The organism is Buttiauxella noackiae, from assembly GCF_000737905.1.
Lineage (GTDB): Bacteria > Pseudomonadota > Gammaproteobacteria > Enterobacterales > Enterobacteriaceae > Buttiauxella > Buttiauxella noackiae.
This window is the reverse complement of the sequence record NZ_JPRU01000001.1, coordinates 1-230,686: the sequence shown is the minus strand read 5'-3', so window position 1 is coordinate 230,686 and position 230,686 is coordinate 1. Positions and strand designations below refer to the sequence as shown.

General features: G+C 48.7%; 200 protein-coding genes, 3 pseudogenes and 1 riboswitch (1 of these 204 cut by a window edge). Of the genes and pseudogenes, 69 read left to right on the top strand and 134 right to left on the bottom strand.

The window, feature by feature from the left end; genetic code table 11:
* The 4 genes from IX31_RS01000 to ebgR form a co-directional block, all read right to left on the bottom strand.
* Positions 1-1,049, bottom strand: partial view of an amino acid permease gene (locus tag IX31_RS01000; protein WP_034455260.1) — the 5' portion only. Its footprint begins 442 nt before the window's first position; the window shows 1,049 of its 1,491 coding nt (coding positions 1-1,049); the start codon lies at positions 1,047-1,049; the stop codon falls past the left edge of the window.
* 91 nt (positions 1,050-1,140) lie between these two features.
* Complete coding sequence (locus tag IX31_RS00995) at positions 1,141-1,593, bottom strand: beta-galactosidase subunit beta (protein ID WP_034455259.1); 453 nt, start codon at positions 1,591-1,593, stop codon at positions 1,141-1,143.
* Between the two features lie 13 nt (positions 1,594-1,606).
* A complete protein-coding gene (ebgA, locus tag IX31_RS00990) occupies positions 1,607-4,678 on the bottom strand; it encodes a beta-galactosidase subunit alpha (protein ID WP_034455257.1) in 3,072 nt (1,023 codons plus the stop codon).
* A gap of 170 nt (positions 4,679-4,848) precedes the next feature.
* Positions 4,849-5,832, bottom strand: a complete 984-nt coding sequence (ebgR, locus tag IX31_RS00985; protein ID WP_034455255.1) for a transcriptional regulator EbgR — start codon at positions 5,830-5,832, stop codon at positions 4,849-4,851.
* A 238-nt stretch (positions 5,833-6,070) separates the two neighbouring features.
* Here ebgR and ygjK point away from each other — a divergent pair, with 238 nt between their 5' ends.
* Entirely contained in the window at positions 6,071-8,440 is a 2,370-nt protein-coding gene (gene ygjK, locus IX31_RS00980; protein WP_034455253.1) for an alpha-glucosidase, read from the top strand.
* Positions 8,441-8,615: 175 nt separating this feature from the next.
* On the opposite strand, the gene IX31_RS00975 is transcribed toward ygjK, so the two are convergent.
* Positions 8,616-8,867: a GlsB/YeaQ/YmgE family stress response membrane protein gene (locus IX31_RS00975; protein ID WP_034455252.1), complete on the bottom strand. Its 252-nt coding sequence runs from the start codon at positions 8,865-8,867 to the stop codon at positions 8,616-8,618.
* 233 nt (positions 8,868-9,100) lie between these two features.
* On the opposite strand from IX31_RS00975, the gene ycgR reads away from it, so the two are divergent.
* A complete protein-coding gene (ycgR, locus tag IX31_RS00970) occupies positions 9,101-9,832 on the top strand; it encodes a flagellar brake protein YcgR (protein WP_034457028.1) in 732 nt (243 codons plus the stop codon).
* Between the two features lie 108 nt (positions 9,833-9,940).
* Here the strand turns inward: ycgR and emtA are convergent, their stop codons facing one another.
* Positions 9,941-10,549: a membrane-bound lytic murein transglycosylase EmtA gene (gene emtA, locus IX31_RS00965; protein ID WP_034455250.1), complete on the bottom strand. Its 609-nt coding sequence runs from the start codon at positions 10,547-10,549 to the stop codon at positions 9,941-9,943.
* Between the two features lie 134 nt (positions 10,550-10,683).
* On the opposite strand from emtA, the gene ldcA reads away from it, so the two are divergent.
* Positions 10,684-11,595 carry a muramoyltetrapeptide carboxypeptidase gene (gene ldcA / locus IX31_RS00960; protein ID WP_034455248.1) on the top strand — a complete coding sequence of 304 codons (912 nt, stop codon included), beginning with the start codon at positions 10,684-10,686 and terminating at the stop codon, positions 11,593-11,595.
* A gap of 100 nt (positions 11,596-11,695) precedes the next feature.
* Complete coding sequence (locus tag IX31_RS00955) at positions 11,696-13,426, top strand: potassium/proton antiporter (RefSeq protein ID WP_034455246.1); 1,731 nt, start codon at positions 11,696-11,698, stop codon at positions 13,424-13,426.
* A 43-nt stretch (positions 13,427-13,469) separates the two neighbouring features.
* Here IX31_RS00955 and dadX read toward each other — a convergent pair whose 3' ends face one another.
* Both dadX and IX31_RS00945 read right to left on the bottom strand, forming a co-directional pair.
* Positions 13,470-14,543: a catabolic alanine racemase DadX gene (gene dadX / locus IX31_RS00950; protein ID WP_034455244.1), complete on the bottom strand. Its 1,074-nt coding sequence runs from the start codon at positions 14,541-14,543 to the stop codon at positions 13,470-13,472.
* Positions 14,544-14,563: 20 nt separating this feature from the next.
* Positions 14,564-15,862, bottom strand: a complete 1,299-nt coding sequence (locus IX31_RS00945; protein ID WP_034455243.1) for a D-amino acid dehydrogenase — start codon at positions 15,860-15,862, stop codon at positions 14,564-14,566.
* Between the two features lie 430 nt (positions 15,863-16,292).
* Here IX31_RS00945 and IX31_RS00940 point away from each other — a divergent pair, with 430 nt between their 5' ends.
* Positions 16,293-17,828 (top strand): SpoVR family protein, encoded by a 1,536-nt coding sequence (locus tag IX31_RS00940; protein WP_034457027.1) that lies wholly within the window; start codon positions 16,293-16,295, stop codon positions 17,826-17,828.
* A gap of 64 nt (positions 17,829-17,892) precedes the next feature.
* Here the strand turns inward: IX31_RS00940 and fadR are convergent, their stop codons facing one another.
* Entirely contained in the window at positions 17,893-18,612 is a 720-nt protein-coding gene (fadR, locus tag IX31_RS00935) for a fatty acid metabolism transcriptional regulator FadR (RefSeq protein ID WP_034455241.1), read from the bottom strand.
* A 296-nt stretch (positions 18,613-18,908) separates the two neighbouring features.
* Between fadR and nhaB the strand changes: the two genes are divergently transcribed.
* Positions 18,909-20,474, top strand: coding sequence for a Na(+)/H(+) antiporter NhaB (gene nhaB, locus IX31_RS00930; RefSeq protein ID WP_034455240.1), 1,566 nt, complete (start codon positions 18,909-18,911; stop codon positions 20,472-20,474).
* Between the two features lie 144 nt (positions 20,475-20,618).
* Positions 20,619-21,155: a disulfide bond formation protein DsbB gene (gene dsbB / locus IX31_RS00925; protein WP_034455238.1), complete on the top strand. Its 537-nt coding sequence runs from the start codon at positions 20,619-20,621 to the stop codon at positions 21,153-21,155.
* Positions 21,156-21,197: 42 nt separating this feature from the next.
* Here dsbB and IX31_RS00920 read toward each other — a convergent pair whose 3' ends face one another.
* The 6 genes from IX31_RS00920 to IX31_RS00900 all read right to left on the bottom strand — a co-directional run bounded on the left by IX31_RS00920 (position 21,198) and on the right by IX31_RS00900 (position 24,472).
* On the bottom strand, positions 21,198-21,434 hold the full coding sequence (locus tag IX31_RS00920; protein WP_034455237.1) for a putative hemolysin: 237 nt from the start codon (positions 21,432-21,434) through the stop codon (positions 21,198-21,200).
* A 71-nt stretch (positions 21,435-21,505) separates the two neighbouring features.
* Positions 21,506-21,682, bottom strand: coding sequence for a cold shock small protein YmcF (gene ymcF / locus IX31_RS23535; RefSeq protein ID WP_122973997.1), 177 nt, complete (start codon positions 21,680-21,682; stop codon positions 21,506-21,508).
* Between the two features lie 95 nt (positions 21,683-21,777).
* Positions 21,778-22,224 (bottom strand): YcgN family cysteine cluster protein, encoded by a 447-nt coding sequence (locus IX31_RS00915; RefSeq protein ID WP_034455235.1) that lies wholly within the window; start codon positions 22,222-22,224, stop codon positions 21,778-21,780.
* Between the two features lie 90 nt (positions 22,225-22,314).
* Positions 22,315-22,974: a fumarylacetoacetate hydrolase family protein gene (locus IX31_RS00910; RefSeq protein ID WP_034455233.1), complete on the bottom strand. Its 660-nt coding sequence runs from the start codon at positions 22,972-22,974 to the stop codon at positions 22,315-22,317.
* Positions 22,975-23,053: 79 nt separating this feature from the next.
* Positions 23,054-24,121, bottom strand: coding sequence for a lytic murein transglycosylase (locus IX31_RS00905; protein ID WP_034455232.1), 1,068 nt, complete (start codon positions 24,119-24,121; stop codon positions 23,054-23,056).
* A 75-nt stretch (positions 24,122-24,196) separates the two neighbouring features.
* On the bottom strand, positions 24,197-24,472 hold the full coding sequence (locus tag IX31_RS00900; protein WP_034455230.1) for a YcgL domain-containing protein: 276 nt from the start codon (positions 24,470-24,472) through the stop codon (positions 24,197-24,199).
* Between the two features lie 126 nt (positions 24,473-24,598).
* On the opposite strand from IX31_RS00900, the gene minC reads away from it, so the two are divergent.
* The 3 genes from minC to minE are packed head-to-tail and all read left to right on the top strand — an operon-like array spanning position 24,599 to position 26,425.
* A complete protein-coding gene (minC, locus tag IX31_RS00895; protein WP_034455228.1) occupies positions 24,599-25,306 on the top strand; it encodes a septum site-determining protein MinC in 708 nt (235 codons plus the stop codon).
* Positions 25,307-25,330: 24 nt separating this feature from the next.
* The gene (minD, locus tag IX31_RS00890; RefSeq protein ID WP_034455226.1) at positions 25,331-26,143 is read left to right on the top strand and encodes a septum site-determining protein MinD; all 813 of its coding nucleotides are present in this window, start codon (positions 25,331-25,333) and stop codon (positions 26,141-26,143) included.
* Positions 26,144-26,146: 3 nt separating this feature from the next.
* Positions 26,147-26,425 (top strand): cell division topological specificity factor MinE, encoded by a 279-nt coding sequence (gene minE, locus IX31_RS00885; RefSeq protein WP_034455225.1) that lies wholly within the window; start codon positions 26,147-26,149, stop codon positions 26,423-26,425.
* 158 nt (positions 26,426-26,583) lie between these two features.
* On the opposite strand, the gene rnd is transcribed toward minE, so the two are convergent.
* From rnd to IX31_RS00860, 5 genes are all read right to left on the bottom strand, one after another.
* Positions 26,584-27,705: a ribonuclease D gene (rnd, locus tag IX31_RS00880; RefSeq protein WP_198528559.1), complete on the bottom strand. Its 1,122-nt coding sequence runs from the start codon at positions 27,703-27,705 to the stop codon at positions 26,584-26,586.
* Between the two features lie 71 nt (positions 27,706-27,776).
* The gene (gene fadD, locus IX31_RS00875) at positions 27,777-29,462 is read right to left on the bottom strand and encodes a long-chain-fatty-acid--CoA ligase FadD (protein ID WP_122973974.1); all 1,686 of its coding nucleotides are present in this window, start codon (positions 29,460-29,462) and stop codon (positions 27,777-27,779) included.
* 203 nt (positions 29,463-29,665) lie between these two features.
* Positions 29,666-30,268, bottom strand: coding sequence for a Slp family lipoprotein (locus IX31_RS00870; RefSeq protein ID WP_034455219.1), 603 nt, complete (start codon positions 30,266-30,268; stop codon positions 29,666-29,668).
* Between the two features lie 45 nt (positions 30,269-30,313).
* A complete protein-coding gene (tsaB, locus tag IX31_RS00865; RefSeq protein ID WP_034455217.1) occupies positions 30,314-31,009 on the bottom strand; it encodes a tRNA (adenosine(37)-N6)-threonylcarbamoyltransferase complex dimerization subunit type 1 TsaB in 696 nt (231 codons plus the stop codon).
* A 71-nt stretch (positions 31,010-31,080) separates the two neighbouring features.
* The gene (locus IX31_RS00860; protein ID WP_034455215.1) at positions 31,081-32,991 is read right to left on the bottom strand and encodes a DNA repair helicase YoaA; all 1,911 of its coding nucleotides are present in this window, start codon (positions 32,989-32,991) and stop codon (positions 31,081-31,083) included.
* Between the two features lie 127 nt (positions 32,992-33,118).
* On the opposite strand from IX31_RS00860, the gene IX31_RS00855 reads away from it, so the two are divergent.
* Entirely contained in the window at positions 33,119-33,463 is a 345-nt protein-coding gene (locus IX31_RS00855) for a RidA family protein (protein WP_034455214.1), read from the top strand.
* Positions 33,464-33,487: 24 nt separating this feature from the next.
* On the opposite strand, the gene IX31_RS00850 is transcribed toward IX31_RS00855, so the two are convergent.
* Positions 33,488-33,754 (bottom strand): YoaH family protein, encoded by a 267-nt coding sequence (locus IX31_RS00850; RefSeq protein WP_034455212.1) that lies wholly within the window; start codon positions 33,752-33,754, stop codon positions 33,488-33,490.
* 114 nt (positions 33,755-33,868) lie between these two features.
* On the opposite strand from IX31_RS00850, the gene pabB reads away from it, so the two are divergent.
* The 4 genes from pabB (at position 33,869) to IX31_RS00830 (ending at position 39,189) form a co-directional block, all read left to right on the top strand.
* Positions 33,869-35,224, top strand: coding sequence for an aminodeoxychorismate synthase component 1 (gene pabB / locus IX31_RS00845; protein ID WP_241767154.1), 1,356 nt, complete (start codon positions 33,869-33,871; stop codon positions 35,222-35,224).
* 3 nt (positions 35,225-35,227) lie between these two features.
* Positions 35,228-35,806 carry a CoA pyrophosphatase gene (locus IX31_RS00840; protein ID WP_034455208.1) on the top strand — a complete coding sequence of 193 codons (579 nt, stop codon included), beginning with the start codon at positions 35,228-35,230 and terminating at the stop codon, positions 35,804-35,806.
* 274 nt (positions 35,807-36,080) lie between these two features.
* Positions 36,081-37,445 (top strand): L-serine ammonia-lyase, encoded by a 1,365-nt coding sequence (gene sdaA / locus IX31_RS00835; protein ID WP_034455206.1) that lies wholly within the window; start codon positions 36,081-36,083, stop codon positions 37,443-37,445.
* A 148-nt stretch (positions 37,446-37,593) separates the two neighbouring features.
* Positions 37,594-39,189 (top strand): EAL domain-containing protein, encoded by a 1,596-nt coding sequence (locus tag IX31_RS00830; protein WP_034455204.1) that lies wholly within the window; start codon positions 37,594-37,596, stop codon positions 39,187-39,189.
* Between the two features lies 1 nt (position 39,190).
* On the opposite strand, the gene yoaE is transcribed toward IX31_RS00830, so the two are convergent.
* Positions 39,191-40,750 (bottom strand): CNNM family cation transport protein YoaE, encoded by a 1,560-nt coding sequence (gene yoaE / locus IX31_RS00825; protein WP_034455203.1) that lies wholly within the window; start codon positions 40,748-40,750, stop codon positions 39,191-39,193.
* A 593-nt stretch (positions 40,751-41,343) separates the two neighbouring features.
* On the opposite strand from yoaE, the gene manX reads away from it, so the two are divergent.
* From manX to mntP, 5 genes are all read left to right on the top strand, one after another.
* Positions 41,344-42,312 carry a PTS mannose transporter subunit IIAB gene (gene manX, locus IX31_RS00820; protein ID WP_034455201.1) on the top strand — a complete coding sequence of 323 codons (969 nt, stop codon included), beginning with the start codon at positions 41,344-41,346 and terminating at the stop codon, positions 42,310-42,312.
* A 75-nt stretch (positions 42,313-42,387) separates the two neighbouring features.
* Positions 42,388-43,188 carry a PTS mannose/fructose/sorbose transporter subunit IIC gene (locus IX31_RS00815; RefSeq protein ID WP_034455198.1) on the top strand — a complete coding sequence of 267 codons (801 nt, stop codon included), beginning with the start codon at positions 42,388-42,390 and terminating at the stop codon, positions 43,186-43,188.
* 12 nt (positions 43,189-43,200) lie between these two features.
* On the top strand, positions 43,201-44,055 hold the full coding sequence (locus IX31_RS00810) for a PTS mannose transporter subunit IID (RefSeq protein ID WP_034455196.1): 855 nt from the start codon (positions 43,201-43,203) through the stop codon (positions 44,053-44,055).
* Positions 44,056-44,120: 65 nt separating this feature from the next.
* Entirely contained in the window at positions 44,121-44,579 is a 459-nt protein-coding gene (locus IX31_RS00805; protein WP_034455194.1) for a DUF986 family protein, read from the top strand.
* Between the two features lie 198 nt (positions 44,580-44,777).
* Positions 44,778-44,973: riboswitch (yybP-ykoY riboswitch) on the top strand.
* A 2-nt stretch (positions 44,974-44,975) separates the two neighbouring features.
* Positions 44,976-45,548, top strand: a complete 573-nt coding sequence (gene mntP, locus IX31_RS00800; protein ID WP_034455192.1) for a manganese efflux pump MntP — start codon at positions 44,976-44,978, stop codon at positions 45,546-45,548.
* Here mntP and rlmA read toward each other — a convergent pair.
* The 7 genes from rlmA to mgrB all read right to left on the bottom strand — a co-directional run bounded on the left by rlmA (position 45,540) and on the right by mgrB (position 50,835).
* Positions 45,540-46,352 carry a 23S rRNA (guanine(745)-N(1))-methyltransferase gene (gene rlmA, locus IX31_RS00795; protein ID WP_034455190.1) on the bottom strand — a complete coding sequence of 271 codons (813 nt, stop codon included), beginning with the start codon at positions 46,350-46,352 and terminating at the stop codon, positions 45,540-45,542. The two genes, mntP and rlmA, sit on opposite strands and share 9 nt — an antisense overlap.
* A 62-nt stretch (positions 46,353-46,414) precedes the next feature.
* Complete coding sequence (ftsI, locus tag IX31_RS00790) at positions 46,415-48,160, bottom strand: peptidoglycan glycosyltransferase FtsI (protein WP_034455187.1); 1,746 nt, start codon at positions 48,158-48,160, stop codon at positions 46,415-46,417.
* 233 nt (positions 48,161-48,393) lie between these two features.
* Positions 48,394-48,603, bottom strand: coding sequence for a transcription antiterminator/RNA stability regulator CspE (cspE, locus tag IX31_RS00785; protein WP_001062678.1), 210 nt, complete (start codon positions 48,601-48,603; stop codon positions 48,394-48,396).
* Positions 48,604-48,616: 13 nt separating this feature from the next.
* Positions 48,617-48,760 (bottom strand): DUF2627 domain-containing protein, encoded by a 144-nt coding sequence (locus IX31_RS22125; protein WP_072009398.1) that lies wholly within the window; start codon positions 48,758-48,760, stop codon positions 48,617-48,619.
* Positions 48,761-49,291: 531 nt separating this feature from the next.
* On the bottom strand, positions 49,292-50,293 hold the full coding sequence (locus IX31_RS00780; protein ID WP_034455182.1) for an MBL fold metallo-hydrolase: 1,002 nt from the start codon (positions 50,291-50,293) through the stop codon (positions 49,292-49,294).
* 36 nt (positions 50,294-50,329) lie between these two features.
* A complete protein-coding gene (locus IX31_RS00775) occupies positions 50,330-50,617 on the bottom strand; it encodes a YebO family protein (protein WP_034455180.1) in 288 nt (95 codons plus the stop codon).
* A gap of 74 nt (positions 50,618-50,691) precedes the next feature.
* The gene (gene mgrB / locus IX31_RS22120) at positions 50,692-50,835 is read right to left on the bottom strand and encodes a PhoP/PhoQ regulatory lipoprotein MgrB (protein WP_072009397.1); all 144 of its coding nucleotides are present in this window, start codon (positions 50,833-50,835) and stop codon (positions 50,692-50,694) included.
* Positions 50,836-50,993: 158 nt separating this feature from the next.
* Between mgrB and IX31_RS00770 the strand changes: the two genes are divergently transcribed.
* Positions 50,994-51,236, top strand: a complete 243-nt coding sequence (locus IX31_RS00770) for a YobH family protein (protein WP_034455179.1) — start codon at positions 50,994-50,996, stop codon at positions 51,234-51,236.
* Between the two features lie 46 nt (positions 51,237-51,282).
* Here the strand turns inward: IX31_RS00770 and kdgR are convergent, their stop codons facing one another.
* Positions 51,283-52,074 carry a DNA-binding transcriptional regulator KdgR gene (kdgR, locus tag IX31_RS00765; protein ID WP_034455177.1) on the bottom strand — a complete coding sequence of 264 codons (792 nt, stop codon included), beginning with the start codon at positions 52,072-52,074 and terminating at the stop codon, positions 51,283-51,285.
* Positions 52,075-52,253: 179 nt separating this feature from the next.
* Between kdgR and IX31_RS00760 the strand changes: the two genes are divergently transcribed.
* Positions 52,254-53,630 (top strand): MFS transporter, encoded by a 1,377-nt coding sequence (locus IX31_RS00760; RefSeq protein WP_034455175.1) that lies wholly within the window; start codon positions 52,254-52,256, stop codon positions 53,628-53,630.
* A 45-nt stretch (positions 53,631-53,675) separates the two neighbouring features.
* Here the strand turns inward: IX31_RS00760 and htpX are convergent, their stop codons facing one another.
* From htpX to IX31_RS00740, 4 genes are all read right to left on the bottom strand, one after another.
* On the bottom strand, positions 53,676-54,557 hold the full coding sequence (gene htpX / locus IX31_RS00755) for a protease HtpX (RefSeq protein WP_034457026.1): 882 nt from the start codon (positions 54,555-54,557) through the stop codon (positions 53,676-53,678).
* A gap of 194 nt (positions 54,558-54,751) precedes the next feature.
* Positions 54,752-56,800: a carboxy terminal-processing peptidase gene (gene prc, locus IX31_RS00750; RefSeq protein ID WP_034455173.1), complete on the bottom strand. Its 2,049-nt coding sequence runs from the start codon at positions 56,798-56,800 to the stop codon at positions 54,752-54,754.
* A 20-nt stretch (positions 56,801-56,820) separates the two neighbouring features.
* Positions 56,821-57,501 carry an RNA chaperone ProQ gene (gene proQ, locus IX31_RS00745; RefSeq protein ID WP_034455172.1) on the bottom strand — a complete coding sequence of 227 codons (681 nt, stop codon included), beginning with the start codon at positions 57,499-57,501 and terminating at the stop codon, positions 56,821-56,823.
* A gap of 104 nt (positions 57,502-57,605) precedes the next feature.
* Positions 57,606-58,094 (bottom strand): GAF domain-containing protein, encoded by a 489-nt coding sequence (locus IX31_RS00740; RefSeq protein WP_034455169.1) that lies wholly within the window; start codon positions 58,092-58,094, stop codon positions 57,606-57,608.
* A gap of 171 nt (positions 58,095-58,265) precedes the next feature.
* Between IX31_RS00740 and yebS the strand changes: the two genes are divergently transcribed.
* The 5 genes from yebS (at position 58,266) to IX31_RS00715 (ending at position 64,275) form a co-directional block, all read left to right on the top strand.
* Positions 58,266-59,510, top strand: a complete 1,245-nt coding sequence (gene yebS, locus IX31_RS00735; RefSeq protein ID WP_034455168.1) for a membrane integrity lipid transport subunit YebS — start codon at positions 58,266-58,268, stop codon at positions 59,508-59,510.
* A complete protein-coding gene (locus tag IX31_RS00730; RefSeq protein WP_034455166.1) occupies positions 59,479-62,112 on the top strand; it encodes a PqiB family protein in 2,634 nt (877 codons plus the stop codon). Before yebS ends, IX31_RS00730 begins: the two co-directional genes overlap by 32 nt.
* Positions 62,113-62,184: 72 nt before the next feature.
* On the top strand, positions 62,185-63,627 hold the full coding sequence (rsmF, locus tag IX31_RS00725; protein WP_034455164.1) for a 16S rRNA (cytosine(1407)-C(5))-methyltransferase RsmF: 1,443 nt from the start codon (positions 62,185-62,187) through the stop codon (positions 63,625-63,627).
* A gap of 111 nt (positions 63,628-63,738) precedes the next feature.
* Positions 63,739-63,978 (top strand): YebV family protein, encoded by a 240-nt coding sequence (locus IX31_RS00720; RefSeq protein WP_034455162.1) that lies wholly within the window; start codon positions 63,739-63,741, stop codon positions 63,976-63,978.
* Positions 63,979-64,083: 105 nt separating this feature from the next.
* Positions 64,084-64,275 carry a YdfD/YebW family protein gene (locus IX31_RS00715; RefSeq protein WP_034455160.1) on the top strand — a complete coding sequence of 64 codons (192 nt, stop codon included), beginning with the start codon at positions 64,084-64,086 and terminating at the stop codon, positions 64,273-64,275.
* Positions 64,276-64,277: 2 nt separating this feature from the next.
* On the opposite strand, the gene IX31_RS00710 is transcribed toward IX31_RS00715, so the two are convergent.
* From IX31_RS00710 to IX31_RS00700, 3 genes are all read right to left on the bottom strand, one after another.
* Positions 64,278-64,922: a metallophosphoesterase gene (locus tag IX31_RS00710; RefSeq protein ID WP_034455158.1), complete on the bottom strand. Its 645-nt coding sequence runs from the start codon at positions 64,920-64,922 to the stop codon at positions 64,278-64,280.
* A gap of 55 nt (positions 64,923-64,977) precedes the next feature.
* Entirely contained in the window at positions 64,978-65,505 is a 528-nt protein-coding gene (locus IX31_RS00705) for a GNAT family N-acetyltransferase (RefSeq protein ID WP_034455156.1), read from the bottom strand.
* Between the two features lie 426 nt (positions 65,506-65,931).
* Positions 65,932-67,422 carry a SulP family inorganic anion transporter gene (locus IX31_RS00700; RefSeq protein ID WP_034455154.1) on the bottom strand — a complete coding sequence of 497 codons (1,491 nt, stop codon included), beginning with the start codon at positions 67,420-67,422 and terminating at the stop codon, positions 65,932-65,934.
* Positions 67,423-67,731: 309 nt separating this feature from the next.
* Here IX31_RS00700 and IX31_RS00695 point away from each other — a divergent pair, with 309 nt between their 5' ends.
* A complete protein-coding gene (locus tag IX31_RS00695; protein WP_034455153.1) occupies positions 67,732-68,646 on the top strand; it encodes a transporter substrate-binding domain-containing protein in 915 nt (304 codons plus the stop codon).
* A 2-nt stretch (positions 68,647-68,648) separates the two neighbouring features.
* The gene (locus IX31_RS00690; RefSeq protein WP_034455151.1) at positions 68,649-69,209 is read left to right on the top strand and encodes a serine acetyltransferase; all 561 of its coding nucleotides are present in this window, start codon (positions 68,649-68,651) and stop codon (positions 69,207-69,209) included.
* Between the two features lie 608 nt (positions 69,210-69,817).
* Here the strand turns inward: IX31_RS00690 and IX31_RS00685 are convergent.
* From IX31_RS00685 to yobA, 3 genes are read right to left on the bottom strand one after another with little or no spacing between them, the layout of a single operon-like run.
* A complete protein-coding gene (locus IX31_RS00685; protein WP_034455149.1) occupies positions 69,818-70,159 on the bottom strand; it encodes a YebY family protein in 342 nt (113 codons plus the stop codon).
* Between the two features lie 26 nt (positions 70,160-70,185).
* Positions 70,186-71,058 (bottom strand): copper homeostasis membrane protein CopD, encoded by an 873-nt coding sequence (copD, locus tag IX31_RS00680; RefSeq protein ID WP_034455147.1) that lies wholly within the window; start codon positions 71,056-71,058, stop codon positions 70,186-70,188.
* 5 nt (positions 71,059-71,063) lie between these two features.
* Positions 71,064-71,438 (bottom strand): CopC domain-containing protein YobA, encoded by a 375-nt coding sequence (gene yobA / locus IX31_RS00675; protein ID WP_034455145.1) that lies wholly within the window; start codon positions 71,436-71,438, stop codon positions 71,064-71,066.
* Positions 71,439-71,586: 148 nt separating this feature from the next.
* On the opposite strand from yobA, the gene IX31_RS00670 reads away from it, so the two are divergent.
* From IX31_RS00670 to exoX, 3 genes are all read left to right on the top strand, one after another.
* The gene (locus IX31_RS00670) at positions 71,587-71,817 is read left to right on the top strand and encodes a DNA polymerase III subunit theta (RefSeq protein ID WP_034455143.1); all 231 of its coding nucleotides are present in this window, start codon (positions 71,587-71,589) and stop codon (positions 71,815-71,817) included.
* Positions 71,818-71,948: 131 nt separating this feature from the next.
* Positions 71,949-72,680, top strand: coding sequence for a carbon-nitrogen hydrolase family protein (locus tag IX31_RS00665; RefSeq protein ID WP_034455140.1), 732 nt, complete (start codon positions 71,949-71,951; stop codon positions 72,678-72,680).
* A gap of 38 nt (positions 72,681-72,718) precedes the next feature.
* Positions 72,719-73,381 carry an exodeoxyribonuclease X gene (gene exoX / locus IX31_RS00660; protein WP_034455137.1) on the top strand — a complete coding sequence of 221 codons (663 nt, stop codon included), beginning with the start codon at positions 72,719-72,721 and terminating at the stop codon, positions 73,379-73,381.
* A gap of 7 nt (positions 73,382-73,388) precedes the next feature.
* On the opposite strand, the gene ptrB is transcribed toward exoX, so the two are convergent.
* The 3 genes from ptrB to IX31_RS00645 form a co-directional block, all read right to left on the bottom strand.
* Entirely contained in the window at positions 73,389-75,446 is a 2,058-nt protein-coding gene (ptrB, locus tag IX31_RS00655; protein ID WP_034455135.1) for an oligopeptidase B, read from the bottom strand.
* A gap of 92 nt (positions 75,447-75,538) precedes the next feature.
* Positions 75,539-76,237 (bottom strand): tellurite resistance TerB family protein, encoded by a 699-nt coding sequence (locus IX31_RS00650; RefSeq protein WP_034455133.1) that lies wholly within the window; start codon positions 76,235-76,237, stop codon positions 75,539-75,541.
* A 116-nt stretch (positions 76,238-76,353) separates the two neighbouring features.
* Complete coding sequence (locus tag IX31_RS00645; RefSeq protein ID WP_034455131.1) at positions 76,354-76,704, bottom strand: YebG family protein; 351 nt, start codon at positions 76,702-76,704, stop codon at positions 76,354-76,356.
* 138 nt (positions 76,705-76,842) lie between these two features.
* Here IX31_RS00645 and purT point away from each other — a divergent pair, with 138 nt between their 5' ends.
* Positions 76,843-78,021: a formate-dependent phosphoribosylglycinamide formyltransferase gene (gene purT, locus IX31_RS00640; protein WP_034455130.1), complete on the top strand. Its 1,179-nt coding sequence runs from the start codon at positions 76,843-76,845 to the stop codon at positions 78,019-78,021.
* A gap of 152 nt (positions 78,022-78,173) precedes the next feature.
* Here purT and IX31_RS00635 read toward each other — a convergent pair whose 3' ends face one another.
* The 3 genes from IX31_RS00635 to zwf form a co-directional block, all read right to left on the bottom strand.
* Positions 78,174-78,812, bottom strand: coding sequence for a bifunctional 4-hydroxy-2-oxoglutarate aldolase/2-dehydro-3-deoxy-phosphogluconate aldolase (locus IX31_RS00635; protein ID WP_034455128.1), 639 nt, complete (start codon positions 78,810-78,812; stop codon positions 78,174-78,176).
* 64 nt (positions 78,813-78,876) lie between these two features.
* Positions 78,877-80,688 (bottom strand): phosphogluconate dehydratase, encoded by a 1,812-nt coding sequence (edd, locus tag IX31_RS00630; protein WP_034455126.1) that lies wholly within the window; start codon positions 80,686-80,688, stop codon positions 78,877-78,879.
* Between the two features lie 311 nt (positions 80,689-80,999).
* A complete protein-coding gene (gene zwf / locus IX31_RS00625; RefSeq protein WP_034455125.1) occupies positions 81,000-82,475 on the bottom strand; it encodes a glucose-6-phosphate dehydrogenase in 1,476 nt (491 codons plus the stop codon).
* 363 nt (positions 82,476-82,838) lie between these two features.
* On the opposite strand from zwf, the gene IX31_RS00620 reads away from it, so the two are divergent.
* Both IX31_RS00620 and pyk read left to right on the top strand, forming a co-directional pair.
* Positions 82,839-83,708: a MurR/RpiR family transcriptional regulator gene (locus IX31_RS00620; protein WP_034455124.1), complete on the top strand. Its 870-nt coding sequence runs from the start codon at positions 82,839-82,841 to the stop codon at positions 83,706-83,708.
* Between the two features lie 130 nt (positions 83,709-83,838).
* A complete protein-coding gene (gene pyk, locus IX31_RS00615; protein ID WP_034455123.1) occupies positions 83,839-85,281 on the top strand; it encodes a pyruvate kinase in 1,443 nt (480 codons plus the stop codon).
* 40 nt (positions 85,282-85,321) lie between these two features.
* Here pyk and lpxM read toward each other — a convergent pair whose 3' ends face one another.
* The 3 genes from lpxM to znuA all read right to left on the bottom strand — a co-directional run bounded on the left by lpxM (position 85,322) and on the right by znuA (position 88,702).
* Positions 85,322-86,296, bottom strand: a complete 975-nt coding sequence (gene lpxM, locus IX31_RS00610) for a lauroyl-Kdo(2)-lipid IV(A) myristoyltransferase (RefSeq protein ID WP_034455122.1) — start codon at positions 86,294-86,296, stop codon at positions 85,322-85,324.
* Positions 86,297-86,419: 123 nt separating this feature from the next.
* On the bottom strand, positions 86,420-87,742 hold the full coding sequence (gene mepM / locus IX31_RS00605; protein ID WP_072009396.1) for a murein DD-endopeptidase MepM: 1,323 nt from the start codon (positions 87,740-87,742) through the stop codon (positions 86,420-86,422).
* A gap of 15 nt (positions 87,743-87,757) precedes the next feature.
* Positions 87,758-88,702, bottom strand: a complete 945-nt coding sequence (gene znuA, locus IX31_RS00600; protein ID WP_034457025.1) for a zinc ABC transporter substrate-binding protein ZnuA — start codon at positions 88,700-88,702, stop codon at positions 87,758-87,760.
* Positions 88,703-88,781: 79 nt separating this feature from the next.
* Between znuA and znuC the strand changes: the two genes are divergently transcribed.
* Both znuC and znuB read left to right on the top strand, forming a co-directional pair.
* Complete coding sequence (znuC, locus tag IX31_RS00595; protein WP_034455120.1) at positions 88,782-89,537, top strand: zinc ABC transporter ATP-binding protein ZnuC; 756 nt, start codon at positions 88,782-88,784, stop codon at positions 89,535-89,537.
* Positions 89,534-90,319, top strand: coding sequence for a zinc ABC transporter permease subunit ZnuB (gene znuB, locus IX31_RS00590; RefSeq protein WP_034455119.1), 786 nt, complete (start codon positions 89,534-89,536; stop codon positions 90,317-90,319). Before znuC ends, znuB begins: the two co-directional genes overlap by 4 nt.
* A gap of 94 nt (positions 90,320-90,413) precedes the next feature.
* Here the strand turns inward: znuB and ruvB are convergent, their stop codons facing one another.
* The 6 genes from ruvB to aspS form a co-directional block, all read right to left on the bottom strand.
* Positions 90,414-91,421 (bottom strand): Holliday junction branch migration DNA helicase RuvB, encoded by a 1,008-nt coding sequence (ruvB, locus tag IX31_RS00585; RefSeq protein WP_034455118.1) that lies wholly within the window; start codon positions 91,419-91,421, stop codon positions 90,414-90,416.
* A 21-nt stretch (positions 91,422-91,442) separates the two neighbouring features.
* Entirely contained in the window at positions 91,443-92,054 is a 612-nt protein-coding gene (gene ruvA, locus IX31_RS00580) for a Holliday junction branch migration protein RuvA (protein WP_034455117.1), read from the bottom strand.
* 76 nt (positions 92,055-92,130) lie between these two features.
* A complete protein-coding gene (gene ruvC / locus IX31_RS00575; protein WP_034455116.1) occupies positions 92,131-92,652 on the bottom strand; it encodes a crossover junction endodeoxyribonuclease RuvC in 522 nt (173 codons plus the stop codon).
* 43 nt (positions 92,653-92,695) lie between these two features.
* Positions 92,696-93,439: a YebC/PmpR family DNA-binding transcriptional regulator gene (locus IX31_RS00570; protein ID WP_034457024.1), complete on the bottom strand. Its 744-nt coding sequence runs from the start codon at positions 93,437-93,439 to the stop codon at positions 92,696-92,698.
* Positions 93,440-93,458: 19 nt separating this feature from the next.
* Complete coding sequence (nudB, locus tag IX31_RS00565; protein WP_034457023.1) at positions 93,459-93,917, bottom strand: dihydroneopterin triphosphate diphosphatase; 459 nt, start codon at positions 93,915-93,917, stop codon at positions 93,459-93,461.
* A gap of 116 nt (positions 93,918-94,033) precedes the next feature.
* Positions 94,034-95,806 (bottom strand): aspartate--tRNA ligase, encoded by a 1,773-nt coding sequence (aspS, locus tag IX31_RS00560; protein ID WP_034455115.1) that lies wholly within the window; start codon positions 95,804-95,806, stop codon positions 94,034-94,036.
* A 260-nt stretch (positions 95,807-96,066) separates the two neighbouring features.
* On the opposite strand from aspS, the gene IX31_RS00555 reads away from it, so the two are divergent.
* The 5 genes from IX31_RS00555 (at position 96,067) to cmoB (ending at position 99,665) form a co-directional block, all read left to right on the top strand.
* Positions 96,067-96,633 (top strand): hydrolase, encoded by a 567-nt coding sequence (locus IX31_RS00555; protein WP_034455114.1) that lies wholly within the window; start codon positions 96,067-96,069, stop codon positions 96,631-96,633.
* Positions 96,630-97,448 (top strand): DUF72 domain-containing protein, encoded by an 819-nt coding sequence (locus tag IX31_RS00550; protein WP_034455113.1) that lies wholly within the window; start codon positions 96,630-96,632, stop codon positions 97,446-97,448. Before IX31_RS00555 ends, IX31_RS00550 begins: the two co-directional genes overlap by 4 nt.
* A gap of 70 nt (positions 97,449-97,518) precedes the next feature.
* Positions 97,519-97,914, top strand: a complete 396-nt coding sequence (locus tag IX31_RS00545) for an MAPEG family protein (protein WP_034455112.1) — start codon at positions 97,519-97,521, stop codon at positions 97,912-97,914.
* A 39-nt stretch (positions 97,915-97,953) separates the two neighbouring features.
* Positions 97,954-98,697, top strand: coding sequence for a carboxy-S-adenosyl-L-methionine synthase CmoA (gene cmoA, locus IX31_RS00540; RefSeq protein ID WP_034455111.1), 744 nt, complete (start codon positions 97,954-97,956; stop codon positions 98,695-98,697).
* Positions 98,694-99,665, top strand: coding sequence for a tRNA 5-methoxyuridine(34)/uridine 5-oxyacetic acid(34) synthase CmoB (gene cmoB, locus IX31_RS00535; protein WP_034455110.1), 972 nt, complete (start codon positions 98,694-98,696; stop codon positions 99,663-99,665). The genes cmoA and cmoB overlap by 4 nt, the downstream gene beginning before the upstream one ends.
* A gap of 29 nt (positions 99,666-99,694) precedes the next feature.
* Here cmoB and fumD read toward each other — a convergent pair whose 3' ends face one another.
* From fumD to cutC, 6 genes and pseudogenes are all read right to left on the bottom strand, one after another.
* Positions 99,695-99,907: a fumarate hydratase FumD gene (gene fumD, locus IX31_RS00530; protein WP_034455109.1), complete on the bottom strand. Its 213-nt coding sequence runs from the start codon at positions 99,905-99,907 to the stop codon at positions 99,695-99,697.
* 93 nt (positions 99,908-100,000) lie between these two features.
* Entirely contained in the window at positions 100,001-100,219 is a 219-nt protein-coding gene (locus tag IX31_RS00525; protein ID WP_034455108.1) for an acyl carrier protein, read from the bottom strand.
* A 17-nt stretch (positions 100,220-100,236) separates the two neighbouring features.
* A complete protein-coding gene (locus tag IX31_RS00520; RefSeq protein WP_034455107.1) occupies positions 100,237-101,673 on the bottom strand; it encodes an AMP-binding protein in 1,437 nt (478 codons plus the stop codon).
* A pseudogene (locus IX31_RS00515) lies at positions 101,670-102,791 on the bottom strand (MBOAT family O-acyltransferase). The gene IX31_RS00520 and the pseudogene IX31_RS00515 overlap by 4 nt, the downstream one beginning before the upstream one ends.
* 127 nt (positions 102,792-102,918) lie before the next feature.
* Positions 102,919-104,058 (bottom strand): D-alanyl-lipoteichoic acid biosynthesis protein DltD, encoded by a 1,140-nt coding sequence (locus tag IX31_RS00510; protein ID WP_034455106.1) that lies wholly within the window; start codon positions 104,056-104,058, stop codon positions 102,919-102,921.
* 357 nt (positions 104,059-104,415) lie between these two features.
* Positions 104,416-105,165 carry a copper homeostasis protein CutC gene (gene cutC, locus IX31_RS00505; protein WP_034455105.1) on the bottom strand — a complete coding sequence of 250 codons (750 nt, stop codon included), beginning with the start codon at positions 105,163-105,165 and terminating at the stop codon, positions 104,416-104,418.
* A 210-nt stretch (positions 105,166-105,375) separates the two neighbouring features.
* Here cutC and IX31_RS00500 point away from each other — a divergent pair, with 210 nt between their 5' ends.
* A complete protein-coding gene (locus IX31_RS00500) occupies positions 105,376-106,518 on the top strand; it encodes a MalY/PatB family protein (protein WP_034455104.1) in 1,143 nt (380 codons plus the stop codon).
* Here the strand turns inward: IX31_RS00500 and IX31_RS00495 are convergent.
* Complete coding sequence (locus IX31_RS00495; protein ID WP_034455103.1) at positions 106,507-107,073, bottom strand: VOC family protein; 567 nt, start codon at positions 107,071-107,073, stop codon at positions 106,507-106,509. The two genes, IX31_RS00500 and IX31_RS00495, sit on opposite strands and share 12 nt — an antisense overlap.
* A 250-nt stretch (positions 107,074-107,323) precedes the next feature.
* On the opposite strand from IX31_RS00495, the gene argS reads away from it, so the two are divergent.
* Positions 107,324-109,057, top strand: a complete 1,734-nt coding sequence (argS, locus tag IX31_RS00490) for an arginine--tRNA ligase (RefSeq protein WP_034455102.1) — start codon at positions 107,324-107,326, stop codon at positions 109,055-109,057.
* 46 nt (positions 109,058-109,103) lie between these two features.
* Here argS and lpxA read toward each other — a convergent pair whose 3' ends face one another.
* From lpxA to tar, 12 genes are all read right to left on the bottom strand, one after another.
* Positions 109,104-109,895 carry an acyl-ACP--UDP-N-acetylglucosamine O-acyltransferase gene (gene lpxA / locus IX31_RS00485; protein ID WP_034455101.1) on the bottom strand — a complete coding sequence of 264 codons (792 nt, stop codon included), beginning with the start codon at positions 109,893-109,895 and terminating at the stop codon, positions 109,104-109,106.
* Positions 109,896-110,192: 297 nt separating this feature from the next.
* Complete coding sequence (bglB, locus tag IX31_RS00480) at positions 110,193-111,332, bottom strand: beta-galactosidase BglB (RefSeq protein ID WP_034455100.1); 1,140 nt, start codon at positions 111,330-111,332, stop codon at positions 110,193-110,195.
* Positions 111,332-112,924 (bottom strand): MFS transporter, encoded by a 1,593-nt coding sequence (locus tag IX31_RS00475; protein ID WP_034455099.1) that lies wholly within the window; start codon positions 112,922-112,924, stop codon positions 111,332-111,334. Before IX31_RS00475 ends, bglB begins: the two co-directional genes overlap by 1 nt.
* Before the next feature lie 268 nt (positions 112,925-113,192).
* Positions 113,193-113,585, bottom strand: a complete 393-nt coding sequence (gene flhE, locus IX31_RS00470) for a flagellar protein FlhE (RefSeq protein WP_034455098.1) — start codon at positions 113,583-113,585, stop codon at positions 113,193-113,195.
* Positions 113,585-115,666, bottom strand: a complete 2,082-nt coding sequence (flhA, locus tag IX31_RS00465) for a flagellar biosynthesis protein FlhA (RefSeq protein WP_034455097.1) — start codon at positions 115,664-115,666, stop codon at positions 113,585-113,587. Before flhA ends, flhE begins: the two co-directional genes overlap by 1 nt.
* Entirely contained in the window at positions 115,659-116,810 is a 1,152-nt protein-coding gene (gene flhB / locus IX31_RS00460) for a flagellar biosynthesis protein FlhB (RefSeq protein ID WP_034455096.1), read from the bottom strand. Before flhB ends, flhA begins: the two co-directional genes overlap by 8 nt.
* A gap of 140 nt (positions 116,811-116,950) precedes the next feature.
* Positions 116,951-117,595: a protein phosphatase CheZ gene (cheZ, locus tag IX31_RS00455; protein WP_034455095.1), complete on the bottom strand. Its 645-nt coding sequence runs from the start codon at positions 117,593-117,595 to the stop codon at positions 116,951-116,953.
* Positions 117,596-117,605: 10 nt separating this feature from the next.
* Entirely contained in the window at positions 117,606-117,995 is a 390-nt protein-coding gene (gene cheY, locus IX31_RS00450) for a chemotaxis response regulator CheY (RefSeq protein WP_034455094.1), read from the bottom strand.
* Between the two features lie 154 nt (positions 117,996-118,149).
* A complete protein-coding gene (locus IX31_RS00445; RefSeq protein ID WP_034455093.1) occupies positions 118,150-119,199 on the bottom strand; it encodes a protein-glutamate methylesterase/protein-glutamine glutaminase in 1,050 nt (349 codons plus the stop codon).
* The gene (cheR, locus tag IX31_RS00440; RefSeq protein ID WP_034455092.1) at positions 119,196-120,062 is read right to left on the bottom strand and encodes a protein-glutamate O-methyltransferase CheR; all 867 of its coding nucleotides are present in this window, start codon (positions 120,060-120,062) and stop codon (positions 119,196-119,198) included. Before cheR ends, IX31_RS00445 begins: the two co-directional genes overlap by 4 nt.
* A 19-nt stretch (positions 120,063-120,081) precedes the next feature.
* Positions 120,082-121,686, bottom strand: a complete 1,605-nt coding sequence (locus tag IX31_RS00435) for a methyl-accepting chemotaxis protein (protein ID WP_034455091.1) — start codon at positions 121,684-121,686, stop codon at positions 120,082-120,084.
* 42 nt (positions 121,687-121,728) lie between these two features.
* A complete protein-coding gene (gene tar / locus IX31_RS00430; protein WP_034455090.1) occupies positions 121,729-123,390 on the bottom strand; it encodes a methyl-accepting chemotaxis protein II in 1,662 nt (553 codons plus the stop codon).
* A gap of 587 nt (positions 123,391-123,977) precedes the next feature.
* Here tar and IX31_RS00425 point away from each other — a divergent pair.
* Complete coding sequence (locus IX31_RS00425; RefSeq protein WP_034455089.1) at positions 123,978-125,240, top strand: dicarboxylate/amino acid:cation symporter; 1,263 nt, start codon at positions 123,978-123,980, stop codon at positions 125,238-125,240.
* A 122-nt stretch (positions 125,241-125,362) separates the two neighbouring features.
* On the opposite strand, the gene cheW is transcribed toward IX31_RS00425, so the two are convergent.
* The 6 genes from cheW to flhD all read right to left on the bottom strand — a co-directional run bounded on the left by cheW (position 125,363) and on the right by flhD (position 130,785).
* Positions 125,363-125,863 (bottom strand): chemotaxis protein CheW, encoded by a 501-nt coding sequence (gene cheW / locus IX31_RS00420; protein WP_034455088.1) that lies wholly within the window; start codon positions 125,861-125,863, stop codon positions 125,363-125,365.
* Between the two features lie 29 nt (positions 125,864-125,892).
* Entirely contained in the window at positions 125,893-127,893 is a 2,001-nt protein-coding gene (gene cheA / locus IX31_RS00415; RefSeq protein WP_034455087.1) for a chemotaxis protein CheA, read from the bottom strand.
* 10 nt (positions 127,894-127,903) lie between these two features.
* On the bottom strand, positions 127,904-128,833 hold the full coding sequence (motB, locus tag IX31_RS00410) for a flagellar motor protein MotB (protein WP_034455086.1): 930 nt from the start codon (positions 128,831-128,833) through the stop codon (positions 127,904-127,906).
* On the bottom strand, positions 128,830-129,723 hold the full coding sequence (gene motA, locus IX31_RS00405; protein ID WP_034455085.1) for a flagellar motor stator protein MotA: 894 nt from the start codon (positions 129,721-129,723) through the stop codon (positions 128,830-128,832). The genes motB and motA overlap by 4 nt, the downstream gene beginning before the upstream one ends.
* Before the next feature lie 128 nt (positions 129,724-129,851).
* Entirely contained in the window at positions 129,852-130,430 is a 579-nt protein-coding gene (gene flhC, locus IX31_RS00400) for a flagellar transcriptional regulator FlhC (protein WP_034455084.1), read from the bottom strand.
* 4 nt (positions 130,431-130,434) lie between these two features.
* Complete coding sequence (flhD, locus tag IX31_RS00395; protein ID WP_034455083.1) at positions 130,435-130,785, bottom strand: flagellar transcriptional regulator FlhD; 351 nt, start codon at positions 130,783-130,785, stop codon at positions 130,435-130,437.
* An 806-nt stretch (positions 130,786-131,591) separates the two neighbouring features.
* Here flhD and uspC point away from each other — a divergent pair.
* Positions 131,592-132,014 carry a universal stress protein UspC gene (uspC, locus tag IX31_RS00390; protein WP_034455082.1) on the top strand — a complete coding sequence of 141 codons (423 nt, stop codon included), beginning with the start codon at positions 131,592-131,594 and terminating at the stop codon, positions 132,012-132,014.
* Between the two features lie 289 nt (positions 132,015-132,303).
* On the opposite strand, the gene otsA is transcribed toward uspC, so the two are convergent.
* From otsA to IX31_RS00340, 10 genes are all read right to left on the bottom strand, one after another.
* Complete coding sequence (gene otsA, locus IX31_RS00385; protein WP_034455081.1) at positions 132,304-133,728, bottom strand: alpha,alpha-trehalose-phosphate synthase; 1,425 nt, start codon at positions 133,726-133,728, stop codon at positions 132,304-132,306.
* A complete protein-coding gene (otsB, locus tag IX31_RS00380) occupies positions 133,703-134,506 on the bottom strand; it encodes a trehalose-phosphatase (RefSeq protein ID WP_034455080.1) in 804 nt (267 codons plus the stop codon). The genes otsA and otsB overlap by 26 nt, the downstream gene beginning before the upstream one ends.
* A 147-nt stretch (positions 134,507-134,653) precedes the next feature.
* Positions 134,654-135,919, bottom strand: coding sequence for an HAAAP family serine/threonine permease (locus IX31_RS00375; protein WP_034455079.1), 1,266 nt, complete (start codon positions 135,917-135,919; stop codon positions 134,654-134,656).
* A 289-nt stretch (positions 135,920-136,208) separates the two neighbouring features.
* Entirely contained in the window at positions 136,209-137,195 is a 987-nt protein-coding gene (gene araH, locus IX31_RS00370) for an L-arabinose ABC transporter permease AraH (protein ID WP_034455078.1), read from the bottom strand.
* Positions 137,196-137,209: 14 nt separating this feature from the next.
* Positions 137,210-138,724, bottom strand: coding sequence for an L-arabinose ABC transporter ATP-binding protein AraG (gene araG, locus IX31_RS00365; RefSeq protein ID WP_034455077.1), 1,515 nt, complete (start codon positions 138,722-138,724; stop codon positions 137,210-137,212).
* A 110-nt stretch (positions 138,725-138,834) separates the two neighbouring features.
* The gene (locus IX31_RS00360; protein ID WP_034455076.1) at positions 138,835-139,824 is read right to left on the bottom strand and encodes an arabinose ABC transporter substrate-binding protein; all 990 of its coding nucleotides are present in this window, start codon (positions 139,822-139,824) and stop codon (positions 138,835-138,837) included.
* 332 nt (positions 139,825-140,156) lie between these two features.
* Positions 140,157-140,714: a DJ-1 family glyoxalase III gene (locus IX31_RS00355; protein ID WP_034455075.1), complete on the bottom strand. Its 558-nt coding sequence runs from the start codon at positions 140,712-140,714 to the stop codon at positions 140,157-140,159.
* 44 nt (positions 140,715-140,758) lie between these two features.
* Entirely contained in the window at positions 140,759-141,964 is a 1,206-nt protein-coding gene (locus tag IX31_RS00350; protein WP_034455074.1) for a glycoside hydrolase family 88 protein, read from the bottom strand.
* 14 nt (positions 141,965-141,978) lie between these two features.
* On the bottom strand, positions 141,979-143,259 hold the full coding sequence (locus IX31_RS00345) for an oligosaccharide MFS transporter (RefSeq protein ID WP_034455073.1): 1,281 nt from the start codon (positions 143,257-143,259) through the stop codon (positions 141,979-141,981).
* Entirely contained in the window at positions 143,256-145,088 is a 1,833-nt protein-coding gene (locus IX31_RS00340; RefSeq protein WP_034455072.1) for a DUF2264 domain-containing protein, read from the bottom strand. Before IX31_RS00340 ends, IX31_RS00345 begins: the two co-directional genes overlap by 4 nt.
* Before the next feature lie 228 nt (positions 145,089-145,316).
* On the opposite strand from IX31_RS00340, the gene IX31_RS00335 reads away from it, so the two are divergent.
* Together IX31_RS00335 and IX31_RS00330 are read left to right on the top strand one after the other, a co-directional pair.
* Positions 145,317-146,183, top strand: coding sequence for an AraC family transcriptional regulator (locus IX31_RS00335; RefSeq protein ID WP_034455071.1), 867 nt, complete (start codon positions 145,317-145,319; stop codon positions 146,181-146,183).
* Between the two features lie 347 nt (positions 146,184-146,530).
* Positions 146,531-147,034 carry a non-heme ferritin-like protein gene (locus IX31_RS00330; protein ID WP_034455070.1) on the top strand — a complete coding sequence of 168 codons (504 nt, stop codon included), beginning with the start codon at positions 146,531-146,533 and terminating at the stop codon, positions 147,032-147,034.
* Between the two features lie 104 nt (positions 147,035-147,138).
* Here the strand turns inward: IX31_RS00330 and IX31_RS00325 are convergent, their stop codons facing one another.
* The 5 genes from IX31_RS00325 to IX31_RS00305 all read right to left on the bottom strand — a co-directional run bounded on the left by IX31_RS00325 (position 147,139) and on the right by IX31_RS00305 (position 152,536).
* Complete coding sequence (locus IX31_RS00325) at positions 147,139-148,275, bottom strand: alginate lyase family protein (RefSeq protein ID WP_034455069.1); 1,137 nt, start codon at positions 148,273-148,275, stop codon at positions 147,139-147,141.
* 10 nt (positions 148,276-148,285) lie between these two features.
* Positions 148,286-149,374, bottom strand: coding sequence for an ABC transporter ATP-binding protein (locus IX31_RS00320; RefSeq protein WP_034455068.1), 1,089 nt, complete (start codon positions 149,372-149,374; stop codon positions 148,286-148,288).
* A gap of 10 nt (positions 149,375-149,384) precedes the next feature.
* The gene (locus tag IX31_RS00315) at positions 149,385-150,224 is read right to left on the bottom strand and encodes a carbohydrate ABC transporter permease (RefSeq protein WP_034455067.1); all 840 of its coding nucleotides are present in this window, start codon (positions 150,222-150,224) and stop codon (positions 149,385-149,387) included.
* 10 nt (positions 150,225-150,234) lie between these two features.
* The gene (locus IX31_RS00310; RefSeq protein ID WP_122973995.1) at positions 150,235-151,119 is read right to left on the bottom strand and encodes a carbohydrate ABC transporter permease; all 885 of its coding nucleotides are present in this window, start codon (positions 151,117-151,119) and stop codon (positions 150,235-150,237) included.
* A gap of 124 nt (positions 151,120-151,243) precedes the next feature.
* The gene (locus IX31_RS00305) at positions 151,244-152,536 is read right to left on the bottom strand and encodes an ABC transporter substrate-binding protein (protein WP_034455065.1); all 1,293 of its coding nucleotides are present in this window, start codon (positions 152,534-152,536) and stop codon (positions 151,244-151,246) included.
* Positions 152,537-153,183: 647 nt separating this feature from the next.
* Between IX31_RS00305 and IX31_RS00300 the strand changes: the two genes are divergently transcribed.
* The 3 genes from IX31_RS00300 (at position 153,184) to IX31_RS00290 (ending at position 157,995) form a co-directional block, all read left to right on the top strand.
* Positions 153,184-154,413, top strand: coding sequence for an alginate lyase family protein (locus IX31_RS00300; protein WP_051880620.1), 1,230 nt, complete (start codon positions 153,184-153,186; stop codon positions 154,411-154,413).
* Positions 154,414-154,433: 20 nt separating this feature from the next.
* Positions 154,434-156,452, top strand: coding sequence for a heparinase II/III domain-containing protein (locus tag IX31_RS00295; protein WP_051880448.1), 2,019 nt, complete (start codon positions 154,434-154,436; stop codon positions 156,450-156,452).
* A 199-nt stretch (positions 156,453-156,651) separates the two neighbouring features.
* On the top strand, positions 156,652-157,995 hold the full coding sequence (locus IX31_RS00290) for an anaerobic C4-dicarboxylate transporter (RefSeq protein ID WP_034455064.1): 1,344 nt from the start codon (positions 156,652-156,654) through the stop codon (positions 157,993-157,995).
* 40 nt (positions 157,996-158,035) lie between these two features.
* On the opposite strand, the gene IX31_RS00285 is transcribed toward IX31_RS00290, so the two are convergent.
* Positions 158,036-158,287: a DUF2766 family protein gene (locus IX31_RS00285; protein ID WP_034455063.1), complete on the bottom strand. Its 252-nt coding sequence runs from the start codon at positions 158,285-158,287 to the stop codon at positions 158,036-158,038.
* A 170-nt stretch (positions 158,288-158,457) separates the two neighbouring features.
* Between IX31_RS00285 and IX31_RS00280 the strand changes: the two genes are divergently transcribed.
* Positions 158,458-159,030 (top strand): sugar O-acetyltransferase, encoded by a 573-nt coding sequence (locus IX31_RS00280; RefSeq protein WP_034455062.1) that lies wholly within the window; start codon positions 158,458-158,460, stop codon positions 159,028-159,030.
* Positions 159,031-159,044: 14 nt separating this feature from the next.
* Here the strand turns inward: IX31_RS00280 and IX31_RS00275 are convergent, their stop codons facing one another.
* The 6 genes from IX31_RS00275 to azuC all read right to left on the bottom strand — a co-directional run bounded on the left by IX31_RS00275 (position 159,045) and on the right by azuC (position 164,761).
* A complete protein-coding gene (locus IX31_RS00275; RefSeq protein WP_034455061.1) occupies positions 159,045-160,022 on the bottom strand; it encodes an ABC transporter ATP-binding protein in 978 nt (325 codons plus the stop codon).
* Positions 160,009-160,992 (bottom strand): ABC transporter ATP-binding protein, encoded by a 984-nt coding sequence (locus IX31_RS00270; protein ID WP_034455060.1) that lies wholly within the window; start codon positions 160,990-160,992, stop codon positions 160,009-160,011. The genes IX31_RS00275 and IX31_RS00270 overlap by 14 nt, the downstream gene beginning before the upstream one ends.
* Positions 160,985-161,830, bottom strand: coding sequence for an ABC transporter permease (locus tag IX31_RS00265; protein ID WP_034455059.1), 846 nt, complete (start codon positions 161,828-161,830; stop codon positions 160,985-160,987). Before IX31_RS00265 ends, IX31_RS00270 begins: the two co-directional genes overlap by 8 nt.
* A 4-nt stretch (positions 161,831-161,834) precedes the next feature.
* The gene (locus tag IX31_RS00260; RefSeq protein WP_034455058.1) at positions 161,835-162,788 is read right to left on the bottom strand and encodes an ABC transporter permease; all 954 of its coding nucleotides are present in this window, start codon (positions 162,786-162,788) and stop codon (positions 161,835-161,837) included.
* A 96-nt stretch (positions 162,789-162,884) separates the two neighbouring features.
* On the bottom strand, positions 162,885-164,477 hold the full coding sequence (locus tag IX31_RS00255; protein ID WP_034455057.1) for an ABC transporter substrate-binding protein: 1,593 nt from the start codon (positions 164,475-164,477) through the stop codon (positions 162,885-162,887).
* A 200-nt stretch (positions 164,478-164,677) separates the two neighbouring features.
* Positions 164,678-164,761: a stress response protein AzuC gene (gene azuC, locus IX31_RS23090; RefSeq protein ID WP_115628089.1), complete on the bottom strand. Its 84-nt coding sequence runs from the start codon at positions 164,759-164,761 to the stop codon at positions 164,678-164,680.
* Between the two features lie 261 nt (positions 164,762-165,022).
* Here azuC and IX31_RS00250 point away from each other — a divergent pair, with 261 nt between their 5' ends.
* Positions 165,023-166,396: an MFS transporter gene (locus tag IX31_RS00250; protein ID WP_422110223.1), complete on the top strand. Its 1,374-nt coding sequence runs from the start codon at positions 165,023-165,025 to the stop codon at positions 166,394-166,396.
* 377 nt (positions 166,397-166,773) lie between these two features.
* Here IX31_RS00250 and IX31_RS00240 read toward each other — a convergent pair whose 3' ends face one another.
* Both IX31_RS00240 and IX31_RS00235 read right to left on the bottom strand, forming a co-directional pair.
* Positions 166,774-167,412 carry an RpiB/LacA/LacB family sugar-phosphate isomerase gene (locus IX31_RS00240; protein ID WP_034455054.1) on the bottom strand — a complete coding sequence of 213 codons (639 nt, stop codon included), beginning with the start codon at positions 167,410-167,412 and terminating at the stop codon, positions 166,774-166,776.
* 162 nt (positions 167,413-167,574) lie between these two features.
* Positions 167,575-168,729, bottom strand: a complete 1,155-nt coding sequence (locus IX31_RS00235; RefSeq protein ID WP_034455053.1) for a methyl-accepting chemotaxis protein — start codon at positions 168,727-168,729, stop codon at positions 167,575-167,577.
* 393 nt (positions 168,730-169,122) lie between these two features.
* Here IX31_RS00235 and yecR point away from each other — a divergent pair, with 393 nt between their 5' ends.
* From yecR to galE, 4 genes are all read left to right on the top strand, one after another.
* The gene (yecR, locus tag IX31_RS00230) at positions 169,123-169,416 is read left to right on the top strand and encodes a YecR family lipoprotein (protein WP_338390760.1); all 294 of its coding nucleotides are present in this window, start codon (positions 169,123-169,125) and stop codon (positions 169,414-169,416) included.
* Positions 169,417-169,644: 228 nt separating this feature from the next.
* Complete coding sequence (ftnA, locus tag IX31_RS00225; RefSeq protein WP_034455051.1) at positions 169,645-170,145, top strand: non-heme ferritin; 501 nt, start codon at positions 169,645-169,647, stop codon at positions 170,143-170,145.
* Between the two features lie 285 nt (positions 170,146-170,430).
* Positions 170,431-171,354, top strand: a complete 924-nt coding sequence (locus tag IX31_RS00220) for a glucosamine inositolphosphorylceramide transferase family protein (protein WP_034455050.1) — start codon at positions 170,431-170,433, stop codon at positions 171,352-171,354.
* 105 nt (positions 171,355-171,459) lie between these two features.
* Entirely contained in the window at positions 171,460-172,476 is a 1,017-nt protein-coding gene (galE, locus tag IX31_RS00215) for a UDP-glucose 4-epimerase GalE (protein WP_034455049.1), read from the top strand.
* Positions 172,477-172,536: 60 nt separating this feature from the next.
* Here the strand turns inward: galE and IX31_RS00210 are convergent, their stop codons facing one another.
* The 12 genes from IX31_RS00210 to IX31_RS00155 form a co-directional block, all read right to left on the bottom strand.
* A complete protein-coding gene (locus IX31_RS00210; protein WP_034455048.1) occupies positions 172,537-173,928 on the bottom strand; it encodes a DUF4832 domain-containing protein in 1,392 nt (463 codons plus the stop codon).
* Positions 173,929-173,965: 37 nt separating this feature from the next.
* Complete coding sequence (locus IX31_RS00205; RefSeq protein WP_034455047.1) at positions 173,966-174,373, bottom strand: hypothetical protein; 408 nt, start codon at positions 174,371-174,373, stop codon at positions 173,966-173,968.
* A gap of 2 nt (positions 174,374-174,375) precedes the next feature.
* Positions 174,376-175,488 (bottom strand): glycosyltransferase family 4 protein, encoded by a 1,113-nt coding sequence (locus IX31_RS00200; RefSeq protein ID WP_034455046.1) that lies wholly within the window; start codon positions 175,486-175,488, stop codon positions 174,376-174,378.
* 1 nt (position 175,489) lies between these two features.
* Positions 175,490-176,701, bottom strand: coding sequence for a glycosyltransferase family 4 protein (locus tag IX31_RS00195; RefSeq protein WP_034457020.1), 1,212 nt, complete (start codon positions 176,699-176,701; stop codon positions 175,490-175,492).
* Between the two features lie 9 nt (positions 176,702-176,710).
* Positions 176,711-177,700: a glycosyltransferase family 2 protein gene (locus IX31_RS00190; RefSeq protein WP_034455045.1), complete on the bottom strand. Its 990-nt coding sequence runs from the start codon at positions 177,698-177,700 to the stop codon at positions 176,711-176,713.
* A 1-nt stretch (position 177,701) separates the two neighbouring features.
* A complete protein-coding gene (locus IX31_RS00185; protein WP_034455044.1) occupies positions 177,702-179,075 on the bottom strand; it encodes a hypothetical protein in 1,374 nt (457 codons plus the stop codon).
* The gene (locus IX31_RS00180; RefSeq protein WP_034455043.1) at positions 179,072-180,283 is read right to left on the bottom strand and encodes a lipopolysaccharide biosynthesis protein; all 1,212 of its coding nucleotides are present in this window, start codon (positions 180,281-180,283) and stop codon (positions 179,072-179,074) included. The genes IX31_RS00185 and IX31_RS00180 overlap by 4 nt, the downstream gene beginning before the upstream one ends.
* Positions 180,280-182,418 carry a GumC family protein gene (locus IX31_RS00175; protein WP_034455042.1) on the bottom strand — a complete coding sequence of 713 codons (2,139 nt, stop codon included), beginning with the start codon at positions 182,416-182,418 and terminating at the stop codon, positions 180,280-180,282. Before IX31_RS00175 ends, IX31_RS00180 begins: the two co-directional genes overlap by 4 nt.
* Before the next feature lie 2 nt (positions 182,419-182,420).
* Entirely contained in the window at positions 182,421-182,978 is a 558-nt protein-coding gene (locus tag IX31_RS00170; protein ID WP_034455041.1) for a polysaccharide biosynthesis/export family protein, read from the bottom strand.
* Between the two features lies 1 nt (position 182,979).
* Positions 182,980-184,266 carry an outer membrane beta-barrel protein gene (locus IX31_RS00165; protein WP_034455040.1) on the bottom strand — a complete coding sequence of 429 codons (1,287 nt, stop codon included), beginning with the start codon at positions 184,264-184,266 and terminating at the stop codon, positions 182,980-182,982.
* Positions 184,256-185,671, bottom strand: a complete 1,416-nt coding sequence (locus IX31_RS00160; protein ID WP_034455039.1) for an undecaprenyl-phosphate glucose phosphotransferase — start codon at positions 185,669-185,671, stop codon at positions 184,256-184,258. The genes IX31_RS00165 and IX31_RS00160 overlap by 11 nt, the downstream gene beginning before the upstream one ends.
* 319 nt (positions 185,672-185,990) lie before the next feature.
* On the bottom strand, positions 185,991-186,575 hold the full coding sequence (locus tag IX31_RS00155; protein WP_072009395.1) for a UPF0149 family protein: 585 nt from the start codon (positions 186,573-186,575) through the stop codon (positions 185,991-185,993).
* Between the two features lie 850 nt (positions 186,576-187,425).
* Here IX31_RS00155 and IX31_RS00150 point away from each other — a divergent pair.
* On the top strand, positions 187,426-189,651 hold the full coding sequence (locus tag IX31_RS00150; RefSeq protein WP_051880445.1) for a sensor domain-containing phosphodiesterase: 2,226 nt from the start codon (positions 187,426-187,428) through the stop codon (positions 189,649-189,651).
* Between the two features lie 542 nt (positions 189,652-190,193).
* Here IX31_RS00150 and IX31_RS00145 read toward each other — a convergent pair.
* Both IX31_RS00145 and IX31_RS00140 read right to left on the bottom strand, forming a co-directional pair.
* Positions 190,194-191,198 (bottom strand): IS110 family RNA-guided transposase, encoded by a 1,005-nt coding sequence (locus IX31_RS00145; RefSeq protein WP_034455038.1) that lies wholly within the window; start codon positions 191,196-191,198, stop codon positions 190,194-190,196.
* Positions 191,199-191,311: 113 nt separating this feature from the next.
* Positions 191,312-193,090, bottom strand: a complete 1,779-nt coding sequence (locus IX31_RS00140) for a sodium:solute symporter family protein (RefSeq protein ID WP_034455037.1) — start codon at positions 193,088-193,090, stop codon at positions 191,312-191,314.
* 535 nt (positions 193,091-193,625) lie between these two features.
* Here IX31_RS00140 and yjdP point away from each other — a divergent pair.
* Complete coding sequence (gene yjdP / locus IX31_RS00135; RefSeq protein WP_034455036.1) at positions 193,626-193,967, top strand: DDRRRQL repeat protein YjdP; 342 nt, start codon at positions 193,626-193,628, stop codon at positions 193,965-193,967.
* 236 nt (positions 193,968-194,203) lie between these two features.
* Entirely contained in the window at positions 194,204-194,815 is a 612-nt protein-coding gene (locus IX31_RS00130; protein ID WP_034455035.1) for a hypothetical protein, read from the top strand.
* Here the strand turns inward: IX31_RS00130 and phnP are convergent.
* From phnP to phnC, 14 genes are all read right to left on the bottom strand, one after another.
* Positions 194,799-195,557: a phosphonate metabolism protein PhnP gene (gene phnP / locus IX31_RS00125; RefSeq protein WP_034455034.1), complete on the bottom strand. Its 759-nt coding sequence runs from the start codon at positions 195,555-195,557 to the stop codon at positions 194,799-194,801. The two genes, IX31_RS00130 and phnP, sit on opposite strands and share 17 nt — an antisense overlap.
* The gene (gene phnO / locus IX31_RS00120; RefSeq protein ID WP_034455033.1) at positions 195,535-195,993 is read right to left on the bottom strand and encodes an aminoalkylphosphonate N-acetyltransferase; all 459 of its coding nucleotides are present in this window, start codon (positions 195,991-195,993) and stop codon (positions 195,535-195,537) included. The genes phnP and phnO overlap by 23 nt, the downstream gene beginning before the upstream one ends.
* 105 nt (positions 195,994-196,098) lie before the next feature.
* Positions 196,099-196,632 (bottom strand): ribose 1,5-bisphosphokinase, encoded by a 534-nt coding sequence (phnN, locus tag IX31_RS00115; RefSeq protein ID WP_034455032.1) that lies wholly within the window; start codon positions 196,630-196,632, stop codon positions 196,099-196,101.
* Positions 196,632-197,768 (bottom strand): alpha-D-ribose 1-methylphosphonate 5-triphosphate diphosphatase, encoded by a 1,137-nt coding sequence (gene phnM / locus IX31_RS00110; protein ID WP_034455031.1) that lies wholly within the window; start codon positions 197,766-197,768, stop codon positions 196,632-196,634. Before phnM ends, phnN begins: the two co-directional genes overlap by 1 nt.
* Positions 197,758-198,459 (bottom strand): phosphonate C-P lyase system protein PhnL, encoded by a 702-nt coding sequence (gene phnL, locus IX31_RS00105; RefSeq protein ID WP_034455030.1) that lies wholly within the window; start codon positions 198,457-198,459, stop codon positions 197,758-197,760. Before phnL ends, phnM begins: the two co-directional genes overlap by 11 nt.
* Positions 198,460-198,589: 130 nt before the next feature.
* Complete coding sequence (gene phnK / locus IX31_RS00100; protein WP_034455029.1) at positions 198,590-199,348, bottom strand: phosphonate C-P lyase system protein PhnK; 759 nt, start codon at positions 199,346-199,348, stop codon at positions 198,590-198,592.
* Positions 199,345-200,193 (bottom strand): alpha-D-ribose 1-methylphosphonate 5-phosphate C-P-lyase PhnJ, encoded by an 849-nt coding sequence (locus tag IX31_RS00095; RefSeq protein ID WP_034455028.1) that lies wholly within the window; start codon positions 200,191-200,193, stop codon positions 199,345-199,347. The genes phnK and IX31_RS00095 overlap by 4 nt, the downstream gene beginning before the upstream one ends.
* Positions 200,186-201,250, bottom strand: a complete 1,065-nt coding sequence (locus IX31_RS00090) for a carbon-phosphorus lyase complex subunit (protein ID WP_034455027.1) — start codon at positions 201,248-201,250, stop codon at positions 200,186-200,188. The genes IX31_RS00095 and IX31_RS00090 overlap by 8 nt, the downstream gene beginning before the upstream one ends.
* Entirely contained in the window at positions 201,250-201,834 is a 585-nt protein-coding gene (phnH, locus tag IX31_RS00085) for a phosphonate C-P lyase system protein PhnH (protein WP_034455026.1), read from the bottom strand. Before phnH ends, IX31_RS00090 begins: the two co-directional genes overlap by 1 nt.
* Entirely contained in the window at positions 201,831-202,292 is a 462-nt protein-coding gene (gene phnG / locus IX31_RS00080) for a phosphonate C-P lyase system protein PhnG (protein ID WP_034455025.1), read from the bottom strand. Before phnG ends, phnH begins: the two co-directional genes overlap by 4 nt.
* Positions 202,293-203,018, bottom strand: a complete 726-nt coding sequence (gene phnF, locus IX31_RS00075; RefSeq protein WP_034455024.1) for a phosphonate metabolism transcriptional regulator PhnF — start codon at positions 203,016-203,018, stop codon at positions 202,293-202,295.
* Positions 203,019-203,034: 16 nt separating this feature from the next.
* Positions 203,035-203,817 carry a phosphonate ABC transporter, permease protein PhnE gene (gene phnE, locus IX31_RS00070; RefSeq protein ID WP_034455023.1) on the bottom strand — a complete coding sequence of 261 codons (783 nt, stop codon included), beginning with the start codon at positions 203,815-203,817 and terminating at the stop codon, positions 203,035-203,037.
* A 118-nt stretch (positions 203,818-203,935) separates the two neighbouring features.
* On the bottom strand, positions 203,936-204,952 hold the full coding sequence (gene phnD, locus IX31_RS00065) for a phosphonate ABC transporter substrate-binding protein (protein WP_034455022.1): 1,017 nt from the start codon (positions 204,950-204,952) through the stop codon (positions 203,936-203,938).
* A 34-nt stretch (positions 204,953-204,986) separates the two neighbouring features.
* Positions 204,987-205,769, bottom strand: a complete 783-nt coding sequence (gene phnC, locus IX31_RS00060) for a phosphonate ABC transporter ATP-binding protein (protein ID WP_034457016.1) — start codon at positions 205,767-205,769, stop codon at positions 204,987-204,989.
* A 192-nt stretch (positions 205,770-205,961) separates the two neighbouring features.
* Between phnC and IX31_RS00055 the strand changes: the two genes are divergently transcribed.
* Positions 205,962-207,176, top strand: coding sequence for a phospholipase effector Tle1 domain-containing protein (locus IX31_RS00055; protein ID WP_051880444.1), 1,215 nt, complete (start codon positions 205,962-205,964; stop codon positions 207,174-207,176).
* Between the two features lie 117 nt (positions 207,177-207,293).
* On the opposite strand, the gene yjdN is transcribed toward IX31_RS00055, so the two are convergent.
* Positions 207,294-207,731 carry a VOC family metalloprotein YjdN gene (yjdN, locus tag IX31_RS00050; RefSeq protein ID WP_034455021.1) on the bottom strand — a complete coding sequence of 146 codons (438 nt, stop codon included), beginning with the start codon at positions 207,729-207,731 and terminating at the stop codon, positions 207,294-207,296.
* Between the two features lie 110 nt (positions 207,732-207,841).
* Positions 207,842-208,177 carry a zinc ribbon domain-containing protein YjdM gene (locus tag IX31_RS00045; protein ID WP_034457014.1) on the bottom strand — a complete coding sequence of 112 codons (336 nt, stop codon included), beginning with the start codon at positions 208,175-208,177 and terminating at the stop codon, positions 207,842-207,844.
* Between the two features lie 507 nt (positions 208,178-208,684).
* On the opposite strand from IX31_RS00045, the gene IX31_RS00040 reads away from it, so the two are divergent.
* The 8 genes and pseudogenes from IX31_RS00040 to IX31_RS00005 all read left to right on the top strand — a co-directional run.
* On the top strand, positions 208,685-211,051 hold the full coding sequence (locus tag IX31_RS00040) for a dynamin family protein (RefSeq protein ID WP_034455020.1): 2,367 nt from the start codon (positions 208,685-208,687) through the stop codon (positions 211,049-211,051).
* Complete coding sequence (locus IX31_RS00035; protein WP_034455019.1) at positions 211,048-211,932, top strand: diguanylate cyclase regulator RdcB family protein; 885 nt, start codon at positions 211,048-211,050, stop codon at positions 211,930-211,932. The genes IX31_RS00040 and IX31_RS00035 overlap by 4 nt, the downstream gene beginning before the upstream one ends.
* Before the next feature lie 144 nt (positions 211,933-212,076).
* A complete protein-coding gene (locus IX31_RS00030) occupies positions 212,077-213,762 on the top strand; it encodes a ShlB/FhaC/HecB family hemolysin secretion/activation protein (protein WP_034455018.1) in 1,686 nt (561 codons plus the stop codon).
* A gap of 12 nt (positions 213,763-213,774) precedes the next feature.
* Positions 213,775-225,261, top strand: coding sequence for a hemagglutinin repeat-containing protein (locus IX31_RS00025; protein ID WP_051880442.1), 11,487 nt, complete (start codon positions 213,775-213,777; stop codon positions 225,259-225,261).
* Complete coding sequence (locus IX31_RS00020) at positions 225,262-225,609, top strand: immunity 8 family protein (RefSeq protein WP_034455017.1); 348 nt, start codon at positions 225,262-225,264, stop codon at positions 225,607-225,609. It begins immediately after the preceding gene.
* Between the two features lie 2 nt (positions 225,610-225,611).
* Positions 225,612-229,499: pseudogene (locus IX31_RS00015) on the top strand (hemagglutinin repeat-containing protein); the annotation flags it as partial.
* 2 nt (positions 229,500-229,501) lie between these two features.
* Positions 229,502-230,056 carry an immunity 42 family protein gene (locus IX31_RS00010; RefSeq protein WP_034455016.1) on the top strand — a complete coding sequence of 185 codons (555 nt, stop codon included), beginning with the start codon at positions 229,502-229,504 and terminating at the stop codon, positions 230,054-230,056.
* A gap of 168 nt (positions 230,057-230,224) precedes the next feature.
* Positions 230,225-230,686, top strand: a pseudogene (locus IX31_RS00005) (hemagglutinin repeat-containing protein); the annotation flags it as partial.

The following is a 230,686-nucleotide window of genomic DNA, read 5'->3' as shown; positions in this document are numbered from 1 at the left end:
ATAAGCATCAATGGGATAACAATCAGGAACTGAATCCACGCGGCACGCGTCGGTACGCCATGGGCGTTAAGGTGCACGGTTTTCTCGCCAAAGATACCTTTTGGAATTTCGGTGAAGAAGATTTTCACCGGAGCAGCAGTCCACATGAGCAATGAGCCAAACATAGCGGTGAAGGAGACAATCCCGACAAAGCGGTTCATCAGCGACGTAGGCAAGCCAAAGTGATTCGCCAACCCTTCAAACACCTGTACCGTACCGCCGGTATAGTGCAAATCGGCTTTGTGAACAAAGACGTTAATCAGCAGTGAGGAGACGGTATACAGGCCACCGATGAATAAACCAGACAAAATGATCACTTTGACAAAGGCTTTGCTGCCGCCTTTTACGTCATTGACGTATACCGCTACCGACTCAGCGCCACCCGCAGCCTGGAAAATCCACGCGATAATACCGAGGAATGCCCAACTGAACTGCGGTGTAATCGCCTGCACGTTGATTGGGTCAGCCGGTTCGACACCTCCAATCACAGCGGCCCCTGCAAGAATGATGTAGGAGAACGTAAGTAACAGCATCAGCGTCGAGGTGACAGAGGTCATCGGCCCCAACAATTTTGCCCCATGGTTTGAAATCCAGGTGGAGAAAGCAAACAGGCAAATGCTGATTATTGCCGTCGTTAACGGCGTGAAAATATAGTCATAGCCCAGGAAAGCATACGAGGCGTAGGCAATGACTCGCGGGAGTAACGAGGTAAAGAAAAACAGGTTAACAAACCAGTAGGTATAAGCGGTGATAAATGCCCAGCGGCCTCCTAACGCACTCTTCACCCAGGCATAAACTCCCGCTTCGGAATTACGGTTCAGCGAGACGAATTCCGCGATAATTAAACAGAACGGAATAAAATAAATTAGTGTCGCCACCAGGAAAACCGGTGCCGATGCGATACCTAACTGAATATTGTTATTAATGACGTTATTGAAGCTAAACACCGCCGCAAATGTCATCGCTAATAACCCGAACTTGCCAATAGTATTTCTGTTTGTTGAAGCCATACGAACTCCACACTGTAGGGTAAGTTTTAATAATTTTTTCGTAGGTCGGATGACGCTTGCGCCATCCGACACCAGTCAGGCGTTTAACACCCTATTTATTTAGAAAATACGTTTCTTCAATCGTGACTTTTAAAATCACTTTTTTAACGTCTTTCCCCTGCGAGAAGCGGTGTGCTTCGTGGTTTTCGCAGATGATAATGTTTCCTGCTTTAAGTTGATGTTTAACGCCCTGGCCACAAAAATACTCACGGTCAGTTTCATCGCTGTAGGCCATTTCAAGGGTTAACTCGTTTTTCGCTGCAACCTCAACTGTTTCTTGTCCCGCAATGTAATAATGAACATCGAAATAACGGCGATTCCCTTCAAATAAATCCATATTATTTATTGGACCTTCTGCAAGGCGATAAACCAATGAATCACCAATCGAATAAAAAATATCAGGCTTAATATTTTCGAGGTTATTAATGGCTTCGATACAACGCTGCCATTTTTTCCCCGCATGATAAGTCTGCTTAAAATCTTCTAAGGTATTTAAAATAATCATTACGTTTGCCCTATCAAGAAAGTGCGCGGTTGGTTTGCGGTTGGAAATCGTATTTCGCGAGATCAACCGTCTCCACCTGCGCTTTACTGAACGGCAACATCGTGAAACCGTAGTGGAATGGTTTGAGGTAAACGCGGAATGAATCGAGCACCTCAGAACCCCATGAGTTGGAGCCAAGCCCGAGGATTTGGTCATCGAGGTTTAATGTCAGGTAATCACCCTTTTCCAGCTCATTAATGTGCTGCGCCTGTTGCAACATTTCTGCGCTATATGGCCAGAGGCTAAAATTAATCGGCTTACGTGGCTGGATGAAAATACCGTTACCCTTTTCATCTTCAACACTCAACCAACGCACATCCTGACGGTTACCGTTATCCTGCGGGAACGGATAGTTTTCAAACAGGCTTTCTACTGGCTGGCGGTAATGGCCAATCAGATTGCTCTGGCAGCTGTCAGCGTAGTTTTCACCCGGTCCACGGCCATAATATTCAACCTGTTTAAAGCGTGTGCTGATGCCGAAATCGAGGCCAACTTTTGGAATAATGGCCTGATAATTTCCATATGGTGTACCTGACAAATCCAGGCTGACATGACCTGCCGGAGTTATGCGCCACTGATAAGTGCAGCGCATACCGAAATCAAACACCGGTGGTGCAATCGTGCTGGTAATCTCAACGACAATATCTTCACCTTGCGGGAAATGACGCATGGTGCGGAAATTATGCTGCATCAGGTGTACGTGATACGGCTGCCACAAACCTTCAAATTCCTGTTTGTGGTTATCGATAGTTGGTTTAAAGAAGGTCAGATGCGGTGCACGCCCAACAATCTCCTCACCGTCTACCAACCATGAAACCAGCTCACCGCTCAGGCGACAGAAAGTCAGAGCAAATTGATTGCCGCTGATAACCAGGCTGTGTTGCTGCGTTTCACAGCGTATTGCGCTGTGTTGATTGAGTGGTAATGACTCGCGAGAAACCGCCTGCTGACGCAAGATTTGGAACTGACCAAGCGAGTGCATCGCATCACTCCAGCTTGTCGCACTGCGCTTAACAATTTCAACATTGATAAATACTTCACCCGCTGGCAGCACAGGTGCGGTCAGTTGCAGCTCTTCGGCTTCACCTGGCAGCAAGTGCGGCAGTGACAATATTTGCTGCGCGATGGTTTGGCCATCAACCTGATACGCAACCTTGAACTCGATGTCTCCAAGGGCGCTGAACCAGTAACGGTTCTCCACCAGCAGTACATCACCCTGCTGCGTCGGGCGAATATTGACCGGGCAGATCACCTGCTTGTATTCACGTAAGCCAGGGCCTGGGCGTTGATCCGGATAGATAAGCCCATCCATGCAGAAGTTATAGTTGTTTGGGTAGTCGCCGTAATCACCGCCGTACTGATAGCGCTCACGTCCCTGCTCGTCATGCACCAGCAAACCATGGTCGCACCACTCCCAGACGTAATGCCCTTGCAAACTTTTGTGTTGATTAAATACGGCCTGGTATTGTGCTAACCCGCCGGGTCCGTTGCCCATTGCATGGGCGTATTCACAGATAATGCGTGGTTTCGGATGCGGATATTCGCCAAAGGCATTCATCATTGAGACGCGTGAATACATGGTGCTAATCACGTCCACGACTTCGGCGTCGCGATCTTCTTCGTAGTGCACAAGACGAGTGGGATCAAGTTGCTTACAGCGAGCAGCCATCGCACGTATATTGCAGCCGTAGCCTGACTCGTTACCCAGGGACCAGATGATGATAGAAGGATGGTTTTTCTGCGCCAGAACGTGGCGTTCAATACGCTCAACGTAGGCTTGCTCCCAGGCTGGATCGTCGGTGATACGGCTAATATTCCCGACGTTTGCAAAACCGTGACTCTCGACATCAGTTTCTGCCATTACAAACAGACCGTACTGGTCGCACAATGCATAGAAACGCGGATCGTTCGGGTAATGGGCTGTGCGTACTGAATTGATGTTGTGCTGCTTCATCAGGATGATGTCACGCTCAACACGCGCCATATCGACTGCACGGCCTTTCAGGCAATCATGATCGTGGCGGTTCACACCATGCAATTTCAGGTAACGACCATTAACGTAAAACAGGCCGTCGCGCACTTTAATATCGCGGAACCCGACTTGCTGTGGCACCACTTCGATGATTTCACCGTGGCTATCACGCAGCGTAAGCAGCAGTAAATACAGATTGGGGTGCTCTGCATTCCACTGCTTCGGTTGTTTTACCGGTATCAAGAACTGGCAGTTGGCACTGTTCTGTAAGCTAAGTGCATCGAGGCGTTGTTCAGCAATACATTTTTCGCCATCAAACAATTGTGCATGCAGCTGTAAGCCCACGACAGGTGTGGTCGATATATTGTTTAAGTCGCACGATACCTGAAGCTCAGCATCACAGTAGTTTTCATCAAATTCCGTCACCACGGTTAAGTCATGGATGTGAACTTGTGGCTGACCAATGAGGTAAACATCGCGGAAAATTCCGGCCATCCACCACATATCCTGATCTTCGATATAAGTAGAATCAGCCCATTGCATCACCCGCACGCTCAGCAGGTTCTCTCCAGCCTTCACATACGGGCTGAGATCAAACTCGGCGCTCAGACGACTGCCTTTGCTAAAGCCTACATAGTGGCCATTTACGTAAACTTCAAAATAGGTTTCTACACCGTCGAATTTAATAATGACCTGGCGTTGTAACCAGTCGGACGGTAGCGAAAACTGGCGCTGATAGGCACCGGTTGGGTTGTTGGTGGGAACAAAAGGCACATCGATAGGGAACGGATAACCTTCGTCGGTATATTGCAGTTTACCGTGGCCTTCCATTTGCCACATACCTGGAACAGTGATCTCCCCCCACTCCACCATAGGCTGGTGGTAAAACGCGTCAGGGACTTTTTGCGGGTGGTCGAAATAGTTAAACGTCCATTTCCCGCTTAGCAACACAAAGCCCAGGCTTTGCTCGCGGTTTAGCTCTTTTGCTTTTTCAACACTGCCATAGCCATGGAACCAGGCGCGCGGTGGCAGTCGGTTCTCAGATTGTTTTTCTATGTTTTCCCAATTGTTCACGCCAACATCCTCATTACGTGGGTATGGGCAAACAATAGTAAATATTTAGTAAAACTAAAAATTAAAGTTTACTAAATGCCGTAGCGATCACAATAAATCAACATGCGATATAAATAAAAAGCCCTGCTGATGTAAGAAACCAGCAGGGCTTATGAGATTAATTATTGATTTTATTCAGATGTTGTCGTGTCACGCAATTGTAAAGAGCTGGGGACAAAAACCGACAGCGGGATGGTGCGATCATCGCGCAGGCGCTCCATCAGCAGGTTAACGCCCTGCGCACCGATGGTTTCGGAATGAATTCTTACCGTTGAAAGTGCCGGGTAAACAAAGCGCGCGGTAGGGATATCGTTGACGCTTATCAGAGCCAGTTGCTCCGGCACTTTAATACCGTGTTCGTGCAGAGCGCGCAAAACACCAATCGCAATGGAGTCGGTCGCGACAAATAATGCTGGTGGATAATCACCTGATGAGGCAAGCATTTTCATCGCACATTGGTACCCGGCCTGGCTACTAAAATCCCCGTAGTAAACATCCTGCGGCTGAACGACTTTTTTACTCCGCCCATAATCAACAAACGCCTGTTCGCGCTGATCGGCATATTCAGGGTCATCCCGACCACCGATAAAACCGATACGCAGATAGCCACGTGAAATAAAGAAATCGATCACCTTCTGGCTAATTTTTGCTAAATCAACGCTCACACAGTCAAACCGTGGATCGTTAGTCACCCCATCGAGATACACCAACGGTAAATCCTGCTGCTCAAGCACCGCCTGTGTTGCAGGCTGGGGTTTACCAATGACCAGTAAACCGTCGGCTGCAACCATCGGGCGATCGCCTTTGAAGTCGTAACAGGAAACCAACGTAATACCTAACTTTTCACATTGAGTTTCAATGCCATAGCGCATAGCCAGGTAATAGGGATCGTTGATTTCCAGCTCTTGCCCATGGGTATAAAGAGCAGCAAAGGTAAGACGCTGGCCGGCCTGACGTTTGGCGCTGGGGACTTTGTACTCCAGCCGCTCTGCCGCTTCGAGGATTTTCTGGCGAGTCTGACTCTTAACGCTCAGTGTGGGATCGTCATTCAGGACCCGTGAAACCGTAGCCACAGATACCTGAGCCGCATGAGCGATTTCCTTCAATGTAGCCATAAGATCCCAATAATCAATAGGTGAAAACAATAGCTTAATGGCACATGACAGCCATGTATACCCCGGAGTTTAACCACTTTTACTGCAATTTGAAGTTGTGATCCAGCTGGCGCTTTGCTAATTCAAGTGTATTTTTTAGTAAAAAATTATCTAAGATAACTAACTTTTACACTGCCATAACAATAATACGGCCGAGTGAAATACTCATGATGAGCTCTTTGATCGGTAAGGAAACGGCATGAAACCATTACTACGACTTACCCCACTTGCAATACTGCTCGTAATGTCAGGATGCAAATCCACACACCAAGATACGACAGCCCTTAAGGCCAATGATTTCCAGAACGTTATAGACCGCACCGGTGCGCCGCACGCGATGCTTGATTACGATTTCGACGAACATCAACGCTTTAATCCGCTTTTTGATGATGGCGCCTGGCATGGGCATTTGCTGCCAGCAAGTAGCGAAGGCATGGGTGGTTTTCCAGGCCCAGCTTTGCTGACCGAAGAGTACATCAACTTTATGGCGAATAATTTCGACCGTCTGAGTGTGTATCAGAATGGCAAGAAAATCGCGTTTACTATGAAGGCATATAGCATTCCAGGGGCATTGATACAGACACTCATATCCCCTGGTGTCACAGTGAAAATGACGCTGCGCTTTGTTACATCACGCACTTCATTGCTGGAAACAGAAATCACGACTGACGCGCCACTGGAGCTGGTTTGGGATGGCGAGTTACTGGAGAAGTACCATCTTCAGGAGCAAAAACCTCAGTCTGATGAAACCATTGAGCAGGCGTTTCCGGGCTACACCCGCACGCTGCATGCCACATCAGATGGTCTGAATGTCACTTTTGGCAAAGTACGTGCCGACTCAAACCTGATGACATCTGGCCAATCACAGTACCAAATCCATAAAACGCTGCCGATGCGCACCCAAATTGACGGCCACCGATTTGTTGCAAAAGCCAATATTGAAGGTTCAACCACCCTCTACACCACTTATTCTCATTTGTTGACAGCTGCTGAAGTACAAAAAGAACAAAGTAAAATCGCCGATATTCTCAAACATCCTCAGCCATATCTGACGGCATCCGAACAGCGGTGGGAAGGTTATTTGAAATCAGGGCTAAAAAACCCTGCCGCGACGGCGGCGCAAACCCGTGTGGCAGTAAAAGCTATCGAAACGCTGAATGGAAACTGGCGTGGCGTGGCAGGTGCGATGAAGTTTGACTCCGTCACACCATCTGTAACTGGACGCTGGTTTTCCGGCAACCAGACCTGGCCGTGGGATACCTGGAAGCAGGCTTACGCTATGGCGCATTTCAATCCTGACGTGGCAAAAGATAACATCCGCGCAGTCTTCGCCTGGCAGATTCCAACAGACGACCCGTTACGCCCATGGGATGCAGGCTTTGTTCCAGATTTAATTGCCTATAACACCAGCCCGGAGCGTGGCGGTGATGGCAGCAACTGGAATGAACGCAATACCAAGCCAAGCCTTGCCGCATGGTCTGTGATGGAAGTCTACAAAGCGACGGGTGATAAAGGCTGGCTTGAGGAAATGTATCCGCATCTGGTGGCCTATCACGACTGGTGGCTACGTAATCGTGACCACAACAGAAATGGTGTACCGGAATATGGTGCCACGCGTGACAAAGCCCATAACACCGCAAAAGGTGAAATGATCTTTACCGTCAAGCGCGGTAGCAAAGAGCAAAAAATGGTAGGGCTTGATAACTACAACCGGGTTTTGCGTAGCGGGAAATATGACAGCATTGATATTCCGGCTCAGGTTGCTGCTTCGTGGGAGTCCGGACGTGATGATGCTTCCGTATTTGGCTTTATCGACCCTGACCAGTTGCAACGTTATCTGGATAAAGGCGGCAAGCGTGAAGACTGGCAGGTACTGTTTGCTGAAAACCGCGATTCGAGTGGGAGCCTTGTCGGTTTTTCACTTTTGCAGGAGTCTGTTGATCAGGCCAGCTATATGTACAGTGACAGCAGCTATCTGGCTGAAATGGCAAAAATTCTCGGCAAACCGGAAGATGAACAACGTTTTAGTCAACATGCTAAGAAACTGGCCAGTTATATCAACACCTGTATGTTCGACGATGCCACAGGCTTCTATTACGACATTCGGATTGAAGATAAACCGTTAGCCAATGGCTGTGCAGGCAAACCAATAGTTGCACGGGGCAAGGGACCGGAAGGATGGTCACCATTATTTAATGGCGCCGCCACTCAATCACATGCGGATGCCGTCGTGAAGGTCATGAAAGATCCGAGAGAGTTTAATACCTACGTGCCACTGGGGACTGCCGCACTGACGAATCCGGCATTTGGTGCTGATATTTATTGGCGTGGACGAGTGTGGGTGGATCAATTCTACTTTGGGCTAAAAGGAATGGAACGTTATGGCTATCGCGCCGATGCCGTGGAGATGGCTAATCGTTTCTTTGCCCACGCCAATGGCCTGATGAGCGATGGTCCAATTCGCGAGAACTATAATCCGCTTAATGGCGCGCAACAGGGGGCACCGAATTTCTCCTGGAGTGCTGCGCATCTCTACATGCTGTACAACGATTTCTTCACGCAAAAGTAGTCAACGTAAAACGGCCCCAGAACTGGGGCCGTTACAAAATACCTAAAAACCTATTCTCTGAATACCTGGCATTGCATCAAGGCAGCAAACTCAGGAATCTCCAGTCACTTACTCGAGTAAGTGACTGGAGTGAGTACAGCCAACGCCGAGGCAACTTCAGGCATGGCGAGAATAGTTAGCGTCGAACCATGCGGTAAATAACCAGAACAATAATCGCACCGGCTACTGCGACAAGGAAACTTGGCAAGTTAAAGCCCGTGACACTGCCGCCGATATGAAGAAATGTTGCAATCCATCCACCAACGACAGCACCAATAATCCCTAAAATACAGGTCACGATAAAACCGCCGCCGTCTTTTCCAGGCATAATTAGTTTTGCGATAACACCAGCTATCAAACCGAAAATAATCCAGGCCAGAATACCCATGTTGAACATCCTCTTCATTATTGTGTGTGGTAACAAGCCAGAATCCGCATCAGTTTGGCCGCGAGTTCTGTCTGTCGGTACGCTAAGTATAATCAAATGTTAGGAAAGTGTGACTAACATCACTAAGCTATTGAATTTATCCGCTTCACGCCTTGAGATTTATCTTAAGTTTTTTACATTATTGCCGATAAGTTTGCTTACCGCTTTCAAAACACCACAACATGGACCTGGCCTTGAGTAACTATAACGAGCAGTTTCTGAAACAAAGTCCTCTGGCAGTATTAGGCGTGTTACGTGATCTCCATAAAAACCAAGTGCCGGTTCGTCTGAGCTGGCCATCGGGGCAATTTATCAGCAAGATCCTTGAGGTCACGGCAAATGGTTTGATCGTGGATTTTGGAAGCCAGGGGCATGAAAATCAGTCGGCGCAAAAAGCGACCAACATACAGTTCATCGCTGAGACGGAAGGGGCGAAGGTAGAGTTTATAATGCCTAAAATGCAGGTTATAGATTACCTGAACTTACCCGCATTCCACGCCCCGCTACCTCCCGCTTTGTGGTTTGTGCAACGCCGGGAATATTTTCGCATCAGTGCCCCGCTTCAGCCCTATTACCTTTGCAATACCACGCTCTCTAATGGCTCTCCATTCCAGTTCAGACTATGTGATTTGTCATTAGGGGGAATGGGTGCATTAGTTGACGGGCCTCTGCCTGAAGGGTTGAGCGCCGGAATGCGTTTTTCACAAGTGGAAATAGATTTAGTGCAGTGGGGTAAATTTCATTTTGATATGCAGTTGATAACGCTTTCTGAACGAAAAGTGATCGACAACAAAAATCAGACCATCAGCACTCCTCGCCTGAGTTTCCGCTTCCTGAATGTGAACCCGGCCGTTGAGCGCGAGCTGCAGCGCATTATCTTTTCGCTGGAACGATCGGCGCGTGAAAAAGCAGAACGAGTGAAGTAGACAGTTTAAGGCTGAGACTAAAAAATTCGAGTTGCATCAAGACCACAAAGCCGCAAACCCCGTAAACATAGAAAAATGTGACAGGAATTTGCGGCTGCGCTTTAAGTGTTACATGGCGTTTAAAGCCCGGGAGACCTTATACAGATAACGTGGTGCCTGAGGTGCCGGATGGTTCTTCGCGATGTAATCGTAAAACTCGTCAGGGCTCAGGTCATTAATCTCGTTAATGGCCTTTTTGCGATCCGATGAGAAGGTTCTGAGCAAAGCGCCCGCACCGTTGGCATAAGAAGCCAGCAACGCATACTGCATCGTTTGCGGATCTTCAATACCAGCCAGAATGCCATGTTCCAGAATGCTTAAGTAAGCTGTGCCAATCGAAATGTTTCGCGCCGGATCTTTAAGCTCGCTGGTTGACGGCTCGCCGCCCCATCCCAGATGGCGATATACATCACGGCCAGCGGTTGAGGCTTTAATCTGCATCAAACCAACCGCATTGGACTTGCTGACAAGCGTAGGATTACCGCCTGATTCCACTGCAATAATCGCCGTAACCACCCGTGGACTCACTCCCCACTCTTTTGCGGCCTGATCGGTTATTGGCATCCAGGTTAATGCACGTTGTACCGGTTTTGTAGGGTCCCACTCGGGCTGTTTGGTGGTATGACTTGAACAACCTGCTAAAAACAAAACCAATACAATGAGCCATCTGATATTCACGCATCTATCCTTATAAAATTACCCGGAATATTGAAATCTGTGGGGTAAACAACATTGATTCATCGCCGCCTGGCGGATGACAACCACCTTTGATAACGGCATGATAACCAATTCACTTTCAGCAAGGAAATGCCATGTCCACGATTCGTTTGATTGCCCCTTCAGGTTTCTGTGTTAATCAGGCTGCTGCTGCGCGCGGTATCGAACGCCTGAAAGCCGCAGGCCATCGAGTGGAAAACCAATCCGTTGTGACCCGGCGCTTTCAGCGTTTCGCCGGAACTGACGACCAACGACTTGCTGATATTCAGGATTTATCCGCACTCCCGAATGAATGCGATATCGTTCTGGCGGTGCGCGGTGGCTATGGTGCATCCCGTTTGCTTGAAAATATTGACTATTCGAGCCTGGGACACGCGTTCCACGAACGTACACCGATTATTTGCGGGCATAGCGATTTTACCGCAATCCAGTTAGCCCTCTTATCCCAGACCGGTGCCATTACATTTAGCGGACCAATGCTTGCCGGTAATTTTGGTGCCGATGAGTTAAACAGCTTTACCTGGCAGCATTTCTGGCAGGCGATTACTGAGCCGCAATTTACCCTAACCTGGCAGAGCCCAACGCCTGCATGTTCGGCAAGTGGCACGCTATGGGGAGGAAATCTCGCCATGCTGGTTTCAATGTTGGGCTCGCCGTGGCTTAACGTGATTGATGGTGGCATTTTAGTGGTCGAAGATATTAACGAGCACCCTTTCCGCGTGGAGCGCCTGTTATTGCAACTCCACCACGCCGGAATTTTAGCGCGTCAAAAAGCCCTGATTCTCGGTAGTTTCAACGGCGCAACGTTAAGTGACTACGACGGCGGTTATGATTTCGATGAAATGTGTCGCATGTTAGAGCAGCGGTTATCCATTCCCGTGCTGCGCGGTTTACCGTTTGGTCATGAACCCGAAACCGTCACTCTGCCATTGGGCGCTTTTGGCGAACTACAGCATGACGGGCAAACCGCCAGCCTCACCGTCAGTGGCCATCCGGTAATCAGGTAAAAAAATTCGTTTCAGCCCTTCAGATAGCACGATGAATCAATAGTTTCCGTGTTAATATTTTCCACACGAATAGATACAGGCGCAAAGGAGAAAGATAATTTTGGACGCAGGGGCAATAGTCAGTCTGTTTATTTTAGGTTCCGTACTGGTAACTTGTAGCATCTTATTGAGTTCCTTTTCCTCGCGTCTTGGTATCCCCATTCTGGTTATATTCCTCGCTATTGGTATGTTGGCGGGGATTGATGGTATTGGTGGCATTCCGTTTGATAATTATCCTTTCGCCTATTTAATCAGTAACCTGGCACTAGCGGTGATTCTGCTTGATGGCGGTATGCGCACCCAGGCAAGCTCCTTTCGCGTAGCCCTTGGCCCCGCACTATCACTTGCGACCGTCGGTGTGCTTATCACCTCAGGCTTGACTGGCATGGCCGCAGCCTGGCTGTTTAATCTCAATCTCATCGAAGGTTTGCTGATTGGCGCGATAGTCGGTTCAACGGATGCGGCAGCCGTATTTTCCCTTCTGGGCGGCAAAGGGCTGAACGAACGTGTTGGCGCAACACTTGAAATTGAATCCGGCAGTAACGACCCGATGGCTGTGTTTCTGACCATCACGCTCATTGAGATGATTCAGAAAGGTCAAAGCGGCCTAAGCTGGATGTTCCTGGTGGATATTATCCAGCAGTTTGGTCTGGGGATTTTGCTTGGCCTCGGCGGTGGTTATCTACTACTGCAAATGATCAACCGTATTACGCTGCCACAAGGGTTGTATCCGCTGCTGGCATTAAGCGGTGGGATTATGGTGTTTGGTATCACTACCGCGCTAAACGGCAGCGGTATTCTGGCGGTCTACCTCTGTGGTTTCCTGCTCGGCAACCGCCCTATTCGCAGCCGCTTTGGCATCTTGCAAAACTTTGATGGGCTGGCATGGTTTGCGCAAATTGGCATGTTCCTGGTACTGGGCTTGCTGGTCAATCCAACCGACCTGTTGCCGATTGCTATTCCGGCGCTGCTGCTGTCTATCTGGATGATTTTCTTTGCTCGCCCGTTATCTGTTTTTCTCGGCCTGCTTCCGTTCCGTGGTTTTAACCTGCGCGAGCGTGTGTTTATCAGTTGGGTCGGCCTGCGTGGCGCGGTGCCAATCATCCTTGCTGTATTCCCGATGATGGCGGGCCTTGAAAATGCGCGCCTGTTCTTTAATGTCGCCTTCTTCGTGGTGCTGGTGTCGCTGTTATTACAAGGCACGTCGCTCGGTTGGGCGGCAAAAAAAGCTAAAGTTGTGGTTCCGCCCGTCGGCTGGCCTGTATCCCGCGTTGGCCTGGATATTCATCCGGAAAATCCTTGGGAGCAGTTCGTTTATCAGCTTAGCGAAGATAAATGGTGCATCGGAGCCTCCTTGCGGGATCTGAAAATGCCGAAAGACACGCGCATTGCAGCGCTGTTCCGTGACAATGTTCTGATGCAACCCGGCGACCGTACGCGTTTGCAAGTGGGTGATGTGCTCTGCGTCATTGGTCGTGAACGCGATCTACCCGCTCTGGGTAAGATGTTTAGCCAGTCGCCACCTGTCGCACTCGACCAACGCTTCTTCGGTGATTTTATTCTCGAAGCCAGCGCCCAGTTTGGTGATGTCGCGACCATTTACGGGCTGGAACTTGATGATAACGTCGATACTCAACAAACATTGGGTGAGTTTGTGGTGAGCATGTTAGGCGGCGCGCCGGTGGTGGGTGACCAGGTGGAGTTCGCTGGCATGATTTGGACTGTCGCTGAGAAAGAAGATAACCAGGTGCGTAAGATTGGTGTGCGCGTCGAGAGTGAAGAAACTGAGTAAGCAGGATAAAGGGCGGGAAACCGCCCTTATGAGATTAAAACAATTAAAACTGCGTCACTACCGGTACTCGTGGCGCCAGGGCACACATCAACTCATACCCCACCGTTCCGGCTGCATGGGCCACATCATCAATTTTCACTTCATTGCCCCATAATTCGACCGGGCTACCAATACCAGTATGCGGACATGGAGTGAGATCCACCGCCAACATATCCATGGAAATAGCCCCGACGGTATGCGTTAGCACCCCATCAACTCGCACTGGCGTACCATCTGGCGCATGGCGCGGGTAACCATCAGCGTAGCCGCAGGCAACAATACCAATACGCTGCTCGGTATTTGTCCGGTAACGACTGCCATAACCCACGGCATCACCCGGTTTAAGACTCTGTACACCAATAATTTCACTTTGCAGGCTCATTACTGGCTGCAAGCCGCTGGTGGCAACATCGCACCATTGCCCACTCGGAGATGCGCCATACAGAACAATCCCTGGCCGCACCCAGTCGAAATGCGCTTCCGGGTGCCAGAGTGTTGCCGCCGAATTAGAGAGCGAACGCGGGCACTCTAAACCTTCAGCCGCCTGCTCTATGCGCTTCATTGGTTCAACTATGCCATCAGGTTGTTCTGCATCGGCAAAGTGTGCCATCAACGTAAGTTGACCGACATTCGGGATAACACGTAGTTGCTGCCATATAGAATGCACCCGGTCAGGGCTAAACCCGAGACGGTTCATTCCGCTATTCATCTTCAGGTAAACATCGAGCGGCGCATTAAGTTTGGCATTAGCTAAAGCTTTTACCTGCCAGTTACTGTGCAGGCTGGTGGTCAAACGATACTGGTCAAACAGCGGCAACTCATCGGCGTGGAAGAAGCCCTCCAGCATTAAAATCGGCCCTTTCCAGCCTTGTTCACGCAACAGGATGGCTTCTTCAATATTAAGCATCGCGAAACCATCGGTTTCCCTTAACGATGACCAGATACGTTCAATCCCATGACCGTAAGCATTCGCTTTAACCACCGACCAGACTCGCGAATGAGGAGCGGCCTGGCGAACAACATTTAAATTGTTACGTAGCGCGCTGAGATTCAGCGTCGCAATAACAGGACGGGACATTGTCCTCTCCTTGTTAGAATTTAATTATGAGCGTTATGCAGACGCTGTGAGCCTGTTGGCCTGAACCCCGGGGAATAGCGTGCAACAGAGAGATCGTCAAATGGAATCGCAGGCGTTCTTCCAGAAATCAAATCACTTAACATCTGGCCGGAACCGCAGGCCATCGTCCAGCCTAACGTACCGTGCCCGGTGTTAAGCCATAGATTTTTGAACGGTGTACGCCCAACAATTGGCGTACCATCTGGCGTCATTGGGCGCAGGCCCGTCCAGAATGTGGCTTGCTCAACATGCCCTCCACGCGGGTACAAATCACGAACCACCATTTCCAGAGTTTCGCGGCGTGGTTGCAGCAACTCCGTATTGAAACCAACAATTTCTGCCATACCGCCTACGCGAATACGCTTATCAAAACGCGTGATAGCAATTTTGTATGTCTCATCGAGAATAGTCGAAACCGGTGCACCTTGCTCATCAGCAATGGGGATAGTCAGCGAATAACCTTTGAGAGGATAGACAGGAATATCAACGATGTTTTTCAGCAGACCGGTGGAATAGGAACCGAAAGCAACCACGTAGGCATCGGCCTTCACCACTTCTTTGCCGCACTGGACACCATAAATACTTTGGCCTTCATATAACAGACGATCAACCGAAGTATTAAATCGGAACTCAACACCCGCCTCTGCCGCCATCTGAGCCAGGTTTTGCGTAAACAGTTGGCAGTCGCCAGTTTCATCATTCGGCAAGCGCAAACCGCCCGTAAGCTTATGAGCAACATCAGCCAGCGCGGGTTCAACTTCGGCTAAACGGCCTGCTTCCAGCAATTGATATGGCACACCCGCATCTTCAAGTACTGCAATATCTTTGGCGGCATTTTCATACTGTTGGGCGGTGCGGAACAGTTGTAACGTGCCCCCCTGACGACCTTCGTACTGGATATTGGTGGTGTGGCGCAATTCCTTCAGGCAATCACGGCTGTATTCTGCAAGGCGCACCATGCGACCTTTGTTTTCCATATAGTGGCGCATATCGCAATTGCGCAGCATTTGCAGCATCCACTTTAGCTGAAATTGTGTGCCATCAAGGCTTATCGCCAGTGGTGCATGACGCTGGAACATCCATTTAATCGCTTTAAGTGGCACTCCGGGAGCCGCCCATGGGGCAGCATAGCCCGGTGAAATTTGCCCGGCATTCGCCGCACTGGTTTCCTGAGCAGGACCCGGCTCCCTGTCGATAACAGTGACATCATGCCCTGCCTGGCGTAAATACCAGGCGCTGCTGACACCAACCACACCACTACCCAGCACCACAACTCGCATATTCATTCCACCATTTAGCTAAAAGAATAATCTTCTGATTACAAATTGATAACTCAGATGAAAATGTTATTCAACATATGGCTTTGTTATAGTGACTTTCCTCACATCGTGGCCTGTTATAGCAGGACAGTGATAATTAGAATCTCCTACCCGTGAAGATATTTTCAGCAGTATAAAATGCTTATTTTTATAAATTTAACGGGATATACATGAAAATATACTTTAATAATTCAAGTTGCAGGTGGGTGGCAAACGAGGCCCCTCAGGAGCTTACTTAAGTCAGTGACGGGGGTGAATGAGTGCAACCCCTGCAACTTGAATTATGACAAGCATAAATATTTTGCTTGCGGCAGCTAAGTTTCAGGAGTTGTCTATTCTTGAAAGTGAGGCTTTCCATCCAGAGAGAGCCGCCAACAATGAGGGCGCGCTGATGGCTATTGTTACCGATTCCGCCACAAAGGATTCTAAACGTCTAAGTGATGGACCTGACTGGACGTTCGAGCTGCTTGATGTCTACCTCGCTGAGATAGACCGTGTTGCTAAACTCTATCGGCTGGACACCTATCCTCATCAAATTGAAGTGATTACCTCCGAACAAATGATGGATGCCTATTCGAGCGTTGGGATGCCGATTAACTATCCACATTGGTCGTTTGGTAAGAAATTCATTGAAACGGAGCGGCTGTACAAACATGGGCAACAGGGACTGGCCTACGAGATAGTGATCAACTCCAACCCGTGCATCGCCTATCTGATGGAAGAAAACACCATTACGATGCAGGCTCTGGTGATAGCCCATGCCTGTTATGGGCATAACTCATTCTTCAAAAACAACTATTTGTTCCGCAGTTGGACTGATGCAAGTTCGATTATCGATTACCTGATATTTGCTCGTAAATACATTACCGAATGTGAAGAGCGTTATGGTGTGGACGAAGTGGAGCGCCTACTCGACTCCTGCCATGCACTGATGAACTATGGCGTTGACCGTTATAAACGGCCACAAAAAATTTCGTTGCAGGAAGAGACTGCGCGGCAGAAAAGCCGTGAGGAGTACCTGCAAAGCCAGGTGAATACGTTGTGGCGTACCCTTCCACGTCGAGAAGAAGAAAAAACGATTGCCGAAGCGCGTCGTTACCCTTCTGAACCACAAGAAAACCTGCTCTATTTTATGGAGAAGAATGCCCCGTTGTTGGAATCCTGGCAGCGTGAGATTTTGCGCATTGTGCGTAAAGTCAGCCAGTATTTCTATCCACAAAAACAGACTCAGGTGATGAACGAAGGCTGGGCGACGTTCTGGCACTACACTATCCTTAACCATCTGTATGATGAAGGAAAAGTGACTGACCGCTTTATGCTGGAGTTCCTGCATAGCCATACTAATGTGGTATTCCAGCCACCGTATAACAGCCCTTGGTACAGTGGTATCAACCCGTATGCACTCGGTTTTGCCATGTTCCAGGACATCAAGCGAATTTGCCAGTCGCCAACTGAAGAGGATCGCTACTGGTTCCCGGATATTGCCGGCAAGGATTGGCTGGAAACGTTGCATTTCGCGATGCGTGATTTCAAAGATGAGAGCTTTATCAGCCAGTTCCTCTCCCCGAAACTGATGCGCGATTTCCGCATGTTTACGGTGCTGGATGACGACCGCAATAACTATCTGGAAATTGCGGCGATTCACAACGAAGAAGGTTATCGCAAGATTCGTGCTGAGCTTTCTGCGCAGTACAATCTGAGTAACCTTGAGCCGAATATTCAGGTCTGGAACGTTGATTTACGCGGCGACCGTTCGCTGACGTTGCGTTATATCCCGCATAACCGTGCTCCGCTAGATAAAGGGCGTCGGGAGGTTCTCAAGCATGTACATCGTTTGTGGGGCTTTGATGTAACGCTTGAACAGCAAAACGAAGATGGCAGCGTTGAGTTACTTGAACGTTGCCCACCGCGACTCAATAGTTTGTAAGCATAAAAAAACGCTTCCCGAAGGAAGCGTTTTTCATTTTACAGATAGTGATGACAAGGCCAGATTAACGGCTGTGCATTGCCAAATCACCCGGTAGGTTTTTCTGCATCCGATGCCAGATTTCACCACTTTCACGCCCATAGGTACGAACAGTATCAAATACCTGATCGTGCAACCCTTGTTGGCAAATTTCTGCCAGACGATGGTAGAAACCTAACGCCAGACTGCGGGCTTCCGGACTTGAGAAATAGTGACGCCCGATGCGGGTATACAACCCTTTCATTCCATTGAGGATTAGCCCGTAAATCGGGTTACCGGAAGCAAAAGCCAGACCACGGAAAATGTTGTAATCAAGCTTAGCGAACGCATCAGCGTGATCTTCAACGCTGTTTGCGGTTGCCAACACTTCTTGCGCTTGATCCGGATGCTGACGAACAGCAGTACGAATAAAGATGGTCGCAATGTTAGTTCGCACTGACAGCAGGTTATCGATCAACTGCGGCACGCTGTCATGATCAAGACGCGCCAAAGTTTCCAGAATGTTTAAACCGGAGGTTTCCCAGAAGTTATTCACTTTGGTCGGCTTGCCATGCTGAATCGTTAACCAGCCATCACGCGCCAGGCGCTGAAGCACCTCGCGCAATGTGGTACGGGTCACACCGATTAGTTCGGATAACTCACGCTCAGCAGGAAGAATTGTTCCCGGGGCAAAGCGGTTATTCCAGATACTTTCGATGATGTATTCTTCCGCGAAACCCGCCGGGCTCTGCGCCTTAATGACCATAGTATGCTTTCCATTACACAGGTTTTGCTAAAGAGACTCATCATACCAGATGCCATGCGGCGCAGGTAGCAGCGAGGTATGCCAAATTTGGAATCATGGTTTAATTTTGCAGGGTATCGCACAACCAAAGAATATTCCTATACCTTGATTGATAACTTATGCGCGAGTAACCTGAAACAACTCAATTGACGCAACTTTATCTTTATCCGCAATATTCCTGTTTTAGTGTTGGGAGAAAGCATCGTCTCCCCTGCACTTTGACATATTACGGATAACTGGAGCATGAAAATTCTACGATGGAAATGTCAACCGGGCGTGCGCTTTTTCGCAACTTTTTAGGTCAGTCACCTAATTGGTATAAGCTGACTTTACTGGCTTTTTTAGTTATTAATCCTTTAATATTTTGGTTCATCAGTCCGTTTATTGCAGGCTGGATGTTGGTTGCCGAGTTTATATTTACTCTGGCAATGGCTCTGAAATGTTATCCGCTGCTTCCTGGTGGGCTACTGGCTATTGAAGCGGTGCTCATTGGAATGACAACACCAGACCATGTCCGTGCAGAAGTTGCATCAAATCTTGAAGTGCTGCTGCTACTGATATTTATGGTGGCGGGCATCTATTTCATGAAGCAGCTTCTGCTGCTGGTGTTTACCAAACTCTTGCTCGGCATTCGTTCAAAGATATTACTATCTCTCGCTTTTTGTATCGCAGCCGCATTCTTATCGGCATTCCTCGATGCGCTTACCGTGGTAGCGGTGGTCATCAGCGTGGCGGTTGGATTTTATGATATCTACCACCGCGTCGCGTCGACTGGCGATCTTGAAGGTGATATTCAGGATGACACCCATCTTGATTTCGATAATCGCAGTACGCTCGAGCAATTTCGCGCGTTCCTACGCAGCCTGATGATGCATGCCGGTGTAGGCACGGCGCTGGGCGGTGTGATGACGATGGTCGGCGAGCCACAGAACCTGATTATTGCCAAAAATGCTGGTTGGCACTTTGGTGATTTCTTCCTGCGCATGGCCCCGGTGACCATTCCGGTTCTTATCTGCGGCTTACTTACCTGCGTATTATTGGAATCCACTAAAATACTCGGTTACGGTGAGAAACTGCCAGAAAAAGTGCGTGGCATTTTGCAAGACTACGACACCAAAAGTGCGCAAAAGCGCACACGTCAGGATCGTGTAAAACTGATCGTTCAGGCATTGATCGGTATCTGGCTGGTGGTTGCGCTGGCACTCCATTTAGCAGAAGTAGGGTTAATTGGCCTCTCGGTGATTATTTTTGCCACTGCATTATGCGGTGTGACTGATGAACATCAGATTGGTAAAGCCTTTACCGAAGCGCTGCCATTTACCGCCCTGCTCACCGTATTCTTTGCGGTCGTCGCCGTGATAATTGACCAGCATTTGTTTACACCTGTTATTCAGTTTGTATTGCAGGCCGAACCACATTCGCAACTGGCGCTGTTTTATTTGTTTAACGGTATTCTTTCATCGATTTCCGATAACGTGTTTGTCGGCACCGTGTATATCAACGAAGCAAAAACGGCACTCACCAGCGGTATTATCGACCTTAAGCAGTTTGAGTTACTGGCCGTAGCAATTAACACCGGAACTAACTTGCCATCGGTTGCCACACCAAATGGCCAGGCCGCCTTCTTATTCCTGCTCACCTCCGCACTGGCTCCGCTGATTCGTCTTTCTTATGGTCGTATGGTGCTAATGGCTCTACCGTATACGCTGGTATTGACCATTGTTGGATTGTTAGGTGTTGAATTTACTCTGGTGCCAGCAACCGAATGGATGCTGCATGCCGGCTGGATTTCATCACCGTTGATGAATGCCATACCACATTAAGTTATTCTAACGGGCGGTATAACGCCCGTTTACCTTATTTGTCTGAATAACATTCAATTAGCATGTTATTTTGATGTGCATACTGGTGCAGGAGTCGAATTCGTTTACACTGCCGACTCAACGCATGTTGCAGGGATACTGATTATGTTGCGATATTTAAACCAATGCTCCCGTGGGCGTGGTGCCTGGCTTCTTCTGGCATTAACAGCCTTTGCCTTGGAAATGGTGGCATTGTGGTTTCAGCACGTCATGATGCTGAAACCTTGTGTTATGTGTATTTACGAGCGTTGCGCACTATTTGGTGTTATGGGTGCAGGCATTGTCGGTGCCATTGCGCCAAAGACACCGTTGCGTTATGCCGGGATTGCACTTTGGATCTACAGCGCGGGTAAGGGTCTGCAATTAGCATGGGAACACACCATGCTTCAGCTTCATCCTTCCCCGTTTGTGACTTGTGACTTTGCCGCACGTTTCCCAAGCTGGCTGCCACTAGATAAGTGGTTACCGTCAGTATTTGTGGCAACGGGTGATTGCTCTGTGCGTCAGTGGGAATTTTTGTCGCTGGATATGGTGCAGTGGTTAGTGGGAATTTTTGCCATATTCCTGATCATTGCCGTGTTGGTACTAGTTGCTCAACCTTTCAAACCAAAACGTCGCGATCTATTCGGCCGTAAGGTTTAAAATTCAGATACACAAAAACCCGCCTTGGCGGGTTTTTTATTATTAGTGATCGCGACGATAAAGTGTCCACTGATCTATTCGCTCGCCACTGGGCAAAATACAATCGCCCCGCTCACCCAGATCGGTTTTCACCGTTCTCAATTCACCGCCTTTGTCTTTGCAGTAAACTGACGCCGGGTTCGGCATGCCGATAACCTGCGGCGGTTTGGGTGCTACAGGTTCAGGCGATGAACAGCCGCTGAGAATGAGTGCCCCAATTAGTAATGTTATTTTTTTCATTATTCCTCCGTGATGGAGGCAGAATATTAACAGTGCAGAAGTGGGGAAAGCAAAACCAGCGGTATATGCTCTTAGCGAGCAGATACACTATATTGATGAATCGCACTCATCGGACGATGAAGAAGGTGCATCCCTGATTTACAGAAGATACAAACAGCGCCATGGGGATTTGTTTCTCGGACATCGTAAGGGGAGGTGCGATACTGTGAACCGCCACAAGACGGACACTTAAATGTTAAATACTGGATAAAAACCTACTTTTATTTGTTATTGAAAGAACACCATATCATAAAGATTTCGTTTTGTACGATTTATTTTTGTGTTCTCTCATGAGACTGGTGGTTTAGTCTGCCCACTCAGGCTTGTTTAAAATATGATTCTGCCAGTCTTGCACTTCAGACTCTTTAACCGCGATATGGCGTACAGAAATACGTTCGCCATGCATTGCGGCTTTAGAGCCCGTTAACAAGGGATGCCATTGTGGTAAATCCTTGCCTTCAGCCAAGAGGCGGTACGCGCATGAATGCGGTAACCACTCAAAAGTTGGCAAGTTATCACGAGTCAACTTGATACAGTCTGGCTCAAACTCAAAGCGTCGTTCGTAGTTTTTACACTGACAAGTTTTGATGTTTAATTGCTTACAGGCAACATTGGTGAAGTAGATTTCATCGGTATCTTCATCCATCAATTTATGCAAACAGCACTGGCCGCAGCCGTCACAGAGAGATTCCCACTCTGCGTCACTCATTTCGTCAAGCGTTTTGCACTGCCAGAACGGTGCTGTAGTCATGATGTTTGTCCGGTAATAAAAAAACAAGCGCACCTTATAAACAGTCTGAGCCACAGATGCAAGTTTTGCCGCCTTCTGGCGGCAAATTGATTATAGAACCCGGGTGGTTAAGCTGCGGTCTGCAAAACACACTTCCAGTTCGTCGCCACTCACAAGCGGCCCTACACCTTCCGGTGTCCCGGTCAGGATGACATCACCGGCTCGTAAGGTGAAAAAGCGGCTCATATAAGCAATCAACGGCACGATCTTATGGATCATGTCAGATGTACTGCCCTGCTGGCGAACTTCGCCGTTGATCTTTAATGCAATAGGCGTATTTTGCGCATCGCAATTAAACTCACTGGCAGGAATAAACCCTGAAATCGGGCAAGAATTATCAAATCCTTTTGCTTTTTCCCACGGTTGGCCCGCTTTCTTTAATTTTCCCTGCAAGTCACGCAGCGTGAGATCAAGCGCTATACCATATCCGGCAATGGCCTTAGTAACATGCTCTTCTGTAGCCTGTCTTAGGGTAGAACCAATCAGAATCGCAAGCTCAACCTCGTGATGTACCGACCCCAAACCTTGTGGCAGAACCAGCGGCTGGCGGATATCGCACAATGCGCTTTCGGGTTTAATGAACAACACCGGCTCTTCCGGCGTTGCACTACCCATCTCTTTGATATGTTTTGCGTAGTTACTACCTACACACACTACTTTGCTGACCGGAAAATCCAGCAGCGCACCTTGCCAGTTATGATGCTGATACATGCCTTTCCTCTGCGTTCGTTGTGTCAATTACCTTTGATACTAGAGAAAAAAATCGCGACTGAATACCTAAGAGTGAGCGTTATTGTGCAATCGCATCCGCCATGGTGCCGATGCTTATTGCAAAGTAATAAGAGCGGTTCCAGTGCATGATGGTACGAAAATTATTGTAGACAAGGAACGAGCGCCCCAGGTTGTCATCAGGCGTGATAATCCAGGCTTTTTGTGTAGATGGAGGTGGCGTGGTTGTATCTTTTAACGTGATCCCCAATTCTTGCCATTGGCTGAATGTTTTGCCCTGATCTGTTTTGGTTCCGGCAAGTGTGCTATCGAAACCTTCGGGAAGCATGACTTCTCTCCCCCATTCTCCGCCCGCCTTCCAGCCTTCAGTCTCCAGATAATTAGCGGTTGAAGCAAAAACATCACTGGTGTTAGTCCAGATATCGATTTTTCCATCACCATCGCCATCCGCACCATAGCGCAAATAGGAACTTGGCATAAACTGGCTCTGGCCCATTGCCCCGGCCCATGAACCTGTAAGCTCTTGTACGGTGATATGACCCTGATCGAGTATTTTTAATGCGGCCATCAACTCTTTGGTAAAGAACGCTTCACGCCGTCCTTCAAATGCCAGCGTTGCCAGCGCAGAAACAATATCCTCTTTACCCTGAATTTCGCCAAAATGACTCTCCATCGCCCACAAAGCAACGATGTACTGACTTTGTACACCAGTACGAGTGCTAATAGTATCTAATTCATTTCGGTGCTGCTGATACAGTTTGCGCGCTTGCTCAATCTTTTCTGGTGTAATGACCCGAGAGAGATACTCATCGAGCATGATTTTTTTTTCGAGCTGGCTCTGATCGGATTTTATGACCCGATCAACAAAATGAATATTCGCGAATGCGTTGCTGATAGTGCTGGCGTTAATCCCCTGCAGGCGGGCTTGTTCTTTGAGTGTCTCAACAAAGGCCGGAAACTCGGCAGGGTTTCGCCCTTGCTGCGCAAGCGTTGTTGGCGCAGGCGAAGTCTCAGGCTGCTTTACAACTGAGGGATTAACAACGGATTGCGTCTGTACATCAGAAGATACAGCGCTAAAACTGGTCAACATAAAGGTGATGACGGTTAAACAAATTGCTGGAGTATTCATCTTTTTCCCCGCGGTTATTTGTTCTAAATATCATCTACCTTTATGCCCAGAAAAGATTCGGCAGTAGTCTGAAACTTATTTTTTTGGACTGTTTTCGAGATGCATTTTTAACAAACTTTCAGGCGGCGGTGGCAATTGTAAATAATAGCCAACATCTTTGAGAGCCTGTTTTACTTTATCAAAATCCGCATTAGCCAGTTTTTTACTCCCATCAAGTGGTAATACCATTGCCAATTGTGGGGTGCCAAAACCTTTCATCAATTCTTCAGGTACGCGTGAGAAATCGTCTTTTTTTTCGACATAAAGATAAGTTTGGTCACGTTTGCTACTTCTGTAGATCACACAAAACATTTTTTTTACTCTATTTTCGCCAGATGGTGGCTTGCCTGAATATATCTGTGACTATAACATGCCAGATGTACTTCGGAATATCGTCCCACACAGGTGGGGAATAAAACTGAATTGAGTAAGGCCAGGATGTCAAACACGCCAATCGAGTTAAAAGGCAGCAGTTTTACCTTATCAGTGCTTCATTTACATGATGCACAACCCGAAGTCATTCTCCAGGCCCTTCAGGACAAAGTATCCCAGGCTCCGGCCTTTCTGAAAAATGCGCCAGTGGTGGTGAATGTTGCCAACCTCGATGGTTCAGTTAACTGGAAGAAGGTCCAGCAAGCGGTAGTTTCTTCCGGTTTGCGAGTAGTCGGTATCAGTGGTTGTAAAGACGAAGCGTTGAAGAGAGAAATTGAACGCGCAGGCTTGCCACTGCTGACTGAAGGGAAAGAAAAGAGTTCGCGTTCCAGCGCCGCTCCCACAGAGGTTGCGGCACCAGTTGAACCAATTGTTAGCCCGATCACAAAAACGCGTTTGATTGATGCTCCGGTTCGTTCCGGCCAGCGCATTTATGCGCCAAACTGTGATTTGATTATCACCAATCACGTCAGTGCCGGTGCAGAACTTATAGCAGATGGTAATATTCATGTTTACGGCATGATGCGTGGCCGCGCGCTGGCGGGTGCCAGTGGCGATCGTGATGCACAAATATTCTGTACTAATCTTGCTGCTGAGCTGGTTTCAATAGCGGGTGAATACTGGCTGAGTGAACAAATACCAGCCGATTATTATGGGAAAGCGGCGCGCCTGAGTTTGGCAAGTGGTGCTCTCTCCGTTCAATCTTTGAATTAAGCCCTTTTAACAAGGAATTCCTTTATGGCACGCATTATTGTTGTTACGTCGGGTAAAGGGGGCGTCGGTAAGACCACGTCCAGCGCGGCCATCGCTACGGGTTTGGCCCAAAAGGGAAGAAAAACCGTCGTTATCGATTTTGATATTGGCCTGCGTAACCTGGATTTAATCATGGGTTGTGAGCGTCGTGTAGTTTATGACTTCGTTAACGTTATTCAGGGCGATGCCACATTAAACCAGGCGTTGATTAGAGATAAGCGCACCGAGCAACTCTATATTCTTCCGGCATCACAGACCCGCGATAAAGATGCGCTTACCCGCGAAGGTGTGGCGAAAGTACTCGAAGATCTGAAAAATATGGACTTTGAGTTTATCGTTTGCGACTCACCTGCGGGTATCGAAACAGGCGCATTAATGGCGCTCTATTTTGCTGATGAAGCGATTATTACGACTAACCCTGAAGTTTCATCGGTACGCGATTCAGACCGCATTCTCGGCATTCTTTCTTCAAAATCTCGCCGTGCCGAAAACGGTGAAGCGCCAATTAAAGAACACCTACTGTTAACTCGCTACAACCCGGGCCGTGTAAACCGTGGCGACATGCTAAGCATGGAAGATGTACTGGAAATCCTGCGCATCCCATTGGTTGGGGTTATTCCTGAAGATCAATCTGTGCTGCGTGCTTCAAACCAGGGTGAGCCGGTCATTCTTGACCAGGAAGCTGACGCTGGTAAAGCTTATGCAGATACTGTTGAGCGCCTGCTTGGCGAAGATCGCCCTTTCCGCTTCATTGAAGAAGAGAAGAAAGGCTTCCTCAAACGCCTGTTCGGAGGATAAGTTATGGCATTACTAGACTTTTTTCTCTCGCGGAAAAAGAATACCGCCAACATTGCAAAAGAGCGTCTGCAAATTATCGTCGCAGAACGTCGTCGTGGTGATAGTGAACCTCATTATTTGCCGCAACTAAAACGCGATATTCTGGAAGTCATTTGCAAATATGTAAAAATTGACCCAGAGATGTTAACTGTCGTTCTCGATCAAAAGGATGACGATATTTCTGTTCTGGAGCTTAACGTAACGTTGCCAGAAACTCAGGAAGCAACAACAAAATCCGCGTAATACACTTTACGTAATAAGCCTCCTGGAATTATCCCGGAGGCTTATTTATTTTTACGCAATAACCACGTTTAAAACAGACTATTCTTAAAAGTTAATGGAAATATTCTATTATTACCAAGTAGAACCCTGTAATTATTCCCAGTGACTTTCGGTAAATATTAAAAATCTGCCAACAACGTTTTTAAAGCTTCACCCATTACACGTCCACGCCAGCCACTGATTAATTCCGGCTGTGTAGTCTGGGTTTTTAATTGCCAGTGCCAATTCAGCAACTGGTTAATTTGTCGGCGTGAAGCGAGTAATTCTGCACTCAAACCGCAAGTTTCACTCACCTGCTGCACCAACGCTTTGATAGCTTTAAATACGCGGCGATATCCCGGCATATCGACAAGATTACTCAGTGGTTCAGGTAGTTCATCATCAGATAATGCCTGGGCTTCAACAACCAATGCCAACAGCGTTTTACCATGAAAACGAATTTCACTGCCGCTCAGGCCCAGATGTTCAAGTTCACCTAAAGATCCCGGCATATAGCGTGCAACCTGCCAGAGGTGTTCTTCACGCACGACGAAATTAACCGCCATATCACGCTCGCGTGCTTTACGCAGACGCCACGATGCGAGTTTCTTCAGGCAAGCCAACTGGCGCGTTCTTAACTGCCATGCGTTACCAATTTCACGCCAGGCTTCTTCAGGATCGAGAACATCCTGGCGGCGTGAAGCCATCAGGTTGCATTCATCCAGGGCCGCATCCATCCAGCCAGCGGCTTGTGTCTCTTCCATCAACTTGTGCGCAATAGGCAAAAGATAGAGCACATCAGCAGCAGCATAATCACACTGACGCTCAGTCAGAGGACGAGCCAGCCAGTCGGTGCGGGATTCACTTTTATCCAGTGCAATCCCGGTAAACGACTCAACAATAGTGGCAAAACCACAGGAGAGTGGACGCCCGCTAAAAGCCGCCAGAATTTGTGTATCAATGAACGGATCGGGCAACATGCCGAACGCATTGAGGAACACCTCCAGGTCTTCGCTACCTGCATGCAGGAACTTAATCACCGCCGTGTCTTGCAACAACGTTTTGAACGGTGACCAATCAGAAATCGTCAGCGGGTCGATAAGCGAAGCGGTTTCACCGTCGTACAACTGGATCAACCCCAGTTGCGGGTAGTATGTCCGCGTACGAACAAATTCAGTATCCAGCGCAATGGCCGGAAATTGACGTGCAGCCTCACAAACAGTAGCCAGGCCTTCGTCGGTAGTAATCATTTGGTAAGTCAAATTCAGTTCTCTTAGGTTTGCGCCCATAAAAAACGCCGGCAGAACCGGCGTTAGGGCGACTGACTCGGAGCTCAGGCGTTATTGTTGCCTTTACTGACCGATTCGTCACGTAGTTCTCGTCGTAATATTTTGCCAACGTTCGATTTTGGCAGCTCTTCGCGGAACTCCACCAGCTTAGGCACTTTGTAGCCAGTAAGATGACGACGACAAAAAACAATCAGTGCTTCTTCGGTGAGTGATGCGTCCTTTTTCACCACGAAGATTTTTACCGCTTCACCAGATGCTCCATTAGGAACACCAACGGCTGCCACTTCAAGCACACCACTATGTTGCATAACGACGTCTTCAATTTCGTTCGGATAGACGTTAAAGCCCGAGACCAGGATCATATCTTTTTTGCGATCGACGATGCGCATAAAACCCTCGTCGTCCATCACCGCAATATCACCGGTACGCAACCAACCATCTTGCAGAATTTCATCCGTTGCATCCGGACGCTGCCAGTACCCCAGCATCACCTGTGGGCCTTTGACGCATAGCTCCCCAGGTTCGCCTGGCGGGACTTCTTCACCTTCATCGTCGATCAGTTTTACTTCAGTGGAAGGCACAGGTAAACCGATACTGCCACTGTGGTAATCCATATCGTGGGGATTTGCGCTCACTAATGGGGCACACTCGGTCAGGCCGTAACCTTCAAGCAGGAAGCGTCCTGTTAGTTTCTCCCAACGCTCGGCTACCACTTGCTGCACAGGCATACCGCCGCCAGCAGAAAGGTGCAGGCTCGAAAAATCGAGCTGCTGGAATTCTTTGTTATTGAGCAACGCATTAAACAGCGTATTTACGCCAGTCATGGCGGTGAATGGATATTTAGCCAACTCTTTGACCAGTCCCGGGATGTCACGCGGGTTGGTAATCAGTAAATTCTGGCCGCCAAGTTCAATAAATAGCAGGCAGTTCATAGTCAAAGCGAAGATGTGATAGAGCGGCAATGCGGTAACCACCAGCTCTTTGCGTTCAAACAGTAACGGGCTGTAGGCCGCTCTAACTTGTTCAAGATTCGCCAACATATTGCGGTGCGTCAGCATCGCCCCTTTGGCAACACCCGTCGTTCCACCGGTATATTGCAGGAATGCGAGGTCATCGTTGATTATTTCAGGCTTGATGTATTGAAGACGGTATCCGTGTTGCAAAGCACTACGGAATGAAATGGCATCAGGAAGATGGTATTTCGGCACCAGACGTTTGACGTACTTAACAACAAAGTTAACCAACGTACCTTTTGCCGCAGAGAGCTGATCGCCCATACGCGTCAAAATAACGTGTTTTACCTGGGTTTTATCTACCACTTTTTCCAGGGTGTGAGCAAAGTTCGAAACGATCACAATCGCACTGGCACCGCTGTCATTAAGCTGATGCTCAAGCTCTCGCGGCGTGTACAGTGGGTTAACATTCACCACCACCATACCTGCACGCAAAATACCAAACAGCGCGACCGGATACTGCAACAGGTTCGGCATCATTAACGCAACACGGTCGCCCTTTTGCAGGCCCAGACCCTGTTGTAAATACGCAGCAAACGCACGGCTCCGCTCTTCCAGTTTACGGAACGTCATCACTTCGCCCATGTTCATGAATGCAGGCTGGTCGGCATAACGTGCCGTTGCTTGCTCAAACATATCAACCAGGGACTGATAACGGTCAGGATTTATCTCAGCCGCAACATCGGCTGGGTAGCGGTTAAGCCAAACCTTCTTCAAGGATCCACCTCTGAATTTAATATTCGTCGTCATCACAACCCCAATACATAAACACACCGTTAACATAATATTAACTCAGCGTACCAGTTTATTAATTAGACTGATTTAAGGTTGCGAAGCGCATCACTAATTATTTTTATTCCATGATAAAACGAAGAGACAGCGTACATGCCGCTGCCTCTTCGTTTCAGTAAAGCATTTTGTTACTCAGTTACGATTGTCTGCACCTGTGCCGGGCCTGGATTATACCATCCACCGCCCCACATACCGCCATAACCATACCGACCACGATAAGGATACGGCCCGCCCCAGAACCACGGGTCTATCGGTTGTGGTGGCATTACCACTTGTTGAGTGACGCGCCAGCGTTTATAGCCATTCACTTGCATTACCATAAACTTGTACGCACTCTCACCCACTTTACCTTCAACTACACCGGTAATTGGGCCAACCACGGTAATCAGTTGACCGCGGAAATCTACAGGGTCGAGGAAACCGTTCACATCCGCGTAGATACGTCCTTTAGAAGGCTCCCCTAACTCTGGTCGCGCACCTTCATCGAGATTAACGGTGGCAATTTCCAGCCGTGTTCTACCCTGCTTATTATCAATATTCACCACTCGCCCGCCGAAGCGTGCTTCTTGCCCGATATAGAGCTGTGGTGCATTCATCACCCGGACTAAATCTTGTTGAGGCATGGCACTGGTACCTTTTATGGCATCAGGTATGCTGACGCAACCGCTAAGCACAATGACTGCCGCGGTGGCTAAAACCCGGGTAACAATCCTGACATGTAAACCAGCCATATCCTTTCTCCTTAACGCAATTTCGCTTTACGAAAACGTCGGGAACTACTCTCTGCCAGGCAGTTTCTTCCAGGTCACTTCATTACGCAGATAAACCGGTTCGGCATTTTCAACCGCAACTGTCTTTCCGGCATTTAATGCCTGAATCGCCAAAGGCAACATATCTTCTGCCGCAGGCAAGGTAACTTCTCCATCACGGATAACCAGCTCGCTGCCCTGCGCCATATCCGGCCAGGCCTGCCAACCAGTTCCCACAGTAGCCCACTCACCCTGTAGTTGTTTCAACCGTTGAGCAACCGCTTCTGGTTTTAACACCGCTTCAGTTTCTTCACCGTGCCAGACACCATTTGCATCACGCTGATATTCAGCCCAATAAACTTCTCCCATACGTGCGTCAATTGCGGCCAGCACACGGGTAGCGCCCGTCACACGCCATGCACTTTGCGCCATGGTGGCAAGTGTAGATATGCCAATCATCGGCAATTCAGCCCCAAGCGCCAACCCTTGCGCAATACCAATGCCTATGCGCACGCCGGTAAAACTACCAGGACCACGGCCATAAGCAAGGGCGTTCAATGCGGTCAGACCAACACCACCTTCATTGAGAATATCGCGAACAAGCGGCAATATGCGTTGGGTATGTTCACGTGGGCAGAGTTCGAAACGGGCACAGGAAGTCCCCTCGTTATACAGGGCAACCGAACAAGCTTCTGTCGCGGTGTCGATGGCTAAAATTCGCATGATTTGCCAACCTCTGGCAGTAAAAAGTAGGGTCAAAAATCGGCGCGCATCATACCATAGCCTGGCACAAATTACTGCGCCGGGCGGAAGTTAAGGAACTCAACTGCCCGATTTATATCCCGTGTACGCGGGGTCGGTGGCAGGCTATTGAGGAACACAGCACCGTAAGGGCGCATCACCAGGCGGTTATCGCAAATTACCAGCACGCCACGGTCATCAACGTCACGAATTAAGCGGCCTACCCCCTGTTTTAAGGTGATCACCGCATCGGGGAGTTGCACATCTTCGAAAGGATCGCCCCCGCGCAGGCGGCAATCTTCCATACGGGCTTTGAGCAACGGATCGTCCGGGGAGGTAAACGGCAGTTTGTCGATAATCACCAGGGAGAGCGTATCACCGCGCACATCAACACCTTCCCAGAAACTGCTGGTGGCAACCAGCAAGGCGTTACCCGCATCAACAAACTGCTGCAATAACTGGCCTTTACTGGTTTCACCTTGTAGTAAAACAGGCAGCGTCATGGTGGCGCGAAATTGTTCTGCTAAATCCCGCATCATCGAGTGAGATGTGCACAGCATGAAGCAACGACCGTTGTTGGCTTCAATTAGCGGTTTGAGCATTTTGGCAAGGTGCCTGCCTGCAGCCGGTTGGTTCGGGGTGGGTAACCCACGCGGAACACACAATAATGCCTGACTGGCATAATCAAACGGACTGGCTAGTAACAGCGTATCTGCGTTGGCGATTCCCAGGCGTTCAGTAAAGTGGCTAAGCTGATCATTTACTGAAAGCGTTGCCGAGGTGAAGATCCAGGTTCCTGCTTTTTGGCTGATCACCTCCTGGAATTTATCGGCAACCGACAACGGCGTCAGAGCAAGCGTGAAGTTGCGCGCGTTGCATTCATACCAGTAGCTATAGCCCGGTGTATCAACCTCTTTCAATCGCTTGATACGCCCGCGTAAAATCACTGCCCGCTCAAATGCCGCATCCAGCAATGCCGAACGACCTAGTGAAAGTTTCGCCACGTCGTAGCAAAGCTCCAGTGCATCATCGAGTAGCAGCAACGCACGTTGAATCGACGGTTCAGCCAGCAATTCACGCAGGTTACCGCGATAGCCGGGATCGCCCATTTGCAGACGAAAATCTTGTGTGCTCTGCGCCAGGCGGTCAGCACTTTTTTGCAGCTGCTGCGCATCACGCACTTCTGTGCGGTAGGCAATAGAGATGTCTTTGGCAATATCGAGCAACTGCCGACTTGAAACAGACTGGCCGAAATATTGGCTGGCGATATCCGGAATTTGGTGCGCTTCATCGAAAATCATCACTTCGGCCTCGGGAATGAGTTCACCGAAACCGCCCTCTTTCACCACCATATCGGCCAGAAAGAGATGGTGATTCACTACCACCACATCCGAATCCATGGCTTTTTTACGCGCTTTGACCACGAAACAATCTTTGTAGAGCGGGCAGTCTTGTCCAAGACAGTTATCGTTCGTACTGGTGACCATCGGCCAAACGGCTGAGTCTTCAGCAACACTTGCGCAGGTGCTGATATCTCCGTCAACGGTTTCAATCGCCCAGCCACGCAGTTTAACGATATCGCTTAACGTCTGAACCTGAAGATCACCACCCGCCAGCGCCTGTTGCTCTAAACGCTCCAGGCACAAATAGTTAGATCGCCCTTTTAGCAGCGCCAGTCGCCCCTTAAAATCGAGCGCACGAGCAACCGTTGGTAGATCGCGAGAAAAGAGCTGATCCTGAAGTGCTTTTGATCCGGTTGAGATAATGACTTTTTTGCCTGAACGCAGAGCTGGGGCCAGGTAAGCGTAGGTTTTACCGGTGCCTGTACCTGCTTCCACCACCAGCTCTCGTCCGGAAGTAATAGCGTTGGTGACGGCTTCCGCCATCTGCCGTTGCGGTTCACGCGGTTTAAAACCTTTTATCGCCGTGGCGAGTTGACCATCTGCTGCAAAATCGTCTATCACAATACCCCCTGGGTTATGAGCGCGATTATGTCAGCCCAGGCGGTGTTAATCCAGCAAGCCTGTGGAAGCCACCAGCGGATTGTGGCAGGCTGTAGCGCAATATCAGTGAGCTGAAAAGGAAACAGTGATGAGTATTGTGCGTATAAAACCGGAAGCACGTTGGTCTGATGCGGTGATTCATAACAACACCCTGTACTACACCGGTGTGCCGGAAAATCTGGATGCGGATGCTTACGAACAAACCGCAAACACCCTTGCGCAGATCGACGCAGTACTGCTCGAACAAGGCAGTGATAAGAGTAAGATCCTGGACGCCACGATCTTCCTGCCAGAAAGTACTGACTTTGCCGCGATGAATAAGGCCTGGGATGAGTGGGTTGTCGCGGGCCATGCGCCGGTACGTTGTACCGTGCAGGCAAAATTAATGAACCCGCGCTACAAAGTAGAAATTAAGATTATTGCGGCGGTGTAAGCCATGCGCGGGTTACGGCCCGCGTTATTTGTCGTCGTCGTTTTCTTCGTAATGGTCAACGTATCTTTCTTCGTCATCATCGTTAGCGGTGTCTTCATCGCTTTCGGCGTCGCCGACATCATCATCCTCAAAACGGACTGCGACCATTTCACCGGTATGATTGGCACGAATTTCTGCTGCGACCATAGTGATGGCTTCACCACTGCTCATGCCGTTCGCCATCAGCTCCTGAATTCGCTCAACGGCTTTTTGCTGCTGCTCGTGGGATAATGCTGGTAAACCTGAAAACATTTTCGACTCCTGTTACATTGCCTGGGTTAATTATTTCACGCTGCTTTCATTGATTCCAGAGGGTTTCCAGGTAAGCAGGATGATCTGTCTCTTTTTTAGTTGTGGTTCATGACGTTGCAAACTCTAACTTTTCGCACTTTGCCATGGCATCCGAATGCCGTTCAACACACTTTCAAAGCGATTGCACAGCAACCCTGGGCCATGCTGCTGCATTCTGGCTTTGCTGAGCATCCCCATAATCGCTTTGATATTCTGGTGGCCGAGCCGCGTGCAACGTTAGTCACCAGTGGTGCTCAAACGACAATCTGCGTGGAAGGAGTTAGCTCGACTTATCATAGTGACCCACTACAACTGTTGCAGCAAACGCTGGACAGTTTTGGCTATAAGCCAGCAACTCACCCTGAATTACCTTTCTTAGGCGGTGCGTTGGGGTTATTTGGTTATGATTTGGGTCGTCATTTCGAAAAAGTACCAGAAATTGCCCAGGCCGATCTCAACACTCCGGACATGGCAATTGGCATTTATGACTGGGCTTTGATTGCCGACCATAAACTTAAAAAGCTCACGCTTATTTGCTGGGGTGAATATTCTGCACGACTTAACTGGCTGGAAGCGCAAATAGCTCCGGTTGTAGAGCCATTTCGCCTGACGAGCGCGTGGCGCTCCAGTATGACCCGCGAGCAGTATGGACTTAAATTCCGCCAGGTACAGGAATATCTCAAAAGCGGGGATTGTTACCAGGTCAATCTCGCGCAGCGCTTTAACGCCTGTTACGAAGGTGATGAATGGCAAGCATTCGAGCAACTTAACGCCGCTAATCGTGCTCCATTTAGCGCCTTTATTCGTCTACCGGAAAGCGTAATTCTTAGCCTGTCTCCTGAGCGTTTTATTTTGCTCGAAGGCAAGAATATCCAGACGCGCCCAATTAAAGGCACTTTGCCACGCCTTGCCGATCCGATTGCTGATGCGCAGCAAGCTGAAAAACTCGCCAATTCGCCAAAGGATCGTGCCGAAAACCTGATGATTGTCGACCTATTGCGTAATGACATTGGCCGGGTTGCCGTACCGGGCAGCGTAAAAGTACCAGAACTGTTTGTTGTCGAGCCCTTCCCGGCAGTTCATCACCTCGTCAGTACGATCACAGCACAATTGCCAAAACATTTACAGGCAACAGATTTACTGCGTGCGTGCTTCCCGGGAGGTTCTATTACCGGAGCACCAAAAGTACGAGCCATGGAAATCATCGAAGAACTTGAGCCGCAACGGCGCAATGCGTGGTGTGGCAGCATTGGTTATCTGAGCTTCTGCGGCAATATGGACACCAGCATTACCATCAGGACACTCACCGCCGAAGGCGGCAAACTGTACTGCTCTGCAGGTGGTGGCATAGTTGCCGATAGTGTTGAATCAGCGGAATATCAGGAAACATTTGATAAAGTTAATCGTATCCTGCCGCAATTAGAGAGTTGATGAATGTCTGGTTCCACCTTGACCATGAACGATTTTTTATCGCGTTTCCAACTGCTACAACCGCCCGCAACGCGGATGAGCGGTAATAAACGCCAGGCCGCCGTATTGATTCCTGTCGTCCGCCGCCCGCAACCAGGGCTGTTGCTGACACAACGTTCAGCTACGATGCGCAAACATGCCGGCCAGGTGGCCTTCCCCGGTGGAGCGGTTGATGACACCGATGAGTCGTTAATTGCGGCCGCGCTGCGCGAAGCCTGGGAAGAAGTCGCTATTTCTCCTGACAGCGTCGAAGTGATTGGTACTTTGCCGCCGGTTGATAGCGTTACAGGATTTCAGGTCACCCCTGTCGTAGGCATCATTCCGCCCAACCTGCCCTACCATGCCAGCGAGGATGAAGTCGCGGCAGTATTTGAAATGCCATTGATGGAGGCCCTCACACTTGGCCGTTACCATCCGCTGGATATTCACCGTCGTGGCAACGCCCATAGAGTCTGGCTTTCATGGTATCAGCACTATTTTGTCTGGGGCATGACGGCCGGAATCATCCGTGAATTAGCCTTACAGATAAGCGTGGAACCCTGATCACTCTTTAATCCTGTAAAAACGTCTATATTTAGCAGAGTGTCTTGCTGCAGTTTTATTCCCTTGTATGTGTCATGGGTAATAATAAATGGTGAATGACCCTATACTTATCCCCTACCACCGCATTCGCAGGCCGGATTAGTCAAGTTACCGTTAACCATTAGTTTAATTCATGTGAATAGTTTACAACAGTGAGCAATAAATTTTTAAACTAGCTGACTGCGATTTTGCAGCAGCAAATTTTATTTATCTGGTGCCTTGGAAGGAGTTTTGTGTGATTAGCATATTCGACATGTTCAAAGTCGGCATTGGGCCATCCAGTTCCCATACCGTCGGTCCGATGAAGGCCGGTAAGTTGTTTGTCGATGATCTGGTCGAAAAAGGATTACTGGAAAGCACGACGCGTATTGCGGTCGATGTTTACGGCTCCCTGTCTCTGACAGGTAAAGGGCACCATACCGATATCGCTATTATCATGGGTCTTGCGGGTAACGAACCTGCCACCGTTGATATCGATTCAATCCCTGCGTTTATCCGTGATGTAGAAACCCGTGGCCGTTTGTGGCTGGCCCAGGGTCGTCATGAAGTTGATTTCCCGAAAGATTCCGGTATGTGTTTCCGCAACGACAACCTGTCGCTGCATGAAAACGGCATGACTATCCATGCGTTTAGTGGCGATCAAGAGATCTACACCAAAACGTACTATTCCATCGGCGGTGGTTTTATCGTTGATGAAGAAAATTTCGGCAAAGAAGCAGCCAACGAAATTGTTGTGCCTTATTCGTTCAATTCTGCCGAAGAGATGCTTAAGCACTGTAAAGAGACGGGGATGTCCTTGTCTGGCGTGATCATGCAGAACGAGCTGGCTTTGCATAGCCGCAAAGAGATTGAAGAGTATTTTGCCAACGTATGGCAGACCATGCGTGCCTGTATTGACCGTGGAGTGAACACCGAAGGCGTTCTGCCTGGCCCATTGCGTGTGCCACGCCGTGCTTCTGCATTGCGCCGTATGCTGGTTTCTAGCGACAAACTCTCCAACGACCCAATGAACGTGGTCGATTGGGTGAACATGTTTGCGCTGGCAGTTAACGAAGAAAACGCTGCAGGTGGGCGTGTGGTAACTGCGCCTACTAACGGTGCGTGCGGTATTGTTCCTGCTGTGCTTGCGTACTATGACCATTTTATCGAGTCAGTCAGCCCGGATACCTATATCCGCTACTTCCTCGCATCAGGTGCAATTGGTGCGCTCTACAAGATGAATGCGTCTATTTCTGGTGCAGAAGTCGGCTGTCAGGGTGAAGTGGGCGTGGCCTGTTCTATGGCTGCCGCAGGTCTTGCTGAAATTTTAGGCGCAAGCCCGGAGCAGGTTTGTGTTGCAGCGGAAATCGGTATGGAACATAACCTGGGTTTAACCTGCGACCCGGTTGCAGGTCAGGTTCAGGTACCTTGTATCGAACGTAACGCCATTGCCTCGGTAAAAGCGATTAATGCTACCCGTATGGCGATGCGCCGTACCAGTGAACCGCGTGTCTCACTCGATAAGGTTATCGAAACCATGTACGAGACAGGCAAAGACATGAACGCCAAATATCGTGAAACTTCACGTGGTGGTCTGGCTATCAAAGTACAGTGTGACTAATCCTTTCTGGCCCTCTGCAAAGAGGGCTAACCTACTCACCGGCATTCATCTTAAAGTATGATTTTACCATCGTGTATCCAATCCCCCACTACACTTGGAATGTTCTGTGTGCCGATTTCGGTCACGGTTCTAAACAAGGTGATCGCGGATGCAGACGGCACAACGCATATTAAGAGATTATCGCCGCAGACGTTTAATTGTCTGCGTTGCGTTAGCCGTATTAGCCCTGCTGCTGACACTCAGTGCGCGCTATATTGCCGATCGTGATTCGAATGAACAACGCATGCACGCATTTAACCAAAGAGCAGTCAGTTCACTTGAAAACGTCCTGATACCGCTTGATCTGGCAAGCAAAGATGCTATGCAGTTAATGGGGTTGTCATGTGAAGCCGCACAACTGAAGATGCGTGAATTAGTGGCGCGTATGCAAACAGTACGAGATATTGGTCTAATTAAGGATGATATCTTTTATTGCTCAAGTATTTTCGGCCCGCGTTCAATACCGGTTGACCTGGTGCAACCCCGCTTGCCATCACCATTACCACTCTTATTTCTCTCGATAGACCATACATTACTTAAAGGCACGCCGATTCTTCTTTCATGGCATCCTGTGCGCAATAGTCAGCACGACGGAGTCCTGCAAATTATTAATATTGAATTGCTAGCGGGATTTATGCTTGAACCCAGACGTCCCTGGGTATCCCGTGCGATGCTAAATATCGCTGATTCGCATTATGAATATGGTAAAGGGCTCCTACCCCGAATTACTGTTGACCAAGGGCAAGTCAGCCATGAGCTGGCATCCGATGTTTTTCCTTTTTCCGTCACTATAATTGGCCCATCCTCCAGTCAACTGGCATTACAAAATATGCCAACACAACTGCCCCTGGCACTTATTCTCAGCATGTTGCTCGGCTATATAACATGGCTTGCCACAGCAAACCGAATGAGTTTTTCCTGGGAAATTAATCTTGGGCTTGCCCTGAATGAGTTCGAAGTTTTTTGCCAGCCACTCGTCAGCTCACGCAATCTTCAATGTGTTGGTGTGGAGCTACTTTTGCGGTGGAATAATCCCCGCCAGGGCTGGATTTCACCCGAGGTCTTTATCCCGCTTGCTGAACAGCAAAATTTGATAGCACCATTAACACGTTTTGTGCTCGCGGAAACAGTACGTAATATTGATATCTTTCCGAAATCCCCTGATTTCAATATCGGAATCAATATCGCGGCTATTCACTTCCATAATGGGGAGATTATCGAAGATTTACGCCACCACTGGTTTCCTGCCCACCCTATCCAGAAACTGACTCTTGAACTTACGGAACGAGATGCTTTACCGGATGTCGATCTGCGGGTGATACGAGATTTACATCGCATGGGGGTCGATTTGGCTATTGATGATTTCGGTACAGGTCAGAGCTCGCTGGCTTATCTTGAAACGTTAAATCCAAACGTGCTGAAAATCGATAAATCTTTTACCGCAGCGATTGGGACCGACGCAGTCAATTCGACAGTCACTGACATTATTATTGCCCTGGCGCAACGGCTGAACATTGGTTTAGTGGCTGAAGGAGTGGAAACGCCGCAGCAAGCAGCGTATCTGCGTAGCCACGGCGTAAATGTATTACAAGGATTTTTGTATGCGCGGCCAATGCCTTTGAAGGAGTTCCCACGGTGGTTAGGGGGCAGCACGCCGCCCCCGCGCCGGAATGGTCATGTTATTCCCATTTTCCCGCTACGCTAATTTACTCTTCTTCATCTTCATGTTCAGAGCGTTCTTTTACCACACGAACCAAGTCCACACGGTAATCGTTGGCCTTCACAATCTGGATTCGAAGCGGAGCCATCTCAATAACATCACCCACTTTAGGAATTTGGCCATTCACCGCGATAACTAAACCGGCGATAGAGGCAATATCTTCCTCATCGTTAACCAGAGTGTTGATATCAAGATGCTGCTGAATCGCGTGCAGATCGGTTGAGCCTTTAACTAACCAACCATCGCCATCACGTACGATTTCTGGCGTTTCGTCGGCATCAGGGAATTCACCAGCGATAGCTTCCAGAACATCCAGCGGCGTGACCAGGCCTTGAACCACACCAAATTCGTTATTAACGATAACGAAACTACCGCGAGCACGGCGAAGCACACCCAGCAAGTTAATCGGGTCCAGCGTTTCCGGAACCACAATCGCAGGTGACCGTGAAGCAATAGAAACCACATCACCACCATTTTCTAGTGCTACCAGCAACTCTTTGGCACGCACGACGCCGATGATTTCATCAAGCTCACCGTGACAAACCGGGAACAAACTATGCGGAGATTCCAGCAGTTGCTCGCGAATTTCAGCAGTGGTTTTATCAGCATCCACCCATGATATTTCACCACGCGGCGTCATAATGCTGCGGAGCGAACGAGATGCTAAAGTCAGCACACCGTTAATCATATAACGCTCTTCTTCAGCAAAAGATTCAGCTTCAATTGGTGTGATGGTTTTGTTGTCTTCATTTGAAGAACGCTGTTGGCGTTTGCCATTCATCAAACGCAAAATCGCATCAGCAGTACGGGCACGTAACGGTACATTTGACTGATGGCGAATAAAGTTACGACGCGCAATTTGGTTGAAAAACTCGATGATTATCGAGAAACCGATTGCCGCATACAGGTAACCTTTCGGAATATGGAAACCAAAGCCTTCTGCTACCAGGCTCAGACCAATCATTAGCAAGAAGCTCAGGCACAGCACAACGACCGTCGGATGTTGGTTAACAAAATTCGTTAACGGTTTCGATGCTAACAACATCACACCCATCGCAATGACTACCGCCGCCATCATCACTGGCAGATGATTTACCATCCCCACAGCGGTAATAACCGCGTCAAGTGAGAACACGGCATCAAGTACCACAATCTGCAATACCACAACCCAGAAGCTGGCATAGCCTTTGCCATGTCCATCATCATGCTGGCGGTTTTCCAGCCGCTCATGCAGCTCTGTCGTTGCCTTAAACAGCAAGAACAGGCCACCAAATAGCATAATGAGATCACGCCCGGAGAACGTCATTTCGCCAACGCTGAACAGGGGTTGCGTTAGTGTCACCATCCATGAAATTAACGACAATAAGCCCAGTCGCATTACCAAAGCCAAGGATAAACCGATAAGACGCGCTTTATCTCTTTGTTTTGGTGGAAGTTTATCCGCAAGAATGGCAATAAAGACCAGGTTATCAATACCCAGCACTATTTCCAGCACAATCAGCGTCAGTAAACCCACCCATATTTGGGGATCCATTAAGAGTTCCATGACAGGCTCCTGCTTTGGGAATAACTCATCGGCATCGCGCGCAATGCGGACGCAAAGAGGCAAATTGAGGTATTAACGGGGCGTGAAACGCCAGTGTGAAGGGCTGAATTTTCAGACCTGAAATTGAAAAGACGTCGGTGACGGTCCATACGGTGGGCTACTGCCCTTTACTCCTGAGCAATTAAACGAGACGCAAACAATATCAGAGCAAAATACCCTTTTGCAAAGATTTACCTGATTTTGCAATTTTACTGTCATTGACCTCGCCTATAATTTGCACCGCGAAACAATATGTTTGTAACAAAGCTAAATTACGGATCTTCATCACATAAAATAATTTTTTCACTGTCTAAAATAAATCCGTCTCAAGTTGCACATCTTTACTCATACCGTTATCTGAATCGATTCGCTCATGAAACGGATAATCTACAAAACACCCATTTAAGGGTGTAGTTAATAGCCAAAATAGTTCGAGTTGCATGAAGGCGGCGACACAGTGAATCCCCCGTCAAGTAGATGACAGGGATAAGCGAGAAAAGTCAACGCACAGGCAACTTGAAGTATGACGGGTATACCAACACAGGAGGTAGCAAGTGACCATTGCTATTGTCATAGGCACGCATGGCTGGGCAGCAGAACAATTGCTGAAAACCGCTGAAATGCTATTAGGCGAACAAGAAAACGTTGGCTGGATAGATTTCGTTCCTGGTGAAAACGCCGAAACTCTGATTGAAAAATACAACGCTCAACTGGCAAACCTGAACACCGACAAAGGTGTGCTGTTTCTCGTCGATACTTGGGGTGGTAGCCCGTTTAATGCAGCCAGCCGTATTGTCGTCGATAAAGAGCATTACGAGGTCGTCGCCGGGGTCAATATTCCGATGCTGGTTGAAACCTTGATGGCTCGTGATGATAACCCTTCATTTGATGAGTTAGTGGCAATTGCTGTTGAAACAGGCCGTGAAGGGGTTAAAGCCCTGAAAGCTAAACCTGTTGAAAAAGATGTTCCTGTTGCGCCTGTTGCTGCACCTAAAGCCGCAGCACCGCTCAAGCCAATGGGTCCAAATGACTATATGAATATCGGTCTTGCGCGTATCGATGACCGTTTAATTCATGGCCAGGTCGCTACCCGCTGGACCAAAGAAACCAACGTATCACGCATTATTGTTGTCAGTGATGAAGTGGCAGCCGATACCGTGCGTAAAACACTGTTGACGCAAGTTGCTCCTCCGGGTGTGACGGCTCACGTCGTTGACGTCGCTAAAATGATCCGCGTGTGGAATAACCCGAAATATGCAGGCGACCGTGTGATGCTGCTGTTCACCAACCCAACCGATGTTGAACGCGTTGTGGAAGGTGGAGTGGACATTAAGTCAGTTAACATCGGTGGCATGGCGTTCCGCCAGGGTAAAACCCAGGTTAACAACGCGATTTCTGTCGATGAAAAAGATATTGAAGCCTTCAAGAAACTTAACGAGCGCGGCATTGAGCTCGAAGCCCGTAAAGTTTCAACCGATCAAAAATTGAAAATGATGGATCTGATCGCGAAGGTGAAAAGCTAATTACTGATGTGATTTGCTTAATTCTACGTTTTGCTCAGTTTTCACACATAAGCCATACGTTTAAGGAGAAGTACAATGGAGATTACCACTCTTCAGATTGTGCTGGTGTTTGTCGTAGCCTGTATTGCCGGTATGGAGTCGGTGCTCGATGAATTTCAGTTCCACCGTCCGCTGGTCGCTTGTACCTTAATTGGTCTGGTACTCGGTGATATGAAAACCGGTATTATTATCGGTGGTACGCTTGAAATGATCGCGTTGGGTTGGATGAACATCGGTGCGGCAGTTGCTCCCGATGCAGCACTTGCGTCAATTATCTCAACCATACTGGTTATAGCCGGGCATCAGGGCATCGGTTCTGGTATTGCTCTGGCCATTCCACTGGCTGCAGCAGGCCAGGTTCTGACCATTATCGTTCGTACTATTACCGTGGGCTTCCAGCACGCAGCAGATAAGGCTGCCGAAAATGGCAACCTATCGGCGCTCTCCTGGATTCACGTTTCCTCCCTGTTCTTGCAAGCAATGCGTATCGCAATTCCTGCCGTTATCGTCGCAGTTTCCGTCGGTACTAGCGAAGTACAGAACATGCTCAATGCCATTCCTGAAGTGGTAACCAGCGGTCTGAACATCGCCGGTGGCATGATTGTTGTGGTGGGTTATGCGATGGTCATCAACATGATGCGCGCAGGCTACCTGATGCCATTCTTCTATCTGGGCTTCGTTACCGCGGCTTTCACCAACTTCAACCTGGTTGCACTGGGTGTGATTGGTGCTGTGATGGCAATTTTGTACATCCAGTTGAGCCCGAAATACAACCGTTCTGCCGGTGCTCCAGCGCCTGCTGCCGGTGCTAACGATCTCGATAACGAATTAGATTAATAGGTGAGCGAAATGGTTGATACCACCAAAACAACGACTACCGAGAAGAAACTCACCCCAAGTGATATTCGTGGCGTGTTCCTGCGTTCAAACCTTTTCCAGGGTTCCTGGAACTTCGAACGTATGCAAGCGTTGGGCTTTTGCTTCTCCATGATTCCGGCAATTAAACGCCTGTATCCTGAAAATAACGATGCCCGTAAACAAGCGATTAAACGTCACCTGGAGTTCTTTAACACCCATCCATACGTTGCGGCTCCTGTATTGGGCGTTACGCTTGCGATGGAAGAACAACGTGCAAACGGTGCAGAGATTGACGATGGTGCCATTAACGGTATCAAAGTTGGTTTGATGGGGCCTCTGGCGGGTGTAGGTGATCCAATTTTCTGGGGCACTGTACGTCCAGTGTTTGCAGCACTTGGTGCTGGTATCGCAATGAGCGGTAGCCTACTTGGCCCACTGTTGTTCTTCATCCTGTTTAACGCCGTGCGTTTGCTGACTCGTTATTACGGCGTCGCTTACGGGTACCGCAAAGGGATCGATATCGTTAAGGATATGGGTGGCGGCTTCCTGCAAAAACTGACTGAGGGGGCGTCAATTCTCGGCCTGTTTGTCATGGGGGCGCTGGTTAACAAGTGGACACACGTTAATATACCGCTAGTCGTGTCGAAGATTACCGACCAGACTGGCGCGGTGAAAGTGACCACTGTTCAAACTATTCTTGACCAGTTGATGCCGGGCCTTGTGCCACTGCTGTTAACGTTCGCTTGTATGTGGTTGCTGCGTAAGAAAGTCAACGCGCTGTGGATCATCATGGGCTTCTTCGTTATCGGTATTGTCGGTTATGCTATCGGCCTGCTAGGTCTTTAATTAGTTTTTTATACGAACCGGGGCCTTTGCCCCGGTTTTTTATTGTTTAGAGTGAAGGTAGTGTTATGACTTTGACGGATGTAGTTCTGCTGGTATTTATTGTGCTGTTGCTTGCCTGGGCGGTTTACGATGAGTTCATCATGGATAAACTCAAAGGCAAAACTCTACTTAAAGTGCCCCTTCTGCGCCGTAACCGTATCGACGGAACCATTTTCTTCGGGTTGGTTGCTATCCTAATCTACAACAACGTCACCTCTGGCGGCGCTCCGGTCACTACATGGTTATTATCTGCGCTGGCACTCATTGCTCTTTATATTTCGTGGATTAGACAACCTAAATTACTGTTTAAAGCTGAAGGCTTCTTCTTCGCGAATGTGTGGGTTTTATATTCCCGAATTAAAGAAATTAATTTATCTGAGGATGGTGTTCTGGTATTGCAATTAGAACAACGCCGCTTGCTTGTCCGGGTGAAAAACATTGATGACCTGGAGAAGATTTATAAGTTTATGGTGATTACTCAATAAGTTACCAACATAGCAAAGTCTATATTCATATATTTATTGAACGACGTATAAAATATAGCCACTGCTATTTCGCACAATTAGTGTGCTCTTATTATAACAATTCGCTCATCAATCAAAGCAAATGAAAATCGTTATCATTTAAACATTAAGAATAACAACTTCAATTATTGTTTTATCTTTAAAGAATATGTTAAGGTTGCGCCCGTCGTTGGGGAGTAGCCGATTTTCGCGATTGCGAAAATGTACATGTCAACATACTCGTTACTTGTTTAAGCAAGAATTATAACGTGGCATGTACGACTCAAATACTGAGTAGGCGAGACCATAGGCACGTAACCATCATTTAAGTTGGGGATGGTTGACGTGTATATGGATATTCCCAACTGAGGCGTTTGCATGAATCTCTCCGCTACTATTATTCTAGCTTTTGGCATGTCGATGGATGCTTTTGCTGCGTCAATCGGGAAAGGTGCCTCTCTCCATAAACCTAAGTTTTCCGAGGCCTTACGAACCGGGCTTATCTTTGGTGTAATCGAAACTATCACCCCGCTTATCGGCTGGTGCCTCGGTCTTCTGGCAAGCCAGGTTGTACTGGAATGGAATCATTGGGTTGCATTCATCCTGCTCGTATTTCTCGGCATTCGTATGATTTATGAAGGTGTGCGCGGCAATGATGATGAAGAAGCGCCAAAGCTACAACGTCATGGATTTTGGCTATTAGTCACCACGGCTATCGCCACGAGTCTTGATGCTATGGCAGTTGGTGTCGGCCTCGCATTCCTGCAAGTCAATATCATTGAAACCGCTTTGGCCATTGGTTGCGCGACCATGATTATGTCCACGCTGGGTATGATGCTGGGCCGCTTTATCGGCCCGCTGCTCGGTAAGCGCGCCGAGATCCTCGGCGGAGTGGTATTAATTGGGATTGGTTGTCAGATTCTTTATAGCCACTTCAGCGCACTAAACTGATGCTTCGCGTCGCCAGACGCGGATCACAAAATCTGTCTCACAAACAAATGCCGTTTCAGCCGTCAAAGCCTGCCACACTTCCGGGCGGGCACGCCAGGCGAACGGCGTCATTTGCAATAGCGCAGCCGCTTCATTTCCCTGTAACGTCATTGGCCAGCCAATGCTCTGCGTCTGTTCTGCTATAAAACCGGGTAAGGATTCAGACTCCGTGCTATGCAGTACCACATTGTCATAAATTAAACCTTTCAGCTGCATTAAATGGCGTGGGCCCGGCGTGGCAGTGATGACGATGCCGCCAGGTTTAACCACCCGCGCAAGCTCTTCCGCTTTGCATGGAGCAAAAATACGCACTACGGCATCCAGACTATTACCATCAAATGGCAAACGGTGGCTTGATGCCACACAGAACTGTACCTGCGGATAGCGCTTTGCCCCATAGCGAATCGCTACTTTTGCAACATCTAATCCCCAGGTCATTCCTTCATGTTTTGCAACAATCTGTGCAAAACCAGCCGTGTAATACCCTTCCCCACAGCCTATATCCAGCAACGTAACTGGCGCAGCTTGTTCTAAAATCAGGCAGATAGCATCACGCAGCGGCTGATAGTGCCCGGCATCAAGGAATGTTCTGCGGGCCTGCATCATTTCGCTGCTATCACCGGGATCTTTTGAACGCTTATGCTGAACTGGCAGCAAATTCACATATCCCTCTTTTGCCTTATCAAATTGGTGGCCTTGCGGGCAAACAAAGCTCTTCCCTTTGGGATCAAGCGGTGCATGACAAAGCGGGCAAAGATAAGACATAAGAACTCCAGACAATCGTAAAGGGCGCAAGTGTACCGCTTACTCCCCGCTTCGAAAAGCCACTAACCTGCAGGACCCTCTACAACAGCTTTATTTAACACCGTTAAATTGGTATCCCCTTGTGGCAAACCATCAGGTTCAATATTTTCCAGGCGCAACACATCGCTCATTATCTGGCTGAAGACCGGCGCCGAAACTGCACCACCGTAGTAAGCGCCATTTTCCGGATCGTTAATGACCACCACCAGCGCGAAGCGTGGATTACTCGCCGGAGCGACACCTGCGGTGTAGGCAATATATTTATCGATGTATTTTCCATCATCACCAATTTTCTTGGCCGTTCCGGTTTTAATGGCAACTCGATAGCCACGGACCGCGGCTTTAATCCCACCGCCGCCCGGCAGTGCCACACTTTCCATCATATGTTCAACCTGATGGGCAATGGTTTCCGACATTACCCTTTGCCCGACAACTGGCGGATCAACACGGGTTATCGAAAGTGGGCGGGTAATACCGTAGCTGCCGATGGTGGCATAAACATGCGCCAGTTGCAGAGGTGTAACCATCAAACCATAACCAAAGGAAAACGTGGCGCGATCCAGCTCTCCCCAGAATTTACGGTGTGGTAACAGCCCGCTGCTCTCCCCTGTCAGCCCCAATCCTGTTGGCATGCCAAAACCGAAGTTCTTATAGGTATCCAACAATTTTTGGATAGGCATCGCCAGTGAAAGGCGTGAAACCCCTGTATCACTCGATTTTTGCAGGATTCCGGTCAACGTAAGTTGCGGGTAGTAACCCACGTCGCGTATACGGTGACCATCAATGGTGTAAGGACGGGTATCCACCACGCTATCAGGTTGAACAATTCCCTGTTGCAGAGCGGTCATGACGACCATCGGTTTAACAGTTGAACCTGGCTCAAAAGTGTCACTGATTGCCCGATTGCGGAAATCGTTCAGCGTAGCACCATCACGATTATTTGGGTTAAACGTCGGGCAACTCGCCATTGCTAACACTTCGCCAGTATTCACATCAAGGATAACTGCGGCGGCAGATTCAGCTTTGTTCCAGGAGACAGCATTACTCAGTGCATCTTCCGTCACCGTTTGCAGCCGTTCATCAATACTTAGCATGAGATTATGAGCAGGGTTTGCAGCCGTTTCCGTGATATTTTCTATGACATGCCCGTGTCTGTCTTTACGGACCAGTCTCTCACCCGCCTTACCCGTCAACTGGCGATTGAAGCTCTTCTCAATACCTTCAATTCCCTGATCATCAATGTTGGTAAAACCGAGCAAGTTCGCAGCAACATGGCCGGCGGGATAAAACCGACGTGATTCATCACGCAATGAAATTCCTGGCAGTTTCAGGCTCTCGATGTACTGCGCTTGTTGTGGATCAAGTTGACGGGCGAGGTAAATGAAGCGATCGGTTGGATTACGGCGAATACGAGCGGCAATTTCATTCAGTGGCATGTGCAAGGTTGTTGCCAGAGCCTGCCAGCGGCTACTGATTTGCACGCCACCTTTTTCCATTACTGTTTTCGGGTCAGCCCAGATTGCTTTTACCGGGACGCTAACCGCCAAAGGTCTGCCATTGCGATCTTCTATCATTCCGCGGGGTACGACGATGGGCTCTTCACGTAAAGAACGCATGTCTTCCTGCTTAACCAGATTTTCGGGCGAGATGATTTGCAACCACGCAACACGGCCTAGCAAGAACACCAGACACATGAAGATAGCGATGCAAAGAAGAGCAAAACGCCACTGAATAAAGTTACCCACGATTCCAGGGGCGATTTTTCTCACATTCAATCCTTAACCACAACTAAGCGATTGAAAATTTAAACATAATGAGGAAGTTAACCGGACAGGAACAGTGCTACAAGATGCGCTGCTTTGCTACAAGACATAACTGGGAGGGCTTTCCAGAAACACATAGAAAAATCATGGTCAAAATTCAGACATGAAAAAGCCCCGCTACAAGAGCGAGGCTTTCATCAAAATTTGGCGTTATTCGCGCCAGATCTAATTCAGACGAATTAGATAGCAGTTACGTTAACTGCTGCAGGGCCTTTCTGGCCGTCCTGGATTTCGAACTCAACGTTCTGGCCTTCAGCCAGAGTTTTGAAGCCGTTACCCTGGATTGCAGAGAAGTGAACGAACACGTCTTTGCTGCCGTCAGCAGGAGTAATGAAGCCAAAACCTTTAGACTCGTTGAACCACTTAACTTGACCTTTAATCTTTGCCATTTTGCAAAATTCCTTAGATTGTTTTCTTTGCCCGGAGGCATAACTTAGCTAAAACAGAGACATTACTGCATGAGGCACTAATATAAGGCTCGGCAGAGAAGCGGTATTCAACGACAACGTGTTTACTCAGAACTTCTTTACTGAAAATGCCACACATAAACAGAACTGTACCTCGTTTAACCCAACGTGTTATCACATACAACGCAATCAATGGCAAGCCATTTTTCGGCATGTATCGATCTGCCGCACAAATTCCGAAACTCATATTGTCACGAAAATGAAATGCACAATTTGTGCATAGATTAACAGTGAACAAAGATGATTCCGTACATTTACATGACGACCACAGACAACGTTTTTACCATAGCCCAAAGATATCTATTCGTCCAGGTTAAGTGCAAAAAAGTCGATATCATCCGCATTATGCTTATGATTTTTTTTGCATAGCTATGCAAAAAATGAACAATCTCACATTCCTACGAAAACAATGTATTTGGTATAAGAAATAACGAGAATAGTAAAATGAATAAAGCTTGAGCAATTGTTTGTTTATATTGCACCAAAAAAATGAAAGTTTAATCAACCCGTGCTTCATAATGAGGCAATAAAAACGTTTCGCTATATTTTCGATGTAATAAAGTAACCAAAAGATAGCGCATAATACTGTCTTAAAATTTTTCAATAATGTTTAGGTCTTAATTTTAATTAAGTGTGAACTTTGACCAATACACAACGGCGAAAAGAGCCGACTTTCCTCACCTTCATCAGCAAGTGCGGTTTGTAGCTCTTGCGGTGGCATATCCAATGATTCATCAGCCAGTTCAAAGACCCCCCAATGGATAGGAACCGTAAAAGGCCTGCCCAACTGCTGCCAAAGCTTAACGGCCTGCTGCGGATCCATATGGTGGCTACTCATGAACCAGCGTGGAGAATAAGCACCTATTGGTATCAATGCAACATCCAGGGGGCCTCTGAACAAAGCAATATCAGCAAGGCCTGCTGTATAACCCGTATCACCGCTAAACCATATCCGTAAATGGCTACTTTCGATAATCCATCCACACCACAAACTCCGGTTACGATCCCAGAATGAGCGCATGCTCCAGTGTTGCGCCGGTACCGAAGTAAAGATCATTTCCTGCCAGCTAAAGCTCTGCCACCAATCAAGCTCTGTGACCTGGTGAATGCCCCGACGGGTAAACCACGATTTTAAGCCCAATGGGACAAAGAAATGAGTGTTGGGGAAATGACGGGAAATCTGTCGAATCGTGGAGTAATCCAGATGATCGTAATGATTATGTGAAATCAAAACTGCATCAAGCTGATGCAAATCATTGATATGAATTGGGGTTGGAGTCTTACGTTTGGGTCCAGCAAATGATAAAGGTGAAGCCCGTCGGGACAATACAGGGTCTGTCAGTAAATATTTGCCATTAATACGCAATAATACTGTTGCATGTCCTAGCCACCATAACCGGTCATCCTGTCCTTTAAGCTCGACCTTCTGACACCACCGCTCCGTAAAAGCGGCATAACCATCGCTCGGAGGATGAGGTAATCCCTGTGCTTTTCGCTCTTTTCGCCAGCGTTCAACATCACCCGGTTTTCGTAGGCTTGACTCCAGATTACGAAAACCGTCAATTTGGTGATGAGATTTTAGAGGATCAAACCAGGGATTTTTCCACCGCATGGTTACTCCGCAGCAACACAAACAGGTTAATCAGGATTAGCGCTCAGCAACCAGACGAATAAAATCGTCTTCGACTTCATCATCTTCCTTCGCAACTTCTGGTTCTTCCTTAACGACTTCAGGCTCGTTCGCTTCACACAAACGTCGTAACAGAGCAGTCTGGCGCTTTTGCTGATCCAGCAACTCTTCAAGAAGCTCGATCTGTTCATTGGTGCGGCTACTCGCGCGGTTAACAAAGAACCACATTACGAGTCCAATAACTAGTACCACCAGGGAAACTGTCAGGGACACGATATTCAACGCGCCAACACTTAATTCGTTCATATTACCACCTCAGCAAAACGCGCTATTCTACACCTGCCGGGCCTTAAGGTAAGCACTATGTGGATAAAAACACACTACCAAGGAATAAATTTATTAATGGTACAAATGCCGCTGAAAAATTGTACATCCTGATCACACATGACATTGACCATTTGGGTCCACAGCAGCAAACAGACGAAAAAAACCGCAATCAGTATAAGCCATCTGTACTTTCTCACTACAACTCTCCACCTCTTTCCTATTTATTGTAAAGTCTTACATAGACAGCCTAAACCACACATAACTCTCACTCATATTATTTAAGAATCATCACATTGCTACTACAGTGCAATCCGCTACGCTTAGAAGTCTAATTACTTAATAATAAGAGGTACCTATGCGTATTGTGATCCGCACTATTATTGTAATAGCGCTTTTGTGGATCGGTTTGCTCCTCTCGGGATATGGAGTTTTGATTGGAAGTCATGAAAATGCTGCAGGTATGGGGCTTCAATGCAAATACCTGACCGCTCGAAATGTCACCACAGCACAATTTGTTCATACCAGTAGTGGAATTATCGGACTTAGCGATTGCCCAGTATTGCGTAAAAGTGATGAAGTTATCGATACGGGTAACTAGGAATGTATAAAGAAAACGCCGCTTAATAGCGGCGTTTTCTATTTCATCAGAATGGATACTCGTGATAACCCATTTGTTCAGAAATAGTTCGGGCTGCGTCATGAAGCATCGCTACATATTCATGGAGCCTGTCTTCAGAAAAACGAAGTGTCGGGAATGAAATACTCAAACCAGCAATAACGACACCAAATCGGTCAAAAACAGGTACGCCGATGCAGCGTAAACCTTCTTCCTGTTCTTGGTTATCTTCACCGTAGCCCTGCTCACGCACGGTATCCAGAACGTCCAACAATTCGTCAGTGCTCATGATAGTACGCTCAGTGCTGCGGTTATATTCCACATCAGCAAGGATTTCACGCACTTCATTGCGATCGCGCCACGCCAGAAGCACCTTACCAATCGCGGTGCTGTACAACGGGTTACGACGACCGATGCGCGAGTACATGCGCAGGTTGTACATAGAGTCAATCTTATGGATATAGACAATACTGTCTTCATCCAACGCACCCAAGTGGATGGTTTCTTTCGTCAGACGCGATAACTCTCGCATTTGAATGTCTGCGCTACGAATTAAATCAACGTTCTGCAATGCACGCGCACCAAGCTCAAACAGCTTTAGGGTAAGCGAGTATTTTTCAGATTCGCCTTCCTGAGCGACATAACCCAGGGATTTCATAGTCTGCAAAAAGCGATAGACGGTGCTTTTTGACATCATTACGCGTTGCGATAATTCAGTAATACCAATTTCGCGTTCTTCGCCAAGCGCCTGTAAAATGCCAAAAACTTTCAGGACAGAAGAGACAGAATCAGGTTGTTTATCCAGATCTGCGATAGCCATTAAATCACCTCGATCGCATTTGTTTTATAAAAATCAGAACTGGTTTTTAGTATAAGTTGACTACCATGTCATCGCAATGAATCTATTCTATTTCGTTACAAATCTGCGACATATCCCTTAAATTTAGTGCTATTATTATTGCTCTTCGTATAAATCACCCATGAATTTAAATTTCCCTTATGGATAAAACCCTTGCTGATGGTCTTCCATTACCGCAGCGCTATGGTGCTATTTTGGCCATTGCGTTGGGTATCACAATGGCAGTTCTGGATGGCGTGATCGCAAACGTAGCACTTCCAACTATTGCCCGAGAACTAAACGCCAGCCCGGCAGAATCAATCTGGATAGTGAATAGCTATCAAATCGCAATAATTGTTTCGTTACTGTCGATGTCATTCTTAGGCGACATTTTTGGCTATCGCCGGATATATCAATGCGGGCTGATTTTGTTCTGCATGACATCACTGTTTTGTGCGCTGTCGAATTCATTGCCCATGTTAACATTCGCTCGTGTGCTTCAGGGCTTTGGCGGTGCCGCATTAATGAGCGTCAATACTGCTCTGATTAGGCTTATCTATCCGCAAAAATATCTCGGTCGTGGAATGGGGATTAACTCGTTTATTGTCGCCGTATCCTCAGCTGCCGGGCCAACTATTGCCGCAGCTATTCTTTCTGTTGCATCGTGGAAATGGCTGTTTTTGATTAATGTGCCAATTGGCATTCTCGCGCTATTGTTAGCAATTCGTTTTCTGCCTCCCAATCAACAAAAATCACAGGGCCAACGCTTCGATATTCCCAGCGCGATTATGAATGCCTTGACGTTCGGCCTGTTGATCTCGGCAATTAGCGGTTTCGCCCAAGGGCAGTCAGGCTGGCTGATCATTTCAGAGCTCGTTGCATTAAGTGTGATTGGCTTCTTCTTTATTCGCCGTCAATTGAAACTCCCCTTCCCTCTGTTACCCGTAGATTTATTGCGTATTCCTGTGTTTTCATTATCTATGGGAACGTCCGTATGTTCCTTCGCCGCTCAAATGTTAGCGATGGTTTCGCTTCCCTTTTTCTTGCAATCAACATTGGGACGCAGCGAAGTAGAAACGGGTCTGCTTCTCACACCATGGCCAATTGCAACAATGATAATGGCACCTGTTGCTGGTCATTTGATTGGACGAGTACATGCAGGGCTGCTGGGTGGACTCGGGCTTGTTGTTATGGCATTCGGTTTATTTGCTTTGGCGTTGTTACCGCACAACCCTACCGATATCGATATCATCTGGCGCATGCTTTTGTGTGGCGCTGGTTTCGGTTTGTTCCAGTCACCGAATAACCACACCATTATTTCTTCAGCACCGCGTAACCGCAGCGGCGGTGCCAGTGGCATGTTAGGCACGGCTCGATTGTTAGGCCAGAGTTGCGGTGCAGCTCTGGTGGCTCTGATGTTCAACCTTTTCGCGACTCACGGAACGCATGCCTCGCTGTTACTGGCAGGGAGCTTTGCAACCATCGCAGCTATTGTCAGCAGTTTGCGCATGTCCCAACCTACGCCATCACAGGCATAAAAAAAGCGTGCCAGCGATGGCACGCTTTTTCATTGCGACTTACGACTACTTCAAATATTCGCCGTTACGCAGCGCTTCAATACGCTTATCCAGCGGCGGGTGAGTCATGAACAATTCACTCATAGACTTCGCCTTACCATTGATACAAAACGCCATCATGCTGCTGGCTTCTTGCGGTTCATAGCTGGTTTTCAGGCGCTGCAGTGCGGCAATCATTTTTTCACGACCGACCAACTTTGCAGATCCGGCATCAGCATGGAATTCACGATGACGTGAGAACCACATTGTGATGATGCTCGCCAGAATACCAAATACCAGTTCCAGTACGGTCGCAATAGCAAAATAGACAAAGGGGTTGCCGTTGTTGCTCTCACCTTCATCCCGATTACCAGACAAGAAGCCAGAGGCGACTTGCGCGATGATACGAGAAATAAAGATTACGAAGGTGTTCACCACGCCTTGAATCAGCGTCATGGTTACCATGTCGCCATTCGCGATATGGCTGATTTCGTGTGCAATAACCGCTTCTGCTTCATCACGGCTCATGTTCTGCAGAAGGCCGGTGCTCACCGCAACAAGCGATGCATTACGACGAGCGCCAGTGGCAAACGCATTAATATCTGGCGCATGGTAAATAGCCACCTGCGGCATCGCGATACCCGCTTGCTGAGATTGTTGGCGCACTGTTTCCATCAGCCAGCGCTCTGTTTCATTACGTGGTTGCTCGATCACTTCCCCGCCCACTGAACGCAATGCCATCCATTTGGACATCAGTAAGGAGATGATTGAACCACCAAAGCCAAACAACACCGCCATGATCATCAGACCCTGTACGCTGCTCGACTGGATCCCCGTCAGGCTTAGCACTAGCCCGAAAACGACCATGACTGCCAGGTTGGTCAACAGGAAAAGCCCGATACGCATCATAATTTTCTTTTTACCTCGGTTAAAAATACGCATTCTGCGTTACCCCACATCGTAGGGGCAAGCTTGCTATTTTCAAGCATTCATCGTTGCCAAGTAGTTAATAATACATAACTTTACATTTAAGAAGAGGTTGATTTACGCGGCTTGATAGAGGTAAAAAAAACGGGCACAAAATTTTGTGCCCGTTGGAGGAGTTACTTAGCAGGAGCGGGTTGCTCAGCTGGTTTATCTTGCTGCATTTTTGCAAAATCCAGCGCGATATGAACCGTTTCATCGAGATAAGGATCAGGTTCCTGATAATCCTTCGGCAGGTCGTCGAGTTTCTTCAACGGCGCTTTTCCTTCTCGTTTATAGCGGTCATTAATCCGCTCCAGACGCGTAGCATCATCTTCCTGATTCTCTTTCTCGCGCTGAGCAAGATTCAGGGAAACAATATTACGTTTATCTTTCAGGGCATTGAAGCGAGCAATATCCTTCATGATGTACTGGAACTCAGGATCGGCTGCTATTCTATCCTGGTGTAGTTTAAGCAACTGCGGCTCAAACTGAGTCAAATCGCCTGACTTAACGTAAGTAGCGGCGTTAATGCTATCCCAAGGGAGCGCATTATCTTCAAACTTCTCACCAGTCTCAGTCTCTTCAGTACCAGTAGGCATCATGATGTCCGGCGTTACACCTTTACGCTGAGTACTTCCGCCATTAATACGGTAGAACTTCTGGATAGTGTATTGCACAGAACCAAGCGCAGGCCATTCCGGACGCAGCATCTGGTCATAGATACGATTCAAAGAACGGTACTGTTGAACAGTGCCTTTACCGAAGGTTGGCTCACCTACAATCAGCGCACGACCATAGTCTTGCATTGCTGCTGCGAAGATTTCAGAAGCTGAAGCACTGAAACGATCAACCATTACCACCAGCGGACCTTTGTAGTAGACAACGCCGTCAGTATCGCTATCTTCACGCACTTTACCGTTGTTATCACGAACCTGAACAACTGGGCCACTTGGGATAAACAGGCCAGAAAGTGAGACAGCTTCGGTTAATGCACCGCCGCCGTTAGAGCGTAAATCGATGATCACGCCCTTCACGTTCTGTTTTTCCATCTTCTGAAGCTGGACTTTGACATCATCTGTCAGACCAACGTAGAAGCCCGGAATATCCAACACACCCACTTTATCTTTACCGACCGTTTTTATCGTCAATTTGACGGCGCGATCTTCAAGGCGAATGCGTTCACGAGTTAACGTAACTACACGTGTTTTAGTCCCCTTACCTGCAGGTAAGATTTCCAGGCGAACCTTGCTACCTTTTGGCCCTTTGATCAGCGCAACAACATCATCAAGACGCCAGCCGATCACATCAACCATAGGTTTGCCTGTTTGGCCGACGCCAACAATACGGTCACCAACGGTAATCGTTTTGCTTTTCGCAGCAGGGCCACCCGCTACCATCGAGTTGATAACCGTGTAGTCATCGTCCATTTGCAGCACGGCACCAATACCTTCCAGAGATAAACTCATTTCGGTATTGAATTGTTCTGTGTTACGTGGCGATAAGTAATTGGTATGCGGGTCGATTTCGTGGGCAAAGGCGGTCATCGCAAGCGAGAAAACATCTTCGCTATTGGATTGAGCCAGACGGCGAATGGCGAACTGATAACGCTTGGTCAGCGTTTCGCGAATTTCCTGATCGGTTTTGCCGGTCAGTTTCAGGCTCAGCTCGTCAAACTTAACTTTGCTATCCCACAGGGAATTTAACTCTGTAACGTTAGCAGGCCACGGCGATTTGCTGCGGTCGACGTTAAAGGTATCGTTACCCGTGAAATTCATTGGTTTTTCCAGCACCTTCAACGCGTATTGATAACGTTCAAAACGACGTTGTTGGGCCAGATTGTAGAGATCGTAAAATACGTCCAGTTTTCCGGTGCGCAATTCATCGCCAATCTGTTTTTTCCGCGACACAAACTGCTCAACGTCACTGGCAAGCAGCACGTTGTGGCTATAGTCGAGGAGGTTTAGGTAGCGATCGAAAATTTTTGCAGAAAAATTTTCATCCAGGTCAAACTGACGATAATGCGAGCGAGTGAAGCGTGAAGTTACACGCTCACTCACTGTTGCATGCTGTGTCTCTTCCTTTAACTGCGGGATTTGAGAAACTTGCGTGATATTTTCGACGGCCAGTGCGCTACCTGCAAGAAACAACAGACTAGCGACAGCCGTACGCTTAAAGAATTTGTTCATGCCCGGGTCTGGCCTCCGTTTCAGAACTGCAAGTGTTCTGCGCGTACGATCATTGCCATACCAGAAGTCAGCTGTACACGGACGCCATCTTTGGTAATTTCCAGTACGGTGGCATCCATCGCGTTATTACCCGCTTTGACTTTGATTGCCTGACCCACCTGCAAAGCAGAAATGTCTGTAACCGGAGTGCGTTTTTCTTCACGTGGAGCTTGCGGCGCCGGTTTTTCTACACGAGGTTTACGTTCTGTAGCTTCTGGACGACGCGGAGCAGGACGAGGCTTGCGTTCGCGACGAGGCTTATCGGTAACGGTTTCGCCGTTAGCAATAGCCGCTTCACGTTTTTTCGCTTGCTGCTCTGCACGCTGTGCCTGAACACGAGCTTTTGCTTCTTCAAGCTGCTTACGAGCATGCTCAACGTGTTGCTCATCGAGTTCACCACAAGGGTTACCGTCGAGATCAACACGGATTGCGCCGACTTTGATACCGTACAGGTAACGCCAGCTTGAAGTGTAAAGACGTAACGCGGAACGAAGTTGAGTTTTACTGAGACTCATCTCCCCTTCAACGCGCGCGACCAAATCCTGGAAGATACCAATCTTCAGGGGGCGGGCTTCACCTTCAGCGCTAAAGCACTGTGGGAAACGCTCTGCCAAAAAGGCGATGACTTCTTTGCTACTATTCAACTTAGGTTGATTTTCCATGAAATTTCCTGATTACAACGGAGTTGCCAACAATCCGCAGGCATGAACAGGCGACATTATAATGACGCTATCGGCAAATGCCACGTTATCCGTTGTTTATCATGCTAACGAGTGAAGAATTTTTTAAAATCCGTATCGGCAAGCGTCAGCGAAAGCTGCGTTACCAGTTGAGATAAGCCGAGTTGGTCTTCAGGTGTGAAGCGCCCGAACTCCGTGCTATCAATGTCCAGAACACCTATTAACTCGCCATTTACCGTCAGTGGCAGGACAATTTCGGAGTTGCTGGCAGCGTCACAAGCGATGTGACCATCAAAAGCATGCACATCTTCGATGCGCTGGATGCTTTTAGTGGAAACCGCTGTACCGCAAACACCTTTTCCTACCGGGATACGGACGCAAGCAATCTTGCCCTGGAAAGGTCCCAGAACCAGAGTCTCGCCTTCTAATAGATAAAAGCCTGCCCAGTTAACGCCTTCGAGACGTTCGAACAGCAGCGCGCTGGTATTTGCCAACGTCGCCAAAAAGCTTGTTTCACCTGCCATTAACGCACTGAAATCGCGGTTCAAGTCCGCGTAAAATTGTTCTTTGTTCATTGATTAACCATAGTATGTTGTCTTACTCAACTGCATAGCATAGTAAAATAAGCATTAAATGCCTTATGCCACAAGGTGTATCATTCAATGAATTACTATACGCTTAACGAATATTTCATAACTCATTGAGATACCCCATGCACCAGCGGTTTTCCCTGTTTACGATGACACATGAAAATACACGCCATTAGCCATGCTGTACCGCAGGCACGTTATCAGCGTTGCCCCCAATGCGATACACTTTTCTCGTTACCGTCGGTTAAATCCTCGCAGAGCGCGTATTGCCCGCGCTGCGATGCCAAAGTTTACCATGGGCGCGATTGGTCACTTACTCGTCTGGCCGCTATGGCAATTGCCATGCTATTGCTGATGCCTGTCGCTTTTTCCGAGCCTCTGGTACGCATCTATTTATTGGGGACGCGAATAGATGCCAACTTATTTCAGGGCATATGGCAGATGACTAGCCAGGGTGATCCCCTCACAGCCGCAATGGTGTTGTTCTGTGCGGTGGGTGCGCCTGCAACATTAGTTGCCGCTATCGTTTACCTCTACTTTGGTAATATTCTTGGGATGAATTTACGCCCGGTATTACTCATGCTTGATAAGCTCAAAGAATGGGTAATGTTAGATATTTATCTGGTCGCTATCGGTGTGGCCTGCATCAAAGTCAGAGAGTTTGCATTTATTCAACCAGGCGTGGGTCTTGTGGCATTTATCGCATTAGTGGTGCTGAGCCTATTGACGCTAATTCACCTGAATGTAGAACAGTTATGGGCGCGCTTTTATCCCCAGCGACCTCCTCGAGCATGGAGTCCCCAATTACGAGTTTGCCTGGGATGCCATTTCACAGGAGTGCCTGACAACCGTGGGCGCTGCCCGCGTTGCCATGTGCCGTTAAGAGCTCGCCGTCGCCACAGCTTACAAAAATCCTGGGCAGCATTAATTGGTTCGTTAATTTTCCTACTGCCTGCCAACCTGCTGCCAATTTCGATTCTTTACGTCAATGGTTCACGTCAGGAAGATACGATCCTTTCCGGTATTATCTCCCTCGCCAGCAGTAATGTTGCCGTTGCCGCAGTAGTTTTCATTGCCAGTATTCTGGTGCCTTTCACTAAGGTCATCGTACTGATTTCATTGCTGGTAAGCATTCATTTCAAATGCGAGCGAGGACTTAGAACGCGAATTTTACTGCTACGCTTTGTTACCTGGATTGGCCGCTGGTCAATTTTAGACCTCTTTGTTATTTCGCTAACGATGTCGCTGGTTAACCGCGATCAATTACTGGCATTTACTATGGGACCTGCTGCGTTTTATTTTGGCGCAGCGGTTATTTTAACTATTCTTGCAGTCGAATGGCTGGATAGCCGACTACTTTGGGACGCACATGAGTCAGGAAATGCCCGCTTCACCGACTGAAGCGCGAATTAAAACAAAACGCCGAATTTCGCCCTTCTGGTTACTGCCAATTATCGCCTTGATGATTGCCAGTTGGCTCATCTGGACAACCTGGGAAGAGCGAGGTACCACGGCGACCATTGATTTTATTTCAGCCGACGGCATTGTCGCCGGGCGCACCCCTGTACGCTACCAGGGTGTTGAAGTGGGCACGGTGCAAAGCGTCAGCCTAAGTAAAGATCTGCGCAAAATAGAAGTTAAAATTAGCGTCAAAAGCGATATGAAAGACGCGCTACGTGAAGATACGCAATTTTGGCTGGTGACACCGAAAGCTTCGCTGGCCGGGGTTTCTGGGCTAGATGCGTTAGTAGGCGGGAACTATATTGGCATGATGCCAGGTAAAGGCGAGCCGCAGGAGCATTTTTCCGCTCTCGATACCCAACCGAAATATCGCCTGAATAACGGCGAGTTGATGATTCATCTTCATGCTCCTGACTTAGGTTCGCTTAACAGTGGATCGCTAGTTTATTACCGCAAAATCCCGGTAGGCCGTGTGTATGATTACACCATTAATAACAATAAGCAGGGGGTCACCATTGATGTGCTTATTGAACGCCGCTTCACCCAACTGGTGAAAAAAGGCAGCCGTTTCTGGAATGTATCCGGCGTAAAAGCTAACGTAAATCTTTCCGGTGCGCAGGTTCAGCTAGAAAGCCTGGCGGCATTGGTCAACGGCGCTATCGCCTTCGACTCACCGGAAAACTCAGCCGTAGCCAAAGCGGATGATGAGTTTGGTTTGTATGAAGATTTGGCGCATAGCCAGCGCGGCGTAATCATCGCTCTTGATTTACCGAGCGGACAAGGCTTAAACGCGGGTTCAACTGCTCTGATGTATCAAGGACTTGAAGTCGGAACGCTGACCAAACTAAACCTCAATCCTGGCAGCACGGTAACCGGCCAAATGACGGTAGACCCAAGCGTGGTCAATCTGATGCGGAGCGGAACACGCATTGAGTTACGCAGCCCTAAGATTTCCCTCAGCAACCCGAATATCAGCAGCCTGTTAACGGGAAGTACTTTTGAATTGGTGCCCGGTGAAGGTGAACCACAAAACCATTTTGTGGTTTTCCCAAGCGATAAAACTCTCTTGCAGCAGCCTGATGTTCTGACCCTCAACCTGACGGCACCGGAAAGCTATGGCATAGATGCAGGTCAGCCGATTATTTTGCATGGTGTGCAGGTGGGGCAGATTCTTGAGCGCACATTATCGGCCAAAGGCGTAACCTTCTCTGCAGCCATTGATCCTGAATATCGGCATTTGATTCAGGGCGACAGCAAATTCGTCGTCAACAGCCGTATTGATGTGAAAATGGGTATCGATGGCGTTGAACTTTTAGGTGCCAGTGCCAGCGAGTGGATCAACGGCGGTGTCAGAGTCATTCCAGGTAACAAAGGCGCTATGAAAGAGAGCTATCCGCTCTATGCCAACCTTGAAAAGGCGGTGGAAAACAGCCTGAGCGACCTACCAACCACCACGTTGACGTTAACGGCGGCCAGCCTACCTGATATTCAGACCGGTTCCGTGGTGTTGTACCGTAAATTCCAGGTTGGGGAAATCATCAGCGTACGTCCTCGGGCTAACAGTTTTGACATTGATGTAAACATCAAACCGGAATACCGCAGCTTGCTGACCTCCAATAGCGTATTCTGGGCTGAAGGTGGTGCTCGTGTGCAGCTCAATGGCAGCGGTCTGACCGTCCAGGCCTCCCCGCTTTCACGTGCCTTAAAAGGGGCTATCAGTTTCGACAACTTAAGTGGCGCCAGCGTCGGCCTGAAAAAAGGCGACAAACGAATGTTGTACGCCTCTGAAACTGCCGCCCGTGCGGTAGGGAGTCAGATTACACTGCACACTTTCGATGCCGGTAAACTTTCTGCCGGTATGCCAATCCGTTATCTGGGCATAAATATTGGGCAGCTTGAGTCGCTGAACCTGACAGCTTCTCGCAGTGAAGTAGAAGCCAAAGCGGTGCTCTACCCTGAGTTTGTTGAGACATTTGCTCGCAGCGGCACCCGCTTCTCTGTTGTCACTCCGAAAATTTCGGCCTCCGGCGTGGATAATCTCGATACTATTCTCCAGCCGTACATAAACGTTGAACCAGGTCGCGGCGCAGCACGCCGTGACTTCGAATTGCAGGAAGCCTCTATTACTGACTCCCGCTATTCAGACGGTCTGAATATCGTGGTCGAAGTGACTGAAGCAGGCGCACTAAACATCGGCACGCCAGTACTATTCCGTGGCATCGAAGTCGGTACGGTAACCGGATTAACTCTCGGCAATCTTTCTGACCGTGTGATGGTCGGCCTGCGTATCAGCAAACGCTTCCAGCATCTGGTGCGTGATAGCTCCGTATTCTGGCTGGCCTCTGGTTATAGTCTCGATTTCGGTCTGACGGGTGGTGTAGTGAAAACCGGTACCTTCAACCAGTTCATCCGCGGTGGTATCGCATTCGCCACACCGCCGGGTATACCACTGGCACCGAAAGCGGAAACGGGTAAACACTTCCTTTTAGAGGAAAGTGAACCTAAAGAGTGGCGTCAATGGGGCACCGCACTGCCTCGTTAATACCTTCGCCCCGGTGTCTCACCGGGGCGTTTGTGTTACAATCCCTCCTTCATTTTTTTCTGGACTTCCTTAGTGGCTCACTCTCACACCGCCTTTCTCCCGCAAGCTTTTCTTGATGTTATTCGCGACGCACTCCCGGCAGATCAAACGCTCGAGAGCTTTATTGAGTATTGCCAGCGCCCGCTGCGTCGTAGCTTGCGTGTTAATACCCTCAAGATTTCGGTCAGCGATTTTCTTGCGCTTGTCGCCTCTTATGACTGGCATCTGACACCCATTCCGTGGTGCGCAGAAGGGTTCTGGATTGAACGTGATGATGAAGAAAGCCTGCCGCTGGGTAGTACTGCCGAACATTTGAGTGGCTTATTTTACATCCAGGAAGCCAGCTCAATGTTGCCCGTTGCGGCGTTGTTTGCTGACGGTAATCAACCGGATCGGATTATGGATGTCGCCGCGGCTCCTGGCTCCAAAACTACACAAATTGCAGCGCGTATGAACAATCATGGCGCGATTCTCGCCAATGAATATTCCGCCAGCCGGGTGAAAGTGCTGCACGCTAACATCAGCCGCTGTGGTATCAGCAACGTCGCTTTGACGCATTTCGATGGCCGCGTGTTTGGTGCTGCGCTCCCGGAGTGTTTCGATGCAATTTTGCTGGATGCGCCCTGTTCAGGTGAAGGTGTGGTGCGTAAAGACCCTGACGCCCTGCGAAACTGGACACCAGAAAGTACCTCCAGTATTGCCGATACGCAGCGTGAACTGATTGCCAGTGCTTTCCATGCGTTGCGCCCCGGCGGTACATTGATCTATTCCACCTGTACTTTAAACCGTGAAGAGAATCAGCAGATTTGCCAGTGGTTACTGGATGAGTGGCCTGATGCAGTTGAAATCGCCCCACTTAACGATCTGTTCCCGGAGGCGAATAAAGCTATTACCGCCGAAGGCTACTTGCATGTTTTCCCGCAAATTTACGATTGCGAAGGATTCTTCGTTGCGCGTCTGCGTAAAACTGCGTCCGTAGAAGCGCTCCCGGCCCCCGGTTACAAAGTGGGGAAATTCCCGTTTGTACCCATGCATGGCAAACAAGCTGCGGAAGTCCGCGCGGCAGCAAAACAATCGGGAATAATCTGGCAGGATGACCAACAGCTTTGGCAACGAGACAAAGAAATTTGGTTATTCCCGAAAGAGATCGTTTCTTTGTTCGGACAGGTTCGTTTTTCACGTATTGGTTTGCGCCTGGCTGAGCAATACAACAAGGGTTACCGCTGGCAGCATGAAGCCGTCATAGCCCTGGTGCCTGGCGATTCACAGCTAGGATTTGCGCTTACTGAATTTGAAGCAGACGAGTGGTATCACGGTCGCGATATTTACCCCGAATTGCCCCCCGCGCTAAATGAGGTTGTCGTGACATACCAGGGTCAACCTCTTGGTCTGGCAAGAAAAGTGGGATCTCGCCTGAAAAATAGCTACCCGCGTGAATTGGTTCGCGACGGAAAACTGTTTGCAGCCAGGGTCTGATGCGTAAAAAATAGTCGCCATGTAGTTTGCAGTTTTTGTACGTTTGTCTACGCTCTACTGTGGGAGACCTTACTGGTCATACCACACGTACCCAGACCCAAGGAGAGCGAGATGACGAAAACTAGCGTACGAATAGGCATCTTCGAAATTGATGATGCTGAATTACATGGCGAGCAGCAAGGGGACCGCACGTTGAGCATCCCTTGTAAATCCGACCCGGACCTGTGCATGCAACTTGATGCCTGGGATGATGAAACAAGCATTCCCGCCGTCCTTGATGGCGAACATTCAGTCCTCTACCGTCAACATTACGACCAAAAATCTGATGCCTGGGTCATGCGCCTTGCATAACTCAAAGTGACCCGTCGCCCAGACGGGTTAATTAATTGCCCCTGATTACCCTCTTCTCGTGACTTACCCTACAATTAAGCCAAACGGTGCAACTCAAAGGCAATCATGTTTGCGTTGGTTTTATTTGTTTGCTATCTGGATGGCGGCTGTGAAGATATCGTGGTAGATATCTTTAATACTGAACAGCAGTGCCTGTTCGCTATGGATGAGCAGCGGATACGCTCCGGTGGCTGTTTCCCGGTTGAAGATTTTATTGATAGTTTTTGGCGCCCGGCGCAAGAATACAGCTCTTTATAGTGTTACTGAACCTGCACCATAGTCAGCTTATTACCAAACACCGCACCGGTATCAATATAGAATTGATTATGAAAATGATTCACTTCTTTGAGCGGTGTATGACCGAAGTAGAACTCATCAGCTCCGTCAATATCTTCGCCTCGTCCCTGTAAATTCTTATTGAGCCGCTCCCGACTCCAGACCAGTAAATGTTCATCGACGGGCTGATTCCAGCTGTAATGCGCTGAAGGGTAGTCTGCATGAGCAATAACCAGCGTCTTGTCATGTGTATGAAGTTCAATAACTAACGGCAAATTGCGGCACTGCAATAAAGCTAGCTGCACATCATGTTGACGCTGTTCTGGCAACTCCCGATACCACTCTCCGCCATTCATCTGCCAGAGGATCCCCTCACCTTCATCGAGCGCTTCTAAAGCCATCGTTTCATGGTTGCCCTTCACTGCTTTAAACCATTTATTGCCAAGCAGTGCCAGGCATCCCGGGCTGTTTGCTCCGCGATCGATAAGATCACCCACCGAGATAAGTAAATCCTGATGGTAGTCAAAATGATGAAGTTTAAGCTGGCTAATTAATTCAGAGAGGCAGCCGTGTAAATCACCAACAATAAACACATGCCGCCACTCCTCTCCGTCTATTCGCTGATACATATCGACCCCACTTTGTTTATTTATTGCTCAATTATAAACCAGTGGGCGGCAATGGTTAGCGGACAGGACGAATGAACATTTTGATTTGCTTGCCATGGTATTCAACAAAGTGCTGAAACTGAAAACCAAACCGTTCAGCAAGATAGATAGAACGCAGGTTATCATCATCAATAATGCAACAAACTGGTGTCGCAAACTCACGGTCAGCCCATTGCAGGATAGCGTTTAGCGCTTCACTGGCGTAGCCTTTACCGTGCACAGCCGGAATCAGTGACCATCCCGCCTCCGGAAGCTCAAGCGCCGGAGTTAACTCACGGTGGGCGTCCTGAAAACCGAACGAACCAATATAACGCTCAGTATCTTTTTCAAAGACAGCCCAATAGCCGTAACCCAGCGCCTGCCAGTGACCGATATAACGCAGCAATCTTCCCCAGGTCATTTCAGGGCCTTGCGGTTGTCCACCACCAATAAACTTCACCATTTCGGGATCCGCCCAACAGGCAGCTAATGCCGGAAAATCATCCAGTGTAAAATGGCGGAGAATTAGACGTTCAGTTTCCAGACGAGGTGCTGCATTAACCATGCTCATATCCTTCGATGTAGTCATGTAAATGATTTTTTAACCATTCTGCCGTCTCAAGGACCACGACACAATAAACACCACGAGAGGAAACCATCAGATAGGTTACAACTGTAAAAAGTGGATACGATAAAATAGAAAAGGCTGCAAATATGCAGCCTTTAGAAGATGTGATACGAGTTATCTGGCAAATTTTTCCGCTTCTTCAAGCGTTTCAATATGGCTTATACCAAAGAGTATCGTGGTCATTAGTCCTACCACGCACCCCACCAGTTTACTATCGAGGAACAGTTTCAAATTTCTCTGGCACCTCCGTTTCACTCTGGAACTACTGGAAATCTAGCACTCTTGAAACTTCAAAAGTAACGGCAGATTCACAGTTTTGTCATCTGGAATTCAAACACGCCAATTTATTATCGAAAGCGTTGTTCAGACCTTGCCGCTAAGGCGCTCATGGAAATCGCTGCTGCGTAAATCAAGACCGACAATTTGCACCTTACTTTCATAGCGTTGATAGCGGGTTTCAATAGCATCAAGCACGGCAACTGTCGATACATCCCAAATCTGAGCCTCAGACAAATCAATAATCACGTTTTGCGGATCGTCGGCATACTGGAAATGCTCAACCAAGTCGTTGCTGCTGGCAAAAAACAACGGCCCAGTCACTTTATATATTACGGATCGCCCGTCATCAGCTAATGTCCTTTCTGCAATCACCACGTGTGCAAGACGACGAGCAAACAAAATCATCGCGAAAATAACCCCACCGACCACTCCCAAGGCCAGGTTGCCCGTCGCAACAGTGACAACAACGGTCGTCACCATCACCAGCGTTTCGGGAAGCGGTATTCTCTTTAACGTCGCAGGTTTGATACTGTGCCAGTTAAGTGTTTTCACCGCCACAATCACCATAATTCCCGCTAAAACGACCATTGGAATTTTTGACATTAAATCACTTAAGCCTGTCACCAAAAGCAATAACACCAAACCTGCTACAATTGTTGAAATGCGAGTGCGCCCTTTGCCCAATTCCACATTTACCATGGTCTGGCCAATCATGGCACAACCAGCAATTCCGCCATAGAAACCTGCAAAGATATTAGATATTCCCAATCCCCAACATTCACGACGTTTACTCGAAGGTGTGTCAGTCAGGTCATCAACCAGTTTGGCGGTTAACAACGACTCCATTAAACCAACAAAGGCAATGCTCAAAGCACATGGCCAGATAATTCGTAAAGTATCCAGATTCAAGGGTACCAACAACTCTGTCAGTCCAGGTAATCCAGCAGCCATTGGTCCCGCCTCACCCACTGTTGGTACGGATAACCCCATCCCAATGCATGCGGCGGTAATCACAATAATCGCCACCAACGGCGACGGAACCATTTTAAATACCCGCGGGAGAAACAGCACAATTGCCAGGGTGAGCGCAAACAGTCCCCAAACCAACGGGTTATCCCCCCAAATATGGGGTACCTGGGCAAAGAAAATGAGAATGCCCAACGCGTTCACAAACCCAGTCATCACCGACAATGGTATATAACGCATCATACGTGCAAGCCCAACGACGCCGAACAAAATCTGGATTAACCCTGCCAGCAACACCGCAGGGAAAATATATTCAACTCCATATAGATGCACCATCGGACCGATAACTAATGCTACTGAGCCGGCAGCAGCGGTCACCATTGCAGGACGTCCACCGAGCAGTGACATTGATAAACAAAGCACAATAGAGGCGACGAGGCTGACTTTCGGGTCAACTCCAGCGATTACTGAGAATGAAATGATTTCAGGTACGAGTGCCAACGCCGTTACCACTCCCGCAAGGGATTCGCGAGCAAGCAAGCGAGGGCTACGCAGAACCGATGCGAGAGAGTTTTCCCGACGATGTGTTTCAGTTTGAGTTATGGTCATAGTTTTGTCTTTGCAGGTTTATCGTTATTAGTTGGGGCGACCTTCAGGCCGGGCGTGATTGTACAGAGAGGATAGTAAGGATGCTAATTAATGTGATCCCTATCGCAGATCTATCCTCTGAGCTTTTACTGGTTTCAAGTGGATGATTTCAGGAAGAGGTATATTGAGAAATGCCACGAATATAGATATTAATGGCTATTACTGGAAAGACAATAATTAGTAAACCTACACAAAAGCAATTACAATACCACTGAGACTTTCTAATTATATAATTATACTTTAGCCATTTTCATTAATGGAGGCTTGCTTTTGTTTAGTCATTTGACTCATTGTAAAACGATTGGTTCTTTTCTGTTAGCTTCAATGATGTTCTTTTGCAACAATGCTGTTGCCGATCCTGTGCTTAATAAAATACTTAGCACACATAGTATTACATTAGCTTGGGTCGGTAGCGCTAAGCCTATTTCCTGGGAACTAAATGGAAAGCCGACTGGTATGGCGGTGGATATCTGCCAGGGTGTTGTCGATAGTATAAAAAAACGCTACAACACAAATATAAATATACAATGGGTAGAAGTTGCCTCAGCTGCTCGCTTTGAATATATATCTCATCATAAAGCAGATATTCTCTGCGCCATTGCCGGAAATACAGCGCAACGTAATAAATTCGTGACTTTTTCAAAGCCATGGTTTTTTACCCGAACAAATTTTCTGGCTAAAAAATCGCAGCATATAAATAGCTTCGAGATGCTTTCGGGGCGGACCGTAGGTGCCATTAGTGGCGGAACATCTGCATTATTACTATCTGCAATGAATCAAAATATTAACTATTCGATCTCAGTTAAGCTGATGAGAAGTTTGGATGAAGGATTTGATTTACTAGAACAAGGGCACATCTCAGCATTCGTTACTGATGACATTATCATACATAGCAAATTAGCTGAAATGACTGACAGAGATGACTATCAAATGAGCACCGAAGGATTTGGTGACGTAATACCCTATGGAATGGTGATAGCTAAAGACGCAGGTGAAATAGAGTCCATCATCAATGATGAATTAAAATATCTATTTATCTCACAGAAATTTGATGAGTTATATAATAAATGGTTTATGTCCCCTATCTCCCCTGGTGGTGAAAACATGCGACAACCCATGTCAAAAGAACTCATCAAAGAAAAAAATAGCTATCTACCTACACCAAAAACTCTTGTTGGAAACTAAAAATGAAAAGAGGGATTTTAAAAGAACACCTACAAGAGTGTTTGCATAAAGAAGTAATGATGACTAATAAGCCATTTTCATGGTCAAGAGTGATCCATAAAGCGTTTAAATGCCCAGAGAGACGATTCAATTTTTGGTGGCGAATTGCATCATATCTTTATAAGACGGAAAAAAATCTCAATAAAATCATTGCCAGAAAAATCAACAGAAACTTGATCAAAAAATACAATACCGAAATTCAATTGTCCGCAACAATCGGGCCTGGCCTGAACGTTACACATTTTTTATCCGTTGTGATTAATGGTTGCTCAACCATTGGTTCTAATTTCAAAATCCGGCAAAACACCACCATTGGTCTTGGTGGCAGCGTGGGTGAAAAATTCAACTCGCCAGCAATATCTATCGGCAACAATGTTGAAATCGGTGCATGCTGCTGTATTCTTGGGCATGAGTTATCCATTGGAAATAATGTTACCATTGGCGCTATGTCATTTATTAATAAAGATATCCCTGATGATACTATTGTCTATACTGAGAAAACACAAATAATGAGATTAAAGTAAATTGGCCTGCTCATCGAGGAAAAATATATCTTTCCTAAATATTGATGATAATCCATCGCAGGTGTTTCTGTGACTGTTTTCAATGAAGTTATATTTCTTATAAAACTCAATATATTAATTTATTCTGACATTGGGTGAACAGGAACTTCCAAGAGTGTTTTGGTGTTTATTGACTCAAAATCTCCTGCCCTCATCAAGAAAACGCCCGAAAAGTGTTTGGATTCAGCCCAAAAGAAGTTTATGTTGTTATGAGTCTGTTACGGCGTTCACGCAAGATCCAATAAGGAAAGTTGAAATTTTTTCGGGAATGTTCAGACAAGCCGAACTAAGTCTTTGTATAGCAAGGCAGATAAAAAAAGACCGAATACGATTCCTATATTCGGTCCAGGGAAATGGCTCTTGGGAGAGAGCCGTGCGCTAAAAGTTGGCATTAATGCAGGCAGACATCGCCTTGCCTTCTAAGAATAGATTACCGGCGCAGGTTTTCCAGTCTGGCGCGAAAGTGTTCAGAAAAATACTGCGGCACAGGTAATGTTTTAGAAAAAAACCGCAATATCCGGTCTACGGTTATTGCGGTTTTTTATTGTTAATTAGTAAGTTATTGCGTTTTAGCTACACAACTTCTCTGCGCGCTCAATAAATGGAGCAAGACTCTTTTTTTGTCCCGGTGTCTTAGGATCATCAATTTGAATCACGGAGATTGGCTGACCAGTGGTTTTGCCGCTACTCACTTGTTGTTGCGCTACGTCGTTTAAAGGGTATTGCATCAAGGTGCTTGGGTTGATTGCAAAGAGCCCATGTCCAGGGCGGCAACTTAGCATTACCTCTTCTCGATTAAATGCCCAGTTATCTTTGCCTATTTCAAAACGGCTTACGGTGATAATTTGCGGTGCGGCTAATGCACTACCTGCGCAAGCCAGCAATAACAGCGTCAAAATACTTTTTTTCATGAATATCTCTTGAGCTAATAACGTCTTCAGTACGGTTCCCAGGTAGCGAAAATGCTAACAGTAAGGAGCACCACCACCGACAAAATGACTTCCAGCCACGTTAACTGGATGAACTGTTTTGTGGCTGTTGGCATGCGATTGAATCTCGGCACCAAAAAATAGCGGTTATACATGGCGATGATAACCATCACGGCAACAAAGGCAACCTTCACCAACAAGAAGCGCATATAGTTACTTTGCAGTGGTAGTGACCAGCCTAAAATCATCAGGCTGTTGATTAATCCACTGAGTATTACGGCAGCAACTGCCAGATGCCCGTAACGCGAAAAACGCATCATCGCGGTAATAGCACAGCCGCGCCAGCGTGGTTTTTGAGCCATGCGCATGCACATCAAAAGCGGAAGTAACCCGCCAGCCCACCAGCCAGCACTAAGAAGATGCACAGCATGATTTATGCGTTGTAAGCCACCGGCAATCCCTTCACGCATCGCGGCATGCCCGACACCTGCCAACAAAATTAATTGCGCTGCCGCAAGGATCAATAACATGGATTGCAACGGGCGCGGTTTAAGCAGCAGCACAAAAAGTGTCACTACACTCAGTAATATTTGCCATAACCAGATGGACCCAAAGCTCGTGCCAAGAACCGCCAGCCAAATCTGGGGATTGATAACATCTCGCCAACCACTGCCCATCATGCCAGCCTGAGCACACAACAATAATATTGCGCTAAGGGCTGTCATCCAGACTGCGGACTGCCATTGCCATTTTAGTCGGCGAATGAGAACCGGTTTAAACGCTTGAGGAGCAAGCAATGAACAGGAGATGGTGCTGCCAAGCAGCACCATTAATGCAGTAAAATGAATAAATCGCAGCGCGATATAGAAACCTGGTAACATACGGCTTACTTCACCGAGAAGTGATACTTCCCTTTCGTCTTATGTCCGTCAACGGATACCACGTGCCAGTCAACCTGGTAATCTCCCGGTTTCATAGCTTCTTCGACTGGAACAATAAGCTGCTTATCATCTTTTTCGTTGCGCTTAGCCGTACCCGTCTTCACGACCGTTTGCTGTGGCCCGGTGAGCGTAAGTCCGCTAAAATTCGCTTCAACTCCTTCAGAGAAATTAAGAGTAATTGCCTGCGGTGCAGCCGTTACCGCAGCATCTGCCGCTGGATATTGATGCTTTAAATGCGCATGAGCGAAAGCTGAACTGGAAACGGCAAGTGCGGTAAAGAGGGTGGCGATGGTAATGAAACGAGTTCGGGTGAAAGCCATATCAACTATTCCTTTTTCTTATTCGAGACGGCAAAAGGATAACCTTGAGTCCCTGTTAAGTCGAGATGAGAACAGCTATCAATGAATGTAAAGACTTGTCATCACTGATATCAACAAGTACCTTTGCGGCAACAAACATGAGGTCAATATGAATCACAATCTTGCTGAATTACCCCAGGACGAAATGGATAAGATCAATGTCGATCTTGCGGCTGCTGGCGTGGCATTTAAGGAACGCTACAACATGCCGGTGATCGCAGAAGTGGTAGAACGCGAGCAACCGGTACATTTGCGCGAATGGTTCAGAGAAAGACTGATTGCTCATCGACTTGCTTCAGTCAATTTGTCCAGACTGCCGTACGAACCTAAAGTGAAATAAATATTAACCGCACTAAACTTCCTGACAAAAATGGTGTTAAGATTTTTCCTGGTTTATTTATCTAAACACAGGAATTACCTGTTGCGGCCATAGGATGATGGCCGTTGGGTAGATTGATTAAGGAAGAACGTATGCCTGTCTGGAATGTTGCCGCGGCGCAGTATGGCGCCACACCCGATGACCTCGAGGTGAATATCAAACATCATTTAGATTTTGTTCGCTGCGCTGTTGCTGAACGAATAGATCTACTGGTATTCCCCGAACTATCCCTCAGCGGTTTTAACATTGAAAACCACCACGTTTGTGCCCTTCCCTTCACCGATGAACGCCTGAATCCTTTGCAAGATGCCGCCGTAAAACACCATATGACTATCGTCGTGGGTCTTCCCTTGCGCAGTGAACAAGGAGTATCGCCAGGGTCGGTAGGTTTTTTGCCTGATGGCTCCCGAGTAGCCTGCTGCAAACCACAAACCTGCGATATTGATCTACCCGATCAACACACGCCATTGGTAGGTTTGCACAATCGTAGCGTGGCGATGGGTTTTAGCACCGACAGTGATGAAGAAACCTGGCCACGCAGTGCAGCTGAAATGGGTGCAAGTCTCTATGCCACAGGGAAATTCATTAATGAAATCAGCTACCAGAAAGATGAAATGTACCTGCAACGCTGGGCCCATAAATACAACTTGCCCGTTTTATTAGCTAACCATGCGTTTTCTACCGGCAAATATCGATCTGCTGGGCGTAGCGCTTGTTGGGACGATCGCGGTGAATTAGTGGTTCGCGCCGATCATGGCGAGCTTCTGGCAGTTGGAAGACGTGATGCAAAAGGTTGGCACGGGGAAATCATTCCATTACGCTAGCGCATTAATAAAACACGCTAAGGCTTGATGGAGTAAATATGCTGCGCATTATTGATACTGAAACCTGTGGTCTACAGGGTGGCGTGGTAGAAGTTGCCTCTGTCGATATCGTCAATGGCAAGATTGTTAATCCGATGAGTGACCTGGTACGCCCGGATCGTCCCATTAGCTACCAGGCGATGGCCATTCACAAAATTACCGAAGAGATGGTCGCGGATAAACCGTGGATTGAAGATGTTATTCCGCGCTATCACGGCAGCCCATACTACGTGGCCCATAACGCCAGTTTTGACCAACGTATGCTGCCTGAAATGCCAGATAGCGAGTGGATTTGCACGGTAAAACTGGCACGCCGTTTATGGCCTGGCATCAAATACAGCAATATGGGTTTATATAAATCCCTTAAGCTGGAAGTTGAGACACCTGCCGGACTGCACCATCACCGCGCGCTATTTGATTGCTATATCACCGCTGCTTTACTGATTCGCATAATGGATGAGTCAGGTTGGACACCAGACCAAATGGTAACCATTACAGGTCGTCCAGTGCTTGTGAAAACCATGGCATTTGGTAAATATCGCGGCGAGCCGATTGCGGAAATTGCAGATAAAGATCCGGGCTATTTACGATGGATGTTAAATAACATCAAAGAATTAGCGCCAGATCTTAGAATGACATTAAAACATTATCTCGAGGATTAGTAACAGCCTAGCCCGCTCGCCCTGGTAAAGTTCCTTGTGCCAGGGCTATCAAGAAAGCGAACTCCAGAGCGACACCTTCGTAAGATTTAAATCTCCCCGATTTCCCGCCATGCCCTGAGTCCATATCAGTACATAAAAGCAGCAAGTTATCGTCACTACGTAGTTCACGCAGTTTTGCGACCCACTTAGCGGGCTCCCAATATTGCACCTGAGAATCATGCAGTCCGGTGGTTACCAGCATGTGCGGGTAGGCTTGTTCGGTGATTTGATCGTACGGGCTGTACTGTTTGATGTAATGGTAATACTCAGGGTCTTGAGGATTCCCCCACTCTTCAAACTCCCCGGTCGTGAGTGGAATGGACTCATCGAGCATCGTCGTTAACACATCAACGAATGGCACCTGTGCAACAACACCGTGGAATAGTTCTGGACGCATATTAATTGCGGCCCCTACCAGTAAGCCCCCTGCACTCCCGCCCATCGAATAGAGCAGCTTTTCGTTACCGTATCCCTGTTTAAGCAAGCTATCACAGACATCCAGATAATCATTGAAGGTGTTCATTTTCTTCAGATATTTACCATCCTCATACCATTGCTGGCCGAGTTCGCCACCTCCGCGTACATGCGCGATGGCATAGACAAAGCCACGGTCCAACAGACTTAAACGGCTGCTGCTGAAATCCGCATCCATGCTGCTCCCATAAGAGCCATAGCCATATACCAGCAAAGGGTTTCTCCCGCGCTGGAAATGTTCACGATGGTAAACCAAAGAAACCGGCACCTGAACGCCATCACGTACTGTGACCCATACATGTTCACTTCGATAATGGCTGGCATCGAAACCTGCAACTTCGGTTTGCTTAATCACGCGTCGCTCACCGGTATCCATATCCAGTTCAAACAATGTATCTGGCGTAGTCATTGATGAGTAACCGTAACGCAGACGCGAAGACTCCGGTTCCGGGTTATGCCCAAGCCAGGTTACATAAGCAGGATCGTCAAAAGCAATTCCCGTCACTTCGCGCGTTTTGCGATTAATTTGGCGTAAACTGGTCAGCCCTTGCTGTCTTTCCTCAACAACCAACCAATCGGTAAATAACGTAAAGCCTTCCAGCATGACGTTTGCGCGCGGAGGAATTAGCTCTTCCCATTGGCTTTCATCACGCACTTTTGTGCGGTACAAACCAAAGTTTTTACCTTCCCGATTCGAGCGCATATAGAAATTATGCTGGAAGTGATCGAGGGTGTATTCGTGATCTTTGCGGCGTGGCAAAAAGCTTTGCGGTTGCGCGTCTACCAGTTCGGCATCAAGCAACAGCACTTCGCTGGTGGTAGCACTGCTGAGATAAATTAGAACGAAGTGTTTCGAAGTGGTTTTATGCACGCTGACATAGAACATTTCATCTTTTTCTTCGTAGACTAATTCATCTTCGGAGGATGGATGCCCAACCGTGTGGCGCCAGACCTGATACGGCAATAACGTTTTGGGATGCTTGCGGACGTAATAAAGCGTGGCGGAATCATTCGCCCAGACAAAACTGCTATCGACATTATCCAACACTTCCGGATACCAGTTCCCGCTTTCCAGATTGCGGAAGCGCAGTCCATATTGACGGCGTGAGAGGAAATCTTCTGCCAGCGCCAGAACGGTGTTATCTGGCGTAATGCTCATGCCGCCCATGGTATAAAACTCGCTGTGGGCAGCACGGCGATTGCCATCTACCAGCGTGCTCCACTCTTCCCACTCCTCCGACACCACAGACTGGCGCTGATAAATAGCGTATTCATTACCGGTTTCGAAAATCTGGCGATAGCGATAACCATTTTGCGTATAAGGTGCGGAAATATCACGCTGAGGGATACGGTCGATCATCTCTTTAAGCAGGCGTTCTTGCAATGCCTGCTGCGAACTCATGATTTGATGACCGTAATCATTCTCCTGATGAAGATAATCAAGTACCTGCGCATCAGATCGCTCATCATCACGCAGCCAGTAATAGTTATCGATGCGGGTATCACCATGCATGGTCATGGTCTGGGGAATTTTTTTTGCTTTTGGTGGCATGTCATTTTTCTTTTTGAGTTAACACCCTGTAAGGGTGGCAAATTCAGACAGCCTTGCAAGCGTAACGTGGGATTTTAAGGAAAATGCCGGGGTTAACCCGGCAGATTGAGTTTCTGTTGCTGAATATCTTGTTCGATACCTTCGCGTACATCCTGCGGGATTTTTAGCGCATCCCCCAACGCATTGAGATAACTGCGCTCCATAAAATGATCAATGTCGATTGCAGCACAGCTTAAGAAATAAAGTTCCAGCGCTTCCTCTTCGTTATTAACACCTTGAACCAGGCGTTGCGGATCAAGAGGCTGATCGATTGCTTGCTGAATTAAATTACGCCCAGGCCCTTCGATACCCGCGTCACGTAATTGCTGCTCAATAATCTGACGTTCTTTATCATCAATGTGACCATCACTTTTGGCAGCGAACACCAGAGCGGTAATCAGGCGCTCCGTACGCACATCGACAGGCGACTGCTGCTGCCCAAACTGCGGCTCACCCTGATGGGCTTCACGCACGCGGTCTTTATATTTGTTCCACAATACACTTCCCACAACCGCACCGCCGCCGACCAATAACGCGCTGGTGCCGTACTTGGTCAGGAGTTTCCGCGACGATTTGCTCGCCAGCAGCAAACCCGCTAAGCCACCGAGTGCGCCAGGCACCAGTAACTTACTCAGCCCCTGAGAATTGTTTCCCTGAGGAGTTTGTGAGGATTGATTCTGACCAGTGTGATTCTGGATGGATTGCGTCGCTTGCCCCAGCATAGACTGAAGCTGCTGTAACCAATTGCTCATTAGAGACACCCTTTGTGAGAACTTAACATCTGAGGTTAAGCCAAAGGCTGTCAAGAAGTGTCTGATAAGGCTAAAGATGAGAAAAGAACCGCGCCGGGAGCCCGACGCGATAAAACTTATGCAGCTTTCGTGCGTTTACGCGGGTGTTCAGCAACTTTGCCATCAGAAATGGGGTCTTCAATAACCACGTCATCGACTGCAATTTCATCGCTTACTGTGGCACTTTCCAGATCCGGCAATTTGCCGCTTTTCAGCACGGAGGAAAGCACGTCTTTGTTTTCTGCCATCCACATAGCCAGCACATCGTTTTGCCCTTCTTCGAGAGCAACGGGGCTGTGTATGAGCCACTCGCTCAATACTTCTGCCAGATCGAGCATTTTGTCGTAGGCGTCTGCATCTTTTTTACTGGCAAAAGACATTTTTTCTTGCCCCTCTCGTACAACAACGTATTTGATTTCAACCGCCATTTTGCAGCTCCGGTTTAACTGTTTATTTAAACAGTGTAATGATATTACCCCTGTATCGCAAGTGGGAAAATCGCTGCGCACGCAAACGTTTTCGTTTATAATCCGCCGGTCTATTTTCTCCGTTCGGGTATACAGATTATGTCAATTTTGGGAACAGCACTTCGTCCGTCAGCTACACGAGTCATGTTGTTAGGGTCAGGCGAATTAGGAAAAGAAGTGGCGATAGAATGCCAGCGTCTTGGTCTGGAAGTTATCGCCGTAGATCGCTACGCCGATGCCCCCGCGATGCATGTTGCTCACCGCAGCCACGTCATTAATATGCTTGACGGCGCCGAGCTTAAGAAGTTGGTTTCCGTAGAGATGCCCGATTTCATCGTTCCCGAAATTGAAGCCATCGCCACAGACATGTTGGTTGAACTCGAACACCAGGGCCAGTGTGTAGTGCCTTGCGCGCGCGCAACACAACTGACCATGAACCGCGAAGGTATTCGTCGCCTGGCAGCAGAAGAACTCTCTCTCCCAACTTCCAGCTTCCGTTTTGCTGATAGCGAAGAGGCATTTTTACAGGCCGTTGAAGAAATCGGTTTACCTTGCATCGTTAAACCGGTGATGAGCTCTTCCGGCAAAGGACAAAGTTTTATCCGCACAGCAGATCAGTTAGCCAAAGCATGGGAGTACGCGCAAGAAGGCGGCCGCGCGGGGAAAGGCAAAGTGATTGTCGAAGGCGTGGTAAATTTCGATTTCGAAATCACCCTACTGACCATTAGTGCTGTCGACGGCGTGCATTTCTGCGCTCCAATCGGGCATCGTCAGGAAGATGGCGACTACCGCGAATCCTGGCAACCTCAGAAAATGAGCGATATCGCTCTGGGTCGCGCGCAAGCAATCGCTGAAAAAGTGGTGAAGGCGTTGGGTGGTTACGGTTTGTTTGGCGTCGAACTGTTCGTATGCGGTGACGATGTTATTTTTAGTGAAGTCTCCCCTCGTCCACACGACACTGGCATGGTGACGCTAATTTCTCAGGACGTTTCAGAGTTTGCGTTGCACGTCCGCGCTTTCCTTGGCTTGCCAATTGGCGATATTCGCCAGTATGGCCCTGCTGCTTCCGCGGTGATCCTTCCAGAATTGAACAGCGATAACGTGCAGTACGGCAATGTGGGCGCCGCACTAGGCGCGGGCTTGCAAGTGCGTCTGTTTGGTAAACCAGAGATTAACGGTAAGCGTCGGATGGGTGTGGCACTGGCAACGGGCTCCAGTGTAGAAGATGCCATTGCGCGGGCCATTGCCGCAACAAAAGCAGTAAGTGTAACGGGTTAAAAAAATCCCCGCTCTTTCGAGCGAGGATTCAATAACACGAATAATTCGAGTTGCTTCAAGGCGGCGACGCAGCAAATCCCCAGGAGCTTACATTAGTAAGTGACTGGGGTGAGCGAGGAAGCCAACGCATCTACGGCTCGAAGGATGACGTGTTATTTCGCGCCTTCAACTGCTTCACGGGCAAGTGTTGTAATACGATCATAATCGCCTGCTTCCAGCGCGTCAGCCGGAACCAACCATGAACCACCGATGCACAGAACGCTTTTCAGCGCCAGGTAGTCGCGATAGTTAGCAGGGGTAATGCCGCCAGTTGGGCAGAAACGAACCTGAGAGAATGGACCTGCGATAGCTTGCAGCGCTTTGGTGCCGCCATTAGCTTCTGCCGGGAAGAATTTGAATTCTTTCAAACCGTAGTCCAGACCCAGCATCAGTTCAGAAACAGTGCTGATACCCGGGATCAATGGAATTGAGCCTTCGGTTGCTGCTTTCAACAGTGGCTCAGTCAGGCCTGGGCTGATAGCAAACTGAGCACCAGCTTCAGTTACTTCTGCCAGTTGCTCTGGGTTCAGAACCGTACCCGCACCAATAATCGCTTCTGGTACTTCTTTAGCGATAGCGCGGATAGCATCCATTGCACATGGAGTACGCAGAGTCACTTCCAGAACACGTACGCCGCCTGCAACTAAAGCTTTAGCCATTGGTACTGCGTGTTCCAGTTTGTTAATTACGATTACCGGGACAACCGGTCCTGTTTTCAGGATCTGTTCCGCAGTAGTTTTCCAGTTTTTCATCTCAAGAGCCTCTTCAACCAACTTTATAATTCGTTTCCAGAGCAGCAAGTGCTGCGTCCGGTCCTTAAAATTTAATGCAGGTCGCGCCTTGTTCCGCGCCAGATAACTGTTCGCGTAACGCGCTAAATAGTTCACGGCCGGTTCCAACGCGCTCCGCGCTAAGATCCGGGTGGTATGCAGTGCGTTTTGCAAGCTCGGCGTCATCGACCAGCAATGTCAGTTCACCCGTTTGCCCGTTGACACGAATCATGTCACCGTCCCGGACTTTTGCCAGTAGCCCACCATCATAAGCTTCTGGAGTAACATGGATTGCAGAGGGCACCTTTCCTGATGCGCCCGACAGTCGTCCATCAGTGACTAACGCTATTTTGAAACAGCGGTCCAATAATACCCCAAGTGGCGGCATAAGTTTATGTAATTCTGGCATGCCGTTCGCTTTTGGCCCCTGATGGCGAACAACAACGACGCAATCACGGTCCAGAAGGCCTGCTTCGAAAGCAGGTAAGACGTCATGCTGGCTTTCGAAAATGACTGCTGGTGCTTCAATAACCTGGTTTTCCGCCGGCACCGCAGACGTTTTCATAACCGCACGCCCCAGGTTGCCGCTAAGTACTTTCGTACCGCCATGTTTTGAGAATGGTTTTTCGAAGGTCGCGATAACATCAGTATCGAGCGCGGTAGTTGCGCCTTCACGCCATGCCAGTTGGCCGTTATCCAACCATGGCTCCATGGTGTAATGATGCAAACCAAAGCCCGCTACAGTATTCACATCTTCATGCAGCAAGCCACCTTTGAGCAGTTCACGCATCAGAACTGGCACTCCGCCTGCGGCCTGGAAATGGTTAATATCCGCCGGGCCGTTCGGATACAGACGTGCTAACAGTGGCACCACATCGGAAAGATCGGAGAAATCGTCCCAGTTAATGATAATGCCCGCCGCACGAGCCATCGCTACCAGGTGCATGGTGTGGTTAGTTGAACCACCAGTGGCCAGCAAGGCAACTATGCCGTTTACAACAACTTTTTCATCAATCATTTTACCGAGTGGCATCCACTCATTGCAATTGCCGGTCAGACGCGTGACCTGCCGTGCTGCCGCAGCAGTCAATTCGTGGCGTAGAGGGGCATCCGGATGAACAAATGAAGAACCTGGCAACTGCATACCCATGAACTCAACCACCATCTGGTTGGTGTTGGCAGTGCCATAGAATGTACAAGTACCCGGTGCGTGGTAAGAAGCAGCTTCAGATTCCAGAAGCGCGATGCGATCCACTTTACCTTCAGCATAAAGTTGGCGAATACGTACTTTTTCTTTATTCGGTAAACCGCTGGCCATTGGGCCTGATGGCACAAATACCGCAGGGAGATGGCCAAATGACAATGCAGCCATGGTTAAACCAGGAACGATTTTATCGCACACGCCGAGATACAACGCGCCATCGAACATGTTATGAGAAAGGCCGATTGCCGTAGACATTGCGATAATCTCACGGCTTAGCAATGACAGTTCCATACCATCCTGCCCTTGCGTCACGCCATCACACATCGCAGGGACGCCACCGGCAACTTGCCCAACCGCCCCCACTGAATGCAATGCTTTTCGGATCTGGTCAGGGTAATACTCATACGGCTGGTGAGCGGAGAGCATGTCGTTATAGGACGTGATGATCGCAATGTTGTTACGCAGCATGCTTTTCAGCGCGGCTTTATCTTCTGGCTGGCAAGCGGCAAAACCGTGTGCCAGATTGCCACATGCTAATTCAGAGCGATGTACGGTGTTCGACTTCGCTTTTTCAATCCGTGCCAGGTAGGCTTCACGGGTTTGGCGGGAGCGTTCAACAATACGCTGTGTTACGCGTAACAAATTAGGATTCATAACAAGTCCTCATAAAGTGGCTGCCGTCGCTTTAGGCAGGTGGTCGACGTTACCGGCTCTTTTCTCATCTTGTGAGGCGGCATTCCGTACCATCAGGGCAAAATCGCTTCAGCTAGTGTAAATAAAAAAGCCCTGCTGGTGAATCCAGTCAGGGCTTTTAAATTAAAAAATTTCCACAGTACGAGTGCTAGATCATGTTACCGGTAAAATATAAATCATTTGTTACGCGATATTTGCACAATTACACCAATTCTATCCGCTGAATCATTCGAGTGCCGCCAACAACTCTGCCACTCGAAGGATGACTCAGATTATTCGAACTCGTTCCATGACCGCCCATCACGGGTGATCATTGCAACTGATGCCACAGGACCCCAGGTTCCAGCCTGATAAGGTTTAGGTGCGTCGTTATCCGCAGCCCACGCCTCTGTGATGGAGTCAACCCACTTCCATGCTTCTTCTACTTCATCACGACGCACGAACAGTGCCTGGATACCACGCATGGTTTCCAGTAACAGGCGCTCGTAAGCATCTGCCAGATGTGATTCATTGAAGGTTTCGGAGTAGCTCAGATCAAGCTTAGTGGTTTGCAGGTTGTGCTTGTGTTCAAGTCCTGGCACTTTGTTGAGCACCTGAATATCCACACCTTCGTCCGGTTGCAGACGGATGGTGAGCTTGTTTTGTGGCAAATCTTGCCAGGAGTCTTTGAACAAGTTCAACGGTGGGCTTTTGAAATAGACTACAACTTCGGAACATTTGGTCGGCAGACGTTTGCCTGTGCGCAAATAGAACGGTACACCTGCCCAGCGCCAGTTATCAATATCCACACGGATTGCTACAAAGGTCTCGGTGCTACTGCTTTTGTTCGCACCTTCTTCCTCAAGATAACCAGGGACTTTTTTACCCTGTGCAAAGCCCGCGGTGTACTGACCACGAACCGTTTTTTCACGCACATTACTGCGGTCAATACGACGCAGGGATTGCAGCACTTTAACTTTTTCGTCGCGAATATGGTCTGCGGTGAGATCGGACGGCGGAGACATCGCAATCATGCACAGAATTTGCAGCAAGTGGTTTTGAATCATGTCGCGCATCTGCCCGGCCTGGTCAAAGTAACCCCAGCGCCCTTCGATACCCACTTCTTCTGCTACCGTAATTTCCACGTGATCGATAGTTTTGTTATCCCAGTTGTTGGCAAACAGGGAGTTCGCAAAACGTAATGCCAGCAGGTTTAGTACGGTTTCTTTACCTAAATAGTGGTCAATACGATAAACCTGGCACTCTTCAAAATACTCGCCAACCTGGTCGTTGATTTCCTGGGAAGTCGCAAGCGAGGTGCCAAGTGGTTTTTCCATGACAACACGGGCAGGTTTAGCGTTTAGTTTCGCCTTGCCCAGACCTTTACAGATTGCGCCAAAAGTATTCGGCGGCATAGCAAAGTAGTTGATGGTGACGCGATTTTGCTGATCGAGCATCTTACCGAGTTTGGTAAAGGCTGCAGTATCGTTAACATCCAGGTTGCAAAAATCGAGACGGCCGCTCAATTTATCCCACAGGCTTTCGTCGATCTTTTCCTTCATAAAGGTTTCGATCGCTTCGCGCACTACTTTGGTATAAGCCTCTTTATCCCAATCAGCGCGGCCCACGCCCAGAATGCGCGTCTCCGGGTGGATCTGCCCTGCCTTCTCCAGTTGATACAGGGATGGCAGAAGTTTCCGACGCGCAAGGTCGCCCTTTGCGCCGAAAATCACCAGGTCACATGCCTGAGCTGTCTGTGTTACCGCCATGTCTATTCTCCTCGTTTCGGATGTCCGGAAGTATGATATGTACCGGCCCGTTTGTAATTTTATTACAGAACAATGTACTGCTTTTGCTGAGTTCAGGTAAGTCTTCAGCCATTATTTGATCGCATTCATGAACAAGACTTGGCCACTAATGCCATTTCACGGCAATAAATCGAATTTTTCGAAGTTTCGTTGTTGATGTATACCATGTCGAAAGTTAGACACTGATCATGTTATGAAAAAAAACAACATCATCACATCGATTAACTTGTCCAATCACTAATGGGCAAGCGTATATTCTTGCTAAATCGCGTCACGATTTCTCCATTTGTTGAAATCGACAAAATCCATGAATGCCGGACACCTATGAATATGCTGGACAAAATCCAGTCTCAACTGGAACACCTTAGCAAATCAGAACGTAAAGTCGCAGAAGTGATTCTTACCGCGCCTCAAGATGCCATTCACTCAAGCATTGCAACCCTTGCCCGCAGTGCCGATGTCAGCGAACCGACAGTCAACCGCTTTTGCCGTCGCCTTGAAACTAAAGGCTTTCCAGATTTTAAATTACATCTAGCGCAAAGTCTGGCGAATGGCACTCCTTATGTAAACCGGAATGTTGACGAAGACGACAGCGTTGAGGCTTATACCGGCAAAATCTTCGAATCCGCTATGGCAAGCCTTGACCAGGTACGGCAATCATTGGATATGGCAGCAGTCAATCGCGCTGTAGATTTACTTACCCAGGCCAAGAAAATCGCTTTCTTCGGTCTAGGTTCTTCAGCCGCTGTAGCGCATGACGCAATGAATAAATTCTTTCGTTTTAATGTGCCCGTTATCTATTCTGACGATGTCGTTTTGCAACGCATGAGCTGCATGAATTGTAGTGAAGAAGATGTCGTTGTACTCATCTCGCATACCGGGCGAACTAAAAATCTGGTGGAACTCGCACAACTGGCGCGTGAAAACGATGCCATTGTGCTGGCGATAACCTCAGAGGGTTCGCCACTCGCTCGCGAAGCGACACTTTCTTTACTACTTGATGTGCCTGAAGACACCGATATCTATATGCCAATGGTGTCGAGACTTGCTCAATTAACAGTAATAGATGTACTTGCCACCGGTTTTACTTTACGCCGTGGGGCAAAATTCAGAGATAACTTGAAGCGAGTCAAAGAAGCGCTCAAGGAATCGCGTTTTGATAAGGGGCTGTTTGTTTCTGGTGAAAACACTTAAGTTTCCATAACAAAACTGTAACTTTTTAGGCTATTCGGTTAAGTTGTTGCTTTGCGTTTTTAACGCATTCTGATTTTCCGAATCTTTTGTTAACGCAACACCAAAGTTGTTTCAGTCAACGGAGTAATACATGTCCAGACGGCTACGTAGAACCAAAATCGTTACCACTTTAGGCCCAGCCACCGATCGCGACAATAATCTGGAAAAGATTATCGCTGCTGGCGCTAACGTGGTGCGTATGAACTTTTCCCACGGCACCGCAGAAGATCACCAGATCCGTGCTGATAAAGTTCGTGAAATTGCCGCGAAACTGGGTCGTCATGTCGCTATCCTGGGCGATTTGCAGGGACCAAAGATTCGTGTCTCTACCTTTAAAGAAGGTAAAGTATTCCTTAACATTGGCGACAAATTCCTGCTTGATGCCAACCTGGGCAAGGGCGAAGGCGACAAAGAAAAAGTCGGTATCGACTACAAAGGTCTGCCTGCTGACGTTGTAACCGGTGACATCCTGCTGCTTGATGACGGTCGCGTACAGTTAAAAGTCCTGGAAGTTCAGGGTATGAAAGTGTTCACAGAAGTCACCGTGGGTGGCCCGCTGTCTAACAACAAAGGCATCAACAAGCTGGGCGGTGGTTTGTCTGCTGAAGCTCTGACCGAAAAAGACAAAGCAGATATTCTGACCGCTGCCAAAATCGGTGTTGATTACCTGGCTGTTTCCTTCCCGCGTTGTGGTGAAGACCTGAACTATGCTCGCCGTCTGGCGCGCGAAGCTGGTTGTGATGCGAAGATTGTCGCTAAAGTTGAACGTGCCGAAGCGGTATGCGACGAAGCGGCCATGGACGACGTTATCCTTGCTTCTGACGTTGTGATGGTTGCTCGTGGTGACCTGGGTGTTGAAATCGGTGACCCAGAGTTGGTCGGTATTCAGAAAACCCTGATTCGTCGTGCGCGTAAGCTTAACCGTGCGGTTATCACTGCGACCCAGATGATGGAGTCGATGATTACCAACCCAATGCCAACTCGTGCCGAAGTTATGGACGTGGCGAACGCCGTACTGGACGGTACCGATGCGGTGATGCTTTCTGCAGAAACTGCGGCAGGCCAATATCCTGCTGAAACCGTCGCGGCAATGGCGCGTGTTTGCCTGGGTGCTGAGAAAATCCCAAGCATTAACGTTTCCAAACACCGTCTGGACGTACAGTTCGACAACACAGAAGAAGCGATTGCAATGTCTGCGATGTACGCGGCAAACCACCTGAAAGGTGTTACTGCAATCATCACTATGACTGAATCTGGCCGCACCGCACTGATGACTTCACGTATCAGCTCCGGTTTGCCAATCTTCGCGATGTCTCGCCACGAGCGCACGCTGAACCTCACCTCTTTGTACCGTGGCGTAACGCCTGTGTTCTTTGATAGCCCAAGCGATGGTGTTGCCGCTGCAAACGATGCAGTGAATCTACTGCGTGACAAAGGTTATCTGGTTTCTGGCGATCTGGTTATCGTCACCCAGGGCGATGTGATGAGTACCATTGGTACCACCAACACCACGCGTATTCTGTGTGTTGAGTAATCCATCTGCATAAAAACAAAGGGGCCAATTGGCCCCTTTATCATTTCTTAGGATAAAGCTCTTTGCGGCGGTAAGGTTCGGTCTCCCCTTCCTTTCGCGTTTTAAGCAATTTAAGTATCCAGGTATATTGCTCAAGATTCGGCCCTACCAGAATTTCCACTTCTTCGTTCATGCGTCGGGCAATCGTATTGTCGTCTGCATCAAGCAGGTCATCCATCGGCGGGCGAATATGAATATCCAGGCGATGCGTCTTGCTGTTATAAACCGGGAACAGCGGAACAACGCGCGCGCGTGATATTTTCATCAAGCGGCCAATCGCTGGTAGTGTCGCTTTATATGTTCCGAAGAAATCGACAAATTCACTGTGCTCGGCACCGTGGTCCTGGTCTGGCAGATAATATCCCCAATACCCCTGACGCACAGAGCTGATAAACGGCTTAATCCCATCGTTACGCGCGTGCAGTCGTCCACCAAAACGGCGACGCACGGTATTCCACATGTAATCAAATAGCGGGTTGCCCTGATTGTGGAACATCGCCGCCATTTTCTGCCCCTGAGACGCCAATAGCATTGCAGGAATATCCACCGCCCAGCCATGCGGGACGAGGAAGATGACATTTTCTTCGCGTTGTTTTAGCTCGTCGATAATCTCTTTGCCATGCCAGTCAACACGCTGCATAACTTTTTGCGGATCTTTAATCGCAAGCTCCGCCATCATCACCATCGCCTGAGGGGCAGTGGCAAACATTTCGTCAATAACAGCTTCACGGTCAGCTTCCGGCATATCGGGGAAGCAATAAAGCAGGTTTATTTGTGCACGACGGCGCGCACTTTTACCAAAGCGTCCGGCAATACGCCCCACTTTGCCCAACAATGGGTCACGCAGTGACGGTGGTAACATTGCAAGCCCTGCAAAAGCGCCAACGCCTAACCAGGCGCCCCAAAATTTCGGGTGCAAGAAGGCCTTTTGAAATTCAGGAATGAACTCACTGTGACTTTTTTTTGCTTTTTCCATGCATATTCTCAGTACAGCATCAAATCGTTGATGACATGAATTTGTAAGTATCTTAGCGGGCTAATGCCCATCAGACAAAGAAAAAGCCGGCAACAAAGTACCGGCTTTTTTCATAAGGTTGGATTAATTGAAGCTAAGTTGCGGTGTGACTTCACGAACTTGCGCCAGATAATCGCTACGATCCGAACCTGTCAGCCCTTCGGTACGAGGCAATTTCGCGGTTAATGGGTTTACCGCCTGCTGGTTAACCCACACTTCATAATGCAAATGCGGCCCCGTAGAACGCCCGGTATTACCTGAGAGTGCAATACGGTCTCCACGCTTCACTTTCTGCCCTGGCTGAACCAACAGCTTTTTCAGGTGCATATAGCGAGTGGTATATGTACGACCATGGCGGATAGCAACAAAGTAACCAGCTGCACCACTACGTTTGGCCATAACAACTTCACCATCACCGACAGCCAGCACAGGAGTACCTTGTGGCATCGCAAAATCGACACCTTTGTGCGGGGCCACACGCCCGGTTACTGGATTCAGGCGACGCGGGTTAAAGTTTGACGAAATACGGAACTGTTTAGCCGTTGGGAAGCGCATAAAACCTTTCGCAAGCCCGGAACCACTGCGATCGTAGAATTTGCCGTCTTCCGCACGAATGGCGTAGTAATCTTTTCCACTGCTGCGCAGGCGCACACCAACTAATTGGCTTTGTTCACGTTTCCCATCAAGCATTTCGCGCGACATCAGCACAGAAAACTCATCGCCTTTCTTCAGTTTGCGGAAATCCATTTGCCACTGCATGGCTTTGATAACCGAGCTTATCTCAGCACTGGTCAATCCGGCATCTTTCGCACTACTGACAAAGCTATTACCAACTGTGCCTTTCAGTACATTGTTAACCCATTCGCCTTGCTGCATTTCACTGCTGAGTTTGAAAGTACTGCCTGAACGGTCGTATGTTCGCGTTTCGCGGCGTGACATTTCCCATGTCAGGCGTTGTAGTTCACCATCGTCGTTTAACGTCCAGGAGATCTGTTGGCCGATTTTCAGGTTACGAAGATCTTTATCTACCGTCGCAAGCTGGCTGATATCGCCCATGTCGATACCATATTGATTCAGGATGCTACCGAGCGTATCTCCCGTCGACACGACATATTCATGAACTCCTGTTTCACCGGCAGTTTTGTCATCCAGTTCATCTTGCGGAATTGTGTCGTCTTCTGCGTCCGGAGACTGATCTAACGGTTCACTGGCTTCCGGGAGCAACGAACGAATTTCGTTTTTCTCAAGCTCAATGGTTTTAATGACGGGGCTGGCTTCAGGATGATAGACGTACGGTCGCCAGACTGCGACCGCAAGTGTAAGAACTGTAAGAGACCCCAGCATAACGCGGTGGGGCCGGGACAAATTGTCGAATGCCAGGGCGACAGAGCGGGCTATCTGTTGCACGTATTCACTTCCTCATTAATCTCCTTTCAGGCAGCTCGCATATTGGTTCGCAAGCCCGCTCAAAAACTGCATATAGCTGTCTTTGCCGAGCTTAACCTCTATCCCCAGCGGATCTAGCGTCCCACTTCGAACGTTAGTGCCACGGGCAACGGCATTAATAACTGCTGGCCTGAATTGTGGTTCAGCAAAAACGCACACGGCTTTTTGCGCAACCAACTGTGTTCTGATGTCATGTAAACGCTGCGCACCGGGTTGGATTTCTGGGTTAACGGTAAAATGGCCAAGTGGCGTCAGACCGTAATGTTTTTCAAAGTAGCCATAAGCGTCGTGAAAAACGAAATACCCTTTTCCTTTGAGCGGCGCGAGCACGCTACCAATTTGCTTATCGATGTTGGCTAATCCTAACTCGAAAGTTTGCAAATTGGCGTCAAGTTTGGCTCTATTTTGGGGCATAAGTTCCACTAATTTATCGTGGATTGCAACCGCTGACAGGCGCGCTACCTCTGGCGAAAGCCAGATATGCATGTTGTATTCACCATGATGGTGATCTTCGTCACTATTTTCGGCTGAATGTTCATGTCCTTCGTGACCATGTTCGTCATCGTCATCACCTTTCATTAGCAACGGTTTCACGCCTGGCAAAGCAGCAAGTTGCACTTGTTTTTGTTCAGCTAATTGCTTAACCGATTTCTGCATGAAGGCTTCCATTTCAGGGCCAACCCACACAACTAAGTCCGCGCTTTGTAAGCGTTTTACATCAGATGGACGAAGTGCATAATCATGCTCAGAAGCACCATCGGGTAGCAAAACCTCGGTAGGCGTCACGCCGTCAGCGATCGCTGCTGCAATGAAACCTAATGGCTTGATAGACGCCACCACAGCAGCCTCGGCCGGGACCGTTGCCGCTCCCAAAAAAGCAGTTGTTAAAGCTGCGCAAAGAAATGAGTTTTTATGTAACATAATGCGACTTTTCATCGTTATGAATATGAGAAGTGTGATATTATAACATCCGCTAACTTCTGCAACCCCTGAAATTGTCATGACAAATCTGGTATCACTGGAAAATATTTCTGTTTCTTTCGGACAACGCCGCGTGCTGTCTGATATTTCACTCGATCTCAAACCAGGCCGCATTTTGACGCTGCTTGGGCCAAACGGTGCAGGGAAATCAACATTAGTTCGTGTGGTTCTTGGACTGGTAGCCCCGGATGAGGGAGTTATCAAGCGTGACCGCGACTTGCGAATTGGTTACGTACCGCAAAAATTACATCTTGATGCCACCCTCCCCTTAACCGTTAGTCGGTTTATGCGTCTGCGTCCTGGCGTGAAGAAGGCCGATATTCTCCCCGCATTAAAACGCGTTCAGGCAGCCCATTTGATTGAAGCACCGATGCAAAAACTCTCCGGTGGTGAGAACCAACGCGTGCTATTGGCTCGCGCATTGTTAAATCAGCCACAGTTGTTGGTGCTTGATGAGCCAACCCAGGGCGTTGATGTAAACGGCCAACTGGCGCTGTATAACCTGATTGATCAATTACGCCAGGAGCTGAATTGCGCAGTAATGATGGTGTCCCACGACCTGCATTTGGTGATGGCTAAAACCGATGATGTGTTGTGCCTGAACCACCATATTTGCTGTTCGGGTACGCCTGAAGTGGTGTCGATGCATCCGGAATTTATTTCGATGTTTGGCGCGCGTGGTGCGGAGCAGTTAGGGATTTATCGCCATCACCATAACCACCGTCACGATCTTACCGGACGTATTGTTCTGCGCAGAGGGAATGGCCAGTCATGATTGAATTGTTGTTGCCCGGCTGGCTTGCCGGGATTTTGCTGGCCTGTGCCGCAGGCCCGTTGGGTTCGTTTGTTGTCTGGCGTCGGATGTCCTACTTTGGCGATACGCTGGCTCACGCATCTTTGCTGGGTGTGGCATTTGGTCTGCTGCTCAATGTAAACCCGTTTTATGCGGTAATTGCGGTAACGTTAATGCTGGCGTTAGGTCTTGTCTGGCTCGAAAAACGCCCGCATCTTGCGTTAGATACTTTGCTTGGAATAATGGCTCACAGCGCATTGTCATTAGGCCTGGTCGTGGTCAGTTTAATGTCTAACGTGCGTGTCGATTTGATGGCGTATCTGTTTGGCGACCTACTTTCCGTCACGATGACCGATATTATCTCTATTGCGCTGGGTGTCGCCGTGGTCGTTGGCGTGCTGCTTTGGCAATGGCGAAATCTGTTGTCGATGACTATCAGCCCGGACCTGGCGCATGTAGACGGCGTAAATCTGCAACGCGTGAAGATGCTACTTATGCTGGTGACCGCACTGACCATCGGTGTAGCAATGAAATTTGTTGGCGCGTTGATAATTACTTCACTGCTGATTATCCCTGCAGCAACAGCACGTCGCTTTGCGCGTACGCCTGAACAAATGGCAGGTTTTGCCGTGATTATCGGTATGCTTTCAGTGACGGGTGGACTGGCGTTCTCTGCATTCTATGACACGCCCGCTGGGCCTTCAGTCGTGCTGAGCTCGGCGGTGTTGTTTATTTTGAGTATGGCAAAGAAGCAGGCTGCTTAAGATAGTGTTGGGTGGCGCTTGCGCTTATCCAACCTACAAAACGCAATACCGTAGGGCGGATAAGCGCAAGCGCCATCCGCCTTTTTACTCACTGTTATGCGTCCGGCTGCACAATTCCAAAGTGAGTCCAGGCTCTTGGTGTCGCTATGCGTCCACGTGGCGTACGTTGCAAAAAGCCCTGCTGAATCAGGAAGGGCTCCAGCACATCTTCAATCGTTTCCCGCTCCTCGCCAATTGCTGCTGCAAGGTTGTCCAACCCGACTGGGCCGCCAAGAAATTTGTCTATCACCGCCAGCAATAACTTGCGGTCCATATAGTCAAACCCTTCGGTATCGACATTGAGCATATCCAGCGCCTGCGAAGCAATTTCGGCACTGATGGTGCCATCATGGCGCACTTCGGCAAAGTCACGCACACGACGCAGTAAACGGTTGGCAATACGTGGTGTTCCGCGCGCACGACGGGCCACTTCTAACGCGCCCTCTTCGCTCATTTCCAGCCCCAACACGCTCGCGCTGCGGCCAACAATGTGCTGCAAATCGGCAACCTGGTAAAATTCGAGGCGCTGCACAATACCAAAACGGTCACGCAGTGGTGAAGTCAGAGAACCGGCTCGCGTCGTTGCACCAATCAGGGTAAAGGGAGGTAAATCAATCTTAATTGACCGCGCGGCTGGACCTTCACCAATCATGATATCGAGTTGGTAATCTTCCATTGCCGGATAAAGCACTTCTTCGACGACCGGTGAAAGGCGATGGATTTCATCAATGAATAGCACGTCGTGCGGTTCAAGATTGGTCAGCATCGCCGCCAAATCCCCTGCTTTTTCAAGCACGGGGCCAGAAGTAGTACGCAGATTAACGCCCATTTCATTAGCCACGATATTCGCGAGCGTCGTTTTCCCCAAACCCGGAGGGCCGAAAATTAGTAGATGATCGAGCGCATCCCCACGCAGTTTCGCCGCCTGAATGAATATCTCCATCTGCGAGCGCACCTGCGGCTGGCCGACGTAATCCGCCAATAAACGTGGGCGAATCGCGCGGTCAATTAATTCGTCTGGGGTAATGGTATCTGGTGAAACCAGACGGTCTGCTTCAATCATCCTTCATCTACCTCAGGGGCTTTAAAGTGCGGCACGAAGTGCTTCACGGATCAGAGTTTCACAATCAGCACCTGCACGCCCTACTTTGCTGATCATTCTGCTGGCTTCTTGTGGTTTATAGCCCAGCGATACTAGTGCTGCAACCGCTTCCGACTCCGCGTCGTCTGTTACACCGCTTTCAGGCGCAGTCAGCACCAAATCTGACGCCGGAGTAAACAGGTCCCCATGCATTCCTTTGAAGCGGTCTTTCATTTCTACAATCAAACGCTCTGCGGTCTTTTTACCTACTCCTGGCAGTTTGACCAGAGAACCGATTTCTTCACGCTCGACAGCATTCACAAACTGCTGGGCAGACATACCCGAGAGAATAGCCAGCGCCAGTTTCGGGCCAACACCATTCACTTTGATAAGTTCACGGAACAGGGTGCGTTCTTGTTTATTGTTGAAACCGTAGAGCAACTGCGCGTCTTCACGCACTACAAATTGAGTAAACACCACGGCTTCTTTACCGATTTCCGGTAACTCGTAGAAGCAGGTCATCGGCATATGGACTTCATACCCTACGCCGCCGACTTCCATAAGTACCAACGGTGGCTGTTTTTCCAGGATGATGCCTCTGAGTCGTCCAATCACGTTATTCTGCTCCCACGGTTGTGCTAAAAAATTTTGCCTATCATATAAAAAAGGCTGGATAAATATCCAGCCCTATTTATTTTAATCGTCCCCGCGCCAGATTAAGCCGCGTATCGCTCATCTGCATCGAGTTCTGCGTCACATGGCAATGCGTAATCGCGATAGCCAAAGCATCTGCCGCATCGGCTTGTGGATTAGCAGAGAGCTTCAGCAAAGTACGTACCATATGCTGAACCTGGCTTTTTTCTGCACTCCCAATGCCAACCACTGTCTGTTTAACCTGACGAGCCGCATACTCGAACACCGGCAGATCATGGTTTACCGCTGCAACAATCGCAGCACCGCGCGCCTGACCGAGTTTCAGTGCAGAGTCAGCATTCTTCGCCATAAACACAGATTCGATAGCAAAATATTCTGGCTGGAACTGGGTAATGATTTCGCTCACCCCCGCGTAGATAAGCTTCAGACGCGAGGGTAAGTCGGTAACCTGAGTACGAATACAGCCGCTACCTAAATAGGTAAGTTGCCGACCAGTCTGGCGAATGACGCCGTAACCGGTAACGCGCGACCCCGGATCGATACCGAGAATAATCGCCATCACGCGTTCCTCATAAACAGCAGGACGGATTCAGACAACACCATTACAGGGTTGCCGCAACCTCGTCAGAGATCTCACCGTTGTGATAAACCTCTTGCACGTCATCACAATCTTCAAGCATATCGATAAGACGCATCAGTTTCGGAGCTGTTTCTGCATCCATATCCGCTTTAGTGGAAGGGATCATGGAAACTTCAGCTTCGTCTGCTTTAAGGCCTGCAGCTTCAAGTGCATCGCGTACTGCACCCATTTCTTCCCAGGCTGTAAACACGTCGATTGCGCCGTCGTCATATGCAACAACGTCTTCAGCACCCGCTTCCAGAGCAGCTTCCATCACGGTGTCTTCATCTTTGCCTGGAGCATAAGAGATAACGCCTTTTTTGGTGAACAGGTAGGCTACAGAGCCATCAGTTCCCAGGTTACCACCGCATTTGTTGAACGCGTGACGTACTTCAGCCACGGTACGGTTGCGGTTGTCACTCAGGCATTCAACCATCACGGCTGAACCGCCAGGACCGTAACCTTCATAAATGATGGTTTCCATGTTCGCGTCTTCGTCACCGCCGACACCGCGCGCAATCGCACGGTTTAAGGTGTCACGCGTCATGTTGTTGGATAACGCTTTATCAATCGCTGCACGCAGACGCGGGTTTGAACCAGCATCGCCACCGCCCAAGCGGGCTGCAGTTACCAGCTCGCGAATGATTTTGGTAAAGATTTTACCGCGTTTGGCATCCTGCGCAGCCTTGCGGTGCTTTGTGTTGGCCCACTTACTATGACCTGCCATAAAAATATCTCCAAAATAGCTACCTGACGGCAGCATTAATTACAAACTCTTCAATCGCTTCCCGGTTGCTCCACGACTTGGTCATAGCAGCCGCAGCTTGTGCGTCTGTCCACTCCCAGGCCAAATGCTCCGAAATGGTAATCGGCCGTTCGTTTGGCAGCGTAAGACAGAACCAATATTCCGTGTTGCGCGTAATTCCCGGGGCATAGCGATGACGCAAATGTGTAAAAATCTCGAACTCCACACAGCGTTGGCAGTCAATCAAGGCCAGTTGCTCTGAGACAACATCGATATCGACCTCTTCCTTTACTTCACGCTGTGCGGCATACAGCGCGGTTTCACCTTCTTCTATGCTGCCGGTAACCGACTGCCAGAATTCAGGATCGTCGCGCCGCTGTAACATGAGCACCCGTCCGGTGTCTTGGGCATAAATGACCACTAAAACCGAAACGGGAGGCTTGTACACTTTATCCTTCACGTTGCCTCTTTGTTGGCTGCCTTCATTCATCCCACTCACATAGTTATCTATGCTCATGGGAATTCACTCAGTTGCCGCCTCGACGCAACACGAATGATTGCGTGCACGGAGACCATTTATTCTTTCTCAGCCTTTTTAATGACGGCTACACCCAGTTCAGCAAGTGCTGTTGGGTTGGCAAAGCTTGGTGCTTCGGTCATCAGACACGCTGCTGCGGTTGTTTTCGGGAACGCGATAACATCACGGATGTTGTCGGTACCGGTCAACAGCATGGTCAGACGGTCCAGACCAAACGCCAGGCCTGCATGCGGTGGAGTACCGTATTTCAGCGCATCAAGCAGGAAGCCGAACTTCTCGCGTTGATCTTCTTCGGTGATACCCAAAATGCCGAAGACAGTCTGCTGCATCTGGCCGTTGTGAATACGCACGGAACCGCCGCCCACTTCATAACCGTTGATAACCATATCGTATGCGTTCGCAACTGCGGCTTCCGGATCGGCCGCCAGTTCTTCTGGTGACATATCTTTTGGCGCAGTGAACGGATGGTGCATCGCGGTCAGACCGCCTTCACCGTTGTCTTCAAACATAGGGAAGTCGATAACCCACAACGGTGCCCATGCGTTCTCATCGGTGATGCTCAGATCTTTACCAATTTTCAGACGCAGTGCGCCAAGCGCATCGGCAACCACTTTCTTGTTGTCTGCGCCGAAGAAGATCATGTCGCCGTCTTGTGCGCCGGTACGGGCCAGAATAGCTTCAACGATTTCTGCGTTCAGGAATTTAGCTACCGGGCTTGTGATACCTTCGATGCCTTTAGCGCGTTCGTTCACTTTGATGTAAGCCAGCCCTTTCGCGCCGTAAATCTCAATGAACTTGCCGTAATCGTCAATCTGTTTACGGCTTAACTGTGCGCCACCTGGCACACGCAGTGCAGCAACGCGGCCTTTTGCATCATTTGCCGGGCCCGAGAACACTTTAAACTCAACGTCTTTAAGCAGGTCTGCAACATCCACCAGCTCCATTGGGTTACGCAGGTCTGGTTTGTCAGAACCGTAACGACGCTCAGCCTCAGCGAAAGTCATGATTGGGAAATCGCCCAGGTCGACATTTTTCACGTCCAGCCACAGATCACGAACCAACTTTTCCATCACTTCACGCACTTGTGGAGCAGACATGAAGGAGGTTTCGACGTCGATCTGAGTAAATTCAGGCTGACGGTCAGCACGCAAATCTTCGTCACGGAAGCACTTAACGATCTGATAGTAGCGATCAAAGCCAGACATCATCAGAAGCTGTTTGAACAATTGTGGAGATTGCGGCAGAGCGTAGAATTTACCTTTGTGAACACGGCTTGGCACCAGGTAGTCGCGCGCGCCTTCTGGTGTAGCTTTGGTCAGCATTGGGGTTTCGATATCAAGGAAACCGTGGTCATCCATAAAACGGCGCACAAAACTGGTGATTTTCGCACGAGTCTTCAGGCGGTTTGCCATTTCAGGACGGCGCAGATCCAGGTAGCGGAATTTCAGGCGCGCTTCTTCGGTGTTGACGTGGTTAGAGTCCAGCGGCAACGCTTCAGAACGGTTGATAATGGTCAGGTCGGTTGCGAAAACTTCCACAGCACCGGTAGCCATATCTTTGTTGATGTTTTTCTCATCACGCGGACGAACAGTACCGGTAATTTGGATGCAGAACTCATTACGCAGTTCGGATGCAAGCTGGAACGCGTCCTGACGATCAGGATCGAAAAACACCTGCACGATGCCTTCGCGATCGCGCATATCAATAAAGATAAGGCTACCGAGGTCACGACGACGATTGACCCAACCACACAGTGTTACTTGTTGTCCCACATGGGATTGATTTAGCTGCCCGCAATATACTGTACGCATGAGATATCCCTTAAATTAGCCGCTCACTGTCCACTACCTGCAACGGTGGCCACTATTTTTGTCTGTCATCTATTGATAAAAAAGGGGGTTATTATACTGGAAATAATGGCTCACGATAAGCCCGATACGACTGACTGACGCGTTTCAAAGCGCCTTGTTTTAGCAAAACTCACAAAAATTAACAAAATTTGTAAACTGTCGACCTCAGGTTTCATCGTAAGGTATTAGCCGATCAACTTATTTTTCCCCGGAGTCACCCAATGTTAGAACTGAATACTTCCCGAACCGCACTGGTAATCATTGATTTGCAGGAAGGGATCCTGCCGTTTGCTGGCGGCCCGCATAGTGCACAGGATGTGGTGGCTCGTTCAGCAAGGCTTGCTGATAAATTCCGTGAAAATGGCTCACCGGTCGTCATGGTCCGTGTTGGTTGGTCAAAAGACTTTGGCGATGCGCTCAAACCACCGGTTGATGCACAACCAGCGGCACACGCTTTGCCTGAAAACTGGTGGGATTATCCGCAAGCTTTGGGTAAAAAAGACAGCGACATTGAAGTGACTAAACGCCAGTGGGGCGCGTTCTACGGCACAGATCTGGAATTACAGCTGCGCCGTCGTGGTATCGATACCATCGTGCTATGCGGCATTGCCACTAACATTGGTGTGGAATCCACCGCTCGTAATGCCTGGGAACTGGGCTTCAATCTGGTGATTGCAGATGATGCCTGTAGTGCCGCAAACGGCGAACAGCATCAGGGCAGCATGACGCATATTTTCCCGCGCATCGCCCGTGTTCGTAGTACAGAAGAAGTCCTTTCCGCGCTGTGATTTACATTGGCCTTCCACAATGGTCGCATCCGCATTGGGTGCGCCTTGGCATAACTTCTCTTGAAGATTACGCTCGCCACTTTAATTGTGTGGAAGGCAACACCACGCTTTATGCACTACCTAAAGCGGAGATTGTGTCACGCTGGCGCGATATGACCGATGACGATTTCCGCTTTTGCTTTAAATTCCCGGCAACCATTTCCCATAATGCCGCACTGCGCCAGTGCGGCGATTTAACCGCTGAGTTTCTCGAAAGAATGTCGCCGCTGGCAAATCGCATTGGCCAATACTGGTTGCAGCTTCCGGCAACATTTGGGCCTTCTGATTTACCCGCGCTGTGGAATTTTCTCGATGCATTACCAAAAGAGTTCACCTATGGCGTAGAAGTCCGTCACCCTTCTTTTTTTGATAAAAGTGCCGATGAGCAAGCGTTTAATCGGGGTTTGCATCAGCGTGGCGTTAACCGGGTTATTCTCGATAGCCGTCCGGTTCATAGCGCAACCCCCAGCAATGAGGCGATTCGCGATGCACAGCGTAAAAAGCCTAAAGTGCCGGTGCATGCGCTTGTCACGGCAAATAACCCTTTGGTGCGTTTTATCGGTAGCGACGATATGCAGCAAAATCAGGTGTTTTTTGATGTCTGGTTAAAAACGCTATCAAAATGGGCGCAAAGCACTACACCCTACCTATTTTTGCACACCCCGGATATCGGCCAGGTGCAAGACTTAGTTCATACGCTATGGCCGGGCTTGCAACAGGCTTTTCCCGCATTGGGCAACGAACCGGCAATTCCAAAGCAGAACTCCCTATTTTAGGGGTAGCGACAGCAGTCAGGTTGCACTGCTATCATATGCGGTGCTGGAACTATCTCTAAAGGATGTGGGTATGGTAAGCGCGCTCTACGCCGTGTTGGGTGCTTTGTTGCTAATTAAGTTCTCGTTTGATGTTGTTCGTATGCGTTTGCAGTACCGCGTCTCATATGGTGACGGTGGTTTTAGCGAACTCCAGAGCGCAATTAGAATTCATGGTAATGCGGTGGAATATATCCCCGTTGCGTTACTGCTTTTATTACTGATGGAAATGAATGGTGCCGAAACCTGGATGGTGCATGTTTGCGGGCTGCTGCTAATTTCTGGGCGCCTGATGCATGCTTATGGATTTCATCATCGTTTAATCAGCTGGCGTCGCTCCGGTATGAGTGCAACATGGAGCTCTTTAATCCTGATGGTGCTGGCTAACCTATGGTATATGCCATGGGAGTTGGTTTTCTCGCTGCATTAACGCAAAATATGCCCCTTTCGAATTTCCGGATTTAACGTTATGTCTGACCGCGATACGCTGTTTTCCGCCCCGATCGCCAAATTAGGTGACTGGACCTTTGATGAACGCGTGGCTGAAGTGTTCCCCGATATGATTCAACGATCGGTGCCTGGCTACTCCAACATCATTTCGATGATTGGCATGCTGGCGGAGCGCTTTGTGGCACCTGGTAGCCAGGTCTATGACCTTGGTTGCTCGCTTGGCGCGGCAACGTTATCCGTGCGTCGTAACATCCAGCATGACAACTGTAAAATTATCGCGGTAGATAACTCGCCAGCGATGGTTGAGCGCTGCCGTCGTCACCTTGACGCATTTAAAGCGCAAACCCCAGTCGATGTTATAGAAGGCGACATCCGCGATATCGTTATCGAAAATGCGTCGATGGTGGTGCTGAACTTCACTCTGCAATTTCTTGAACCCGATGACCGCAAATTTCTGCTGGAAAAAATTTATCAAGGTCTTAACCCTGGTGGCGCGTTAGTGCTGTCCGAGAAATTCAGCTTTGAAGATAGTGAAGTGGGTGAATTGCTGTTCAATATGCACCACGACTTTAAACGCGCGAACGGCTATAGCGAGCTGGAAATCAGCCAAAAACGCAGCATGCTGGAAAACGTCATGCTCACCGACTCTGTCGAAACACATAAAAAACGCCTCAAACAAGCCGGATTTGACCACGCAGAATTATGGTTCCAGTGCTTTAACTTTGGCTCTTTGGTTGCACTGAAATCAGGAACATCTGCATGATCGACTTTGGTAATTTTTATCAGCTTATTGCGAAAAGCCCGCTGGCTCCGTGGTTAGAAACCCTGCCTGCACAAATTGCCACATGGCAGCGAGAGAACCTGCACGGCCAGTTCAAGCACTGGCACAACACCGTTGAATACTTGCCAGAACTGAAGCCGTATCGCCTGGATTTATTGCACAGCGTCACCGCTGAATCTGAAACGCCACTCAGCGATGGGCAGCGACTGGGGATTGAAAAACTACTGCGCAACCTGATGCCATGGCGTAAAGGGCCATATTCTCTGTATGGCGTGGACATCGATACCGAATGGCGTTCCGACCTGAAATGGGATCGCGTCTTACCGCACATATCTCCACTAACCGGGCGCACCATTCTGGATGTCGGCTGCGGTAGCGGTTATCACCTGTGGCGCATGATAGGTGCGGGCGCACACCTCGCGGTGGGTATCGATCCGATGCAGCTGTTTGTTTGCCAATTTGAGGCCGTGCGTAAGTTATTGGGTAACGATCAACGTGCTCATGTGCTACCACTGGGTATTGAGCAACTTCCTGAACTCAATATCTTTGATACTGTGTTCTCAATGGGCGTGCTCTATCACCGCCGCTCACCGCTAGACCATCTTTATCAGCTAAAAAATCAGCTCGCTAAAGATGGCGAACTGGTTCTGGAAACCCTGGTTGTGGAAGGCGATGAGAACACCGTGTTGGTGCCAGGTGAACGTTACGCGCAAATGCGTAACGTTTATTTCATCCCGTCAGCGTTAGCGTTGAAAAACTGGTTGGAGAAGTGCGGTTTTGTCGATGTAAAAATTGTCGACCATTGCTATACCACAAGTGAAGAACAACGCCGTACTAGCTGGCTGACCACCGAATCACTGGCCGACTTCCTTGATCCTAACGATGCGAGCAAAACCATCGAGGGCTATCCTGCCCCACTGCGCGCCGTTCTGGTAGCTCGTAAGCCATAACTATTTAAGGCCACAGAATGTGGCCTTACTTATTTCGCCTCAAATCCAAGCGCCCGAATGACTTCTTGCATTGCAGCACTTGTTAGTTCAGAACGCTGAATCTTGCTATTGGCAGACATGGTTCTGACCACTCCCGCAATGACAACATGTTTTGGTTCTTGACCCAGGTCGCGCATCTCAAGCACTACCTTCCCGACCACACGACACATCTCATCGTAAAGCTCTTTATCTGACATGTTCATTTTGCTCTCCATTATTTTAAGGGAGCCTAACACGTTTAATTCAGCAACTTAATATGAAAAACCCCAGTAAAATACCGGAGCCACTTTTTGTCGTTAAGCGTTTTCTTCAAGCCAGGCCGCTAATGTTGCTGGTGTTTTCAGGACGCTTGCCACTTCAGTCGGCGGAATAGCGCATCCGAACTCCACCTGCACTTCCAGTACCACATCAACCGCAGTAATCGAGTCGAGAATATCGGATTCAATCAGCTCATCGTGAAAAGCGACTTTGCGCGATAAGACATTTTCAAATAATGCTAAAACTTTCTGTTCCATTTTCTGCCCTTAGATGATTAACAGGTTCGAGCCTGTGCATCGAGTAATTTGCGATCAATCTTCCCGTTAGGGTTGAGAGGTAATGCGTCCATGATGACAATCTGTGAAGGCACCATATAAGACGGTAAAGTTTTGGTGAGATTAGCTTTGATCTCTTTTTCAGAAAGCTTTGAGGTACAAAATGCGGCCAGACGTAAAACAGCACCGTCTTTTTTAGTCAGCGGTAACACCACCGCTTCGCTAATACCCGAAAGCGCCAACAGGCGATTTTCGATTTCATGGATTTCAATACGGTAGCCATTCATTTTTATCTGGCTGTCGTTACGCCCCTGGCAGTAGAGATAATTATTCCCGAAACGCCCTAAATCACCTGTTTTATAGCCGCGCCATTGCTTATTTTCATTCCATAAAAGCTTTTTCGCATTCTCTTCCGGCAAACCGAGGTAGCCACGCATCACGTTTTTTCCCCAGATAATTAATTCATTATCTGCGGTAATTTCCATTTCCGAATGCGGCATCATGTGGCCTATCGGCAAGAGATCGCACGGCTCTTTCATCATTTCATCGCTGATTTCTACCACCGTCGTCGCGACTGTCGCTTCGGTTGGGCCATACGAATTCAGTATTTTTGCCTCAGGGAACAGACGGCGTAAATGTTTTACCAATGCTTTACTGAGTACTTCACCGATAAAAATAAAGACCTTAAGGTCAGATAAATAATCAGCACGGAATTCAGGAAGCAATAATTTTTGATAAGCAAATGAAGGTGTAGAAATCCATACGGACACCTTTTCTTTTTTCAGATTTGCCAACCAGTTTTCAGCGGCAATATCCTCTTTTGCATTCAGAACAAGATGCCCGCCCGTCGCAAGGTTTCCGAGCAGAGGAATTAACGATAAGTCGAAACTAAATACCGCGTGGTTCATCAGTACCGGATTTGCTGGCAAACAGAAATCAGAGCGCAGCCATTCCATGAAATTCCATACGCTCTCCCGGCCAATTTGCACGCCTTTAGGTTTACCAGTGCTGCCAGACGTAAACATAATGTAGGCCAAGTCCCGCTGTTCCAGCTCTTGTGCAGAAATACCCGTGGACACAAAACAGCGCTGCTGCACATCATAATAGTAAGGTGCGTGGGATAATTCGCAGATCTCTTTCAGTCGTTCTGCCGGATAAATATTATCAACCGGTATATACGGAATGTTATGCAATAAGCAGCTATAAATTGCGCAAGCAAACTCCGCCTGCTGGTGACCATAAAGTACCACTGGAATGTTAGCTGCCAATTTTAACATTGAGAAACGTGCCGCCCAATCAAGAACCCCTGCCCCAAGCTGTGCCCAGGTCAGGCTATTGTCACTACCCGTGATCGCTGGTTGTTGACCATTTTTCGGGTCGAGCAGCGTAGCCCGCAGATAATCATTGAGTTGCTGTAGTTCAGAGTTAATAGTCATACAGGTGACATCCCGCTAAATATATAAAGAGAGACTGCGGCACTTGCCAGCGTCAAAATTCGCCCTACAAATGAAATAACCGGATTATTTAACCAGTGGGTCATTTTCGGGCTGCGCTTTGCAAGCCAAAGAATCATATTGTGAATCACTGCAATTGCACCAAACAGAGCGCCGCTGACAACGTAATTCAACTCCAGGCCGTTCCACGCCCCCATACAAAATAAAGTACAAAAAACACCAATGTTTTGTGCAGTGGCTTTGTGCTCCCGGAAAAATTCAATCTTCATCAAGTTCATATAGATTGGCATGAAGACTACATCACGCAGCCACTCTGACAGGCTAATATGAAACCTGCGCCAGAAATCCTGTGGATTTTTTGCAAGGATAGGCAAGTTGAAATTGGCCGGTAAATTAAGGCCAAATAAACGTCCTGCCCCAATAGCCATATTGCTGTAACCAGCAAAATCGAAATAAAGATAAAAACTATAGGCCAGTGACATCACCACACCCACGGTCAGGGTAAAAGGACGATGGCTCCAGTGGCTGATGATGAAATTATCAATCAACATCGCAAACAGGAATTTTTGCACAATGCCATAAAAGATCTGTTCCATCGATTGCAGGAACACATCCATCGTTAAGCGAAAGCTAGGTTTGGTTATATCCTGAACCCAACTTCTCCAGCGATACATCGGCCCTGCCAGGATAATAAACGGCAAAAACAGATAGCTGAAATATTGGAAAAAGCTCCTGGAGTCCTTTTTATTGCGATAAAGTAAAACATCCACCGCTCTGAAGGTCATAAATGACAAACCCAACATGCCCCAGTGGTTATTAAGGTGCAACTTCACCAGGATAAGCGGCAATAAACTTAGCGTCACCGCCTGCCAGGTTTTAATCCAGGATTTGTCTTTTAACGTTGCAATACCGTACAAATAAACAAACATCAGCAGTGGGATTGTTATCTGGTTTTTGAAAATGTATCCCTAAACAGCAAACATCGCAAAAGCTGAAAATAGTGACGCATAAGTCAACCGATTCGCCGCCAGGCGATTAAGCCCTGTGAATAATAGCGAACTGGCGAATAACACTGCGAAAAAAGGTGCACTTGTATACATGGTTATAGCCCTTAAAACTGCTGATATTCAAAATGCAGCTTCAGATTCATGCTGTTATCAATAGATGACCAGGCTATGACCGTTGTCAGCAAAAATAAATAGAGGAAAAAGAGTCTGATTGCTTTTTTCATTTTTTAAACGCCTCTGCGATATAACGATCCATTGCGACCCATGCCACTTCGGTTGGATGAAGGCGATCCCAGTTCCATCCCGGTTGATAGCTTTGGTCGTACATATCAAAATACGGGGTGTTATATTTTTTCAGCGTCTGTTGGATGAAACGATCGGTCGGTCGGAATTTATCAGTGTTCTTGAGCGCCCAGGGGTTTAGCGGGTCGATAATCACCACGACATTCACCTTGCGCTCGTGCAGCAGCTTCATCATTGCGATAAACGCCTCTCTTTCTGAACGTGCTGGAGGTGCGGTATACCAATCTTCTACCGCTTTATCGTCTGAGAAGATGTCTTTATCCATCCATAACGTCGCCGCACTTTCATGACGAGCGAGATTAAGTTTCTGCGCTTGCTGAAGTTCTGCGCTCCAGTCGATATTTGACCAGTTATCGGGTATTGCAGGCCATGATTGTGTATTTGAGTAACCAAAATGAGTCAGTGACAGAAAATAATCTCTGATCAATTCACAGAAAGAAGCGAACTGATAGTTAATTTCTCGCCAGACAATATTGAAATGCCAACCGAAAATGCGCATCTGGCTAAATGTCAGATGGTCGACGTCTTGCGGATCAATATGGGTTAGATAATGGGTCAAAATAGGATGCATGGTTGCATCCGACATTAACGGTTTAAATACCGAGTCCGGGAAATGGTCAGCGAAAATTGTCGGTGGAATACCATCAAAATAGAAACTATCCGGTGACAAGAGCAGCACCAGTTTTGTTTTTGGCGACAATTCCTGTTTAAAACGCGTCAACAAAGCAAGCTGTGTCATGTTATCAACAAAGCTGTCACCGTAGGCCACGGTTGGGTGATGCAGTTTGGTGTTAAAGAAATTATAAACCGCAAAGTGCTCATTTTCTGACGTCGAGACTTCTGATGCGCCAAGGAAAAAGATCGCATTCCCGTCCAGAGCGTGTGAAATGGTGGCGATTTTTTCGGCCTGAACTTTGCGCGTTCCTTCCATGGTTTTAATTAATGGCTGAAACTTTAATGCAGGCTTAAGGCTATTGATAAATGGAGGTAGCGTCAAAACCAAAGCTGCAAGCACAGCCATAGAAATATGCAATAAGAGAGTTTTGTTTATTTTCATAATTAACACTGCGTTTCAGTTACTGAATAAAAATAAAAAATAGAAATACTTACTCTATCAACATATTTTTAAAGGAATTTTAATAATAAAGAAGTAGGGCTGTTAATTCCTTAAGTGATTAGTATCCGTATGTAACCTAATGTACAGAACAGCAAAAATACACCAAACTCGTGAAATTATTAACAAGTTCACTACAAATAAGCCACTTAATTATATTGGTATGTTCCAGATATATTTTAAACAAAGATTGATAATAAACCGTACAGATTTTGGATAAAAAAAGCCCCAGCAAAACGCCGGGGCCTGGTACGAGCAACATCACATGGGCGACGTGATGCGCGGTTAAAACTTTTTTCGTCAGGCTGCAGTTTTGCCTGCAACCAACACGGCTTTCATTGCTGCCACTACATCGCCATCAACGCAGTAACGGTTAAACTCATCGGCTTCCGCATCAGCGCTCATCGACACACCCGCTTTACGGTAACGCATCGGTGATGGCACGGTCTGCCCGGCTGAACTGTGCATTTCGTCAATGCCTTGATCGACAAACTTTTTCAAGTTGCTCAATCGCACGCCAGCACCTGCCATAATGATTGGAGCACGGGAATGTTGTTTTAGTTCCCTAAGTAATGAAAGTCCTAATTCTGCATTCTGCTGTTGGCCTGAAGTCAGGATGCGCGCCACGCCTAAATCTGTGAGTTGTTCCAATGCCAGATGGGGGTTATGGCACATATCAAACGCCCGGTGAAAAGTGACCGCCATCCCCTGCGCTTGTTCCATCACTCGCTTCATGCGCGGCATATCAACATGCCCTTCGCCGTCTAACATGCCGATGACCAAACCCGGATAACCTAACTCGCTTACGAAAGCGATATCCTCAAGCATGGTCTCGAACTCGGCATCGGTGTAACAAAAATCACCACCGCGCGGGCGAATAATCGGGTGCACAGGAATCGAAACTCGTTCTTTAACTTTACGCAGCACGCCAGCCGAAGGGGTTAGCCCGCCTTCTTTTGGCGCTGCACACAATTCAATTCTGTCCGCTCCGGCCTGTTGTGCTGTCACTGCACAGTCAATTCCATAACAACATATCTCAAGCAACGGCATTGATTACTCCTTAAAAATCTTTAGCCTGGCGGTTGTGTCACCGATTCAAAATGATAATGTGAAACCACGATCACTAAAAGGTAGCGGTACTCTAAATAATTCGAGTTGCAGGTAAGCGGCAAAGGAGATTATCCCGATGAGCTTACTTCAGTATGCGATTCGGGCAATTGAGTGCAGCCCCCTGCAACTTAAAATATGATGAGTACAATCATGGCATTCAATTTTGATGAAGGCATCGACCGCCGTCACAGCGACAGTTCGAAGTGGAATAAATATGGTGATGAAGTGTTACCTATGTGGGTGGCAGATATGGATTTTCGCTCACCACCTTGTATTCTCGAAGCCCTTCATAAACGAGTAGAACACGGCGTTTTTGGGTACGGTAACCGGCCGCAAGAATTAGTTGATGTTGTCGTTGAAAGAATGGCCAGCCGCTACCAGTGGCAAATTAAACCAGAATGGATCGTCTTTTTACCGGGCATTGTCGCGGGCTTGAATTTAAGTGTTCGTGCCTTTACGGCCCCCGATGAAACGACCATTGCGCCAACACCGATTTACCCACCTTTCCGTAAGTCATCCGCATTTGCCAATCGCTTACAACTCAACGCACCACTGCGCCTTGAAAATGGCCGCTGGATTATGGATTTGCAGACGCTGGAATCTCAGCTCACCGGCAAAGAAAAATTGCTGATGTTGTGCAACCCGCAAAATCCCGGCGGCACCATCTATACACGTGAAGAATTACAGCAGCAGTTGGCGTTCGCTCAACGCCACGACATGATTGTCTGCTCTGATGAAATTCACTGCGATTTGCTGCTTGAAGCGGGTGCGAAACATATTCCTTTCGCAACACTGAGCCACGACGCAGAACAGCGTTCTATCACGCTGCTTTCGCCATCCAAAACTTTCAATATTGCCGGGCTTGGCGCATCACTTGCGATTATCCCTGACCCACACTTACGCAAGCAATTTAATACGGTTCGCGATGGGATTGTACCAAGTGTGGATGTGTTGGCGCTGACTGCCGCCACCGCCGCGTGGCGCGATGGCGAGCCGTGGCTACAGGAGTTACTGCCATATTTACGCCACAATCGCGACTTTTTGATGAGTGCCGTGAATAATATGCCTGGCCTTACGATGGCATCTCCACCCGCCACTTACCTCGGATGGGTGGATGCAAGCGCTCTGCCAGTAGAAAACCCGACGCTATTCTTCCAGAAAGCGGGGCTGGGGTTCTCTCCAGGTGCTGATTTTGGCGAAGCGAAATTTGTGCGCATTAACTTTGGCTGCACCTTCGCAACGCTTAACGAAGCCATTAAACGCATGGAAGCAGCCGTGAGATCAGTCGGCTAATTCGCTGGCTACAATCTCTTCAATACTCCATGGATGGAATTTGATGGTGACTTTGCCATCGGTCACCGCAAGCGTTGGGTTTGGCAAGCGCTCACGTTCGCCTTTTGGCGAACTGGTTTTCACTGAAATCCCTGTCTGGCGTAAACCCGCGTCAGACATTAAATCCAGCGCTCGCGCATTTAGCGTTTCAGGCTCGCCCGGCAGCACAATCTCTACATGCTCCCAACCTTCATGCGGATAGCGTTTTTCACCCGGCCACGGTAATTCGACTACGCTAAATTGCCAGTGAGCCACGCAAACCGGTTCGTCTAATTTGAACAGGCAAATTGGGCGGTCGTTAATGATATTTTCCGACAGCAATATGCCGCATTTTTCCAGGCCGGCACGCCAGCGTTCCGCCGTCGTATTCTGATGGCAGCGCAGAGAAATGTGATCCGCGTCGAGTGGCGCGATTTCAAGATCAAGCCGTGCGGAAAGTTCTGTTAACGCTTGTGTAAATCGCGGCAGATCCGCTGAAATATCATTCAGTTCTGCAATTGTCTGCCAGTTGGCCATTACCCTATCCTCTCAAGTCACGAATGCGGCCTAATCTACCAATTCAGGCCGATATCACCAACACCCGAAACGTGGCTATATTTCTGAATGGTTATTCATTATACCGTTGATATTAGTCCAGGGCGCACTGGGCAAGGCTTTTGCTGACTAAGGCAGATAAATACAGTTATACTTACGCCCTAATTTTATCCCCAATGATACGGCTGCTGTAAATATCACGGCAGCCCTTAGCAAAAAGTAAGGTATCCCGGTGAATATTCAGGCTCTTCTCTCAGATAAAGTCAGTCAGGCACTGATTGCCGCAGGTGCACCTGCGGATTGCGAACCACAGGTTCGTCAGTCAGCAAAAGTTCAGTTCGGCGACTATCAGGCCAATGGCGTGATGTCAGTTGCAAAATCACTGGGCAAGCCACCACGACAAGTCGCAGAGTTGGTGATTGCCAATCTGGATTTGACCGGAATTGCCAGTAAAGTTGAAATCGCCGGCCCCGGCTTCATTAATATCTTCCTGGACCCGGCGTTCCTGGCGAAAAACGTGGATGCAGCAGTTGCCTCCGATCGCGTTGGCGTCGATACCGTCGCGCCACAAACTATCGTTGTCGACTATTCCGCGCCAAACGTGGCGAAAGAGATGCACGTCGGCCACATTCGCTCCACCATTATTGGTGACGCAGCGGTGCGCACGCTGGAATTCCTCGGCCACAAAGTTATCCGCGCAAACCACGTCGGTGACTGGGGCACGCAGTTCGGTATGCTGATCGCCTATCTCGAAAAGCAGCAGCAGGAAAACGCCGGTGAAATGGCGCTGGCGGACCTGGAAGAGTTCTACCGTGCCGCCAAGAAACACTACGATGAAGATGCAGAGTTTGCCGAGCGCGCGCGCGGTTACGTGGTAAAACTGCAAGGCGGTGACGAATACTGCCGCGAAATGTGGCGCAAGCTGGTCGATATCACCATGACCCAGAACCAGCAGACTTATGACCGTCTGAACGTCACGCTGACTCGCGACGACGTAATGGGTGAAAGCCTGTACAACCCAATGCTGCCGGGCATCGTGGCAGACCTGAAAGCCAAAGGTCTGGCAGTTGAAAGTGAAGGCGCAACCGTCGTGTTCCTGGACGAGTTCAAGAACAAAGACGGCGACCCGATGGGCGTGATCATCCAGAAAAAAGATGGCGGCTATCTGTACACCACCACCGACATCGCCTGCGCGAAATACCGCTACGAAACCCTGCACGCCGACCGCGTTCTGTACTTTATCGACTCCCGCCAGCACCAGCACCTGATGCAGGCATGGACCATCGTGCGTAAAGCCGGTTATGTTCCGGAATCCGTCACGCTGGAACACCAGATGTTCGGTATGATGCTGGGCAAAGACGGCAAGCCGTTCAAAACCCGTTCCGGCGGCACGGTTAAACTGACCGATCTGCTCGACGAAGCGATGGAACGCGCGCGTAATCTGGTAGCCGAGAAAAACCCGGACATGCCTGCGGATGAGCTGGAGCAACTGGCGAAATCCGTCGGCATCGGCGCGGTGAAATACGCCGACCTGTCGAAAAGCCGCACCACCGACTACATCTTCGACTGGGACAACATGCTCGCCTTCGAAGGCAACACCGCGCCGTATATGCAGTACGCCTATACCCGTGTGCTGTCTGTGTTCCGTAAAGCCGACATTGATGAAGCACAATTGCTGAAAGCACCAGTGGTGATTACTGAAGACCGCGAAGCACAGTTGGCGGCACGTCTGCTGCAATTTGAAGAAACCCTGAATGTGGTTGCGCGTGATGGTACACCACACGTGATGTGTACTTACTTGTACGACGTAGCAGGTCTGTTCTCTGGTTTCTACGAGCACTGCCCAATTCTGAGCGCTGACTCTATTGAAGCGCGTAACAGCCGCCTGAAACTGGCTCTGTTGACCGCGAAAACGCTGAAGCTGGGTCTGGATACCCTGGGTATCGAAACTGTAGAACGTATGTAATAGCAAAAAGCTCGCCGACTGGTGCGGCGAGCTTTTTCAAATCTGGTTAGCGAACAATACCCCGCGCCGACCGAGCAAAAAACCGGTCATAAAGTCCAATCACCGGATAATCACTCTCCAGTATTTTCAAAGATCTCTTCACTTCTTCTATCGCCAGCGCCTGGTTGTAAAACCGCTCATACAATATATGAATCAAATCCTGCTGCTCTGGCTGTAACGCCTGAAATGCTTTCGAACTTATGTTGATACCCAGCGGCACGGCGCGGTTACCACCAGCCGTCACAAACGGCGGTACATCCTGAACCACTGCTGATTGGTCGAGGATCTTAACCCCACTCGCCAATATACAAAATTGATGGATAGCACACATAAAACCTATCTGCGCATCATCATCAAGCTCAACGTGCCCGGCAAGCCCACTGTTATCACCAATCAATGTGCCATTACCGACCACACAATCATGACCGACATGCACACAATTCAAAAAGCGATTGTCATTACCGATGAGAGTGGTGCTAAGCCCCTGAATCGTTCCACGATGAATAGTGGTATTTTTGCCAATCTGATTCCGGTCACCAATAACGACCGTCGTCGGCTCAGCGGCATATTTAAGATCCTGATTCGCTTCACCTATGGATGAAAACTGGCCGAAAGTATTGTCACAGCCGATTGTTGTCAGGCCATTAATTACCGAGTAAGCACCAACAACAGTTCCTTCGCCTATCACGACACCTGCGGAAATAACACAAAACGGGCCAATACTTACATGCGCACCGAGCACCACACCCGGTTCCACAATACTATTACTGGCAACCCGGGCTAACGGGGAAATAGACATCAATTTATCCTGATGACGGCACGAAACGGAGAACGCCTGTCATCGTTTAGTTATTAATCCAGACCAGGGATCAATAAGAAAGGAGGGGTCGAAAGGGAAGCTCCGCTTCGCCATTCTCATTATCGTTAAGGAGGGTAAAAACCAGTGAAGGGCTTATCGATTGCGGCAGCATAATGAATTGCGACCCACATTACGCCATTTATTTATTATTAAATTGGAGGAACTTTATGGGGTTTGCCAGCAGGTTTGATTTCGCAGTAATTTGCAGGCCCGGTTCCCCAGGCCTGTGATATGCGTTTACATATAAATCCGCAGATACTCGCCCAGACAAAGTATCGCCATCGCCTGCCCGTACGGCATTGAGGTAAGCGGGATTTGGCGGTAAAACTCCAGGTTACTGCCCATTCCTGTACCAAATGAAACCTGCAATAACTCACCTTCCGGGGAGATATTTCTCACAATTCCCTTCATCGCCTTCTCAGCGACTTGCGCATACTCTTTGCCAATATAGCGTTTGCGGATTCCTTTCAGGATGCCGTAGGCAAAGCCTGCCGTTGCTGAGGCCTCCAGATACGATTGTGGATCGTCGAGCAAGGTGTGCCACAAACCACTGTCGTCCTGGCATTTCGCCAATGCCGCAACCTGATTTTCCAGTACCTGTACCAGATAGCGACGCACTGCGTTGTTCTCAGGTAAATCCACCAGTTCAAGGAAGTCTGGAATGACTATCGTCAACCAGCTATTCCCCCGCGCCCAACGGGCGTGAGCAAAATTATGGTTGCCTTCGTAGTTCCAGCCGTGGAACCACAGCCCGGTCTCCCTATCCATCAGGTTCTGCACATGTAACAGGAACTGATAGGTCGCCTCTTCCACATACTCCGGGCGATTTAGCAGTTTTCCAATTTTTGCCAGCGGTAATACGGTCATCATCAGCGTGTCGTCCCACATCTGCTGATGGTTCTCTTCAGCAAGCGTAATGTGCTGCATGCCGCCATGTTCGGTACGTGGCATTTCATACATTGCCCACTCAGCCCAGCTTTCTAACCACGGCAAATACGATGGGTCATGCGTCTCTTCGTAGCGATAAGCCAGTGTCAGGAACGGTGCCATAGTATTGACGTTTTTGGTGGTAGCACCTTCGGCGAAACGGTCGGCAAACCAGCTATCAATAATTTCGCACATCTTCTTATCGCCGGTCTGGCGATAATATTGATGCATGCCGTACAGACCGACGCCATGCGTCCACTCCCAACCAGCCCAACCTTTGGTATCAATGACTCTTCCGTCATCCAGTCGCAGTAAGAATTTGCCCGTTTCATCCTTAATATTAATCAGATTATCCGTCACCTTGTGGATCAGGGTTTTTAACTCATCCCGGGCAATAAAATGCTCCGGCTGGCACAGTAAAGGGCTGTGTTTGACGGGATAAATAATCATTAACTTAACCTCTGTGATGAAGTATTCGAACGCATTGCAGCAGCCTCTTTCAATGACGGAGCTGCAGGTTTATTACGGTTGAGATAGCCAATATTGTTGTTGCCCCAAAGCGTGTCGTAAGGCATACCCGCCAGCATTTCGACTGTGGCGCGAGCCTCCGGCGTAGTTGCTTCAGGAACCGGGCGGCCCGCAACACGCATCTTCGCCGTCTCTTCACGTAACACGCTATGAGTTTGTAAATTGAGTCTAAAGCGCAGGGAAACTAAGAAGCCGCATGCCAGTACCGCTACAGTACCGAAGCTTAAAATCATCAGGATTGTGTGGCTAACCGCAGGCGGCTGTGTGGTTTGCCCAGAAACAAAACCAGAAAGCTGCATCACGATACCCACCAGCATCACGGCTCCTGCCTGAGACGCTTTACGCGTTAGCGTCATGATTCCGGCGAAGATCCCTTCACGACGCTGGCCGGTAATCACTTCATCAACATCAGCAATATAGGTGTAGGTATTCCACGGCACATAGTTAATGCCGCCACGGCCCAGGCCGGCGATAGCAGAAACCAACATCAGCAGTGAGAAGACATCGCTTAATCCTGCGTAATACAACAACGCGTAAGAGATAGAACTCAGACCAAAAAGCACCACAACCATTCGGTAGGACGGAGCCGGGCCATATTTGATACACAGAGGAATCATGCCGATAACAGCAATAAATTGCAGAATCGCCATGGTGCCAAGCAAGCTCGAAGCCATGCTTGCACTTTGCATCAGCACAAACACCACATAGTAGGTAAACACAGCATTGAACACGTCCTGAGCAATATACCCGCCCAGATACATGCCCAAGTGTTGGCGGAAGATCTTAACGCGCAGCGTAGAAGTCAGTTCAACGTTCAGGCGTTTCATACTCTGCGCAAACGTCAGGGTTTTCTTCTCTTCTTCTGCACGCAGTGCCGCTTCAGTCCATTCTGAACGTGGGCGCTCCCAGGTGAAGAACCAGACGAGTGTTAGCACGATGGCACATATAGTGGCGAATACCAGGCTTGCGTAGAAGAAGGAGACTGCGTTGTCTTTCCCGAAGTGATTTAACAAAATACCCGGCAGGAAGGCGGCAAGAATCGCGGAGAGTTGCGCCATTGAGATACGTGCGCCAGAGAATTTGGTTTTCTGTTTGAAATCATCGGTCATTTCCGGAACCAGTGTTTCATACGGCACCAGAATCATGGTGTAGACCACATCAAAAATCAGGTAGGTCACCAGGTAATACCAATAACTCATCTCGCCAACCCACATAAAGCTGTAGCTAAAGACCAGCGGGATTCCGAGCATAATAAAGAACTTACGACGACCAAAACGTCTGCCAAGCCAGGTAGAACCAAAGTTATCGGTCAGGAAGCCCATCAGCGGACTGACGACCGCATCCAGCACCCTGGCCATGGCGAAAATAAACGTTGCTTCAATCGGTGAGAGGCCACAGAAGGTAGTATAGAAGTAGAGCAACCAGGCGGCGGTGAGTGCCGTCGTCCCCGCGCCGAGAAAATCCCCGGAGCCGTAGGCAAGATAATTTGCCAATCCAATTTTACGTGTTTTCATTGCCGTCAAACCCCGTTAATTTTTTTATGGAGATTGCACGTCCCGGTACTTGTCGGGCTTGCGAGAACCTTACCTTGCTAAGGTAGAAGGACGGGGCAATTGAAACCTTTCCATTTTTGCCATGGTTTGAGCAATGGTGGCAAAAATACAAAGTGTCTAAGCACTCGCTTCACCGATTTATAAAACAGAGGTTTGTTTTTATCAAAAGCACAGACTGAAAATGAGAGGTGAACAAGAAAAAGCCGCATTGTGAATGCGGCTTTGAGGATTAACGGTAATTAACAATAACCTGATTACTGCGCACTTTTAGTGCCGGGAAAAAAGCACCGCCACCGGGCACTTCCCAGACAAAACGCAGCGGTTCATTTGCCGCCACATTGGTTAGCCCTCGCGTAGTACCACTCTGCCCTTCTATCTCAACGCATCGTGTCAGCGAGCATAATCTGACATTCAGCCCCGCAGGCGTCGGCCCAATCAGTTCATAACGCCAGGCGACCATCGTCATTACCCCGCTCACGGGTTGCGAAGGCGCCAGAGCACGGGATGATGCAGAAATGCCCCGGTGGCTAAGCGTGGCACCTGGGCCACTGGCCTGCCATGCTCCCTCACCTGTGGCATGGCCCATTAAAGGAAAGAGAATCAGCAATAGCAAGCGGCTCATTATTTCGCTCCAATGGTCGCAGTCATACGGATGTTACGGTTTTCAGAAAGCTCAAGGCTTGAAAGCACCATGAGTTGCGGCAGGCTGCGACGTAAGAAACGCGCCAGCAATGGTCGCAGCGCATGGTTAACCAACAACACCGGCGGCGCACCAAGCATTTCCTGGCGTTTCAGTGCCTCCGTAGCCTGCTCCAGCAAGCGGTCCGCAAGGCCGGGTTCCAGCCCACCGCCACCCTGCAATGCCTGCAATAACAAACGCTCAAGTGCAGCATCCAGGCCAATCACCTGTACTTCACCATTGCCAGGGAACCATTGCTGAGTAATCGCTCGTCCCAGCGCCACACGTACCACCGCCGTTAATTCATGCGGGTCATTTTGGATCGGCGCATGTTCTGCCAAAGTTTCCAGAATTGTGCGCATATCACGAATCGGTACTTTCTCAGCCAGCAGATTTTGCAGCACTTTGTGCAATGTGGTTAACGTCACCACACCCGGCACCAGGTCTTCCGTTAGCTTCGGCATTTCCTGGGTTACACGGTCAAGCAGTTGCTGTGCTTCCTGGCGGCCAAACAGTTCTGGCGCAAACTGGCCAATCAGATGGTTAAGATGCGTCGCGACCACAGTACTGGCTTCGACTACGGTAAAGCCCTGAATTTGTGCCTGCTCTTTAAGCGCACTTTCAATCCAGGTGGCGGCAAGGCCAAATGCCGGGTCAGTCGTGGTTTCGCCGGGAAGAGTACCTGCGGCAGTTCCCGGATTAATAGCAAGCCAGCGCCCCGGATAAGCGTCACCACTGCCAATCTCAACGCCTTTCATCAGGATACGATAGCGTGCAGGCGGCAAGTCCATGTTGTCGCGAATATGGACCACCGGCGGTAAGAACCCCATATCCTGCGCGAATTTTTTGCGGATGCTGCGGATTCGCCCTAACAGCTCGCCGTCCTGCTGGAAATCCACCATCGGAATCAAGCGATAACCCACTTCCATTCCCAGCGAATCTTCCAGTTGCACGTCATTCCATGTAGCTTCAACTGCCTGCGGGTTTTCCTGCGGTTTGACCGGGGCTGATGGGGCCGCAGGCTGTTCCATCTGGCGTCCGCGCATCCACCACGCCAGCCCAAGCAATGCAGCAGTAAACAGCAGGAAGACAAAGTTAGGCATTCCCGGCACCATGCCAAGCAAACCAAGAACACCGGCACTTAGCAGCATAACGCGCGGATTGTTGAACAGTTGGGTGACCATCTGCTCGCCAACATCCTGGTCGGTTGCCACACGGGTTACGATAACGCCGGCAGCGGTCGAGATGACCAGTGCCGGGATCTGCGCAACCAGGCCATCACCGATGGTCAAGAGCGTATAAGTTTCTGCTGCTGCGCCAAAGGGCATGTCGTGCTGAAGCATACCGACCATCAGACCGCCCACCACGTTAATCACCATGATCATCAGCCCGGCGACCGCATCGCCACGCACGAATTTACTGGCCCCGTCCATCGAGCCGTAAAAATCAGCTTCCTGAGTCACTTCAGAACGGCGCTTTTTCGCCTCATCTTCGCCAATCAGCCCGGCGTTAAGATCGGCGTCAATCGCCATCTGTTTACCCGGCATGCCGTCCAGCACAAAGCGCGCGCCGACCTCAGCAATACGCCCGGCACCTTTGGTGATAACCATAAAGTTGATGATAACGAGGATGATAAACACCACGATACCGATAGCAAAGTTGCCGCCAACGAGGAAGTGACCGAAAGCCTCAACCACTTTACCCGCTGCCGCACCACCGGTATGGCCATCCATCAAAATGATACGTGTTGATGCCACGTTCAACGCCAGGCGCAGTAACGTGGTAAACAGCAGAATGGTTGGGAAAGCAGCGAACTCGAGGGTTTTCTGGGTGAACATCGCCACCAGCAGAACCATAATCGACAACGCGATGTTAAAGGTGAACAGTAAATCCAGTATAAACGCCGGGAGCGGCAGGACCATCATCGACAAGATCATCAAGATCAGTATCGGTCCGGCAAGAATTTGCCATTGCCCGGATTTCATACTGGCAGGCAGACGCAGTGTTGCGAGCAAATTAGCCATCGGAGTCCTTCTCGTTTGCAAAGTCCAGTGCTTCAGGCACTGGAAGGTTTTCAGGTTTTTTCGGGATTAAACCGCCAGCAATACGCCAGCGTCGCAGTTGCCATACCCATGCCAGCACTTCTGCTACGGCGGAATACAACTGCCCAGGAATTTGTTGCCCTATTTCAGCATGGCGGTATAACGCACGCGCCAGCGGTGGAGCTTCGAGCATTGGAATGCGATGCTCATTACCAATTTCACGGATACGCAACGCAATCAGGCCCGCCCCTTTCGCCAGCACTTTTGGCGCACTCATTTTGTTTTCGTCGTACTGCAAGGCCACCGAGTAGTGCGTAGGGTTGGTCACAATTACATCGGCCTTCGGCACATCCGACATCATGCGGCGGCGCGCAGCGGCACGCTGTTGTTGGCGAATACGCCCTTTAACATGCGGGTCGCCTTCTTGTTGCTTGAATTCATCGCGAATATCCTGGCGGCTCATGCGTAACTTTTTAATGTTGCTGAAAATCTGGAAGAACACGTCAAAGCCGACCATCGGGGTCAGCCCCAAAACAATCAGCAAACCACACACCGCCACCATATTTAGTGCATGTCCTAAAGCGGCCAATGGCGGTTCACTCATCAGGCGCATCATCTCTGGCCATTTATGCAGCAGATACCAGGCCGTTACGCTGCCAACCAGGATGGCTTTGAGAAAGGCTTTTAGTAGTTCAGCGCCAGCCTGAGCAGAGAACATCCGCCCGAGCCCAGAAATTGGATTCATTTTGCTGAATTTAAACTGTATCGACTTCCCGCTGAACAGGATGCCACCCAACAGCATCGGGGCTGCAATCGCCACAATCACCAGCCCAATAATCAGCGGCAACAGTGCCCAGACGGCCTGCTTTATCAGTTGGCTGATTTGGTTAACGATAAGATTGGGGTCGTTAATAATGCTGTGATCAAAATGAAGTCCGGAGGACAACATGGCCGCCAGCTGTCGCGCCAACGGTTCTCCACCCATCCAGATAATGCTGATGCCCACCAATAGCATAAGCAATGAGGTCAACTCGCGGGATCGGGGAATCTGCCCATCTTCGCGCGCTTTTTCAAGTCGGTGGGGTGTGGGGGCTTCTGTTTTGTCGTCGTCGCTTTCTTCTGACACTGCAACAATCTCGTGGCCACAATTACCAGCACAGCATGTCAGAAAGGGGTAACGCTAATGGGAGGAAAACGGGGGGATTTGTGGGTTTGTTTGTGGGTTAAGCGATGCGCAGCGCCCATTACCAGGCACTGCGCGAAGCCTTAAAACCCTAAACTATCCAGTAAATCATCAACCTGATCCTGGCTTGCAACCACACCTGCAGCGGTCGCGTTCATTTGCGGGCCGTTGAGCAGACTGTCGGCTGGGCGTTTCGCACGCGCATCCAGTTCTGGCATGTTTTCCATTAACACCATCAACAACTGGCGTTCAATTTCCTGGATAACATCCATCATGCGCTTGATGACCTGACCGGTTAAATCCTGGAAGTCCTGCGCCATCATGATTTCCAAAAGCTGGGCATTGGTAAAGCTGGTGTGACTCGGTACGCCAGACAAGTAGCTGCGCGTATCGGTAACCAGTTCACGGGCATCACCTAGTTCGATGGGATTTTCAAACCAGGCATCCCAGCGACCATTGAGTGCTTTGGCGTCGGATTCCAGTTTGTTCTGATGAGGCTGAGCCAGCTCCACACAGTTCAGCGCGCGTTCTGCGGCCTGCGCGGTCATCTGCACCACGTAGTCCAGGCGGTCGCGAGCATCGGGAATCGCTTCTGCCGCTTCGGCAATCGCCTGATCAAGGCCCAGCTCGCGTAAGCTGTCGCGCAGCATTCGGGTCAGGCTGCCTATCCGAACGATAATATCGCCGGTTGAATGTAACTCTGACGCGGGATTGGTAGATGAGTGCATGAGCCTCTCCTTACATGCCGAGCTTTTCGAAGATTTTGTTTAACTTCTCTTCAAGTGTTGCTGCGGTAAACGGTTTAACCACATAGCCACTCGCCCCCGCCTGCGCTGCGGCAATAATGTTCTCTTTCTTCGCCTCAGCGGTCACCATTAATACCGGCAGAGCCGACATTGCACCGTTGCCACGAATGGTTTTCAGCAACTCCAGACCATCCATGTTCGGCATGTTCCAGTCAGAGATAACGAAACCAAAACCGCCACCGTTGAGTTTATTAAGCGCATCGACACCATCTTCTGCTTCTTCGACGTTGTTGAAACCCAGCTCTTTTAGCAGGTTACGGACAATGCGACGCATGGTAGAGAAGTCATCCACCACCAAAAATTTGAGTTCTTTATCTGCCATTTATTGGGTTCCTTCTGTAGTTGCCTATTCAAAGAGGCGTAATTGTTGCAGCCAGTCTGGACACGGCCAGCGCACAAGAACCGGAGCGTACATTGAGTACGTGAGGATTCTGAGTGCTGGCCGGGTTCAAAATGGCAAATAAAATAGCCTTATCTCAGATACGGATTGCCTGTCCGGCGCTAATCTTCGCCAACATCTGCTGGCTAATCTGGCTTAGATCGACCACTTCGCTGACGCCACCACTGTTGATGGCCTCACGCGGCATGCCGAACACCACACAACTTGCTTCGTTTTGGGCGATAGTCCATGCCCCGGCTTTATGCATTGCCAACATCCCTGCGGCGCCGTCATTCCCCATTCCCGTTAAAATGACGCCCACGGCGTTACGCCCGGCGAATTTCGCGACAGAATGGAACAGCACATCCACGGCCGGACGATGCCGGTTCACGGGTGGGCCGTCATGAATTTTGATTTGGTAGTTCGCCCCGCTACGAGCAAGCTCCATATGTTTATCGCCCGGCGCGATATAAGCGTGCCCCGGAAGCACACGTTCGCCATCCTCGGCCTCTTTCACGGCTATCTGGCATAACTTGTTAAGCCGGTCAGCAAACGAGCGTGTAAAACCTGGTGGCATATGCTGCGTGATTAATACCGCCGGGCTTGATAGCGGCAGCGGTTGCAACACATGGCGAATCGCCTCAGTGCCACCGGTTGATGCACCAATCGCTATCAATTTTTCAGAACTGAGTAATGGCCCCGCTTTCAACGCAGCAGGAGCTGCAACGGGTGCGCGCGCCGCCAGTTTTGCCTTCGCGGCAGTACGCACTTTCTCCGCAATAGTTTCGCTGTAAGCCAGCATCCCTTCGCGAATGCCTAACTGCGGTTTGGTGACAAAATCAATCGCGCCCAACTCCAGCGCCCGTAATGTCACCTCTGAACCTTTGCCTGTCAGTGACGAAACCATCACCACGGGCATTGGGCGTAAGCGCATCAGCTTTTCAAGGAAATCCAGACCGTCCATGCGCGGCATTTCCACATCCAGCGTCAGCACGTCAGGGTTAAATTTCTTAATCAAGTCGCGTGCCACAAGCGGGTCTGGTGCAGTTGCCACCATTTCCATGTCATCGTGGCTATTCACAATTTCTGTCATGATCTGGCGCATCAGGGCGGAGTCATCGACGCACAGCACGGTTATTTTTGTCATGATCTTTCCTTACTCAGTCCGTACACGGTCTGCCCACGCAGTAGAAACTCGCGGCTGAGGTTACTGAAGTTTTCCGAATGCCCGGCAAACAGCAGTCCGCCCGGTTTTAGCAGCGGTACAAAACGCTGCAAAATTTGCTGCTGTGTCGCTTTATCAAAATAAATCATCACATTGCGGCAAAAAATGGCGTCAAACGGCCCAGGAATTGGCGCTTGCTTGTCCAAAAGATTGATGGGCGCAAACTCCATGTGACTGGCCAGATCGCTACGCACCCGTACCAGCCCATCGTGTGGCCCTGTGCCACGCATGAAGTAGCGCTGCATCTGGAGCGGAGCCAGTGTTTTCAGTTCATCCAGGCGATAAATAGCACTCTGGGCTTTCTCCAGCACCTGAGTGTCGATATCGCTGGCAAAGACTTTCCAACGCCCAGGCGCCATACCCAGCACATCCGCAAGCGTAATGGCGATGGAATATGGCTCTTCACCAGTTGAGGCTGCCGCACTCCAGACTTTGTACTCCCCGCTACGTTTACGCGCATGTTCCGCGAGAATCGGAAAGTGGTGACCTTCGCGAAAAAACGCCGTCAAGTTAGTGGTCAGGGAGTTAATGAACGCCTGCCATTCGGCATTGCTGCCGTTGGCCTCCAGCATGCTCAGGTAGTGCCCAAAATCCTCCAGTCCCAGGGTGCGTAAACGGCGCACCAGGCGGTTGTAAACCATGTCTCGCTTGTGATCGGCCAGCACGATTCCTGCACGCTGGTAAATCAACTGGCATATCCGGCGAAAGTGCGTGTCGGACAGCGGTAGACGCTGTGTCATCTGTAACATTAATGACGATTGTCCAGTGGACAGTGGTGATGTCATAGCGCCTTCTCAGTCACAATCAGGGGGTAACGAGCACCCCGTTGGTTACTAAATCTCTGGTGACGTCTTCGTTGCCGACAGTTTCCAGATTAAACACCGATACCACACCGCTGAGGTGTTCGGCCTGGTTTGCCAGAGCATCGGTTGCTGCTGCCGCTTCTTCGACCAGCGCGGCGTTTTGTTGTGTCACTTGATCCATCTGGCTTACTGCGAGTGCTACCTGCTCGATTCCACGGCGCTGTTCGTCGGATGCTGAAGCAATTTCGCCCATGATGTCGTTAACCTGCGTTACCGAACGCACGATTTCCGCCATCGTCGTGGCTGCCGTATCAACCAGTTGCGAACCGTGCTGCACGCGGTCGACCGACTCTTCAATAAGCACTTTGATCTCTTTTGCCGCCTGCGCACTGCGTTGTGCCAGGTTGCGTACTTCACCGGCCACCACGGCAAATCCACGTCCCTGCTCACCGGCACGCGCAGCTTCTACTGCGGCGTTAAGTGCCAGAATATTGGTCTGGAATGCAATGCCATCAATGACGCTGGTGATATCGCCAATTTTCTTCGAGCTGCCCGCGATGTCATGCATGGTACGGGCGACGTTGGCTGCCTGCTGCCCACCTTGCTGTGCGGTGTCCGCAGCGGTTCGCGAAAGTTGAGCGGCCTGACGAGCATTATCGGCGTTCTGGCTCACGGTTGCGGTCAACTGCTCCATGCTGGCAGCCGTTTGTGCCAGCGAAGCGGCTTGCTGTTCGGTACGTGATGAGAGGTCGTTATTGCCTGCCGCAATTTCCGCGATACCGGTGTGCATGGCACTGCTGCCCTGACGCACATCGGTCACAGTCTCTTTCAGCGCCTGCTGCATGTTTTTCAGGCTGCGGAAAATCTCCGAGATTTCATTTCGTCCATAAACACTTATCGGACGCGCTAAATCGCCCGCTGCAATGTGCTCAAAGTGGTCACGGACTATTTCCAACGGTTGCACCAGCATTTTGCGCGACCATGCGATCGAGCCAATCAGCATCAGGATGGCAATCACCGTGACGCTGACAAAAATAATCGCTGATATTTGGTAGTTCAGTTTGCTGTCTTCACTCGAGGCCACCACCGTGTCATTAATGCTTTGTTGCCATGCATTAAAGTTCGCATCAAAAATATCCTGCGATTTCTGAATCGGTGCGCTGAGGAAATCTGAAAGCTGATTGCTTTCAAGCCAGGTTGCCTGGTGTTGTAAGTCGTCACGATACGTGGCGTAACTTTGTTTGGTTGACGCCATCATCTCTTCACCTTCTTTATTCAAAGGTGTGATATCGAGGAACTGGTTAAACAACATGTCAGCCTGTTTCAGGCTGCCACGAGCATTGGCCATCAGGCGTTTGATATCTTCTGGTGGATAACTTAGCGCCGTGAGCGTACCAGCACGACTTAATGCCGTACCGGCCTGCAACAACGCAGCCCGGCTTTGGGTTAAGGTGTCACGCTGCTGGTTTCCGACTTCAACCATTTGTAGATTCTGAACATCATCCCTGAATGCCCAAAAGGACAATCCATTACTACCAATCTGCAGCACGCCGCAGATGATTAAGATTAACAACAGAGTGGTCGAAATTCGGATACGATTAAACATCAAACAGCCCTCAGCCAGCACGTCTGCCAGTCATTAAGATTCTTAGAAAGTTTCCCAGTTATCATCGCGCCCACTGGTTGTCGGCTTACTGGCTTTGATAACAGGAGCTGACGATACGGTGGTACTCACAGACATCGGAACAGTCGGTTCGGTCGTTAAACGGAAAGCGGCAACCAGTTGGCTTAGCATGCTGGCTTGCTCTTCAAGTGCGGCAGCCGCAGAGGCTGACTCCTCAACCAAAGAGGCGTTTTGCTGCGTAACGCGGTCCATTTCTGAAACCGCCAGCGCAACCTGGTCGATACCGCGGCTTTGCTCATCAGAGGCAGACGCAATTTCACCCATAATGTCGGTCACTCGTGTAACGGCATTAACGATGTCGCTCATGGTTTCCCCGGCGCTTTCAACCAGCACAGAGCCGGTATCCACGCGGGAAACTGAATCTTCAATCAGTGATTTGATCTCTTTGGCCGCCTGTGCGCTGCGCTGGGCGAGGTTTCTCACCTCCCCGGCAACCACCGCGAATCCACGCCCCTGTTCACCGGCACGCGCAGCTTCTACTGCGGCGTTCAGCGCCAGAATGTTGGTCTGGAAAGCAATGCCGTCAATCACACCAGTGATGTCAGCAATCTTCTTCGAAGAACCGGCGATGTCGTGCATGGTCTTCACTACGCCATCCACAACTTTGCCGCCGCGCTGAGCGGTTTCGGAGGCGCTTAAGGCTAATTGAGATGCCTGACGGGCGTTTTCCGCATTCTGTTTCACGGTCGCGGTGAGCTGCTCCATGCTGGCGGCAGTTTCTTCAAGCGATGCAGCCTGCTGCTCGGTACGGGAAGAGAGGTCGTTGTTTCCGGCGGCAATTTCCGTCGCACCGCTGTAGATGGCATCAGAACCATCACGCACGCTGCCGACGGTTATGATCAGTTCTTGCTGCATATGCCGCACGCTGGAAGTCAGTTCGCTAATCTCATTGCGGCCATTTGAGACGATATTTTCAGTCAGGTTGCCGTTGGCAATTTCACGGATATGACCAATAACCACCGACAGCGGTTGCAGTAAAATCCGGCGCATGCCGACCCACACCAGCAAAATCACGGCAGCCAGTGCTAACGCAAGGCCAACAATTTGCCATTTCGCGAAGTTGTAATCCTGAGTGCTGGCAATATAAGACTGCTCGTACATGCGGTCATTAAGCGCAATATAGTCGCTATATTCTTTTTCCAGCGCGTTTTGCAGGCTTTGCGTGGACTGCGCAAAATAGGCGTCCATATTGCCACTTTCCAGATAACCCACCAGTTCGCTTAGCGCCTGGTTGTAATTCCGGTAGTCGTCATCAATGCCGTTAACCACCGCTTCCAGCTCCGGGTTAATGGCAGGGATTTGTTTAAACTGGGTGTAATGTTTCTGAGCATCAGCGAGGGATTTTTTGGCGTTATTGAGCAAGTCGGTTTTCGCCGCACTTTGCCCATTACTGGCATCCATCATCATGCGGGCAGCCGAACGACTGAGGTTAATGCGCGTTTGCAGCATCAATTCCCAGGTGTTTGCCAGTTCCGACTGCTGAACACGTAACTCTTTGGAAACTTTAAAACTATCGTTATTTTGTTTGAGCGAGTTAAAGAACATTCCGCCAGAGATGAGTTGGAGGAGAGCGAACACCACCAGCACCATCATTAGCATGGTGACAACGCGAATACGGTTCAACATATAACACCCTTTTAATGATTTCTTATCGGTGTTATCGGCATGAAGAAACAGAACTTTAACGGAAACCGGCCGGGATGCGGGTGATTGCATTAATGCAGTGAATTTAAGAGCCAGATGCGCAGAAGGGTTTGCAGTTGTGCTGCCAGGCTTACATTTTCGCAACGCATCAAGATGCGAATACTTTTATTGTTAAAACTTCAGATCAAACCCCATACCTTCGACAACCTGAACGCTGAATAGGCGAATGCATTGAAATTTAGCTCAGGAATTCAGAAGCGTTCAGAAATCGAACAAAAGACTGGCTGATTGGATAAGTTGAAATATTTCCCCGCTTAATCAATTTATTACTCACATCGACACTGAATAATGGTGAGGTTCTGCGAAAACACTGGCAATTTTTTTGTGATGAAAATCACATTGTTACGTCAGCGTTTCCGAATTAACAAATATGACAAATAGTAAAAAATAGTTGAATCCTGGCGAACTTTGGTTCAATTTATGGGCCGAATATATATTGGGCAAACATAATAATTATATATAGCTCAATAAGTTAAATAAATGTTACATTCGACGGGGTTATCAAATAATTGTCTAGTTCAAACAAACTTACACTATTCATTCTTCTTTTCATGTTTGCCGGGATCCTCTCCGGTGCTGCCATCCACGAGTACGCAGCCGCTGAAAACATCAAAAGCTATGCCGAAAACATCACGCTGTTTACCGACATCTTTTTACGCCTGATCAAAATGGTTATTGCTCCATTGGTGTTCAGCACCCTGACCGTGGGCATTATGAAGATGGGCGAAACATCCACCATTGGCCGCGTGGGCGGCAAAGCAATGGTGTGGTTTGTTTCATCTTCTGTGCTTTCTATTCTGGTCGGTTTGTTCATTGTTACCCTTCAACACCCAGGGGCTGGCATGAATTTACAAGTGCCAGCGGGTGATGTGCAAACCGGTCTTGCGGTCAGCGGCATGAACCTGAAAGCGTTTATCTCGCATACCATTCCAACCAGCATTGCGGGCGCAATGTCGAACAACGAAATCCTGCAAATCGTCGTGTTCTCTCTGTTCTTCGGTATTGCTGGTGCGTCTTTGGGTGAGAAATTTAACGCCCCTTTAGTCGCGGCGCTGGATGTGGTTTCCCACATTATGCTGAAAGTGACAGGCTATGTGATGTACGTGGCACCACTGGCTATCTTCGCGGCTATTTCGTCTGTCGTTGCGACGGAAGGTCTGGGGATTTTGCTTAACTACGCATCCTTCATTGGTGGCTACTATCTCGCAATTATCCTGACTTGCATGGTGCTTATCGGTGTTGGCTATATGGTTCTCAAGCGCGATGTATTCCGCCTGATCGCCATGCTGAAAGACCCGGTCCTGGTGGCGTTTACTACCAGCAGCTCCGAAGCGGCTTATCCGAAAACACTGGACCAGCTCACACGCTTTGGTTGCTCTCGTAACATTGCATCATTTGTTCTGCCGATTGGTTATTCGTTCAACCTGGTCGGTTCAATGGTGTATTGCTCTTTTGCTTCTATGTTTATCGCGCAGGCTTACAACATCCACCTCACTTTCTCTGAGATTGTGGTGCTGATGTTGACCTTAATGCTGGCGTCAAAAGGGATTGCAGGTGTACCACGTTCTGCGCTGGTTGTACTGGCAGCAACCATCCCAAGCTTCAATATTCCGGTGGCAGGCATTTTACTGCTGATGGGTATCGACCACTTCCTGGATATGGGCCGTTCTGCCATCAACGTATTGGGTAATGGCGTTGCGACGGCTATGCTGTCGAAAAATGAAGGTGAACTGGAAGAACAAACTGAGATTGGTGAAGAGATCGAAGCTTAAGTCTTTTCTTTCGTAGGTCGGATAAGCGCAGCGCCATCCGACAAAATCGCTGGACACGGTGGATGACGCTAATCGCTTATCCACCCTACCAAAGCTTTTCCGACCTACTTAACATTCGTTTTCTACGCCACGCGCGCCGCGCTATCGACCAATGCCATCTCTTCGCTGTTAAGCAGCTTCTCGATATTGACCAGAATCAGCATGCGGTCGCCTAATGCACCGAGGCCAGTCAGATACTCTGTGGAAAGCGTCACGGCAAACTCTGGTGCCGGGCGGATTTGCTCTGCGGTCAGAGACAACACGTCAGAGACACCATCTACCACAATACCCACCACGCGCTGACCAAAGTTCAGCACAATGACCACGGTGTTATCGTTATATTCCACGCCATCCTGGTCAAACTTAATACGCAGGTCGAGGATCGGGACAATCACACCACGCAGGTTAGTGACTCCCTTGATAAATGCCGGAGTATTGGCAATACGCGTGACTTGATCGTAACCGCGAATTTCCTGCACCTTTAAAATATCGATGCCGTACTCTTCATCACCAAGGGTAAAGACCAGGAACTCTTGCCCTACCGTTTCCCCGGTCAGTTTTGTCACATTGGTTAATCCACTCATTTTCTTATCCTTTCTCAAAAACCGGAGAATCAGGCGGCAGTGCCGGCCATACGTTGTTCACGGTTCAAACCCTGCAGCGCAGATACATCAACAATCAGCGCCACACTGCCATCACCGAGGATAGTTGCTGCAGAAATTCCCGGCACTTTACGATAGTTGCTTTCGAGGTTTTTCACGACCACCTGATGTTGACCAATCAGCTGATCCACCAGCAGCGCGTAACGCCGACCAGCGCTTTGCAAAATCACCACAATGCCTTGCGTCGCTTCGGTTTTCGCACCGGCAACATCGAATACTTTCCACAATTCAACCAGCGGCAGGTATTCGCCACGCACTTCGAGTACACGCTCGCCGCCAGCAAGAGGATGCAGATCGTCTTCTTTCGGCTGAAGCGACTCCATCACCGCGTTGAGCGGCAGGATAAACACTTCGTCGCATACTTTTACCGACATTCCGTCAAGAATAGCGAGCGTCAGCGGCAGCATAATGCGGATGGTGGTACCGACATTGGCCTGCGATTTAATTTCAACATGGCCACCCATTTCCTGGATGTTACGCTTCACCACGTCCATGCCTACACCGCGTCCGGAAACATCCGTAACCTGCTCAGCGGTTGAGAATCCTGGGGCGAAAATCAGCATGCCAACTTCGTCGTCCGACATGTTTTCATGCACGGCCATTCCTTGCGATAACGCTTTAGCAAGAATGCGCTCACGGTTCAGGCCCGCGCCATCATCAGAAACTTCAATACAGATGTTTCCACCCTGGTGTTCGGCAGAAAGAATTAAGTTACCAACGGCTGATTTCCCCGCTGCAAGGCGTTTTTCCGGGGTTTCAATACCGTGATCGAGGCTATTACGCACCAGGTGAGTCAGCGGGTCGATAATGCGTTCAATCAGACTTTTATCCAGTTCGGTGGAGCTACCTTGCAGCGTCAGTTCAACCTGTTTGTCGAGCTTACTTGCCAGATCGCGCACCAGACGCGGGAAGCGACTGAAGACATACTCCATTGGCATCATGCGGATAGACATCACTGACTCTTGCAAGTCTCGGGCGTTACGTTGTAACTGACCCATGCTGGTAATCAGTTCGCCGTGTTCTACCGGGTCTAATTCATTGGATCGCTGTGCCAACATCGATTGAGTAATCACCAGCTCACCAACCAGGTTAATTAACTGATCAACCTTCTCAACCGCAACGCGAATACTGCTTGACTCGCTCACACGCGCAGGTTTGCTTTCTCTTTCCGTCCTGGGTGCGACAGGAGCCACAGGTACTGCAACCGTCGGCTGTGGGGCATTAACGGCAAGGGCCACTGGCACTTCTTCTTGCACAACAGCAGCCGCTTGCGCACTTGCTGTTAACGGAAGAAATTCGATTTGTTCAGGCTCGATTACAAAGCAGAGCACCGCGCTGATGTCATCAGCGCTGACCGTCGTCTCAATAGTCGCAGTGACAGAGTTTTCACCCTTTTCCACTTCACTTAAAGTACCGAGATTACCCAGCTCTTCGAGCAGTAAATCCAGTTCAGTAGATTTCAATCCGGTAATTGCAATGCGCAAATTGCCATCGTTTGTTGGCAGCGTTTCGACTGAATCTTTTTCTACGACGGTCAATTTTGCAGGCGGTGCAGCCATTTCACCTTTGGCTTCCAGAGCCAGTTGGCGCAGCGCTTTGCAGATATAATCGAAACTCTCAGCATCCGGGACGTGTGAGTTTTTATAAGCGTCCAACTGTTCCTGCATAATATCTTTGGTTTCCAAAAACAGGTTGATGATATCGGTGTTGAGGAGCATCTCACCGCGCCGGGCATCGTCGAGCAGGTTTTCCATTAAATGCGTGGTTTCCTGCAAAACGGTGAAACCGAAAGTCCCGGCCCCCCCTTTTATCGAGTGTGCCGCGCGGAAAATGGCATTCAGCAGTTCTGAATCCGGCGCTTCAGGAAGCAGATTCAGCAGGTGCTGTTCCATATCGGCCAGTAGCTCGTCGGCCTCGTCAAAAAATGTCTGGTAAAAATCGCTGATATCCATACTCACGCTATCACCTCGTACCGGGTTGTGGCGGTAATGTGTTCTGCGCCGGTTCCGCGGCAGCAGGTTGTTGGAGAATGCTTATTGGCTGGTTATCGCTTTCTGCGTTTTCATGCACGATGGCATCCTCAGCTTGTTTGTTGAGCACCAGCAAACTAATGCGACGGTTAATAGCATCGCCTGGTCCGCGATTAGTCAGGCGCATGGTTGATGACATACCCACTACGCGCAGGACTTTGCCGTCGATTAAACCGCCTGCCATCAATTCACGGCGCGAGGCGTTAGCCCGGTCGGCGGAAAGTTCCCAGTTGCTATAACCGTGTTCGCCCATGGCATAAGGCAAGTCATCAGTGTGGCCAGATAAACTAATTTTATTAGGAAAATCATTCAGTAACGGTGCAATGCTGCGCAGAATATCGCGCATATAAGGTTCAACTTCTGCACTGCCGTTTTTAAACATCGGGCGGTTCTGGCTATCGATGATTTGTATCCGCAGCCCCTCCTGAACCAGATCAATTTGCAGATGTGGGCGCAGCGCTCGCAACTTAGGGTCAGCTTCAATCAATTGATCCAGTTTGTCGCCCAGGCGCTTGAGGCGATTGGCTTCCATCCGCTTTCTGAGATCTTCAATATTCGGCTGTCTTTTCACTTCACCTTGTTGCTGTGTCACATCATCGCCACCGCCAGGAATTGGACTTTGGCTATCGGCGATGCGCTGCCCACCGGTAATGGCGGCAGAAAGAGGCGTACGGAAATAGTCGGCAATTTGCGCCAGTTCTTTAGGGCTGGAGATGGAAATCAGCCACATCACCAGAAAAAAAGCCATCATCGCGGTCATAAAGTCAGCGTAGGCAATTTTCCACGAACCGTGCGCGCCGCCGCCGTGGCCTTTATGCTTACGGCGTTTTACGACAATAATCGGGCGCGCGTTGTGCTTCATACTTCTTCTTCCGTGGCGCGCGATTGCGCGTTCGGAGAACGAACAGCACGAACATGTTCTTCCAGCTCAACAAACGATGGACGCTCACTGGAGTAAAGGGTTTTACGGCCAAATTCGACAGCAATCGGCGGTGCGTAACCATTCAGACTTGAGAGCAAAGTGACTTTTACGCACTGCATCATTTTGGTCGTTTCAGCGCTTTTTTGGCGCAAAACGGTCGCCAGCGGTGAGATAAAACCGTAGGCCAGCAAAATCCCAAGGAAGGTTCCAACCATGGCGTGGGCAATTAACGCCCCTAATTCACCGGCGGGACGATCGGCTGAAGCCAGTGCGTGCACTACGCCCATTACGGCGGCAACAATACCGAAAGCCGGAAGTGAATCCCCCATGATGGCAAGGCTATTTGCCGGTATTTCAGCCTCGCTTTCATGAGTTTCAATTTCCTCATCCATCAGCGCTTCAATTTCAAATGAGTTCATATTCCCGCTGATAATCAGACGCAGGTAATCAATAATAAATTCCAGCATCAGAGTGTCGGCAAGAATACGCGGGTAACTGGCGAAGATTTCGCTTTCTTTTGGGTTTTCGATATCACGTTCCAGCGAAAACATCCCTTGTTGGCGCGACTTCGCCATCAAGCGATAAAGCAAGGCCATGAGATCCATATACATGCTTTTGGTGTATTTCGAGCGGCGAAAAAGTAATGGCAATGCTTTTACCGTTGCTTTAATAGCCTTACCGTTATTCCCAACGATAAATGCCCCCACTCCCGCTCCACCAATGATGATAAATTCAGCTGGTTGATAGAGTGCGCCAAGATGACCACCGGTCATCATATAGCCGCCGAATACTGTCGCGATAACGACCAGATAGCCTATTACAATCAGCACGAGTACATCCTTCTGCTGTTAAATGTGACGAGGAATCACAAATCAGAGGGGTTTATGGCTCAGTGCACGGCAAAAAAAAAGCAGCGATAATTGCTTATCGCTGCTGGAGTGTTTACCACACCGAACTGTTAAACGGCCTGTTTGACCTGTTCATCCAGCAGTTGTGGAATAATATCGGCAGTATTCGTAGAAAGTTTACGTCTTTTTACCGCTCTCGACGGCGGCTGGCATAAACTGCAAGCAAAGCTACCTGCAGGCTGATGTGCATGAGTAATAAAGTTACCGCCACAGCAATTACAGCGGCTCAATTCAAGCATGTTACTTTCAACAAAACGCACCAGCGTCCATGCGCGAGTCAGCGCCAGCAGCGGCCCGCCTTCTTGTGCTGGGCACTGTTCCAGATACAAGCGGTAAGCCTTAATAACGGCATCAACACCGGTACATAATCCAGTGCGCAATAAGAACTGCCAGGCATTACAAAACATAGAAGCATGGATATTCTGCTCCCACGTCATAAACCAGTCGGTAGAAAATGGCAGCATTCCTTTCGGTGGTGGGCTGCCACGGAGCTCTTTATATAGTTTGATCAGTCGGCCACGACTTAATTGCGTTTCACTTTCCAGCATCTGCAATCTTGCGCCGAGGGTGATTAACTCCATCGCCAGTTGTATATCACGCGCTTCCTGAACAATACTTTTTTCGCTCATTTTGTTACGCCCTTTTTTTGCGAGGAGCCTCGTCTATTGCGGACACCTCATTTAATAAGCGGGTGGATAACAAAATGCCAGTATGAATTTGCTGTAAATCATCCACACGAGAGTCTTGTGTCAGGCGGGTAATGGTTTGGTTATCGTTAAAGCGGAATTGGCAAATTAGCTGGTTAGTTTCCGCCAATTTCACCATTTGTGGCAATGTTAATTCACTCAGGGAATTGGCCATATCCTCGGTCACTCCCAAACGAAACATTGCTGAGGCTTTATCGCTACTAATAAGGCGCTGCGCAAGCAACAAATACGATAAATTAATATCGTAGATATGTTTCAACAACTCGGATGTATGCATTTTGTTCATCCTGAAAAACTAACTTTTATACATGCGGTATGACCGCACCCCGTGAGTCGCCGAGAAATCCCGGTTAAAATTAAAACAACCAAAAAAGGCAAATTCAATTGACTGATAACACGCACTGAATCCACCGACACGAAAATGCGGTGGAGACTTCCTTGTAGGTACGTTCTTATCCGAGCTTAAATTTCTAACATTTAATTAAGATTTTTCCTAATTCTGGGCAAACTCTACTCGTAGGCCTTTAGACATACAATGCGGATGCCTGCGAATTTTGAGTTATATGTGACACAGATCACATATATTTACTTTATGAGTCACCTTAAAACATCAGCAAGACTTTTCATTTGTTCATTAAACAATCAAACTCGAAATAACCGTTACGTTAATCTGGTAAAACCTTTTCGTTTGCCTAACAATCTGATGACTTACCATCAATAACGCATCTTCAGGCCTGGTTAGCCATGTGATTTATATCGCATTTTTTATTAAGTAATTTAATACTCTGCTTTGATGCTTATTTTTAGCACATAACGCCTTGAAGTTTTCTATTTAGTGTAAAAATGCCTATTAATTCTTACACCAGAATGACAAGCTCGGTATCAGCATAAATTAATACGAAAGTTTGATGGAAAAATGAGCTATCCAGGCATTAAGTCTGATTCACAACTCATTTACATTAGAGTTATTAATCATTTTCCATGAGCAGACTCACAATTTTCATGGGTACTATCCTTGCGTACAAATGTGACTTGTAGTACGAAAAATGTAAGTGATTTGCTACTAATAAGTGGGAGGTTGTCATGAGTTACCAACATATCCTGGTTGCTGTTGCCATCAGTCCAGAAAGCCAGACTCTGGTTGAAAAGGCGGTTTCAATCGCCCGGCCAGTAAATGGGAAAATTTCACTGATTACACTCGCATCCGACCCCGAACTTTATAATCAATTTGCCGCACCAATGATGGAGAACCTACGGGAATTAATGCTTGAAGAGACTCAGATTTTTATTGACGAGATAGTTCGGAAGGCAAATTACCCTATTACAGAAACGGTTATTGCTACGGGCGAATTAAGTGAGCACATTCTGGCAATATGTAATAAGGGTTCTGTGGATTTAGTGATTTGTGGCAACCACAATCAATCTTTTTTCAGCAAGATAATTTGCTCTGCGAAAGCAGTGGTCGCCTCCAGTCAGGTTGATGTTTTGCTCGTTCCGCTGAGATAAGCACTATTTAAGTTAAATTTGGCTTTTATCATCAGAAATAAGAGGGACATTTATCTTAAATTGATGTCACTCAAAGCTTGCTTCAAAACATAAATTCAAAAACCAATTCGGTTTTGACCAGGTTCAGGATTTAAATTGCCCAGCTTTAACATTGAACGGCAATTTTATGATCTGGCGAGTGGTGCCAGGGGTATTCCCCTGACACGTTCACGGTTACCCGGTGTGCAATGAAGGTAAATCGGCTATGCGAAGGGAAAAACACCGCCTGGCCGTATGCAATGGCATAGAGTCACGCCAACTTAGGAAATGTCGCCACCTTCTTTCCCATTTCAACCTCATCGTTTCGTGGAGCGACCTGCTTTAAGTCTTCAATAAACCGCTTCTGCCAGTGGTGAATATCATTCTTCTCAATCACCGTCATCATTTCGCTATGGCGTGATATACGTTCGGCCAAAGGCATAGTTAACGCGCGGTCTAGTGCTGCGGCAACATCGTCACGATCATAAGGGTTAACAATGAGTGCAGAGGACAATTCATTTGCGGCACCTGCAAATTTAGACAACACCAGCACGCCAGGATTCGCGGGATCTTGCGCGGCAACATACTCTTTCGCCACCAGGTTCATGCCATCACGCAATGGCGTCACGAGGCCAACATCCGCGTGACGGAATACTTTCATTACCAGCTTGCGGTCAAAATGTTGATTCAAGTAGTACAGCGGTGTCCAGCCTAGTTGCCCATACTTACCGTTGATGCGCCCCGCTTCCGTTTCCAACTGATGACGAATATCCTGATATGCCTGCACATCACCACGCGAAGTTGGTGCGATTTGCGTGTAACGAATTTTTCCATGGTGCTGGGGATAATTTTCCAGCAGCGCTTCAAATGCGAGAAACCGTTCAGGCAATCCTTTGGAGTAATCCAGCCGCTCAACCGAGAAGATGTTTTTGATACTCCCCAATTCCGCTTTAAGTTGCGCCAGCTTCGGCGGTAGCGGCCCCTGGGCATTCTTTTTGATTTCTTCGGGTTCGATACCTATTGGATACACTTCAGTGCGAAACGTATTGCCATACGCCTGATGCTGGTTTTTATCCAGGCTATCAAGCCGCGTCTGGCTTGCAACACAATCCAGGAATGCCTGGCGATCATTTTCCGTCTGAAAACCCAGTAAATCGTATTCACATAACGCTTCGAGTAACTCTTCATGCGGCGGAAGCGCGTTAAACACTTCAGGCGTCGGGAATGGAATATGCAGGAAAAAACCGATGCGCTGCTTTAGCCCTTGCTTACGGCACTCTGCGGCGAATGGCAGCAAATGGTAGTCATGTATCCATAAAATATCGTTCTTTTCCAACAACGGCTTTAGCTTGCTCGCAAGCAAAGTATTGACCCGTTGGTAGCCTTCCCAGGCTTCACGCTGATAATCCACCAGGTCCAGACGATAGTGGAATGCCGGCCAAAGGACAGCGTTGGAAAATTGCAGATAATAGCTTTCGTAGTCCTCCTGACTAAGATTGAAAGATGCCCAGGTAATGTTGCCTCGTTTGGTTTTTTTTAACACAGCATCCGGGTCACCGACCTCGCCACTCCAGCCAAACCACAACCCTCCGGCCGCCTTTAAAGCCCCCAAAATCCCGACAGCTAAACCACCTGCACCGCTTTTCTTATCGTCCGGCGGCGCAATGCGATTAGAGACTACCACTAAGCGACTCATAATCTTCTCCCCGTAAAAAGTCTGACTTTTGTTGTTCTATATGTTGCGTTAATTTGCCAAGCCAGTGATAAACCATGCGCACGTTTGCCAGTCGGAAATTAGCAATCGTGTCGCCATTTCCCACTTTAATGGTCACCCCTCCAAGGGCGTTAACCTGTTTGAACCCTGCTTCATCTGTTAAATCATCACCGATAAAAACCGGTGTACGGCCCGCAAATGGAGCTTCTTGCATAAATGCGCGTATAGCAGCACCTTTATCAATGCCCAAAGGTTTCAACTCCACGACACATTTTCCCGGCTGTAACGCCAGTTGCGGAAAGCGCATTGTCATTTGTTGCGCCAGCTCAAAAATAGCCTCTTCAGCTTCGGGGGCCTGGCGGTAATGCAAAGCAAAAGCCATCCCTTTAGCTTCAAGTTCAGTACCCGGAAGCTGCAAAAGTGCATCGCTTAAATGTTGATGTAATGCGATTACTACCGGTTCCGGAAGCGTCACAACATGGGTTTTATCATTGATATCACGGCGTTCTGCCCCATGCACACCCGCGAGTGGGAAATGAAATGGAGTGGCGAGCTTATCAAGCTCACTCATTGAGCGCCCTGAAATCAATGCCAATGCTCCACCACTCATGACAGACATTTTTTGCAGCAATGTGCGCACCGCAGCGGGAATATAAACCTGGTCCGGATGCGGTTTGATTTCTGCCAGCGTGCCATCGAGGTCGAAGAAAAAGGCAAGGTTTCCTGAAAGTAGAGGCGGTACAGATGCAACTTCAGCCACCAGCGGCTCCTCCTTACATAGTTAGTCTTACTACCGTAACGGTAGATTATGATTAGCCATGTAAGTATAGACAGGGTGACGGGTGTCGCAATTTTCCAGGATAAATCGCCAGGCCGCATATGACCTGGCGTTTCGGTGTGGCAGGTGTCAGAAGAAGCTTGCGATAAGTCCTGAAATAGCCACAAGCCCCATAACCGTAACGAAGATATTACTCACTTTGCCACGGAATTTCGCCAGCGCAGGCATTTTGTGGATGGCGTACATCGGCATGATAAACAGGATCATCGCGATGATTGGGCCGCCCAGCGATTCGATCATGCCCAGGATGCTTGGATTAAGTGTTGCCACCAGCCACAGGCTCAACAGGAAGAACAGAGCGATAGCTTTATTCAGCTTGCGGTCATCAAAACGCTTGCCGTTGTGGCGGGCAATTTTTTTCACCAGCCCGTGCAGACCTTCACGAGCTCCCAGGTAGTGACCGAAGAAGGAGCTGGAAATTGCCAGAATTGCTACCAGTGGGCCAAAGATGGAGATCAGTGGGTTATCAAATTTGTTAGCAAGGAAGCTCAACATTGAAATATTTTGCTGTTTTGCTGCCATCAAATCTGCCGGAGTCACACTCAGTACGCAGCTGAAGACAAACAACATAACAAACGCCAGCAGAATGGTGGATGTTTTGCGCAGCGTCTGGCTCGCTTTTTCATCTGCCTGGTTGCCATATTCACGGCGCTGAGACAACGCAAATGAGGAGATAGCCGGAGAGTGGTTAAAAGCAAAGACCAACACCGGAATAGTCAGCCACATCGTCGTCGTGAAATCTATCGCCGTGGGCACTTGGGAAAGAGCTGATGTATTCCAGTGCGGAATCAAATATAAGGAGAGGAACAGTAAAATACCGACTAATGGGTAAACCATCAGCTCGGTAATTTTCAGCATCACACGCTCACTGGTGAGCATAACCGCCATCAGCGCGGCGATCAGTACAATCGACAAAATCACACGCGGTGGTGAAGCCATTCCCAGTTGGTTGACCATTAGCGAATCAATAGTATTGGTGATGCCTACGCCGTAGATAAGCAGAATCGGGTAGATTGCGAAGAAGTACAGCAGTGTGATTAAGATGCCCGCTTTTGCACCGAAATGCTCTTCCACAACTTCGGTGATATCGCTGCCTGGGTTACGTGATGATAAGACAAATCGAGCAAGCCCGCGGTGAGCAAGCCAGGTCATTGGCCCAACGATAACTGCAAGCGCCACTAACGGCCAGAATCCGCCCATCCCTGCGTTGATCGGCAGAAATAACACCCCTGCCCCGACCGCCGTACCAAAAAGACTTAGAACCCAAGTGGTATCAAACTTACGATTCCCAGGAACATGCACTTTACTACTGGTGTAATTAACATCACTGCTCATTGGCTCATCTCCTTGAGGCCGAATTCAGGCTGCCAACTCTACTTTGGCAGCGTGACTGTTACAGTGATTCATATCTTGGTTTGAATTAGTTTATGGATGGAAATACTAACAATCTAATCAATATCACATTTAAACACTGGATATCTTATCTGCGTAAAAATTAAACAATGTTGATGGCAAAAAAAATGGTGGATGTCGCTTTCGCGAATCCACCCCCAAAAAGAGTTCACACCCTTTACCGTTATAATATGTTCCCACTACCCGGAATTAGCACAGCAGAATCCAGCCGTTAAATCGTGCGTTTTGCTTTCTGTTTGTAGCGGTCGAAGATGACGGCAGCAAGCAGAATCAAGCCGCGCACCACATATTGCGAGAAAGGTGAAATATTCAGCAGGTTCATGGCGTTTTCCACAGTGCCAAGAATCAAAATCCCGGCAATCACGTAAGAAATTTTACCTATCCCGCCTTTGAGTGATACTCCGCCCAACACGCAGGCTGAAATCACAATCAACTCATAACCAATAGACGTCATTGGCTGGCCACTGGTCATACGCGAAGCAAGGATAATCCCCGCTGCTGCCGACACTAATCCTGAGAGAATAAAGATGATGATTTTAGTGCGTACCACAGGTACACCCGCCAGACGCGCCGCTTCTTCATTGCCACCAATCGCCAACGTGTTACGGCCAAAGGTCGTTTTGTTGAGCAGAAAACCAAAAACAATCAGACAAGCCACTGTCAGCCAGATCGGTGCAGGCAGCCCTAACCAGTTGGCATAACCCAGTGCAAAGAAGCGTTCATCCTCGATGCCCACCGCTTTGCCATCAGAAATAATGTAAGCGAGACCGCGCACAATCTGCATGGTGGCAAGCGTCGTGATCAGTGCGTTGATTTTTAGTTTTGCGATAACAAAACCGTTCACCAGACCGCATAGCACACCCAGCAATAGCCCTGCCGCCACACCAATCCATAGGCTTTCGGTCATGTTGATGACTACCGCAGTGGTGACCCCGGCACAGGCAATCACCGACGCAACGGACAAATCGAAATCACCCGACGCAAGGCAGAACAACATTCCACAAGCCACCATTCCCGACATTGAGATGGCAAGCCCTAATCCCTTCATATTCACGAAAGAAGAGAAATTCGGTACAAAAATAGCGCAGGCAATAAATAGAACGGCGAACACCACCAGCATGCCGTAGTTATCCCAGATACGCCCAAGACTGAGGGACGACTTCTTATTGCTGTCACCTGATGTAGTTAATGCAGACATTTTTATCTCCTTGCTCATGCGGCAGACGCACTGGTTTTTGGCATTGCCAGACTTAATGCTTGTTGCTCATTGGTTTCGCCATGCAGCAATTCACCGGCTATTTCCCCTTCGCGCATCACGATAATGCGGTCCGCAAGGCCCAGCACCTCGGGCAGATCGCTTGATGCAAACAGCACCGCTACTCCTTGTGCAGCAAGGGCATAAATCACGTTATAGATTTCGTGTTTCGCCCCAACATCAATGCCGCGCGTTGGTTCATCGAGCAAAATCACTTTCATCTCCTCTGACAGCCAGCGCCCTAAAATCGCTTTTTGCTGGTTGCCACCGGAAAGATTCATGATCAGCTGTTCAGCTGACGGGGTTTTAATGTTCAGCGAACGGATATGCGAGGCGGCATTGTCTGTTTCCCAGCGGTTGTTTATCAGACAACCGGCGCTAATATGCTTACGCCGCGCACTGATGTTGATATTGTCACGCACCGAATGCACCGGAATAATGCCGTCAGCTTTGCGATCTTCCGGGCAGAGCATCATTCCGGCACGAATCGCGTCGGCGGGCTTATTGATATTGATAACTTCGCCATCAATGAACACTTTGCCGTCGGTAATGCGCGTACCACCAAACATGCCTTTCATCAGTTCACTGCGACCAGCACCGACCAGACCAAACAGACCGACAATTTCACCACTACGCACCGAAAGTGAAATAGGTGCCCGTACCCCAGGGGCTTTTACACCATCAAGGCGTAAACGCTCGGCCCCATGCTCACGAGGTTTCCAGCCATAAACGTCACCCAGATCGCGCCCGACCATCGCCTGCACCAGCGAGTCATGACTAACCTGCTTCATGTCATCAAAGGTGCGCACGTAGCGCCCATCTTTAAACACAGTGATGGCGTCACTCAGAGCAAAGATTTCCTCCATACGATGCGAGACATAAAGGATCACGCGGCCTTCGGCGCGTAACTCACGGATGACACGAAACAGGTTGTCGATCTCACGACGAGAGAGAGAACTGGTCGGCTCATCAAAGGCGATCACTTTCGCATTTCGCGCCAGTGCCTTAGCAATTTCGACCATCTGCCATTGGCCGATGGATAAATATTTGAGCGGTGTGCCTGGGTCAATATCCAGCCCAAGATGCTCAAGTTGTAATTTTGCTTCGTAATTCAGTAAGGAGCGGTTCACGAACCCCGCTTTATGAGGCAGCTGTCCGAGGTAAATATTCTCTGCTACCGACATTTCCGGCACCAGATGAAGCTCCTGATAAATAATCGCGACTCCGGCATTAAGCGCCGCGGGAGTGTCGGCAAAAGTCACTTCTTCACCACGCAGGGCAATACAGCCCTCGGTTGGGGCGTAATTGCCACTCAAAATTTTCAGGAGCGTTGATTTACCTGCGCCATTCTCCCCCATTAGTGCGTGAACTTGCCCGGCATAACAGTCGAAACTGATGTCCTGTAAGGCTTTCACGCCGGGGAAAGTTTTGCCTATACCACGAAAAGAGAGATACGGTGTCTCATGTTGCATGACATACCCCAATGTCGGATGACGCTTGCGCTTATCCAACCTACAGTTTGTGTTTACGTTGGTGAGATTTGGGTAGGGTGGATAAGCGCGAACGCCATCCACCACAAACGTTACTTACCGCCGAGACCTTTTTTAGCCAGCTCTTCTTTAAAGTTGTCGCGAGTGATCAGCACCACGTCGGTAACTTCAGTGAACTTCGGTGGTTCTGCACCTTTAGTGACCCAGTTGTAGAGCATTTCGCTACTTTTATAGCCGTGAACATCCGGGCTTGGGAGCAAAGACCCGTAGAAACCAGTGGCCTGAGCTTTCGACAGTTCACTTACGGCATCCACGCCATTAATCCCTACACCAATAACATCCGGTGCTTTAAAGCCCTGCCCTTCGGTTGCGCGCACGCCACCCAGCACGGTGTTGTCGTTCATGCCGACAATCAGCCAATGTTTCACTTCAGGGTGTTGAACCAACATGGAGTTGGCGGCATCGAAAGCCCCCGGGATGTCGTTAGATTTGGTCGGTACTTTGTAGATTTGTTTTTCCGGGAAACCAGCCGCTTTCAAAGCTTCCATTGAGCCAGAAGTACGGCGGCGGGCTGTATCGAGCTCGTCAGACGTAATCGCCATAACCGCGGACTCTTTCACGTCCCAACCGCGTTTTTGCATCTCTTTGTAAAGCTCTTGACCCTGGCGTTCACCGATTTTGGTCGCCGCCATCATCACTAATGGCACGGTCTCCATTGGCTTGCCTTTCGCGTTGACGAACTGGTCATCAACGGCAATCACTTTCATGTCGTAGCTTTTGGCTTTCGCCACAATTGCCGAACCCAGTTTTGGATCCGGAGTACAGATAACAAAGCCTTTCGCGCCGCTGGCGGCCAGGCTATCGATAGCATTAAGGGTTTTTTCGCCATCCGGAACGGCAATTTTAATGACTTCAAAGCCAAGATCTTTCCCGGCTTTATCAGCAAATTTCCATTCGGTCTGGAACCAGGGTTCTTCTGGCTGTTTCACCAGGAAACCCAGCTTCATTGTTTCTGCGATAGCGGATTGTGACATAATTGCAGCAATGCCAATTGCCGCTAGCGCTTTAGTAAATTTGTGCATGGTATTCTCCAGCTCGATTTTATTTTCTGTAGGGTAAGGTTTAGTTAAAACAAGCCATTAGCCGTATGAGCTTTTTGCTTCGGGGCTGGAGATAGTTGTAGCGGGAAATTAATAGTCCATAAGAGAGCGCAATCACATGGCAGAAATACAGTAAGACCGTGCATGTATTCAGCAATAAAAGACATAAAAATAGGGGTTTATGTCAGACAAATGAAATATGAGATAGCAGGTTTATCCATAAATTCAGCGTTAAGATGGATAAGCTGATTTATCTAAATACAGATTGAAGAAGACGGGTAAGCATTGCACTCACCCGCCGGTATTCTTGATCTTTACCATTGATAATAAATATGTTCCGCGTGGTCGCGTGCCGGGGTTTCATTACCTTCCAGACGGGCGGCAACAGTGAGTGCAAAATCAAAGACTTTGCCCAACCCTTTACCGCTTATCAGATTGCCATCTTCGACTACGTCAGCATCAACATATTCCCCGTCCGTCACTTGCTGCCATAAATCTCCGGAACAGACGTAACGACGACCTTTAAGCAATCCGTTACCCCCCAGGACGCGCGCAGCTGCAGAGCAAATCGGGCAGATTAACTTGCCCAGATCGTCATGACGGCGCACAAAGGCAATTACGCTGGCACTTTGGGCCAGAAAAACGCTGCCTTCCGGGCCGCCGGGGAGTACCACGGCATCAAAAGTGTCATCAAAACATTCGCTCAGCGTGGCATCTGCCACCATTGGGATATCGTGATAACTCACAACCGCGCGTGTATCGACGCAAGAAAGGGTACGCACGTTAATTTTTAAACGACGTAGAATATCAATGGTAACTATAGCTTCCCCTTCTTCAAAACCCGGGGCCAGCAAAACTGCAACGGTTTTCATCAGACTCTCCATGTAGCCCCCGCGATGTCGCGAGGGCGCAAAACTTACCAATACAGACTCCACACCTGTCGCACACGTATAAGTGCTTCAAGGTAGAAATAGTCTCCCCAACTACAACATTCATCGACACCTTTGCCGCTCGCCATGTGATACACAGAATGTTTCAGCAAGCCTTCACATGGCTCATCGTCCCGCGCCAGATAGTTATCAGTAAGCGACTGGATAATACGCAGTGCCATCTCCTCATAATGGGCGCGATGTTCATCCAGTACCGGCAACGTTTTCACCAATTCCAATAAGCCACAGGCGGTAATCGCCGCTCCTGAACTGTCGCGCACCGCATCGCTGCCCAACAATGAAAGATCCCAGTGGCAAACATCATCTTCTGGCAAACGATTGATGAAGTAATGCGCAAGGCTACGGGTGAGGTCCACCATGCTTTTATCGCCGGTGTATAAATAAGTGAGCAAGAAACCATAAATTCCCCACGCTTGCCCACGCGACCAACATGAGGTGTCGCTATAGCCCTGATGCGTATTACCAAATCGCGGCTCACCGGTTATTACATCCATATAATAAGTATGGAATGTTGAGGCATCCGGGCGAACGATATACTTCGCGGCCTGCTGCGCATGTGCGGTCGCGGCCTGTGCGTAGCGCGCATCTCCCGTTTGCTGACTTGCCCAATAAAGCAGCGGAAGGTTCATATTACAGTCAATAATCATCCTCCCCTGTTGTTCTGGATCATTCAAATCCCCCCAGGCCTGGATGATTTTCGCCACCGGGTTATAGCGTTCCATCAAAATATCAGCAGCTTGCAGCGCGATTTGACGGGCTGTTTCATTGCCGGTTAAACGCCAGGCATTCACGCACGACAGCGTATAAAGAAAACCCAGGTCATGAGTGGCTGTTTCGATACGTTTGTCTAAACGTTCCGCAAAAGATGGTAAATAACGCTCTGCCGCATGGCGATATTTGTCATCTCCGGTCATCTCCCACGCAAGCCACAGTTGGCCTGGCCAGAAGCTAGTCGTCCACTCAACGTTGTCGGTCGGCTGCCATTTACCGCCTTCACACGCTTCGTTAGGGAATTTGTTCCCGACGATGGCAATCGTCTTATCCAGCTTTTTGGTCACGCTATTAAGCGCATGATCAAGCTTATTTTTTAGGGCCAGACGGTCTACCTGATGCAATTCAATAGGGCGCAGTGGCTCGGTCACCACATTTTCAGTGACTAAATTACAGGTCATAACGTTTCCTTTAATTAATGTTTTGCCGGCTCAACCGGTGCGGTGTCTAAAGCGGATAAGAACGTATTGGATTCATCGCGTTTTGACTGGCAGCGCGAGAGGGTGAAAGCGGAAATCAGGGTGAATATCAGTGCGCAACATCCCATTATTAAGTAGGTGTGTTCGAAGCCGATTTTGTCGTACAGGTAACCCGCAGGCGGTGCCACCACAACCGATCCGACATAAATCATCGCCTGATAACCCAGTAAATACATGGTGGCATTGATTTTCTTATGGAAATGCTCGGCGATATATTTGAAGACCGAAATGAGCAACAGAGCAATTTCAACACCATAGAACGGTTTGATGATTGAAATCACCAACGGGTCACTGGTCAGCCCCGAAGCGATCAGGCGTAAACCCACTACGCAGCCGCACAACAACAACCCTTTTTTAGCACCATAGTGATTCACCAGCAGCGGGATGAACATCATCATCACGAACTCCATGCCGGACTGTACTGTGCTCAGGTAGCCGTACCACGCATTGCCCTGCTCTTTAGTATCGAAGAAAGAGACGAAGTAACGTGGGAATTGCTGTTCGGCAACGAACATCATCCACGCGACACCTGCCACATACAGGCTGAACATCCAGAACTTGCGGTTTTTCAGTAGCATCAAAACATCAGCGAAAACGATTTTGTTCGCTGAAATCACATTGTTATTACGCAGTTGTTCATCACCAATTTTCAGGCTAATCAGCACCAACAGCATTAATACGGAGGTGGTACTACTGACAATGAAATTTGCCAGTGGCGTATAGTTGAAAAGCAGGCCTGAAACCGATGCTGCCATTGCCCAACCGAGCGATCCCCACATACGAATGCGCCCAAATTCCAGGCCATACAATCGGCTAAAGCGATCGGCATAAGATTCGGAAGCCGCAACACCTGCGTACCAGCCGAGGCTCAGATAAAAAGCACCGATCACAATGCCAAAAGTGGTATGCGTCAGCAGCAACGGTTGATAAACCGTGACAAAGAACGGAGCCATCAGTGCAGAAATTGCGCAGACAAAATAGAGTAGCCACTTGCTCATACCAATTTTGTCCATGATGTAGCCATAGACCGGCTTCATGACCACAGCAAAGACGCCATTGATAGCAAAAACACTGCCGATGGTGACGCTGTCCAATCCCACTTTCTGGCTTAACCACAGAGCATATAATCCGAAGCTTGAGGACCAGGTGAAAAAGTAGAGAAAGATAAAACTGCTCATTTTGATTTGTGCGGTGCGCGTTGGTGTCGGGATGTTCATGGGTGTTTCTCCAGAATAAGGAGTTGGCTTTGATTGCCCATCACCAGGCGTACAACACCCTCGCTGATAATGGCTTGCGGGCAAGATTGCGCATCAAAATCGTCACAATCCCCAGCCCAAGTGGCACTGATTAACAGATGTGTGCCGATATTCAACTCACCTTGCAGCAACGGCACTGCTGCCCGCTCGGCAAAAAGTAGATTGCTGTTTGGGGGCGTCAGGACTAACTGTGCGTTGCGTGATTTCGGGCTTAAACAATAAATGGCGCTGGTATCAGTAGGGGTTGTGAGCAAACAACTCCCCCGTGCCATTTGTGTTTGCGGTAGCGGACGATTTGGCAGGCTGAAACCACCTTCAGCACAATCGAGTTCGCGCGCCGTTTTGAGGTGATGAACCCGTACTTGCCAGTCGCCCAACGGCAGCAACCAGGTGTCGATACTCACGTCGTGCCACGGCAGCCAACGGCTGAAAATCATTCCGTCTGCGGTACTGACTTGTTGGCATTCACGGCGCCCACGCCAATAGTTATCTTTCTCGGATAACAACAACATTGAGTCAGGTGCCGCATGGTTTAGCCCGTAACGACCACGCTCAATCGTGAATCCGTAGCGGGTTGAATAGGCAAATTTGCAGTATTTAGCTTCGGTATTGACGAAGTTATTTAGCTCAAGCTGCCCGGATGTCAGCATCCATAAATGGTGCTTTTGATGAACCAAAATTTGTGACGCATGGGGAATGCTGTGGGGTGATTCACGCACAGGTAACGGCATTTCTTCCGCTTGCCAGAATGCATCTTGTTCGCTCAACGCCAGCACCAGCATGGTTTTCAGCCCCCAGTAAGGAGAACCCGGCGCGTTGTAATCTTCCGCCATTATCAGGTTGGGATAGCTATAACCAACACTCAGCACACCGTCACGGTCAAATAACGGCTGTTGCAACCACCAACGCAAGTGACGCAACACAATTCCTTTCACCACACCGGGCTCGTAGACTTCCAGGCCTGCAAATGCAGCAGCACTCCAGAATGCGGCCTGTGCAAAGCGATAAGTCAGGCTGCGGCCAAAAGGAATAGCGGCGCCATCGTCGGCAAAGAAATGGATGAAATCTGCGGCAAAGAGTGTTGCGCGCTGGCGTAATTTTTTGCAGCGCTGCGGGTCAACATCGGCCATTAACCTGGAATAGATAAGCCCGTAGAAATGGAAACCCATCGAAATATAGTAATCACGTGGGCGGCCAGGCCCGTCTGAATACCAACCATCGCCAAGGTAATAGCTCTCCATGGCGGCAAAATGATTTTCCAGAGCCTGGGCATTATTGGGCATTCCACAATGATGGAAACCAACCTGCACCAGAATCGGGAAGAAATGCCAGTTATTATCCGGAATATCCTGGTTTTCGCTCTGTTTGAGCCATTGCCAGAGATTGTGTTTTTCTTGCTCGTTAAAATGCGCCAGCACAGGCTGATGTGCGACGGCCAGCAATAATCCGTAGGCTGCCATTTCGACAATACGCTGATCGTAAGGTGCCACTTCGCCCCAATAATCCGCATGGGCCGGATTGGTGCCATTTTTTATTGCCTGAATATAGAAAGAGAAATGTTCAGGCTCACCTCCCCCCGCCAGCAGCGGCGTGACGCCCCACAGTAAACGCGAGAAGGCTTCCATATTTGCAATTTCCTGCCCGTAATGCGCAGTGAAATTAGCCAGATCGATGCGGCTGGCATCTTTTTTAAAGAATGGTGAAACTGCATTTAATACTTCATTCACCAGATTTTGCAGATCGTTCCTGCTTTTCAGAGGGTTATTGAGGGTGATATTTTCAGGTTGCAAGATGTCCTCCCGTCGAGTACGAGAAAATTATAAGTTGTTGTTATTCATATTTTCTTAGCGCTGGTTATACGCGTTGAAACCAAGAATAGTCGCTTTTATTCCCGGCTCAGAGTGAGCCGCATCACAAAAATAAACCGTTATTTCAGTTTCATTGGCTTTTTTGCTTTTCGCACGCAATAAATTACAAATGATGGCGTAAAAATTTAAATTTATTGTCCTGGAGGGAAAATGAGTGAACCACAATTGATGGAGAGAATTACGCTCGACAGCCAGGTGATCTCATTTCACCGTCTGCGAGCGTCCAGCGCCAGGTACTATCACTGGCACCAGTGTGTTGAGTTTCTTTATATTTCAAAGGGCTATGGAATCGTCGTGGTGGACAATCAGCATTACACCGCAAGACCCGGGCGGCTTTTTATCTTCCCACCGTTTCGGCTACATAAGGTACATGTCGATGCCAGTGACAAAAACCTCTATCACCGCACCACCATGCACATTGAACACTCTTCTGTTATTAGTACCTTGCATAGCTTTCCACGCCAACAAGCTCAATTTTCTGCCCTCGCCGCAAGCAACGTCCCCGCACAAATTTACGATTTAAGTGAGCAGGCCGAGTATATGGAAGTGATTCTCGAGCAGTTCGACAAGCTCGACCCTACAGGGCATTCCACCGCCAGTGACGTTGCGTTTATGGTGATGCAAATTATGGCCTTCTTACCCGCTCAACCGCAGCTATTAATCCCGCAACAACAAACAGTTGCGTCACGCATCATGCAGTGGGTTGAGAGTCACTACAGTGAGAAATTTTCACTGGACGAGCTGGCGCAATCCATTGGTTTATCACGCAGCTATACCTCGCGGATTTTCCGTCAACAGACCGGCGGCAGTATTCATGAGTATTTGCTGACTCGACGTATAAAGAAAAGCTGTGATCTATTGCGCACTTCACCATTAAGCATTGAAGCTATCGCACAGGAGGTAGGGTTTATAGAAGTGACGTACTTCATTACTTGTTTTAAAAAAATGATGTCCCAGACACCCTTGCAGTATCGTAAACAGTCACGAGTGCATTCAACTGAAAGACTCAAAATATGATCTGACACAACAATCCATCTAATACAGGATTAATTACTCAGTGCTGAATCACAGTTTTAGTCATTTCACTCACGCAATTCAAAATAAATAATTTGGAAGATAATTATTTAATCATTCCTTTTTAATATTTCCTGTTGAATAACTTTGTAAATAAGAATGAAACGCCAGAATCAACTGTTTCATTAATAACCCTTAAGAGGTATTATTTTTTACAACGCAGTCAGGACGCGGATTCACAGGACATGACATGGATATAATCTTGTTGTTTTATCTATATGCCCGTCATATTTCATGTAATACAAAATTCTAATTCCATCCCGATATTCCGGCTCAATAAGGAAATTATCATGGCAACTTCCGGCATGGTTCAAAGTCTCAACCTGCAGATAAATCGTGATTTTTATTCTTCAAATCTCTATTTGCAGTTGAGTAACTGGTGTTCAGAAAAGAGTTTAACTGGTGCGGCGAATTTTTTAAGAAATCAGGCTCAATGTAATATTACGCAGATGATGCGTATATTTAATTTTATGAAACAAGCTGGCGGGAATCCCATTGTATGGACGATTGAAGCGCCACAAAGCGAATGCGACTCTTTGGAAGCACTGTTTGAAAAAACGGTTGAAGATTATCAGCAGCGCTGTGCGACACTGACAAAATTGACTGCTGAAGCAACAGAATTGAGAGATTATCCAACACTCACGTTCCTGAAGAGCATGGATCAGGAACAACAAGACGAAGGCCTGTTGCTCAACACCATACTTGATGAAGTACGCAGTGCTCATAAAGCCGGATTGTGTATGAGCCAAACCGATGAGCACCTGACAAATTTAGTGAATCATCAACAGCATTAAGCCTCATTATGTCGGGTAATACAGCGTTTATTACCCGAGCAATAAACTGATTTATTCGCTTTTGTCGCCATTATCGGTGAGTGTTTCTGGCTATGCCGCCTTTGTCATGCGCACCACATCAACTGTTCACGTAAACTGAGCGTCTCTTCCGGGAAACTCGCCAGCACAACTTTATAGCGTGCCTTCTCCTTCGGATAGCCGCGCATAGATTGCAGTAATAGCCGTAATGCGCTGTCCCAGACGATGCCCTGTAAATCGCTGTATGGCCACAAATCGGGGTCTGCAATAAATGGCATCAGATAATCGATCCCCTGTTTCACGCTCCTGCCATCTTGTACTGCATCCCAGCGATCAAATTCGACATGCTCTGCATAACGATTAAGCAGCAGATGGGCTTCAAGATTAAATAAGGAATAATGGAATGGCACCGGACGTTCCAGCTCCATCGTCTGTTTTCCTTCCTGGTCGATTTGCGCAGCCATTCGTTGGGTAATGCCCTGTTGAATAATGCGCGCCACCAGCCCCTTGTCGCCGTAAAATAGAGCATTAGCGACACGTTGCGCGTCATACCAGGTGCCGTGGTTGTTATGCCACACGTATTCAGAATGTCCAACATCGCTGTAAAACATCCAGTGGTTGAAGTCCCTGAACCATTGGTGCAAACCAATAATGTCATCGGTATCCAGTACACCCGCAGGGCTAATCAAACCAATAGTATCAATCACCATCCATAACAGGCGTGTATCGATTAGCCCGGTACCGCGCCCGGAAACAATACCAGGAATCGCCTGGCCATAGTTCAGATGCGGGTTCATACGCGTTTTCTCGTCAAGGAACCAGCACTTGATTTGCTCTGCTGCTGCCTGGGCATATTTACGATGCCCGGTAAAATACCAGGCGAGCCCAAGCGTCAAACAGCGTTCGCACATGCGAATGATGCGCGTGGTGTCCGTGTCATTATTCTGACATTGCGGATTAGTATGCCCGTCACGGCGAATATATGGCAGGCCGTTTGGCCTGCGTGGATTGGGCCACCAATACGTCCCCAGGCTGTAATAATCATGAGGGTCACCACTCACCGAGCGTAATTTCTTATGCACCACGCTTTCCGGTGGTTGCCCACGAAGTTTATCCGCCTCGCTGACCAGACGCCCCAACGCCAGTTGCAAAGGAGAAAAAGGTTGCTGCAGACAACGGCGGGCATTCTCAAGACACGTCACATCCAGGGTGTACAACTTCATCTATCGCTCCTTAATGGCATGCTACTCGTTGCCCGCTTTCGGCATCAAAGATATGAATACCGGTCAGTTTGGGTTGTAGCCATACCGTTTCACCTTCCTGAACATTTAAGCGTTGCTTAAACACCGAGGTAAATGAACCGCCTCCAGTGTTACAGAACAATTGCATATCAGAACCGGTGTTTTCGATGGCGGTAATGGTCGCTTTTAGTGCCCCGTTACCCTCACCTTCTTCCACAACATTGACCTGCTCCGGGCGTATGGCATAAACCACTGTCTGTTGTGGTTTTACCTGCATACCCGGCGGCAAGCTTAGCAGGGAGCCATCGGCGAGGCGCAGCATCATTTCACCATTTTGCAGCGTGACTTCACCTTTTAACTGATTGATTTCAGGAGAGCCGATGAACCCTGCAACGAATAGATTTGCCGGACGGTCATACAACTCCAGCGGGCTACCAACCTGTTCAATACGCCCTTCACGCAACACCACAATCATCTGCCCCATCGTCATGGCTTCGATTTGGTCATGGGTAACATAAACCGAGGTTGTTTTCAGGCGGCGGTGCAATTCGCGGATTTCCCCACGAACCTGGGTGCGGAGTTTTGCATCAAGGTTTGAAAGTGGCTCGTCAAACAAAAACACCTGCGGGTTGCGCACAATCGCACGTCCCATTGCTACGCGCTGACGCTGACCACCCGAAAGATCTTTTGGCAAACGATCGAGTAAAACCCCTAATCCCAGAAGATCGGCTGCGGCCTCAACTTTACGGCTGATTTCTGCTTTTGGCAGCTTCGCCATTTTCAACGCGAAGCCCATATTTTCGCGCACGGTCATCTGCGGATAAAGCGCGTAGCTCTGGAATACCATTGCAATATCACGCAGTTTCGGCTCAACGTCGGTCACATCTTTTTCGTTGATGGCGACCTCACCGCCCGTTATCTCCTCAAGTCCGGCAATCATGCGTAATAACGTTGATTTCCCGCAGCCGCTTGGGCCCACCAGCACACAAAACTCGCCGTCAGGGATAGTAAGAGAAACATCTTTAATGACATGTGCATCGCCATAAGATTTACAGACATTCTTCAGTACAACGGAACCCATGAGTTTCTCCTTATCCTTTGACCGCGCCGGACATAATCCCGCGGTTGAAATGTTTTTGCAGACCGAGATAAACGATGATGCTTGGCAACATCGCCAGAAGCGTAATGGCTATAAAGATGTTCGGGGTGATACTTTCATCGGTGCGCAAGCTGCCGAGAATCACCGGAATAGTGTTCAGGCTGTCGTGGTTGACGACAATTAACGGCAGCAGGTACTGGTCCCAAATCATGATGAAGCCAAACGTGACTACTGTGCCAAGAGCAGGTTTCACCAACGGCAAGATGACGTGGAAGAAGATTTGCCATTCGTTTGCACCATCGATGCGCGCGGCCTCTTCCAGCTCTTTGGGGATGGCGGCCATAAATTCGCTCAGTACGAAGATGGAAAATGCCCAACCCACTACCGGCATGATCATCCCGAGATAGGTGTTATAGAGCGACGCATCAATCAGTGGCAGCTTCCAGTTGATTATCATGTACAGCGGAATAGCGATAACTTCTTCCGGCAACATCATGGTGGAGAGGATCACAAGGCTCACCAGCGACACACCGATGAACTTTTTCCGCGCCAGGGCGTAAGCGGCAAGCGCACTCACCGACACCTGCAAAATGGTGCCAACAAAAACGACAATCATCGAGTTAAGCAGATATTGCCAAACGCCAATGTCGTTCCAGGCGAAGATAAAATTCTCCAACGAAAACTCATTAGGCCATGCCAGCAACTCGCCCGGTTTAACGGGCGCTCCGCTGAATGCGGTAGCAACAATTCCCCAGAATGGCCCAACGAATACAATCAGCAACAAGCCATAAATCATCCAGCGGCCTGCGGTATCCCAACGTTTACCTAACATCGGTGGCTCCTTAATAGCGGGCAATGCGCTTTTTCAACGTGAGATGACAAATCGTCAACAGCACGGTAAAGGCGAATAACAGGAACGACACCGCCGAAGCATAGCCGTAGTCAAATTGCTCAAATCCGAGTTTATAGATATGGGTCATGATCATTTCAGTGGAGTTAGATGGCCCACCGCCAGTTGTGGCATACACTTCTGCAAATACACGGAACCCGCGAATAAAGGAGAGCATCAACACCACTGAAATCGCCGGGATCATGCCTGGTAGCGTGACGTAACGCAGGCGGTTCCACCAGTTCGCGCCATCAACGTTTGAGGCGTCATAGAGATCACGGCTAATGCCCGCCAGACCTGCGATAAAGATAACCATGTTATACGGCACCGCTTTCCAGATATGCAGCAACATGATGACCCACAGTGCCTGGTCTGAACTTGCGAGAAATCCCTGGTCGGCAATACCAAACCAGCTCAGGATATGGTTCATTACGCCGTTCGGGGTTGGGTTAAACAGGATTCTCCACATTTCGGCGACTATAGCCGCACTGGTTACTGCGGGCAGGAAAATGGCGGTGCGGATAAAACGCAGATGACGAGCGGGCCCTTCAAGTAACATGGCAAGGAAAAATGCCAGTACCGCACCAATCACCATTGTCACCACGACATAAAGGAAGGTATTGAGTACCGCAGCATGGAGTTCAACATCGGCAAAAGCACGGGAAAAATTGGTTAATCCCACCCATTCGTCTGGTTGATTGAAGTTCACCTTGTAAAAACTCATCACCAGGCCTTGCAGCATGGGAATAAATTTAAACCAGGTGAAGATGACCAGTGCCGGAGCAAGAAATATCCACGGCACCAGATTCCGTTTCTGGCGGGAAGTTAACATCGTTATTTTCACTCTATAAAGATTCAGGCTGTGGCTGAGTGTCAGGCGACGCTTCGCTTACCCGCCCTACATTTCGGAGCGTGTAGGGTGGATAAACGTAAGCACCATTCACCAAATTCAAAAACCAAACTTATTTCGCCAGCACCTGCTGTTTATCAAGCTCGGCATTGACCTTCTCATTGGTCACTTTCAGTTCGGCGGCGATATCACTATTACAATCAGCCAGAATACGGTTGAAACCATCAGCGGTTATCTGGCGAATTGGCGTCCAGTTAGGCACCTGCGGTACATAACGACCATGTTCAGCGTAAAATTTGGCGAAGGTCGCCCAACGCGCATCGTCATATACAGCCTGAATATCAACCTGTTTATTCACAGGTAAGCGCACTACCGGAATGTGTTTCGTGCCTTTACCCATACCGATTTCTTGCCCTTCCTGGGAAATCATAAATTCGATGAACTTCCGTGCGGCTTCTTTATTCTTGCTGCTTTTCATCATGAAGACAGTGGTACCTTCGGCAAGCGTTGCGCTACTTTTCGGCCCTTCGAGGGTCACGACTTCAAACTTGTCTTTACCTGGGTCTTTATCAAACAGCGCAATGTGATACGGGCCGGTAAAGAACATGCCAGTCTGGCTTGAGCGGAAAGATGGAATAATGTCTGCGGTTGTCGCGTTAATAGCGCCTGGCTGAACAACTTTTTCACAAAGCATCCCCCGCATAAATGCCAGGGTTTCAACGGCCGCAGGCTCATCAAGCGAGGCTTTGAATTTACCCTTGCCTGATTCGCGAATGAAATCCCCCCCTGCCTGCCATAAAAATGCGCTCATAAACCAACTGGCGTAACCACGCGTAGTGGAACCCGGCAACAAAAAGCCGTAGGTGTCGTTTTTACCATTGCCATCCGGGTCTTGTGTGGTGAAGGCTTTAGCCAGCTTTGCCACATCGCCCCAGGTTTTGGGTTCAGGCATACCCAGTTTTTCGCGCCAGTCTTTACGGACAAACAGCGCAAAGGTTTGGGCAGAAGTAGGTACGCCATAGAATTTACCGTCGGTGTAGCGAGTACTTTCCCAGGCTGTAGGATAAATATTGTCACTGCCTGCAATGGATTTGGGGTCAATTTCATCGGCAATGCCGAGTTGGATGAACTGCCCAATAGCAACTGCATCATTGAAGATCAGATCAGGTAAAGCGTTACCCGCAGCGGCACGTGCAAGGCGCTGTTCAAAGTCTGTCGTAGCATTAAAATATTCAATTTTAATGCCGGTTTTCTTCTCAAAGGTTTCAGCCTCTTGTTTGTAAATATTTTTAGAGTCATTGCTGGCGCGAATCCAGACATTTAGTGTTTCAGCCGCGAATGTTTGCGAAGCACTAAAACCAAGGGCAGAGATCAGTAATACGGATTTTAATTTTGTGGAAAACATTTATATTCACGTCCTTATTTTAAGAGATTTGATTATTGAGAAAATGGAGTGAAGCAGGTTATTTCAGGAACGAAAAAAGGCTGCGGGGTAATTAAATAGAATGCATGAGGTAAAAACAACGGGGCAAAACAGAAATAGCGTTTCATAATCCAGAAATGTGCTTCAAGTCACACGAAAAAACAAGTCAAAAACACACGCTAAAAATATAACCATAAAATTCAATCAATTATAAAAATCAAAAATACAAACAACATTTGAAAAACATTTTAAAACCATTGATTTACGTGACGCCAAGCTCATTTTTTGAGGCTATTTACCCTTGAAAACGTTAATTTGATGTGAGTCACATAAAAATTAATCCTGCCTCTTACACTGCGCACTCGGCATCATAAATATTATTTCCACTCTTATATTTTACGAAATCAACAATACTTCTACAGGTATAGAATCTAAATTATTCGAGCTTCAGAAAGGAGCAATGCAGTTAATCCTCAGAAGCTTACTCAGGTAAGTGACCTGGAGTGCGAGGAAAGCCAACACACATCCAACGTGAAATATGACGGTTATAAATAACCTGATATTTAATAAGCGATAGTCATTATCGCCCTGACATTATTCCATTAGTGGACGGAGAAAATATGCGCCCGATGAAACCCATTTTATTGTCTCGCCTGTCATTACTTTCGCTAGCGGTTGCCGGCGTATTAACGGCCTCGCCACTGTATGCAGCCGATGCACATCCCTTGCAAATTAAGCTTGATGATTTACGTTACAGCCAACAGCAAGTTGCGGCGAAAAATCCTGAGTTTCTTGGTGCATATGAAAAGCTCATTGCCGGTGCTGATAAAGCGCTGGGCAAACCACTCTACTCGGTTATGGATAAAACCCTTACTGCCGCAAGTGGTGACAAACATGATTACTACAGCTTCCCCCCATACTGGTGGCCCGATCCAAACAAAAAAGATGGCCTGCCTTATATCCGTAAAGACGGTCAAACCAACCCGGATGCCAACAGTGACGCCACGGACAAGAAGCGCCTGGTGAATATGAGTAATGATGTTTGGACATTGTCGCTGGCATGGCAATTTACCCAAAAGCCAGCCTATGCCGAAAAAGCGCGTGAACAGTTATTGAACTGGTTCGTTAATCCTGACACCCGCATGAATCCTAACCTGCAACATGCTCAGGCGATCCCGGGGATTAATGACGGACGTGGAATTGGCCTCATCGACAGCCGCGCATTGGTGGAAGTCATCGATGCCGTGGAGTTACTGCGCCCTGCTAACGTCATTAGTGATGATGACTATCAAAAAATTAAACAGTGGTATGGCGATTTCTACCACTGGATGACGACCAGTCAGAATGGTTTTGAAGAAGATAATTGGCACAACAATCACGGCACTTACTTTGATTTGCAGGCAGCCTCTTTTGCGCTATTTAGTGGCGATCTTGCTGCGGCCAAAAAGCGTCTACAAATCACCCAACTGCGTCGTATTCCCGCCCATTTCGATAAAGATGGTCGTCAGATGGCAGAAATTGAGCGTACCCGTCCGTGGCATTACAGCAATTTCCATCTTGAGGCCTACAACAAACTCTGCCGCCTTGGTGAGATCGCACAGGTGGATGTGTGGAACTTCACCCTGGATGACCGCAGCCTGCGCAAAGGCTACGCGTATGTCGCCAACTATGTTCACAGCAATGAGCCTTGGCCGTGGAAAGATATCGACAAAATGGATGATAAAAAAGCGCTAGTGAACATGGTCAGTGCGGCACGAGCATGGCCTGATGACAGCGCCTTTGCCGAAAAAGCACAATGGCTAATGGCAAAATATCCTGATGATATCTCTCATCTTATTACCCCATTAAAACAACACTGAAAGAGCGTAAGGATCGAGCGATGAAGCAGTTCACCACGCAACAACTTATTCTCCTTCGTCAACGTATAGCCCAACAGCCTGAAATAGTGGCGCAGTTGATTGCCGAAAATACCGTGGTGCTTAACAACCCGGTCAAAGTGCCGGAAACCGCGCGGGCAACCTGGAATCTCTACTATTTCTGCCCGGATCACGCAGTCAGACTAAAATGGGATCGTCACGCCCCAACCTCCCATTGCTGCCCGGTTGATGGGAAGTCGTTTAGTGGCGAACCCTACGACGGAGCCTGGTGGCGCGAGCTTAATGGGCTGAATGCTAAAGCCTGCCACCAGCTTGGCTTGCTGTGGCAACTCACGGGTGAACAAGGTTATCTGGATAAGGTCAGCGAGTTATTGATGCGCTACGCCGAGTATTATCCGGGCTACGAAATTCACGGAGAGATCCCTTACAACGGGCCCGGTAAAATGAATGCACAGACGCTGTGCGAAGCCAACTGTATGCTGGATTTCACCCTCGGCTATGATTGCATCGCTGAAGCTTTGTCCGCGCAGCAGCGTGAATACATTACTACCCGTTTATTACGCGAGGGTGCGCAATTTCTGATGGCCCATCGCACTGCGCAATTGCATAACCATGAGGTAAAAATCGGCTGTGCTATAGGGATTCTGGGCTTTGTTCTTGAAGATGAGGCCTTGCTGGAATTTGCGGTAAATCAGCCTTACGGGCTGCGCTATCAACTTGAGCATGGTTTGTTTGAAGAAGGCTTGTGGTTTGAAGGCTCCATTCATTATCACTTCTATGCACTACAAGGATTCCTGGCATTCGAAAAGCTGGCTATGGGTTCGCGCTGGAGCTTGCTTGATGAGCCCTTCTATAAAAAAATGCTCAGCTTCCCTCTTGCGCTGCTAATGCCTGATGGCACATTTCCACGTATCAATGATTGTATCTATGGCCAGGAAAAGCTCGATCATAGTCATCTGTATGAATTTGCCTGGTATTACTACCAGGATGAGCTTTATGCCGCGGTGCTTAAGGCTATTGGCCAGCAAAACCCAGAGCCTCATTTTGATGCCTTTGTTTATGCCTCGCCGCTGCCAGAAGAACTGCCTGAACTGATTCCTGATGCTCATCTTCACGCCCCCCATTGCGGCCTGACTATCTGGCGCAACACGCAAAAGAAACGTGCGTTGCTGATAAAACACACACCATTCGGCGGTGAACACGACCACTATGACCGCCTGAATATTCTGCTTTTTAATGGTGGAAAAGAGATCCTCCCCGATCTGGGCACCACCGGATACGGCGCGCCAATGCATTATGCGTATTACAAAAATAGCGCTACCCACAATACGATAACGGTGAACCAGACCAACCAACCGCCTGCGATTCCTGTGGTGCACTATTATCACGAAAGTGATGCATTTTGCTGGCTGGATACAGGAGTAGACTGGCGGCACGTCCCCCCGGAGCTCGACAGCCATACGCGTGTGCAGTGGGATAACGAAGCCTGGCGCGATGTGCGTTTTCGCCGTCGTTTACTGTGGCTGGATAACGCCATTGTTGATATCAGCAACGTGCAAAACCCGCACAACCAACAAATCGACTGGACGTTGCATCTGCAAGGAAAAGCGCTGGATAGCGAGGGAGAATGTGCGCAATTTAGCTCTCATGGCCCGCTGGTGATGATGAAAGATGCCCGTTGCGTACAGTTAACCAATAGCCAGCCACGTCACTTTGCCACAACTCATCATGGGCAAGCGTTGTGGCTTTACGGCCATGCTGAGTTATGGCAAGGAAATGCTCCGGATAACCCAGCGGTTCAAGATCTGAGCTATCTGGTTCTACGCAGCAAAGAGCAAACCTCTCAGTTCATTTGCGTCTGGGATTTTGACCATCAACAGCCGATAACCGATATGCACGTTACACCGGGTTCTAACGGTGTGACAATCCAACTCAAACGTGGGGAAAAAACGTTAGCAATTGATCTTTGTGAAGAATATGCGGTACTCCCACAACTTAAAACCTCACATATTCCATTATAATTCTTTGGGCGGACACTTCTCCGCCCAACTCAATTAATCACTTACTTTGCCAGGTCTTCGCAAACCTCGCCCATTAAATTGTTAATTATTTGTTATAAATAATTGTTTTTATTGAGTTTTAACAAATCCGATCTGCGTCTCAATGGTAACCCTTACAATCTGTAATGCTTTGTGCGATAGAATTTTAAAAGGGATTGTCATGATTACTATTGAATTTATTGTCATTATTTTATGCCTTCTGGTCGGGACTCGCTTTGGCGGGATGGGGCTTGGTTTAATCAGTGGAATTGGGTTGTTTATCCTGACTTTCATTTTTGGCCTTGAGCCAGGAAAGCCGCCTGTTGATGTGATGCTCACCATTCTTGCCGTAATCGGTTGTGCAGCTACATTGCAAACCGCGGGCGGCCTGAATGTCATGATGCAATTTGCTGAACGCCTGCTACGTAAACACCCGCAACACATCACTCTGCTTGCTCCTTTCACAACCTGGATGCTGACGTTTTTGTGTGGAACAGGGCATGTGGTCTACACCATGTTCCCGATAATCGCCGACATTGCGCTTAAAAAAGGGATTCGCCCGGAGCGCCCGATGGCGGTGGCATCGATTGCTTCACAGATGGCGATTACCGCGTCGCCAGTGTCAGTTGCTGTAGTTTCACTTATCTCAATTCTGGCCGCTAACCATGGGATTGGCCAAGCCTGGGGTATTCTCGATATTCTCTGTGTTTCCGTGCCTGCGTCGTTATTTGGTGTGTTAATTGCTGCACTGTGGAGTTTACGTCGCGGTAAAGATTTGCAGGACGATAAAGAGTTTCAGGAGAAGCTCAAAGACCCAAAGCAGCGTGAATTTATTTACGGCAGCAGCGAAACGCTGATGGACCAGGTGTTCCCAAAACAAGCCTACTGGTCAACATGGATTTTCTTTGCCGGGATCCTGGTTGTGGTCTTATTGGGCGCTATTCCGACCCTGCGTCCAGCGTTTGAAATTAAAGGTGCGCTAAAGCCACTATCAATGAATCTGGTTATCCAGATGATGATGTTGATTGCGGGTGCCGTAATGTTGATAGTCTGCAAAGTAAATGCATCGGCTATCTCTAATGGTGCGGTATTTAAAGCCGGAATGGTGGCGATTTTCTCAGTATTTGGTGTCGCCTGGATGAGTGATACTTTCTTTCAGGCACACCTTGAAGAGCTGAAAATGGCGCTGGAAGGGGTGGTGAAAAGCCATCCGTGGACGTATGCCATCGTGCTGTTCTTGGTTTCTAAACTGGTCAATAGCCAGGCTGCTGCGTTAACCGCTGTGGCGCCGATGGGATTGATGCTGGGTGTTGAGCCGAAAATGCTGATTGCCTTCTTCCCGGCTTCTTACGGCTACTTTGTCCTGCCAACCTATCCCAGTGATCTGGCATGTATTGGCTTTGACCGTTCGGGTACGACAAAGATTGGTAAATTCATCATCAACCATAGTTTCATTTTACCAGGGTTGATTGGCGTGAGCTGCGCCTGTGCGGCGAGTTACTTGCTAGTGATGACATTCTTCTGATGACAAATCGCCCTTGAATAAGGGCGATTTAAATGGGGAATTAATGCGCTTCGTTCTGTGGCGTAAACTTCAACTCAATCAAGCTAATCGCTTTCTGAATAGCGCGGCGGGTCACCGGATCTGCCGCTGCCGGATGAGTGGCGAAATCAATGGTCTTTAATTGATTAGCCATTTTTTCGCGCACTTCTACCGGTGCAATCACATCAATTACATCCAGAATTTGCTTAATCACCAGCTGGCATGCCACTACATCGGAAACCAGTTCCTGGTCGACAGATAATTGTTCGGACATCATTTCTCTCCTGTTTCGCAATGGGCGACATAGTACATTTCTGCACGCTGAAACGGTATCGGTAATCGACATTCCATTACTTTATTCGCGAAGAGAATTTTGTGGCTTTTACAACACTATTTTTATGGCCAGACGATTAGAATGCTGCCAATAAACATAAGGGCAGAACAATGACTGAACATGAAAAATTACTGGCGGGTTTGCATTACAACACTCGCGATCCTGAGTTGCTCGGGATGTATCACAACGCACGGGCGGTAACCAAACAGCTGGCACAGCTCGATTCTCACGACTTTGAAACCAAACTCACGCTGCTGCGTGAAATGCTGGGGGGTTTTGGGGACGAAAGCTGGATTGAATTACCGTTCTGGTGTGACTATGGAAAACACGTCACCATTGGCCGTAACTGCTTTATTAATACCAATGTGGTGTTTCTCGACTGCAATACCGTGACGATTGGCGATAACACGTTGGTGGGGCCAAATGTTCAGTTCTACACCCCTGTTCATCCGCTGTCGGCGAAAGAGCGGCTGACAGGAAATCCCGATTATCCATTCCTGACCAGCGCTAAACCGATTGTTGTTGGCAGCAATGTCTGGATTGGTGGCAATGTGGTTATTTTACCTGGTGTGACAATCGGTGATAACACCACCATTGGCGCGGGAAGCATTGTCAGCAAAGATATCCCTGCAGGTGTGCTGGCAATGGGGCAACCATGCAAAGTAGTGCGGGAGCTTGAATAAGCCCCCGCCATTCATTACGAGTTTTCAAACAGCCAACAAGCAACCCGATGTCCTGGTGAAATTTCTTGCATCACCGGGATTTGGCTTTGGCATTTATCCATCGCCCTTGGGCAGCGATTGCAAAATTTGCAACCTGGCCAATCGCTCATGGCTCCTGGTAATTCGCCTTTAATACCGCCCTGATCAAGCATTTGTACATGCGGATCGGCCACCGGGATTGATGCAAGGAGTGCCCGGGTATAGGGATGTGCCGGTTCTGTGTAGAGCGTTTCAGCCGGAGCTTCCTCAACCAGCGTCCCAAGATACATCACACCAATACGGTCTGAAATATGGCGCACCATGGAGAGATCGTGAGCAATAAACAGATATGTCAGACCCAGTGCCTGCTGTAAATCCTGCAAGATATTGACCACCTGCGCCTGAACGGAAACATCCAGTGCCGACAGTGGTTCGTCGCAAAGCACAAACTCAGGGTTTACTGACAGAGTTCGGGCAATACTTATACGCTGCCGCTGGCCACCACTAAACTCATGCGGGAAGCGGTTTAAGTGTTCCGCTTTTAACCCCACTTTTTCCAACAGTTCAAGTGTGCGTGTTTCGCGCTGTTCTTTACGATAACCATGGATTTTCATCGGCTCGGCAATTAACTGCGCGACAGTCATACCTGGGTTTAACGATGAGTATGGGTCCTGGAAAATTGCCTGCATGCGGCGGCGCAACGGTTTAAGTTGCTTGTCGCTCATCTTTGCAATGTCCTGGCCTGCAAACTCAATTTCGCCATCGGTAATATCAAACAGGCGTAGTACGCTACGCCCAAGTGTTGATTTACCGCAGCCAGACTCGCCCACCAGCCCGTAGGTTTCACCAGGATAGATATCAAAACTCACGCCATCGACCGCTTTAACCGGTGGCGTTTTATTAAACCAACCCTGTTGGCTATGGAAATATTTGCGTAAGCCCTTTACACGGACTAATGGCTTAACGTCCTGCATTGTTCACCTCCGAATCCCATAGCCAGCACATTGCCTGACGCCCCTCTCCGGTTTGGTACATGGGAGGCAGACTGCTGCAACGCTCCATGCGCTGCGGGCAACGCTCTGCAAACGGGCAACCAGGTGGTGGGTTGAGTAACCCCGGTGGCGAACCTTCGATAGGTGACAAACGAGCGCTAGCCTCCCCTGGACGCGGCAACGAAGCCAAAAGCCCGCGAGTATAAGGGTGTGCTGGACGGTAGAAAATATCCTCCACGCTCCCCTGCTCCATCACAAGTCCGCCATACATCACCACCACGCGCGAGCACACCTGCGCCACAACGCCGAGGTCGTGTGTAATCAGCATGATTGCGGTGTCCGTTTGCTGCTGTAGCTGTTTTAGCAAACGTAAAATCTGCGCCTGAATGGTGACATCCAGTGCGGTTGTTGGCTCATCGGCAATCAGCAACGCCGGGTGGCATGAGAGTGCAATAGCAATCATCACGCGCTGGCGCATACCGCCACTGAACTCATGCGGATATTGGTTGTAACGCTGCTGCGCATGACTAATCCCCACCTGTTGCAACATGGCAATCGACTTTTCTTTGGCTGCTTTTTTACTGAGGTTCTGATTGCGTATCAGGATTTCGCTCATCTGCTTGCCAATGGTCAACACCGGATTAAGCGCAGTCATTGGATCCTGAAAGATCATGGCAATGTCATTGCCACGAATATGGCGCATTTGTTCCGGTGTTTTACGGGCTAAATCTTCGCCCATGAAATGGACATGGCCGCCTACGATTTTACCGTTGCTACCCAGCAGTTTGAGCACTGATTTACAGGTAACACTCTTGCCGCAGCCTGATTCACCAACTATCCCTACCACTTCACCGCGTTTGACTGCAAAGCTTACGCCGCGCACTGCCTTGACTTCCCCTTCACGGGTGAAGAAGGACGTTTGCAGGTTATCGAGTTCCAGTAAGTTATTCATCGCGGTTAGCTCCGGGCTCAAAGGCAGTACGTAAAACATCGCCCAATACGTTAAAACTCAGCACCGTCAGCAAAATAAGAACACCCGGGAACATCGCAAGCCATGTTGCTTCACCAATAAAAGATTGCGCGTTGTTGAGCATGCTTCCCCATGAGGCATTTGGCTGCTGTACGCCAAGTCCGAGGAAGCTCAGCGTCGACTCCATCAGGATTGCTGAGGCGATATTCAGCGTTGCCGCAACCATAATGGTCGGCAAAATATTCGGGATAATATGGCGCGCAATGATGATTAACGGATGCTCACCACATGCACGGGCGTACACCACATACTCACGCTCTTTCACCGATAAGGTTTCGGCACGCACCAGGCGTGACATACTCATCCAGGTCAATGCACTGATAATCACGATGATATTGCCAATACCCGGCTTTAAATAAGCGTTCAACACCAACAGCAGGAAGAAGGCTGGGATCGACATTAAAATATCAACCACCCGCATCATCAGGTTATCGATGCGCCCACCAAAATAGCCGCTAACAGTGCCTACCACCGTGCCAATCAACGTTGAAAATAGCATTGCCAGAAAACCGACCATTAACGAAATCTGGCCGCCGTATAAAGCACGAGTGAAATAGTCTCGTCCATAGTCATCAGTTCCGAACCAGTGTTGTGCATCCGGCGGTGTGAGCCTTGCGGTCAATGACATCTGGTTTGGATCCCAGGGACTGAATGTTGCCAGTAATGCCGCGATGCTGAAAATAACCAGAATCAGTAGTGATATTTGAGCTGGACGATTACGTTTCAGGCCATGTTTAACTTGTTGCCAACGTCTACTCATCGTCTTACCTCAACGCCTTAATGCGCGGGTCAGCCACGCGATATAACATGTCAGCCAATAAATTTCCGACGATAAGCATCAATGAAGAAAGCATGATCATCGCCATGATTAATGGGTAATCCAGGGAAGTTATCGACTGAATCCCCAACAGGCCCATGCCTGGCCAGGAGAAGACGCTTTCAGTCACATATGCGCCCACCACCAGCTCGCCAAATGAGATACCAAAGAGTGTGATAACCGGCAGCAGCACGTTTTTAAGCACATGGCGGAACAGGATCGAGCGACGTGTAGCACCGTAAGCCAACTGTGTTTGCACATAATCAGCCGACAACTGCGTAATCGTGTTGGAGCGGATATAACGCACGTAATTGGAAAGATTATAAAAACTCAGTGCAATGCACGGCAAAATACCGTGACGAATAACATCAAGCCACGAGTCTTCCATACCAATCGTTCGCATGCCCATACTCGGCAACCAGTTTAGCTGAACCGAAAACACGGTTATCAGCAAAATACCAAACCAGAAGATAGGCACTGAAATACCGATATAAGCAAACATATTCAGGAAGTGATCAAGCCAGCGGTGTTTGAAAGCGCCCGCCACTAAGCCCAGCGGGATAGCCAGCACCATAGCCAGAACCAGTGATGCCCCCATCAGGCCAAGAGTTGCAGGAATGCGCTCGGCAATCATAGTTAACACCGGGCGATGGTAAATGAGTGAGTAACCCAAATCCCCTTGCAGCACATTTTTTAGCCACAACAGGTATTGCATAAACATGGGCTTATCAAGCCCCAGACTGTGCCGGATACGCTCGATATCCTCCGGGCTCATACGCGGAGTAATATAAGCCTGTACCGGGTCGCCGGGTGCCAGTTTGACCAGCAAAAACGACACCAGCGAGATGAAGAACAGCATCGGCACCAGTTGGGCCAGGCGTCGTACTAACACGTTGTTCATACTGCCTCAAAATTGACTCAAGCAATGTCGGATGACGCTACGCTTATCCGACCTACAATAAGGGCCTCTTAAACGAGACCCTTAAAGATAAAGTAATTATTGTTGATAGATCTTCGACCAATCCTGGAACATATAAACAGGTTTAGGTTCAGCCTCTTTGGTTCCGGCAAAACGTTTATCGACTGCAACAACCGCGTTAGTGTAGGCAATTGGGTACCATGCCATATCGTTTGCAACGGTCTGCTGAATTTGCTTATAGATTTCAGCACGTTTTGTTTTGTCAGTTTCAGTTGCGCCCTGGTTCCACAGCGCATCGAACGCAGGGTTTTTGTAGTGCGCGTAGTTATAAGCTTCGTTGCTCATGTACAAAGACTTATAGCCATCAGGTTCCATACCCATGATGTAGCCACCCAGACTCAGCTCATAAGAGGTATTTTTCATATCCAGGCTACGTTGCGACATGGCGTTAGCATCCAGTGGCATCAGCTCAACCGCAATACCCACGTTTTTCAGCTGTTGTTGAATATACAGCCCCATGCTTTCCTGAGTTTTATTGCTATTGATGTAAGCGAGGCGCAGTTTCAGATCCGCAGGTGCGCCCGCTTCTTTCAGCAATGCTTTCGCTTTTTCAACATCGTACTTGTAGGTTTCAACATCATTGGTTTGATACAGCGTATCTGGCGTCAGAATCGATGCGGCAGGTTGCGCATATTCCAGCGAAGAGAATGCAGCCTGAACCAGTTCATCTTTATTGATGGCATAAGCAATGGCCTGACGCAGCGCCTTGTTCTTCATACTGTCAATATTCTGGTTAAACGTCATATATGCCAGACGCCCTTCCGGGTAGATAACGAAGTCGAATTTACCGCTGCTTTTCAAACGATTGACATCCTGAGGGTCAATCATCTTCATATTGATTTCGCCGTTTTGCAGCGCAAGATTGGCAGAGTTGCTGTCTTTAGCGAAACGATAAGTCACCGTGTCTAGCTTCGGCTTGCCGTTCCAGTAATCATCAAAGCGAGTGAGCGAGTAATACTGCCCGGCGCGATATTCTTTGAATTTGAACGGGCCTGAACCGACTGGAGTATCGTTTTTGGTGCTCTTTTCCAGATCGCCACTGTCATTAGCAAACACATGTTCCGGGATTGGGTAAATCTGTACCAGTGTGCCTACAAACGCAGCACTCACCTGCGGCAGAGTAAATTTCACTGTCAGGTCATCAATTTTGCTGACCTGAATTGGCTTATCGCCGTACACAAACATGCTGCGGAAGAAGCTGTGCTGCTTCTCATCAAGCAACTTATTGAAAGTAAACACAACATCATCTGCGGTTATGGCCTTGCCATCTTGCCATTTCAGATTCGGTTTAAGTTTTAAGATGTATGAGAGGTTATCTTCTGATGGGGTAAGACTCTCTGCCAGAGCCCATTCAATTTTATCACCATTGAAGCTATAAAGCGGCGCGTATAGCGTCTGCATAATAGTCAGCGTGGTACGGTCGCTGGCATACAGTGGGTTCATCGCCAGAGGATCGCCAGTGGTCACGCCAACAATTAAATTGCCGCCATCCTGGGCTGCTTGTTTAGCCGGCGCAGGAGCCGCCGCAGTTTCAGTTTTTGCATTATCACAGCCAGAAAGGGCCAGGGCCAAAGAGGCAAACAGCGCAGATAACAACAGGGGTTTACGCATTTATTCACGGACTCCGTCTCAATTAGAGACCGCATAGTGCACCAGCCATACCCACAATGTAAATAAGTGTAAAACGCATAACGTTATGCGAAAAAGTGCTAAAGAAAAAATTGTGGATATAAAGAGTCGTTTCGTGAGTAAAAAGGCAAATTTCAGACATAAAAAAACCTGCCGCAGCAGGTTTTTTTCAAGCAGGCAGATTAAAACATGCCAGCGGGTGGTACATCTTTGAACGTCTTGCAGTATTGCTCGAACATGCTTTTCAGGATTTTGCGCATTTTCATTGTGTGCTCCAGTTTTTTTGTTTTGCAGGTGTTGCTCGTTATGCGACTAATAATATGACATCTGTCACACAAATCAATAGTTTTGTGATGCACATCACACATTTTTAGTGTGGATTTTACATCTCCGTCACACAAAATGGCTTGCATATCCACGACTTAACTGGTTAATTGGCTCAGCAATTTTTTAAAACATTATTTTAATTTTGAATTTCACTCATGACTAACTCCCCTTCTCCAGCAGCAAAGCGTGGCATTTCAGGAATGGCACTCCTGGTCGCCGGTGCTTTTTTCATGGAATTTCTCGACGGGACGGTCATTGCCACCGCGCTGCCGGAAATGGCCCGAACTTTTGGTGTCGATGCCGTTGATCTGAATATCGGTATGAGTGCCTACTTGCTGACGCTTGCGGTATTGATACCCGCCAGCGGCTGGATTGCTGACCGATTTGGCGCACGTAAAGTATTCACCCTGGCACTCGGGATCTTCACTTTCGCCTCGGTACTGTGCGGCATCGCAAACACGATTGAGCAGTTTGTCGCGATGCGCATTTTACAGGGGATCGGAGGTGCGCTGATGGTACCTGTCGGGCGGTTGGCGGTCCTACGTACAACTCCTAAACATTTATTGATAACCGCAATTGCCACCCTCACCTGGCCCGCCCTGGTTGCCCCCATTATCGGCCCGCCGCTGGGAGGATTTATCACCAGCTATGCCTCATGGCGTTGGATTTTTTATATCAATTTGCCGCTTGGGTTAATTGCCATGGCGCTGGCGTGGCGATTGATTCCCGATATTCACGATGATGACCGCCGCCCGTTTGACGGCATTGGTTTTACCGCCACTGCAGTGGCAATGATTAGCCTGGTGTACGGCCTGGAAATGCTTGGGCAATCGCAAATTAATGCGCTGCCAACCGTGAGCTTGCTGTTATTAGGTGCAGCGGCGCTGTGGTTCTCACTGTGGCACTTTAAACACGCTAAGCACCCGATGATTCGCCTTGATGCTTTAAAGGTGCAAACCTTTGGTGTGACGATGTACGGGGGCTCTTTATTTCGTACATCCATCAGCGCAGTCCCTTTTTTATTACCGTTACTATTCCAGGTCGGTTTCGGAATGGACGCCTTTCATTCGGGCTTACTGGTGTTAGCAGTCTTCGCCGGAAATCTCGCAATGAAGCCTGCAACGACATCATTAATTCGCGCATTAGGTTTCAAGAAATTACTCATTATTAACGGCCTTCTGAACGTCGCCTCTCTGCTGGCTTGTGCGTTTCTTACTCCGCACACCGCAGTTTGGGTGACCATAGCAATACTGTTCTTTGGCGGGATGTTCCGTTCGATGCAGTTTACGGGCATAAGTACCCTTGCCTTTTCAGATGTGCCATCTACGCAAATGAGCTACGCCAACACGCTATTTAGTACCGCAACGCAGCTTTCTGTAGGGCTCGGGATTACGCTTGGTGCGATTGGTATTCGCCTGGGGGAGAACGTCAGTCAGTGGCTGGATTTAACCGCCATCCCAGGGATTTCTATCAAGATTTCGTTTGTGATGATTACGCTTATTTGCCTGGTCGGTCTGTTTGACCTACTGCGTTTACCACACAATGCGGGTAGTAGTGTGTCGAAAAAACATTAACCCTGTTGCTGGCCTCAATTACACTTATCTATAGGTCAGGTGTGTGAGGCCATTATGAAGCGCTTATCGATTTACTTATTGCTGATGTTGTCGTTGCCAGGGTCTCAAGCTCTTGCAGTTGAGATCCAGCCCCTTACTAACCCTTCTTTGCATAACCCTTACCCAAAAACCAGTGCCGTGCAGCAAGACTGGCCGGAGATGATGCCGGAGCAAGGGATAAACAGTAAGGCTGCCGAACATCAAAGGTGGCCGCAAGAGCCAGTTCCACATTTTAGTGGACGAATAGAAGGATGGCGCTAAAAGCGCCAGGCGTTAAAGCGGTGTTGGCACAAAAAGTACGGCCAGCAAAGGCTGGCCGTAAGCAATACTAAGAGAGATTAAGCAAGGATTTCGCGTACGAATGCTTCAATCTCTTTGTTCTGGCAGTTTTCGAAGAAACATTTCTGGAAGCGTTCGCCGGTCACAGCAGTTTTCACCAGTTCACGGTCGATAGAACGCAGGGTATCCAGGTAGTTTTCTTTAACAACTGCAGCTTTAACCTGGTTGAGGATACCGGCGTTACGAACCTGCGGTTCTTTACGCTCAATCGGGTAGCCTTCACCTTTACGGCCAGTAAATGCTTTTTCAAACATGTAACGAACGTTGAGCTCAGCACCCCAGCCGAAGCCTTTAGCGAATGCCAATGACAATGCGTTACCGTTGTTGATTTGTGAGAACAGGAAAGCATCAGCAGGATCCAGGCAGTAGCCACAAACCACGCCTGGGTGGATGTTCAGAGACATCATTGCGCCCTGACCTGTGCCGCAACCGGTCACAACGAAATCTACAGCTTTAGAGTTCAACAGGATGCTGGCCATAATACCGAGGTGGATGTAGGTCAGGTGGTGATCCTGCTCATCGCTCATACCTACGTTGTAAACCGGGTACTCTTTTTCAGCAGCAACCGCTTGCAACTCATTAAGAATGATTGCATTTTTGCCAGCCTGACTGTTTTCCATCATCAGTGCTATTTTCATTTCCGTCTCCTGATTGGGTCACGGGATTCCCCGTGGTGAATAGCTTTGGTATGCACTAACGATACTAGCTCACAAACACACTTTCAAATTTAATGAAATTTTGTTTTAAAAAATTAAGGTGCGCTCACACTTCTGCATTCCACTGAGAATATTCCCACATTTTCAGGCGGGTTTTGCGATGCGGAACATCGCCACAATATCGTTAAGCTGGTGCGCTTGTTTTTCCAGTTCCACCGATGACATTGCAGATTGATGAACCAGATTGACGTTTTGCTGCGTGACCGCATCCATCTGTCTTACTGCAACTCCCACTTGCCCAATCCCCTGGCTCTGCTCACCCGACGCATTAGCGATATCTCCCATAATATTGTTCACTTGAGTGACAGCATTCAGAATCTCGCCCATCGCTTCACCCGCTTTCTTCACCTGTTCAGAACCGGTATGGATGTTATCTACGGACTCTTTGAGCAAGGTTTCTATCTCTTTTGCCGCCACGGCACTGCGCTGTGCAAGATTACGCACTTCACTCGCCACAACGGCAAAACCGCGCCCTTGCTCACCAGCCCGTGCGGCTTCCACTGCCGCATTCAACGCCAGAATATTGGTCTGGAAGGAGATGCTGTTAATTACGGTCGTGATATCGACAATTTTATGAGAGCTACTGGTTATCGTCTCCATTGTGGTCATCACTTTTTTCACCGACTCCCCACCGTTAACTGCCGTCTTAGTAGCATTTTTTGCGAGCACACTCGCATGGCTGGCATTTTCAGCATTCAGCGTAACGGTGCTGCTCAATTGCTCCATGCTGGCAGTCGTTTCTTCTAACGCTGCGGCGAGTTGTTCAGAACGAGATGACAATTCGTTATTCACTCCAGCCACTTCCGTGGCATTTCCACGGATGGTATTAGCACTGGAACGAATATTGGAAACGGCCTTTTCCCAATTCGACTGCATCTTCTGGATAGGAGAAACCATCAGACCAATGCAGTTACTGCCTAAATCAGGCAATTGTGTTTCGAGCTCACCACGCGCAAGAATATGCATATGTGCGCGAATGTTCTCAACCGGCTTTACCAGGCAAAAATAAAGATAACGTTCAGTGACAAGCGTAATGGCAATGCTTGCAAGCACGGAGGCCACGAGTAAAAAGCGAATAATACCTACCCACTTTTCTTGTTGCGCATTTAGTACCAGGCTTTGCTGTAAATCATGTAAAAACCACAGCGCAAACCCGGAAACAGCCAGCCACGCAATGGATGAGAAGATCAGTATCAGCACCACCATGACGCGGATTTTGATATTACGAATAAACTTCATGTTATGTATTTTCCTGGTGAAATAATAAAAAGCATTTCCTGCACCAGCTGTAGCCACCTCAGCTCCGTTTATTCGGTTTTTGTATGCCAATACTGAGAGTGGTCCGTGCATTACCAGTATTGTCGGCACGATTCAGCCAAACTTGATGGCAGTTATGATCAAAATTTAATCACCCTACAAATATTGGTACTGCCCATATTCAATATTATAAAGCACTAAAATTTATGTTAGGAAAGCCCATATAACTCGACCTAATTGAAATTAAGCAGCTTTATGCTGTTGGTCATTTTTCATTTTTGTGCGTGCTAAAATCATTAAAAAAATCATTTGAGCATCAGCATAATGAAAACTGTTTATTTAATTTTAGCCACAGCGTTATTAGCAGGATGCACGGTGAATAAAACGCCTGTGCCCGTGAAAAGTAGTGAAGTGGTGGGTGTGGTGCGTCTGGGATTTGACCTCTCGCCATTACAAACAGCAAAAGTGGATACTTATGTAGCGCAATCAGCAGCCAGTCACCAGTGCCAGCAGTGGGGCTATATCGCCGCATATCCTTACGGAGAGCCAATCAAAACCTGTAGCCTGACCAGTGGATCTTTGTGCCTGAGCCAAAAAGTGACGCTTGAGTACCAGTGTCGTGGAGTGGGAATGGAGCGATATCTGAAAGATGAGAGTGTTGTTCAGTAATAGGACAATGACCTTTGCATCATTAAAATCAGGGTTAGTTGAGATTTATCTTCTGACCCACAAATAAACAGTAATAATTCTTATTTTCAGAAAGAATTAATTATAAAAGAGAAATAATATTAACAACCATTCTCATTACAATAATATAATTAACAATTCCTTTGCATTAGAGAAATAATAAAATTAAAGTAGCGACATTGTTAAATATACATTCTTGTGGAGTGCACCATGCTAAAAGCTGAAATGATCGAAAAACTTAACGAACAAATGAATCTTGAGCTTTATTCCTCTCTGCTTTATCAACAAATGAGTGCCTGGTGCAGCTACCATAGCTTTGAAGGGGCCGCCGCTTTCCTGCGTCGCCATGCTCAGGAAGAGATGGAGCATATGCAGCGCCTGTTTGCTTACCTGACTGACACGGGAAGCTTGCCACGCATTAATGCGGTCCCGGCACCAGATCATGATTACTCATCTTTAGATAACCTGTTCAACGTAACTTACGAACATGAGCAGTTAATTACTCGCAAGATTAATGAATTAGCTCATGCTGCAATGACATCTCAGGACTATCCAACTTTCAACTTCCTGCAGTGGTATGTTTCTGAACAGCATGAAGAAGAGAAGCTGTTCAAGTCCGTACTGGATAAACTAAGTCTGGTTGGAAAAAGCGGTGAAGGCTTGTATTTCGTCGATAAAGAACTTTCCACCCTCGATACTCAAGCGAAATAAAATATTCCCGGCAAGTGTATTTTGTACTTGCCGGTTCTCCTTCACTAAAATGCTTTCCCCCTCTCTTCTGTAACTCTTGAAAATCTCTTTTCTGGTAAATGCCTTCCTTTGTGGCGGATATCAGGTGAGCGTCTATACTGCAAATCAGCATCTTCTTATGCCAGTTTTTTCCTAACTGCTTGCGGGTGTAATGAAATGCCCCATCGATTGTTAAGTATTATTTATAATAAAAAGCGTCATGTTCTTCCTGTTACTTGCAATAACTAATATGGACAATATGATAAAATGTTAAGAAAAAACAACAAATTAATGAGAAAGTTATTTTTCCATGAATCATGGGATATCATGATCATCAAAAATAACTCTCATTCTTTCCCCGAAAACACTCTGGATATTTTAAAGAGTGCACAAGCTAAATTACTTAAGAAAAAATATACCTTCCAGGCAGATCCTTTTATTATAGAGAAAGACAATAAACTCTATCTTTTCTACGAAGCACTGAGTTTTCTGAATTCTAAAGGCATTCTCAGATGTCGGGTTCTTGACGAAAATCTTAATGAGATTGAGGATCTCAAACTGGAGGGGTTTGATGATTTAAAGTGCCATTTATCCTTCCCATATCTTTTTTATCTTAACGATAATCTTTTTATGATTCCGGAGTCTTCAGAGAGAAAAGAGGTGATACTTTTTCAATCCACGGAGTTTCCCACTCACTGGACCAAGGTAAAAGTACTCATTTCCGATGCTGAATTTACCGATAATATATTCTTCACCTTCGAGAATTCCTGTTACCTCATTTCTACTACTATGAAAAATGAGATGGTTATTCACACCGCTGATCAAATTCTCGGTGAATGGAAAAAAATAAACCCACTTTTAAAACTGTGTAACCATCATCATCGAGGGGCTGGTGCTTCTTATTTTATCAATGATAAGAAATATATCCTTACTCAAGAGTGCACGCCTGAGTCTTACGGAAAATCCATTTTTATCAAAGAATTAACCAGCCTCAGCCCACTGCTTTTTGAGGAAAAACTGGCAGCACACGTTACAGCTGATATCAACCAAAGCGCAGGTATTCACACCTTAAATTTCTCAAGTAACCACCTTGTTTATGACACTAAAAATTGGACATTCAGCCTTTTATCTCCTTTAAAAAAGGTTTTATTTAAAGCTTGGGTTAAATACCGTAAAAAATCTTTTGCCTGAATATAAGCAAGAAAAAACCGTCGACCAGTGCTACGCTTTCAATAGTTGACAGTAAATTAAGCACTTAATACCACACTAGTTTTGTAATATTTATCTGGAGATATTATGGCAATTCTTGTTACCGGTGGTGCTGGCTATATAGGCTCACATACTGTATTGGCTTTACTTGAAAGAGGTGATGACGTCATCGTTATCGATAATCTCTCTAACTCATCTCAAAAATCTTTAGACCGGGTTGCAGAGTTAACAGGAAAACAACCCACTCTCTACGTTGCTAATATTTTAGATAAGCCTGTTTTGAAAACTGTTTTTTCAGAACATATGATTACCGATGTTATTCATTTTGCTGGTTTAAAGTCTGTTGGTGAATCAATTAAAAAACCACTGGAATATTATGAGAATAATGTTACTGGCACCCTGGTTTTACTCAGTGAGATGTTAAATGCAGGTGTAAAAAGCCTCATATTCAGTTCATCGGCAACGGTATATGGAAATCCCGAAAAAGTCCCGTTGAGTGAGGATTGCCAAACAGGCGGTACAACCAATCCTTATGGCACCTCTAAATTAATGGTTGAGCAGATTCTGCGTGATTTCTCCCTCGCGCAGCCGGAATTTCGCATTACTTGCTTGCGCTATTTCAATCCAGTTGGCGCCCATCAATCGGGGCGAATTGGTGAAGATCCAAACGGTATTCCAAATAATCTGGTTCCCTATATTTCACAAGTGGCCATCGGCAAACTCGAGTGTCTATCAGTGTATGGCAATGATTACCCAACGCCTGATGGCACTGGTGTTCGCGATTATATTCATGTGCTGGACTTAGCCAGTGGCCATCTGGCGGCGTTGGATCATCAAAATGAGGGTTCATCTTTTAAAGCGATCAATTTGGGTACTGGGGTGGGCTATTCCGTCATTGATCTCATTGAGGCATTTGAGAAAGCATCTCAGACAAAGATTAACTACAAGATTGTGGAACGACGCGTCGGTGATATAGCAGAGTGCTGGTCAGATTCATCTTTAGCAAAACAAAAACTGGGATGGCAGGCCACGCGAACACTTGATGAGATGATGCGTGATACATGGAACTGGCAGAAAAATAATCCGAATGGATACAGTTCTTAATGTCTCTTTATGATGATTTTTACACTCTGAGTCTGCATTGCCAGACTCAGAGCCAATTAATTACTCAATATTTAACTTAGAAATCCGATACCAGCTATCACTACGCTTCCCTTCGTTAGCCAGATTAATCCTCGACTTCCCCGTGCTATCCAGCATTGCCACTTCAATATAATACTGCCCGTTAACCACCTTCGCAGGTATTGGCAGGTGATATGTGGTGGGTCGCACTCCTGGTAACCAGGTGCGAATATCATCACCCGTTCTCCCCTGAGTAATGACTTTATTTGACTCGTTAACCACACGCCATGTCACATCATATTTCAAGTAAATAGGTGCGATTCCGTCATTAGCCCACTGGCTATTAAGCGCCAGGATACCGCCTTTTACGACAGTAGAATCATGGCTCAATGAGACTAAACGAAAGCGATAACCAAGCCTGATCAGCGCCCGGTCGACAATGCCACGATACTCTTTTGGCACTGCCCGTGACTTCAAATTAATCGTGCTGGCATGTTGTGCGATGGCCCAGTCAAATGTGCGTTGTACTTCGGCAAGCGTGTAGTGTTGCTCGGTTTTCCACTCTGGCATGTACCCACAGATTTCAAAACTCACAGGCGCTCGTTTCCAGGCATCATTAAAACCGGAATACGCAGCTTCGGCTGCCTCTAAGCGCTGCGGATAATCATCTTCCATCAGATTCCAGGTCGCCGAAAAGTTACGCCAGTCGCCCAAACAGTCGGCGCGCCAACCTGCGCCTTGCTTCACGGCGCTGGCCAGGTTGTGGCCACCGGCAATCAGCATAATTTTCGGTGTTTTTGGAAACGAGACAAAATGCATTCTGACGTACTGTTCTAATTGCGCTGGGGTGTAGCGTTTATCAAGCGGTTCAAGCGAGGGAAAATTGCTGTTGTGCCACTCTCCCCACGACCCCACCATGCCAATATCAAGGTATGCCAGGTTTTCATTTCCGTCGTAACGCTTGCCGAAAGCGTTGAGCAGACGCTGGCTGTATTGCAAAAATATTGGGTCATCGAGATTGGGGGCAAAAGTTTTTCCGTCTGCTGTCCAGACACCCTTAACTTTTTTAATTAACCAGTCAGGGATTTTAGAACCGCTTTCAGGGCCATCAAGTGCCATAAAGCGCAGCCCAACGTTCATCGCGGGCGTGTGCATCGCCGCGAATTTAAAAGCCTCATCAACCAGCGCGTAGTTAAATTGCCCTTCAACCGGTTCAAGCTCGCTCCAGTAGAAGCGCTCATATTCAATGCCGGGGTTCGGGTAGTCGGCCTCAGTGTGTTGTTCGCCATAACCCTGGTGAAAACTGGCGATGCCCATGCCGGGGTTGGTGAGCGGGCCTGAAAGCGCCTTTGGTGTAACGACTGTCATTGACGCAGCCAGTACGGAACCCGGAACGAACATGCATATTAACGCTATAAAAGTTTTAATCTTCATGAGAATCCGATATCCGTAGACGGTGAATGACCCAAAGCTACTTGTTCCTCAGACTGAGCCACCAGTCCCATATCCCAACATGGAAATCATGAATGAGATCAATACCTACTGCAGACTTAATCATATATAGCGTGAGTAGCACGCAGAGCGTTGCGAACAGCAAGCCTGAAAGGATCAGAATCGTCACGACGATGCGCACCAGTGTCGATTCTTTACGTAATCGCTTACGGAAATCTCGCCCTAATAAAAAGACCAGATAATAGCGTGTGCCAAAAAATGGGAAGCTCTTGCGGATATCGATGCGGTGATGTGAAGACAACGTGACTGAAATAATCGCATCTTCTATATCCTGCTTTTGTTCAGCAGTCAGTTGTGCCTGTGTTTGTTCATCAAGCACTTCATAAAAATGATCAAGAACGAGTGGGCGTCTGGTTGAATTACTCAATTTTAACCTATTGATTTATTTATTAAATGGTAGACACTTGTTGTTTTTCTGGCAATTTCAAGCCAGTCATAATTTCGTAGAAAATCACTGTAATCAATGTCACGCAGTACCACTCTGGCCTTAATTTTTTCGGCTAAATCAGCAACATCACCAACTTTAAAATAGGCTTCAGCTGGCAACCCTACTTCCAGATTTGCCGGAATATCGCTGACTACAGCAGGCAGTGAATACGACATTGCTTCCAGCAATGCTATTGGCAACCCTTCGTGATACGAAGGCATTATAAACAGCTTAGCCTGAGAAAAGACCGCCTTCAGTGCATCACCTTTTAAGAAACCAGTCAAAATAACGTTCGGTGTTTTTATCGCTAATTGCTTCAGACGCATACTGTAGTCAGAAGGATGATCCGCATCACCAACCAATACTAATGTCTCTGAGACGCCTGACTGCTGGTAGGCAACAATTAAATCATGTAACCCTTTTTCTTCCACAAAACGCCCTACCGCCACAAGATAGTTCTTAGGTTTTAGTGCGTAACGACCCAGTGTTTTGCTTATGGTTTCTACCGCCAGTGATTCCGGATTATTAACGCCGTTGTAGATTAAATGTGCATCCATACGCCGGTGTTTTTTTTGAATCAGCTGATTAATCACCTCAGAAATAACAATGACTTCATTGGCATAATTAACGGCAAGTTTTTCACCAATCAGTAAAGCCTGCTTCGCAATATATCCCCATTTCTGACGCTCATAATCAGGGCCATGATGAGTAAATACCACTTTCTTCCCCAGCAAACGCAGTAATGGCACGACAAGCCCCGGGCCAATGGCATGAACATGAACTATTGATGATTTATCAAACACGGTGCTAAATGCGGCTAAAACTGAATGGGCAATGGCCTCTAAAGCGCGTTTTTTCGGTGCCCACAGTGCGCGGGTTTCGATATTTTTGTACTGCGAATGACGATAATCGACGTAAGGAGCACGAGCGATAACACAAATATCGACATCAAATTGTTGTTTGATTGCGGGATAGAGATTTTGGCAATGCGTTTCCACCCCACCGAGTACATCAGGAATTCCACGAGTGCCCAGAACCGTAATTTTTCTGGTCATATTATGGCTTGCTTAGCAGTTCTTGATACAAATTCAGTAATGCCTGAACATGATCGCGCATTGCATATTTACCGCAAAGTCGATCATGGGCATTGAGCCCCATGCGCTGGGCTTTTTCTGGATTGATGGCTAAATCATCAAGTATATCGGCAAGCTGTTGTGCGTTTCCTGGTTCGAATAAGGCCCCATCAATACCATCACGGATTTGTTCAGGTATTCCACCAATGCGTGAACCAACAATTGGCCGAGCAAAAGACATTGCTTCAAGCACGGACATTGAGCAATTTTCATTACATTCCGAAGGCACAATAACCGTACGCGCGTGTTTTATAAGATTATCTAATTCTTCACCCTGGTGTACAAAACCAAGAAACTCAGCATCGGGATACTTCTCAATCAATTCATTGTAGATAGGACCATGACCAACAATTTTTAGTGGTATTTTATTACGCATCATCTGATGCGCTTTAGCTAAGGTTTCAATACCTTTTTCAGGACTGATGCGTCCTACAAAAAGCAAGTAGCCTCTATCTTCAATATTATCAAATGGTTGACTGTCATCAATGCCATTAACAATCACATCAATACGCGAGTTGGGTAATGTATGCTTTATCACCCCCCGCAAAAACTCACTAGGCGAGATAATAACGTCAATAGCCTGATAATTTTTTGCAATATATTGCCAGGTTGCTTCTAAAGAAAGTAATAAGCTCTTAAATGCCGAGCCTTCATAGCAACGATATATGAAAGCGTTATAGACAGCACCGTTGATACACGCATCGCACACTTTGCCATCTCGCAACATCGCGTATGAAGGGCAAGCAATTTTGTAGTCGTGAGCCGTTAACACTGTTTTACAACCGAAATCCCGGGCAACCTTTATAATTGAAGGAGTAAGCTGATGATAGATATTATGAAAATGAACAATATCCGGGCGTTCTTTATCCAGTAACGCTTTCATTTTCTTGCATGCTTCAGCGTTATGAATAAAATTCACCGATGTTTTAACCCCACCGAGTAAGTTACTGCTTTTGTGATAATCCACGTTACTGACAAAGTATTCTGCATAATCCGATGGGAAATTTTTCTCATGTTGCATAGAGAAATCAACAACTTCGACACCAGCTTGCTTCAACATATCGCGCTCTTGAAAATAAACTGTTTCCGCGCCGCCTTTGATGTAGAAAAATTTATTTACCAGTAATATTTTCATCATGGCCGCCTATTCATGGATAACTTTGCTGTCGGGTGGAACCATAGGATCTCGCACTGGGTGAGTCAGCCCTTTGACTAATCCAGCAGAGAGCACAGCTAAATTTACAACACTATGCAACCCGTTAATTAACGAACGGTTTTTAATGGCTTTCAGGATAATAAATGCAAGCAATGGCAATAGCGCTACACCTATAATCTCAGCATTAAATGTCAATATCGAAATTAGCAGCGCAAACATATAAATAGAAAAAATAATCTCGTTTTTGACCATTTTGACAACATCACGGAGATAGGGTTTCCCCCAGGCACTGCGTAATAACTCCCCTGTTGCCTGGTTGTAGCCACTGCGCCAGCGATACATTAATAATTTAAATGTCGGCATATTATGCGAGGTATGGCTGAAATAAGGGACGTCAAGGCGATGTAACTTATAACCGGCATGCAATAAACGCATCCCAAGCTCCGCCTCTTCAAAGGCATGGAGATTACGGTTGGTAAGATAACCAATTTTCTCAATTGCCACGCGACGATATAAGCCTCCACCGCCTAAATGATCGCAATCACCTATCGGATATATTTCATGCAGTCGTTGCTTGCGTGACTTAAACTCATAATTTGCAGCGTCATCCATTTCAACGGTACCCGCAACGCCCGCATATTCTGGGTGTGTCTCAAGAAATGTCAACGCGCTATCTATAAACCCTTTTTCCAGTTCCATATCGCCATCCATTAACAGCAGATATTCACCCTCGCTATACAGATAACCTAGCTGATGCCCAACTCCACAGCAACGATCCACAGGCTGCGTTAAAGAGACCACGGTCACGCCTTTAGCGCTCGCTAATTGTTGAGTGTTATCGGTCGATAAACTATCAGCCACAATGATCTTATGCGGGTAAGCAGCAATCTGCTGTTGAATACTATCGATAGTTTTCTCGATACATTTAGCTTCGTTGAGGGTTTTAATACTCACTGTAATAAACGGTTTATTAACCATATTATTGCTCCGCATAACGACAAACGGATCGACGAATTACCAGACTCGAACCTAGCGATAGATAAAAAATAAATTGCAACATCGGGGTGATGGTGAGTATTTGGCTGTAGGGTAGACTCAATAAACAGCTAATAGCAAAAACACTAAAAGCAGGTGAGAAACTCAGTAACTGGAGATCCTGCTGATCTAATGTCTCGCGTTCCAATAAGGGCTTAGGTTGCACGATTTTTAGTGTATAAATAATTAGGCCAATAAATAGCACTGTTCCGACTGCACCCACTTCCCAAAGCAACATACTCAAAGAGGTTGAATCCAGAATCAAGTTATAGGTAAGGTTTAAAAATCCCGGTGAGACAATACTGCCGCTATTTGTCGCATTCAAACCATAGCCAAACAACGTTCCTGAAAGCCCCCAAAGATCGTTATTTCTAAGCCAGAAAGTTAGTGTAGTAAAGCGACCAATCTCCCCTGATGGCAGAATATAATTGGGATCAAATATATAATCTAACGAAGAAAGGAAGACACTCAATGAACTTTCTGTTGGGTCACTACCAAATGCGGATGAATAACCAGCAGCCAGGATAAGTATCGCAAACGTAATCAATAGAGCCATGCCTGCAAAAATCAGCAGCAATGCTTTAAGATTAACTTTACTCATCCCTTTAACGTAACTTGGCATTAGCCAAACCCAGCACATGAGTATTGGCGATAACAAGATAACAAACTTTACTTCGCCAACGATACATAAGCCAAAGCCTAATATGATATGCAGTACCATTGATTTAAATGTCGTTAGCCCGTGCTTAAATTCAGAGATTTTCAACAACATAATCAGCAGGCAAAACAGCCCCATTGCCGCAGTATTACCACCGCCCATCGGGTCACCACCGAAGGTTCCTACCACTGAATCCCATTTATCTTCCTCACCATATGCAGCCACACGCTGGGGAACCACAAACAATAATTGGTAGAGAACCATTGGGAATTGTGCGTAAAACACCCAATATAAAGTTTTGGTTATACGGTAGACCTGCGATTCACGGCAGAATCCCAATAACAGACAAAACATGATTAGCGAAAGTGCAATTTCATTTTTAAACCCGACAATCGCATCCGTTACCCCTTCCTGCAAAATTGTCGAGACTCCTGCCATGACCAGAAAGATGAGATACAGCGCGAGCACGATTGTTTCTTGCTTATCCAGCTGTAATGTTTCATAACGCGTTTGCATGACCAAAAGGCTAAACATCAGCAAGGTCAGAAAAAATGGGATCCACAGCACTGCTAATACGCCGGTGAAATATTGAACTACCCCACAAAACACGAGGGTAATTAAAGAGTAGGTCTGTAAATAGTGCCCTGTATTAAGATTCATAATACAACCGGTCTGTCTTTTAAAAGGTTGGCGCGTTTATTGACCTTCAGATAAATAAACGCATAGCGGACGAATGTTAGTACTGAGAACAGGATGATTGATGTTGCATAGCTATTATAAAAATAAGGTACTATTACAAACGAAATCAACACGATAGCCAATTGTTCAAACTGAATGCGCAAAAAGTAACGATGAGAGCCAAAAATAAGCTCAATCACTGTCAGCGGACAGATTGCCAAAGCCGGGAATAAATAAGGCAACATATATCGAGAGGTCGGAATCGAGTTAATCCAATCTTCACTGAAACCAAGATGCATAACTATCGGATAGAAGATAAATACCCCTAAGGTACAGATCACCCCCAATACCAGCAGTAGCAAACGTACTTTTTTGTACTCGTCATAATTGAAGGTGTTATGTCTAAAATCGATAGACCATTTTGAAAAAATAGTGTTGCGAACTGCATTTCCGATGATCACCACCGGAGCAAGACAAAAGCGGCTGACAATAGAAAAATAGCCAGCTGTCAAAGCTGAGAACCAAAAGTTAATCAGCATAATAGGTAAATTACCGTTCGCCATTGCCAGCACTTCAGCACTACCTACTTTGGTGATGTGATGAACGTGTTTATTAAAGAACACCAGATTATTTTTCGGACTTAAATGCTGTAATGTCACCGAGCGCATATCAAATGCGCAAAGAATGCAGCCAATCGTTAAAAACATCATTGAACATGCCCATGCCCAATAGAACGCCTGGACATGGGTGGTGAGCATGACAGAAAGCACCACCACCACGGAAACAGATATTCTCTGAAAGACCAGAAAGCCAAAATTAGCCGTACGTAACGATAAGTTTTCCGATATCAACACCCACGTATTAGAAAGCGTGAGTAGATAAAGGAAGAAAATATTCTGGTCAAATAACCAGGCAGTTAGCAAAGCATACGGCAGAGCAGTCATTAAACTTTGCAGTAGACAAAATACGACATTTTGAGCTAACTCATCATCTTGCTGCTTCGGAATCAAAAGGTGCGAAGCAAATGTGCATACCTGGGCACCAATCAACGCAATACTGTAATTAAGCGCGTAAAGCCCTACTTCTGCTAAGTCATATTTATGAGAAATCAACCAAATAGAGAGCGCACCAATCAGTTGCGAAATGACTGATGAACCTGCAATCGTAGACGCGCTCTTCAGTAAACTCATACCCGGCCTGTGCCATTAATCAGTTCGTTAGTTTGCAGGTTGAGTGAACGTAATCCCTCTTTCGTCTCCAGATTTTTATCAAAAACTTGATTGATGACTACGCCGATAACAACAGACTGATTGGCTTCAATTTTATCCAACGCATGGATAATGTGATCGGCCGGGGCTGCACCTGCTTTTAATACGAATATCAGGCCATCTGTAACCCGACTAATTAACTGGCTATCCTGGCTCTGATTCACCGCCGCTGCATCAATAATAATTCGCTGATACTTACTGCGTAGCTCACGCATTAAGTGCTCAAGATTTTCTGATGACAGCATGAGTAATGAAGAAACCGTCGCATTACCCCGTGCCAGGAAATCAAGATTGTCATTCACTTTAACAATCAGATTTTCGGAGGTCACTTCACCACGAAGCAACTCCGCAACACCTTGCGCGGAAGGCTTAGCAAGCTCGCTCGACAAACCCTCTTTATTGTAAAAATCCAGGTCGATAAGCAACGTTTTTTGATCGAAGCTAAATGAATTTGCCAACAGATTTGCCAGCAATGTACGCCCATCTCCATGGTCCGCTGATGTCACAGCAATCGTTTGAAGCTGCCGATTATCTAGCATAATATGCGTGCGGATACTGTGAATAATGTCGGCGTTTTGTGGGTTATTGGAGATAACATCACGGATTTGCGCACGACTCGCGAGCCCCTTATAGCGGCGAATCTCACCGAGCGGTTCGAGGTTCAAACGCTTCTTCACCTGACTCAAGTTGTTAATCGTGCTGTCCATCGCGGCTTTCACGATGAAGTACATGATGCAAAATGCCAACGCTAACAAGACCACCATAATAAACAGCAGCGATTTATTAGGCTTGGATGGGCTTTCAGCCGGCACTGCCGGGTCATACAATACAGCATCTGCCTCAGCATAATTAGTTGAAAGCGATTGTTCCTGAGTACGCTGATACAACGCTTTGTATGACTCTTCTGTTTTATCCAGCGCCAGTTTCAAACTGTTATAACCATCGCGCTTGTTAGCCAGTTTCTGGAATATTTCTTTTTGCTGATCTAACTGTTTCTGGTAGTTATTTTCATCTGCCAGTGCAGCTTGATATTGTTGACGCAATCCCGTTTCAAGCTCTCCCAACACATTATAGGTTTGATCCTCAATCGCCTGCACCTGAGCCTGCGCTTCCTGGATTTTGGCATGCTTAGGGCCATAGGATTTACGCAATTCATACAGCGAACGTTTTGCCTGGATTAATGCAATACGTAAGTCCTGAATCTGTGCATGGTCCGAAATTACCGGGAGAGAAATGACATTTTCGAGAGATTGTCCTGCACCTCTACGAACTTCGTTGTACAGCGATTCTGCAGCCACCCGGCGCTGAGTCGCGTCGGCAAGACGGTTAGTCACAATACCTAACTGCTCTGTTTCAAAACCATCTACACCACGGAAGGTCAACAACCCTTCTTTATTAAGGTATGCATCAATTGCCTGCTTTTGTACGGCGATTTGTTTCTGCAACTCGTCCATTTTCTGCAGATTGCTTTCTCGAGCTTTCTGCGTATTGATACGCTTTTGCTCAGCCGTATAGTTGATAAACGCCTGCGCAACACCGTTAGCTACCTCTGCAGCCATTTCTGGGGAAGGTGACTCATAGGAAATAGATGCCAGGTGTGTCGTACGAATACTGGTGATAGTGAGATTCTTCAGCATGTTTTTCAGCGCATTATCAATGCGTTGCTGCTGATTTTTGGGAGTATTAGCATCTTTGCTGTCTGATTTAACGCCATTGAAATCTGGATTTTCATCCAATTTCAAATTTCGAACGGCCTGGGCAAGCACAATACGTGACTGCATTAACGCGTATTGCGTTTCGTAGTAGCCGTTACGTGTCGAATCATAGCCATCGACTTGCGGGAACGGTGAGACATTATCAGGCTGTGCCTTAATAAGCACGGTTGCCGTTGAGACATACTTCGATGTCATCATGTTGATAAGTGGCCAGGCAATTGCTCCAGCAATCACAGCGCCGAGGAGGATTTTCCAACTGTTTCTTTTAATTTCCCTGGCAAACCTGGAGAAATCGATAGAGCTTTCTCGTTTCTTGCCATTTTCCACTATTGATAGTTTCATAGTCAGAAGAAGCCCATGCCAATAATCACGATATCACCAGGGTGAACGGAATGTCTTACGTCCACGTTCTCAAGCAACTGATTTGTGCCAGCTAAGCGAATATTGATATCTTTGCGATCGGCTCTGTCTGTAAAGCCGCCAGCCTGCGCAATCGATTTTTCAACTGTGAGCCCAGGTTCATAGGAAAATCCATTCGGATTCCTTACCTCGCCTGAAACATAGTATTTACGGAATTCAGCAATATTCACCGTCACCATTGGATTTTGCAGGTAATCTCCACGCAGACGATTAGTTAACTCTGCACTCACCTGTTCTGGAGTTTTGCCTTTTAGTGTGAGCTGCCCAATATAAGGGAAAGTAATAGTTCCGCTTTTATCGAGTATAAATTTCATTGTTAGGTCAGGTTCGCCGTACACATTAATATTAACGGCATCACCTGCATCAAGCAGATAACCTTTTGATTCAGCTTCAGGATTATCCATAAGCGGTGGTTTAGTTGCAGAACATCCTGCCAGAAGCACACTGAAAAATAAAAATATCCATAGTTTCATTATTTTCATTTTAAATCTGCACCTTAGCTGTAAACATAATCAGCGAATTGTCATAACCCAACGTTCTCAAGACTTCTCTGTCGTCGTTAGGTCCGATATAAAACGAATCGGTCTCTTTGTTCGAATTTAACGTATCTATTTGATATTTCAGCTCAAAATTAACAGAAGGCCTGAAGTCATAACTCATGGTGAAGGTGAATACACCCTCTTTGTCATTTCTGTCCTTATCTTGCTTCTTATAGTCTTCCGTGGTGTACGAGTAATCTAACAATGTGGAAAAACGGTCATTGAACCAAAAATGTTGATACGAGATCCCATACTGTGAAACCAAAATATATCCCCCCACTTCTGAAGGGTCTTTAATGCGTTGTGAGGTATGTGCGGTAAAAATAGATTGTTTGAGTGGTTTCCACTCGCCCTTAATATCCCAGTTTAGCCCATTAAAATCCTGCGAGTTGGGATTGTTCTCAAATGTTTTATACAACCATGCCAGGTTCATATCGATGTTAGTTTTACCAGTAACCTGTGATTTTATCCCATACAGAAAATAATATTCGTTACTGTCTTTTTCTGAAGCATGATCATAATGGATTTGGTTGGTAATAAAGCTATAACGGAATCGTGTTTGTGGTGTGTACTGGTCAAAAATTTCAGCAACGAGGCTGTTTTGATGCCATTCCTGCTGCTGAATATAGTTATAAAAATCATTGTCAGTATTCTGCACATCCTGCGTATTACCGAAACGAAGTTTTTTATAAATCAACGCAACTTCTGCTTTCCCCCGCCCTTCAGGAGCACCGTAACTATAACGCAGTTCACTGTTTAATAAGTTGGTACTTAACGGAGAATTGACATCAAACTCTTGAAATTGTTCGGGTATAAACCCTTCGGTTATGCCACGCCCACGGTCTTCATGTCCAAGAGCATCTTCAACATTTAACATGAGGCCATGCTTTAACCCATAACGCCACGCGCCATTAAAACGAAAGAAATGGTCGTTGTAATTATCAGTTGTATCATTGTTATAATTGCGATAATCACCTGAGTACATTAATAAATATTTATCCTGATACCGCTGGCCAGTTAAACTCACCTCAGGTGTAACACTGATAAAGTTTGAACCAATAGCATCACTTTTATGTGGCTGATAAGTCACATTATCTTCATAACCATAATTCACACCGACGTTGCTTTGAAAATCGATACCCGCAATGCCGATATGTGATTTCGGTGTTAAGTCTGCTATGGCTGGCGTCGATAAAACCATGCCGGCCATAATAAAATATTTAATATGCATTTTTGCCGACAAATCCTTTGAAAATAGTCTTTATAATAATTTTAATATCTAGCCATAACGACCAGTTCTGGATGTATTCGATATCGTACTCGACACGCTTTTCCATTTTATAAAGTGCATCAATTTCACCACGATAACCGTTAATTTGTGCTAATCCTGTGATCCCAGGCTTAACTTTATGGCGAATCATGTAGTTTTCGACTTGCTTACGATATTGCTCATTATGCGTGACGGCATGCGGCCTTGGGCCAACAATCGACATACTGCCCTGCAATACATTAAAAAACTGCGGTAGTTCATCAAGAGACGTACGGCGTAAAAATGCCCCAAAACGAGTGACACGTGGGTCGTCTTTTGTGGCTTGTATCACCGTATCAGAATTTTCCATCACATGCATAGTACGGAACTTCCAGACTTTAATTTTTTGCCCGCTCAAACCGTACCTGTCTTGCTTGAAAAATATAGGCCCGCGTGAGGTTAGTTTTATTCCAATACTAATTAATAATAACAGCGAGGAAATCAGTACCATAATAATGCTGCCAAGCACTAAATCTTCGGCTCGCTTTACAAAAGAACCAAATCCTTCAAACGGAGAACTGAGGATGCTGATCGTTTGCAAGTTATCGATAGAGCGCAACTGCGACATGTGAGTACTATAGGAGTTAAAATCGGGAACAATATAAGTATTAACCGTGGTATCTGACATCATCGCCAAAAAGTGACGTATTCTTTCAAGAGCCACTAGTGGTAATGCGATATAGATCTCATCAACTCTTCCCGCTTTGGCCTCTTCGACAAGACCACTTACCGATCCCTTAAAAGGGCTATTAATTTGGCTTATTAGTGCGCTGAACCTTGAAACATCACGTTCATCGTAAAAAGCCAAATCCAATTTCATATCCGAGTATTCTTTAACAAGTGCATCTTCTGCTGCCAGACCATTTTCTGTAACGCCCACAATTGCTACATGTATATTCTTCTTAGCTGAGTACTTAAGAACAATCAAATGGATTAAATAGAGTAAAAACAGAGGTATGGCATACCATAAGAGTGTTGCAGGGAAAAAACTATTTTCAAAAATGCTTAGATAGCCTAAAGATTGCAATCCACCGGCTAAAATCCTGACGAACTCAACAAAAGCAATAGTTAAAAATGAGCACAGGATCAATCTTAGTTGACCTCGTATGCTCCATTTCTTAGGTTTATGTAGATAAAGCTCAGTGTACTCGCCAAATAGTAAAAAAGAGGTAGAAAAAAGAAAACTGAGCATCAAAACAGTACTTGCTGATTCGATGGCTAATAGAAATGCGCTCAATATTAATATCGAGTTTATAAAGATAAAATCAGCAAATTTAATAAATACTGGATACCCTCCATGGGTAAATTTCAAAGAATTTCTCGGCATAAGTAGACTCGTTATTCATTGAATTATCGTTTCTGAATTTTTCTTTCCCGATCTAATTATATCATAGATGTAAAAAATGCGAGCAACTTGTTAGAAAATGTAAAGTTAGATGTTAGGCTCCCGAATTGACTTAAGTACTATCCGCGGATGACATAGATATTTGTTTTAATAGCATTTATTGTGGAGCATAGAAGTATATATTGCGATTTAGGCTATTTTTCACAGATGAGAATCAATTGAGGTTATAAGCATTTTGCAGCAGCCAGACAGCACACTGAATGCTGCCTGGTTTTTAGAAGAAAGATTTTGTGGCGTGTAATTAATGTAAAACTTCCGACCCAGCCTCACGCTTTTCTTGCCAGTAACGATACAGTTGTAACGCAGCAGGACCAATTGCTGCCTGGCTGGCTTCATATTCTTGCTCAGTCATTTGCTCAAGCTTTGCAATGTGCGCTTCATCACCATGTAGTGCTATCGTTTCCAGCACAGTTTCCAGTTGTTCTGGCAATGCTTCCCAATTACTCAGTTCTACACCACGCATATAGCCAAAACACCACTCTTCTACAATGGTGTATTCCTTACCATCAATTTCACGTAAACCAAATAGCGGCTCGAACTGATCCGGAGCATGACACAGGCGCTCCGCAATATCGTTCATATGTTGGCATGCGAGATTGTTAAAGTGTTGCTGCTCCTTTTCACTTTCCCAATGAGGCAGTTGTGATTCACCGTCCCAAAGTGCAGTTTGCCACTGCGAGAGTTGAATCGTTCCAGGGGCAGAAAGAATAGCAGTGAGCATTCCATCCAACTCGGACACATCCAGCACGGAATCATCGTTACCGTACTGAGTGAGTGTATCATCCAGCCATTCCAATTCTTCTTCGTTTAGTGGCCCTTGATTCATACTTCGTTCTCCAGAAGTTGTGCGATTTTTAAGTCAATGTTGATGCAAAGACCCATACGATTGATTTCAGCGCGTAGTATGCCGTGATATTCATCCAGGAATGAAAGATTTGTCAGCGTGGGTTCATAAAAACCGTTCATCCAGAGAACAAAACCACCAAAAGGCATCTGACGAAAATGCTCATCATTGATTTGATTATCAAATTACCATGATGCTCAAGGTGGCATTTTTCACCCACCTACGCTGAATTGTGCTGGACTGGATAGTCATTGAGAACTGTGAGCACAGCGAAGGCACCATTTTTCTACTGCCTTCATACTTTTTACTAGCCTTCGCGATCACATAAATATCAGCAACGTAAATCGGACACTATGAGGACGTCATTAAAGAAATAAGCTTTGAGTATAAAACAGTTAAACCAGGAAAAATGATAAAGTCCTGATAGATTCGGATCACTTATTAAATCTCCGTTTACACGTGCTTGTATCACTCAGGAATCCAAAGTTCCGAAACCATTAAATCACATAGATTTAACAAATACATTTTTGATAGTTTTTGGCTATTATTTTTTGGATTGGCAGCCTTAAAAATCTATTAAACAATCTATTTATATTGATTCGTTGATCATTTTGAACGATCATTTATGTAATACAGGAATGTCTCTTTCATCTGTTTTGGTGGCTGATTATGGTTGTTTTATCAATCCAATTCAGAACCAATGTTTTCACGGCTATCACGCCTTACAGTAGCAGTAAAGAAATATTCTGAAATTTCGAGCATATTTAATGTGTAATTTTACACATTAAATATATCCATCTATAAAAACAAACATATTAAGCAGAGAAAAAGCATGATATTGGCAGAAGCCAAAGATGATATTTTACTAAAAAGAATGATGGGCCCTTTTTGCATCACCGTGGCATTTTTCTTCTTTCAGTTTCTGGCTGAGTCTCTTACCGCTCAGGAACATATAGCAGATGCAACAATCCGGTTTTATGACCTTACACTACCGCTGATTTCTGCTTTGCTGGTGTTATACAGAAAGAAGGCGCTTCCTATCCTGGGAGTGTTTTTCCTTTACTCGATTTCCTGTCATCCGTTATCAGCGAAGCTAACTCTCACATCCCAGCTCATGGCTGCACTGATCAGTCAGTTACTCTATTACTGGAACACAGGAAAACGTGGCGCGGTCAGTTTTGGGCGAAGCCAGTTAACCCCGCGGCGTATTGGCTGGCTTGTCTGCTGTAACTCTCTTTTATATGTGATATTTCATCACTGGCTTCAGGCTAATTTTGCTCCAGAATCAGCCACTGAAATTTTTACGGTACAGACACTGATTAATCTGCAGTGGATGATGAACTCGTGTATTACAGGTATTCCCTTTTGTTATCTTTTACTACGGGTCTGCCATAAACCTGCATGGGGTCTTCAGTACTTAAGGCACGTAAAGGCATCCGTAAAATCAGGACCATCCATTTTATATCAGGCAATTTGGTGGTTTTTACTGCTCATTATTATGTATTGTCTGATTTCAAATAATATAAATACGTTGCTCTTTACAGACTATTCATTGCTGTGGTTATTACCGGTAATGTTATGGGGAACAGTACGTATTGGGCATGCGTTGGTGGCTCCTGTATGGGTAATTATACTTGCCTTGCTGGGGAATTATATTGATGGGTATATTTCAATAGCAAATACTCTTACAAATGCCAACCATCTGCATAGTCTAATTATATCATCTACAACAATTTTTATTTTCTCGCTGACAATTGTTGCGACAGGAGTGATATCTGCGCATAACCGAAAATATTCCCAACATGTCAGCAGACTATACCGCTCCGAGCCAAACACCGGGCTTCTGAATTTTCAGGCTCTGAGTATGGATATAGATAAGCACTCAGCTGAAGCATTATGCCTGATTCGTTGCCCCGAACTAAATGAGCTGGAGCAGACTTATGGCGTTGAATTTCGTTTTGAATTTGTTAAAGCGTTAAGTTCGTACATAACAGGTTTACTACCATGCTGTGACCAGGTTTATTACAGCCCTGGCCACGGTATCATTCTCAGGCTGAACACTCTTCCGGACGTACCGGTATTTTACCGTTCACTACGAGTTTTCCGTTTTCAGTGGAAAACATCTATCCTGGGGCTCAATTGCGGGGTCGCGTATACTAGTGATAAACGAATCATCCGCAACTTATCAGAAGCAATAAAACAGTTAAATATAAACAGTTATATTTCCTTACTGCATGGAAGACCATTGTCACTGAGCCCGACAGTTCCGGGAGATAACATCGTTGAATCAGGGGTGATACGCGATGTTCTGCAACAAGCTATCGATAGACAATCGTTGATGCTCATGGCGCAACCAATTGTCTCTACGGTGCTGTCCGCACAACCCGTCATCTCTGTTCGGGGCAAAATTCACTACCATGAGATCCTTATTCGTCTCAAAACAGCAGATGACAAATTAATTTTCCCTGATACATTCCTTCCCTTGGCCCGCAAAGGTGGCCTGCTGCCTGCACTGGACATCACGGTAATTGAACAGACATTCCGTTTTATGCAGAGCCGGAAAACCTCAGACCCTGATTGCTATTTTTCAATAAACCTGACACCAGAGTCACTATATCAAACTGACTTTCTGGATAATGTCTCTACATTATTCAAAAAGTATAGCATAGCTCCTCACCGTATTATTTTTGAAATTATTGAATCCGAGATTCTTGATAACGATAATGCGTCAGACATCCTGAGGAGCCTGCGTAATGCAGGCAGTAAAATTGCCATTGATGATTTTGGCACTGGTTCCTCCAGTTATGACAGATTGCGTATTCTGAATGCAGACATATTAAAAATTGATGGTTCCTTTATCAAAAATATTATTGATGACCCATTCAGCTACTGTGCCGTTAAATCGTTTTGCGAAATGGCAAAATTGAAAAATATGGAAATTGTTGCGGAGTTTGTGGAAAATGAAGAAATAGCGCAATTGCTAACCGAGATGGGTATTGACTGGTTACAGGGCTACCATATAGGGAAACCTATTCCGGTAGAACAAGCAGAGCTGTAGCTTTATATTAAATTAGTTATCGCGTTTTACTCAGAAACCGCTCAACGACACGGCAGCCCAACAATCCTATAGGCTGCCGTGTTGCTTTGACGTAAAAAATCAAAGCGCGGCATGATGAAATATAGCGTGGCAGGAAGAAGACAATCCTACAGCAATCACGCAGCCCCTTCCCTATGCTTGAAGCAACGTGGCTGGTTTTACAATATCAGGCTGTAGTTTGCTGTTGATTGCAGCCTATGAACACAGGATATGAATTTCAGGCATAAAAAATCTATGGTCCCCACCGTTTTTGCAACACTGATTTTTGACTTATGGTGGCTTGCCTAAATCTATCCGGCGTCACTATGGGCATCGATGCCCGCGCCTTGATGAGTTCCGCACCTGATAAGCCTAAAAAGCCACGCGGCTTCAGAGAGCCATTTTTTATGTTAGGTTTTCATCAGGCCGATAGGCCGTTCATGTCATCAATAATCAGTCTTCGCAAAACCAGATTGGGAACTGCTTAATTAACGATTAACCTGCCAGTCAGACTGGCGTCATCGTTACCTTTCGAACACGGTCTGCCGGGTTGTGATTGCCCATGCTATCCGGGCCAGCTTGTTGGCCAGAGCACAACACACTACGCAGGAGTGTTTTCTTGCCAGTTGTGCCCTGACCCAGTCAGCCAGCTTGCCTGACTGATAATCAATTTTCTGGATAAAGACTCTGGCGCACTGGACAAGTAACCGTCGCAGATTTTTGTCTCCCCGTTTACTTATCCCTAAAAGCGTATTTTTGCCGCCCGTGCTGTACTGCCGTGGTACCAGGCCGGTTGAGGCCGCAAAATCCCGGCTACAGCCATATTGTTTACCGTCGCCCAGTTGCGATGATAAAACGCTGGCAGTTATCGGCCCAACACCGGGTATTGTCTGAAGACGTTGTCCTGTTTCATCACGACTCAGCTCTTGTTCCAGCGCTGTTTCAAGCTCCGTGATCTGTTCGACAAGATAAAGATAATGAGCATGTAAGCGCATCAGCAGCTGTGCCAGATAGGGAGGAAGTTCGTTATCTGCAAGGACTGTTGAGAGCCGTTTTATCACTGCGGCTCCGATCGGCATACTGATGCCAAATTCCAGCAAAAAAGCATGCATCTGATTAGTCGTTTTGACTTTATCTCTGACCAGCGATTCCCTGACCCTGTGAAGTGCCCGCATGGCCTGTTGAGCTTCGGTTCGTGGTTGCACAAATCGCATGGAGGGACGGGATGCCGCCTCGCATATGGCTTCTGCATCGACAAAATCGTTCTTGTTGCTCTTAACAAAAGGGCGAACGAACTGCGGAGAAATCAATTTTGCTTCATGGCCTAAATCAGCGATCCGGCGAGCCATAAAATGGGCGCCGGCGCAGGCTTCCATCACAACGGTAGCGGATGTACACCCAGCCAGAAATTCAATAAGTTTGGTGCGGGTAAATTTTTTTCGCAGTAATGCTTTGCCTGATTTATCCTGGCAGTGAACGTGGAAGGAATGTTTGCCGAGATCGATACCAATAAGCGTAACGTTTTGCATGATGGCCTTCTCCAGAAAGAAAAACACCCTGCCAGCGTACCGCTCACAGGGTGGTGGGGACCATCTCATTAGCCACCGCAAACTTCGGTGGCTTTTTAGCTCAGGGAATAATGTTACCGATTATTTTGCGTTGCTGGCCTGAACACCACCGCTGTGCGGTCGATCTTCGCACTGCGTTTTAACGCATACCCGACAATAAACACCGCCGCTGCACAGGACAGGAATAGTAACCGGCCCCACATTGGGTTTGGAATAAACACCATTGCAGACAAGCCAATTGCCATGTAGATGGTCAGGTCGCCCAGCTTGTTACGTTGCATACGGTCAACGATGTCTTGCGCGTCATCTTCAACACACTCGGTTTCAACATCTTTAAAGAATGCATTGGCCGCTTCGACGTTTGTGTCTGTTTGCGGCTTATAGAAGAGCGCGCTCAGGCAGAAGAAGCCACCGGTCAGCACCAGGTGTGCAACGATTGGAATGATAGTTTTCAGTTCGCTAATTTCGCGGCCAGTCAATTTCTCAACACCGAACCAGGACATGACATACTGTGGCGTGAACACATCAACAACCATCCAGGAGACGCCCAGGCCGAATACTACGGTTGCCCACGGTGCCCATGAAGGTGTTTTGCGAATCAGCATACCGAAGAACAGTGGAACCAGAATCGGTGATTGCAGCAGTGTGGCTACCTGCATCATCAGGTCGAACAGGCTGAGGTGCTTGAGCGAGTTAAAGAACTGCGCCATGAAGATAACCAGCAAGCCGTTAACCAGGCAGGCGATTTGACCCGCACGCAGCTGTTCTTTATCTGTTGCTTTGCCTTTACGCACAATCGTTGCGTAGAAGCTACGTACGAAGATACCGGAGTTACGGTTCAGTGCGGAGTCCATTGAAGACATGGTTGCCGCAAACAGACCCGCCATCAGCAGCCCTACAGTACCCAGCGGCATTGCTTCACGAGCGAACACCAGGTAAACCGCATCACGTGCTTTCGCGCCCAGCTCTGGATATTGCGCGCCGGCATTCGGGTACAGAATCGCAGTTGCCCATGGTGGGATGAACCAAATCACCGCGCCAATCAGCATCATCAGCAGCGCCATCAGGGCGGCTTTGCTGGCGTTTTTGGAGTCTTTAGCATTCAGGAAACGGTAGGATTCCTGCATGTTGTTGATACTTTGCAACTGCTTCACGATGAAGAACAGGAAGGTGCCGACCATCAGTAACGGGTAGTTCATATCCGGGCCAGTAAAGAAGCCGGATGGGAACTCAGTCACGATGTTTGCCGGGCCACCGACTGCCCACAAGGCAACCACGGCGCAAGCGACGGAAATAACTGCGATAACCAGCGTCTGAATAAAGTCGGACGCTACCACGCCCCAGGCGCCACTCAGCATGGATATGGCCAGAACCGCAAGGCCGGTAATCCAGATAGTGCTGATGATGTCAGCGTTAAATACAGCGGAGGCGAACACGCCAAGGCCATTTAGCCATACACCGGCGTTAATCACGCTAAGTGGGATAATAACCCAGGTAAAGAACTGCTCGTTGACCGGGCCAAAACGGCGACGTACCGCTTCAGTTGGCGTATCAACACGCATTTGGCGGAAGCGACGCGCGAAGTAAGCCCACGCCAGAAGATAGGCAAACATGTTGCCGATAAATACAGCCAGTACTGCGAAGCCATCGGTAAAGGCTTTACCTGCCGCACCGGTGAACGTCCAGGCTGAGAACTGCGTCATAAACGCGGTCGCCCCAACCATCCACCACAACATCTTGCCGCCTCCGCGGAAGTAGTCGCTGGTACTGTTGCTGGCCATTTTTTTAAATAGCAGACTAATGGCTACCATTAATAAGAAATAACCCGCTATTACTATGTAGTCGTAAGACATATGAGTGCCCCATGTCCGTATGAGTTAAACCCTTTATCTTTCAAGCAGCATCTTTGTTGGCTGTTTTCACTCGTCTGAATGACTTACCTGAGTAAGCTCATCGGGATTCATTCCATTGCCGCCGCGATGTAACTCTAATTCTTTAGGGTTAGTTAGAATTGGAAAGATTAAAACATACCAATCATATAAGTTGAAATAACGTTTTATTTTTTATTTAAAATAACCGATGACGATCATGTTTTTTAATTTCATTATCTTGAAGTTGCGGTTTTTCCGAACGAATAAGAATGATCTTGTTTGTTTTTTAAGCTAAATCAATATGATTTCCTTAAAATAAAACAAATGCACAGGAATTTTCGAATTGTTTGCCAGGCAAAGGTGAGTAGTGCAAAGGCGTTAATTTCATCGGTGTTGATTTGTTTAATATAAAGCTTATTTGTTAATTATGTGTGGCATGAAAATTGAGAATTCTCCTCTATTGAAAAAGAGGCGTTTTTCTTATCTTCCAGAGACTCAAATTTCATGAGATGGGCTTATGAATCGACTCTCCACCGTGCTACTGCTCGGCACCCTGACCATGACAACCATTGCCCACGCAGATGCGTTGGATGGTCTGTTTGATAACTCCATTGTGGGGTCTATTTCGCAGGCGATTAACGACGCCTACAATCCGAATAACAACCGTAATGACGACAATGACGACCGCCGTTGGGATGAAAGCCAGCGCCGAAATGATGACGATCGCCGCCAGTACGAAGACCGGCGCCGTCAGCTCGAAGACCGTCGACGCCAGCTTGACGACCAACAGCGTCAGTTGGATCAACAGCGTCGCCAGCTTGAAGATGACGAGCGCCGGTTGGATGATGATTTTCGGTAAATTTTGAAAATCGTCGAGTGATAAAAAGCGCATTAAATTTGCGTTTCACGAGTTGTCTCCTGAAAACTAAAAGCAAACAAAAATGTGGTGAAACCTTATTCACTTAGTGTGTTAATTTTCTTTCCAGGCTTAGTTTTTGCTACTACAAGTCCCCGTAATATCGGGGGAAATGTGGTTTTTTTAAGCTGGCTTTAAAGGGAGAAACAAGCATACTTGGGATAAGGATTTCACAGCTGATGGCACCGAGATTGATAAGCGACGCGGATTTCAACAGAAAGCTCAACGCCCCGGATCGTAACCGGGAACACACCCGGGCGTTCCTCGCCAAAGGGGTTAAACCTTTTAGCTTACCCGGCTACATTCCTCCGGCGGGATACCGTCTGGTGATGTCGCCAGACGGTAAACAATACCGCCTGCTAAAAGACGATATCACCGCCTACGCGGTAAAAATTGTTACCGGGAAATTTGTGGTGCCAGGCAAACAGCACTGTACGCAGGTCATGGTATGGCGCACGTTTATTGCTGAGCACCAGGCTGCGTTAAACGGATTAGCAAAACTGATCTTTGCCTGGTTATTGGAAATGTATGAGATTGTTGTTTCTGATAATGAGCAAACCGCTGATGGTCGTCGTTTTTGGGAATACCGCATTTCCGAAGCCATTGCCGATCCTGAATACGAAGTCATGATTTGGGATGGCACAAAAGAAGATAACGAATTACAACGCATTACGAGTGAAACTGAGTTCGTCAGCAAATGGTCACCGTACGCCTGGGGAACCGATCCTGAAATTCATCAGCATCGACTGTTAGTGATCAGCAAGATTAAATCGGCTAATCCACCCGAATAACCATCCCATCAAATCCAGCCTCAAATCCTGCGGGTAACGCATTCTCCATCAACCAACAATCGAACTGGTGGCTGATATGGGTGAGGACAACGCGCGGGCAGCCAATCTGTTTATTAAGCTCAATAACGGTATTTAAATCGCAATGGTTTTTGGGCGTATCGGCGCGCGGTTCATGGCTACAATCAATCACGATGACATCAGGCTTATTGTTCGCTAGAAACTTCAGCGTTTTCTCTGGCAGGCCCGCGGTATCGCTTAACCACGCCACGCGGCTGTGCGGCGTTTCAAACAAATAACCGAGCGTTAGTTTTGAATGGTTGAGCGGCAGGGGAGTTACGCGCAGCGCTTGCAGAGTAAACCAGACGAATGGCTCAAGAGTGTGGCTAAAATCGAGAATCCCTGGGTGCTTAAATAAATCATCACAGCCTTGTTCATCAGCGGGGCCGTACACTGGGATTTTTTCGCCTACGCCCCAGCGCAATGGGAACAATCCCTGCACGTGGTCCATATGGTAATGGGTCAGCAAAAATTGTTGGAATTCCCCAGGCTGCCAATGATCCATTAAGTCGGGAATACCCGCATCCAGTAGCGTCACCGCATCGTTAAACTTCACCACCGCGCTACAGGGTTTACGGCGGTGTTGCGGATGACTACGCGCACGCTCGCAGGCAGCACAAAAACAGCCGAACGCCGGAACAAGTTGTGCGCCGCCGGTTCCGCTAAGGGTTAGCGTCAGAGTCACTGTTTGTCTCCATCGGTTTGGTGAAACGAAAATGGGTCTGCTGATAACCCTCACGCTCATAAAAACGGTGGGCGTCATATCGTTTGGTGCTGGTGGAAAGCTCGGTTAATTCAGCGCCAGCGAGCCGGGCGTACTCTTCGGCCCAGCCCAGCAACTTGCTGCCCACACCAAAACCACGCGCTTGCGGCATGACCACCAGTTCCTGAATTTCACCTACCCAATTCACATGGTGCAGATGAAACTGCATATGCAAACCAATCATGCCCACCACCTCGCCGTTTAGTTCGGCGAGTTGATAGCATAAGTTGTTGTCCTGAAGGTTTGCCGCAAATCCAACGTTAAACGCCTGGCGATTAAATTCCGCCTGCTTTAATTCGCAAATCAGAGCGTAGACGGCATCGGTATCGGCAAGCGTGGCGGGGCGAAATTCCAACATGGCGCGTTTCCTTGTGAATTTGGTGGATGACGCTGTCGCTTATCCACCCTACAAAACCCGAGACACAGGTCGGATAAGCGTAGCGTCATCCGGCATTAAAGCAGCTCAGTAGATCAAATGTATAAACGACGAAACAGACTCATCCAGACTACCGTCGTTATTGAGTATCATGCAATTGTCCAAATCCGGGGCATACAAAGCTGCACGTTGCAGGCGTTGTTCAATCTGCTGCGCGGTTTCGCGCCCGCGAGCTTCCAGGCGCTTACGCAAAACGTCCGTTGAAACGTGCAGACAAATCGGCACCAGCGCTTCGGCGTAACGCGCCTGCGCCTGTGCCAGATGCTGACGCGAGCCGTTCACCACCACGTCGAGCCCCGAATCGAGCCAGATATCCAGCTCAATGCCTACACCATAACTCTGGCGATGAGCCTGCCAGCACAGGGCGAATAGCCCCTGTTTCTGACGCTGAGCGAACTCCTTTTCACTCAAAGCGATATGGTTTTCACACCCGGCGTCGGCGGCGCGGGTGATGTAACGGTGCGCCACCAGTAGTTGATTATTCTCCTGCTGACGGAGCGCCGTCAGCAGGCTGTCTTTCCCGGAACCTGACGGCCCCATCAACCAGACTATTTTGCTCATCAGAACACCCGTATTCCCTGACGCCAGACGTGGCCGACATGGACATGGTCGCCGTGAAGATGCGCCAGCACCATATCGGCACGTTTGCCTTCTGCGAGCACGCCTCGGTCATCGAGATTCAATGCTTTAGCTGGGTTGCGTGTGACCAGTGCCACCGCTTGTGGCAGGGTAAAACTGTTCGATTCGTCGTGCGCCACGCGGAACGCGGCATCCAGCAAACTTGCCGGGTAATAGTCGGATGAGAGAATATCCAGCAGGCCAGCTTGTGCGAGCTCATGTGCCGCCACATTGCCGGAATGCGAGCCGCCGCGCACGATATTCGGCGCGCCCATTAGCACGCTTAAACCATGCTGGCGTGAGGCTTGTGCGGCTTCAAGCGTGGTTGGGAATTCAGCGATTACGCTACCCAGATCGTGGGATTCCACCACGTGGGCGCTGGTTGCGTCGTCGTGGCTGGCGAGGGCGATATTGCGTGCGCGGCATTCAGCGGCAATCGCCAGGCGATTGGGCTGTGACCAACGCTCAGCCAGCGCAAGTTGCTCCGCCTCGTAGCTGTTCATCTGCGCATCACTGAGCGAATATTTTCCCTGGTAATATTCACGATACTTCACCAGGTTGGAGAACTGGCGCTGGCCCGGTGAGTGATCCATTAATGACACCAGCGACACGCCGCTGCGTTCGATCAACTGCTGGAATAGTGGCAGCGTGGTGTGATGTGGCAGTTCGCAACGCAGATGCAGGCGATGCTCGGCGCGGTTAACACCGCGCGCCTGGCTGTCCATTACCGCATTGATCATCTTCTCGAGGTTTTCCAGGCGGTCACCGCCATCGCGCACATCGCCCAGCGCTACCGCATCCAGCACCGTAGTAATACCGCTCGCGACCATTAATGCGTCATGGCTGCTCATTGCGGAATGGGCAGGCCAGTCCACTTTCGGGCGCGGGGTAAAAAATTTGTCGAGGTTGTCGGTATGCAACTCAATAAGTCCCGGCATCAACCAGCCGCCTGCGCCATCGTGCGCCTGTGGCAACTGGCTTTGGCTGTCGGCAAAGTTGCGAATCACACCGTCGGCCACTTCCAGTGAGCCATTAACCACTTCATTTTCCAGCACCAGTTTGACGTTATTAATGATCATTTTTAGCCTCGATGGTTGCCATAGAATGCAGTCTGTCTGCAACCTGATTGCGTACCGCTTCGTCATGGAAGATACCGACGACCGCCGCGCCTCGCGCTTTCGCTTCCTGAATTAGCGCGACAACGGCAGCGCTGTTTTTCGCATCCAGCGATGCCGTTGGCTCATCGAGCAGCAGAATCGGGTAATCGACGATAAAGCCACGGGCGATATTTACGCGCTGCTGTTCGCCACCGGAAAACGTCGACGGAGCCAGGTTCCACAGGCGTTCCGGGACGTTCAGGCGAGTCAGTAACATTGACGCTTTGTCTTCACAGACCTCACGCGACACGCCTAAATCCAGCAGCGGTTGCATCACCACTTCAAGTGCTGAAATACGCGGGATAACGCGCAAAAACTGGCTTACCCAGCCGATGGTCTGGCGGCGCACCGCCAGCACGTCACGCGCGGGAGCCTGCACGATGTCCAGCCATTCGTCGTTGTGCCTGACCCAGATATGCCCTTCATCCGGCAAATAGTTGGCGTAGAGCGAGCGCAGCAAAGTGGATTTCCCACTGCCGGAATGGCCGTGCAGCACCACACATTCCCCGGATTCGACTTCCAGCGAGGCATTGGCCAGTACCGGCAAACGGATGCCGTGTTGATGGTGTAACACAAAGGTTTTGCTTAAGTTTTCAACCCGTAAGAGGGACATATTGATTCCTTAATACGTATGCCATGGCGTCGGATGGCGGCTTACGCCTTATCCGACCTACAGGTGCGTCGTTCGTAATTCGTGGTTCGTAGGTCGGATAAGCGATAGCGCCATCCGACGATGACGAAAGTCAGTTCTGCAACACCGATGACACCAGCAACTGGGTATACGGATGATGCGGGTCATCCAGCACGCGGTCGGTCAGGCCGCTTTCCACTACCTGGCCTTGTTTCATCACCAGCAGGCGGTCTGCCAGCAGGCGCGCCACGCCCAAATCGTGGGTGACAATCACCACCGCAAGATTCAGTTCGCGCACCAGGCCGCGCAGTAAATCGAGCAAGCGTGCCTGCACCGAAACATCCAGCCCGCCCGTCGGCTCATCCATAAACACCAGCTTCGGGTGCGTCACCAGGTTGCGGGCGATTTGCAGGCGCTGCTGCATACCGCCGGAAAAAGTGGTCGGCAGGTCATCGATGCGCGAGGCCGGAATTTCCACCTCTTCTAACCAGCGCTCGGCAGTGGCGCGGATGTCACCATAGTGCCGTGCACCGGTTGCCATCAAACGTTCGCCGATGTTGCCACCAGCAGAAACGTGGCGGCGCAGGCCATCCATCGCATGTTGATGCACCACGCCCCATTCGGTGCGCAGCAGGCGGCGGCGCTCGCCTTCGCTCATGCCATACAGCGACGAGTCGAGATAAACCACTTCGCCGTTTTGCGGGGCGAGGCGGGCAGAAATGGATTTCAGGAGCGTGGTTTTGCCAGAGCCAGATTCGCCGACAATACCCAGCACTTCCCCAGGATAAAGCTCGAATGACACATCGCTGAAGCCTTTGCCGGGAGCATAAAGGTGCGTCAGGTTATTGACGGAAAGTAACGGTTGAGTCATTTGGATGCGGCCTCGCTGTTCTGGCGGCAGAAATCGGTATCGGAGCAGACGAACATGCGGCTGCCGGCATCGTCGAGCACCACTTCGTCGAGGTAACTGTGGTGCGAGCCGCAAATTGCGCAAGGCTCTTCCCACTCCTGGACGGTAAACGGATGGTCTTCAAAATCGAGGCTTTCCACGCGGGTAAACGGCGGCACCGCGTAGATACGTTTTTCACGCCCGGCACCGAACAGTTGCAGCGCAGGCATCATGTCCATTTTCGGGTTGTCGAATTTCGGGATTGGCGACGGGTCCATTACGTAGCGCTCATTCACCTTCACCGGGTAGGCGTAAGTGGTGGCGATATGGCCGAAACGGGCGATGTCTTCATACAATTTCACCTGCATTACGCCGTACTCTTCCAGCGCGTGCATGGTGCGGGTTTCGGTTTCGCGCGGTTCGATAAAGCGCAGCGGCTCAGGAATCGGCACCTGATAAATCAGGATCTGATCTTCCGTCAGCGGTATTTCCGGAATGCGATGGCGGGTCTGAATAAGCGTGGCATCGGCGGTGGATTCAGTGGTCGCCACGTTCGTCACGCGCTTGAAGAAGTTGCGAATCGACACCGCGTTGGTGGTGTCGTCTGCGCCCTGATCAATCACCTTCAGCATGTCGTTTTCGCCAATCACGCTGGCGGTGATCTGGATACCGCCTGTGCCCCAGCCATATGGCATCGGCATTTCACGCCCACCAAACGGCACCTGATAACCTGGGATTGCTACCGCTTTCAGGATCGCGCGACGCAGGGTGCGTTTGGTTTGTTCATCCAGATAAGCAAAGTTGTAGCCGGAGAGTGCCTTAGTCACGATGACGTTCCTTTTGCAGACGTTTAAGCAGTTCCAGTTCGGCCTGGAAATCGACGTAGTGCGGCAGTTTCAGGTGCGAGACAAACCCGGCGGCTTCGACGTTATCGGCGTGGGCCAATACAAACTCTTCGTCCTGGGCCGGGCCTGCTACTGTTTCGTCGTAGTCCGGTGCTTGCAGGGCGCGGTCAACCAGCGCCATTGCCATCGCTTTGCGCTCGCTCATGCCAAACACCAGCCCGTAGCCACGTGTGAAGTGTGGGTCTTCATCAGCAGGTGCCACAAAGCCGTTGACCATTTCGCACTCGGTCAGCAGCAGTTCGCCGATGTTCACCGCAAATCCCAACTCTTCCGGGATGATTTCCAGATCGATATAGCCACTGCGAATTTCCCCAGCGAACGGGTGGTTGCGCCCGTAACCGCGTTGCGTGGAATAGGCGAGAGCCAGCAAATAGCCTTCGTCGCCGCGCACCAGTTGTTGCAGGCGCGAAGAGCGGGAACATGGGTAAACCGGCGGCTGGCGGGTGATGTCATCGGGCTTTTCGCCGTTATCTTCTTCCGCTTTTGCCAGCCCCTGTTTTGCCAGCAGGCTGAAAACGTGCGGCGCGGGTTCGCTGTGCTCGTCAGCGGTTTTAAGCGTTGGCGTTTCGCCATTCGCCAGCAAAGTGAAATCCAGCAGGCGGTGGGTGTAATCGTAAGTCGGGCCAAGTAACTGGCCGCCCGGCACGTCTTTATAAACCGCAGAAATACGGCGCTCGATACGCATATCGGCGGTGTTTAGCGGCTCGCTCACCGCCAGGCGTGGCAGCGTGGTGCGGTAAGCACGCAGCAGGAAAATGGCTTCAACCATGTCGCCGCTGGCCTGCTTGATGGCGAGTGCCGCCAGTTCGCGGTCGGCGATGCCGCCTTCGGTCATGACGCGATCAACGGCCAGGCCTAGCTGCTGCTCGATTTGTGCTACACCCAGTTCCGCGAGATTTTGGTCGCCACGGCGGTTGTGTTCCTGAAGTTGATGGGCGGCGGCTATCGCCTTCTCGCCCCCTTTGACGGCGACGTACATCAGCACACCTCCACATGAGTGGTGCGAGGGATCGCCAGCAGGCGCTCGCCACAGGTCAGAATCAAGTCGATACCCAATGGGAACGGGTGCGGGCGCTCGGTGAGTTCATGAATGACACAATCAGGCAGTTGTGGAGCAATCATGCGTTCTTCGCGAATCCCGGCTCCCGTTAAGCGCAACATGCGGCCGCCACTCAGGCTCGGCACTTGCAATATCAGCGTGGCGCTGGTGTCGGGTGCCACGTCTGTTCCCTGTGCCAGCGCGTTAAGCTGCCCGGCTGAAATTGCGCTGTCGGCAACGGCAAACTGCGCTTGCTCAGGTGTTGGGGAAACCGGGGCGTTGGTATGGAAACGGACGTTTTGCAAAGTCACGTCGTTGCTCAGAGCGTCACTGATCCACACAGGTGTGTCGTTATCGGCAAGGGTCAGCAGTACGCTGGTGGAGGCAATATTCAGCGGTTTCCAGCCATGTTGCAGCGAATGCAGAGCCACAATAACGCCCGGCTCGCTCATCGCTTTGAGCAGGCGGCGGAAGCTCTGTTGGGCATCCTGCACGGGCAGGTTAAAAGCGGTCATCAGGGTCATGCGTTATCTCCGCGAACCAGAGTGAAGAAGTCGACTCGGCTGCTGTTAATTTGGGTGCGACGGGCGGCCAGGCGTTGTTCGCGGTTGGCCGCCAGTGGGGCAATTAAGGTTTCCTGCAATGTCCTGAACTGAACTTGTTCCTGCATCAGCGCGTCGATTACGGCACAGCGTTCGGCGTGGGCTTTATCGCGCCCTGATATGTAGCTGTAACCGTAAGTCCCGTTGGCAAGTTGTACGACCGCACGGGTCAGCGTGGTGTCACCGGCAAAAAAACGTTGCCCGGTGGCACCCATTCGCGCCTGAATTTGCACCAGGCCGGTTTCTGGCTGGCGTATTACCTGATAGTCGGGATTGAGTTTTTGTTCTGCCCAAAGTGCTGCCAGTTCTTGAGGCAGGCTGTGGGCGAGCACGGCCATCCACTGCTGGCGCTGTGCGGTGTCAAAATGCGGTGCGTCCATTTAGTGCTCCATGGTGAATTCAATCATGTCGGCACGCGTCAGGCTGACGGAGTATTCCGCAGGCGAGGCGTCACCTTCATGGTGGTTGAGGGTGCGCACGCACAGCAGCGGAGACATATTCGGGATCTCCAGCAGGCGACTTTCTTTGGACTGTGCGCGGCGTGCGCTGATGCGTGTTTGGGTGCGTGTGAGGTTGATACCGAGTTGGGTCTGAATCACGTCGTGCAGCGAACCGCTGGTGAACTGTTGCAGGGTGGGCCACCACGCAAGTTCCGCAAAGTAATGGTCTATCAGGCACACCGCGATTCCGTTAACGCGGCGCAGTGTGCGCAGGTGAATGATGTTCTCGCCTTCGGTGACGCCGAGCGCGTCTGCCACACTATTGGAGGCCGGACGCAGTACCGCGAGTAAGCGCTCGCTGGTGGGGTGGCTTCCCTGGTCGAGCAGGTTCTGACTAAAGCGTGCTTGTGCATTTAGCGGGTAGTCGAATGGGCGCATCAGCACCAGCACACCAATTCCCTGGCGGCGTTGCACCCAGCCTTTCTCCACAAGTTGATCAATGGCGCGGCGCAGCGTGTGGCGATTCACTTCATAGCGTGCAGCCAGTTGGCTTTCGGCTGGCAGATAGTCTCCACTGCGGTAGTTTTTGCGCAGCTCCACTTCAAGCAGGGCGGCGATTTCCTGGTAACGCGTCGGGTAACTGGTCGGATGTCTGGATAAGTGCATTTTCAACAAAGCCTCGTTAAATGAAATGCTTACGTAACCGTTGCGACATAAAGTCCAGCAGACTGACTGTGACGATGATGATGACCATCAGCGCGCAGGTTTGCTGGAACTGGAATCCACGAATCGCTTCCCAAAGCGTTACGCCAATCCCGCCTGCACCTACCATGCCAACCACCGTTGCTGAACGGACGTTCGATTCAAAGCGGTAGAGCGAGTAGGAGATAAGCAGTGGCATCACTTGTGGCAGCACGCCGTAGAGAATTTCTTCAAGCTTGTTTGCGCCGGTTGCACGAATGCCTTCCACCGGGCCGGGTTCAATAGCTTCAACCGCTTCAGAAAGCAGTTTGGAAAGTACGCCAGTTGTGTGGATAAACAGCGCCAGCACACCGGCGAAGGGACCCAGACCGACTGCGACCACGAACAACATCGCGAAGACCATTTCGTTGATGGCGCGGCAGGCGTCCATCAGGCGGCGCATCGGCTGGTAAACCCACCATGGCACCAGGTTGTCGGCACACATCAGGCCACAAGGAATGGAAAGTACGATGGCAAGGGCGGTGCCCCAGACGGCGATTTGCAAAGTGATAGACATTTCGCCCAGATAGTCGCGCCACTGGCTGAAATCAGGCGGGAAGAAGTCGGCTGCAAAGGTGGCCATGTTGCCGGAATCTTTAATCAAGGTGAGCGGGGCCATTTCCGCGCCTTGCCAGGAGGCAACGAGTACCGCTAACAAAATCGCCCAGGCGAGTAGCGAGAACCAGCTACGTTTTGGTGCGGCGACTTGAATGGTTTGTTGCATGGGGTGCTCCGTTACGGATTGTGCTTTTCGTAGGGTGGATAAGCGGTAGCGTCATCCGCCAAATTGTCCGGTGACGCTGCGCTTAACCGCCCTACAAAGGCCTGGAATAATCGTGAATTTACTGAACTGCTTTATTCACGTTGCTCATGGCAGACAGTGCCGCAGTCAAACGATCCAGATCGCTAAGTTGGTTCTGCAACTCGCTGACTTTGATTGTTTTATCTTTGTCATCCATGCCTTTGTTGTCCTTCACTCCCTGCATTTGTTTAAACAGTGCCAGCTGGCGAATCGGCACCAGTTGCAGGTCGCTGGATGGACGGAACGGAGCCCAACCGAGACGAGTCAGGACCTCTTTCTCTTCCGGTGTTTTGCCGTAAGTCATAAAGAAGTCGTAGATCTTGTCTTTTGTGGTTTCAGACAGGTTTTTACGCCATGCGATTGGGTCACCTGGAATCAGTGGCGATTTCCAGATGACTTTCAGTTCTTTAAGTTTTTCAGGTGCGGACGTTTTCAGTTTTTCGAGGTTTTCGGTGTTGTTGGTTGCCACGTCGACTTGCTTGTTGGCAACGGCCAGGGCGTTGGTTTCATGGCTGGCATTCACAGAGCGTTTAAACTCACTCACCGATGCGTTGTTCTTGGCGAAAACGTAGTATCCCGGGACGAGGTAACCAGAAGTAGAGTTCGGGTCACCGTTGCCGAAAGTCAGCTCTTTGCGTTTTGCCAGCATGTCTTGCAGGTTGTTGATTGGGCTGTCTTTGTTAACGATAAGCACGCTCCAGTAACCCGGGCTGCCATCTACTGCTACCGTCTGAGCAAATACCTGACCGTTAGCGCGGTCAACTGCTTCCATGGCCGAAAGGTTGCCGTACCAGGCGATATCAACTTTGTTAAAGCGCATCCCCTGGATAATCCCTGCGTAGTCCGGAGCGAAGAAAGCATTCACTTTCATGCCCAGTTTCTTCTCCATATCCTTCAGGAACGGGTCCCACTGCGGTTTCAGGTTTTGTTGTGATTCAGTCGAGATGATGCCGAAGTTCAGGGACTTTTCTTGTTCATCCGCATGGGCGGTGCTGAACAGAGTGCTGACGCTTAGCAGGCTGGTAAAGGCGAGGGCGGCAACTTTTTTGTAGCTCATGGCTGACTGTTCCTTGAAAGAGATAACAAAGTTGTTAAGCAGCAACCGCATCAACGCGATTCATGCTGCGGTAAAGATTGCCCAGACGTTCGTTGTCGAACTCAGAGCTGCTTCCGTCGTAAAACACATGACCCTGACGCAGAGCGACGATGCGTTCGCAGTAGCGCAGGGCGTAGTCCACCTGATGCAGCGTCACCACTACGGTGATGCCATCCAGGCGGTTAATGTCGTGTAGCGTTTCCATAACAATGCGTGCTGATTCCGGGTCGAGTGAGGCAATGGGTTCATCGGCCAGAATCACTTTTGCTTGCTGCATCAGCGCACGGGCAATCGCCACGCGCTGTTGCTGCCCACCGGACAGGGTGGATACACGTTGATACGCAAATTGCGTCATGCCGACGCGGGTCAGCGCCTGCAACGCACGTTGCTTTTGTTCGCGGGTAAACCAGTTAAAACAGGTGCGCCAGAACGGCGTGGAACCCAGTGCGCCAATCAGTACGTTTTCCAGTACTGTCAGGCGGTTCACCAGGTTGAACTGCTGGAAAATGTAGCCGGTGTGAGCACGACTCTTACGAATATCACTTGCCAGACGGCCCGCTTTTTGGACGGTGCGGCCTAGCAATTCAACGTGACAATGAGCTGATTTATCAGAAGTAATCAGACCGCTCAGATGGCGTAAGAGGGTGGATTTGCCTGAACCTGACGGCCCCAGCAGAGCGACCATCTCACCTTCATTTACTTCCAAATCAACAGCATTTAATGCCTGATGCTGGTTGAAGGTTTTGCTCAATTTGTTGACGCGAATAATTGTTTGCATCATTCAGGCTCCTTAAAAAGTTGCCTCATGGTGCCGATAGAATGTGACGATTTTGTTAAAGATAAGTTTCGATATGATGAAGAGTGAGCGGGAGCCTGGAAGTCATCAGGCTAATCAACTATTTGTCGTATTGTTTCACGCTTCGTTTTTGTCTTTGCTTACAGATACCCGTCGGTCGTTGGGAAAGCAGCGATGAGCAAAAACATTATTTTTTGTGCCGATGGCACATGGACCGCTCCCGGTGTAGAAAATCAAGCGGATGACGAAGCCGCAGCGAGTAACGTTTATCAATTGTTTGTTGATTTAAAAGGCACGGTTGATAAGCAAAGTTTGTTGTTAGCCAATGAGCAAGAAAAGATCCTGACCAATAGCAGCGGCGGGATCGTACAAGTTGCCAAGTACATTTATGGTAAGGGCGATCCGCATAATGGTCTGGTGAAACGCCTCGGAGGTGCTTTTGGCGCCGAGTTGATCGTACCGATCATTCGCGGGTATACCTTTATTAGTCGACACTGGCAGGCGGGCGATCGTATCTATCTGGTGGGATTTAGCCAGGGTGCTTATACCGCGCGAGTGCTGGCGCAGATGATTATCGACCGTGGTTTATTAAATCGTGAAAAGCTGAATTTAAATGCTCGCAATAAAGATGAAGCGTGGCGTTTTGCTTCATCCGTATGGGCGCAATATCTTGCTCATGCTCCGGATATGAGCCCCAGCCTTTTGGGCGGTGTGGTGCGTGAGCTGCCGGGATTTTTTTGTGACAGCGTAGACCCAACCTGCATAACTCGACCGGCGTCCATCGAAGCGGTAGCGGTGTGGGAAACCGTTGGGCAGATGGGCATTCCCAAGTATTTCAATGATAAGCGGTATAACGTTTTTCGTTTTAACAATACTGAGCTGCACTCACGGGTTAAATACGGCCTTCAGGCCATTGCCATTGACGAGCAACGCCTCGATTTAGCACCGGTGCTGTGGGATAACCGCGATCGTATTTTGCAGGTGATGTTTCCCGGTATTCATCATGATGTCGGTGGGGGCTATATTGGCACGGACGAGGACCGCAGCTTGTCGAATGGTGCATACCTTTGGATGCACGATGCACTCGACGATTTGGGCGTTAATCTGGCACCCAGCGAAGTGGTGGCCGACCCCCTTGGGCCGCTGCATTGTGACTGGTATCCACCCACGCGCTATCTGCGCATTATGCCCCGGCAACTTCCGCCACCGATCACTTCATCTATGATGGTTCACCAGTCGGTGATTGAGCGTCTTAGTGGTGGTGCAACGTTACTTCAGCAGTCGGCAATCAATGGGGAATGGCTGAGTGGTTCATATAGCCCGCAGCCTTTGCAGGATTATCTGCGCGGGGAAGGTGCTATCCCCATTAACTGGGCGATTGCGCGGTAAAAAGATTGAGAATGGGTTGCGTAGGTGGATAAGCGCAAGCGTCATCCACCATTTTCGTCAGATTTGTCGGATGACGCTGCGCTTATCCGACCTACGTTTGGCATCAGGTCGAACTGGTTACATCGGTTTTTCGACATTCACCATCCATGGAATACCGTATTTATCGGTAAGCATACCGAAGCCTTTTGCCCAGAATGTTTCGCTCCATGGCATGGTGACCTCACCACCTGCGGAAAGGTTGTCGAACCAACGTTTTCCCTCACTGACATCTTTGCTGGATAAACTCAGCGAGTAGCCCGCGTGTTTTACTTTATCGGCGGCCATATTGCCGTCGCTCATCATCACTTCACCATCGCCAATGCGCACATTGGCATGCATGATTTTATCGTCCGGCCAGTTAAAACCGCTGCTGCATCCTTCAGCCGACTGATTCTCGTCTTTTGGCATTTCACCAAAAGTCATTTTAAACAACAGCTCAGCACCGATGGCTTGTTTGTAGAACTCAATCGCTTCTTCACAGGTGCCGTCAAAAAAGATGTAGGGGCTTACAGACATGGCTAATTCCTCATAATGCGGAGTGCACAAGAAGTTTAGTTGGGGGAAGTTGGGCAAGCCAGGCGGGGGAGGGTGGTTTTTCTCCTCTCCCGGGGGAGAGGAAAACTTACTTAGTTCTTCTTAACGAACTCAGATTTCAGCTTCATTTGGCCGAAACCATCAATCTTGCAATCGATGTTATGGTCGCCTTCAACCAGACGGATACCTTTTACTTTAGTACCAATCTTCAACATTGAAGAGCTGCCTTTGACCTTCAGATCTTTAATTACAGTGACGTTATCACCGTCAACTAACAGGTTGCCGTTGGCATCTTTAACTACCAGTTGATCGTTGTCTGCTGCAGGTTCGGCATCATTCCATTCATGCGCACATTCCGGGCAGATAAACATACCGTTGTCTTCGTAGGTGTACTCGGAATTGCATTTAGGGCAATGAGGGAGTGTCATCGTCATATCCTCAAAAATAAGCTTTAAAAATAGCGGTTTCCCGCCAAAAGTGGCGTGATTATACATTAAAACCCTACTTTTGTGGGGAGGATTGCCGCTATGCCTTGCACCAGCCAGAATATCGTAATAAGAAAATGCTATTTTTAAACGTTAATCAATTGCTAAATTCGCGACGAAAATACAGAATAAGTTTATAAAAATACGCTATGGTCTCTCTTTCTGGTTATTTAGCCAGAAACTCACTCTATGAAAAAATAAGCCTGATTATAATATTGTCGAATAAATGATTTCCGCGCGTAATTATAATTTCCGGTACTGAGTAGACACACAAAATATATACCCAAAATAATTCGAGTTATGGTAAAGCGGCAAGCACGTGCGTCCCAGGAACGTAGTTAACTATGTGAGTGGGGCGAAGGCGAGCAGCCAACGCATCAAAAACTTAACGAATGATGAGTATAAAGGTTTTTAAAAATCCGGAGAATTTTATTTAAGTAAGGATTTTTTATGCACACACAAGCAATATTTGAGTTAAGTCAGGAAGCCGAGCGGTTATTACAACTTGCCCTGCAAAATCTGAATACACTAAAAACAGTTTCTTTTACTACACAGCATGACGTTAATTATTTTGGGCAGTTCCAAACTGGAGGGGCTGTCCCTGCAAAATTTAGCCCACGAAGCATCCTGGCGCAGCAGGCTATGCTGCAAAATGAGTTACGCAAAATAACTCAGCATGAAATGGTATTGGCGATTGTCGGAACAGTAAAAGCGGGAAAATCAACCACCATTAATGCCATTATTGGGACTGAGGTCTTACCTAACCGTAATCGGCCTATGACAGCATTACCGACACTCATTCGCCATACCCCTGGCCAGCGTGAGCCCGTGCTGCATTTTCCCTATGTTCAACCCATCGAACAGCTTATGAATACGTTGCAAATTCGTTTGCAACAAACCGATCGCGAAACGCTGTCAAAGCATCTGGAAATTGATCGGGATATGGCGGGATTATTAACCCGCATTTCCCAGGGGGAATCTTTCGCTAAGCATTATCTTGGTGCCCAACCTATTTTCCATTGCCTGAAAAGCCTTAATGATTTAGTGCGTTTATCGAAAGCATTGGATGTGGCTTTTCCATTTAAGGCCTATGCCGCCATTGAACATGTTCCTGTTATTGAAGTGGAGTTTGTCCATTTAGCAGGAATGGATGAAGCCTACGGGCAACTGACATTACTCGATACTCCTGGGCCAAACGAAGCCGGGCAGCCGCATCTGCAAAAAATGCTTCAGGAGCAGCTGTCGCAGGCGTCTGCTGTGTTGGCGGTATTGGATTACACCCAATTAAAATCCGTTTCTGACGAAGATGTACGTAAAGCGATATTGGGCACCGCATCATCTGTCCCGCTCTATGCGCTGGTGAATAAGTTCGACCAAAAAGACAGAAATGGTGACGATGCAGAACAGGTTAAAGCGTTAATTTCTGGCACGTTGATGAAAGGAACGATTGAGCCTCACCATGTCTTCCCTGTGTCATCGATGTGGGGATATCTGGCTAACCGTGCCCGCCATGAATTGGCATTGCACGGCAAATTACCTGACCCGAATGAACAACGTTGGGTGCAGGATTTTGCCGATATTGCTTTGGGGCGTCGCTGGCAAAGTGAGGATTTGGCCGATGTTGGTGCGCTGCGCAAGGCAGCTGAGTTGCTGTGGGAAGACTCGCAGTTTGCTGAACCCATCCAGACGGTACTTCATGCTGCACATGCCAATGCTTCAATGTACGCACTGCGTTCTGCCTGCCAGAAATTGCTGAATTACACTCAGGGCGCGGAGGATTACCTTAATTTCCGCTGCCAGGGACTGCGTATTGCCAGCCAGCAGTTGCAGCAGAATATCGCAGCCCTTGAAGATGACATGAGTCTTGCCGCTTCCAGCCAGAAAGCCGCAAACGTCGTTGCGCAGAGCAATATGAAGCTGGCTGTTGAAGCAATGAGTGATTTTATTCGCCGTTACGAACAGCAGATTAATGACCATATTCAGGACTATTTTCAGCATGGAAAAGTGCCTGAAAAGCTCACACGGCAGGCTTTGTCGTTTGGGACTCAGCGCGGTTATGACTTTGATGCGCGCTATGAAACGCTCAGTTTTGACGATGAAGAATCGGCACAAATTGCGCTGCACAGGATCCGCGCTTCTTGCGAAATCATCCTGACCGCCGCGCAGGAAAAGATGACTGAAGAGTTAACTCATCTTTTTAGTTATCTGGAAGTTGAGCTGGCAGATACGCTGCGTAACACCCTAAAACCGATAGAGGCTCGCGTTGCACAAGGGTTAGCGCAAGCAGGATTTCGAACCAATATTAGTCTGCCGGTATTTCACGTCGGCTTGTTAAACTTCAATGCTAATCAGGCATTTAATGAACTTATTGAAGAGCAGGATATTCCTGTCTCCCAACTGCGACGCCAGGCCGGGATGCGCGGAACGGTTGCGCGCTGGCTTAATAGCGAGGATTGGGGCTGGGAAGGATATACCGTGATGCAAAGCCGTTACGTCATTTCTTTAGCCGATGTACAACACAAACTGTGTCAGCACGTCAGCGATTTTCTGCTGCAGCTTAATCAGAATATGGCCACGCAAATTGAAATGTCTGTGACTGAGGGAATGGCGGCGTTCTTTGCCGATTTTTCCCACGCACTGGAAGCGATACGTCTGAACCTGCAACAAAGCCTGAATGTGCGTCAGCAAAATGAAGACGCGGTGGCCGCTTTGCGCCAACAGTTACAGCAGTGCGTAAGAATCACGCGTTACATCCATGAGGACTCCCGCCTGTTGCGGGATGATATTCAGACGCTTTTTACGGTAGAACAGCAATGAGCAGTGTATTACCAGGTACTCAAACTCGCGCTTTGGAGTGTATTGCAGAGAAGTTTGTCGTTGATTTTGCCAGAAATAGCGGTATCTCTCGTGAGCCATGGCGCTCCCAGCAAAGCAAAGCGTATTACCAGAGGCTGACCGGGGAGTTTATCGGCCAGAGTCAGTTGCAGAAATGGGCAGTGGATGAGGTTCTGCTCGAAAAACCAGAAGTTATGCTGGCGATGCTTGGGCACCTTTGCCAGCGGGTGGCGAAAAAACACCATGCTATTGAGAAAGTGTATGAAAGCATCTCTGCTATGGCGTTAACTTCGGCAAGGGTGACCAGTGACGCTTCAGAAGCCCGCATGCAGCTCGTTCAAGTTCAGCAGCAACTGGCGCAGCGTGTCGGCAAACTGGAAACACAATTGCAGGGCACCGACCTCGCTCACCTGGGCTCCGTACATTGCGAGCAAGTTTTTGCACGTTGGCAGGCTGGGCATTATTTTACCTTTTCTCCCGCTGGTCGTTGTTATGTCGCGTTGCAGGAACTGTACTGGGGCGCGTTTGGTGATGCGCTGCGCTTTGGCCGTTTATCGCAGGGCACAGAGCTAATTGAGCAAGCTCGCGCGCTGGCAATCAGCCAACTCGCCCACGATGTAAATGCTTCAGCCCGCACGCGCCATTACTACTACGAGTGGCTGAAGTTTCCTTCAACCGCAGGAATGATGGAAAGCAAAGAAGCCATGGCATGGCTTGGTGATGATTGTGACAGTGAACATCAGCCCGTGAGTTTTGCCACTACCCAAACACATCAGGGCGTTTCACTCGGTATGCCACGTATTTGTTCCGCAATGCGTTTAGGAAGTGCGATGGTCGATGAAGTGTTTATTGAGTACGGCTAAAATATTAATACTTGGTGGGTTCCAAAAGTGAAATTCCCGTCTTGAATGTTATCAATGTATATGGTGCTATTCACACAGTATAAATTTTCATTATAAAATGTATCGGTATGTAAATAACAACTTACCGATACATTTATCCATGGAATGGAATCTGTGTCTGTTTTCAAATTATATCTGGCTTCAGTGCTGGCATTTATTCTGTCATCGACAATCTTTCCAGTTTTGTCTGCCCCATTAAGTCCCGCCGATCGTAATATCATTAATCAAGATCAGCAGGATTTATTACTTAATAATCAACGTCAACGCGATGAATTACAGCGCGCTCTGACGCCTGTTATTGACTCGCAACCCCAATCACCGGGCTCCGCCGGTCCATGCTTTAATATTCATCATGTGAATATTGATGGTGCGGTGCTTATTTCGGACAAAAAGAGAAGAGAGTTCGAATTAGACTACGTTAATCAATGTATTGGTATGGGTGAAATCAAAAAATTAATTAATGATATTTCTGATTGGTATATTCAGCGTGGCTATATAACGAGTCGAGCATTTATTACCGAACAGGATTTATCTCTCGGTACATTGCATATTGCGGTGCTCGAAGGGCGACTAGAAAAAATTCATCTTGAAGGCGTATCGTCTCGCCAGCTTGAAATGGCGTTTCCAGGGCTTGAGGGCGGCATTTTAAACTTGCGCGACATCGAGCAGGGCATGGAGCAAATCAACCGTGTGCGTAGCCAACCGGTGCAGATTGAAATTCTGCCCAGCGAAAAGCCAGGATATTCAATAGTTAACCTTACCGCTACGCCGGAATTTCCCCTTAGCATTTCACTGAATTTTGATAACAGTGGCCAGAAAGCTACCGGTACAGGGCAGTTCAGCGGTTCGCTCACAGGCAACAACCTGCTGGGCCTGGCCGACAAATGGCTAGTCAGTGGCGGGCGCAGTAGCGACTTTTCGTCTTCATATGACGCGCAAAATTTCCAGGCGAAGGTGAGCGTACCCTACGGCTATAGCCTGTTTGATTACAGCTACAGCTGGAGCAATTACCTCAGCACCATCAATAACAACGGTTTTAACTGGGCTTCAACTGGCGACAGTGTGACCCAACGGCTAAATTTCTCCCACGTATTGTTCCGTAACGGCGATATTAAAACCGGGGCTTCGCTCGGCATCAGCCACCAAATCAGCAATAACTACCTCAACGACGCAAAACTCAATAGCAGCAGTCGCAAGCTTACCAGCCTGCTATTTGGCCTGAATCACACGCAAAAAATCCTCGGTGGTGTTGCCACGCTTAACCCGACCTTCAGTCATGGCATGCCCTGGCTAGGTGCGGAAGACGATAACGACAAACACGGCGATGTGCCGAAGGCCGAATTCAAAAAATGGAATATCAACGGCAGCTTCCAGCTCCCGGTGACTAATAGTTTGTGGTGGCTGACCAGTATTTATGGGCAGTGGTCGCCAGACCGACTCTACGGTAGCGAAAGGCTGACTATCGGCGGTGAAAGCTCGGTACGTGGCTTTAAACAACAGTATCTTTCCGGTGACAACGGCGGCTATTTACGCAACGAACTCAATTACACGTTATTCACTCTGCCGTTTATCGGCCAAATCGGCAGCGTTGTCGCAATGGATGGCGGCTGGCTGCAAAAAGATGGCAAAGATCCGTGGGCATCCGGCACTTTGTGGGGCGTAGCGGTGGGTCTATCGAGCGCCAACCGTTATTACTCCAGCCAGTTTACCGTTGGCACGCCTGTGAAATATCCGGACTGGCTCGTGCCTGACCACGTCAGCATCTATTACCGCATTGCATTTGTGCTTTAAGGGAAAACGATTATGGAAAATCAACAGCCACCGGTTCATTTTGCTCAACGCCTGCTGAGCTACCTGATTTGTACTTTGCTTGCCGGGCAGCCTGTATTCCCAGCGTTTGCAGCACCGACCCCTGCAAACAATGCTACACAGATGGATCAGGCTGGTAATGGCGTGCCGGTGGTGAATATTGCCACGCCCAATGGTGCGGGGATTTCCCATAATCAGTTCCAGGATTACAACGTTGGAAAAGAGGGGCTTATCCTCAACAATGCCACTGGGCAGTTAAATCAGACGCAGCTTGGTGGGTTGATTCAGAACAACCCAAATCTAAAAGCAGGCCAGGAAGCGCGCGGCATTATCAATGAAGTTACTGGTGCGAACCGTTCACAACTTCAGGGCTACACCGAAGTGGCGGGCAAAGCGGCGAACGTGATGGTCGCTAACCCGTACGGCATCACCTGTAACGGCTGCGGTTTTATTAATACCCCAAATGCGACGCTCACTACTGGCAAACCGGTGTTTGATGCGAGCGGTAATCTGCAACAGCTGAACGTCACTAAAGGCAGTATCACCATTGAAGGCCAGGGGCTGGATGGCAGCCAGACGGATGCGCTGTCGATTATTTCGAGAGCCACAGAAATTAACGCCGGTATTCATGCGAAAGACCTGAAAGTGGTTGCCGGTGCCAACCGCGTCGGCGCTGATGGCAGCGTGGTAGCCACCGCTGGAGAAAGCGCAGCTCCGGTTATCGCCGTGGATACTGGCGCGCTCGGCGGTATGTACGCCAATCGTATTCACCTGGTATCCAGCGACAAAGGCGTGGGTGTCAACCTCGGTAACCTGAACGCGCGTCAGGGTGATATCCAGCTTAATGCGAACGGCAAAATGACGGTTAAAAATAGTCTTGCCAGCGGAAATTTCACCGCAAAAGGGGAAAGTCTGGCGCTGAAGGGCGAGCATAAAGCAGGCGACGCATTGTCTGTCACCAGCCAGAGCGATATTTCTTTAAACGATGCCCAGATTGCCAGCGATAGCGATATTTCCCTTAATAGCGAGGGCAAAATCAGTGTGGTGAACGGCAGCATGACCGCCGCTAAAAACCTCACCCTAACCACACACGATCTGACAGTTGATAAAGCCAGTCGGGGCGACGCTGCGCAAAATATTACCGCCTCGCTAAGCGGAGCCGGCACCACGCAGGGGAACTTCACAGCCGGGAAAAATTTGTCAGTTACGGGTAAAACGCTGACTAACAGCGGCCAGCTTGCGGCAAATGGTGATGCTCAGATATCCATCAATGCTCTAACAAACAGCGGCACGGTGCAGAGCCAGAAGAACCTGGTGCTGAAAGGGAGCACGCTGACCAACAATGGCTCTTTGCTGAGCGGCGGTACGCTTAAAGTTGACGTGCAGACGTTAAAACAGGACGGCCAACTTGCTGCTAAAGGCAGCGCGCAGGTAACCGCCAGCCAGACTTTGCGCAACAGCGGCAATTTGTTAAGTGAGGGCTCCCTGACGGTGAATACCGGGGAATTTCTCCAGAACGGTACGTTGTCCGGGAAGCAAAATCTTACGCTGAAAAGCGATAAATTCACGGCCAGTACATCTTCGCTGACCACCACAGACGGAACCATGGTGCTGAATGCGGCTCAGGCCTACCTGAGCGGCGAAATGAATGCGTCAGGCAATCTCAGCCTGGAAACCAACAGCCTGACCACCACTTCGGGTGCACAGTTGCAGACCGATAGCCAGCTTGCCATTAGCGCGAATCAGGCTGTGCTGGCGGGGACTCAGGCGGCAAAAGGCGCATTAAGTGTTTCAGCCGATTCACTGACCCACAGCGGTAAAAGCAACGCAGCGACTATCACGCTGAAAGGCAGTGATATCACCAACTCCGGCATACTGGTTGCACCAGCGCTGACGATTAACAGCACCGCGTTGACCAACAGCGGATTACTCCAGGGAAACCAGGCACTAAATCTCAACGCTGGCAGGTTAGACAACCGTTTTGGTGGCACGCTCTACAGCGAACAAAATCTGGCGCTGAATATTCCCACTCTCATCAACGCCGGGCTGATTTCCAGCGACCGCGATCTATTCCTCGACGGAAATATATTGACCAACAGTGGCGAAATCAACGCCGGGAATCTTACGATCCTGGCCTCTGCGCTCACTAACCAGAGTGCTGGCCTAATGCTAGCCGACAAGCAGATAACGATCGGTGGGCAAACGCTGAATAACGCTGGGCAACTGGCGGCAAATCAACTGACGATCAACGACGACGCCCTGACCAATAACGGTGTGATGCAGGGTAACGGCGCACTTTCGGTCACTGCGAAAAACCTCGTAAGCCAGGGGCAAATGCTCAGTGGCGGAGAAATGACGCTAAATGCTGAAAGCCTGAACACTGACGGGCTGATACAGGGCAAAACGCTCAATCTTGCCAGCGGCGAATGGATTAACACCGGCAACGTGCTGAGCGAACAAAACGCCACGATTAACGTGCGCCATAATCTGAAAAATCAGGGGAAAATCCTCGGTCAGCAAGGTGTGACGCTGGCGGCGGGTACGCTGGAGAACCATGGCTGGCTGGCGGCAACAGTCGTCACTTTTCAGGGCGACTTAATCAACAGTGGGCTGATTCAGGGGAACGACAGCCTGGCTCTGGCCGGCAACAGTCTGAACAACCAGAAAAGCGGCCAATTACTGACTGGCGGGGCTATGGCCCTGAGAAGTCAGACGCTGGAGAACCATGGCGCAATGCAGGGCAATTCCGTGTTGTTGAATGCCGGGCAGTGGTCCAACAGCGGCACGACACAAGCGTTAGACGAACTGACCGCCCACATAGTCGGTTCGTTTACCAATAACGGTGCGCTATTAAGCCAGAACCAATTATCCCTGAACGCGGCGGATGTCACCAACTCCGGAAGCCTGGCGGCACAAACATTAAGCCTGATCGCGGCCTCTCTTAGCAACGACGGGCGGCTACAAGGCAACACCACACTCGCTCTGGATTCCAGCAGCATCTCTAACCTCAGCCACGGACAAATAGTCAGCGGCGGTGCGCTAAATCTTTCACCTGGCAATCTGGATAATGCGGGCTTATTACAGATCAACGACGACTTTACGTTGACCGGCGAGCAGCTCTCTAACCGGGGAACGATTCTGGCGAACAACCTGCTGCTCCAGCTCAAGGGCGCGTTGATCAATGAACAGGAAGGCCAGCTCCTGGCGCGTCAGAATGCCACTTTCGCCAGCGGTCAACTTCACAATGATGGTGTGCTGGCGGCAGACTCACTGACGATAAACAGCAGCACTATCACTAACAACGGCACGGCTCAGGGCAATAACGCGTTAAAGCTTGAGAGCCTGGAATTATATAACCAGGCAGATGGCCTGTTCCTGAGCGGCGGCGAGTTGTCTATCCACACTACAAATGCCAGCAATACTGGAGTATGGCAGGGTAAAACTGTCGATCTTGCGCAGGCGAGTCTTCTTAATAATGGCACGATCAATGGTATCGATGGGTTAACTGGCCGTGTGAGAGGTGAATTAGTTAACGGCGGTCAGCTGTTTAGCCAGAGCTCGATTTATCTCAATGCTGATAATCTCAGTAACAGCGGAAAAATCATGGCCGATGCCCTGACGCTCGAGGCGAATACATTCGATAACAGCGGGCTGTGGCAGGGCATGAGCAACCTGAATGCGACGGGCTACGTTCTGAACATTGACGCCGGTGGTCGTGCGCTGAGCGGCGGTTCGCTAAGCCTGGATGCCGGGCAGTTGACCACAGCGGGCGCGGTGCAAGGCGAACAGGTGAGCGTCACGACAAATAGTTGGCAAAACAGCGGCACATTACTGGGCGCTGATAGCGTGAATGCGGTTGTTGCCGGCCAGTTGAACAACACGGGCGAGGTGTTAAGCCAGGGCCAGACGCAAATTAGCGCGCAGACGCTGACCAATAGCGGCTCGATGCTAAGTGCAGGCGACATGGCGCTTGCAGGTACAACGCTTGAAAATCGTGGCGCGCTACAGGGAAAAAACCTGGCGCTTAGCGGGGATAAAATCACCAATACTGGTACTGTTGTCGGACTGGATTCCTTGCTCCTGCAAAGCCGCCTGCTGATGGAGGTACCTTTGCTGGAACTAGTTAACGGTGGGCAGATGCTGACCGGTGGAACACTGAGTGTTAGCGGTCAACGCATCACCAACACTGGTACCTGGCAGGGCCAAAGCATCTTGCTGAAAGCACAACAACTACAAAACAACGGTGCGATTCAAAGTGCGGATGCGTTGACACTGTTACTTTCCGACAAGCTGAACTCTGATAGCAACAGCAAAATCATTGCTAATGGCAACGCCACAATCCAGGCGCTAAGCCTAACCAACGGCGGACAGTGGCTGGCAAAAAACCTCACGCTGAAGGGTGGAGCGCTGAATAACAACGGTGACATAAGCGGCGTGGATGGCCTGACTGTCTCATTGAACGGAGCCTTCTCCCAACAGCAGGATAAAACCCTGCTCACCGCCGGAAAACTCACGCTCGACACGGCCTTGGTAGATAACAAAGGGCGTATTCAGGCGGGGGATTTGGTGGTTAACACCGGACAGTTGACCAACACCGGGCGCTTACAAGGAGCTGACACACTGGTGCTGAATCTGACGGGGCAGCTTACCAACAATGCGATGGGCAGTATCCTCAGCCAGAAAACCCTGAATATCACTACGCCGGATTTGTTCAACTTTGGACTTATTCAGGGTGGTGCCTCGGCGCATATCGGTGCCACGCAATCTGCGCAAAATGATGGCAGAACCCTTGCTGGTAGCGAACTGGTCTTCAATACAGCATCACTTATCAACAACGGTTGGCTACAGGCCAACGGATTAACGCTGAACGCCAACACCTCAATGAACAACGGTACGTTATTGGCAGAACAGTTTGGCACGTTCACCGGTAACAGCCTGACGAACAACGGCCTCGCGCAGGGCACAAGCCTTGCGGTGAACTACCAGCAACTAAGCAATTCAGGCACGGTGCTTGGCACCTCCAGTCTTAATATCACCGCCGACCGGGTCAACCTTAAGTCCTCTGGAAAGCTGTTCAGCGGTGGCTATTTGCTGCTTACCAGTAGCGGTTTCGATCAATTTGGCCAGGTCGTGGCGCTGGGTGATTTGACTCTGAAACTGAGCAATGCTTTCACTGGCAAAAACGTGCTTGCCGCGGGGAATACACTGAATATTACCAGCGACGGCGCTATCACCAACCAAAGTGTGATGCAGGGCCAGACTGTGAATTTGACCGCGGGTGGCATGTTGACCAATAACGGACAACTTACCACAGGCAGCGGCAGCAGCATGCTTTCTGGCAGCCGCATCGCCATGAATGCAGCAGGCACATTGCAGGCAGGCGGTGATGTTGTGCTCAATAGTCGCAGCGATATCACCGTAGATGGCTTTACTGGTACAGCAGGCAGCCTGACGCTAAATGCCCTCGGGAATATTATCAACACCGCGCTTTTGTACGCCGGGAAAAATATGGCGCTGCTGGCTAACAGCATCAAAAATAACCGTGGCGATATTCTGGCGGGTAATAACTTGTGGATACAGCGCGATGCGACGGGAAATGCCAACGCCGAAGTCGTGAACACTTCCGGAAATATTGAGACAGTTAATGGCGATATCACAATTAAGACCGGGCATTTGCTGAATAAATGGCAGCAAATGGCAGTTGAGATATTACCTGAGCATGCGATATCCGCCTCGGCGGGCATGATTATTACAGAAACGGAATTACAAATTAGCGCCAATACATTGCCACGTAATGAGTATGGTTATTATGTTACTGACTTCGGCGGCAGCGGGACTGGAGGGGCCGGTTTTAAACCAGATTCTTACGCAACACCTTATGAAAATGAGCGTATTAAAGAAGTTGCTATTTCTGAATCAGAGGTGAGGGTAAATGCGACGGGTAGCGCTGCCCGTATTGCTTCTGGCAAGGATATGAATATCTATGCTACTGAACTCGATAATGAAGCCAGTTTCTTGTTGGCGTCAGGAAATGCAAGTCTGACCGGAAATAAGCTGAATAATCAGTCCTGGGAAGCGGGTAAACAGACTCGATATCAGGTTTATGAATATGGCTATGGAACTACTAATGTACGTAAACCGAATAAATCAGGGCCAAGTAGCGTGGGTAAGGTCTATGATGTTATTTCTTACACTGCGACCGGAAGAACCCGAACGGAATATACAGGTAATACTGCTCAATACCGCGCCATAATCCAGGCTGGCGGTAACGTTATCGCTAGCTTCATCAACGACATCAGTAACACCGCCACCACGGCAAATACCGGCGGCATCAACCCGACGATCAACGCTCCAACCCTCAACACACTGAGTAATCAGACCATCGACGAGGCGCTGCAAAAACAGAACCTTGTGGGCAACGATACCGTCACCATTAACTCCCCACAGTGGAACGACCAACTCCAGAACGCGTTGCAGCAAATCAACGGCGGCAGCGGGTTGGATACATCTGGCTCGACAATCTCCGGCATGGATAACTACGGCGGCAACGGCGAGGATAACGCCAACCTCGGTGACGCCACAACGCTGAACAACACCACCCTACAGGGCAGCAGCCTCAATCAGTATCAGCCGAACAGCGTCGATACCAGCGCGTACCCGCTCCCCTCTGGGCAAAATGGCTATTTTGTTACGTCCACCGACCCGAACAGCCCGTACCTTATCACCATCAACCCTAAACTTGATGGCCTGGGCAAACTGGATCAAAGCCTGTTTGGTGATTTGTATGCGTTGATGGGTATGAAACCGGGCGACGCCCCGCGTGAAACTAACGCGACCTACACCGACCAGAATAAATTCCTCGGCTCGTCGTACTTCCTCGAGCGCCTGAACCTGCACCCGGAATATGACTATCGCTTTATCGGCGATGCAGCCTTCGACACCCGCTACGTCAGCAATTTTATTCTTAACCAGACCGGCAGCCGCTACATCAACGGTATTGGCTCCGACCTGGCGCAGATGCAGTACCTGATAAATAACGCGGCGAAGGCACAGCAGTCGCTGGGGCTGACGTTTGGCATCGCGCTGAGCACCGGGCAAATTGCGGCGCTTGACAGCAGTATCCTGTGGTGGGAAGCAGCGACGGTGAACGGCCAGACAGTGATGATCCCGAAAGTTTATCTGTCGCCAAAAGACGTGACGGTAAACAGCGGCAGTGTGATATCGGGTCAAAACGTGCAGCTTGCGGGCGGCAGTATCACCAACAGCGGCAGCACCATCGTGGCGCAAAACAACCTTCTCATCGACAGCGCTAACAGCATTAGCAACCTGAACGCCGGGCTGATACAGGCGGGCGGTGACCTGCAACTGAGTGCGCTGGGTGATATCAACAACATTGGCTCGATGATTGCGGGCAAAACCGTGGCGCTTGAAAGCCTCGACGGCAACATCAACAGCATCACGCTCACCGAACAGTGGTCGGCGGGCGGCACCGACAAATGGGGCCGGTCGGTCAGCTTCACTGACACGTTGAGTGGGCCGATAGCAGGTATTGTGGCGATGGATTCTCTGAGTTTATTCGCGGGTAACGATATCAACATCACGGGTGCGAACGTAACGGCGGGCGGCGACCTGCTGATGCAGGCCTGGGGCGATATTGCCATCACTGCGAATCAGATAACCGACAGCTACAGCCAGTCAGGGTTCTGGCGTAAAGACGCGACCAGCAACAGTTCGGTGACATACAACGGCAGTAYGATATCGGCAGGCGGCAGTATCGGCATGCAGACGGGCAACGACCTGACGGTGGAAGCAAGCCAGATGAATGCGGGAGAAAACGCGCTGCTGATTGCGGGCAACGACCTGAACCTGAACGCYGCACAGACCCGCGAGTCCGCATCGAAAGGGAAAAGCGAAATCCACAGCACCGACAACGCCCGCAGTACGATAACCGCAGGCGGCGATCTGGCGCTGGTCGCAGGGCAGGACATCAACAGCCAGGCGGCGGGACTCGCAGCAGAAGGCGACGTGGCAATGCAGGCAGGGCGCGACGTGAACCTGCTGGCTGCTGAAACTACGGAAGGCGACAGCTATCGCGCGAAGAAAAAGGTCGAAATCAACGAATCAGTTCGTCAGGAGAGCACGGAAATCGCCAGCGGCGGGGATACTCGTATTAAGGCCGGGCAGGACGTCACCTTCGACGGTACGCAGGTCGATGCCACCGGCGATCTGTCAGTCACCGCAGGGCGTGACATCACCCTCAACAGCGTAACCGAAAGTGATTATTCCTTCTTCGAGGAGACAAAAACTTCAGGCGGTATGTTCTCCAAAACCACCACTCACAAAGTGCGTGAGGACGCTGTCACCCACGAAAAGGGGACGCAGCTCGGCGGGGATAACGTCTCGATGATGGCCGGTCACGATCTCAACGTAAACGGCTCGACCATTGTGGGTGACGGCAGTGTCAGCCTGCTGGCAGGCAACGATATTAACGTTCTGGCCTCCATCGAAGAACAGTCTTCTTACCGTCTCGATGAGAAGAAAAAAAGTGGCCTGTTCAGCGGTGGCGGCCTCGGCTTCACCATCGGGACTACTGAAACCCGCCACCGTGTCAACGAGGACGGCACCACGCAGAGCCAGAGTGCCAGCGCTGTTGGCAGCCTGGGCGGCGACGTCACGATGATGGCGGGCAATAATGTCCACGTCAGCGGCTCTGACATTATCGCCAGCAACGACATGCTGATCAGCGGTAAGAACGTGCAAATCGACCCCGGTCAGGACGCGCTGCACCGTAAGGAGATGTTCGAGCAAAAAACCACCGGTCTCAATATCGCCCTCTCCGGTACCGTAGGATCAGCTATAAACAGTGGCTACACAGCCGCACAAAACGCCTCTGATGACAACAGTGGACGCATGGCGGCACTCGACGGCATGAAGGCCGGATTGAGCGGGTATCAGGCCTATCAGGGGACGCAGATTGACGATAACAACAGCGGTGGCAACAGCTTTATCGGTATTTCCGCCTCGATAAGCCACCAGGAAAGCCGCTCTGAGCAGATAACCGATCAACATGCAGCGACGGGCTCATCCGTGCTGGCGGGCGGGAACGCGACGATTGAAGCGCGTGAAGGCGATGTGAACGTCATTGGCAGTAAAATCAAGGCTGATGGTGACCTGAACCTGTTCGCAACGGATGATATCAACCTGCTGGCGGCAGATAACACGCAAAAAACCACCGGGAAAAACAGCAGTGCAGGCGGGGATATCGGTATCAGTTTCGGGGTCAGCAATGATAAAGCCGGGCTGAGCATTTTCGCTGACGTCAACGCTGCCGCAGGCAAAAACCACGGCGACGGTACCACCTGGACCAACAGCGAAATCGGTGCGGGTAATGGGCTGAACATCAATGCTGGTAACGATCTGAATATCATTGGCGCGCAGGTTTCCGGTGAACAAATCATGGCTGATATTGGCCGTAATCTGACCATTGAAAGCCTGCAGGATACCGATCACTACGACTCCACACAGAAGAGTGGTGCGGCGGGTGGCAGCTTCACCTGGGGCGGCGGCGGTGGCAGTGGGTATATCAGTCTGAGCCAGGACAGGATGAACTCAGACTTTGCCAGCGTCACCGACCAGAGCGGAATGTTTGCGGGCAATGGTGGCTTTGACATCACCGTCGGCGAGCACACGCAGCTCAACGGGGGGGTCATTGCTTCCGGTGCGACCTCGGACAAAAACCGTCTCGACACCGGAACGCTGGGCTGGAACGACATCCACAACAAAGCCGAATACAGCGTCGAAAGCAGCAGTATCAGTATGAGCTCCAGCGGCAACAACACATCGCAGTTTATGGGCAACATGGCAAACGGTGTGCTCGCCGGGCTGAACGGTGATGGTTCGGCCTCCAGCACCACCGGTTCGGCCATTGCTGAAGGGGCGATTGTTATTCGTGACCAGAATCAGCAGAAGCAGGATATTGCTGATTTGAGCCGTGACACTGAAAACGCCCACAGCGCTTTAGATCCGATTTTCGACGCGCAGAAAGAGCAACAACGTATCGATGAGAACCGTGCCATTGCGGCGATTGGTGGGCAGGTTGCGGACATAGTGCGGACGGAAGGGAAAATCGCGGCGCAGGAAGCGGCGAAAGACCCGGCGAAACGGGATGCAGCCAGAGCGGCACTGGAAGCTGAGGGGAAAACGCCGAGTGACGCGGACATCAGCAAACGCGCCTATGACACCGCCTTAAATGAATATGGCACCGGCAGCGACAAACAGCAGGCTATCCAGGCGATCACCGCCGCCGTGCAGGGGCTGATGGGTGGGGACTGGAGTTCGGCAGTTGCTGGCGCTGCCGCGCCATATATGGCGGAGTTCATCAAAAACAACACAGCCGAAGACGCAGATCGCATCATCAGCCACGCGCTGGCGGGCGCCGTTGTTGCCCAGATGCAGGGCGGGAATGCGGCAGCGGGTGCAGCGGGTGCAGGGCTTTCTGCCGCAGGTGTGAAATACATTGCCGACCAGCTCTATCCGGGGCGGGACATTAAAGACCTGAGCGAAGAAGAGAAGCAGGGGGTTGTCGCGCTGGCGACGATAGCCTCGGGCATTGCAGGTGGTGTTGTAGGCGGCAATTTTGCAGCCGGGATTGATGGGGGCAAGGCAGGGCAGAATGAAGCCAGCAATAATACATTTGGTGAAATTGCTGAGCAGCAGGCTACTGGCGTAACGCAGGTTGAAAAATATGAAAATGCCCAGAAGCAAATAATCGCAGCGACGGAGGAGTTTAAAGAGAAGAACTGTGCAGGAATAAGCGCAGAAGCCTGTTCAGCGAAGATGGCAGAGCATCGCAATGAGCTGCTTTTAGGCGTAGGCGAGTTCGGCGTGGATTTTGTGCCGGTCGTTGGCGATATCAAAGGCTTTGCGGAAGCGGAAGACGCGATAGGTTATCTTGCTGCAGTGATAGGAGTTGTGCCGGGGCTGGGTGATGCTGTTGGTAAGGTAGTTAAAGCAGCAGAGAAAGCGCTGAAAGGAGGCGATCTTGAAACTGCATCTAAGCTGATCAATCAGGCCAGTGATGAAATTTCAGCGCATAATTCGGCTAGTTATCCGAAGTTGAAAGATGACTTGAGGCAACAAAATCTCGATCATATTGCGAAGCAAGATCCAAGATTGGATGCCGTAGTTAAAGGCGATAACGGGAAGCTTAACTATGGTGTCGGTACAGGTACAAAAGAAGATGCAGATCGGCTGGGTAAAATTTGGGTGGGTGAAGGAGCCAGACCAACAAGTGATGGTACTGGATTAGTAAGTGCTGATGGCACCAGAATTTACCGTTCTCCAAAGGAAAAGCCAAATGCGCCGGGCTCATTGAACCCAACGGGAACTCAGGCAAACTTCGAAAGCTATACAAAAAATATTGAAACAGGAAAAATGGATAAGGTTGGCAACGGTCACTTGAATATTTCAGGAGAAAAATAAATGAAAGCATCTCTAAAGAGTATTGGTTGTGATTGGTTTGATTTATCAACTTATCAGCCTGAGGAGGATAATTGTTTTCAATTCTTAGCTCATTTATGTATAGGGCCAGTAGAGGACGAAGGAATAAACCATTTTGATGTTTATATCTGCACCCCAGAATGGCTCTGTAAGCATCATTGGTTACCTGAGTTAATGCGTCACACGTTACTGGTACGAAAATATGATCTGGATGAGATCACAAAAACCATTATGGATTATATCGATCAGTGCGAAGGTAATGACTGGATGGACATAGCGCAAAAACTTTCTCGCGTCTTTGCCTGGGAATATGAAGACTATCAGCCTTAAAGAGCCTGTTCGCGGGTAACGATATCAACATCACCGGCGCGAACGTGACGGCGGGCGGCGACCTGCTGATGCAGGCCTGGGGCGATATTGCCATCACTGCGAATCAGATAACCGACAGCTACAGCCAGTCAGGGTTCTGGCGTAAAGACGCGACCAGCAACAGTTCGGTGACATACAACGGCAGTACGATATCGGCAGGCGGCAGTATCGGCATGCAGACGGGCAACGACCTGACGGTGGAAGCAAGCCAGATGAATGCGGGAGAAAACGCGCTGCTGATTGCGGGCAACGACCTGAACCTGAACGCTGCACAGACCCGCGAGTCCGCATCGAAAGGGAAAAGCGAAACCCACAGCACCGACAACGCCCGCAGTACGATAACCGCAGGCGACGATCTGGCGCTGGTCGCAGGGCGGGACATCAACAGTCAGGCGGCGGGCCTCGCAGCAGAAGGTGACGTGGCAATGCAGGCTGGGCGCGACGTGAACCTGCTGGCTGCTGAAACCACCGAAGGCGACAGCTATCGCGCGAAGAAAAAGGTTGAAATCAATGAGTCTGTGCGCCAGGAGAGCACGGAGATCGCCAGCGGCGGGGATACGACGATTTTGGCCGGGCGTGATGTGAATTCTGCGGCGGCGCAGGTGAAGGCCAGCGGTGATATCGGCATTGCAGCGGGCCGCGACATCAACCTGGAAACCGCCACAGAGAGCGATTACCACTTTAAGGAAGAGACCAGGACCAAAAGCGGGTTCCTGAATAAAACCACCACGCACACGGTGGAGGAAGACAGTGCGACACGTGAAGCCGGCACGCTGCTGAGCGGCGATAACGTGACGCTGGCTGCCGGAAATAATCTTCTGGTGGAAGGCTCGGCGGTGGTAGGTGATGGCAAGGTGTCGCTGAATGCGGGTAACAATATCGACATTATTGCGGCGACAGATACCGATTCGACCTACCGTCTGGAAGAAAAGAAAAAGAGCGGTATGTTCAGCGGCGGTGGTATTGGCGTCACCATCGGCACGAATAAATCCCGCTATGAGATGAACGATGAGGGCACCACCCAGAGCCAGAGCTTCAGCACCATCGGGTCGACGGGCGGCGATGTCAGCATTAACGCGGGCGGGCTGGCGCACATTGGCGGCGCGGATATTATTGCTGGCAAAGACCTGAATATCACGGGCGACAGCGTGCTGATTGAGCCAGGACGCGACCGGCGCACGCATGATGAGTCATTTGAGCAGAAACAAAGCGGGCTGACGATTGCCCTGTCGGGGGCCGTGGGCGGGGCGGTTAACAGTGCTGTTTCAGCCGCGCAGTCAGCGAATGACGAGAGCGACGACCGGCTGGCAGCGCTGAAGGTGACGCAGATGGCCATGTCCGGCTATCAGGCAGACCAGGCCATGCAACTGGACAGTGCGCAGGGTAGCGATCCGGCGAATAACAACACCATCGGCATCAGTGCGTCCATCGGTGCACAGACGTCGAAATCCCGCTCACACAGTGAACAGGATATGGCTGCAGGCAGCATATTAACTGCCGGAGATAACGTCTCGATAACCGCAACAGGCGGGGATATCACCGCCATTGGCAGCCAGATCAAAGCCGGGAAGAATGTGTGGCTGGATGCGGCAAACGACATCAACCTGATTTCCTCGCAGAACACGCAACTGCTGGAAGGGGATAACGAAAGCCACGGCGGGTCGCTGGGCATTGGTATTGGTGTGGGCTCGGGTGGCTGGGGGATCACGATTTCTGCCAGCGGTAACGCCTCGAAAGGTAACGAGAGTGGTAACGGCACGACGCATAATGAAACCACCATAGATGCGGGCAACCGCGTGAATCTCCACAGCGGAGACGACACAACGATTGCCGGGGCGCAGGTGAGCGGCAACAGCGTGGTGGCGGATATCGGCGGTGACCTGACCATCAGCAGCCTGCAGGACAGTGACTATTAYGACAGCAAACAGARCAGCATCAGYGGTGGGGCGAGCTTCACGTTCGGGTCGATGACGGGGTCGGGCAGCATCAGTTTCAGCAAAGACAAGATGCACTCGGACTATGACAGCGTGATGGAGCAGTCAGGGATTTTTGCCGGAGACGGCGGGTTYGATATCACKGTGGGTAACCACACCCAGCTGGATGGTGGGGTGATAGCGTCCACTTCTGGCCCGAAAAATAATCGTCTGGACACGGGTACGCTGGGCTGGAACGACATCCATAACAAGGCGGAGTACGACGTCAGCCACAGCGGGGCGAGYATCAGCAGCAGCGGTGGCAATATCGGCGAGCAGTTTATGGGTAACATGGCCACCAACATGTTATCAGGCCTGGATAACAGCGGTGACGCAGAAGGCACCACGAAAGCGGCCATCAGCAAAGGCAGCATCACCCTCCGGGATAAAGAAAAGCAGCAGCAGGATGTGGCAGACCTGAGCCGGGATGTGGAGCACGCCAACGGCAGCATCAGCCCGATCTTTGATAAAGAGAAAGAGCAGAAGCGACTGGAAATCGCGCAGACGATTGGTGAAATCGGCAGCCAGGCGATGGATATTGCCAGGACCGAAGGGAAAATCCAGGCGATAAACGCGGGCAAAGCGGAGCTGGCCACGAGGGGAGAAAAAGAGCCTGAAAAGGGCGCGCCGCAGAGTGAATGGGATGCGTACAACAAGGCGCTGACCGACACGGCGGGCTACAAGGAAACGCAGAAAAAATGGGGTACGGGGAGCGATATCCAGCAGGGACTTCAGGCTGCCACGGCAGCATTGCAGGGGCTGGCGGGTGGCGATATGGCAGCCGCGCTAGCCGGAGGTGCAGCGCCGTATCTGGCGGAGCAGATTAAGCTCCAGGTTGGTGAAGATAATGTTGTAGCGAATGCCATCGCCCACGCCATCCTGGGTGGCGTGGTGGCAGAACTTCAGGGCCGCGACGCGGGAGCCGGTGCAGCAGGAGCAGCAACAGGTGAGTTAATCGCGCAGCAGCTTTACCCGGATGTGAAGCGCGAAGACCTGACTGAAGAGCAGAAGCAGAATATCTCCGCGCTGTCGACGATGGCTGCAGCCCTGGCAGGCGGGCTGGTCGGGGATGATACCGCAAGCGCTGTTGCGGGTGCGCAGTCTGGTAAGAATGCGGTTGAGAATAACTATTTGAGCAGTAAGCAGATAGATTCCTGGTCTGCTGAAATGAAGTCCTGTCAAGCTGGCGGCGGGGACTGTAGCGGGGTAATCAAGAAGTACGAAGAGTTGAGCACCGCTCAGCAGAAGCAGCTAATCAGCGATTGTGCAACCAGCCCGGCAACCTGCCAACAGAAATACGGCGACGTTCTGGCCGACAGTATGGCCGTGAAGCAGGCTCTCGATAATGCTCTGGGTGAAGATATCCCGATCAAAATGGTCTACGATCTGACTGCGAGCTGGGCGCATCAGATGCAGGCTGAAGGCATTGTTGCCACAAATAAAGTCTCTGAGGCTCTTCAGAAAGAATATGGTCTGGATGAGGTTCAGGCCGGTATTGTAGCGAGCGCGGCGGCATCAGCGTTTGGTGGAATTAGTAAAGCTGGTAAAGGGAGTGCCTTACCCACCTCAAAAGCGACTACTGCTCAAAATGGCTTGAGTTATCAATCAAATCCGAAACATACCCCAGGACAACAAGGATTTAGTTATAAAGCTGGTACTGAGCCAAATAACTCCATTGATCTATTTGGCTCATCTGTTACAAGTGGGAAAAAACGATATGCTAAAGATACTGAGGGAAATGTTCATCAGTTTACTAATACAAATGATGGGACGTGGCACTGGTCAGGTAGCACCGGAGATAAATCAGCTCCGCTGAATAAAAACACAATTCCTTCGGATGTTAAAAAACAATTGGATTTACCTAAAAAGGGGTGGTGATTATGATTTACGGCGATCCACATAAATTTGCAATATTAATAGATATCGTGCCCGACTGGACCTCAGATAACAGTTATGAAAATGGGTTATTCCATTTTATTATTGATGGTAAGTTTTTCCCCGATTCAGCTGGAGTAGCTACTTTAAGCGGAGATGTGAACTGCTTATCGGAAGATAATGCTCTACTTTCGCCACCAGAAGATAATGCTTTGTTCAAAATGGATAAATTACTTGCCTTTCAGGCCATGTTGAAAGTTATGTTACCCACTTTGCTAGAGCCCGATGTGGATATACCAGATGATTTCGAAACGGATTACAGATATCAAGCATCTACATATAATTTAGAGGGTGACTCCTGCTATGTATTAGCTGTTGGTTCGGAGGATAAAGTAAGAATATTAGGGGCTAAGACTAGTTATTTATATGGGAATAGACAAGATGGTTATGAATGGAAGAATTATGACGATTTAAATGTCTATGAAACAATTTTATTAAAAGAAGATGTATATAAAATAGTTAATGATGTTAGAGCACAATATATGATGACAGGAAAATGAATCAATCCCGGCCATCGAGCCGGGATCCTTTTACCTGTTAGCCGTCAACTCCACTTCCCAACAGGTGGCTTCTTAGCCGTGATCACCTCGATAAACTCAAGGATCTGCTGTTGCTTACGGCCTGAAAGCTTACAGACCTTACGCAGCGTCTGCATAATCTCCGGCTCTGGCGGCGGTGGGGGTAACGGCACGACGCATAATGAAACCACCATAGATGCGGGTAACCGCGTGAATCTCCACAGCGGAGACGACACAACGATTGCCGGGGCACAGGTGAGCGGCAACAGCGTGGTGGCGGATATCGGCGGTGACCTGACCATCAGCAGCCTGCAGGACAGTGACTATTACGACAGCAAACAGAACAGCATCAGCGGTGGGGCGAGCTTCACGTTCGGGTCGATGACGGGGTCGGGCAGCATCAGTTTCAGCAAAGACAAGATGCACTCGGACTATGACAGCGTGATGGAGCAGTCAGGGATTTTTGCCGGAGACGGCGGGTTTGATATCACTGTGGGTAACCACACCCAGCTGGATGGTGGGGTGATAGCGTCCACTTCTGGCCCGAAAAATAATCGTCTGGACACGGGTACGCTGGGCTGGAACGACATCCATAACAAGGCGGAGTACGAC

Bases quoted from the DNA above. Each gene is read 5' to 3' on its own strand.
- cheW (WP_034455088.1), bottom strand. From the start codon at position 125,863: ATGAGTGGATTAACCAATGTGACAAAACTGACCGGGGAAACGGTAGGG.
- kdgR (WP_034455177.1), bottom strand. From the start codon at position 52,074: ATGGCTATCGCAGATCTGGATAAACAACCTGATTCTGTCTCTTCTGTC.
- exoX (WP_034455137.1), top strand. From the start codon at position 72,719: ATGCTGCGCATTATTGATACTGAAACCTGTGGTCTACAGGGTGGCGTG.
- IX31_RS00140 (WP_034455037.1), bottom strand. From the start codon at position 193,090: ATGTCTTACGACTACATAGTAATAGCGGGTTATTTCTTATTAATGGTA.
- IX31_RS00280 (WP_034455062.1), top strand. From the start codon at position 158,458: ATGACTGAACATGAAAAATTACTGGCGGGTTTGCATTACAACACTCGC.
- cheZ (WP_034455095.1), bottom strand. From the start codon at position 117,595: ATGCACTCATCTACCAATCCCGCGTCAGAGTTACATTCAACCGGCGAT.
- IX31_RS00905 (WP_034455232.1), bottom strand. From the start codon at position 24,121: ATGAATACTCCAGCAATTTGTTTAACCGTCATCACCTTTATGTTGACC.
- IX31_RS00620 (WP_034455124.1), top strand. From the start codon at position 82,839: ATGAATATGCTGGACAAAATCCAGTCTCAACTGGAACACCTTAGCAAA.
- IX31_RS00360 (WP_034455076.1), bottom strand. From the start codon at position 139,824: ATGCACAAATTTACTAAAGCGCTAGCGGCAATTGGCATTGCTGCAATT.
- IX31_RS00775 (WP_034455180.1), bottom strand. From the start codon at position 50,617: ATGAACGAATTAAGTGTTGGCGCGTTGAATATCGTGTCCCTGACAGTT.
- IX31_RS00760 (WP_034455175.1), top strand. From the start codon at position 52,254: ATGGATAAAACCCTTGCTGATGGTCTTCCATTACCGCAGCGCTATGGT.
- IX31_RS00870 (WP_034455219.1), bottom strand. From the start codon at position 30,268: ATGGCTGGTTTACATGTCAGGATTGTTACCCGGGTTTTAGCCACCGCG.
- fumD (WP_034455109.1), bottom strand. From the start codon at position 99,907: ATGAACATGTCAGATAAAGAGCTTTACGATGAGATGTGTCGTGTGGTC.
- IX31_RS00010 (WP_034455016.1), top strand. From the start codon at position 229,502: ATGATTTACGGCGATCCACATAAATTTGCAATATTAATAGATATCGTG.
- IX31_RS00275 (WP_034455061.1), bottom strand. From the start codon at position 160,022: ATGCAGGACGTTAAGCCATTAGTCCGTGTAAAGGGCTTACGCAAATAT.
- IX31_RS00840 (WP_034455208.1), top strand. From the start codon at position 35,228: ATGTCTGGTTCCACCTTGACCATGAACGATTTTTTATCGCGTTTCCAA.
- IX31_RS00355 (WP_034455075.1), bottom strand. From the start codon at position 140,714: ATGAAAACCGTTGCAGTTTTGCTGGCCCCGGGTTTTGAAGAAGGGGAA.
- IX31_RS00700 (WP_034455154.1), bottom strand. From the start codon at position 67,422: ATGACCATAACTCAAACTGAAACACATCGTCGGGAAAACTCTCTCGCA.
- cheY (WP_034455094.1), bottom strand. From the start codon at position 117,995: ATGGCAGATAAAGAACTCAAATTTTTGGTGGTGGATGACTTCTCTACC.
- IX31_RS00295 (WP_051880448.1), top strand. From the start codon at position 154,434: ATGAAGCAGTTCACCACGCAACAACTTATTCTCCTTCGTCAACGTATA.
- IX31_RS00185 (WP_034455044.1), bottom strand. From the start codon at position 179,075: ATGAATCTTAATACAGGGCACTATTTACAGACCTACTCTTTAATTACC.
- rlmA (WP_034455190.1), bottom strand. From the start codon at position 46,352: ATGTCTTATCTTTGCCCGCTTTGTCATGCACCGCTTGATCCCAAAGGG.
- IX31_RS00315 (WP_034455067.1), bottom strand. From the start codon at position 150,224: ATGTTAGGTAAACGTTGGGATACCGCAGGCCGCTGGATGATTTATGGC.
- IX31_RS00740 (WP_034455169.1), bottom strand. From the start codon at position 58,094: ATGAACAAAGAACAATTTTACGCGGACTTGAACCGCGATTTCAGTGCG.
- zwf (WP_034455125.1), bottom strand. From the start codon at position 82,475: ATGGCGGTAACACAGACAGCTCAGGCATGTGACCTGGTGATTTTCGGC.
- IX31_RS00260 (WP_034455058.1), bottom strand. From the start codon at position 162,788: ATGAACAACGTGTTAGTACGACGCCTGGCCCAACTGGTGCCGATGCTG.
- dsbB (WP_034455238.1), top strand. From the start codon at position 20,619: ATGTTGCGATATTTAAACCAATGCTCCCGTGGGCGTGGTGCCTGGCTT.
- IX31_RS00710 (WP_034455158.1), bottom strand. From the start codon at position 64,922: ATGTATCAGCGAATAGACGGAGAGGAGTGGCGGCATGTGTTTATTGTT.
- IX31_RS00920 (WP_034455237.1), bottom strand. From the start codon at position 21,434: ATGAAAAAAATAACATTACTAATTGGGGCACTCATTCTCAGCGGCTGT.
- IX31_RS00180 (WP_034455043.1), bottom strand. From the start codon at position 180,283: ATGAGTTTACTGAAGAGCGCGTCTACGATTGCAGGTTCATCAGTCATT.
- IX31_RS00270 (WP_034455060.1), bottom strand. From the start codon at position 160,992: ATGAATAACTTACTGGAACTCGATAACCTGCAAACGTCCTTCTTCACC.
- araH (WP_034455078.1), bottom strand. From the start codon at position 137,195: ATGTCTGCATTAACTACATCAGGTGACAGCAATAAGAAGTCGTCCCTC.
- IX31_RS00305 (WP_034455065.1), bottom strand. From the start codon at position 152,536: ATGTTTTCCACAAAATTAAAATCCGTATTACTGATCTCTGCCCTTGGT.
- flhC (WP_034455084.1), bottom strand. From the start codon at position 130,430: ATGAGCGAAAAAAGTATTGTTCAGGAAGCGCGTGATATACAACTGGCG.
- IX31_RS00475 (WP_034455099.1), bottom strand. From the start codon at position 112,924: ATGAAAACACGTAAAATTGGATTGGCAAATTATCTTGCCTACGGCTCC.
- IX31_RS00445 (WP_034455093.1), bottom strand. From the start codon at position 119,199: ATGACAAAAATAACCGTGCTGTGCGTCGATGACTCCGCCCTGATGCGC.
- htpX (WP_034457026.1), bottom strand. From the start codon at position 54,557: ATGATGCGTATCGGGCTTTTCCTGTTGACCAACCTGGCAGTCATGGTC.
- phnK (WP_034455029.1), bottom strand. From the start codon at position 199,348: ATGACTCAACCGTTACTTTCCGTCAATAACCTGACGCACCTTTATGCT.
- ruvC (WP_034455116.1), bottom strand. From the start codon at position 92,652: ATGGCGATTATTCTCGGTATCGATCCGGGGTCGCGCGTTACCGGTTAC.
- IX31_RS00570 (WP_034457024.1), bottom strand. From the start codon at position 93,439: ATGGCAGGTCATAGTAAGTGGGCCAACACAAAGCACCGCAAGGCTGCG.
- tar (WP_034455090.1), bottom strand. From the start codon at position 123,390: ATGTTGAACCGTATTCGCGTTGTCACCATGCTAATGATGGTGCTGGTG.
- IX31_RS00715 (WP_034455160.1), top strand. From the start codon at position 64,084: ATGTTTGCGTTGGTTTTATTTGTTTGCTATCTGGATGGCGGCTGTGAA.
- IX31_RS00020 (WP_034455017.1), top strand. From the start codon at position 225,262: ATGAAAGCATCTCTAAAGAGTATTGGTTGTGATTGGTTTGATTTATCA.
- IX31_RS00435 (WP_034455091.1), bottom strand. From the start codon at position 121,686: ATGTTTAATCGTATCCGAATTTCGACCACTCTGTTGTTAATCTTAATC.
- IX31_RS00525 (WP_034455108.1), bottom strand. From the start codon at position 100,219: ATGGAACAGAAAGTTTTAGCATTATTTGAAAATGTCTTATCGCGCAAA.
- IX31_RS00240 (WP_034455054.1), bottom strand. From the start codon at position 167,412: ATGAAAATAGCACTGATGATGGAAAACAGTCAGGCTGGCAAAAATGCA.
- IX31_RS00780 (WP_034455182.1), bottom strand. From the start codon at position 50,293: ATGCGGTGGAAAAATCCCTGGTTTGATCCTCTAAAATCTCATCACCAA.
- yjdN (WP_034455021.1), bottom strand. From the start codon at position 207,731: ATGTCTGTAAGCCCCTACATCTTTTTTGACGGCACCTGTGAAGAAGCG.
- cmoB (WP_034455110.1), top strand. From the start codon at position 98,694: ATGATCGACTTTGGTAATTTTTATCAGCTTATTGCGAAAAGCCCGCTG.
- IX31_RS00265 (WP_034455059.1), bottom strand. From the start codon at position 161,830: ATGAGTAGACGTTGGCAACAAGTTAAACATGGCCTGAAACGTAATCGT.
- IX31_RS00510 (WP_034455106.1), bottom strand. From the start codon at position 104,058: ATGAAAATAAACAAAACTCTCTTATTGCATATTTCTATGGCTGTGCTT.
- IX31_RS00815 (WP_034455198.1), top strand. From the start codon at position 42,388: ATGGAGATTACCACTCTTCAGATTGTGCTGGTGTTTGTCGTAGCCTGT.
- IX31_RS00690 (WP_034455151.1), top strand. From the start codon at position 68,649: ATGAAAAGAGGGATTTTAAAAGAACACCTACAAGAGTGTTTGCATAAA.
- IX31_RS00545 (WP_034455112.1), top strand. From the start codon at position 97,519: ATGGTAAGCGCGCTCTACGCCGTGTTGGGTGCTTTGTTGCTAATTAAG.
- uspC (WP_034455082.1), top strand. From the start codon at position 131,592: ATGAGTTACCAACATATCCTGGTTGCTGTTGCCATCAGTCCAGAAAGC.
- lpxA (WP_034455101.1), bottom strand. From the start codon at position 109,895: ATGTCTATTTCCCCGTTAGCCCGGGTTGCCAGTAATAGTATTGTGGAA.
- IX31_RS00290 (WP_034455064.1), top strand. From the start codon at position 156,652: ATGATTACTATTGAATTTATTGTCATTATTTTATGCCTTCTGGTCGGG.
- aspS (WP_034455115.1), bottom strand. From the start codon at position 95,806: ATGCGTACAGTATATTGCGGGCAGCTAAATCAATCCCATGTGGGACAA.
- IX31_RS00150 (WP_051880445.1), top strand. From the start codon at position 187,426: ATGATATTGGCAGAAGCCAAAGATGATATTTTACTAAAAAGAATGATG.
- copD (WP_034455147.1), bottom strand. From the start codon at position 71,058: ATGTTACCAGGTTTCTATATCGCGCTGCGATTTATTCATTTTACTGCA.
- phnC (WP_034457016.1), bottom strand. From the start codon at position 205,769: ATGCAAACAATTATTCGCGTCAACAAATTGAGCAAAACCTTCAACCAG.
- flhA (WP_034455097.1), bottom strand. From the start codon at position 115,666: ATGGCTAATTTGCTCGCAACACTGCGTCTGCCTGCCAGTATGAAATCC.
- IX31_RS00055 (WP_051880444.1), top strand. From the start codon at position 205,962: ATGAGCAAAAACATTATTTTTTGTGCCGATGGCACATGGACCGCTCCC.
- IX31_RS00665 (WP_034455140.1), top strand. From the start codon at position 71,949: ATGCCTGTCTGGAATGTTGCCGCGGCGCAGTATGGCGCCACACCCGAT.
- yobA (WP_034455145.1), bottom strand. From the start codon at position 71,438: ATGGCTTTCACCCGAACTCGTTTCATTACCATCGCCACCCTCTTTACC.
- IX31_RS00210 (WP_034455048.1), bottom strand. From the start codon at position 173,928: ATGAAGATTAAAACTTTTATAGCGTTAATATGCATGTTCGTTCCGGGT.
- IX31_RS00175 (WP_034455042.1), bottom strand. From the start codon at position 182,418: ATGAAACTATCAATAGTGGAAAATGGCAAGAAACGAGAAAGCTCTATC.
- IX31_RS00810 (WP_034455196.1), top strand. From the start codon at position 43,201: ATGGTTGATACCACCAAAACAACGACTACCGAGAAGAAACTCACCCCA.
- IX31_RS00645 (WP_034455131.1), bottom strand. From the start codon at position 76,704: ATGGCGGTTGAAATCAAATACGTTGTTGTACGAGAGGGGCAAGAAAAA.
- IX31_RS00170 (WP_034455041.1), bottom strand. From the start codon at position 182,978: ATGAAAATAATGAAACTATGGATATTTTTATTTTTCAGTGTGCTTCTG.
- IX31_RS00685 (WP_034455149.1), bottom strand. From the start codon at position 70,159: ATGAAAAAAAGTATTTTGACGCTGTTATTGCTGGCTTGCGCAGGTAGT.
- IX31_RS00705 (WP_034455156.1), bottom strand. From the start codon at position 65,505: ATGGTTAATGCAGCACCTCGTCTGGAAACTGAACGTCTAATTCTCCGC.
- IX31_RS00975 (WP_034455252.1), bottom strand. From the start codon at position 8,867: ATGGGTATTCTGGCCTGGATTATTTTCGGTTTGATAGCTGGTGTTATC.
- phnF (WP_034455024.1), bottom strand. From the start codon at position 203,018: ATGCACTTATCCAGACATCCGACCAGTTACCCGACGCGTTACCAGGAA.
- IX31_RS00090 (WP_034455027.1), bottom strand. From the start codon at position 201,250: ATGTACGTCGCCGTCAAAGGGGGCGAGAAGGCGATAGCCGCCGCCCAT.
- IX31_RS00160 (WP_034455039.1), bottom strand. From the start codon at position 185,671: ATGCCGAGAAATTCTTTGAAATTTACCCATGGAGGGTATCCAGTATTT.
- minD (WP_034455226.1), top strand. From the start codon at position 25,331: ATGGCACGCATTATTGTTGTTACGTCGGGTAAAGGGGGCGTCGGTAAG.
- azuC (WP_115628089.1), bottom strand. From the start codon at position 164,761: ATGAAAATGCGCAAAATCCTGAAAAGCATGTTCGAGCAATACTGCAAG.
- IX31_RS00235 (WP_034455053.1), bottom strand. From the start codon at position 168,729: ATGAAGTTTATTCGTAATATCAAAATCCGCGTCATGGTGGTGCTGATA.
- phnM (WP_034455031.1), bottom strand. From the start codon at position 197,768: ATGATCATTAATAACGTCAAACTGGTGCTGGAAAATGAAGTGGTTAAT.
- znuC (WP_034455120.1), top strand. From the start codon at position 88,782: ATGACAAATCTGGTATCACTGGAAAATATTTCTGTTTCTTTCGGACAA.
- IX31_RS00300 (WP_051880620.1), top strand. From the start codon at position 153,184: ATGAAACCCATTTTATTGTCTCGCCTGTCATTACTTTCGCTAGCGGTT.
- dadX (WP_034455244.1), bottom strand. From the start codon at position 14,543: ATGTCCCGTCCTGTTATTGCGACGCTGAATCTCAGCGCGCTACGTAAC.
- IX31_RS00720 (WP_034455162.1), top strand. From the start codon at position 63,739: ATGACGAAAACTAGCGTACGAATAGGCATCTTCGAAATTGATGATGCT.
- yebS (WP_034455168.1), top strand. From the start codon at position 58,266: ATGAAAATACACGCCATTAGCCATGCTGTACCGCAGGCACGTTATCAG.
- phnO (WP_034455033.1), bottom strand. From the start codon at position 195,993: ATGTTGGAATTTCGCCCCGCCACGCTTGCCGATACCGATGCCGTCTAC.
- IX31_RS00200 (WP_034455046.1), bottom strand. From the start codon at position 175,488: ATGACCAGAAAAATTACGGTTCTGGGCACTCGTGGAATTCCTGATGTA.
- yoaE (WP_034455203.1), bottom strand. From the start codon at position 40,750: ATGGAACTCTTAATGGATCCCCAAATATGGGTGGGTTTACTGACGCTG.
- fadR (WP_034455241.1), bottom strand. From the start codon at position 18,612: ATGGTCATTAAGGCGCAGAGCCCGGCGGGTTTCGCGGAAGAATACATC.
- IX31_RS00830 (WP_034455204.1), top strand. From the start codon at position 37,594: ATGCAGACGGCACAACGCATATTAAGAGATTATCGCCGCAGACGTTTA.
- IX31_RS00195 (WP_034457020.1), bottom strand. From the start codon at position 176,701: ATGAAAATATTACTGGTAAATAAATTTTTCTACATCAAAGGCGGCGCG.
- IX31_RS00850 (WP_034455212.1), bottom strand. From the start codon at position 33,754: ATGTTTTCAGGTTTACCAGCATTATCCCACGAGCAGCAGCAAAAAGCC.
- IX31_RS00045 (WP_034457014.1), bottom strand. From the start codon at position 208,177: ATGACACTCCCTCATTGCCCTAAATGCAATTCCGAGTACACCTACGAA.
- IX31_RS00285 (WP_034455063.1), bottom strand. From the start codon at position 158,287: ATGTCCGAACAATTATCTGTCGACCAGGAACTGGTTTCCGATGTAGTG.
- phnE (WP_034455023.1), bottom strand. From the start codon at position 203,817: ATGCAACAAACCATTCAAGTCGCCGCACCAAAACGTAGCTGGTTCTCG.
- cutC (WP_034455105.1), bottom strand. From the start codon at position 105,165: ATGCCGTTGCTTGAGATATGTTGTTATGGAATTGACTGTGCAGTGACA.
- pyk (WP_034455123.1), top strand. From the start codon at position 83,839: ATGTCCAGACGGCTACGTAGAACCAAAATCGTTACCACTTTAGGCCCA.
- IX31_RS00330 (WP_034455070.1), top strand. From the start codon at position 146,531: ATGGCAACTTCCGGCATGGTTCAAAGTCTCAACCTGCAGATAAATCGT.
- IX31_RS00250 (WP_422110223.1), top strand. From the start codon at position 165,023: ATGGCACTCCTGGTCGCCGGTGCTTTTTTCATGGAATTTCTCGACGGG.
- IX31_RS00145 (WP_034455038.1), bottom strand. From the start codon at position 191,198: ATGCAAAACGTTACGCTTATTGGTATCGATCTCGGCAAACATTCCTTC.
- otsA (WP_034455081.1), bottom strand. From the start codon at position 133,728: ATGAGTCGCTTAGTGGTAGTCTCTAATCGCATTGCGCCGCCGGACGAT.
- prc (WP_034455173.1), bottom strand. From the start codon at position 56,800: ATGAACAAATTCTTTAAGCGTACGGCTGTCGCTAGTCTGTTGTTTCTT.
- IX31_RS00670 (WP_034455143.1), top strand. From the start codon at position 71,587: ATGAATCACAATCTTGCTGAATTACCCCAGGACGAAATGGATAAGATC.
- purT (WP_034455130.1), top strand. From the start codon at position 76,843: ATGTCAATTTTGGGAACAGCACTTCGTCCGTCAGCTACACGAGTCATG.
- edd (WP_034455126.1), bottom strand. From the start codon at position 80,688: ATGAATCCTAATTTGTTACGCGTAACACAGCGTATTGTTGAACGCTCC.
- cspE (WP_001062678.1), bottom strand. From the start codon at position 48,603: ATGGCAAAGATTAAAGGTCAAGTTAAGTGGTTCAACGAGTCTAAAGGT.
- bglB (WP_034455100.1), bottom strand. From the start codon at position 111,332: ATGATTATTTATCCCGTCAAACACAGCCCTTTACTGTGCCAGCCGGAG.
- IX31_RS00555 (WP_034455114.1), top strand. From the start codon at position 96,067: ATGTTAGAACTGAATACTTCCCGAACCGCACTGGTAATCATTGATTTG.
- IX31_RS00520 (WP_034455107.1), bottom strand. From the start codon at position 101,673: ATGACTATTAACTCTGAACTACAGCAACTCAATGATTATCTGCGGGCT.
- IX31_RS00650 (WP_034455133.1), bottom strand. From the start codon at position 76,237: ATGAGCAATTGGTTACAGCAGCTTCAGTCTATGCTGGGGCAAGCGACG.
- minE (WP_034455225.1), top strand. From the start codon at position 26,147: ATGGCATTACTAGACTTTTTTCTCTCGCGGAAAAAGAATACCGCCAAC.
- IX31_RS00945 (WP_034455243.1), bottom strand. From the start codon at position 15,862: ATGCGAGTTGTGGTGCTGGGTAGTGGTGTGGTTGGTGTCAGCAGCGCC.
- lpxM (WP_034455122.1), bottom strand. From the start codon at position 86,296: ATGGAAAAAGCAAAAAAAAGTCACAGTGAGTTCATTCCTGAATTTCAA.
- IX31_RS00320 (WP_034455068.1), bottom strand. From the start codon at position 149,374: ATGGGTTCCGTTGTACTGAAGAATGTCTGTAAATCTTATGGCGATGCA.
- IX31_RS00805 (WP_034455194.1), top strand. From the start codon at position 44,121: ATGACTTTGACGGATGTAGTTCTGCTGGTATTTATTGTGCTGTTGCTT.
- IX31_RS00915 (WP_034455235.1), bottom strand. From the start codon at position 22,224: ATGACTACAGCACCGTTCTGGCAGTGCAAAACGCTTGACGAAATGAGT.
- IX31_RS00730 (WP_034455166.1), top strand. From the start codon at position 59,479: ATGAGTCAGGAAATGCCCGCTTCACCGACTGAAGCGCGAATTAAAACA.
- IX31_RS00345 (WP_034455073.1), bottom strand. From the start codon at position 143,259: ATGAACATCCCGACACCAACGCGCACCGCACAAATCAAAATGAGCAGT.
- IX31_RS00855 (WP_034455214.1), top strand. From the start codon at position 33,119: ATGAGTATTGTGCGTATAAAACCGGAAGCACGTTGGTCTGATGCGGTG.
- yjdP (WP_034455036.1), top strand. From the start codon at position 193,626: ATGAATCGACTCTCCACCGTGCTACTGCTCGGCACCCTGACCATGACA.
- IX31_RS00130 (WP_034455035.1), top strand. From the start codon at position 194,204: ATGGCACCGAGATTGATAAGCGACGCGGATTTCAACAGAAAGCTCAAC.
- araG (WP_034455077.1), bottom strand. From the start codon at position 138,724: ATGCAACATGAGACACCGTATCTCTCTTTTCGTGGTATAGGCAAAACT.
- IX31_RS00325 (WP_034455069.1), bottom strand. From the start codon at position 148,275: ATGAAGTTGTACACCCTGGATGTGACGTGTCTTGAGAATGCCCGCCGT.
- ebgR (WP_034455255.1), bottom strand. From the start codon at position 5,832: ATGGCTACATTGAAGGAAATCGCTCATGCGGCTCAGGTATCTGTGGCT.
- IX31_RS00900 (WP_034455230.1), bottom strand. From the start codon at position 24,472: ATGTTTTGTGTGATCTACAGAAGTAGCAAACGTGACCAAACTTATCTT.
- ptrB (WP_034455135.1), bottom strand. From the start codon at position 75,446: ATGCCACCAAAAGCAAAAAAAATTCCCCAGACCATGACCATGCATGGT.
- minC (WP_034455228.1), top strand. From the start codon at position 24,599: ATGTCAAACACGCCAATCGAGTTAAAAGGCAGCAGTTTTACCTTATCA.
- IX31_RS00495 (WP_034455103.1), bottom strand. From the start codon at position 107,073: ATGGCCAACTGGCAGACAATTGCAGAACTGAATGATATTTCAGCGGAT.
- znuB (WP_034455119.1), top strand. From the start codon at position 89,534: ATGATTGAATTGTTGTTGCCCGGCTGGCTTGCCGGGATTTTGCTGGCC.
- cheA (WP_034455087.1), bottom strand. From the start codon at position 127,893: ATGGATATCAGCGATTTTTACCAGACATTTTTTGACGAGGCCGACGAG.
- IX31_RS00165 (WP_034455040.1), bottom strand. From the start codon at position 184,266: ATGCATATTAAATATTTTATTATGGCCGGCATGGTTTTATCGACGCCA.
- IX31_RS00030 (WP_034455018.1), top strand. From the start codon at position 212,077: ATGGAATCTGTGTCTGTTTTCAAATTATATCTGGCTTCAGTGCTGGCA.
- tsaB (WP_034455217.1), bottom strand. From the start codon at position 31,009: ATGCGAATTTTAGCCATCGACACCGCGACAGAAGCTTGTTCGGTTGCC.
- phnD (WP_034455022.1), bottom strand. From the start codon at position 204,952: ATGAGCTACAAAAAAGTTGCCGCCCTCGCCTTTACCAGCCTGCTAAGC.
- galE (WP_034455049.1), top strand. From the start codon at position 171,460: ATGGCAATTCTTGTTACCGGTGGTGCTGGCTATATAGGCTCACATACT.
- flhD (WP_034455083.1), bottom strand. From the start codon at position 130,785: ATGCATACATCCGAGTTGTTGAAACATATCTACGATATTAATTTATCG.
- ygjK (WP_034455253.1), top strand. From the start codon at position 6,071: ATGAAACCATTACTACGACTTACCCCACTTGCAATACTGCTCGTAATG.
- IX31_RS00190 (WP_034455045.1), bottom strand. From the start codon at position 177,700: ATGGTTAATAAACCGTTTATTACAGTGAGTATTAAAACCCTCAACGAA.
- IX31_RS00635 (WP_034455128.1), bottom strand. From the start codon at position 78,812: ATGAAAAACTGGAAAACTACTGCGGAACAGATCCTGAAAACAGGACCG.
- IX31_RS22125 (WP_072009398.1), bottom strand. From the start codon at position 48,760: ATGTGTGGCATTTTCAGTAAAGAAGTTCTGAGTAAACACGTTGTCGTT.
- ruvB (WP_034455118.1), bottom strand. From the start codon at position 91,421: ATGATTGAAGCAGACCGTCTGGTTTCACCAGATACCATTACCCCAGAC.
- IX31_RS00375 (WP_034455079.1), bottom strand. From the start codon at position 135,919: ATGAGCAGTGATGTTAATTACACCAGTAGTAAAGTGCATGTTCCTGGG.
- proQ (WP_034455172.1), bottom strand. From the start codon at position 57,501: ATGGAAAATCAACCTAAGTTGAATAGTAGCAAAGAAGTCATCGCCTTT.
- ftnA (WP_034455051.1), top strand. From the start codon at position 169,645: ATGCTAAAAGCTGAAATGATCGAAAAACTTAACGAACAAATGAATCTT.
- IX31_RS00040 (WP_034455020.1), top strand. From the start codon at position 208,685: ATGCACACACAAGCAATATTTGAGTTAAGTCAGGAAGCCGAGCGGTTA.
- IX31_RS00220 (WP_034455050.1), top strand. From the start codon at position 170,431: ATGTTAAGAAAAAACAACAAATTAATGAGAAAGTTATTTTTCCATGAA.
- cmoA (WP_034455111.1), top strand. From the start codon at position 97,954: ATGTCTGACCGCGATACGCTGTTTTCCGCCCCGATCGCCAAATTAGGT.
- IX31_RS00500 (WP_034455104.1), top strand. From the start codon at position 105,376: ATGGCATTCAATTTTGATGAAGGCATCGACCGCCGTCACAGCGACAGT.
- znuA (WP_034457025.1), bottom strand. From the start codon at position 88,702: ATGTTACATAAAAACTCATTTCTTTGCGCAGCTTTAACAACTGCTTTT.
- phnL (WP_034455030.1), bottom strand. From the start codon at position 198,459: ATGTCCCTCTTACGGGTTGAAAACTTAAGCAAAACCTTTGTGTTACAC.
- IX31_RS00940 (WP_034457027.1), top strand. From the start codon at position 16,293: ATGGCTATTGTTACCGATTCCGCCACAAAGGATTCTAAACGTCTAAGT.
- phnN (WP_034455032.1), bottom strand. From the start codon at position 196,632: ATGAGCAAAATAGTCTGGTTGATGGGGCCGTCAGGTTCCGGGAAAGAC.
- phnH (WP_034455026.1), bottom strand. From the start codon at position 201,834: ATGACCCTGATGACCGCTTTTAACCTGCCCGTGCAGGATGCCCAACAG.
- IX31_RS00350 (WP_034455074.1), bottom strand. From the start codon at position 141,964: ATGACCTGTAATTTAGTCACTGAAAATGTGGTGACCGAGCCACTGCGC.
- cheR (WP_034455092.1), bottom strand. From the start codon at position 120,062: ATGACATCACCACTGTCCACTGGACAATCGTCATTAATGTTACAGATG.
- IX31_RS00335 (WP_034455071.1), top strand. From the start codon at position 145,317: ATGAGTGAACCACAATTGATGGAGAGAATTACGCTCGACAGCCAGGTG.
- IX31_RS00995 (WP_034455259.1), bottom strand. From the start codon at position 1,593: ATGATTATTTTAAATACCTTAGAAGATTTTAAGCAGACTTATCATGCG.
- flhE (WP_034455098.1), bottom strand. From the start codon at position 113,585: ATGAGCCGCTTGCTATTGCTGATTCTCTTTCCTTTAATGGGCCATGCC.
- phnG (WP_034455025.1), bottom strand. From the start codon at position 202,292: ATGGACGCACCGCATTTTGACACCGCACAGCGCCAGCAGTGGATGGCC.
- mntP (WP_034455192.1), top strand. From the start codon at position 44,976: ATGAATCTCTCCGCTACTATTATTCTAGCTTTTGGCATGTCGATGGAT.
- motB (WP_034455086.1), bottom strand. From the start codon at position 128,833: ATGAAGCACAACGCGCGCCCGATTATTGTCGTAAAACGCCGTAAGCAT.
- IX31_RS00155 (WP_072009395.1), bottom strand. From the start codon at position 186,575: ATGAATCAAGGGCCACTAAACGAAGAAGAATTGGAATGGCTGGATGAT.
- IX31_RS00035 (WP_034455019.1), top strand. From the start codon at position 211,048: ATGAGCAGTGTATTACCAGGTACTCAAACTCGCGCTTTGGAGTGTATT.
- IX31_RS00770 (WP_034455179.1), top strand. From the start codon at position 50,994: ATGCGTATTGTGATCCGCACTATTATTGTAATAGCGCTTTTGTGGATC.
- IX31_RS00910 (WP_034455233.1), bottom strand. From the start codon at position 22,974: ATGTATCAGCATCATAACTGGCAAGGTGCGCTGCTGGATTTTCCGGTC.
- nhaB (WP_034455240.1), top strand. From the start codon at position 18,909: ATGGAAATGTCAACCGGGCGTGCGCTTTTTCGCAACTTTTTAGGTCAG.
- ldcA (WP_034455248.1), top strand. From the start codon at position 10,684: ATGTCCACGATTCGTTTGATTGCCCCTTCAGGTTTCTGTGTTAATCAG.
- IX31_RS00255 (WP_034455057.1), bottom strand. From the start codon at position 164,477: ATGCGTAAACCCCTGTTGTTATCTGCGCTGTTTGCCTCTTTGGCCCTG.